This window comes from Streptomyces sp. bgisy159 (assembly GCF_057707805.1).
On sequence record NZ_JBYIQX010000008.1, the window covers coordinates 1 to 228,215 of the forward strand.

At 72.6% G+C, this 228,215-nt stretch carries 200 protein-coding genes, 1 tRNA gene, 2 pseudogenes and 1 riboswitch (1 of these 204 running past the window's edge); of the genes and pseudogenes, 77 read left to right on the top strand and 126 right to left on the bottom strand.

The features are described from left to right. Positions 1–196: 196 nt before the first annotated feature. The 11 genes from AC3ET3_RS10495 to uvrC all read right to left on the bottom strand — a co-directional run bounded on the left by AC3ET3_RS10495 (position 197) and on the right by uvrC (position 14,283). Positions 197–1,462 (bottom strand): MFS transporter, encoded by a 1,266-nt coding sequence (locus tag AC3ET3_RS10495; protein ID WP_435612009.1) that lies wholly within the window; start codon positions 1,460–1,462, stop codon positions 197–199. Positions 1,463–1,607: 145 nt separating this feature from the next. After that, positions 1,608–1,943: an RNA polymerase-binding protein RbpA gene (locus tag AC3ET3_RS10500; RefSeq protein WP_003957010.1), complete on the bottom strand. Its 336-nt coding sequence runs from the start codon at positions 1,941–1,943 to the stop codon at positions 1,608–1,610. A 197-nt stretch (positions 1,944–2,140) separates the two neighbouring features. Then, positions 2,141–2,377, bottom strand: coding sequence for a preprotein translocase subunit SecG (gene secG / locus AC3ET3_RS10505; protein WP_432136079.1), 237 nt, complete (start codon positions 2,375–2,377; stop codon positions 2,141–2,143). Between the two features lie 135 nt (positions 2,378–2,512). Beyond that, positions 2,513–3,289 (bottom strand): triose-phosphate isomerase, encoded by a 777-nt coding sequence (gene tpiA, locus AC3ET3_RS10510; protein WP_432156573.1) that lies wholly within the window; start codon positions 3,287–3,289, stop codon positions 2,513–2,515. A 5-nt stretch (positions 3,290–3,294) separates the two neighbouring features. Further along, positions 3,295–4,506, bottom strand: coding sequence for a phosphoglycerate kinase (locus tag AC3ET3_RS10515; RefSeq protein WP_432136077.1), 1,212 nt, complete (start codon positions 4,504–4,506; stop codon positions 3,295–3,297). 136 nt (positions 4,507–4,642) lie between these two features. Beyond that, a complete protein-coding gene (gene gap / locus AC3ET3_RS10520) occupies positions 4,643–5,650 on the bottom strand; it encodes a type I glyceraldehyde-3-phosphate dehydrogenase (RefSeq protein ID WP_432136076.1) in 1,008 nt (335 codons plus the stop codon). A gap of 226 nt (positions 5,651–5,876) precedes the next feature. After that, the gene (locus AC3ET3_RS10525; protein WP_435612010.1) at positions 5,877–8,834 is read right to left on the bottom strand and encodes a M14 family metallopeptidase; all 2,958 of its coding nucleotides are present in this window, start codon (positions 8,832–8,834) and stop codon (positions 5,877–5,879) included. 163 nt (positions 8,835–8,997) lie between these two features. Next, the gene (whiA, locus tag AC3ET3_RS10530) at positions 8,998–9,987 is read right to left on the bottom strand and encodes a DNA-binding protein WhiA (RefSeq protein ID WP_432136074.1); all 990 of its coding nucleotides are present in this window, start codon (positions 9,985–9,987) and stop codon (positions 8,998–9,000) included. After that, positions 9,978–11,045, bottom strand: coding sequence for a gluconeogenesis factor YvcK family protein (locus tag AC3ET3_RS10535; RefSeq protein WP_432136073.1), 1,068 nt, complete (start codon positions 11,043–11,045; stop codon positions 9,978–9,980). The genes whiA and AC3ET3_RS10535 overlap by 10 nt, the downstream gene beginning before the upstream one ends. Then, positions 11,042–12,049 (bottom strand): RNase adapter RapZ, encoded by a 1,008-nt coding sequence (gene rapZ / locus AC3ET3_RS10540; RefSeq protein WP_432136072.1) that lies wholly within the window; start codon positions 12,047–12,049, stop codon positions 11,042–11,044. Before rapZ ends, AC3ET3_RS10535 begins: the two co-directional genes overlap by 4 nt. Then, positions 12,046–14,283, bottom strand: a complete 2,238-nt coding sequence (gene uvrC, locus AC3ET3_RS10545; RefSeq protein ID WP_435612011.1) for an excinuclease ABC subunit UvrC — start codon at positions 14,281–14,283, stop codon at positions 12,046–12,048. Before uvrC ends, rapZ begins: the two co-directional genes overlap by 4 nt. A 582-nt stretch (positions 14,284–14,865) precedes the next feature. Between uvrC and AC3ET3_RS10550 the strand changes: the two genes are divergently transcribed. Then, entirely contained in the window at positions 14,866–15,774 is a 909-nt protein-coding gene (locus AC3ET3_RS10550) for a hypothetical protein (protein WP_432136086.1), read from the top strand. 202 nt (positions 15,775–15,976) lie between these two features. On the opposite strand, the gene AC3ET3_RS10555 is transcribed toward AC3ET3_RS10550, so the two are convergent. Beyond that, on the bottom strand, positions 15,977–16,402 hold the full coding sequence (locus AC3ET3_RS10555; RefSeq protein WP_432156575.1) for a Rieske (2Fe-2S) protein: 426 nt from the start codon (positions 16,400–16,402) through the stop codon (positions 15,977–15,979). A 411-nt stretch (positions 16,403–16,813) separates the two neighbouring features. On the opposite strand from AC3ET3_RS10555, the gene AC3ET3_RS10560 reads away from it, so the two are divergent. Next, complete coding sequence (locus tag AC3ET3_RS10560; protein WP_435612012.1) at positions 16,814–17,902, top strand: LacI family DNA-binding transcriptional regulator; 1,089 nt, start codon at positions 16,814–16,816, stop codon at positions 17,900–17,902. Next, positions 17,899–18,810, top strand: coding sequence for a carbohydrate kinase family protein (locus AC3ET3_RS10565; RefSeq protein ID WP_432136068.1), 912 nt, complete (start codon positions 17,899–17,901; stop codon positions 18,808–18,810). Before AC3ET3_RS10560 ends, AC3ET3_RS10565 begins: the two co-directional genes overlap by 4 nt. A gap of 207 nt (positions 18,811–19,017) precedes the next feature. Here the strand turns inward: AC3ET3_RS10565 and uvrA are convergent, their stop codons facing one another. Next, positions 19,018–22,020, bottom strand: coding sequence for an excinuclease ABC subunit UvrA (uvrA, locus tag AC3ET3_RS10570; protein WP_435612013.1), 3,003 nt, complete (start codon positions 22,018–22,020; stop codon positions 19,018–19,020). A 221-nt stretch (positions 22,021–22,241) separates the two neighbouring features. Here uvrA and AC3ET3_RS10575 point away from each other — a divergent pair, with 221 nt between their 5' ends. After that, positions 22,242–22,928, top strand: coding sequence for a maleylpyruvate isomerase family mycothiol-dependent enzyme (locus AC3ET3_RS10575; RefSeq protein WP_435612014.1), 687 nt, complete (start codon positions 22,242–22,244; stop codon positions 22,926–22,928). 9 nt (positions 22,929–22,937) lie between these two features. Then, a complete protein-coding gene (locus tag AC3ET3_RS10580) occupies positions 22,938–23,594 on the top strand; it encodes an MBL fold metallo-hydrolase (protein WP_432136065.1) in 657 nt (218 codons plus the stop codon). Positions 23,595–23,867: 273 nt separating this feature from the next. Here AC3ET3_RS10580 and aroQ read toward each other — a convergent pair whose 3' ends face one another. Further along, complete coding sequence (gene aroQ / locus AC3ET3_RS10585) at positions 23,868–24,341, bottom strand: type II 3-dehydroquinate dehydratase (protein WP_432156578.1); 474 nt, start codon at positions 24,339–24,341, stop codon at positions 23,868–23,870. Between the two features lie 102 nt (positions 24,342–24,443). Between aroQ and AC3ET3_RS10590 the strand changes: the two genes are divergently transcribed. Next, complete coding sequence (locus AC3ET3_RS10590) at positions 24,444–25,490, top strand: S66 family peptidase (RefSeq protein ID WP_432156579.1); 1,047 nt, start codon at positions 24,444–24,446, stop codon at positions 25,488–25,490. A 93-nt stretch (positions 25,491–25,583) separates the two neighbouring features. Continuing rightward, complete coding sequence (locus AC3ET3_RS10595) at positions 25,584–26,849, top strand: MFS transporter (protein ID WP_432136085.1); 1,266 nt, start codon at positions 25,584–25,586, stop codon at positions 26,847–26,849. A gap of 134 nt (positions 26,850–26,983) precedes the next feature. Here the strand turns inward: AC3ET3_RS10595 and AC3ET3_RS10600 are convergent, their stop codons facing one another. The 6 genes from AC3ET3_RS10600 to AC3ET3_RS10625 all read right to left on the bottom strand — a co-directional run bounded on the left by AC3ET3_RS10600 (position 26,984) and on the right by AC3ET3_RS10625 (position 34,551). After that, positions 26,984–27,286 carry a hypothetical protein gene (locus AC3ET3_RS10600; RefSeq protein ID WP_432156580.1) on the bottom strand — a complete coding sequence of 101 codons (303 nt, stop codon included), beginning with the start codon at positions 27,284–27,286 and terminating at the stop codon, positions 26,984–26,986. A 129-nt stretch (positions 27,287–27,415) separates the two neighbouring features. Beyond that, positions 27,416–28,417 (bottom strand): TerC family protein, encoded by a 1,002-nt coding sequence (locus AC3ET3_RS10605; protein WP_432136061.1) that lies wholly within the window; start codon positions 28,415–28,417, stop codon positions 27,416–27,418. 244 nt (positions 28,418–28,661) lie between these two features. Further along, positions 28,662–30,698 carry a TerD family protein gene (locus AC3ET3_RS10610; protein WP_435612015.1) on the bottom strand — a complete coding sequence of 679 codons (2,037 nt, stop codon included), beginning with the start codon at positions 30,696–30,698 and terminating at the stop codon, positions 28,662–28,664. A gap of 48 nt (positions 30,699–30,746) precedes the next feature. Further along, complete coding sequence (locus tag AC3ET3_RS10615) at positions 30,747–31,325, bottom strand: TerD family protein (RefSeq protein ID WP_432136059.1); 579 nt, start codon at positions 31,323–31,325, stop codon at positions 30,747–30,749. 162 nt (positions 31,326–31,487) lie between these two features. Next, a complete protein-coding gene (gene uvrB / locus AC3ET3_RS10620) occupies positions 31,488–33,647 on the bottom strand; it encodes an excinuclease ABC subunit UvrB (RefSeq protein ID WP_432136058.1) in 2,160 nt (719 codons plus the stop codon). Between the two features lie 40 nt (positions 33,648–33,687). Continuing rightward, positions 33,688–34,551 carry an MHYT domain-containing protein gene (locus AC3ET3_RS10625; RefSeq protein ID WP_432136057.1) on the bottom strand — a complete coding sequence of 288 codons (864 nt, stop codon included), beginning with the start codon at positions 34,549–34,551 and terminating at the stop codon, positions 33,688–33,690. Between the two features lie 270 nt (positions 34,552–34,821). Between AC3ET3_RS10625 and AC3ET3_RS10630 the strand changes: the two genes are divergently transcribed. The 4 genes from AC3ET3_RS10630 (at position 34,822) to AC3ET3_RS10645 (ending at position 38,361) form a co-directional block, all read left to right on the top strand. Then, positions 34,822–35,694 carry a glycerophosphodiester phosphodiesterase gene (locus AC3ET3_RS10630; protein WP_432136056.1) on the top strand — a complete coding sequence of 291 codons (873 nt, stop codon included), beginning with the start codon at positions 34,822–34,824 and terminating at the stop codon, positions 35,692–35,694. 46 nt (positions 35,695–35,740) lie between these two features. After that, entirely contained in the window at positions 35,741–36,295 is a 555-nt protein-coding gene (locus tag AC3ET3_RS10635) for a methylated-DNA--[protein]-cysteine S-methyltransferase (protein WP_432136055.1), read from the top strand. A gap of 84 nt (positions 36,296–36,379) precedes the next feature. Continuing rightward, a complete protein-coding gene (locus tag AC3ET3_RS10640) occupies positions 36,380–37,288 on the top strand; it encodes a pseudouridine-5'-phosphate glycosidase (protein ID WP_432156583.1) in 909 nt (302 codons plus the stop codon). Positions 37,289–37,371: 83 nt separating this feature from the next. Next, complete coding sequence (locus AC3ET3_RS10645) at positions 37,372–38,361, top strand: carbohydrate kinase family protein (RefSeq protein WP_432136084.1); 990 nt, start codon at positions 37,372–37,374, stop codon at positions 38,359–38,361. A 96-nt stretch (positions 38,362–38,457) separates the two neighbouring features. On the opposite strand, the gene AC3ET3_RS10650 is transcribed toward AC3ET3_RS10645, so the two are convergent. Then, positions 38,458–39,249: a methyltransferase domain-containing protein gene (locus AC3ET3_RS10650; RefSeq protein ID WP_432136053.1), complete on the bottom strand. Its 792-nt coding sequence runs from the start codon at positions 39,247–39,249 to the stop codon at positions 38,458–38,460. A 208-nt stretch (positions 39,250–39,457) separates the two neighbouring features. Between AC3ET3_RS10650 and AC3ET3_RS10655 the strand changes: the two genes are divergently transcribed. Next, the gene (locus AC3ET3_RS10655; protein WP_435612016.1) at positions 39,458–40,585 is read left to right on the top strand and encodes a magnesium and cobalt transport protein CorA; all 1,128 of its coding nucleotides are present in this window, start codon (positions 39,458–39,460) and stop codon (positions 40,583–40,585) included. Between the two features lie 36 nt (positions 40,586–40,621). Here the strand turns inward: AC3ET3_RS10655 and AC3ET3_RS10660 are convergent, their stop codons facing one another. Both AC3ET3_RS10660 and AC3ET3_RS10665 read right to left on the bottom strand, forming a co-directional pair. Next, entirely contained in the window at positions 40,622–41,056 is a 435-nt protein-coding gene (locus AC3ET3_RS10660; RefSeq protein WP_432156584.1) for a CBS domain-containing protein, read from the bottom strand. A 101-nt stretch (positions 41,057–41,157) separates the two neighbouring features. Further along, complete coding sequence (locus AC3ET3_RS10665; RefSeq protein ID WP_432156585.1) at positions 41,158–41,799, bottom strand: nucleoside/nucleotide kinase family protein; 642 nt, start codon at positions 41,797–41,799, stop codon at positions 41,158–41,160. Between the two features lie 323 nt (positions 41,800–42,122). Between AC3ET3_RS10665 and AC3ET3_RS10670 the strand changes: the two genes are divergently transcribed. From AC3ET3_RS10670 to pdxR, 3 genes are all read left to right on the top strand, one after another. Then, positions 42,123–42,890, top strand: a complete 768-nt coding sequence (locus tag AC3ET3_RS10670) for a DUF2293 domain-containing protein (protein WP_435612017.1) — start codon at positions 42,123–42,125, stop codon at positions 42,888–42,890. A gap of 169 nt (positions 42,891–43,059) precedes the next feature. After that, positions 43,060–44,547 (top strand): glutamate synthase subunit beta, encoded by a 1,488-nt coding sequence (locus tag AC3ET3_RS10675; RefSeq protein WP_432156587.1) that lies wholly within the window; start codon positions 43,060–43,062, stop codon positions 44,545–44,547. A 151-nt stretch (positions 44,548–44,698) separates the two neighbouring features. Beyond that, positions 44,699–46,336 carry a MocR-like pyridoxine biosynthesis transcription factor PdxR gene (pdxR, locus tag AC3ET3_RS10680; protein ID WP_435612018.1) on the top strand — a complete coding sequence of 546 codons (1,638 nt, stop codon included), beginning with the start codon at positions 44,699–44,701 and terminating at the stop codon, positions 46,334–46,336. A gap of 201 nt (positions 46,337–46,537) precedes the next feature. Here pdxR and AC3ET3_RS10685 read toward each other — a convergent pair whose 3' ends face one another. Next, positions 46,538–46,792: a DUF397 domain-containing protein gene (locus AC3ET3_RS10685; protein WP_057580268.1), complete on the bottom strand. Its 255-nt coding sequence runs from the start codon at positions 46,790–46,792 to the stop codon at positions 46,538–46,540. Then, positions 46,793–47,653 carry a helix-turn-helix domain-containing protein gene (locus tag AC3ET3_RS10690; RefSeq protein ID WP_432136047.1) on the bottom strand — a complete coding sequence of 287 codons (861 nt, stop codon included), beginning with the start codon at positions 47,651–47,653 and terminating at the stop codon, positions 46,793–46,795. Between the two features lie 261 nt (positions 47,654–47,914). Between AC3ET3_RS10690 and AC3ET3_RS10695 the strand changes: the two genes are divergently transcribed. Together AC3ET3_RS10695 and AC3ET3_RS10700 are read left to right on the top strand one after the other, a co-directional pair. After that, positions 47,915–48,889: an ATP-binding protein gene (locus tag AC3ET3_RS10695; RefSeq protein WP_435612019.1), complete on the top strand. Its 975-nt coding sequence runs from the start codon at positions 47,915–47,917 to the stop codon at positions 48,887–48,889. Beyond that, positions 48,886–49,329, top strand: a complete 444-nt coding sequence (locus AC3ET3_RS10700; protein WP_432136046.1) for a hypothetical protein — start codon at positions 48,886–48,888, stop codon at positions 49,327–49,329. Before AC3ET3_RS10695 ends, AC3ET3_RS10700 begins: the two co-directional genes overlap by 4 nt. Before the next feature lie 44 nt (positions 49,330–49,373). On the opposite strand, the gene AC3ET3_RS10705 is transcribed toward AC3ET3_RS10700, so the two are convergent. The 3 genes and pseudogenes from AC3ET3_RS10705 to AC3ET3_RS10715 all read right to left on the bottom strand — a co-directional run bounded on the left by AC3ET3_RS10705 (position 49,374) and on the right by AC3ET3_RS10715 (position 52,614). Further along, on the bottom strand, positions 49,374–49,550 hold the full coding sequence (locus AC3ET3_RS10705) for a hypothetical protein (protein WP_432136045.1): 177 nt from the start codon (positions 49,548–49,550) through the stop codon (positions 49,374–49,376). A 311-nt stretch (positions 49,551–49,861) separates the two neighbouring features. Next, positions 49,862–50,636, bottom strand: a pseudogene (locus AC3ET3_RS10710) (amidohydrolase family protein). A gap of 4 nt (positions 50,637–50,640) precedes the next feature. Further along, positions 50,641–52,614: an FUSC family protein gene (locus AC3ET3_RS10715; protein WP_435612020.1), complete on the bottom strand. Its 1,974-nt coding sequence runs from the start codon at positions 52,612–52,614 to the stop codon at positions 50,641–50,643. A 273-nt stretch (positions 52,615–52,887) separates the two neighbouring features. Here AC3ET3_RS10715 and AC3ET3_RS10720 point away from each other — a divergent pair, with 273 nt between their 5' ends. Continuing rightward, entirely contained in the window at positions 52,888–53,547 is a 660-nt protein-coding gene (locus AC3ET3_RS10720) for a hypothetical protein (protein WP_435612021.1), read from the top strand. Positions 53,548–53,612: 65 nt separating this feature from the next. Beyond that, on the top strand, positions 53,613–54,767 hold the full coding sequence (locus tag AC3ET3_RS10725) for a GNAT family N-acetyltransferase (protein WP_435612022.1): 1,155 nt from the start codon (positions 53,613–53,615) through the stop codon (positions 54,765–54,767). 291 nt (positions 54,768–55,058) lie between these two features. Here the strand turns inward: AC3ET3_RS10725 and AC3ET3_RS10730 are convergent, their stop codons facing one another. After that, complete coding sequence (locus tag AC3ET3_RS10730; protein WP_435612023.1) at positions 55,059–55,781, bottom strand: uracil-DNA glycosylase; 723 nt, start codon at positions 55,779–55,781, stop codon at positions 55,059–55,061. 108 nt (positions 55,782–55,889) lie between these two features. Between AC3ET3_RS10730 and AC3ET3_RS10735 the strand changes: the two genes are divergently transcribed. Then, a complete protein-coding gene (locus tag AC3ET3_RS10735) occupies positions 55,890–56,687 on the top strand; it encodes an RNA-binding S4 domain-containing protein (protein WP_435612024.1) in 798 nt (265 codons plus the stop codon). An 89-nt stretch (positions 56,688–56,776) separates the two neighbouring features. Here the strand turns inward: AC3ET3_RS10735 and AC3ET3_RS10740 are convergent, their stop codons facing one another. The 5 genes from AC3ET3_RS10740 to rpsA form a co-directional block, all read right to left on the bottom strand. After that, entirely contained in the window at positions 56,777–57,253 is a 477-nt protein-coding gene (locus AC3ET3_RS10740) for a DoxX family protein (RefSeq protein WP_432156593.1), read from the bottom strand. A 265-nt stretch (positions 57,254–57,518) separates the two neighbouring features. Beyond that, positions 57,519–57,899, bottom strand: coding sequence for a tetratricopeptide repeat protein (locus AC3ET3_RS10745; RefSeq protein ID WP_432136038.1), 381 nt, complete (start codon positions 57,897–57,899; stop codon positions 57,519–57,521). A 66-nt stretch (positions 57,900–57,965) separates the two neighbouring features. Further along, the gene (gene coaE / locus AC3ET3_RS10750; RefSeq protein ID WP_432136037.1) at positions 57,966–58,592 is read right to left on the bottom strand and encodes a dephospho-CoA kinase; all 627 of its coding nucleotides are present in this window, start codon (positions 58,590–58,592) and stop codon (positions 57,966–57,968) included. 44 nt (positions 58,593–58,636) lie between these two features. Next, complete coding sequence (locus AC3ET3_RS10755) at positions 58,637–59,575, bottom strand: PAC2 family protein (protein ID WP_432136036.1); 939 nt, start codon at positions 59,573–59,575, stop codon at positions 58,637–58,639. A 163-nt stretch (positions 59,576–59,738) separates the two neighbouring features. Further along, positions 59,739–61,232, bottom strand: coding sequence for a 30S ribosomal protein S1 (gene rpsA / locus AC3ET3_RS10760; protein ID WP_432136035.1), 1,494 nt, complete (start codon positions 61,230–61,232; stop codon positions 59,739–59,741). 365 nt (positions 61,233–61,597) lie between these two features. On the opposite strand from rpsA, the gene AC3ET3_RS10765 reads away from it, so the two are divergent. Continuing rightward, positions 61,598–62,434, top strand: a complete 837-nt coding sequence (locus AC3ET3_RS10765) for a class I SAM-dependent methyltransferase (RefSeq protein WP_432136083.1) — start codon at positions 61,598–61,600, stop codon at positions 62,432–62,434. 4 nt (positions 62,435–62,438) lie between these two features. After that, a pseudogene (hrpB, locus tag AC3ET3_RS10770) lies at positions 62,439–64,933 on the top strand (ATP-dependent helicase HrpB). Here the strand turns inward: hrpB and pgfA are convergent. The 3 genes from pgfA to AC3ET3_RS10785 all read right to left on the bottom strand — a co-directional run bounded on the left by pgfA (position 64,923) and on the right by AC3ET3_RS10785 (position 68,044). Further along, on the bottom strand, positions 64,923–65,915 hold the full coding sequence (gene pgfA, locus AC3ET3_RS10775) for a cell envelope lipid trafficking protein PgfA (RefSeq protein WP_432136033.1): 993 nt from the start codon (positions 65,913–65,915) through the stop codon (positions 64,923–64,925). The pseudogene hrpB and the gene pgfA overlap by 11 nt on opposite strands. Positions 65,916–65,936: 21 nt before the next feature. Beyond that, positions 65,937–66,071, bottom strand: a complete 135-nt coding sequence (locus AC3ET3_RS10780) for an SPW_0924 family protein (RefSeq protein WP_432136032.1) — start codon at positions 66,069–66,071, stop codon at positions 65,937–65,939. A 149-nt stretch (positions 66,072–66,220) separates the two neighbouring features. Beyond that, positions 66,221–68,044, bottom strand: a complete 1,824-nt coding sequence (locus AC3ET3_RS10785) for a lytic transglycosylase domain-containing protein (protein WP_435612025.1) — start codon at positions 68,042–68,044, stop codon at positions 66,221–66,223. 213 nt (positions 68,045–68,257) lie between these two features. On the opposite strand from AC3ET3_RS10785, the gene AC3ET3_RS10790 reads away from it, so the two are divergent. Further along, complete coding sequence (locus AC3ET3_RS10790; RefSeq protein WP_435612026.1) at positions 68,258–69,157, top strand: DUF4184 family protein; 900 nt, start codon at positions 68,258–68,260, stop codon at positions 69,155–69,157. Here the strand turns inward: AC3ET3_RS10790 and AC3ET3_RS10795 are convergent. Further along, complete coding sequence (locus AC3ET3_RS10795; RefSeq protein WP_432136029.1) at positions 69,123–69,479, bottom strand: hypothetical protein; 357 nt, start codon at positions 69,477–69,479, stop codon at positions 69,123–69,125. The two genes, AC3ET3_RS10790 and AC3ET3_RS10795, sit on opposite strands and share 35 nt — an antisense overlap. 239 nt (positions 69,480–69,718) lie before the next feature. Further along, positions 69,719–72,445, bottom strand: coding sequence for a DNA polymerase I (gene polA, locus AC3ET3_RS10800; protein WP_432156597.1), 2,727 nt, complete (start codon positions 72,443–72,445; stop codon positions 69,719–69,721). A 402-nt stretch (positions 72,446–72,847) separates the two neighbouring features. Between polA and AC3ET3_RS10805 the strand changes: the two genes are divergently transcribed. The 7 genes from AC3ET3_RS10805 (at position 72,848) to AC3ET3_RS10835 (ending at position 82,093) form a co-directional block, all read left to right on the top strand. Further along, entirely contained in the window at positions 72,848–75,127 is a 2,280-nt protein-coding gene (locus AC3ET3_RS10805) for an FdhF/YdeP family oxidoreductase (RefSeq protein WP_435612027.1), read from the top strand. A 50-nt stretch (positions 75,128–75,177) separates the two neighbouring features. Further along, positions 75,178–75,666, top strand: coding sequence for a hotdog fold thioesterase (locus tag AC3ET3_RS10810; RefSeq protein WP_432136026.1), 489 nt, complete (start codon positions 75,178–75,180; stop codon positions 75,664–75,666). A gap of 592 nt (positions 75,667–76,258) precedes the next feature. Next, the gene (locus AC3ET3_RS10815) at positions 76,259–77,491 is read left to right on the top strand and encodes a branched-chain amino acid ABC transporter substrate-binding protein (RefSeq protein ID WP_432136025.1); all 1,233 of its coding nucleotides are present in this window, start codon (positions 76,259–76,261) and stop codon (positions 77,489–77,491) included. Between the two features lie 111 nt (positions 77,492–77,602). After that, complete coding sequence (locus AC3ET3_RS10820; protein ID WP_432136024.1) at positions 77,603–78,532, top strand: branched-chain amino acid ABC transporter permease; 930 nt, start codon at positions 77,603–77,605, stop codon at positions 78,530–78,532. 5 nt (positions 78,533–78,537) lie between these two features. Beyond that, the gene (locus AC3ET3_RS10825) at positions 78,538–80,364 is read left to right on the top strand and encodes a branched-chain amino acid ABC transporter permease (RefSeq protein ID WP_432136023.1); all 1,827 of its coding nucleotides are present in this window, start codon (positions 78,538–78,540) and stop codon (positions 80,362–80,364) included. 5 nt (positions 80,365–80,369) lie between these two features. After that, complete coding sequence (locus tag AC3ET3_RS10830) at positions 80,370–81,380, top strand: ABC transporter ATP-binding protein (protein ID WP_435612028.1); 1,011 nt, start codon at positions 80,370–80,372, stop codon at positions 81,378–81,380. Next, the gene (locus tag AC3ET3_RS10835; RefSeq protein WP_432136021.1) at positions 81,377–82,093 is read left to right on the top strand and encodes an ABC transporter ATP-binding protein; all 717 of its coding nucleotides are present in this window, start codon (positions 81,377–81,379) and stop codon (positions 82,091–82,093) included. The genes AC3ET3_RS10830 and AC3ET3_RS10835 overlap by 4 nt, the downstream gene beginning before the upstream one ends. 72 nt (positions 82,094–82,165) lie before the next feature. On the opposite strand, the gene AC3ET3_RS10840 is transcribed toward AC3ET3_RS10835, so the two are convergent. Then, the gene (locus AC3ET3_RS10840) at positions 82,166–82,819 is read right to left on the bottom strand and encodes an ANTAR domain-containing response regulator (protein ID WP_432136020.1); all 654 of its coding nucleotides are present in this window, start codon (positions 82,817–82,819) and stop codon (positions 82,166–82,168) included. A gap of 100 nt (positions 82,820–82,919) precedes the next feature. On the opposite strand from AC3ET3_RS10840, the gene AC3ET3_RS10845 reads away from it, so the two are divergent. After that, positions 82,920–83,001 (top strand) — tRNA-Leu (locus AC3ET3_RS10845). Positions 83,002–83,069: 68 nt separating this feature from the next. On the opposite strand, the gene pyk is transcribed toward AC3ET3_RS10845, so the two are convergent. Together pyk and AC3ET3_RS10855 are read right to left on the bottom strand one after the other, a co-directional pair. Continuing rightward, on the bottom strand, positions 83,070–84,506 hold the full coding sequence (pyk, locus tag AC3ET3_RS10850) for a pyruvate kinase (protein WP_432136019.1): 1,437 nt from the start codon (positions 84,504–84,506) through the stop codon (positions 83,070–83,072). Between the two features lie 156 nt (positions 84,507–84,662). Next, positions 84,663–85,340 carry an SIMPL domain-containing protein gene (locus tag AC3ET3_RS10855; protein WP_432136018.1) on the bottom strand — a complete coding sequence of 226 codons (678 nt, stop codon included), beginning with the start codon at positions 85,338–85,340 and terminating at the stop codon, positions 84,663–84,665. A 162-nt stretch (positions 85,341–85,502) separates the two neighbouring features. Here AC3ET3_RS10855 and AC3ET3_RS10860 point away from each other — a divergent pair, with 162 nt between their 5' ends. Next, positions 85,503–87,314 carry a bifunctional metallophosphatase/5'-nucleotidase gene (locus AC3ET3_RS10860; RefSeq protein WP_435612029.1) on the top strand — a complete coding sequence of 604 codons (1,812 nt, stop codon included), beginning with the start codon at positions 85,503–85,505 and terminating at the stop codon, positions 87,312–87,314. 24 nt (positions 87,315–87,338) lie between these two features. On the opposite strand, the gene AC3ET3_RS10865 is transcribed toward AC3ET3_RS10860, so the two are convergent. From AC3ET3_RS10865 to AC3ET3_RS10880, 4 genes are all read right to left on the bottom strand, one after another. Beyond that, a complete protein-coding gene (locus AC3ET3_RS10865) occupies positions 87,339–88,757 on the bottom strand; it encodes a lysine N(6)-hydroxylase/L-ornithine N(5)-oxygenase family protein (protein ID WP_435612030.1) in 1,419 nt (472 codons plus the stop codon). Next, the gene (locus AC3ET3_RS10870; protein ID WP_435612031.1) at positions 88,754–90,193 is read right to left on the bottom strand and encodes a pyridoxal phosphate-dependent decarboxylase family protein; all 1,440 of its coding nucleotides are present in this window, start codon (positions 90,191–90,193) and stop codon (positions 88,754–88,756) included. The genes AC3ET3_RS10865 and AC3ET3_RS10870 overlap by 4 nt, the downstream gene beginning before the upstream one ends. Positions 90,194–90,405: 212 nt before the next feature. Next, on the bottom strand, positions 90,406–92,904 hold the full coding sequence (gene pepN, locus AC3ET3_RS10875; RefSeq protein WP_432136014.1) for an aminopeptidase N: 2,499 nt from the start codon (positions 92,902–92,904) through the stop codon (positions 90,406–90,408). Between the two features lie 103 nt (positions 92,905–93,007). Beyond that, the gene (locus tag AC3ET3_RS10880; protein ID WP_432136013.1) at positions 93,008–93,346 is read right to left on the bottom strand and encodes a chorismate mutase; all 339 of its coding nucleotides are present in this window, start codon (positions 93,344–93,346) and stop codon (positions 93,008–93,010) included. A gap of 70 nt (positions 93,347–93,416) precedes the next feature. Here AC3ET3_RS10880 and AC3ET3_RS10885 point away from each other — a divergent pair, with 70 nt between their 5' ends. Continuing rightward, positions 93,417–94,313 (top strand): hypothetical protein, encoded by an 897-nt coding sequence (locus tag AC3ET3_RS10885; protein WP_435612032.1) that lies wholly within the window; start codon positions 93,417–93,419, stop codon positions 94,311–94,313. Between the two features lie 82 nt (positions 94,314–94,395). Here the strand turns inward: AC3ET3_RS10885 and AC3ET3_RS10890 are convergent, their stop codons facing one another. Both AC3ET3_RS10890 and AC3ET3_RS10895 read right to left on the bottom strand, forming a co-directional pair. Continuing rightward, positions 94,396–95,304, bottom strand: a complete 909-nt coding sequence (locus tag AC3ET3_RS10890; RefSeq protein ID WP_432136011.1) for an SDR family oxidoreductase — start codon at positions 95,302–95,304, stop codon at positions 94,396–94,398. Between the two features lies 1 nt (position 95,305). Continuing rightward, positions 95,306–96,046 (bottom strand): SDR family oxidoreductase, encoded by a 741-nt coding sequence (locus AC3ET3_RS10895; protein ID WP_435612033.1) that lies wholly within the window; start codon positions 96,044–96,046, stop codon positions 95,306–95,308. A 54-nt stretch (positions 96,047–96,100) separates the two neighbouring features. Here AC3ET3_RS10895 and AC3ET3_RS10900 point away from each other — a divergent pair, with 54 nt between their 5' ends. From AC3ET3_RS10900 to AC3ET3_RS10915, 4 genes are read left to right on the top strand one after another with little or no spacing between them, the layout of a single operon-like run. Next, the gene (locus AC3ET3_RS10900; protein ID WP_432136009.1) at positions 96,101–96,847 is read left to right on the top strand and encodes an enoyl-CoA hydratase family protein; all 747 of its coding nucleotides are present in this window, start codon (positions 96,101–96,103) and stop codon (positions 96,845–96,847) included. Then, positions 96,840–97,661, top strand: a complete 822-nt coding sequence (locus AC3ET3_RS10905) for a CoA transferase subunit A (protein WP_432136008.1) — start codon at positions 96,840–96,842, stop codon at positions 97,659–97,661. Before AC3ET3_RS10900 ends, AC3ET3_RS10905 begins: the two co-directional genes overlap by 8 nt. Then, the gene (locus AC3ET3_RS10910) at positions 97,658–98,374 is read left to right on the top strand and encodes a CoA-transferase subunit beta (protein WP_432136007.1); all 717 of its coding nucleotides are present in this window, start codon (positions 97,658–97,660) and stop codon (positions 98,372–98,374) included. The genes AC3ET3_RS10905 and AC3ET3_RS10910 overlap by 4 nt, the downstream gene beginning before the upstream one ends. Continuing rightward, entirely contained in the window at positions 98,374–99,423 is a 1,050-nt protein-coding gene (locus tag AC3ET3_RS10915; RefSeq protein ID WP_432136006.1) for an NAD(P)H-dependent flavin oxidoreductase, read from the top strand. Before AC3ET3_RS10910 ends, AC3ET3_RS10915 begins: the two co-directional genes overlap by 1 nt. On the opposite strand, the gene AC3ET3_RS10920 is transcribed toward AC3ET3_RS10915, so the two are convergent. From AC3ET3_RS10920 to AC3ET3_RS10930, 3 genes are read right to left on the bottom strand one after another with little or no spacing between them, the layout of a single operon-like run. Next, the gene (locus AC3ET3_RS10920) at positions 99,407–100,564 is read right to left on the bottom strand and encodes an acetyl-CoA C-acetyltransferase (RefSeq protein WP_432136005.1); all 1,158 of its coding nucleotides are present in this window, start codon (positions 100,562–100,564) and stop codon (positions 99,407–99,409) included. The two genes, AC3ET3_RS10915 and AC3ET3_RS10920, sit on opposite strands and share 17 nt — an antisense overlap. 38 nt (positions 100,565–100,602) lie before the next feature. Further along, a complete protein-coding gene (locus tag AC3ET3_RS10925) occupies positions 100,603–101,238 on the bottom strand; it encodes a TetR/AcrR family transcriptional regulator (RefSeq protein ID WP_432136004.1) in 636 nt (211 codons plus the stop codon). A 22-nt stretch (positions 101,239–101,260) separates the two neighbouring features. Further along, positions 101,261–102,046 (bottom strand): SDR family oxidoreductase, encoded by a 786-nt coding sequence (locus tag AC3ET3_RS10930; RefSeq protein WP_432136003.1) that lies wholly within the window; start codon positions 102,044–102,046, stop codon positions 101,261–101,263. 48 nt (positions 102,047–102,094) lie between these two features. On the opposite strand from AC3ET3_RS10930, the gene AC3ET3_RS10935 reads away from it, so the two are divergent. Both AC3ET3_RS10935 and AC3ET3_RS10940 read left to right on the top strand, forming a co-directional pair. Continuing rightward, positions 102,095–103,234, top strand: a complete 1,140-nt coding sequence (locus tag AC3ET3_RS10935; protein ID WP_432136002.1) for an acyl-CoA dehydrogenase family protein — start codon at positions 102,095–102,097, stop codon at positions 103,232–103,234. Continuing rightward, positions 103,234–104,208, top strand: a complete 975-nt coding sequence (locus tag AC3ET3_RS10940; protein WP_432136001.1) for an acyl-CoA dehydrogenase family protein — start codon at positions 103,234–103,236, stop codon at positions 104,206–104,208. Before AC3ET3_RS10935 ends, AC3ET3_RS10940 begins: the two co-directional genes overlap by 1 nt. A gap of 12 nt (positions 104,209–104,220) precedes the next feature. On the opposite strand, the gene AC3ET3_RS10945 is transcribed toward AC3ET3_RS10940, so the two are convergent. The 4 genes from AC3ET3_RS10945 to AC3ET3_RS10960 all read right to left on the bottom strand — a co-directional run bounded on the left by AC3ET3_RS10945 (position 104,221) and on the right by AC3ET3_RS10960 (position 112,277). Next, positions 104,221–104,973: a vWA domain-containing protein gene (locus tag AC3ET3_RS10945; RefSeq protein ID WP_432136000.1), complete on the bottom strand. Its 753-nt coding sequence runs from the start codon at positions 104,971–104,973 to the stop codon at positions 104,221–104,223. Between the two features lie 107 nt (positions 104,974–105,080). Continuing rightward, positions 105,081–106,541 (bottom strand): glutamate synthase subunit beta, encoded by a 1,461-nt coding sequence (locus tag AC3ET3_RS10950; protein ID WP_432135999.1) that lies wholly within the window; start codon positions 106,539–106,541, stop codon positions 105,081–105,083. Further along, positions 106,534–111,165 (bottom strand): glutamate synthase large subunit, encoded by a 4,632-nt coding sequence (gene gltB / locus AC3ET3_RS10955; protein ID WP_432136082.1) that lies wholly within the window; start codon positions 111,163–111,165, stop codon positions 106,534–106,536. The genes AC3ET3_RS10950 and gltB overlap by 8 nt, the downstream gene beginning before the upstream one ends. Positions 111,166–111,545: 380 nt before the next feature. After that, positions 111,546–112,277 (bottom strand): VIT1/CCC1 transporter family protein, encoded by a 732-nt coding sequence (locus AC3ET3_RS10960; protein ID WP_432135998.1) that lies wholly within the window; start codon positions 112,275–112,277, stop codon positions 111,546–111,548. 256 nt (positions 112,278–112,533) lie between these two features. On the opposite strand from AC3ET3_RS10960, the gene AC3ET3_RS10965 reads away from it, so the two are divergent. The 6 genes from AC3ET3_RS10965 to AC3ET3_RS10990 all read left to right on the top strand — a co-directional run bounded on the left by AC3ET3_RS10965 (position 112,534) and on the right by AC3ET3_RS10990 (position 119,908). Further along, positions 112,534–113,562 (top strand): ADP-ribosylglycohydrolase family protein, encoded by a 1,029-nt coding sequence (locus AC3ET3_RS10965; RefSeq protein WP_435612034.1) that lies wholly within the window; start codon positions 112,534–112,536, stop codon positions 113,560–113,562. 356 nt (positions 113,563–113,918) lie between these two features. Beyond that, positions 113,919–115,265, top strand: coding sequence for an ADP-ribosylglycohydrolase family protein (locus tag AC3ET3_RS10970; RefSeq protein WP_488191824.1), 1,347 nt, complete (start codon positions 113,919–113,921; stop codon positions 115,263–115,265). A gap of 8 nt (positions 115,266–115,273) precedes the next feature. Next, complete coding sequence (locus tag AC3ET3_RS10975; protein ID WP_432135995.1) at positions 115,274–116,485, top strand: ADP-ribosylglycohydrolase family protein; 1,212 nt, start codon at positions 115,274–115,276, stop codon at positions 116,483–116,485. Continuing rightward, positions 116,473–117,840: an ADP-ribosylglycohydrolase family protein gene (locus tag AC3ET3_RS10980; RefSeq protein ID WP_435612036.1), complete on the top strand. Its 1,368-nt coding sequence runs from the start codon at positions 116,473–116,475 to the stop codon at positions 117,838–117,840. Before AC3ET3_RS10975 ends, AC3ET3_RS10980 begins: the two co-directional genes overlap by 13 nt. Continuing rightward, positions 117,837–119,084, top strand: a complete 1,248-nt coding sequence (locus tag AC3ET3_RS10985) for a CaiB/BaiF CoA transferase family protein (RefSeq protein WP_432156608.1) — start codon at positions 117,837–117,839, stop codon at positions 119,082–119,084. The genes AC3ET3_RS10980 and AC3ET3_RS10985 overlap by 4 nt, the downstream gene beginning before the upstream one ends. Then, positions 119,081–119,908 (top strand): HpcH/HpaI aldolase/citrate lyase family protein, encoded by an 828-nt coding sequence (locus tag AC3ET3_RS10990; RefSeq protein WP_432135992.1) that lies wholly within the window; start codon positions 119,081–119,083, stop codon positions 119,906–119,908. The genes AC3ET3_RS10985 and AC3ET3_RS10990 overlap by 4 nt, the downstream gene beginning before the upstream one ends. A gap of 110 nt (positions 119,909–120,018) precedes the next feature. On the opposite strand, the gene lgt is transcribed toward AC3ET3_RS10990, so the two are convergent. From lgt to hisI, 11 genes are all read right to left on the bottom strand, one after another. Next, complete coding sequence (gene lgt / locus AC3ET3_RS10995) at positions 120,019–121,146, bottom strand: prolipoprotein diacylglyceryl transferase (protein ID WP_435612037.1); 1,128 nt, start codon at positions 121,144–121,146, stop codon at positions 120,019–120,021. Positions 121,147–121,228: 82 nt separating this feature from the next. Then, the gene (locus AC3ET3_RS11000) at positions 121,229–122,008 is read right to left on the bottom strand and encodes a DsbA family protein (protein ID WP_435612038.1); all 780 of its coding nucleotides are present in this window, start codon (positions 122,006–122,008) and stop codon (positions 121,229–121,231) included. A 71-nt stretch (positions 122,009–122,079) separates the two neighbouring features. Beyond that, positions 122,080–122,898 carry a tryptophan synthase subunit alpha gene (trpA, locus tag AC3ET3_RS11005; protein ID WP_432135989.1) on the bottom strand — a complete coding sequence of 273 codons (819 nt, stop codon included), beginning with the start codon at positions 122,896–122,898 and terminating at the stop codon, positions 122,080–122,082. Further along, on the bottom strand, positions 122,895–124,178 hold the full coding sequence (gene trpB, locus AC3ET3_RS11010) for a tryptophan synthase subunit beta (protein WP_432135988.1): 1,284 nt from the start codon (positions 124,176–124,178) through the stop codon (positions 122,895–122,897). The genes trpA and trpB overlap by 4 nt, the downstream gene beginning before the upstream one ends. Positions 124,179–124,235: 57 nt before the next feature. Next, positions 124,236–124,484: a tryptophan biosynthesis modulator TrpM gene (gene trpM / locus AC3ET3_RS11015; RefSeq protein ID WP_432135987.1), complete on the bottom strand. Its 249-nt coding sequence runs from the start codon at positions 124,482–124,484 to the stop codon at positions 124,236–124,238. Between the two features lie 21 nt (positions 124,485–124,505). Then, positions 124,506–125,315, bottom strand: a complete 810-nt coding sequence (trpC, locus tag AC3ET3_RS11020; protein WP_432135986.1) for an indole-3-glycerol phosphate synthase TrpC — start codon at positions 125,313–125,315, stop codon at positions 124,506–124,508. A 138-nt stretch (positions 125,316–125,453) separates the two neighbouring features. Then, complete coding sequence (locus tag AC3ET3_RS11025) at positions 125,454–125,870, bottom strand: DUF2752 domain-containing protein (protein WP_432135985.1); 417 nt, start codon at positions 125,868–125,870, stop codon at positions 125,454–125,456. 87 nt (positions 125,871–125,957) lie between these two features. Next, positions 125,958–126,215, bottom strand: a complete 258-nt coding sequence (locus AC3ET3_RS11030) for an HGxxPAAW family protein (protein WP_432135984.1) — start codon at positions 126,213–126,215, stop codon at positions 125,958–125,960. 161 nt (positions 126,216–126,376) lie between these two features. Then, positions 126,377–127,036 carry a TIGR02234 family membrane protein gene (locus tag AC3ET3_RS11035; RefSeq protein WP_435612039.1) on the bottom strand — a complete coding sequence of 220 codons (660 nt, stop codon included), beginning with the start codon at positions 127,034–127,036 and terminating at the stop codon, positions 126,377–126,379. A gap of 52 nt (positions 127,037–127,088) precedes the next feature. Next, positions 127,089–128,582 carry an anthranilate synthase component I gene (locus AC3ET3_RS11040; protein ID WP_432135982.1) on the bottom strand — a complete coding sequence of 498 codons (1,494 nt, stop codon included), beginning with the start codon at positions 128,580–128,582 and terminating at the stop codon, positions 127,089–127,091. 11 nt (positions 128,583–128,593) lie between these two features. After that, positions 128,594–128,995: a phosphoribosyl-AMP cyclohydrolase gene (hisI, locus tag AC3ET3_RS11045; protein ID WP_432135981.1), complete on the bottom strand. Its 402-nt coding sequence runs from the start codon at positions 128,993–128,995 to the stop codon at positions 128,594–128,596. Positions 128,996–129,078: 83 nt separating this feature from the next. Between hisI and AC3ET3_RS11050 the strand changes: the two genes are divergently transcribed. Further along, a complete protein-coding gene (locus tag AC3ET3_RS11050; RefSeq protein WP_432135980.1) occupies positions 129,079–129,714 on the top strand; it encodes a TIGR03085 family metal-binding protein in 636 nt (211 codons plus the stop codon). Positions 129,715–129,723: 9 nt separating this feature from the next. On the opposite strand, the gene AC3ET3_RS11055 is transcribed toward AC3ET3_RS11050, so the two are convergent. The 10 genes from AC3ET3_RS11055 to hisD all read right to left on the bottom strand — a co-directional run bounded on the left by AC3ET3_RS11055 (position 129,724) and on the right by hisD (position 137,465). Continuing rightward, on the bottom strand, positions 129,724–130,971 hold the full coding sequence (locus tag AC3ET3_RS11055; protein ID WP_432135979.1) for an MFS transporter: 1,248 nt from the start codon (positions 130,969–130,971) through the stop codon (positions 129,724–129,726). 20 nt (positions 130,972–130,991) lie between these two features. Further along, the gene (locus AC3ET3_RS11060) at positions 130,992–131,582 is read right to left on the bottom strand and encodes an ArsR/SmtB family transcription factor (RefSeq protein ID WP_432135978.1); all 591 of its coding nucleotides are present in this window, start codon (positions 131,580–131,582) and stop codon (positions 130,992–130,994) included. 127 nt (positions 131,583–131,709) lie between these two features. Then, positions 131,710–132,465: an imidazole glycerol phosphate synthase subunit HisF gene (gene hisF / locus AC3ET3_RS11065; RefSeq protein WP_432135977.1), complete on the bottom strand. Its 756-nt coding sequence runs from the start codon at positions 132,463–132,465 to the stop codon at positions 131,710–131,712. A gap of 13 nt (positions 132,466–132,478) precedes the next feature. After that, positions 132,479–132,874: a RidA family protein gene (locus AC3ET3_RS11070; protein WP_432156612.1), complete on the bottom strand. Its 396-nt coding sequence runs from the start codon at positions 132,872–132,874 to the stop codon at positions 132,479–132,481. A 16-nt stretch (positions 132,875–132,890) separates the two neighbouring features. Then, positions 132,891–133,613, bottom strand: a complete 723-nt coding sequence (gene priA, locus AC3ET3_RS11075; protein WP_432135975.1) for a bifunctional 1-(5-phosphoribosyl)-5-((5-phosphoribosylamino)methylideneamino)imidazole-4-carboxamide isomerase/phosphoribosylanthranilate isomerase PriA — start codon at positions 133,611–133,613, stop codon at positions 132,891–132,893. Next, positions 133,610–134,263: an imidazole glycerol phosphate synthase subunit HisH gene (gene hisH / locus AC3ET3_RS11080; RefSeq protein WP_432135974.1), complete on the bottom strand. Its 654-nt coding sequence runs from the start codon at positions 134,261–134,263 to the stop codon at positions 133,610–133,612. The genes priA and hisH overlap by 4 nt, the downstream gene beginning before the upstream one ends. Further along, complete coding sequence (locus tag AC3ET3_RS11085; protein ID WP_432135973.1) at positions 134,263–134,427, bottom strand: hypothetical protein; 165 nt, start codon at positions 134,425–134,427, stop codon at positions 134,263–134,265. The genes hisH and AC3ET3_RS11085 overlap by 1 nt, the downstream gene beginning before the upstream one ends. A 4-nt stretch (positions 134,428–134,431) precedes the next feature. Beyond that, a complete protein-coding gene (hisB, locus tag AC3ET3_RS11090; protein ID WP_432135972.1) occupies positions 134,432–135,025 on the bottom strand; it encodes an imidazoleglycerol-phosphate dehydratase HisB in 594 nt (197 codons plus the stop codon). Next, positions 135,022–136,143 carry a histidinol-phosphate transaminase gene (locus AC3ET3_RS11095; protein ID WP_432135971.1) on the bottom strand — a complete coding sequence of 374 codons (1,122 nt, stop codon included), beginning with the start codon at positions 136,141–136,143 and terminating at the stop codon, positions 135,022–135,024. The genes hisB and AC3ET3_RS11095 overlap by 4 nt, the downstream gene beginning before the upstream one ends. Beyond that, entirely contained in the window at positions 136,140–137,465 is a 1,326-nt protein-coding gene (hisD, locus tag AC3ET3_RS11100) for a histidinol dehydrogenase (protein ID WP_435612040.1), read from the bottom strand. The genes AC3ET3_RS11095 and hisD overlap by 4 nt, the downstream gene beginning before the upstream one ends. Positions 137,466–137,664: 199 nt before the next feature. Between hisD and AC3ET3_RS11105 the strand changes: the two genes are divergently transcribed. From AC3ET3_RS11105 to ybaK, 4 genes are all read left to right on the top strand, one after another. After that, on the top strand, positions 137,665–139,242 hold the full coding sequence (locus tag AC3ET3_RS11105) for an oxidoreductase (protein ID WP_432135969.1): 1,578 nt from the start codon (positions 137,665–137,667) through the stop codon (positions 139,240–139,242). 109 nt (positions 139,243–139,351) lie between these two features. Further along, positions 139,352–140,440 (top strand): hypothetical protein, encoded by a 1,089-nt coding sequence (locus tag AC3ET3_RS11110; RefSeq protein WP_432135968.1) that lies wholly within the window; start codon positions 139,352–139,354, stop codon positions 140,438–140,440. 11 nt (positions 140,441–140,451) lie between these two features. Then, positions 140,452–141,192: an LON peptidase substrate-binding domain-containing protein gene (locus AC3ET3_RS11115; RefSeq protein WP_432135967.1), complete on the top strand. Its 741-nt coding sequence runs from the start codon at positions 140,452–140,454 to the stop codon at positions 141,190–141,192. 13 nt (positions 141,193–141,205) lie between these two features. Beyond that, positions 141,206–141,709 (top strand): Cys-tRNA(Pro) deacylase, encoded by a 504-nt coding sequence (gene ybaK / locus AC3ET3_RS11120; protein WP_432135966.1) that lies wholly within the window; start codon positions 141,206–141,208, stop codon positions 141,707–141,709. A 240-nt stretch (positions 141,710–141,949) separates the two neighbouring features. Here the strand turns inward: ybaK and AC3ET3_RS11125 are convergent, their stop codons facing one another. The 4 genes from AC3ET3_RS11125 to AC3ET3_RS11140 form a co-directional block, all read right to left on the bottom strand. Next, positions 141,950–142,648 carry an AAA family ATPase gene (locus AC3ET3_RS11125; protein WP_432135965.1) on the bottom strand — a complete coding sequence of 233 codons (699 nt, stop codon included), beginning with the start codon at positions 142,646–142,648 and terminating at the stop codon, positions 141,950–141,952. Between the two features lie 34 nt (positions 142,649–142,682). Further along, a complete protein-coding gene (locus AC3ET3_RS11130; RefSeq protein WP_432156616.1) occupies positions 142,683–143,510 on the bottom strand; it encodes an ABC transporter permease in 828 nt (275 codons plus the stop codon). Positions 143,511–143,574: 64 nt separating this feature from the next. Continuing rightward, positions 143,575–144,549: an ABC transporter ATP-binding protein gene (locus tag AC3ET3_RS11135; RefSeq protein WP_432136081.1), complete on the bottom strand. Its 975-nt coding sequence runs from the start codon at positions 144,547–144,549 to the stop codon at positions 143,575–143,577. 333 nt (positions 144,550–144,882) lie between these two features. Then, positions 144,883–146,100 (bottom strand): NYN domain-containing protein, encoded by a 1,218-nt coding sequence (locus tag AC3ET3_RS11140; protein WP_432156617.1) that lies wholly within the window; start codon positions 146,098–146,100, stop codon positions 144,883–144,885. Between the two features lie 222 nt (positions 146,101–146,322). On the opposite strand from AC3ET3_RS11140, the gene AC3ET3_RS11145 reads away from it, so the two are divergent. Beyond that, positions 146,323–146,487 carry a hypothetical protein gene (locus AC3ET3_RS11145; RefSeq protein WP_432135962.1) on the top strand — a complete coding sequence of 55 codons (165 nt, stop codon included), beginning with the start codon at positions 146,323–146,325 and terminating at the stop codon, positions 146,485–146,487. An 81-nt stretch (positions 146,488–146,568) separates the two neighbouring features. Here AC3ET3_RS11145 and dnaE read toward each other — a convergent pair whose 3' ends face one another. Further along, complete coding sequence (gene dnaE, locus AC3ET3_RS11150) at positions 146,569–150,108, bottom strand: DNA polymerase III subunit alpha (protein WP_432135961.1); 3,540 nt, start codon at positions 150,106–150,108, stop codon at positions 146,569–146,571. A 171-nt stretch (positions 150,109–150,279) separates the two neighbouring features. On the opposite strand from dnaE, the gene AC3ET3_RS11155 reads away from it, so the two are divergent. The 5 genes from AC3ET3_RS11155 to AC3ET3_RS11175 all read left to right on the top strand — a co-directional run bounded on the left by AC3ET3_RS11155 (position 150,280) and on the right by AC3ET3_RS11175 (position 156,395). After that, positions 150,280–151,605 carry a DUF2252 domain-containing protein gene (locus AC3ET3_RS11155; protein WP_432135960.1) on the top strand — a complete coding sequence of 442 codons (1,326 nt, stop codon included), beginning with the start codon at positions 150,280–150,282 and terminating at the stop codon, positions 151,603–151,605. Positions 151,606–151,688: 83 nt separating this feature from the next. Next, positions 151,689–152,384: a hypothetical protein gene (locus AC3ET3_RS11160; protein WP_432135959.1), complete on the top strand. Its 696-nt coding sequence runs from the start codon at positions 151,689–151,691 to the stop codon at positions 152,382–152,384. A 106-nt stretch (positions 152,385–152,490) separates the two neighbouring features. Further along, on the top strand, positions 152,491–153,315 hold the full coding sequence (locus tag AC3ET3_RS11165; RefSeq protein ID WP_432135958.1) for a thioredoxin domain-containing protein: 825 nt from the start codon (positions 152,491–152,493) through the stop codon (positions 153,313–153,315). A gap of 119 nt (positions 153,316–153,434) precedes the next feature. Then, complete coding sequence (locus AC3ET3_RS11170) at positions 153,435–155,093, top strand: alkaline phosphatase D family protein (protein ID WP_432135957.1); 1,659 nt, start codon at positions 153,435–153,437, stop codon at positions 155,091–155,093. A gap of 318 nt (positions 155,094–155,411) precedes the next feature. Then, positions 155,412–156,395 carry a zinc metalloprotease gene (locus tag AC3ET3_RS11175; RefSeq protein ID WP_432135956.1) on the top strand — a complete coding sequence of 328 codons (984 nt, stop codon included), beginning with the start codon at positions 155,412–155,414 and terminating at the stop codon, positions 156,393–156,395. 7 nt (positions 156,396–156,402) lie between these two features. On the opposite strand, the gene AC3ET3_RS11180 is transcribed toward AC3ET3_RS11175, so the two are convergent. Further along, positions 156,403–156,972 carry a dienelactone hydrolase family protein gene (locus tag AC3ET3_RS11180; protein WP_432135955.1) on the bottom strand — a complete coding sequence of 190 codons (570 nt, stop codon included), beginning with the start codon at positions 156,970–156,972 and terminating at the stop codon, positions 156,403–156,405. A gap of 44 nt (positions 156,973–157,016) precedes the next feature. Here AC3ET3_RS11180 and AC3ET3_RS11185 point away from each other — a divergent pair, with 44 nt between their 5' ends. Continuing rightward, the gene (locus AC3ET3_RS11185) at positions 157,017–158,132 is read left to right on the top strand and encodes a mechanosensitive ion channel family protein (RefSeq protein ID WP_432135954.1); all 1,116 of its coding nucleotides are present in this window, start codon (positions 157,017–157,019) and stop codon (positions 158,130–158,132) included. Between the two features lie 12 nt (positions 158,133–158,144). Here AC3ET3_RS11185 and AC3ET3_RS11190 read toward each other — a convergent pair whose 3' ends face one another. The 5 genes from AC3ET3_RS11190 to AC3ET3_RS11210 all read right to left on the bottom strand — a co-directional run bounded on the left by AC3ET3_RS11190 (position 158,145) and on the right by AC3ET3_RS11210 (position 162,132). Beyond that, positions 158,145–158,885 (bottom strand): SDR family NAD(P)-dependent oxidoreductase, encoded by a 741-nt coding sequence (locus AC3ET3_RS11190; RefSeq protein WP_432135953.1) that lies wholly within the window; start codon positions 158,883–158,885, stop codon positions 158,145–158,147. Positions 158,886–158,965: 80 nt separating this feature from the next. Then, positions 158,966–159,439, bottom strand: a complete 474-nt coding sequence (locus AC3ET3_RS11195; RefSeq protein WP_432135952.1) for a GNAT family N-acetyltransferase — start codon at positions 159,437–159,439, stop codon at positions 158,966–158,968. Then, the gene (locus AC3ET3_RS11200; RefSeq protein WP_432135951.1) at positions 159,436–160,380 is read right to left on the bottom strand and encodes an RluA family pseudouridine synthase; all 945 of its coding nucleotides are present in this window, start codon (positions 160,378–160,380) and stop codon (positions 159,436–159,438) included. Before AC3ET3_RS11200 ends, AC3ET3_RS11195 begins: the two co-directional genes overlap by 4 nt. A 56-nt stretch (positions 160,381–160,436) precedes the next feature. Continuing rightward, positions 160,437–161,114, bottom strand: coding sequence for a signal peptidase II (lspA, locus tag AC3ET3_RS11205; protein WP_432135950.1), 678 nt, complete (start codon positions 161,112–161,114; stop codon positions 160,437–160,439). A gap of 61 nt (positions 161,115–161,175) precedes the next feature. Next, a complete protein-coding gene (locus tag AC3ET3_RS11210) occupies positions 161,176–162,132 on the bottom strand; it encodes a TraR/DksA family transcriptional regulator (RefSeq protein ID WP_488191825.1) in 957 nt (318 codons plus the stop codon). Positions 162,133–162,741: 609 nt separating this feature from the next. Here AC3ET3_RS11210 and ileS point away from each other — a divergent pair. Continuing rightward, a complete protein-coding gene (gene ileS / locus AC3ET3_RS11215; protein WP_432135948.1) occupies positions 162,742–165,885 on the top strand; it encodes an isoleucine--tRNA ligase in 3,144 nt (1,047 codons plus the stop codon). Positions 165,886–166,045: 160 nt separating this feature from the next. On the opposite strand, the gene AC3ET3_RS11220 is transcribed toward ileS, so the two are convergent. From AC3ET3_RS11220 to rsmH, 16 genes are all read right to left on the bottom strand, one after another. Continuing rightward, positions 166,046–167,260, bottom strand: coding sequence for a DivIVA domain-containing protein (locus AC3ET3_RS11220; RefSeq protein WP_435612042.1), 1,215 nt, complete (start codon positions 167,258–167,260; stop codon positions 166,046–166,048). Positions 167,261–167,312: 52 nt separating this feature from the next. Continuing rightward, a complete protein-coding gene (locus tag AC3ET3_RS11225; RefSeq protein ID WP_004932337.1) occupies positions 167,313–167,603 on the bottom strand; it encodes a YggT family protein in 291 nt (96 codons plus the stop codon). A gap of 63 nt (positions 167,604–167,666) precedes the next feature. Next, on the bottom strand, positions 167,667–168,308 hold the full coding sequence (locus AC3ET3_RS11230; protein WP_432135946.1) for a cell division protein SepF: 642 nt from the start codon (positions 168,306–168,308) through the stop codon (positions 167,667–167,669). 128 nt (positions 168,309–168,436) lie between these two features. After that, positions 168,437–169,156 carry a YggS family pyridoxal phosphate-dependent enzyme gene (locus tag AC3ET3_RS11235; RefSeq protein WP_435612043.1) on the bottom strand — a complete coding sequence of 240 codons (720 nt, stop codon included), beginning with the start codon at positions 169,154–169,156 and terminating at the stop codon, positions 168,437–168,439. Positions 169,157–169,162: 6 nt separating this feature from the next. Further along, the gene (gene pgeF / locus AC3ET3_RS11240) at positions 169,163–169,894 is read right to left on the bottom strand and encodes a peptidoglycan editing factor PgeF (protein ID WP_432135944.1); all 732 of its coding nucleotides are present in this window, start codon (positions 169,892–169,894) and stop codon (positions 169,163–169,165) included. Then, on the bottom strand, positions 169,891–171,090 hold the full coding sequence (gene ftsZ / locus AC3ET3_RS11245) for a cell division protein FtsZ (protein ID WP_432135943.1): 1,200 nt from the start codon (positions 171,088–171,090) through the stop codon (positions 169,891–169,893). Before ftsZ ends, pgeF begins: the two co-directional genes overlap by 4 nt. Before the next feature lie 286 nt (positions 171,091–171,376). Next, complete coding sequence (locus AC3ET3_RS11250) at positions 171,377–172,171, bottom strand: cell division protein FtsQ/DivIB (protein WP_435612044.1); 795 nt, start codon at positions 172,169–172,171, stop codon at positions 171,377–171,379. 27 nt (positions 172,172–172,198) lie between these two features. Then, positions 172,199–173,287 carry an undecaprenyldiphospho-muramoylpentapeptide beta-N-acetylglucosaminyltransferase gene (gene murG / locus AC3ET3_RS11255; protein ID WP_432135941.1) on the bottom strand — a complete coding sequence of 363 codons (1,089 nt, stop codon included), beginning with the start codon at positions 173,285–173,287 and terminating at the stop codon, positions 172,199–172,201. Between the two features lie 6 nt (positions 173,288–173,293). Next, positions 173,294–174,661, bottom strand: a complete 1,368-nt coding sequence (ftsW, locus tag AC3ET3_RS11260) for a putative lipid II flippase FtsW (protein ID WP_432135940.1) — start codon at positions 174,659–174,661, stop codon at positions 173,294–173,296. A 20-nt stretch (positions 174,662–174,681) separates the two neighbouring features. Beyond that, positions 174,682–176,124 carry a UDP-N-acetylmuramoyl-L-alanine--D-glutamate ligase gene (murD, locus tag AC3ET3_RS11265; RefSeq protein WP_432135939.1) on the bottom strand — a complete coding sequence of 481 codons (1,443 nt, stop codon included), beginning with the start codon at positions 176,122–176,124 and terminating at the stop codon, positions 174,682–174,684. Continuing rightward, positions 176,106–177,179, bottom strand: a complete 1,074-nt coding sequence (gene mraY / locus AC3ET3_RS11270; RefSeq protein WP_432135938.1) for a phospho-N-acetylmuramoyl-pentapeptide-transferase — start codon at positions 177,177–177,179, stop codon at positions 176,106–176,108. Before mraY ends, murD begins: the two co-directional genes overlap by 19 nt. Beyond that, positions 177,176–178,591, bottom strand: a complete 1,416-nt coding sequence (locus AC3ET3_RS11275) for a UDP-N-acetylmuramoyl-tripeptide--D-alanyl-D-alanine ligase (RefSeq protein WP_432135937.1) — start codon at positions 178,589–178,591, stop codon at positions 177,176–177,178. Before AC3ET3_RS11275 ends, mraY begins: the two co-directional genes overlap by 4 nt. A 4-nt stretch (positions 178,592–178,595) precedes the next feature. Next, positions 178,596–180,125, bottom strand: a complete 1,530-nt coding sequence (locus AC3ET3_RS11280) for a UDP-N-acetylmuramoyl-L-alanyl-D-glutamate--2,6-diaminopimelate ligase (RefSeq protein WP_432135936.1) — start codon at positions 180,123–180,125, stop codon at positions 178,596–178,598. A gap of 291 nt (positions 180,126–180,416) precedes the next feature. Next, positions 180,417–182,399, bottom strand: a complete 1,983-nt coding sequence (locus AC3ET3_RS11285; protein ID WP_432135935.1) for a peptidoglycan D,D-transpeptidase FtsI family protein — start codon at positions 182,397–182,399, stop codon at positions 180,417–180,419. A 5-nt stretch (positions 182,400–182,404) separates the two neighbouring features. Next, positions 182,405–182,953 carry a cell division protein FtsL gene (ftsL, locus tag AC3ET3_RS11290; protein ID WP_432156626.1) on the bottom strand — a complete coding sequence of 183 codons (549 nt, stop codon included), beginning with the start codon at positions 182,951–182,953 and terminating at the stop codon, positions 182,405–182,407. Between the two features lie 52 nt (positions 182,954–183,005). After that, positions 183,006–183,962, bottom strand: coding sequence for a 16S rRNA (cytosine(1402)-N(4))-methyltransferase RsmH (rsmH, locus tag AC3ET3_RS11295; RefSeq protein WP_432135933.1), 957 nt, complete (start codon positions 183,960–183,962; stop codon positions 183,006–183,008). A 353-nt stretch (positions 183,963–184,315) separates the two neighbouring features. Here rsmH and AC3ET3_RS11300 point away from each other — a divergent pair, with 353 nt between their 5' ends. From AC3ET3_RS11300 to AC3ET3_RS11315, 4 genes are all read left to right on the top strand, one after another. Beyond that, positions 184,316–184,864 (top strand): beta-class carbonic anhydrase, encoded by a 549-nt coding sequence (locus tag AC3ET3_RS11300; RefSeq protein WP_432135932.1) that lies wholly within the window; start codon positions 184,316–184,318, stop codon positions 184,862–184,864. Positions 184,865–185,115: 251 nt separating this feature from the next. Then, complete coding sequence (locus tag AC3ET3_RS11305; protein WP_432135931.1) at positions 185,116–186,150, top strand: AAA family ATPase; 1,035 nt, start codon at positions 185,116–185,118, stop codon at positions 186,148–186,150. Beyond that, complete coding sequence (locus tag AC3ET3_RS11310) at positions 186,147–187,517, top strand: DUF58 domain-containing protein (protein ID WP_432156627.1); 1,371 nt, start codon at positions 186,147–186,149, stop codon at positions 187,515–187,517. Before AC3ET3_RS11305 ends, AC3ET3_RS11310 begins: the two co-directional genes overlap by 4 nt. Continuing rightward, on the top strand, positions 187,517–190,012 hold the full coding sequence (locus tag AC3ET3_RS11315) for a transglutaminase TgpA family protein (RefSeq protein ID WP_435612045.1): 2,496 nt from the start codon (positions 187,517–187,519) through the stop codon (positions 190,010–190,012). The genes AC3ET3_RS11310 and AC3ET3_RS11315 overlap by 1 nt, the downstream gene beginning before the upstream one ends. 159 nt (positions 190,013–190,171) lie before the next feature. Here AC3ET3_RS11315 and AC3ET3_RS11320 read toward each other — a convergent pair whose 3' ends face one another. The 3 genes from AC3ET3_RS11320 to AC3ET3_RS11330 form a co-directional block, all read right to left on the bottom strand. Further along, entirely contained in the window at positions 190,172–190,564 is a 393-nt protein-coding gene (locus AC3ET3_RS11320) for a DUF3040 domain-containing protein (protein ID WP_432140032.1), read from the bottom strand. A gap of 288 nt (positions 190,565–190,852) precedes the next feature. Continuing rightward, positions 190,853–191,623: a methyltransferase gene (locus AC3ET3_RS11325; RefSeq protein ID WP_435612046.1), complete on the bottom strand. Its 771-nt coding sequence runs from the start codon at positions 191,621–191,623 to the stop codon at positions 190,853–190,855. Between the two features lie 258 nt (positions 191,624–191,881). Further along, positions 191,882–192,445, bottom strand: coding sequence for an SAV_6107 family HEPN domain-containing protein (locus tag AC3ET3_RS11330; RefSeq protein ID WP_432140030.1), 564 nt, complete (start codon positions 192,443–192,445; stop codon positions 191,882–191,884). A 273-nt stretch (positions 192,446–192,718) separates the two neighbouring features. On the opposite strand from AC3ET3_RS11330, the gene AC3ET3_RS11335 reads away from it, so the two are divergent. The 3 genes from AC3ET3_RS11335 (at position 192,719) to AC3ET3_RS11345 (ending at position 195,945) form a co-directional block, all read left to right on the top strand. Continuing rightward, positions 192,719–193,372, top strand: a complete 654-nt coding sequence (locus AC3ET3_RS11335; RefSeq protein WP_432140029.1) for a TetR/AcrR family transcriptional regulator — start codon at positions 192,719–192,721, stop codon at positions 193,370–193,372. 410 nt (positions 193,373–193,782) lie between these two features. Further along, entirely contained in the window at positions 193,783–194,397 is a 615-nt protein-coding gene (locus tag AC3ET3_RS11340) for a DUF4126 domain-containing protein (RefSeq protein WP_432140028.1), read from the top strand. 63 nt (positions 194,398–194,460) lie between these two features. Further along, on the top strand, positions 194,461–195,945 hold the full coding sequence (locus AC3ET3_RS11345; RefSeq protein ID WP_432140027.1) for a phytoene desaturase family protein: 1,485 nt from the start codon (positions 194,461–194,463) through the stop codon (positions 195,943–195,945). Positions 195,946–196,030: 85 nt separating this feature from the next. Here AC3ET3_RS11345 and AC3ET3_RS11350 read toward each other — a convergent pair whose 3' ends face one another. The 6 genes from AC3ET3_RS11350 to AC3ET3_RS11375 all read right to left on the bottom strand — a co-directional run bounded on the left by AC3ET3_RS11350 (position 196,031) and on the right by AC3ET3_RS11375 (position 201,006). Then, on the bottom strand, positions 196,031–197,014 hold the full coding sequence (locus AC3ET3_RS11350; protein WP_432140026.1) for an SCO2102 family sporulation regulator: 984 nt from the start codon (positions 197,012–197,014) through the stop codon (positions 196,031–196,033). A gap of 55 nt (positions 197,015–197,069) precedes the next feature. Continuing rightward, on the bottom strand, positions 197,070–197,993 hold the full coding sequence (metF, locus tag AC3ET3_RS11355; protein WP_432140025.1) for a methylenetetrahydrofolate reductase [NAD(P)H]: 924 nt from the start codon (positions 197,991–197,993) through the stop codon (positions 197,070–197,072). Between the two features lie 118 nt (positions 197,994–198,111). Further along, complete coding sequence (gene thiE / locus AC3ET3_RS11360) at positions 198,112–198,759, bottom strand: thiamine phosphate synthase (RefSeq protein WP_432140024.1); 648 nt, start codon at positions 198,757–198,759, stop codon at positions 198,112–198,114. Between the two features lie 133 nt (positions 198,760–198,892). Next, positions 198,893–199,258, bottom strand: coding sequence for an Rv2175c family DNA-binding protein (locus AC3ET3_RS11365; RefSeq protein WP_432140023.1), 366 nt, complete (start codon positions 199,256–199,258; stop codon positions 198,893–198,895). An 86-nt stretch (positions 199,259–199,344) separates the two neighbouring features. Next, positions 199,345–200,547 carry an NAD(P)/FAD-dependent oxidoreductase gene (locus AC3ET3_RS11370; RefSeq protein WP_432140033.1) on the bottom strand — a complete coding sequence of 401 codons (1,203 nt, stop codon included), beginning with the start codon at positions 200,545–200,547 and terminating at the stop codon, positions 199,345–199,347. Positions 200,548–200,655: 108 nt separating this feature from the next. Next, positions 200,656–201,006: an avidin-fold protein gene (locus tag AC3ET3_RS11375; RefSeq protein WP_432140022.1), complete on the bottom strand. Its 351-nt coding sequence runs from the start codon at positions 201,004–201,006 to the stop codon at positions 200,656–200,658. Positions 201,007–201,057: 51 nt separating this feature from the next. After that, positions 201,058–201,169: riboswitch (TPP riboswitch) on the top strand. On the opposite strand from AC3ET3_RS11375, the gene thiO reads away from it, so the two are divergent. The 5 genes from thiO to AC3ET3_RS11400 all read left to right on the top strand — a co-directional run bounded on the left by thiO (position 201,167) and on the right by AC3ET3_RS11400 (position 206,332). Continuing rightward, the gene (gene thiO, locus AC3ET3_RS11380; RefSeq protein WP_435612047.1) at positions 201,167–202,321 is read left to right on the top strand and encodes a glycine oxidase ThiO; all 1,155 of its coding nucleotides are present in this window, start codon (positions 201,167–201,169) and stop codon (positions 202,319–202,321) included. (Overlaps the previous riboswitch by 3 nt.) Continuing rightward, a complete protein-coding gene (gene thiS, locus AC3ET3_RS11385) occupies positions 202,318–202,530 on the top strand; it encodes a sulfur carrier protein ThiS (protein WP_432140020.1) in 213 nt (70 codons plus the stop codon). Before thiO ends, thiS begins: the two co-directional genes overlap by 4 nt. Before the next feature lie 2 nt (positions 202,531–202,532). Then, the gene (locus AC3ET3_RS11390) at positions 202,533–203,327 is read left to right on the top strand and encodes a thiazole synthase (RefSeq protein WP_432140019.1); all 795 of its coding nucleotides are present in this window, start codon (positions 202,533–202,535) and stop codon (positions 203,325–203,327) included. A gap of 124 nt (positions 203,328–203,451) precedes the next feature. After that, entirely contained in the window at positions 203,452–205,398 is a 1,947-nt protein-coding gene (gene pknB / locus AC3ET3_RS11395; protein WP_435612048.1) for a Stk1 family PASTA domain-containing Ser/Thr kinase, read from the top strand. A gap of 34 nt (positions 205,399–205,432) precedes the next feature. Continuing rightward, positions 205,433–206,332: a deoxyribonuclease IV gene (locus AC3ET3_RS11400; protein ID WP_432155736.1), complete on the top strand. Its 900-nt coding sequence runs from the start codon at positions 205,433–205,435 to the stop codon at positions 206,330–206,332. A 4-nt stretch (positions 206,333–206,336) separates the two neighbouring features. Here AC3ET3_RS11400 and AC3ET3_RS11405 read toward each other — a convergent pair whose 3' ends face one another. Continuing rightward, a complete protein-coding gene (locus tag AC3ET3_RS11405; protein WP_432135570.1) occupies positions 206,337–206,969 on the bottom strand; it encodes a sulfite oxidase-like oxidoreductase in 633 nt (210 codons plus the stop codon). A 184-nt stretch (positions 206,970–207,153) separates the two neighbouring features. On the opposite strand from AC3ET3_RS11405, the gene bfr reads away from it, so the two are divergent. Beyond that, positions 207,154–207,633: a bacterioferritin gene (gene bfr / locus AC3ET3_RS11410; RefSeq protein WP_432135571.1), complete on the top strand. Its 480-nt coding sequence runs from the start codon at positions 207,154–207,156 to the stop codon at positions 207,631–207,633. Between the two features lie 29 nt (positions 207,634–207,662). Here the strand turns inward: bfr and AC3ET3_RS11415 are convergent, their stop codons facing one another. Both AC3ET3_RS11415 and AC3ET3_RS11420 read right to left on the bottom strand, forming a co-directional pair. Next, positions 207,663–207,896, bottom strand: coding sequence for a (2Fe-2S)-binding protein (locus tag AC3ET3_RS11415; protein ID WP_432135572.1), 234 nt, complete (start codon positions 207,894–207,896; stop codon positions 207,663–207,665). Between the two features lie 138 nt (positions 207,897–208,034). Continuing rightward, positions 208,035–209,387, bottom strand: coding sequence for a class II 3-deoxy-7-phosphoheptulonate synthase (locus AC3ET3_RS11420; protein ID WP_432135573.1), 1,353 nt, complete (start codon positions 209,385–209,387; stop codon positions 208,035–208,037). A 189-nt stretch (positions 209,388–209,576) separates the two neighbouring features. Here AC3ET3_RS11420 and AC3ET3_RS11425 point away from each other — a divergent pair, with 189 nt between their 5' ends. From AC3ET3_RS11425 to AC3ET3_RS11435, 3 genes are all read left to right on the top strand, one after another. After that, a complete protein-coding gene (locus AC3ET3_RS11425; RefSeq protein WP_435612049.1) occupies positions 209,577–212,411 on the top strand; it encodes an N-acetylmuramoyl-L-alanine amidase in 2,835 nt (944 codons plus the stop codon). Positions 212,412–212,510: 99 nt separating this feature from the next. Then, positions 212,511–212,567, top strand: a complete 57-nt coding sequence (locus tag AC3ET3_RS11430) for a trp operon leader peptide (protein WP_432135733.1) — start codon at positions 212,511–212,513, stop codon at positions 212,565–212,567. A gap of 107 nt (positions 212,568–212,674) precedes the next feature. Then, entirely contained in the window at positions 212,675–214,564 is a 1,890-nt protein-coding gene (locus tag AC3ET3_RS11435) for an anthranilate synthase family protein (RefSeq protein ID WP_435612050.1), read from the top strand. Here AC3ET3_RS11435 and AC3ET3_RS11440 read toward each other — a convergent pair. The 5 genes from AC3ET3_RS11440 to AC3ET3_RS11460 all read right to left on the bottom strand — a co-directional run bounded on the left by AC3ET3_RS11440 (position 214,516) and on the right by AC3ET3_RS11460 (position 219,508). After that, positions 214,516–215,511, bottom strand: coding sequence for a 2-hydroxyacid dehydrogenase (locus AC3ET3_RS11440; RefSeq protein ID WP_432135576.1), 996 nt, complete (start codon positions 215,509–215,511; stop codon positions 214,516–214,518). The two genes, AC3ET3_RS11435 and AC3ET3_RS11440, sit on opposite strands and share 49 nt — an antisense overlap. Before the next feature lie 98 nt (positions 215,512–215,609). Beyond that, positions 215,610–216,629, bottom strand: a complete 1,020-nt coding sequence (locus AC3ET3_RS11445) for a 6-phosphofructokinase (RefSeq protein WP_432135577.1) — start codon at positions 216,627–216,629, stop codon at positions 215,610–215,612. Positions 216,630–216,730: 101 nt separating this feature from the next. Next, positions 216,731–217,414 carry a response regulator gene (locus AC3ET3_RS11450; RefSeq protein ID WP_432135578.1) on the bottom strand — a complete coding sequence of 228 codons (684 nt, stop codon included), beginning with the start codon at positions 217,412–217,414 and terminating at the stop codon, positions 216,731–216,733. Next, positions 217,411–218,643 (bottom strand): MacS family sensor histidine kinase, encoded by a 1,233-nt coding sequence (gene macS / locus AC3ET3_RS11455; protein WP_432135579.1) that lies wholly within the window; start codon positions 218,641–218,643, stop codon positions 217,411–217,413. The genes AC3ET3_RS11450 and macS overlap by 4 nt, the downstream gene beginning before the upstream one ends. A gap of 58 nt (positions 218,644–218,701) precedes the next feature. Continuing rightward, positions 218,702–219,508 (bottom strand): lysophospholipid acyltransferase family protein, encoded by an 807-nt coding sequence (locus AC3ET3_RS11460; protein ID WP_432155740.1) that lies wholly within the window; start codon positions 219,506–219,508, stop codon positions 218,702–218,704. Between the two features lie 199 nt (positions 219,509–219,707). Between AC3ET3_RS11460 and AC3ET3_RS11465 the strand changes: the two genes are divergently transcribed. Both AC3ET3_RS11465 and AC3ET3_RS11470 read left to right on the top strand, forming a co-directional pair. Further along, positions 219,708–220,487, top strand: coding sequence for an alpha/beta hydrolase (locus tag AC3ET3_RS11465; RefSeq protein WP_432135581.1), 780 nt, complete (start codon positions 219,708–219,710; stop codon positions 220,485–220,487). Beyond that, positions 220,480–221,100, top strand: coding sequence for a hypothetical protein (locus AC3ET3_RS11470; RefSeq protein WP_435612051.1), 621 nt, complete (start codon positions 220,480–220,482; stop codon positions 221,098–221,100). Before AC3ET3_RS11465 ends, AC3ET3_RS11470 begins: the two co-directional genes overlap by 8 nt. On the opposite strand, the gene AC3ET3_RS11475 is transcribed toward AC3ET3_RS11470, so the two are convergent. The 6 genes from AC3ET3_RS11475 to AC3ET3_RS11500 form a co-directional block, all read right to left on the bottom strand. Continuing rightward, positions 221,097–221,840, bottom strand: coding sequence for an endonuclease/exonuclease/phosphatase family protein (locus tag AC3ET3_RS11475; RefSeq protein ID WP_432135583.1), 744 nt, complete (start codon positions 221,838–221,840; stop codon positions 221,097–221,099). The genes AC3ET3_RS11470 and AC3ET3_RS11475 overlap by 4 nt on opposite strands. Positions 221,841–221,944: 104 nt before the next feature. Further along, entirely contained in the window at positions 221,945–222,898 is a 954-nt protein-coding gene (locus tag AC3ET3_RS11480) for an ROK family glucokinase (RefSeq protein ID WP_432135584.1), read from the bottom strand. A gap of 55 nt (positions 222,899–222,953) precedes the next feature. Then, the gene (locus AC3ET3_RS11485; protein ID WP_432135585.1) at positions 222,954–223,460 is read right to left on the bottom strand and encodes a DUF5304 domain-containing protein; all 507 of its coding nucleotides are present in this window, start codon (positions 223,458–223,460) and stop codon (positions 222,954–222,956) included. A gap of 57 nt (positions 223,461–223,517) precedes the next feature. After that, on the bottom strand, positions 223,518–224,705 hold the full coding sequence (locus tag AC3ET3_RS11490; protein ID WP_432135586.1) for an ArsA family ATPase: 1,188 nt from the start codon (positions 224,703–224,705) through the stop codon (positions 223,518–223,520). 62 nt (positions 224,706–224,767) lie between these two features. Next, positions 224,768–225,208, bottom strand: a complete 441-nt coding sequence (locus AC3ET3_RS11495; RefSeq protein WP_432135587.1) for an SRPBCC family protein — start codon at positions 225,206–225,208, stop codon at positions 224,768–224,770. Positions 225,209–225,331: 123 nt separating this feature from the next. Further along, a complete protein-coding gene (locus tag AC3ET3_RS11500; protein ID WP_435612052.1) occupies positions 225,332–226,129 on the bottom strand; it encodes a metallophosphoesterase family protein in 798 nt (265 codons plus the stop codon). Positions 226,130–226,454: 325 nt separating this feature from the next. Between AC3ET3_RS11500 and AC3ET3_RS11505 the strand changes: the two genes are divergently transcribed. Beyond that, positions 226,455–228,215 carry the 5' portion of an AMP-dependent synthetase/ligase gene (locus tag AC3ET3_RS11505; protein ID WP_432135589.1) on the top strand. Its footprint extends 36 nt past the window's final position, so the window shows 1,761 of its 1,797 coding nt (coding positions 1–1,761); its start codon is at positions 226,455–226,457; its stop codon lies beyond the right edge, outside the window.

The following is a 228,215-nucleotide window of genomic DNA, read 5'->3' on the forward strand; positions in this document are numbered from 1 at the left end:
CTGTGTAGCCGGTGCCGCGTCCCGGGTCGGCGGCGAACAACTCCCGCAGCCGCACCTCGCCGAGTTCCTCGCGGTGCTTGGCGAGGGCGGTCCACTCGGGGGTCTGGTCGAGCCTGCTACGGCCGTCTGCGTTCATGTCGGACTTCAGCCTCTTTCCTCATCTGTCCGTGCCCCGCTGCCGACCCAACCTAGTTGATCAGCGGGGGTCATGAGCCGTCGTGGGGTCATCGTGCGTGACAACGGATACGTCCGGGCGGCCCAGGGGTATCAGCGCGACGACGGACAGGGCGAGAAAGAGGGCGGCGAGGAAGGCCGGGGTGTTGCCGCCCCAGGCGGTGGCCGCGGCCCCGCCGAGCAGGGCGCCCAGTGGGGCCCCGGCGACACCGAGGGTCCGGAAGGCCGAACTGATCCGGCCGAGCATGATTTCGGGGCTGCGCTGCTGCATCAGCGTGGTGGTGTTGACGTTCCACACCATGCCCATCACCCCGAAGACCGCCATCGCGGCCACCAGGGCGGTCAGGCTGCGCACCGAGCCCATCACCACCAGGGCGCCGATCTGGACGGCCCCGGCGAGCAGTACCGAGCGCACGGCGCCGAGCCGACGGACGAGCCAGCCGTTCACCGCTCCCCCGGCCAGGTTGCCGACCGTGTAGGCGGTGGCGGCGATCACGTATCCGGTGCTGCCGGCGTCCAGCCAGCCGGTGACCAGGACCACCAGGGTGGCGATGAGGGCGCCCATGCCGACGTTGCACAGGGCGGTGGCGGCGCACAGGCCGCGCAGGGCCCGGTCGCGGCCCAGGGCACGCAGCCCCTCGGCGATCTCCCGGCGCAGGGTGCTGCCCGCCGCTCTCGGTTCGCGCTCGGGCGGCGTGGTCCGTACCGAGGCGACCAGGGCGGCGGCGAGCAGGAAGGTCGCCGCGTCCACCGCGAAGGGCGCACCCGCGCCGACGCCCAGCAGGAGGGGCACGGCGGGAGCTCCCAGCAGACCCCCCGCGATGCGCTGACCGGTCATCAGGCGGGCGTTGGCGCTGCCGAGGGCGGCGCGGTCGACCAGGGTGGGCAGCAGGGCCGTGGCGGCGTTGTCGAACAGTGTCTGCAGGGTGGTCAGGGCGAGGGCGAGCGCGATGAGCAGGCCGATCGACGCGTGCCCCAGCGCCACGGACCCCGCGAAGGCGGCGACCAGGCCCGCACGTACCGCGTCCACGGTCCACATGGCGCGACGCTGGTCGACGCGGTCGGCGACGGCACCGCCGAGCAGCCCGAACACGATCCACGGCAGGTAGCCGCAGGCCGTCACCGAGGCGATCAGCAGCGGCCGGTCGGTGAGCGTCACGGCGAGCAGCGGCAGGGCCGCCGTGCGCAGCGCGTCGCCGAAGCTGGAGAGCACGGCGGCGCTCCACAGCCGCCCGAACCCCCCGCGCCAGTCGGGCGCACTGCCTTCGGCCGCGCCGTCCGCATCCATGACTCCCCCTCGTGGTCCGCGCATGCGTCACCGATGCACGAACCGTAAAGGGCAGCACTGACAATCGGTCGGCGGCGAACCAGGGAGCGAGGTGCGGATACGCGTCCGGCCAGGAACCCGTGGGCACCCGGCCGGTCGTGAAGTCCTAGATCTCGCCGCGCAGTTTGGCGAGCGCCTCGGCGAGGATCGCCTCGCCGTCCGCGTCGCTGCGCCGCTCCCGCACGTACGCCAGGTGCGTCTTGTAGGGCTCGGTGCGCGGCGGGTCCGGCGGGTTGTCCCGGTCCTGTCCTGCCGGGAAGCCGCAGCGGGGACAGTCCCAGGTGTCGGGAACCTGCGCGTCGCTGGCGAAGCTGGGCTGCGTCTCGTGCCCGTTGGAGCACCAGAAGGAGATGCGCAGACGGGGCGCGGACTCGCCCCGCTCGGCCTCGCCCATCGGCCCCGCCCCGACCCGGCTTCCTCGGATCGCGTTGCCACTTGCCACGGTCGTAACTCCCTGCGTGATGGTGCCGCGAAGCGAGTCGGCGTTCCGCTTCGCTGCGAGCGCCTCAGTCTACGTAAGGCCCAACGCGCGTCCAGTGATTGGAGTTACAAGCCCCCCACCCCCAGACGCAAGCCCCATGATAGGCCGCGCTCCTCGGCGCGTACCCGACATGGGGCGTCACGTGCGGAAAGGAGGGATCAGTTGTTCGCCTTCATCACCAGTCCGAGGACCATGATGCACGCGAACCAGAGCAGACCGACCACGACGGTGATGCGGTCGAGGTTGCGCTCGGCGACCGAGGAGCCGCCGACGGAGGACTGCATGCCGCCACCGAACATGTCGGAGAGGCCGCCGCCCTTCCCCTTGTGCATCAGCACCAGCAGCATCAGCAGCAGGCTGAAGACGATCAGGGCGATCGAGAACCCCAAAACCACGGCTGGACCAACTTCCTCGGATACGGATGGACGACGGGGGCACAGCGTGGCTGTGCCCCCGCAAGGGTACGACGGATCGCCGCTACCGCATACTCACAGCTTGCCGGGGCGCCCGCGGGGCGCCCCGGTCTCGTGTCACTGGTCGCGGAACCGCACGATCTTGACGAACTCGTCGGCGTCCAGGGAGGCGCCGCCGACCAGCGCGCCGTCGATGTCGGCCTGCGCCATGATCTCGGCCACGTTGCCGGCCTTGACCGAGCCGCCGTACTGGATGCGGACCTGGTCGGCGACCTCCTGCGAGTACAGCTCGGCCAGCTTGCCCCGGATGGCGGCGCAGACCTCCTGGGCGTCCGCGGCGCCGCAGACCTTGCCCGTGCCGATGGCCCAGACGGGCTCGTAGGCGATCACGACGGTCGCGGCCTGGTCGGCCGGGAGGTCCTTCAGACCGCCCTCGACCTGGGCCAGGGTGTGCGGGACGGCGTTGCCGGCCTCGCGGACGTCCAGCTCCTCGCCGACGCACATGATCGGGGTGAGGCCGTGCTTGTAGGCGGCCTTGACCTTGGCGTTGACGACCTCGTCGGTCTCGGCGTGGTACTGACGGCGCTCGGAGTGCCCGATCGTCACGTAGGTGCACTTCAGCTTGGCCAGCATCGGGCCGGAGATCTCGCCGGTGTAGGCGCCGCCGTCGTGCGCCGAGATGTCCTGGGCACCGTACTTGATCTTCAGCTTGTCGTGCTCGACCAGGGTCTGCACGGAGCGCAGGTCCGTGAAGGGCGGCAGGACGGCGACCTCGACGGCCTCGTAGTCCTTGTCGGCCAGGGCGAAGGCGAGCTTCTGGGTGTGGGCGATGGCCTCGAGGTGGTTGAGGTTCATCTTCCAGTTGCCCGCCATCAGCGGCGTGCGGGTGGTCATCGGGGTCAGTCCTCCAGTGCGGCGAGGCCGGGGAGCGTCTTGCCCTCGAGGTATTCGAGAGAGGCGCCACCGCCGGTCGAGATGTGGCCGAAAGCGGCCTCGTCGAAGCCCAGGGTGCGCACGGCCGCGGCGGAGTCGCCGCCGCCGACCACGCTGAAGCCCTTGGACTCGACGAGGGCCTGGGCGACCGCCTTGGTGCCCTCGGCGTAGTCGGGGTGCTCGAAGACGCCCATGGGGCCGTTCCAGAAGACGGTCGCCGCGTCGGCGAGCTTCGAGGCGTACAGCTTGCAGGTCTCCGGGCCGATGTCCAGGCCCTGCTGGTCGGCCGGGATGGCGTCCGCGGCGACGGTGGTGGGGTGGGTCGGCGCCTTGGCCTGGAGGTCCGGGAACTCAGTGGAGACCAGGACGTCGACGGGGAGGACCAGCTCGACGCCGTTCTGCTCCGCGCGCTTCATGTACTCGGTGACGACCGGGACCTGGTCCTCCTGCAGCAGGGAGACGCCGATCTCGTAGCCCTTGGCCTTGAGGAAGGTGTACGCCATGCCGCCGCCGATGAGCAGCCGGTCGGCCTTGCCGAGGAGCTGGTCGATGACGGCCAGCTTGTCGGAGACCTTGGCGCCGCCGAGGGCGACGACGTAGGGGCGCCGGACGTCCTCGGTGAGCTTCTTCAGCACGCCGACCTCGGTGGCGATGAGGTAGCCGGCGTAGTGCGGCAGCCGGGCCGGCAGGTCGAAGACCGAGGCGTGCTTGCGGTGGACCGCGCCGAAGCCGTCGCCCACGTAGACGTCGGCGAGGGCGGCCAGGCGGTCGGCGAAAGCACCGCGCTCGGCATCGTCCTTGGAGGTCTCACCGGCGTTGAAGCGGAGGTTCTCCAGCAGGGCGACCTGGCCCTCGAAGAGGCCGGCGACGGCGTCGCGGGCCGAGTCGCCGACGGTGTCGGCCGCGAACGTGACCGCGCTGCCGAGCAGTTCACCGAGGCGGGAGGCGACGGGCGCGAGGGAGTACGCGGGGTCCGGGGCGCCCTTGGGGCGGCCGAGGTGGGAGGCGACGACGACCTTGGCGCGCGCGTCCACGAGGGCCTTGACGGTGGGCAGGACGGCGCGGATCCGGCCGTCGTCGGTGATGGTGCCGCCGTCCAGCGGCACGTTGAGGTCGGCGCGGACGAAGACCCGCTTGCCTTCCACTCCTTCGGCGAGGAGTTCGTCGATCGTCTTCATGGAAGAGGACTCCTGGTGAGGGCTTTTGCTGCTCCAGATCGTAGAGACAGCCGGTCTGCACGTGAGTCAGGGCTCGGGCGGCGCGACGGTGCGCTGCCCGAGCCCTGCTCTCACATCAGGTCGCCTGCGGGGGCGATCAGAGCTGGTTGCCGACGAAGACCGTCAGGTCGACGAGGCGGTTGGAGTAGCCCCACTCGTTGTCGTACCAGCCGATGACCTTCACGTTCTTGCCCTCCTGGACCATGGTCAGGGAGGAGTCGAAGGTGCAGGACGCCGGCGCGTTGACGATGTCGGAGGAGACGATCGGGTCCTCGGTGTACTCCAGAATGCCCTTCAGCTCGCCCTCGGCCGCCTTCTGGAAGGCGGCGTTGACCTCTTCCTTGGTGACCTCGCGGCCGAGCTCCAGGACCAGGTCGGTGACCGAGCCGGTGGGGACCGGGACGCGCATGGCCATGCCGTCCAGCTTGCCCTTGAGCTGCGGCAGGACCAGGGCGGTGGCCTTCGCGGCACCCGTGGTGGTCGGGATGATGTTCTCCGCGGCGGCGCGGGCGCGGCGCAGGTCCTTGTGCGGGAAATCCAGGATGCGCTGGTCGTTGGTGTACGCGTGGACGGTGGTCATCAGGCCCTTGACGATGCCGAAGTTCTCGTCCAGGACCTTCGCCATCGGCGCCACGCAGTTGGTGGTGCAGGAGGCGTTGGAGATGACGTGGTGGTTCGCCGGGTCGTACTTGTCCTGGTTGACGCCCATCACGATGGTGACGTCCTCGTCCTTGGCGGGTGCCGAGATGAGGACCTTCTTGGCGCCGCCGGCGATGTGCTTCTCGGCGTCGGCCTTCTTGGTGAAGATGCCGGTCGACTCGATGACGATGTCGACGCCCAGCTCGCCCCACGGGATGTCGGCGGGGTTGCGCTCGGCGAGGACCTTGATGGTCTTTCCGTCAACGGTGATGGTGTCCTCGGTGTGGGTGACCTCCTGCTTGAGGCGCCCGAGGATCGTGTCGTACTTCAGCAGGTGAGCGGTGGTCGCGGTGTCACCCAGGTCGTTGACAGCCACGATCTCGATGTCTGCACCCTGCTCCAGCAGCGCGCGGAAGTAGTTACGACCGATGCGGCCGAAGCCGTTGATGCCTACGCGGATCGTCACGAACCGATCTCCTCGTTGGTACGCCGGCCATGCGGAGCCGGCGAGCTCTGTTTGGGATGTCCCCGACCACCCACGACCCTACCTCCCTGAGGCCGTCGGGGTGACATCGAGTTGGCCCATACACGGCAGGACGGTCCGTACCCGCCAGTAGGGTACGGACCGCCCAGGCCGTTGGGCCCATTCACTCCTTTTGCCTACGTCCGGTCAGCCCTGTTGACACGTCCGGTCATCGTCCGAGCGCGTCCAGTGCTCGCTTGAGCAGGGCGTTGCGGTCGGCCGCCGAGGTGACGTGCTCCAGGCCGAAGCCCAGCAGCACGGTGTCCCGCGTGGTGACCGCGCCGTACGTCTGGAACAGGGTGCCGGTGCGGGCCCAGTCCTTCAGGACGGCCGGACTGCCCGCGGGCGGACCTGCCGCACGCCAGGCGCCGAGCGAGGACTCGAAGCCCTCGGTCTCGGTGGCCGTGCCCCCGACCACGAGCGCGGCGTCGTCGACGAGGACGCCGTGCCCGCCGCTGCCGGGGTCGGTGACGTAGCTGATCGAGACCTCGACCGTCCGGCCCGCGTAGGCGCTGAGGTCGAAGGCCACCGGCTGCCAGCCGCTGGAGGCGCCGGTCAGGGCGTGCCAGGACCCGGTGCTGCCGGTCGCGGTGCACTCGGTGCCGGCCAGCGTCAGATAGTGCCGCAGCCAGGGGTGGCCGGCGATGTAGAAACCGGCCCCGCACTCCTCCGGCACGGCGGTGGACGTGGCTCCGCCGACCTCGGGAAGGGTGGTCCAGTCATCCGCGCCGACGGTGTGCGCCTCGACCACCGCGTTGTCGTAGCCGGGCTCGGTGTCCCAGAGCATCTGGGCCCGCAGGGCCGGCTGCTGCGCGGCGGCGACACCGGTGAGGTCGATGGTGCGGGTGAGACGCTTGTAGGCGTTGTCGGTGTGCACGGCGGCGGCCATCGCGGAGCCCGCGTACGGCCCGTACGGGTTGACGGTCCCGGCGAACCGTCCGGCGCCGGCGCTCGCGAACTGCGGGTAGGTGGCGGCGGGCAGTTCGTCCGAGGTGACGCTGTAGGCGCCGGCCTTGTCCAGCGGGTTGCCGGGGGCCGCGCCGAGCGGTCCGTCCGCTCCGAGCAGCTCGCCGGAGCCGGTGAAACCGGTGGCGCCGGGCGTGGCCGTACGGGAGTAGGCGCCCAGGTAGTACTGGCTGAAGTCGTTCGACGGGGTGCCGTCGCCCAGGTCGACGCTGCCGCCGGCCAGCTCACCGGCCTCGATCAGCCTGCCGCCCTCGTTGAGGAAGGCGCGCAACTGCAGTTGGGTCGGGTTGCCGGGGGCGCTCGCGCCCGTGTAGTGGACGACGGTGTCGAAGTGGCCCAGAACGCCGAGGGCGTCGGGCGCGCCCCGGGTCGCGACGTCCCAGACGACCGCCCTGTGCCCGGCCGCCTTCAGCGCGTCGACGTAGACCGCGGCCTGCGCGGCGGGCGCGCCCTCCTCGGCGACGACGAGGACGTCCGCGCGCGGCCGTTCGGCGACGGCGTAGGTGAAGTGCCGGCTGGAGACCTTCTTGCCGTGCCTGGTCTCGCCGGTGAACCACACCTCGACCTCGTCGCCCGGCTCGCCGTCCTCGACCTTGGCCCGGTACTCGTCGAAGTAGAGGTTGTCGTCGCCGCCGTAGGTCTCGCCGCCCCGCCAGGGCCGCAGCGCCATGTCCAGGACACGGCCGCCGTTGACGCGGTACTTCAGCTCCTTGTCACGCACCGACCTGCGTGCGACGACGGAGACCTCCTGGTCGGCGCCGCGCGAGTAGGAGGTGGTGAACGGCGCCGGGGTGAAGTCGGCGGCCCTCAGGCCGACCGCGGACGAGGGGGTGTCCGGGTGCCGGGCGGTCTCGGCGACGGACAGCGCGAACGGGATGTTCTTCTGGAACTCCTGCTGGATCAGCTTCTCGTCGTCCGGGAAGTTGAAGACCGACTGGCAGTCGGCCGCGTTCCACCGGTCGTTCGGGTCGAGGTCCGAGGCGGTCTGGCAGGTCGACATCTCGGGGGTGAACATCGCGATGCCGTTGACGTTGGCCGCGTGGCCGTCCGCCTCGCCGTTGGTGGTGTAGAGCTCCGAGGAGACCTGCGGGTGGTAGCCGGGGACCGCCGGGTTGTCGGGCGTGCCGGCGAGTGCCTTGTACAGGACGTCGTCGGGGGTGTCCGTGGCGACCTGCCAGCCGACGCCGTAGAGGAGGAGTTCGGCGGCGGAGTGGTAGTTGATGGCGTACCGGAAGCCGATGCGCCGCTCGAACGCGTCCAGTGCCCGGGTCTCCGGCTCGGACGCCGGGCCCGGACCGCGGTAGGTCTGGCTCGCCGGGTCGGGGGACGAACCCTCGTCGTCGTAGGCCCACTTGTAGGCGAAGTTGCGGTTGAGGTCGACGCCGTCGCCGGTGGACAGCACGCCGTCGCCGTTGTTGTCCCGCAGGTTCTTGCGCCACAGGCGGGTGGTGGAGTCCTGGAAGGTGTAGTCGTAACCGTCGGGGTTGGCCGAGATCACGAACCACAGCTCGGTGGTGTCGACGAGCCTCTTGATGCGTTTGTCGGTCTTGTAGTTGTCGATGTAGTGGTGCATCAGCCGCCGGGTCATCTCCGGGGTGATCCACTCGCGCGCGTGCTGGTTGGACAGGTACAGCACGGCCGGTTTGGAGCCGTCCTCCGCCCTGCGCGCGTTCTTGGTGAGCTTCAGGGCGAGGATGTCCTGGCCCTTGACCGTCTTGCCGATGGAGACGACCTTGGTGAGGCCGGGGTTCTCCCGGCCGGTGCGCAGGATCTCCTCCTTGAGGCCGCCGCTGCCGCCGTACGGGCGGAACACCCCGTCGGCGGCGGCCTCCAGGCGGTTCTCGGCCTTCGCGGTGAGGGTGTGCTCCGTGAGGTCGACGCCCTGTTTCTCCAACTGCTTCGCCTGGCCGTCGGTGAGATAGACCTCCACGGTGGCCTCGCCCCGGTCGGGCACCACCTCGCCGAGTTCGTGGGCGTCCTGACCGGCCGCCAGGAGCAGGGGCACCTGCTTCTTGGTGACGTCGGCCCGGAAGACCTTGACCTCGCCCCCGTCCCGCTCGGGAGCCGGGCCGCCGGTCTGCGCCTGGGCGACGGGCGCCAGGCTCGCGCCGCCGATCAGGAGCGCGCCGACAGCCAGGGCCGATCTCGCTGTATGTCTCATGAACCCCCCTGTAGTGGGTCCGCCACAGCAGCGAACAGATGCCAGGCTCATGACACTTCATGATCGAGTCAAGGGCGCCTCCCGGACGCCGAAGCGCCGGAGTGGTCACTCGAAAGAGTGGCCACTCCGGCGCTTTGACGGGCGGTCAGCCCACGGCGGGGCGTCAGCCGGCGAGGTTGTCGGCGAACTCCTCGGAGAGGTTGGCCTCCGTGCCCGGGATGCCGAGATCGGCGGCGCGCTTGTCGGCCATGGCCAGCAGCCGGCGAATACGCCCGGCCACCGCGTCCTTGGTGAGCGGCGGATCGGCGAGCGCGCCCAGCTCCTCCAGGGACGCCTGCTTGTGGTCCATGCGCAGCCGGCCGGCCGCGGCGAGGTGCTCGGGGACGTCGTCGCCGAGGATCTCCAGGGCCCGCTGCACCCGGGCACCGGCGGCGACCGCGGCCCGCGCCGAGCGGCGCAGGTTGGCGTCGTCGAAGTTGGCGAGACGGTTCGCCGTGGCGCGCACCTCGCGGCGCATCCGGCGCTCCTCCCACGCCAGCACCGACTCATGGGCGCCCAGCCGGGTGAGCAGCGCGCCGATGGCGTCGCCGTCGCGGACCACCACCCGGTCGACGCCGCGCACCTCGCGGGCCTTTGCGGCGATGGAGAGCCGGCGTGCGGCGCCGACCAGGGCGAGCGCGGCCTCGGGTCCGGGGCAGGTCACCTCCAGCGAGGAGGAGCGGCCCGGCTCGGTGAGCGAGCCGTGCGCCAGGAAGGCCCCGCGCCAAGCGGCCTCCGCGTCACAGGTGGCCCCGGAGACGACCTGCGGCGGCAGCCCGCGGATCGGACGGCCGCGGCCGTCCACCAGACCGGTCTGGCGGGCCAGCTGGTCGCCGCCGGCGACGACCCGCACGACGAAGCGCGAGCCGCGCCGCAGGCCGCCGGGTGCCATCACGATCAGCTCCGAGCTGTGGCCGAAGATCTCCAGGATGTCCCGCTTGAGCCGGCGGGCCGCCATCGCCGTGTCCAGCTCCGCCTCGATCACGATGCGCCCGCTCACCAGGTGAAGGCCGCCGGCGAACCGCAGGACGGCGGATACCTCCGCCTTTCTGCAGCAGGTCCGGGTGACGGGGAGCCGGGAGATCTCGTCCTTCACCGCTGCCGTCATCGCCATGGGCCGATCCTTCCATGCATCCGAAAAATACGGTCGTACGCGGCGGCCAGCAGCTCCGGATCATGCCGCGGAGTTCCGTCGGGCCGGGCCACGGGCGCCAGCTCCACCGCGCCCCCGAACCGTTTGGCGGCGTCGGTCAGCAGGTCGCGGTCGGGCACGGCGGCCTCGTCGGCCAGCACCACGTCCAGGGCGAGTTTAGGGGCGTGTCGCCCCAAAACCTCCAAATGACGCTGCGGGGAGAAGCCGTCGGTTTCCCCCGGCTGCGGCGCGAGGTTCAGCGAGAGCACCCTACGTGCCTTGGTCTCCACCAGGGCGTCGAGCAGCTCCGGCACGAGCAGGTGCGGGATGACCGAGGAGAACCAGGAGCCGGGCCCGAGCACCACCCAGTCGGCGTCCAGCACCGCGGCGACCGCCTCCGGGACGGCGGGCGGGTCGTGCGGCACCAGGTGCACGGACTGCACCTCGCCGGGGGTGAGGGCGACCGTCGCCTGTCCCCGGACGATGTCGACGTCCTCCGGCCGCGCCGGGTCGTGGCCCTTGACCAGGGCCTGCAGCTCCAGCGGTACGGCGGACATGGGCAGCACGCGCCCGTGCGCGCCCAGCAGCTTGCCGACCAGGTCGAGGGCCTGGACGTGGTCGCCGAGCTGTTCCCACAGGGCGACGATCAGAAGGTTGCCCACCGCGTGGCCGTTGATGTCGCCCTGGGACTGGAAACGGTGCTGGATGACGCGGGACCAGGTCTGGCCCCAGTCGTCGTCACCGCACAGCGCGGCCAGCGCCTTGCGCAGGTCGCCGGGCGGCAGCACCCCCAGTTCGTCCCGGAGCCGGCCGCTGGATCCGCCGTCGTCGGCCACGGTGACGACGGCGGTGAGGTCGCCGGTGATCCGGCGCAGCGCGGCGAGCGAGGCGGACAGCCCCATGCCGCCGCCGAGGGCGACGACCTTGGGCTGGGTTCCGCGGCGGCGCGGTCTGCCGCCGCGGGCCTCGGCAGGCCTGCCTGCGCGCCCTTCGGGCACCACCCTGCGCAGGCGGCCCAGCCGCGGAGTGCGTCCTGTCATTCCCGTCCCATGTCCCGGTGGACGACCACCGTCTCCACACCCTCGGCCGCGAGGCGCGCGGCGAGCTTCTCCGACATCGCGACGGACCGGTGTTTGCCGCCCGTACACCCGACGGCGATGGTCACGTAACGCTTGCCCTCCCGACGGTAGCCCGCGGCGATCAGCTGCAGAAGCTCCGCGTACCGGTCGAGGAACTCCTTCGCGCCGGGCTGGTTGAAGACGTACGCCGCGACCTCGTCGTTCAGGCCGGTGTAGGGGCGCAGCTCCGGGACCCAGTGCGGATTGGGCAGGAAGCGCATGTCGACGACCAGGTCGGCGTCGACCGGCAGGCCGTACTTGAAGCCGAAGGACATCACGGTGGCCCGCAGCTCGGGCTCCTCCTCGCCGGCGAACTGGGCGTCCATCTTGGCGCGCAGTTCGTGCACGTTGAGGCTGGAGGTGTCGATCACCAGGTCCGCGTCGCCACGCAACTCGCGCAGCAGCTCCCGCTCGGCGGCGATGCCGTCCACGATGCGGCCGTCGCCCTGGAGGGGGTGCGGTCGGCGCACCGACTCGAAGCGGCGCACCAGGGCGTCGTCGGACGACTCCAGGAAGACGATGCGCCGGGTGACGTGCTTGGCCTCCAGGTCGGCCAGGGACTCGCGGAGGTTGTCGAAGAAGCGCCTGCCGCGGACGTCCACGACGACCGCGATCCGCGCCACGTTGCCCTGGGAGCGTGCGCCGAGTTCCACCATGGTGGGGATCAGGGCGGGCGGCAGGTTGTCGACGACGAACCAGCCGAGGTCCTCCAGGCACTTGGCGGCCGTGGACCGGCCCGCTCCGGACATGCCGGAGATGATCACCAGCTCTGGAATGGCGGCCTCCGGAATTCCGGGGGGAGGCGTGCTCTCCGTACTCACCTGTGCTCCGTCGTCGTGGTGTGCGGGGGGCTCTGGGCCCTCGGGGCCCGGCTGCGCGTGTGCGGGATCTCGCTGTGCTGTGGGCTGCTGCTCGTGCTCTGTCATGTCTCCTGCCCCCGTCGTTCCTCCGGGGCTCCGGCCGTCACCGGTTCCCCGCGGGAACCCGCCGTCGTCTCGGGTTCCTCGTCTTCAATGATCTCTCCGGTCGCCGTGTTCACGGCGGGGCCGCCCGGGGTGGCCCCGGCCAGGGCCGCCGCGATGGTCTCGGCCGTCTTGCGGCCTATGCCGGGGACCTCGCAGATCTGCTCGACCGTCGCCGCCCGCAGCCGCTTCACCGAGCCGAAGTGCTTGATCAGCGCCTGCTTGCGGGCTTCGCCCAGGCCCGGTACGTCGTCCAGGGGGCCGGTGCGCAGCCGCTTGGCGCGTTTGGCGCGCTGGTAGGTGATCGCGAACCGGTGCGCCTCGTCACGCACCCGCTGCAGCAGGTACAGGCCCTCGCTGGTGCGGGGCAGCACGACCGGGTCGTCGTCGTCCGGGAGCCACACCTCCTCCAGACGCTTGGCGAGGCCGCAGACGGCGACGTCGTCGATGCCCAGTTCGTCGAGCGCCCGCCGCGCGGCCGCCACCTGGGGCCGGCCGCCGTCCACGACGACGAGTTGGGGCGGGTAGGCGAACTTCCGGGGGCGGCCGTCGTCGTCCTTGAGCGAGTCGAGCGGGCCCGGTGAGTCGGGTGAGGTGGGAGGGCCTACGGATACGTCGCCGTCCACGGCGTGGCGGGGGGAGGCCGCGTCGACGGGGGCGCCGGTTGCTTGGGGGTCGTCCGTCCCGACGGCGTCGGGGGCGGCGCCGGTTGCGTGGGCGGCGTCCGTCCCGACGGCGTCGGCAGGGGGGCCCGCGTCGGTGGGGGCGCTGCGGCCGTCGGCCCACTCCCCCGTGCGCTCCTTGTCGGCGAGGTACCGCTTGAAGCGGCGGGTGATCACCTCGTGCAGGGAACGGACGTCGTCCTGGCCCTCGAAGCCCTTGATCTGGAAGCGGCGGTACTCGCTCTTGCGGGCCAGGCCGTCCTCGAAGACGACCATGGACGCGACCACGTCGTCGCCCTGGAGGTGTGAGACGTCGTAGCACTCGATGCGCAACGGGGCGCTGTCCAGGTCGAGGGCGTCGGCGATCTCCTCCAGCGCACGCGAGCGCGTGGTCAGGTCGGAGGCGCGCTTGGTCTTGTGCAGGACGAGGGCCTGCTGGGCGTTGCGCTCCACCGTCTCCATGAGCGCGCGCTTGTCGCCGCGCTGCGGGACGCGCAGGGAGACACCCGAGCCGCGGCGGCCGGTGAGCCATTCCTGGACGGGCTCGACCGGGTCGGGCAGGGCGGGGACGAGGACCTCCTTGGGCACCGCGTCGCCGGTCTCCTCGCCGTAGAGCTGCTGCAGCGCGTGCTCGACGAGGTCGCCGGTGGTGACGGCCTCCACCTTGTCGGTGACCCAGCCGCGCTGCCCGCGCACCCGTCCGCCGCGGACGTGGAAGATCTGGACGGCCGCCTCCAGCTCGTCCTCGGCGACGGCGATCAGGTCGGCGTCGGTCGCGTCGGCGAGCACCACCGCGTTCTTCTCCATGGCCTTCTTCAACGCGTCGATGTCGTCGCGCAGGCGGGCGGCCCGCTCGTACTCCATCTCCTCGGCCGCCTCCCTCATCCGCCCTTCCAGACGGCGGAGGTAGGTGCCGGTGCGGCCGGTCATGAAGTCGCAGAATTCGTCGGCCAGTTCGCGGTGCTCCTCGGCCGACACCCGGTCCACGCAGGGGGCGGAGCACTTGCCGATGTAGCCGAGCAGGCAGGGCCGGCCCGTACGGGCGGCGTTCTTGAAGACACCGGCGGAGCAGGTCCGCACCGGGAAGACGCGCAACAGCAGGTCGACGGTGTCGCGGATGGCCCACGCGTGCGCGTACGGCCCGAAGTACCGGACGCCCTTCTTCTTGTGGCCGCGCATCACCTGGACACGGGGAAACTCCTCGTTCATCGTCACCGCGAGGTACGGGTAGCTCTTGTCGTCGCGGTACTTGACGTTGAACCGGGGGTCGTACTCCTTGATCCAGGAGTACTCCAGCTGCAGCGCTTCGACCTCCGTGGACACCACCGTCCACTCCACGGACGCGGCGGTGGTCACCATGGTGCGCGTCCGTGGGTGCAGGCCGGCCAGGTCCTGGAAGTAGTTCGCCAGGCGCTGGCGCAGGCTCTTCGCCTTCCCGACGTAGATCACCCGGCGGTGCTCGTCACGGAACCGGTACACCCCGGGAGAGTCCGGGATGTCTCCCGGCCTGGGGCGGTAGCTGGAGGGATCGGCCATGTCTCACACCCTACTGGCGCACTGTGACACTCCGGGGGCCGAGGACGACGGGTCCGGCAGTGTCCGGGCGTACCGGAGGCGGTCCGACTCGGCCAAGCACGGGCGGGCGCCGTGCGCCAGGTGTTGTCGCGGTCTGGTCAACGCGCTTCAATGCGGGGGAACTCGGGGCCGTGAACGACGCCGCACGGAGAGTGAACGGCCGGGCGTCCACGGGGGCGGGCCCCGGCACATCCACGGGAAACGGCCTGACCAGCCGTTGTGAGCTTTCACAGAGAGGCCCCCTGCATGCTGCATGCCACACAGCACGCGGACACCGCCGCGCGCACCGGCGCGATCGTCGGCGCGGACACCTGCCCGGACACCGGCGCGAACGGTTCTTCGTACGCCGGCTCGGACGGCCTCGGCGACCGCATCGCGGCCGCCGGCGTGCACGACGGCGTCGGCGGCTTGGGCGCCTGCGACGACGGCGTGGGCGACAGCAGGGACGTGGGCGACGGCGGGAACGCAGGTGGGGGCGCGGGCGACGGCGGGGAGGTCAGTGGGGGCGGTGCCGGGGAGGACGCGGGTGCCGGAGATGCGGGACTGGCGGCGGCTCTGCGGGGCGGGCCCTTCCACGTCGCGCTGCGCGCGGCCATAGCCGCCCGGGGGTTGCCCCTCCAACGCGTCCAGCACCATCTCTCACGCCAGGGCATCACGGTGGGAGTGACGAGCCTCAGCTACTGGCAGCAGGGCGCCCGACGCCCACAGCGCCCCGAGTCGCTGCGGGCCGTACGCGCGCTGGAGGAGATCCTGCGTCTGCCGGAGGAGTCACTGATCCGCCTGCTCTCGGAGGCGTCCGACGACATGGCGGGTACCGGTCGGCGGGCCGTCCGCTCCTACCGCTCCCACCTGGCGGCGTCCGACATCCTGCGGAAACTGGTCGCCGACCTCGGCATGCCCCTCGACGGCGGTCTGCACATGCTCGCCCACCACGAGCGCGTGCGCGTCGGCGCGCACCGCGAACTGCTGGGCCGCGAGGCGCACCACATCGTGCGCGCCGCCCGCGACGGCGTCGACCGCTTCGTGGCCGTGCACCAGGGCGACCCCGGGTGCGCGCCCGAGCGCATGGCGGTGCACGCGCTGGAGAACTGCCGCGTCGGACGTGTCCGGCGCCACCACGAGACCGGCATCCTCGTCACCGAACTGCTCTTCGACACCCGGCTGCGCTGCGGCGACACCTATCTGTTCCGCCACGGCGTCGAGGACGGCACGGCGGGTGTCTCGCACGAATACGTGAGAGGCTTCGGGCCGCTGGGCGGCCAGTACGCACTCCAGATCGCGTTCGACGCGCGTGCCCTGCCCGTGCGCTGCCACCGCTTCACCCAGCACTCGGCGGCGGCCCCGCGCGGCGGCCGCCAGGAACTGCCGCTGAGCCACCGCCACCACTGCGTCCACCTCGTCGAGCCCCGCGTGCGCACGCGCATGGTGGGAATCAGCTGGGACTGGGACTGAACGGACCCGCCCCACCGGCACGAACGCCGGCGCGGACGTCGGCACGAACGCCGGCGCCCTGTCCGCCCGGAGACCGCCCGACAGCCGCGCCGCCTGCCCGGCCGGACCCTGGCTCCAACGCCGGTGCCCCCGCCGTCCCGCCCGCGTCCGCCGCCCCTTGCACCGGTCGGGCGGGCGCCGGTCGAGCGCCGGTCAGATCCGGTCAGGCGCCCGGGCCCGCGATCAGCTTGCCGTTCTCCGCCTTGACGGAGAGCTTGGGCAGGCCCACGGAGGCCGGTCCCCGCAGCACCTCGCCGGTCGCCGCGTCGAACTCACTGCCGTGGCACGGGCAGATCAGCTTCTCCCCGTCGAGCTTGTTGATGGCGCACCCGGCGTGCGTACACACCGAGCTGTACGCGCTCAGGGCGCCGTCGCCGGCCCGGCTGACCACCACGTTGTGGTCGCGGTAGAGCCGGGCGTCGCCGGGCGAGAGCTCGCTCGCCGACCCCAGTTCCACCGGCGCCGTGGGCGTGGCCGCCTCGGTCGTACCGCCCAGGGGTGAGCAGGCGGCCGCTGCCGTCCCGGCGACGGGCGTGAGAGCCGCCCCTCGCAGAACGGTGCGGCGGGTCGCGGAGGGTCGGCCGGGCATGAGGGACTCCACTGTCGGGGCGCGGTGCGGGCGGTCACGCACACGCGGTGCGGGCGGTCACGCACACGCGGTGCGGGCGGTCACGCGCACGATACCGCCGGGGTCCGGGTGGGGTTGCGGCGGGTTGCAGCGGGTTGCGGCGGGTTGGGTGGACGTAAGTGTCTATGGGGGTGCAGCGCTCACGCAGACTTCAGACGTCAGCGGCTGCCGCAAACGCGGGCGTAAACGCGTGCGTAAACGCGTGCGTAAACGTTTGCGCATGCGCTTGCGTAAGCGTTTACGAGCAACCTCTGGATGCGATAGCTTGCCGACCGTACGCGGGTCACCGCTCGGCGCCCACCACCGACCGTCCGTCGCTCACGCCATGACGGCGGACCGCCGTCAGACGCACTGCTTCGGAACGGAGACCACATGGCGACCATGGCCGACGTCGCACGCCTTGCCGGAGTGTCCGCCGCGACCGTCTCGCACGTGATGAACGGGACCCGGCCCGTCCTGCCCCACACGCGCCAGGCCGTCCTCGACGCCATCGACGAACTCGGCTACACCCCCAACGGCCTGGCCCGCTCGCTGGTGACGGCCCGCACCCGTTCCATCGGGCTGGCGGTGTCCGCGATCAGCAACCCGTACTTCACGGAGATCCTCCAGGGCGTCGAGGCGAGCGCCCTGGAGCACGGCTACAGCCTGCTGATCGCCGACCCGCACGACGACCCGGAGCACGAGCGCAAGGCCGTCCAGCTGCTGCACGAGCGCAGGGTCGACGGGCTGGTCGTGGCCCCCTCCGCCGACTCGGACGGCCTTCTCGCCTACCTCGGCCGCCATGCCGTACCCACGGTCCTGCTCGACCGGACGGTGGACGCTGTCGCCGACGGCATGCCCCGCTTCGACCAGGTGTGCGCCGAGAACGCAGAGCCGATGGCCGAGCTGGTCGGGCACCTCACCGGGCTCGGCCACCGCCGGATCGGCCTGGTCGCGGGCCTGCCCGGCCTCAGCACCACGGAGGAGCGCGTCTCGGGCTACCGGCACGGCCTGGCCGGCGCCGGGCTCCCCTACGACGAACGACTCCTGGTCCACGGCGACTCCGCGACCGCCGGCGGCGAGCGAGCCACCGCCACCCTGCTGTCCCTCGCCACCCCGCCGACCGCGCTCGTCACCGCCAACAACGCGATGACCATCGGCGCGCTGCGGGCGCTGCGCGAACAGGGCCTGTCGGTGCCGGACGACATCGCGTTGTGCTCCTTCGACGACTTCGCCTGGGCGGACCTGTTCTCGCCCCGGCTCACCGCGATCGCCCAGCCCAGCCGGGAGATGGGCGCGCGCGCCGTCCAGGTGCTGCTCGACCGGCTCGCCGACCCGGACCGGCCGGCCCGGACCGTGCGGCTGGGCTGCTCCTTCGTCCACCGCACCTCCTGCGGATGCGCCGAGGACTCCCCGGCGCGTCCCACCCCTCCTGCCCCCGCACCCGCTGCCCGCGCACTCCTCGAAGGGAACCGCCCGTGATCGTCGTCGCCGGTGAGGCACTGATCGACCTGGTACCACAAGGCGCGGGAGCGCTGGCCGATCTACGGCCGGCACTCGGAGGCGGCCCGTACAACACCGCGGTCGCCCTCGGGCGGCTCGGCTCCCCCACCGCCTTCGCCTCCCGTACGTCGCGGGACGCCTTCGGGGAGGCCCTGCTGGACGGGCTGCGCCGGGCCGGTGTGGACGTCCGCGCGGTGCAGCGGGGACCGGAACCGACCACGCTGGCGGTCGCCACACTCGACGCCGACGGTTCGGCCGCCTACTCCTTCTACGTCGACGGCACCGCCGACCGTCTGTTCGCGGCCCCGGACGAGCTGCCCGCCGGGACTCGCGCGGTGTCCTTCGGGACGTGTTCGCTGGTTCTGGAGCCGGGTGCGAGCGCCTACGAGAGGCTGATGCGGTTCGCGGCCGGGCGCGGTCTGTTCACCGCGCTCGACCCGAACATCAGGCCCGGGCTGATCGCCGACCCGGACGCCTACCGGGCCCGCTTCAAAGACTGGCTGCCCTCGGTGACCCTGCTGAAGCTCTCGGAGGAGGACGCCCGCTGGCTGGGCGGCACGCCGCGTGAGTGGCTCGCGCAGGGGCCGTCCGCCGTAGTGATCACCCAGGGCGGCGACGGGCTGACCGCGTTCACCCGGGACGGAGCCGTGCACTCGGTGCAGGGTGAGCCCGTCGAGGTGGTGGACACCATCGGGGCCGGCGACACCGTGAACGCGGCGCTTCTGCACGGCCTCGCCCAGCAGGACGCCCTGTCGCCCCAGGCCCTGGCCGCGCTGGGCCCGGCGGGCTGGGAACGCCTGTTGCGGTTCGCCGCCCGAGCGGCGGCGCTCACCTGCTCCCGCGCGGGGGCGGAACCTCCGTACGCAGCGGAACTGGGCGACTTCTGACGGCGAAGTCGCGCATGCCCGCCGGCGAGGGCCGCGCGGCGGACGGCGAGGCTGCTGCCGGCGAGGCGGCAGCGGGGCGTCCGGCGCAAGGGCCGGGCAGCCTCCGGCAGGGACCCGGACGCCGGAGAACGGCGGCGGCGCCCCGTGGGGTCTCCACGGGGCGCCGGGTCGTGGCCGGTCCGGACCGGGCCATGCCGTCGACGGCCCTCACGCCTTGCGGGCGCGGGCCGTCTTCTTCGCCGGAGCCGTCTTCTTGGCCGCCGCGGCGGCCTTCCTGGTCACCGTGCTGCTGACGGCCGACCCCGCGGCGACGGTCTTCTTCGCGGCGGTCCGGCGCGGCGCCTTCACCGGCGCGGCGTCGCTGATCCGGTCGGCGCCGAGGATCTCCCGCAGGAACTTGCCGGTGTGGCTGGCCGGCACCCCGGCCACCTCCTCCGGCGTGCCCTCGGCGACGACGATGCCGCCGCCCGCGCCGCCCTCGGGACCCATGTCGACGATCCAGTCGGCGGTCTTGATCACATCGAGGTTGTGCTCGATGACGATGACCGTGTTGCCCTTGTCGACCAGGCCGGACAGGACCTTCAGCAGCTTGCTGATGTCCTCGAAGTGCAGCCCGGTGGTCGGCTCGTCCAGCACGTAGACCGTGCGGCCGGTGGAGCGCTTCTGCAGCTCGCTGGCGAGCTTCACGCGCTGTGCCTCACCGCCGGAGAGGGTGGTGGCGGACTGGCCGAGGCGGACGTAGCCGAGACCGACGTCGTTGAGCGTCCTGAGGTGGCGGTTGATCGACGGGACGGCCTCGAAGAAGTTCATGGCCTCTTCGATGGGCATGTTGAGGACCTCGGCGATGGACTTGCCCTTGTAGTGGACCTCCAGGGTCTCCCGGTTGTAGCGGGCGCCGTGGCAGACCTCGCAGGGGACGTAGACATCCGGGAGGAAGTTCATCTCGATCTTGATGGTGCCGTCGCCCGCGCAGTTCTCGCAGCGGCCGCCCTTGACGTTGAAGGAGAAGCGGCCCGGCAGGTAGCCGCGGACCTTCGCCTCGGTGGTCTCGGCGAACAGCTTGCGGATGTGGTCGAAGACACCGGTGTACGTCGCCGGGTTCGAGCGCGGGGTGCGGCCGATGGGCGACTGGTCGACATGGACGACCTTGTCGACGAGGTCGTCGCCGTCCACGCGCGTGTGCCGCCCGGGCACGTTGCGCGCGCCGTTGAGTTCGCGGGCCAGGTGTGTGTACAGGATGTCGTTGACCAGTGTCGACTTGCCCGATCCGGAGACACCTGTGACGGCGGTGAACACGCCGAGCGGGAACGAGACGTCGATGTCCCGCAGGTTGTTCTCCCGGGCGCCGTGCACCGTCAGGCGCCGGGAGGGGTCGATCGGGCGGCGCACGTCGGGCACCGGGATGGACTTCTTGCCCGCCAGGTACTGGCCGGTCTGCGACTCGGCGTTGGCGAGCAGCTCCTTCAGCGATCCGCTGTGCACGACCTTGCCGCCGTGCTCGCCGGCGCCGGGGCCGATGTCGACGATCCAGTCGGCGACCTTGATGGTGTCCTCGTCGTGCTCGACGACGATGAGCGTGTTGCCCATGTCGCGCAGCCGGACGAGGGTCTCGATCAGCCGGTGGTTGTCGCGTTGGTGCAGGCCGATGGACGGTTCGTCCAGGACGTAGAGAACGCCGACGAGGCCGGAGCCGATCTGGGTGGCCAGGCGGATGCGCTGTGCCTCGCCGCCGGAGAGGGTGCCGGCCGCGCGGTTGAGCGAGAGGTAGTCCAGGCCGACGTCGACCAGGAAGCGCAGCCGCTCGTTGACCTCCTTGAGCACGCGCTCGGCGATCTTCTTGTCGCGCGCGTTGAGCTTCAGCTCGCCCAGGAAGTCCGCGCAGTCGCTGATGGACATCGCGGAGACCTCGGCGATCGACCTGCCCATGATCGTGACCGCCAGGACAATCGGCTTCAGGCGGGTGCCCTCGCAGGTGGGGCAGGGCACCTCACGCATGTAGCCCTCGAAGCGCTCACGGCTGGCGTCGCTCTCGGCCTCGCTGTGCCGGCGCTTGACGAAGTTGACGGCGCCCTCGAAGGAGGCCATGTAGACGCGCTCGCGTCCGTACCGGTTCCGGTAGCGGATCTCGATCTGGGTCTTGTGGCCGTACAGCAGGGCCTTCCTGGCACGCTGCGGCAGGCCGGCGAAGGGGATGTCGGTGCGGAAGCCGAGCGCGTCCGCGAGGGCGTTGACCTGACGGTCGAAGTAGTCCTTGGTGTGGCCGTGCGACCAGGGGTGGATGGCGCCCTCTTCGAGGGTCTTGTCCCCGTCGGGCACGATCAGCTCGGGGTCGACCTCCATGCGCGTGCCGATGCCGGTGCACTCGGGGCAGGCGCCGAAGGGCGAGTTGAAGGAGAAGGAGCGCGGCTCCAGCTCCTCGAAGGACAGGTCGTCGTACGGGCAGTACAGGTGCTCCGAGTACATGCGCTCGCGCTCGGGGTCGTCCTCGGGGAGGTCGACGAAGTCGAGCACGACCATGCCGCCGGACAGGCCCAGGGCGGTCTCGACGGAGTCGGTGAGGCGGCGCTTGGCGGAGTCCTTGACCGTGAGGCGGTCGATCACCACCTCGATGGTGTGCTTCTCCTGCTTCTTCAGCGTCGGCGGGTTGGAGAGCTGGACGGTCTCGCCGTCCACGCGCGCGCGGGAGTAGCCCTTGGTCTGCAGGTCGGCGAAGAGGTCGACGAACTCGCCCTTGCGCTCGCGCACCAGCGGCGACAGGACCTGGAAGCGGCTGCCCTCCGGCAGCTCCAGGACCTTGTCGACGATGGCCTGCGGCGACTGGCGGGAGATCGGGCGGCCGCACTCGGGACAGTGCGGCTTGCCGATGCGGGCGAAGAGCAGGCGCAGGTAGTCGTAGACCTCGGTGATGGTGCCGACCGTGGAGCGCGGGTTGCGCGAGGTCGACTTCTGGTCGATCGAGACGGCCGGGGAGAGGCCCTCGATGAAGTCGACGTCCGGCTTGTCCATCTGGCCGAGGAACTGGCGGGCGTACGAGGAGAGGGACTCCACGTAGCGCCGCTGGCCCTCGGCGAAGATGGTGTCGAAGGCCAGGGAGGACTTGCCCGACCCGGACAGGCCCGTGAAGACGATGAGCGAGTCCCGGGGCAGGTCGAGCGAGACGTTCTTCAGATTGTGCTCGCGCGCGCCACGGACGATGAGACGGTCGGCCACGCCGGTCCGCACCTTTCTTGAGAGAAGTGACAGGGGCGAGGCCCCCGTCCTTCTCAGACTAGGGGGAGCCACTGACAACGCCGGTCGGATTCACGGGTTGCAACAATCCCCGGCCATCCAGCATGCCCGACGCCAGCTCCGACCTTATAGCACGTGCATTCGATTTACGGCACTCCTTCACCACCTTCACCCGAAGGGGTGGCGGCACTAGGGTCAGCAGCATGATTGATCACGCTCATGACCTGGCGTCTGTACGGGACGCGACCGAGCGACTGCTCACCGCGGTCGCCAAGCTGGACAACGCGGCCGTCTCCGCGCCGTCACGCCTGCCCGGCTGGAGCCGGGGGCACGTCCTGGCGCATCTGTCCCGCAATGCCGACGCCCTCGTCAACGTCCTGGAGGGCCGGCCCATGTACGCCTCCGCGGAGGTCCGTGACGGCGACATCGAGCGGGACGCCCCGCGCCCCCTCGACGAGCAGCTCGCGGACCTGCGCGGGACCGCGGCCCGCTTCGACGCGGTCGGCGCCGCCCCCGCGGACTGGTCCCGCACGGTGGAGCTGCGCAACGGGGTGACCGACTCCGCCGCACGCGTGCCGTTCCGGCGGTGGGTCGAGGTGGAGCTGCACCACGTGGACCTCGGGATCGGATACCAGCTGGAGGACCTGCCGGCCGAGTTCGTCCAGCGGGAGATCGACTTCCTGACCGAACGGTTCGCCGGGCACCCCGGCGTACCACGGACCCGGGTGACGGACGGCACGCGCGCGTGGCACACGGGACGGGCCGCGGACGCCGCCGAGGCCACCGTCACGGGCCCCGCCGCCGATCTGCTGGGCTGGCTCGCCGGGCGCCGGGACGGATCGGCGCTGTCGGTCTCCGGTGGACCGCTGCCGGGCCTCCCCCCGCTATAGGCTGCGGTCATGACGTACAGCGGAGAGGTGACGGTCGGCGGCCCGGCGGACGTGCACGAGCTCAAGGACCTCATGATCACCAAGATCGCGGTCGGCCCCATGAACAACAACGCCTATCTGCTGCGCTGCCGGGCCACGGACGAGCAGTTGCTGATCGACGCGGCCAACGACGGTCACACGCTGCTCGGCATGATCGGTGACGACGGAATCGCCTCCGTCGTTACCACCCACCGGCACGGCGACCACTGGCAGGCCCTCGCCGAGGTGGTGGCGGCCACGGGCGCGCGGACGTACGCCGGCCGCGACGACGTGGAAGGCATCCCGGTGGCGACCGACGTGCCGATCGACGACGGGGACGTGATCCGGGTGGGTCAGGTGGAACTCACCGCCCGCCATCTGGTCGGGCACACGCCCGGCTCGATCGCCCTCGTCTACGACGACCCGCACGGGCATCCTCACGTGTTCACCGGGGACTGCCTCTTCCCGGGTGGGGTGGGCAACACCCAGAGGGACCCGAAAGCCTTCGCCCGGCTGATCCACGACGTCGAGACCAAGCTCTTCGATGTCCTGCCGGACGAGACGTGGGTCTACCCGGGCCACGGCAACGACACGACCCTGGGCGCGGAGCGACCGCAGCTGCCGGAGTGGCACGCGCGCGGTTGGTGAGCGCGAGGATCGCGCCCGGGACACGTGCGCAAGTTCCTTCGCGCGGTTCACGTGGCACGGAACGGGCGCGCGCCGTCGTCGCGCGCGCCCCGCGCATATTCGGCTCGCGCGCCCCGTGTGAACGGCGCACACCTGTCGGCATGTCGCGCGCGCTCCCCACGCGCGCGGTGGGCGCGGTGAACTGGACTCAGCCCCGCGCGGGATGACGGCTCCCGCTCGGCAGTGGCCGCCGGCCTCCCGATCCCCGCCCTCGGCCGGCGGCCCAGGCGGGGTTCACGCCTCGGCCTGCGTGGCCCCGGCCAGCGCCACCACCCGCTCCACGCCGAACACGTAACCCTGCACACCACAGCCGGCGATGACCCCGTCGGCGCGCAGCGAGACGTACGAGTGGTGCCGGAAGGACTCGCGCCGGTGGATGTTGGAGATGTGCACCTCCAGGACCGGCATGCCGTCGCAGGTGTTGAGCGCGTCGAGGATCGCCACCGAGGTGTGCGAGTAGGCGCCGGGGTTGATCACGATCCCGCAGTGCTGCAGCCGCGCCTCGTGGATCCAGTCGACGAGCTGCCCTTCGTGGTTGGACTGGCGGAAGTCCACCCGGCCGCCGTGTGCGGCCGCCGCCTTCGCGCACATCGCCTCGACGTCGGCGAGCGTGTCGGACCCGTAGATCTCCGGCTGCCGCTGACCGAGGAGGTTCAGGTTGGGGCCGTTGAGGATCATGATGGGGGCGTTGGCCAGGGTGCGGGGCACGGTTCCTCCGGTCCGTCAGAAGGGGCGGTCCGCACGGGACCGCTGCTCGGACCCCGGTTTATCACGGTGCGGCCGAAGGGCCCGGAGCACTAGCCTCCTGCCATGAGGACGCCCGCGTACCCGCCCAAGCCCTCCCCCGGTGACCGGGTGGCCGTCCTGTCGCCCTCCAGCGGCCTGCCGGGGCTCTTCCCGCTCCCCTACGAACTGGGCCTGGAGCGGCTGCGCGGGGAGTACGGGCTGGTGCCGGTCGAGTATCCGGCGAGCCGCACCATGGGCTCGACGCCGCGGCAGCGGGCCGACGACCTGCACGCCGCGTTCGCCGACCCGGACATCAAGGCGGTCTTCGCCTCGATCGGCGGTGACGATCAGATCACCGTACTGCCGCTGCTGGACCGGGAGTTGATCCGGGCGCATCCGAAGCCGTTCTTCGGGTGGAGCGACAACACCAACCTGCTCATGTTCCTGCGCAACACCGGGATAGTCGGCTACCACGGTGGGAGCGTGATGGTCGAGCTGGGCCGTCCCGGCGCCATGCACCCACAGACCGCCGAGTCCCTGCGGGCCGCTCTGTTCACCCCGGGCCCGTACGAGCTGCGCCCTGCGGAGCGCTGGAACGACGTCGACCGGGACTGGGCCGAGCCGGCCACCTTCGAGACTGAGCCACCCGCACGACCCGGCACCGGCTGGACCTGGGTGAACGCCGACCGGGTGGTGGAGGGCCGCAGCTGGGGCGGGTGTCTGGAGATCGTCGCCTGGCTGCTGACGGCCGACCGGGAGATCCCGCGCGACCCGGCGGAGTTCGACGGCGGAGTGCTGTTCCTGGAGACCTCGGAGGAGTTGCCGAGCGCCACGGAGGTCTTCCGCACACTGCGCAACATGGGCGAGCGCGGGCTGCTGGGGCGCTTCTCGGCCCTGCTGATGGGCCGGCCGAAAACCTGGTCCTTCGAGCGGCCTCACAGCGAGCGGGAGGCCGCCCGCTACGCCGCCGCACAGCGCGACGCCGTCCTGCGCGCCCTGCGGGACTACGCCCCCGACACCATGGCGGTCTTCGACGTGGACCTCGGGCACACCGATCCGAACCTGGTGATGCCGTACGGCGGCCTGGTGCGGGTCGACGGGCCCGCCCGGCGCATCACGGTCACGTACTGACGAGACGGTCACCCCGCCCCGTAACCCTCCGTCACAGTGGGTAGTTGACGCGGCATGCACGACGTACGCACCGTGAGCGGCCCCGCCGCGTCCATGCCCCGGCTGGCGGCGGCCTCGCTCGCCGGCACGGCCATCGAGTTCTACGACTTCTTCGTCTACGGGACCGCGGCCGCGCTGGTTCTCGGCCCCCTGTTCTTCCCGACGTTCTCCCCCTTGGCGGGGACCCTGGCGGCCTTCGGGACCTTCGCTGTGGGCTTCGTGGCACGGCCGCTGGGGTCGGTGCTGTTCGGACACGTCGGAGACCGGCACGGACGCCGACCGGTGCTCGTGGCGTCCCTGCTGCTGACCGGCGCCTCGACGGTCGCGGTCGGTTGCGTCCCGACGTACGACAGCATCGGGGTGAGCGCTCCCCTGCTGTTGCTCCTGCTGCGGTTCCTGCAGGGACTGGGGCTCGGCGGAGAGTGGGGTGGCGCGGTGCTGCTGACGGCGGAACACGCGCCCGCCGGGCGGCGCGCGCTGTGGTCGAGCTTCCCGCAGATCGGGCCGCCGGTCGGGTTCCTGCTCGCCAACGGAGTGATGTTGGTTCTCTCGGCCACGCTGTCCGACGCGCGGTTCGCCGCGTGGGGGTGGCGGATCCCGTTCTGGGCGGGCGGGGCGCTGGCGGTGGCCGGACTCTGGCTGCGGTCGTCGCTCGCGGAGAGTCCGCGGTTCCTGGAGATCGACGACCACGCGCGCGTGCCGCTGGCCGATGTGGTGCGTCACCACTGGCGGCTCGTGCTGCTGACGGCCGGTGCGCTCGCCGCCGGCTACGCGATCTTCTACGCGGTGACGACCTGGTCCCTGGCCTACGGGACCGAACGGCTCGGCGTGGACCGCACCGTCATGCTGGGCTGCGTCATGGCGGCGGTGGTGGTGAAAGGTGCGCTGACCCCGGTGATGGCGGTCCTGGGTGACCGGTTCGGACGGCGACCGATGTGCCTGGCGGGATGCGCCGCCTGCGCACTGTGGATGTTCCCGATGGTGGCGCTGCTGGCGACCGGCGAGCCGCTGCCGATGTTCCTGGGCTTCCTGGGCGCGCTGGTCTCCTTCGTGACGATGTTCGCGGTGATCGCGGCCTATCTGCCGGAGCTGTACGAACCCCGGGTGCGCTGCACGGGCGCGGCGGTGGGCTACAACCTGGGCGGGGTCCTCGGGGGCGCGCTGACCCCGATCGCGGCGACGGCGCTCGCGGAGTCCGGGGGGCGGGTCCCCTGGGGTGTCGGTGCGTACCTGACCGGGATCGCGCTGCTCAGCCTCGGCTGTTTCGCCCTGCTACCGGAGACCCGCCCGGTGCCGGTGGCGGCGCCGGTCATGGACTGACCTGCGGCTTCGGCCGCGGCCGGCACCGGGCGGGCGGGCGGCGGCGGTCATGCGGTGACCGGCCTCGGTCCGGCCGGCGCAGCTCATCTCTCGGAGCTCCCGACGGGCCGTGCGCTTCCAGGGCGTGCGCCGGGCTACCGGGCGGCGTCCGGGTCCAGCACGTCGCAGTTGGTGTAGACGCGGTCGCCGATACACAGCGCGCCGAGCTGCTCGGCCAGTTCGGACGTCTCCGGGTCGTCGCTGTTGCGCATGGCCTCCTCGTGGGAGTCGAACTCGATCACCGCCAGGTAGCGGTGGGAGTTGTCGCGGTCCTTCAGGAGCATGTGGTGCGCGGGGGCGTTCGGCCGTCCGGCGTGGCGCAGGGCGAACTCCTGCAGCAGCTCATTGATCTCCTCCAGACGCTCGGTCCGGAAGTCGACGATCTGCACGAACTTCATGGGCACCTCACCGGGCCGGGGCGTCCCCGGGTGGGGAAACACGCTCAGCACCAAGCAAGCACCGGGAGCGGCACCCGGCAATTCGCCGCGTACCGCTCCCGTGCCTGATTCTCGCTACGCTGTCCGCCGTCAGGTGTCGGCGCTCTCCTTCGGAGCGCTCTCGCTCATGGCGTGCGCCGCATCGGCCGCCGCCTGCTTCTTCGACGCGCGCAGGCTGGTGACCGTGGTGACGATCAGGACCGAGCAGATCACGCCGAGCGAGACCGGGATGCTGATCTCGGGGACGTGGACTCCGGACTCGTGGAGCGCGTGGAGCACCAGCTTCACACCGATGAAGCCCAGGATGATGGACAGCCCGTAGCTGAGGTGGACCAGCTTGCGCAGCAGACCGCCGATCAGGAAGTACAGCTGCCGCAGCCCCATCAGGGCGAACGCGTTGGCCGTGAAGACGATGTACGGGTCCTGTGTCAGGCCGAAGATCGCGGGAATGGAGTCGAGAGCGAAGAGCACGTCGGTGGTGCCGATCGCGAGCATCACGACGAGCATCGGGGTCATGACCCGCTTGCCGTTCTGCTGGATCCACAGCTTGGTGCCGTGGTAGCGGTCGGCGACCCCGAAGCGGCGCTCGGCGGCCTTGAGCAGCTTGTTCTCCTCGTATTCCTCGTCGTCCTCGTCGGCGCGCGCCTCCTGGACGAGCTTCCAGGCGGTCCAGATCAGGAAGGCACCGAAGAGGTAGAACACCCACGAGAAGCTGGCGATGATCGCGGCGCCGGCGGCGATGAACACGGCGCGCAGGACCAGGGCTATGAGCACTCCGACGAGGAGGACGCGCTGCTGGTACTGCGACGGGACCGCGAACTTCGCCATGATCAGGACGAAGACGAAAAGGTTGTCGACGCTGAGGGACTTCTCGGTGATGAACCCGGCGAAGAACTCTCCGGCGGGCTGGCCGCCGCCGAAGACCAGCAGGCCGGCTCCGAAGAGGCCGGCGAGGGCGATCCAGACGACGGTCCAGATGCCGGCTTCCTTGATGGACACGTCGTGCGGCTTGCGGCCGATGAAGAAGTCGACCGCGATCAGGGCGGCGAGGCCCACGATCGTCAGGACCCACAGGGTCACGGAAACATCCACTGCGCCTCCGGCAATACGTAACGGCAAGTAATCAGCGTCGTCGCTGCCGGAGGTCTCTTCCGCCCGAGGAGGGCCGGCGTCCCGGGATGCCGGCCTGGTCGGTCAGGTGGCCGGATCCGTACTGACGGGAACGCCGCAGCAAGTCAGGGAGTACTCCCCTCCGTGCGAAGAACCATACTCCGATCACCAAGAGAAGGTAAAGCGTCAGGCAAAAGAATCTTCAAACGAGCAGTTCAACGGCGCTTTACCAATGCTTGGCGCGAGCCGTGGCGACCTGACTCAGTACCTGATGCAGCACCTGGCTGCCGGGCGGGACGAGCGTCGGCTCGTACGTCCAGGCGTGGCCCACCCACGGGTCGGCGAGGTGATCGTCGGGCACCGGGGTGAGCCGCAGCAGCGACCGCCACAGCGGATCCAGCAACGGACCGTAACCGGAGGCGTCCTCCCGGTCGGCGACCATCATCAGGTGGACACCGACCGCCGGGCCCTCGTCCGCGAGATACCGCAACTGGGTCACGGCACGGTCGTCGAAGCCGTGCGGGAAGTCGTTGACGACCAGCAGTTGCTCGGAGGTGTCGAAGCCGGGCGGCAGCGAGTCGGCCGCGCCGCCGCGGACCGCCATCTGCACCAGGTCCACCCGCTGGGTGAGCCGCTCCAGGACGTCCTTGACCCCGGCCGCGCCGACGGCGGGCGGGCCGGCCAGGACGCCGTGCCGCACCAGCGGCCCGAGCGCCTGCGCTCCCGAGCCCGCCGGGTCGATCACGTGCACGGTGAACTCGCCGGCCGGGTACGCGGCCAGCAGCCGGGCGGTGTGCGCCACCGCGCACTCCATGGCCAGGCGGCGCAGGTCGTGGGCGTCGGCGAAGGAGTCGTCGGCCGCGGCGGTGCGCCCGCAGTCGATCCACAACCCGCGCTCCAGCGGCAGCCGGAGCAGCATCGGGATCCGCAGCGGGTCGCTCTCGGGCAGTCGCAGATCACCCATCCGCAGCGCCATGGGGATCTCCATGGGGACGCGGTAGGCGTGCCACACAGGGTTGTCCCAGCGGGCGAACGCCGGTGGCAGCGCGGGTTCCACCACGTCGGCCTCAGCGGTGAGCTGGGCGAGGTCGCGGTCGAGGGCCTGCCGGGCATGGTCGACGAGCTGGGCGTACTTCAGGTGCGCCGCGTCGCGGGCGGCCTCGGCCTGGTCGCCGCCACGGCTGCGCGGGTCCGACAGGACCTGGTCGAGCTCCTTCTCCCGGCGCGAGTCGGCGAAATCGACTGCGCTGCGGTACGCGGCGGTGGTGCGGGCCAGGTCCTCGAACATGCCCCACACCTGGTTGTAGAGCCGCTCCTCCATGGACCAGCCGGTGGCGTCACCGGCGACGGGCTGCGCGGGCTGCCCGGGGGCCGCCGGGGGCGCGGTCGGCGGGGGTGGCGGCGGAGCGGCGCTCTGCCGGCCCGGGTGCGTGTAGTCGACGGGTCCACCGCCCGTGGGCGGCGTGGCGGGCTCTTCCGGGACGGGACTCACGGGGGTGGGACCGGCCGGCTGACTCGTGTCCGGGCCCGGGGTCGTCCGCGCCGAGTGCGGGCCGGCGTCGTCCTGGGCACCGTAGGGTCCGGAGGCGCCCGCGCCGGACGCGCCGTGTGGAGAGCCGGTCTGGTCCGGCCCCGGTGCGGAGGCGGCGGCATGGGGGCGGTCGGCGTCCGGCGTCCGCGGCCGCGGGGCCGGCAGCGCGCGGGCCAGGCCCCGCGTCACAGCCTCATGGATGCCGGAGGCCAACTGGTGGGCCTGGGGCAGGCCCTGGTCGGTGAACAGCTCGGCCAGGCCGCCCGCGTATCCCTGGCCGACCGCGCGGACCTTCCAGGCCCCCTGGCGGCGGTAGAGCTCCAGGGCGACGACGGCGGTCTCCGAGTCCAGACCGGTGAGGGTGTACGAGACGAGTTCGGTGCCGTCGAGGCCGGTGACGGCGACGAAGGGGGCAGCGACGGCACCGAAGCGCTGCGGTCCTCCCCCGCTTCTGCCGCCCGGCAGGGCGAGCAGGACGCTCACCCGATGGACGGCGGTCGGCACGGCGTCGAGATCCACCGCGAGCCGGTGGTCGGCGGCGGCCTGGCGGGAGACCTCCAGGCCGGGCAGCGCGGGCGCGCCCGGGTGGGCCACCCACTCGGCGTCCGGCACGCGGCCCTGCTCGTCACCGGTCGTGGCCGCGGCCACGACCGGCGTGCCGGCCGAGATCCTGATCTCGAGGCGGACCTGGGAGAGCGGGTGGTTCTGCCCCCGCACCAGCTCAGCCGTCATCGCCTGTCGTCCCCCTGAGTCGCGTGTGAGTGATCCGGTACCGGCCGCCTAGAGCAGCGGCAGGACGGCGGGCATCAGGTCCTGGAAGGTGCGGCCGTTGGCCGGGGTGCCCAGGGCCGTCATCGTCCAGCCGGCCCCCGACCGGTGTACCTTCGCCATGATCTGGGCGGTGTAGGCGCCGCCGCCGGCGAGGGTGTAGCGGGCGAGCTCCTGGCCGTTGGTCTCGTCGACCAGACGGCAGAAAGCGTTCTGGACCTCCTGGAAGGTCTGCCCGGTGAAGGAGTTCACGGTGAAGACGATCTGGTCGATGTGGACCGGCACCCGCGCCAGGTCCACGAGGATCGCCTCGTCGTCGCCGCCCTGCCCGACGCCGCCGACGAGGTTGTCGCCGGTGTGGCGCACCGAGCCGTCGTCGCTCACCAGGTGACGGAAGAAGACGACGTCGACGGGCTGCTTGTCGGCGAAGAGGACGGCCGAGGCGTCGAGGTCGATCTCTCGGGTGCGGGACCCGAACAGGCCGCGGCGCGGAGCGGCCTGCCAGCCGAGACCCATGCGCACCGCGGTCAGGCTGCCCCCGTCGTTCTTCTGCAGACTGATGGCCTGACCCTTGGTCATGTTGACGGTCACGCGCTGATTCCCCTCTCGGACGTCCCCTGTTGCCGCGCACCGCGCGGTTGGCAAGAACCCTACGCAGACGCACTGACAGTGCCGAACCCGGCCACCTACTTTGTGTCGGTCTTGCAACACAGCGCATCCGCCCGGACCACCCGTCCACCGCCGGGTGCGGCGTCAGGCCAGGCCCGCCTCCTTCATCTGGCGCAGCTCCTTCTTCATCTCCGAGACCTCGTCGCGCAGCCGGGCCGCGATCTCGAACTGGAGATCGGCGGCGGCCGCCCGCATGCGCTCGGTCATCTCCTCGATCTGCTCGGCGAGGTCGGCCGCGGGACGGTCGGTCGGGACGGTCTCGCGGGCCTTGCCCTTGGCCGGCTTGGTGGTCTTCGCGCCCTGGGCCGCCTTCGCCGCCTTGCCGCCGAGAGACGGCACCGGGGCCTTGGTGCCGCCGCCGTCCTTCCCGGCCTTGCGGTAGCCCGAGCCGAGCAGCTTCTCGGTGTCGACCTCCTCGCGGGCGATCTGCGCCACGATGTCGTTGATCTTCTTGCGCAGCGGTTGCGGGTCGATGCCGTTCGCCGTGTTGTAGGCGACCTGCTTCTCCCGGCGGCGGTTGGTCTCGTCGATGGCCCGCTCCATCGCCGGGGTGATCTTGTCGGCGTACATGTGGACCTGGCCGGAGACATTGCGCGCCGCGCGGCCGATCGTCTGGATGAGCGAGGTACCCGACCGCAGGAAGCCCTCCTTGTCGGCGTCGAGGATGGCCACCAGGGACACCTCGGGCAGGTCCAGCCCCTCCCGCAGCAGGTTGATGCCGACCAGGACGTCGAACTCGCCGCTGCGCAGTTCGCGCAGCAGCTCCACGCGGCGCAGGGTGTCGACGTCGCTGTGCAGGTAGCGCACCTGGATACCGAGCTCCAGGAAGTAGTCGGTGAGGTCCTCGGCCATCTTCTTGGTGAGCGTGGTGACCAGGACGCGCTCGTCCTTCTCGACCCGCTGCCGGATCTCGTGCACCAGGTCGTCGATCTGGCCCTCGGTGGGCTTGACGACGACCTCGGGGTCGACGAGTCCGGTGGGACGGATGATCTGCTCGACGACGCCGTCCGCCCGGGACAGCTCGTAGTTCCCGGGCGTCGCCGAAAGGTAGACGGTCTGGCCGATGCGCTCCTGGAACTCCTCCCACTTCAGAGGGCGGTTGTCGAGCGCCGACGGCAGCCGGAAGCCGTGGTCGACGAGGGTGCGCTTGCGGGAGGCGTCGCCCTCGTACATGGCGCCGATCTGTGGGACCGTGACGTGCGACTCGTCGATGACGAGCAGGAAGTCGTCCGGAAAGTAGTCCAGCAGGGTGTTCGGCGGGGAGCCGGGGAGGCGCCCGTCGAAGTGCATCGAGTAGTTCTCCACGCCGGAGCACGTGCCGATCTGGCGGAGCATCTCGATGTCGTAGGTGGTGCGCATGCGCAGGCGCTGGGCCTCCAGAAGCTTCCCCTGCTTCTCCAGCTCGGTGAGGCGCTCGGTCAGTTCCTTCTCGATGTCGTTGACGGCCCGCTCCATGCGCTCCGGGCCGGCGACGTAGTGGGAGGCCGGGAAGACGTAGAGCTGCCGGTCGTCGCTGATGATCTCGCCGGTGAGCGGGTGGAGCGTGGAGAGGGCCTCGATCTCGTCGCCGAACATCTCGATGCGGACGGCGAGTTCCTCGTAGACCGGGAAGATCTCGATGGTGTCGCCGCGCACCCGGAAGGTGCCGCGGGTGAACGCCATGTCGTTGCGCGTGTACTGGATGTCGACGAAACGGCGCAGCAACTCGTCGCGGTCGATCTCCTCGCCGACACGCAAGGGGACCATGCGGTCCACGTACTCCTGCGGTGTGCCGAGGCCGTAGATGCAGGAGACGGAGGCGACCACGACGACGTCACGCCGGGTGAGCAGGGAGTTGGTCGCGGAGTGGCGCAGCCGCTCGACCTCCTCGTTGATCGAGGAGTCCTTCTCGATGTAGGTGTCCGACTGCGGGACGTACGCCTCGGGCTGGTAGTAGTCGTAGTACGAGACGAAGTACTCGACCGCGTTGTCGGGCAGGAGCTCGCGGAACTCGTTCGCCAGCTGGGCGGCCAGCGTCTTGTTCGGGGCCATCACCAGGGTGGGGCGCTGGAGCTTCTCGATCATCCACGCGGTGGTGGCGGACTTGCCGGTGCCGGTCGCGCCGAGCAGGACGACGTCCTTCTCACCGGCCTCGATGCGCCGCGCCAGCTCGGCGATGGCCGCCGGCTGGTCGCCGCTGGGCTGGTACGGGCTGACGACCTCGAAGGGCGCCACCGTGCGTTCGATGTGGGAAACGGGCCGCATGCCATCCACCGTACGACCCGCCACTGACAACGGGGTCCGGTCAGCGATTCTGCGGGGCCCGGTGGCCGTGCGCGAGGTCGCGGCGCGGGATGCGCGGGGACGGGCGGCGGCGGGTGCGGGCGGACGGCTCGTGGGCAGGGACACCGGGTTCGTGCTCGACGCGGGCGGCGGGCCGGCCCGTGGCCATCAGCGGGTCGAACAGGACGACGGCTCCGGCGAGGCAGAGGAAGGCGAGCGGGCCGATCAGCATGGGCGCGAGGACGGCGGCGGAGGAGTCGCCCACGGCCGGCGCGCCGCTGCCGTGGAGGTGGACACTCATGGCGGCCATGCCGGTGTAGTGCATACCGCTGACGGCGACTCCCATCACCAGGCTCGCGCAGACGCTCCACCTCAGGCCCCTGACCTGTACGGCGGCCCACAAGGCGACGGTCGCGGCGCCCATCGCGATGACGACGGACAGGGCGACGGTGACGGTGTTGTACTCCAGGGTGCCGTTCAGCCGCAGTCCCGCCATGCCCAGGTAGTGCATGGAGGCGATACCCAGGCCGGTCACGGTGCCGCCGGTGAACAGCGCCGCTCCGGCGGCCCCCCGGTAGCCGACGATGAAGACGCCGACGCCGACCATGAGGACCGCGACGCCCAGACTGGCGAAGGTCATGGGCTTGTCGTACTGGATCGGTGCGCCGCGCACGGTGAAGCCCATCATGGCGACGAAGTGCATGGTCCATATGCCGGAGCCGATCGCCGCCGCACCGAGGGCCAGCCAGCCGGGGCGCCAGGAGCGGGCCACCACCAGGGCTCTGGTCGTGCAGCGCAGGCCCAGGGCCCCGCCCAGGCAGGCCATGAGATAGGCCACCAGCGGGGTGACGAGTCCGTAGTTGAAGCCGTCGACCGTGCCTTGCATGCCCGGCTGCCCCTCCGCCCTGTCGACGTGTCCGAAAAGCGCCCCCTCCCCGGGACCGCGGGGAGCGGTCAGGGGTGACGCAGAGAGTAACCCCCACCGGATTGGTCGAACGATTCTCCGGCGAAGAAACACGGTCTTGCCCCACATGTGCCGCCTCAGTGAGCGGGAGTGGGCGACTCTCTCCACCGTGCGGCAGTCCGACACACCCCGTCCGTGACTCTCTGCTGTCAGAGTTGAGCTGTCCGTGATCGCTCGACGCGAGGAGTACGCATGCACACGCGTGCACTTGCCGCCCTGTCCACCGCTCTCCTGGGCGTCGTCGCCCTCCTGCTCCCCGCGCCGCACGCCCGGGCCGGGACGGTGTCCCTGCCGACGGTGGTCGCCCACCGGGGTGCCGCCGCCTACGCCCCCGAGAACACCCTGGCCGCCGTGGACGAGGCCGCGGAACTGGGCATCCGTTGGGTGGAGAACGACGTCCAGCGCACCCTGGACGGCGAACTCGTGGTCATCCACGACGACAGTCTCCGCCGTACGACCGACGCGGAGGAGGTCTTCCCCAGCCGTGCTCCGTGGAAGGTGGGGGACTTCACGGCCGCCGAGATCGCGCGGCTGGACGCGGGCAGCTGGTTCTCCCCCGCGTACGCGGGCACACGCGTGCCGACGCTGGAGCAGTACCTGCGGCAGGTCGAGTCCCATCGGCAGCGGCTGGTCCTGGAGGTCAAGAATCCCTCGCTGTACCCGGGGATCGAGCAGGACATCCTCAAGGCGCTCGGCGACGCGGGGTGGCTCGACGAACGGCACCTCGACGGCCGGCTGATCGTGCAGAGCTTCGATCTGGACAGCCTGCACGCCGTGCGGGCCCTGGAGCCGGCTGTCAGGACCGGATTCCTCGGGGCGCCTGCCGAGACGGAGCTGTCCCGGTACGCGGCGGTGGCCGATCTGGTGAATCCGCCCTACACCGCCGTGTCGCAGGCGTACGTGTCGGCGCTGCGCGAGCACGTCGGCCCGCACGGGGACCCCCTGCGGGTCTTCGCGTGGACGGTGGACGACCCCGGCACCGTCCGCGACCTCGTCCGGGACGGCGTCGACGGCATCATCAGCAACAAGCCCGACGTGGTGCGGCGGGCCCTGTACCTGCGCTGACCCCGTGCGCGGCGGCGTTGTCGGTGGCAGGCCGTACGGTGGGCGCATGGACAGCCACGGACAGGACGAGCAGCGCGTCGTGTGGACCGTCGTCGGTACCGACATCGGGCCGCTGCTGCTCGCGGCGACCGGCGCGGGTCTGGTCAACGTCGTCTTCCACGCGGACGGGGCGAGGCGCGAGAAGGCTCTGGCCCAGCTCGCCGAACGCCTGGCCGCGGTGCCCGTCGAGGCACCCGGTGCCCCGCTGCTCGCGGAGGCGATACGCCAGGTCGAGGCCTACTTCGCCGGTGCCCGGCAGGCCTTCGAGCTACCGCTGGACTGGTCTTTGACAGGGGGCTTCAACCGGCAGGTGCTGCGCGAGCTGGCCGCCGGTGTGCCGTACGGGACGGTGGTCGGCTACGGCGACCTCGCCCGGCGGGTGGGGCAGCCGGGGGCGGCCCAGGCGGTGGGCACGGCGATGGGCGCCAATCCGCTGCCGGTGGTGGTGCCCTGTCACCGGGTCGTGGAGAGCGACGGCGGGATCGGGGGCTTCGGGGGCGGTCTGGAGGCCAAGCGCAGGCTGCTCGCCCTGGAGGGCGTGCTGCCCGAGCCGCTGTTCTGAGAGTGTCCTCCCACAGGCCGGGGGTTTGACGGGGGCTGCCGCCCGCCAGAGATGAGGGAGAACCGTCGGACAGGAGGCAGGCGCGTGACCCTGGTGGTGTCGGAAGAGGTTCGGGAAGCGGTCGACGCCCGTCGACCGGTGGTGGCCTTGGAGTCCACGATCATCGCGCAGGGGCTTCCCCGCCCGCGCAACCTGCAGGTCGCCCTGGAGCTGGAGGCGGTGGTGCGCGCGGAGGGCGCCGTGCCGGCGACCGTCGCGGTCCTGGACGGGCGGCCGCACGTCGGTCTGGACAAGGAGCAGGTGGAGCGGATCGCCAACGAGGACGGCATCCGCAAACTGGGTCACCGTGACCTGGCGCTCGCGCTCGCCCGCGCGGCGAGCGGCGCGACGACCGTGTCGGCGACCGCGCTGCTGGCGGCCCTGGCCGGGGTGCGGGTGTTCGCGACCGGCGGGCTCGGCGGGGTGCACCGTGAGTGGACGGCCACGCAGGACGAGTCGGCCGACCTGGGACTGCTGGCGCGCACCCGGATCACGGTGGTGTGCGCGGGCGTGAAGTCGATCCTGGACGTGCCGGCGACGCTGCAACGACTGGAGACACTGGGCGTCGCCGTCGCCGGGTACGGCACGGACCGCTTCCCCGGCTTCTACCTGTCGGACTCCGGGCAGCCGGTGGACTGGACGCTGGACACGCCGGAACAGGTCGCCCGGGTGATGCACGCGCAGGACGCGCTGGGCGCGCCGCAGTCGGCACTGATCGTCGCCAACCCCGTCCCGCAGGACGAGCAGTTGGATCCCGACCTGCACGCCCGGGTGCTCGCTGACGCGCTGCGGGCATGCGAGGAGAAGGGCGTCACCGGTCAATCGGTGACCCCGTTCCTCCTCGACTATCTGATGCGGCACACCGGCGGGGCGTCGCTGGAGGCCAATCTGGCCGCGGTGCGTGGCAACGTGCGTGTGGCGGCACGGATCGCGGCGGCCTGGGCCGCCTCGTGAGCAGGCGGCGGGACGACCGCGGCCCGCTGGAATCGGCGGGGAACGACAAGGGGGCGGAGAGCGGGGCCGGTGGCGCGGTCGGCATGCGCCGACGGGCCGTCGGGGGCCGCTCGGCGGACGGCGCCGGTCGGGCAGGCAGCGGGGCCCTGCTGGTCGTCGGCGATGTGGTGACCGATGTCGTCGCCCGGTACCGGGGACCGCTCGCGACGGGAACCGACACGGCGGCCGCGATCCGGACGCTGCCCGGTGGGGCGGGTGCCAACGTGGCGTGCTGGGCCGCGCATTGGGGATGCGCGGACGTGCGGCTGCTGGGCCGTGTCGGCTCGGACGCGGCGGCGTGGCACGAGCGGGAGCTGGCCGCCTGCGGGGTGCGGCCCCGGCTCGTCGTGGACGCCGACGCGCCGACCGGGACGGTGGTCTGCCTCGTCGACACGGGTGCGGCGGCGGAGCGGACGTTCCTCACCGACAGCGGGGCCTCGCTGCGGCTGGAGCCCGCCGACTGGTCCGACGCGCTGCTCGACGGTGTGACCGGACTGCACCTTTCCGGATACCTGCTGTTCTCCGCGTCCGGCCGGGCAGTGATGCGGGTCGCGCTGGAGGCGGCCCGCACGCGCGACGTGCCGGTGAGCCTCGATCCGGCGTCGGCGGGTTTCCTTGCCGAGCTGGGCGTCGACCGCTTCCTCACGCTCGCCGACGGGGTGGACGTCCTGCTGCCGAGCCGGGACGAGGCGTGTCTCCTCGCCGGAGTACCGGAGACGGCGGCCGCGGCGGCCGAGCTGAGCCGACGCTTCCCGATGGTGGTGGCCAAGCGGGGCGCTGAGGGCGCGCTGCTCGCCCGAGACGGCGGCGTCGTCACGGAGGTGCCCGCCGCCCCGGCCGAACCTCACGACACCACGGGAGCCGGCGACGCGTTCACCGGGGCGTTCCTGGCGGCACTGCTCGCCGGAGCGGCCCCCGAGGTGGCGGTGGCGCAGGGGTGTCTGGCCGGAGCGCGGGCGGTGGAGCGGTCCGGCGGCAGACCGGCCCCCACGACCCGGCGCGCGCGCTTCCCGTCCGCAGCGCCTGTGGGATGAGCCCGCTGCGGACGACGGGGCGAGAGCGACCTCATCGCGTCAGGCCGGGTACCGCCGTACGTCGACGCCGTGTTCAGCCGTCGCGGCCGGAGACGGCTACCTCTTCCTGCCCCACGCCGAGATCATCGGTGCGGTGGCCAGGTCCATGCTCCCGGACGCCAGGTTGGCGAGATGGTCGTCGATGTCCTGTCGGCCGGCGAGTCCGGCGGCGACTAGGTCGGGGCCGATCTGCCGGATCGTCGCGGATTCGAGGGCCGCGCAGGCCGGCGAGGTCAGGGGGAAGCACGCGTCGGCCTCGACACCCCGGAGCCCGGCCTCGCGCAGGAGGCGGGGCAGCCGCCTGCCGTAGGAGAGGTCGGCACCGCGGTCGGCGAGGAGGGTACGGAAGCCGTGGCGCAGCCGGTTGGCGAGCCGCTGCTCGGGCCCGTGCTCGTCGGGGCAGGCCAGCGGTTGGAGGGCGGGGTCGGCGTCCTCGACCAGAAGCCGTCCGCCGGGCCGCAGCGCCTTGATCATCGACCGCAGCGCACGTTCCCGGTCGGGCACATGCACCAGCACGAGCCGGGCGTGCACCAGGTCGAAGCCTTCCGCCGGCGGTTCCTGGGCGCCCACGTCGTGGACGCGGACCTCGACCGGTGGCCGGGCGGCGGCCAGGCGCGAGGTGTCGACATCGGTCGCGATCACCTTGCCGGTCGGCCCCACCTTCTTCGCCAGCCAGGACACCACCGAGGGGCCGCCGGCGCCGACCTCCCAGCAGCGCCAGCCGGGTCCGACGCCCAGTCGTTCGAGGTGCCGGAAGGTCGTGGGGTCGAAGAGGACGGCGAAGGCGTCGAAGCGCTCGCCCGCCTCGGGGCGCTCGTTGTCGAGGAGATATCCGTCGGTTCGCGTCATGCAGCGATCATCCCAGTCGTCCCGGTTTCGCAGGGTGGTCGACGCGTCGGGGAGCCGTCCGACGTCGCCGAAGTCCCGTTGTCCACAGGGGGGAACAAAGCGGAATCGACCCTTTCCACAGGCTTGCCCGTGGATTCCGCCCGGCTGGCAGACTGACAGGCCAAGGCGCGGGAACGCGGTGCGAGGAGATCCACACGAGGAGATCCAGATGACCATGGCAGGGAATCTGCGGAGGGTCACCGGCCTCAGCAGGGTCGGTGGACTGCGCAGGGTGGCGCGACTGGCCCGGCGCAGGGCGCGGGTCGACCTCAGTCACCCCGCGCGCTCCCCGCTGGGTTCGTCGGTGGTGAACTGCGTGACGTACCGGGACGGGGTGCGGACACCGGGCGACGGGACGCTGACGGAGAGAGTGGCCCGGGTCCGCGACAGCGGCCACGGCTTCGTCTGGCTGGGGCTGCACGAGCCGACGAACGAGGAGTTCGCGGACATCGCCGAGCTGTTCGATCTGCATCCGCTGGCGGTCGAGGACGCGATCGAGGCGCACCAGCGGCCGAAGGTGGAGCGGTACGGCGAGACGCTGTTCGCGGTGTTCAAGACGGTCTGCTACGTCGAACACGAGGAGCTGACGGCGACGAGCGAGGTCGTCGACACCGGCGAGATCATGGTGTTCATGGGGCACGACTTCGCGATCTCGGTGCGGCACGGCCGGCATGGCTCGCTGGGGCCGCTGCGCGAGGAGCTGGAGTCCGAGCCCGAGCAACTCGCCAAGGGCCCCTCTGCCGTGCTGCACGCGATCGCGGACCATGTGGTCGACGAGTACCTCACTGTCACCGACTCGGTGCACGAGGACATCGAGCAGATGGAGACGGAGGTCTTCTCCGAGGACGGGGCACGGACCGACCCGGGCCGCATCTACCAGCTCAAACGGGAACTGCTGGAGCTGAAGCGGGCCGTGGTGCCGCTGGGCCGCCCGCTGCTGGAGCTGGCGGACCGTCCGATGCGTGTGGTGGATCCGGAGATACAGGCGTACTTCCGGGATGTCTCCGACCATCTGCTGCGGGCGGCCGAGCAGATCGCCGCGTTCGACGAGCTGGTCAACTCGATCCTGCAGGCGCATCTCGCCCAGGTGACGGTCGCCCAGAACGAGGACATGCGGAAGATCACGGCATGGGCCGCGGTGGTGGCCGTGCCGACGATGGTCTGCGGGATGTACGGGATGAACTTCGAGCACATGCCGGAGCTGCACTGGAAGTACGGCTATCCGCTCGTCATGGGCGTGATATCCGTCGCCTGCCTGGTGCTGTACCGGGGGTTTCGGCGCAACGGCTGGCTCTGACGCCGGTCGGCGCCTGAGCCGGGCCGTCGCGGGACGTCAGTGCGGGGAGGGCGTGGTCCTGGCGTAGACGCTCTCGGCCCAGCCGGCCAACTGTTCCTCGCTGAGATGCCGGGTGAGGTCCGCCTCGCTGATCATGCCGACCAGCCGCTTGTCGTCGATCACCGGGAGCCGACGGATCTGGTGCTCCTTCATCTCCTGGAGAACCTCGCTGATGTCGGCGTTCGCGTCGATCCAGCGGGGCGTGCCGCGGGCCATCTCGCCGGCGGTGACCTCGGCCGGGTCGTGGCCCATGGCGACGCAGCCGACGACGATGTCTCGGTCCGTGAGGATGCCGCAGAGCCGTTCGTCGGCATCGCTGATGGGAAGGGCGCCGACGTTGAGTTCACGCATCAGCTGGGCGGCGCGGTCGAGGGTTTCGTGGGCGGGGATCCACTGGGCGCCCCGGTGCATGATGTCACCGGCGGTGGTCATGGGGTACCTCCTGGTGCCGGACGGCCGGCGCGGCGCAGAGCGCGCCGCTGTCCCGGCGCCCTACATTCTCGCCGGGCCGGACGGCGCCCGCATGTCGGCGGTCAGGCGGGCCCGCCGTTCCACGCGGGGTGCCGGGGGTCGTCGGCGCGGACCAGGACGTCGGCCGTGGCGGCGGGGTCGGCCTCGTTGTCGTAGCGCTCGAAGGCCGGAAGTGTCCACTGCTCGGGCTCCGGGGTGCGGCGGCGCAGCGCGGGCGGGGAGAGCAGGAGGTGGACGGTCAGGTCGAAGGGGAACCAGTGGCGCAGCAGGAGGGGGCCGTGGAGCAACAGGACGCCGCCGGGCGGGAGTCGGACGTAGGCGCTGCGGGTGGCGCGGTCGGTGACCGGGTCCCACAGGTCGGGCAGGATCCGCCCGTCGCCGCCGGGTTCGAGCGGCCCGAACACCTCCCGCCACAGGGCGCCGGTGTCGAACCAGCCGCCGTAGTAGGCCTCCAGGTCGTGGTGGCCGTACTCCAGGCGGACCGAGGCGGGGCGCAGGAAGCCGTGGGTGTCGACCACACGGGAGGGACGCCCCCGGACGCGCAGTGCCTCGGCGACGCGGTCGGCGAGGTCGCCGGGGCGGGCAGCGGGCGCCCCGTCCAGGGCGACGCGGGGCCAGGCGCCGCCGTCGGCGGGTTCCAGGTCGAGCAGTCGTTCGGCGAGGCGGTCGCCGAGCCGGTCCCAGGTGATCGCTTCGAGTCGCACACGGCCATGATGCGTCAGTTCCCGTCCCGCTCACCGTTCGGCCCGGTGTCCCGGCCTCGGGCATCGGCCCGGCTCAAGGGCCGCTGTGCCCGAGAGCCGCCCCGCGTCGGCGCGATGCTCGCCGAGGCCCTGGTGCTGCTGGTCGCGGACCACGAGACGACCACGGACATGATCTCCCTCGGCGTCTTCGCCCGGCTCCGGCACCCGGGTGGGACACCGACCCGTGCGCGACGGGATCACGGCACCTTCGCCGCGCCGTGCCCGGTGCCGGTCGCCCCCCCGGTGGACGCGTGGGGCGCGGGCCGACAGGGGAATGAAGGCGTATGGAACCGACCGCCCCCGTCCCGACGCAGTCGGTGACCGCCGCTGCGGCTCCTTCCGGGCGGGGCGGCGGGCCTCTCGTCCTCCAGCCGGTCCGGCGCCGGCACTGTGCCGCCTGCCGACGCGGTCCGCTGTCGCTGCTCGTCCTGGAAGGAGGCGCACCCCGGTGCCTGGACTGCGCGGATCTGGGGCACCTGGTGTTCCTGCCGCGTGGGGACACGGCACTGACCCGCCGGTCGCGCGAAGAGAGCACGCTGTCGGCGGTCGTCGTGCGGTTCAACCGGCGCAAGGCCCGCTACGAACGGCAGGGCGTCCTCGTCGAGGAGGCGGCGCGCGCCCGCGCCGAGGCACGCTGTCTGGCGGACGCGGAGGCCCGGCGGCGGCGCCGGGCGCGGGACGCACGGCGGCGATCGGCGCTGGACGAACGGTTCATCGCGGCCTTCGCGGCGGAGATCCGGCGGCTTTTCCCGGGCTGCCCGTCGGATCGCGCGAGCGAGATAGCCGCGCACGCCTCCGTGCGCGGCAGCGGACGGGTGGGGCGCAGCGCCGCCGGCCGCGCGCTGTCCGAGGGGGCGGTGGTGTCGGCTGTCGTGGCGTCCGTGCGGCATGTGGACACGCCGTACGACCGTCTGCTGATGAACGGGATGGTGCGACACGAGGCGCGGCGGCGGATCGCGCCGGCGGTGGAGGAGGTGCTGCACCTGTGGCGGGGCGGGGAGCCTCTGGAGGGAAGAAGGGGCACGGAAGGAAGCGGGCGTCGGGGGCAGTGACCCGGGGACCGAGGCTGCACGCAGGGGTGGTGGTATCCGGGAGGAGGGCTGACCGGCGCGGGCGGGTGGGGCATGGCTTCTGCGGGTCGGCGGGGTCGGACGTATCGTGGCCGGAAGAGTGCCACCCGATGACGCTCGGCCTGCCGCACGCGTGAGCGAGGAAGACGCCATGGCCGATCCCAAGGGATTCATGACCACTCCCCGCCGGGACTGGCCGTACCGACCGGTTCACGAACGGGTACGGGACTGGGACGAGGTGCACGCCCCCGGGGCACTGTTGCCCATCATCGGCAAGCAGGCCGACCGCTGCATGGACTGCGGCATTCCCTTCTGTCACGACGCCTGCCCGCTGGGCAATCTGATCCCGGAGTGGAACGACCTGGTCGCGCGGTCGGACTGGCGGGCGGCGAGTGATCGGCTGCACGCCACGAACAACTTCCCGGAGTTCACCGGACGGTTGTGTCCGGCGCCGTGTGAGGCGGGGTGCGTGCTGGCGATCAACCAGCCCGCCGTCACGATCAAGAACGTGGAGTGCGCGATCGCCGATCGGGCCTGGGAGGAGGACTTCGTTCCGCCGCGGCCGCCGGAGCGACTGTCGGGGCGGACGGTGGCGGTCGTCGGCTCGGGGCCGACCGGGCTGGCCGCCGCGCAGCAGCTGACCCGGGCGGGCCACACCGTGGCGGTGCACGAGAAGGACGACCGGATCGGCGGCCTGCTGCGCTACGGCATCCCCGAGTTCAAGATGGAGAAACGCCATCTGGAGCGGCGTATCGACCAGATGCGCGCCGAGGGGACCAGATTCCGTACGTCGACGGCCGTGGGGCGGGACATCGGTGCCGCGGAGCTGCGGACGCGCTACGACGCGGTGGTGATCGCCACCGGGGCGACGGCGTGGCGGGAACTGCCGGTTCCGGGGAGGGAGTTGGCCGGTATCCACCAGGCGATGGAGTATCTGCCGCTGGCCAATCGGGTGTGCGCGGGCGATCTGGCGGTGTCACCGCTGTCGGCAGTCGGCAAGCACGTGGTGATCGTGGGCGGCGGTGACACGGGAGCGGACTGTCTGGGCACCGCGGTCCGCGAGGGTGCCGCGTCGGTGACACAGCTGGACATCCACATCCAGCCGGGCGCCGAGCGGGACGAGGCCGCCGAGCCCTGGCCGACCTATCCCAGGATCTACCGGCTGTCGGCGGCGCACGAGGAGGCACGCGAGCTGGGGACCGCACCGGCCGCGGACGCCGACGCCCGGCTGTTCGCGGCCTCGACGCTCCGCTTCACGGGGGACGCGGCCGGGCACGTACGGGCGCTGCACCTGGTGGAGGTGGACGCCGGGCGGCGTCCGGTGACCGGCACCGGGCGGACGCTCCCCGCAGACCTGGTACTGCTCGCCCTGGGCTTCTCGGGGCCCGATCGGGAGGACGGAATCGTGGAGCAGCTGGGGCTTGCGCTGGAGCCGCGCGGGACGATCACCCGCGACCGCGGCTTCGCGACGAACGTCCCCGGGGTGTTCGCCGCCGGGGACGCCGCGCGCGGGCAGTCGCTGGTCGTGTGGGCGATCGCGGAGGGGCGGGCGGTGGCCGCCGCCGTGGACCGCCATCTGACGGGCAGTTCGCGGCTGCCCGCGCCTATCTCGCCGTACGACCGGCCGATGACCGTCTGAGGGGTCACCGGCGCTCGTCGGCGTCCCGCCTTCGTCGCCGCCGTCCCCTTCACGGCCGCCCGTAACCATCCTCACGGCCGCCCGCAACCGAAGATGTCGTCATGTCCTTCCGCCCAGGCCACCGAAAAGACCGCCGGTAGGGTGCTGGGCCATGGAGGAACCGTGGGTCAACCCCGTGGAGCGGATCGGCGCCGACCTGCATCTGGAGCTTGCCGGGCCGGGCGGGCGACGGGCTGCACTCATCCGGGCGCTGCGGGAGGCCGTGCGCGACGGGCGGCTCGCCCCGGGCACCCGGCTGCCGCCGTACCGTTCTCTCGCCGCCGACCTCGGGGTCGCCCGCAACACGGTCGCCGACGCCTACGCGGAACTGGTGGCGGAGGGGTGGCTCAGCGCCCGGCAGGGCTCGGGCACCCGGGTCGCGATGGGGCCGCCCGCCCCACCTCTCGGACGGTCGGGGCGGCTGCGGCCCCCGGCAGCGAACGCGCGCGGACGCGGGCCGTCGCCGACACGCGCGCGTGGGCCGCACCACGACCTCAGGCAGGGCATACCTGACGCGTCGGCGTTCCCCCGCTCGGCCTGGCTGGCCTCGTACCGGCGGGCGCTGCAGCAGGCCCCCAACGAGGTGTTCGGGCCGGGCGACCCGGCCGGTCGGCGCGAGCTGCGTGAGGCGCTCACGGAGTACCTGGCACGCGCGCGGGGCGTCCGCACGACACCGGAGCGCATCGTGATCTGTTCGGGTTTCGCGCACGCGGTTCGGCTGCTGTTCGGCCAGGGCGCGGGCGGTGTACTGCGTGGCCCGCTGGCCGTGGAGGCGTACGGCCTGCCCTTCCACCGGGCGCTGCTGGCGACGGCCGGGGTACGCACCGTGCCGCTGCCGTTGGACGAACACGGCGCCCGCGTGGAGCGGCTGGCGCGGGAGCGGGCCGTACTGCTCACCCCCGCCCACCAGTTCCCGACCGGCGGCCCGCTGCACCCGGCCCGCAGGGCGGCGGTGATCGACTGGGCCCGCGCGCGGGGTGCGGTGATCGTGGAGGACGACTACGACGGGGAGTTCCGCTACGACCGCAGACCGGTCGGTGCCGTGCAGGGACTCGATCCCGACCACGTGGTCTACGTCGGCTCGGTCAGCAAGAGTCTCTCGCCCGCGCTGCGGCTGGGCTGGCTGGTGCTACCGGAGCGGTACGTCGACGGAGTACTGGCGGCCAAGGGCGAGCGTGAGGGCTGGGCGAGCGTCCCGGACCAGCTGTGCCTGGCGGACTTCATCGGGCGCGGAGCCTACGACCGGCATGTACGCGGGATGCGGCAGCGGTACCGCAGCCGCCGGGACCGGCTGGTCACGGCGCTCGCCACGCATGCGCCGCACGTCCGGGTCACGGGGGTGGCGGCGGGGCTGCACGCCGTGCTGCGGCTGCCGGCCGGCACCGAGCGGGCCACCGTGGCGGCGGCGGCCCGGCACGGAGTCGCACTGGACGGCCTCGCCGACTTCCGCCACCCCTCGGCCCCCGCGATCGGGGCCCCCGCAGCGGCCGAAGCAACAGCGCGCAAGGGACGGGGCAATAGGGCGGCGGTGACCGGAGTACCCACGGCCACCGGGGAAGCCGCTGGCGCCACCGCAGACACCGCACACACCGCAGACACCGAGTTTGCCGACACATCGGGGACCGACGGAGCCGGCGCGGGCCGCGAGGCAGGGGACGGCATCGTGGTCGGGTACGCCGCGCCCGCCGAGCACGCGTACGAGGCCGCTCTGGAGGCCCTGTGCGCCGTGCTGCCCGACGCCAGGCGGTGACCTTGTCGTCCCGGCCCAGCGCCTGCCGCTCGGCGCGGGCGGCTTGGCGCCGGCCACTCGGCGCGGGCGGCGAGCACAGGCCGCGGTCGGGCGGGCAGGCAGGGAGCGTGTGTTGGGCGCCGAGTCGGAGGGGCCACGGGGTTCGCGGTTCGTGGTGCGGCGCCGGACAAGGGGTGTGGCTCAGCAAGAACGGCAATCAGTTCACGACAGCAGGAAGTCCGCCTCTCCCGCCTTGGCACCCTCGATGAATGCGGTCATCTCGTCGGTGGTGTAGATCAGCGCCGGGCCGTCCGGATCGGTGGACTGCCGCACGGCGATCCGGCCGTCGGCGAGCTTCATCGCTTCCAGGCAGTTCCCGCCGTTGCCGCCGCTCCACGGCTTGTGCCAGCCCTCGCTGCCCAAGTCCCGCGCGGGCATGCCGTTGTAGACCCGTTTGCGCGGCTTGATGCGATCCATTCACAGCTCCTTGCGGAGATCCCGGAGGATCTCCTTCGTGCGATGTGCCGTAGCGGCCTGCGCCGCCATGCGGTCCATGACCTCCAGGTGAGTGGCCACCTCGGAGCGCGCGTCGAGGTAGACGGCGCCGGTCAGGTACTCGCTGTAGACCATGTCCGGAAGCTCCGGAACGGCGAATCGGAACAGCACGAAGGGCCCGTACGTGCCGGGGTGCGGTCCGCTCGCGAAGGGGGCGACCTGCAGTGTCACGTTGGGCAGCTTCGTGGCGTCGAGCAGTTTGCCGATCTGCGCGCGCATCACCTCCGGGCCGCCGACCGGGCGGCGCAGCACCGTCTCGTCCATGACCACCCACAGCCGGGGCGCGTCCTCGCGGGTGAGCAGGTCCTGGCGCCGCATGCGCAGGTCGACGAGGCGTTCGATGTCCTCCGGCCGGGTCTGGCCGATGGCGCCGGACCGCAGCACCCCGCGCGCGTAGTCCTCGGTCTGCAGCAGGCCGGGCACGAAGTGCGGCTCGTACTGGCGGATCAGGCTCGCCGCGCCCTCCAGGCTGACGTGCATGGAGAACCAGCCGGGCAGGACGTCATGGAAGCGCTGCCACCAGCCGGGCCTGTTGGCCTCCTCGGCGAGCTGGACGAACCCTTCGGCCTCCTCGTCGCCGACTCCGTAGGCCTTCAGCAGCAGTTGCAGGTACGGGATCTTGAGACCGACCTCGGCCATCTCCATCCGGCGGACGGTGGCGGGCGCGACGCGGAGGATGCGGGCGGCTTCCTCACGCCTGAGGCCGGCGCGTTCCCGCAGATCCAGCAGGCGCCGCCCCAGGACCACCTGGCCCACGGTCGGCGCGGACCGCGGTTCGCTCACGCTCCACCTCCCGAACTCCACGTACTCGCACGGTCACGCGCTCGTCCGCGCGCGAAAAGAATCCCGACAGCCCTGCGGCGCCATGCGAAGACCTGTTCGAAATTCCGTACGGATCCGTACCGAACTCCGGCGATCCCAACTGGCGCCGCGGGACGTGCTGTTGCGAGCAGTGTGCCACGCCCCTCCACCGCGTCACACAGCACTCTGCATTTTTCAGAGTGACACTTGCCAAGTGTTCACGGCGGGGCGATAGTGGCAAGCGTGATTCCGTCCGCCCCCTTAGGAACAGACGCCGCCGCAGGCCGCCCCGCCGGTCTCGGTGCCGCCGCGGGAGCAGGCCCCGACCAGGCCGCGACCGAGCGCCGGTTCCGGTTCGAGCTGGCCGCGCACCCGGGCTCCCCCGCGCAGGCGAGACGCCTGACCAGGGCTCGGCTGGACGGCTGGGCGGTGTGCGAGGACACCTGCGACTCGGCCGCTCTGGTCGTATCCGAACTGGTCACCAACGCGATCGTGCACACGGCGAGCACCGTCGTGGTGTGCGAGTTGTCCAACGGTGACGGTCTGCTGCGCATAGCCGTGCGGGACGAGGGCTGCGCACCCGGCGAACCCCACCCGTCCCCGCAGCGCCCCGACGAGGAGCACGGACGGGGACTGCTGCTCGTCGATGCCCTCTGCCACGCCTGGGGGGCCCAGGAGCACGGCCCCGGACTGCTCGTCTGGGCAGAGCTCCCTCACCAGGCCGGCGCTCCCGCGCAGGAGTCCACCGCAGGCCGCACCGGGGGTCTGCACCGCTCCGGAGAACACGGAGCCTCCGGACCGTCCGGACCATTCGAACCGGCCGTCCCGTCCTCCTGCCGCACCGGCCACCAAGACACCTCCCGCGCACCGCGCGGGGACCTCGGGTGGGGCGCCCGCCCGCAGCGGAACCCCGCGGACGGGGGCGGCGAGGAGGAGTCGACCCAGCGGGAGCAGCCTCCCCAGGGCATACGCGACACGCAGGCCGGTCAGGACCACGGCCACGCGTCACCCCACACCCACCCTCAGCACCAGCACCAGCACCAGCACCAGCACCAGCACCAGCACCAAGAGCATTCCCAGCCCCACCACACCACAGGGCCGCACCGGCCCGCGCCGCACGCCTCGGACGCGGACCACGCCCCGCACCGGCCGCACCCCGGGACACTCGCCCTGGGCTCACCGCCGCCCGGGCACGGGCGAGAGCGGGGCCGGGGATGACCGGCACCCCCGGCCGCGGTCCGGGGCTGAGCCTGAACCGGCTCGTCCAGGTCCGGCGGGAACTGCCCGAACCCCGCGGTCCGCGACGCCTGACCGTGCCGGAGGGAATGACGGCGCCGCTCGGTTGCGACGCCGTGGGGGTTCCGGCAGAGCTGGGGCCGCCCGTACTGCCCCGGCTGCCCCGTGTGGGCTGCGTGTACGCCGACGAGACGCACTGGTGGTGGCTGGTGCCCTCCGACTCCGACTACGCCCTGGACTGGCCGGCCCCCGCCCGCTACGTCACCGACGGCATCCTGGCGGAATCGCCCTCCACGGCCCTCCCCGGCCTCATCCACCGACCTGACGGCACCGTTCCGTACACGCCGCCGATCCCGCTCTATCTGACCCTGTGCCGTCTGACCGGCACGGCCCCCGCCTGGTCCCGGCCGGTCACCGCCTGACGGGGCAGGCCCGCCCACCCCTCGTCACTCCGGTCACCTGCCGGTCACTCCGCGCTTCCGCCGCTCCGGACGATCACCAGGAACGTGTCCGTCGCGAGGTCCATGACCACCTCGGCCGGCAGTCCCTCCATGCGTCGCGCGTGCGCGAACTCCTCCGCGGGCCAGGATCCCCGCGGACCACCGGCGGGAAAGCGTTCGAGCACGGTTCGCCCGTTCACCATCTCGCACCTCCAGAAGCGTCGTACCTGTAGGAGTTAACGCCCTCCGAGGGCCGGACACCCTGCTCGGTGACATGACTGAGACATAGGTGACACCAGTCCATCGCGGACTGTGAGAATCCGATCACCTTACGAACGGGACCGATACGTTCCGCATCAGAAGCCGCACGTGTCGTGATGTCGGCTCCCTCCCCAACGGCACCGACGAGGACAGTCCATTCGCACCGACATGAACGAGAATGCCCCACTTGGCCCACCCGTGCGGGGCGGCAGCGGCACGATGTCCGGCTCCGGGCCGGAGGCGGGTCACGCCCTCAGGTGTCGTAGTCCTGGATCCGTCCGCCGTGACTCCGGTCGGTCAGGGCGGGCAGGCGCGCGGTCAACTCACGCGTGACGGACGGCACGTCGATCGTGAGCAACTCGCGGTCCCGCATCAGCACCCGCCCGTCCACGACGGTGGTGCGCACGTCGGCGGAGCGGGCGCTGTGCACGAGGGTCGCGGCGAGGTCGTGCACGGGCTGCGTGTGCGGGCCGGTGAGGTCGACGAGGATCAGGTCGGCGCGACGGCCGGGGGCGATGGAGCCGACGATGTCGCCGAGCCCGACCGCCCGGGCGCTCTGCAGGGTGGCGTGGTGCAGGGCCTGACGGGCGGTCAGCCATCGGGGGTCACGGGTCTCCGCCTTCTGGACGAGAGCGGTGAGGGCCATCGCCTCCCACACGTCGAGGGTGTTGTTGGAGGCGGCGCCGTCGGTGGCCAGTCCGACGGGGACGCGCGCCTCCCGCAGGGCGCGGACCGGGGTGGTGGTGGGCCAGGCGAACTTGAGGTAGCCGCGCGGCGAGGCCGCGCAGGGCGACCATCGGCGCGTGGGTGTGGCAGTCGACCAGCCCGGGGAGCGCGACCTGCCCGCGGGCGTCGATGCGTTCGGCGGCGGGGAGACCGGCGGTGCCGGCGGCGTCGACGACGGAGTCGACGAGTCCGTCGCGGATGACGACGGCGGCGTCCTCGCGGAAGCCGATCCGCTCCTGTTCGTCGTGCTGGAGCACGGTGCAGCCGGTGATGAGGAGATCGGCGGGGGAGGCGGACGTCATGGGTTCAACGTAGGGCGGCGCGTTCGCACGCCGGAAGAGGCGCGGGGGCGTGCTGCCCGGAACGGGGAGAGGGCCCCGGCGGGAGGGCGCCTCCCCCGGGCCGGACCGTCGGCAGTACGCGGCCCCGGCGGGCGAGTTCGGTCAGCAGTGTGCCGATCCGCTCGGCGTACGGCGGCGCCGGCCACCCGGTGTCGTCCAGGTGGACGGCGTAGGCGGTGGTGGTGTCGACGAGCCGTTCGAGGAGTGCGGCGACCTGGTCGGTTCCGTCGGTGTGCCGGGCGAGGGAGGGCAGTTCGGCGGCGGCCACAGCGATGGCGGTACGGGCCTCGGCGAGCGTCCGGTAGGCCTCGCGCCGCAGGGCCCAGCGGGCGGCACGGTCGTCGGGTGGCCCGGTGAGCGCCCGGTAGGCCCCGCCCGCGCAGTGCTCCGCGGCGCCGGCGAGGACATGGGCGAGGTAGGCGTCCGCTGCGGCGACGGCGGTGGTCAGGCGGGCCCGCACTCGCCCGCCCCGTCCACCGGGCAGCGGCAGATGACCGGCGACCAGCACGATCACGCAGGCGAGCAGGGTCTCCCCGATCCGGCCGAGGGCCGCCTGGGGCTCTCCGCCGACCATCACCAGGGCCAGCACCAGGACCGTCACGACGGCGGTCTGCGCGGCGAAGTGCCGGGTCGCCAACGGGATCAGGGCGCCGCTGACGACGACGAGCGCCACCAGCCCCTCAGGCCGGGGCAGTACGGCGGCGAGTCCGGCGAACAGCAGCGCCCCGAGCACGGTCCCGGCGGCCCGGCACAGCACCCGCGAGACCAACGGCCCGAGGTCCGGCTTGACGAGGAAGACGGCCGTGACGGGCAGCCAGTACCAGTGGGTGTGCTGTCCGTACCAGTGGGTGTGGTGCAGTGCCTGGGCCGCACCGGCGGCGCACCCGAAGCAGAGGGCGACGCGCACGCCGTACTCCCGCCCACCGGCCCCGGAGGCGGCCCTCAGCAGTTCGCGCGCCGTCCGCCGCCGGTGGCGCAGTCGGCCGCCGTTTCCCCGGTCGAAGGCGTCGGCGGCGTGCAGCAACGCGTCGTCGAGCGCGCGCAGACCGGGCGTGTCGCGCAGGGGCGCGGGCAGCGGCCCGGCGGGGGCGTCCGCGCGTACCGCGGCGGCCAGCCGCCGTGACCCCTCGGCGATCCGCCCGGCCAGGGCAGCACCGGCCCAGGCGAGCGCGGTCGCGGCCTCGGCGAGGGGCAGCGCGGCGGCGTAGCGGGCGTGCAGCCGCCGCTCGGCCGCGGAGCCGCCGCGGCGGCGCAGGCGAGGTCCGCCGAGGGCGTCCTGCGCGTGGTCGAGCGCGGCGGTGAGCGCGGCGCGCCGGGCGGTGGCCTGCGGGCTGCCGACGGCGTCGAGGAGCGCGGCGACGGCGTCGTACACCTGGGCGACGGCCGTCCGCTCCTCGGCGAACCGGAAGTCTCCGGGGCCGGAGCGGGGCGTGGGCAGCATCAGCCGCAGCGTGAGCAGCCAGACGGCACCGGCGAGATAGGCCAGGGGACGTGCCTCCCCGCCCTCGGGCAGCGGCATCCCGGCGCCGACGGCGGCCATGACGAGCAGTTGGGTACCGGACGCGGAGGCGATCGGACCCACGGCGCTGACGGCGCCCGCGAGCAGCCCGAGGACCGCCAGGTGCAGGGTCAGCGGGACGGCCCCGAGCCGGTCCCCGGCGTACGTCCCGGCGAGCAGCCCGGCCGCTCCGGCGAGGGCGGGCACGCCGATGCGGCGGACGGCGGCGCGTCGGCCTCCGGGGCGGTCGTTGATCCCGGCGAGCATGGCGGCGACGGCGGCGATCACGCCGAGCGACGTGTGCCCGACGGCCATGGCCAGCATCAGCGACGGCCCGCCCGCCGACGCGCCGCGCACCACCGCGCTCCAGGGCACGGGCCCGCGCTGGGTGTGCAGGGCATGGGCGAGCCAGGGCGGCAGAGCGGGGGTGGCGCGGGACACGAGGCTCCTGTCGGGCGAGGGCGGGGTGTGCCTTCGGGCGACGGTGACCGGGCTCGGGACGGTGCGGTCCAGGGTAGGGCGGGCGTGCGAACGGTCGGGGACGTGCCTGTTACCCCTGGGTGACGAGGCGTGGGGACGAGGCCCGCCTCAGGGACGACGCCTGCCGTCCGGGGACGACGCCCGCCTGAGGCGCGGGGCGTTGTCAGTGGGGCGCGTTATCAATGAAATCGTCACGCAGAGTAATGACGACGGGGGATTTGAGAGATGCCAGACATGCCTGCAGAGGAGCAGAAGGGTCGGTTCCTGTCCACGGCCGGCCTGAGGACCCGGGGCTGGAGCCCCGGCATGGTGCGGCGGTTGCTCGGGCCCGCGGATTCGAGGCGGCCCAACCCGCACTTCCCCACCGCCCCGCAGATCCGGCTGTACCGGTGGGAACGGGTGGTGACGGCCGAGCGCAGCGCGGAGTTCCGAACGGCGGCGGGGGACGCCGCGCGCCGGTCGGCCGCCGCGCGAGCGGCAGCGCTGCGTCGGCGCAAGGAGGTGCTGGCGAGGATCGCGGCGGAGCCCATCGAGGTGCCGCGTATGGCCCCGGCCCGGCTCGCGGCCCTGGCAGCCGAGCACCACGCGGGGTGGGGTGGGCACGGCGGCCCCGGCGGCGCCGCCACAACGCCCCCGGATTCCCCGGCTCCCCCGGAGGGGTGGCCGTCGGACACCCCCACCGCAACGGCCCGCCACCAGGTCGACTACCTGCTCCATCACCTCACCCGTTACGACGAGTTGCTGCGTGGCCTGCGCGGCAGCACGGGCCGGAGCGCCGCGGCGGCGCTGCTGGCGCGGCGGGTGTACGCGGCCATCTCCGAGGCCTACCCGCATCTCGCACGCGAGTGCGAGCGTCGTATGCCCGCCCCGGGAGTTGGTCCGTCGTGCGGATGACCTGCCCGAACGGAGTTCCACGACGGCCGCGCGGCGGACGGCGGACGTCCCTACGCTCCGGGCGCATGAAAGACGATCACGCCCGAGCCCTGCGGGTGCACGAACTGCTGGCAGCCCGACCCGAGTTCCGCCCTGTCCGGCTGGACGAGGGACGGCGGTTCGCACTCTGGGACCTGGCCTCGCTCGCCGAAGGGGCGCTCGGCACGTGCCTCGATCCCGACTCGCTGACCGCGCGGGACGAGAAGCGGCTTCGGCTACGGCTCGGCACCGACGGGCGGTCCCGCCCGGGCGAGGACGAGTTCCGCAGGCGGTACTGGATCCTCCCGCCGGACGGCCGACCCGGCGAGGTCGGCACCCTCGCCCTCGGCACCTGGCCCATGGCGGCGGGAGCGCTGGGCTTGTCATCGCTCTACGTCCATCCCGTGACCCGGCGGCAGGGGCGGGCCACCACCGCCCTGGACACGGTGTACGAGGCCTGCCGCGCCGAAGGGCTGCACGGGTTCCGGCTGGCCACGCACTGGACCTGGCAGGCGACCGTGCGCTACTACCTCCGCCGTGGGCTCTGGCTCACCTCCTGGAAGCACGACCTCGGCCTGGCCCGGCTGTCCTGTCTGCCCCGCTACGAAGTACGGCCGACGGGAGACGAGATGACGCTCCTCGTCGAGCGGGGCGCGGGGACCGCCGACAGCTCCTGGATGCCCTACCTCGTGGCCGGTCGGCACGGGCCGTGGCTGCGGCTGCGGGAGACCGAGGAGTACCGGTACTTCTCGGACCCGAGGGACCTCGTGGGGCTGTACGCGCGTTCGACGCTGGCGCTGCATCTCGCCGTACGGGGGTGGCCGCTGGTGCGCGGGGAGGAACAGCGGGCCCGCGCCGCGGCCTGGTCCTGCGGCATCGGGGAGCCCGAGGGGCTTGCCCACAGGATCGAGCACTTCGAACGGGAGGCGCGGGCGAGCGGCTGGCGGGTCGACAGCCCGTGCACGCCGGACGTCCCGCCTCGAACGCTCGGCGGTCGTCCGGCACCGCCGGGCGGCGTCCCGGCGTCGCCCGACAGTTCCTCGGCACCGCATGACGACCTTTCGGCGTCGTGGGACGTTCCCTCGGCTCCGTCCGAAGGTGCTTCGGCGCCGCCCGGCGGCCGTCCGGGAACGCGGATGCGTGTGGTGCCGCCGCCGGTGATCGGTGGGATGCCGGTCCTTCCCTCCCAGGAGTCGCCTTGATCCCGCCAGTCACCACCCGATCACTGCGGGGCCCTCACCCCCGGCGTCCCGCGGCGCGCCCGTCGGCACATGCTGAAAGCGGGCGCAGGCCGACCACCGCTCGCCCCCTGCCGACCCGTGGACGCTCCCGTCGAGCAGCAGCCCGCATGGGAGTACTTCCGCAGCCCAGTCTGTCGGCGTCCCCGTTGCCGCAGGCGTCCGGCGGTGTGTGGTGCGGTCGGCGAGGTTCGGTCTCCGCATGCGGCGGGGCGGCCGAAGCACGGGCTGGATCCCGAGCGGGAGGCGCGGCGTTCACGGCAATCCCGCCGCCGCGGCCGCCGTGCGCAGCACCTCGCGCAGCATCTCGGGGGTCAGCCGCCCGGTGAAGGTGTTGCGCTGGCTGACGTGGAAGCACCCGAAGACCTCAAGGCGGTGTGCACCCCCATCCGGTGGATCGAGCGTCACGCGCGTGCCGTGCGCGAAGGCGGGCCGGGGTCTGGGCACCCGCCACCCCGCGTCGGCGAACGCCGGCAGCGCCGCCTGCCAACCGAACCCGCCGAGAACGATCACCGCCCGCAGGGTGGGCCTCAGCAGCCGCAGCTCCTGCACGAGCCACGGCCGACAGGTGTCGCGCTCGCCGGGCGTCGGACGGTTCGCGGGCGGCGCGCAGTGCACCGGGGAGGTGACCCGGACCCCGAGCAGCCGCAGCCCGTCGTCACGTGACACGGCCTCCGGCTGCGAGGCCAGCCCCACCTCGTGCAGCGCCCGGTACAGCACGTCCCCGGACCGGTCGCCGGTGAACATCCGCCCGGTGCGGTTGCCCCCGTGCGCGGCCGGCGCGAGCCCCACGATCAACAGCCGGGCGTCGTCCGGTCCGAAGCCGGGAACCGGGCGCCCCCAGTACGTCCACTCGGTGAAAGCGGCCCGCTTCGTGCGGGCGACCTCCTCCCGCCAGTCGACCAGCCGGGGGCAGGCCCGGCAGTCGGCGATCCGCTCGTCGAGGCCGGACAGACCGGCGGGACCGCTGGTGTCCATCCCTCCACGGTAGGGCCGACATGGTCCGGCCCACGCAGGAGGGCCCGGGCGGCCGGGGCGCCCGGAAACCGTTCGGGCGCCTGCCACCCGGCGGCTAAGGTCGGGTACATGGTTTCTGATGGTGCGGACCACGAGACGACGGGCGACCCGCGGCAGGCCGCCGACCAGGCGCCCACGACCGCCCCGGACCCGAAGACCGCCGCCGCGGTGGCGGCCGCCGAGGCCGCCGCTCCCCCGCCCGGGACCTCCGTGCGCGTCGACACCTGGATCTGGTCCGTACGGCTGGTCAAGACCCGCTCGCAGGGCGCCACCGCCTGCCGGGGCGGCCACGTACGGATCAACGGCGAGCGGGTGAAGCCCGCCCACTCCGTACGCGTCGGTGACGAGGTGCGGGTCCGGCAGGACGGCCGCGAGCGGATCGTCGTCGTCACCCGTCTGATCCGCAAGCGGGTGGGTGCCCCCGTGGCCGCTCAGTGCTACGTCGACAACAGCCCCCCGCCACCGCCCCGTGCGGCCGTCGCCCCCGTCGCCATCCGTGACCGCGGTGCCGGTCGTCCCACCAAGCGCGACCGCCGGGAACTCGACCGCCTCCGCGGCCTGAGCGACTTCGACCCCCTGACCCCTCCCCCGCCCTTCGACGACCCCGCGATCTTCGACCCGCCCACCGCGTCGGACAGCACGCCCGAGCGGAACGAGCCGACCGACTCGACGGCTCGCGGAACCGCCTCCGACCGGGACCGCACATCCGGAGGTACCGGAGGTAAGGGGGCGACCCGCCGGGAGGGCTCGGCCGGCCGAGGCCGCGCCGACCGCCGGGGCGGTGACGATCCCGGCAGCGGGGCGGCGCGTCGAGGTGGTTCCCGGCGCCGAGGCGGCGAAGGACGTCGGGACCGCTCCGGCGAGTAACGGGGCTCCCGCTGCCGGCGAAGGGGTGACTCCGTCGGCCCCCTCCCCCCTACCCCTTCCCGCCCCCGCCCCCAGCCCCTTCCGAGCCGTCACGCAGTTCCCCGCACCCACCGCATGAGCTCGATGTTCCGCTCCCTCCTGGCCCAGGCGACGAGCAGGAGCGGCACGATGATGATCAGCGGGGTCGCGGCGTTCTTCCCGTCGAGGACGGTGAGCTGGACGATGAACGCGCCCACCATGAGCCCGCTCAGCGCCATCGCCGCCACCGACTGCAGCAGCGGCACCAGCAGGGCCACCGCACCGGCCAGTTCCAGCACGCCGATGGTGTACATGCCGACGCTGCCCCAGCCCATGTCGTCGAAGACCTCGGCCGCCGACGAGTGGGCGATCAGCTTCGGCAGAGCGCTGGCGATCCCGAAGAAGAGCGCGAGCAGTATCTGCACGCTCCGCAGCGCGATCCGGCCGACCCTGCCACGGCTGCCGGATCGGGGACCGTCCTCGGCCGAAGGCCCGGCGGCCGGGACGGTGACGGGCACCGAGGTGGTGGGCGCGGTGGTCTCGGACATCTGGTTCTCCTGTGAAGAGCGGTTGATTGCTGCTGTCACGGATACAGACCGTCCTTCGGCTCCGAACTCATCGCGGTCGGAGGCGCTTTCTCAGTGCTTCGTCAGCTTGTCGGCGCGGTTTGTCGGCGCGGATTGTCGGCGCCGCTCATGTCTGTTGCTTCATGACCGTTCAACGGCCGGTCGGCCGGGGGCCGTTCCCGGTGGCGACCGGTTCACTCGTTCGAGCGACGTGTTGGTGTGCGGGGTCCGGCGGCGGGAGGGCGGGTCAGCTGTCGAAGCGCGCGGCCTTGAGGTACTCCGGGTTCGGATCCAGCGCCGCGGCCAGCCGGAAGTGACGCGTGGCCTGATCGTCGCGGCCCTGGCGCTGGTAGGTCCGGGCGAGGGCGAAGTGCGCGAAGGCGTTGTCCGGTTCCCGCTCCAGGACGATGGTGAACTCGAGTTCCGCCGGGCGCAGCTGTGCGGCGGCGAAGAACGCGCGGGCCCTCAGCAGTCGGGCGGCGGTGTTCTCGGGGTGGGCGGCGATGACGCCGTCGAGGAGTTTCACGGCGCCTCGGGGATCCCGGGCGGCGAGCAGTTGCTCGGCGGCGCGGAAGTCAATGACATGGGTCTCCGGAGTGCGTCCGGTCGAACCGCTGGTTTCGGCCACGGAGAATCCCTTCCCTGAGTGCACTGGTCCAACGCCCGCAGCGGACAACCCTATTCCGCGCGGACGTCATCCCCGCCCGGTCGGCCCCGCCGACGCCGTTCGCGCCCGCTCCGTCAGTTGTGCCCACACCTGTCGCACACGCAGTTGCAGTTCCGGCAGCGGTACGTCGTTGTCGATCACGATGTCGGCGATCTTCCGGCGTTCGTCGCGGGTCGCCTGGGCGGCCATGCGCGCGCGGGCGTCCGCCTCGGTCATGCCGCGCAACCGCACCAGCCGGTCGAGCTGGGTGGCGGGGTCGGTGTCGACGACGATGACGACGTCGTACAGGGAGGCGAGGCCGTTCTCGGTGAGGAGCGGGACGTCGTGGACGACCACCGCGTCCTCGGGGGCTGCCTCTTCCAGGGCGCGGGAGCGGGCGCCGACCAGGGGGTGCACGATCGAGTTGAGCAGGGCGAGTTTGTCGGGGTCGGCGAAGACGAGGGAGCCCAGCTTGGGCCGGTCGAGGCTGCCGTCGGGGGTCAGTACGCCGGTGCCGAACGCGTCGACGACGGCCGCGAGGCCGGGGGTGCCGGGGGCGACGACGTCACGCGCGATGCGGTCCGCGTCGATCAGCACGGCCCCGCACTCGACGAGCAGCCGTGACACCTCGCTCTTGCCGGCGCCGATCCCGCCGGTCAGGCCCACTGTCAGCATGGGCGCAAGCTTAGGCTCTGCGGGCGGGGCGGCACCGCCCGGTGTCAGCCGTCGCCTTCCCGCTCGGCGAGGAATCGCTCGAACTCGCGGCCGATCTCGTCGGCCGACGGGATGTCCACCGGCTCGGCGAGCATGTTGCCGCGGGTCTCGGCCCCTGCGACGGCGTCGTACTGGTGCTCCAGGCCTTCGACCAGGGCGGTCAGTTCCTCGTCGCCTTCGCGGATCTGGCGGTCGATCTCGGTCTGGGTTCGGTGGGCGTCGGTGCGCAGTGTGTGGGCGACGCCCGGCAGGACCAGGCCGGTGGCGGCCGTGATGGCCTCCAGGACGGTCAGGGCCGCGTCGGGGTAGGGGGACCGGGCGATGTAGTGGGGGACGTGCGCGGCGACGCCCAGGACGTCGTGGCCGGCTTCCATGAGGCGGTACTCGACAAGGGACTCGGCGCTGCCGGGCACCTGGGCCTCGTCGAAGGGGCTGCGGTGGCCGGGCACCAGGTCGGTGCGGTTGCCGTGGGGGGTGAGGCCCACGGGGCGGGTGTGCGGGACGCCCATGGGGATGCCGTGGAAGTTGACCGAGAGGCGGACCCCGAGCCGTTCCACGATCTCCCGTACGGCGGCGGCGAAGCGTTCCCATTCCACGTCCGGTTCGGGGCCGGACAGCAGCAGGAAGGGTGCTCCGGTGGCGTCCTGGACGATGCGGACCTCGATCGCGGGCTCCTCGTACGCCGTCCAGCGGTCGCGCCGGAAGGTGAGCAGCGGGCGGCGGGCCCGGTAGTCGACCAGTCGGTCGTGGTCGAAGCGGGCGACGACCTGGTGGGGCAGCGCGTCGAGGAGCCGGTCGACGATCTGGTCGCCCGTCTCTCCCGCGTCGATGTATCCGTCGAAGTGGTAGAGCATGACAAGTCCGGCCGACTCCTGGGCGAGCGCCATGTCGACGACGGCCAGGCCCTTCGGCTCCCATGCGTACAAACCCTGCGGATCAAGCACTTGGACCGCTCCTCCTCGTGTTCACGGTGAACAACGAGATACAGCGCGTGTGCATTCCCGTGATCGTGAATTCGCCGGTCTCGGGTGCCGTGGGTACGGCCGAGGGGCCGTACCCGGACGGGTACGGCCCCTCGGCTGGTGGCTGAGCCTCAGCGGTGGGCGGTCAGCTCTGGCCGCCGGCCAGCTTCTCGCGCAGGGCGGCAAGCGCCTCGTCCGAGGCCAGCGCGCCGCTGTTGTCGGCACCCTCGGAGGAGTACGAGCCACCACCGGTCGCGGCCGGAGCGGCGGCCTCGCCACCCTCGGCAGCCGCCTTCTCGTCCGCCTCGCGGGACTTGATGACCTGCGCCTGGTGCTGCTCGAAGCGGGACTGCGCCTCGGCGTACTGGCGCTCCCACTCCTCGCGCTGCTTCTCGTAGCCCTCGAGCCAGTCGTTGGTCTCGGGGTCGAAGCCCTCGGGGTAGATGTAGTTGCCCTGGTCGTCGTAGGACGCGGCCATGCCGTACAGGGTCGGGTCGAACTCGACCACGGACGGGTCGGCACCGAAGGCCTCGTTGGCCTGCTTCAGCGAGAGGCTGATGCGGCGGCGCTCGAGGTCGATGTCGATGACCTTGACGAAGATCTCGTCGTTGACCTGGACGACCTGCTCCGGGATCTCCACGTGGCGCTCGGCCAGCTCGGAGATGTGGACCAGACCCTCGATGCCCTCGTCGACGCGGACGAACGCACCGAACGGAACCAGCTTCGTGACCTTGCCGGGCACGACCTGGCCGATCTGGTGGGTGCGGGCGAACTGCTGCCACGGGTCTTCCTGGGTCGCCTTCAGCGACAGGGAGACACGCTCGCGGTCCATGTCCACGTCGAGGACCTCGACGGTGACTTCCTGGCCGACCTCGACGACCTCGGACGGGTGGTCGATGTGCTTCCAGGACAGCTCGGAGACGTGGACCAGGCCGTCGACGCCACCGAGGTCCACGAAGGCACCGAAGTTGACGATCGAGGAGACCACGCCGGAGCGGACCTGACCCTTCTGGAGGGTCGTGAGGAACGTCTGGCGGACCTCGGACTGGGTCTGCTCCAGCCAGGCGCGACGGGACAGGACCACGTTGTTGCGGTTCTTGTCCAGCTCGATGATCTTGGCCTCGAGCTCCTTGCCGACGTACGGCTGGAGGTCGCGGACACGGCGCATCTCGACGAGGGAGGCCGGCAGGAAGCCACGGAGGCCGATGTCGAGGATGAGACCACCCTTGACGACCTCGATGACGGTACCGGTGACGATGCCGTCCTCTTCCTTGATCTTCTCGATGGTGCCCCAGGCCCGCTCGTACTGGGCGCGCTTCTTCGAGAGGATCAGGCGGCCTTCCTTGTCCTCCTTCTGGAGGACCAGGGCCTCGATCTCGTCTCCGACGGCGACGACCTCGTTGGGGTCGACGTCGTGCTTGATCGAGAGCTCGCGGCTCGGGATGACACCTTCGGTCTTGTAACCGATGTCGAGCAGGACCTCGTCCCGGTCGACCTTCACGATGACGCCGTCGACGATGTCGCCGTCGTTGAAGTACTTGATCGTCTCGTCGATCGCGGCGAGGAAGGCTTCCTCGTTACCGATGTCGTTGACCGCAACCTGCGGGGTGGTGGCGGTGGTCTCGGTGCTGCTCGTCATGTGGGAAAGGGCTCCGGTACGGACATTGAAGTCGTAGGTACTGCTTACGCCGGGAGCCCGTTTCGCTCTGCAGAAGCCGGACAGCCAAGGAAGCGCCTCACCGAAACGGTGATGGCGCCTCGACAACCGAGGGGACATACAACAGATGCGAGCGCAGCCTGCTACGTCTGAGGTGCGCAGGCCCGCAGCGCAACTTGTAGCATACGGGGGCAGCCGGACATGGTCAATGCGCGAAGGCGCCCACCAGGGGTGGATCGCCGCATACCCGGCACACAACCTGTCCCCCGGGTCCGCGCAGGGCGCGAGGAGCCCCGCGGGTCTCACCCCCCGGACGGGTTGGACGGAAGAGTACGACGAGGGAGCCGATCATCCAAGAGCCCGTATCGTCCGAGCACGCGCCCGCCGCCCAGACCGAGCCGGAGGCCACGCGGCGTGACGCCGGCGTCGCCGAGAGCTCCCGGGCCAACCGGGGCTGGTGGGACCGCAACGCGGACGAGTACCAGACCGAGCACGGCACGTTCCTCGGGGACGACCGGTTCGTGTGGGGCCCGGAGGGCCTGGACGAGGTCGAGGCGGAGCTCCTCGGACCGCCGGAGGAGCTGACGGGCCGGGACGTCCTGGAGATCGGCGCGGGCGCGGCGCAGTGCGCGCGCTGGCTGGCCGCACAGGGCGCCCGCCCGGTCGCCCTGGACCTCTCCCACCGCCAGCTCCAGCACGCGCTGCGCATCGGCTCCGCGTTCCCGCTGGTGTGCGCGGACGCGGGGGCACTGCCCTTCGCGGACGGCTCCTTCGACCTGGCCTGCTCGGCGTACGGGGCGCTGCCCTTCGTCGCGGATCCGCGGCAGGTGCTGGGCGAGGTGCGCCGGGTGCTGCGCCCGGGCGGCCGGTTCGTGTTCTCGGTGACGCATCCGATCCGCTGGGCGTTCCCGGACGAGCCGGGCCCGGAGGGGCTGAGCGTGGCGGGCTCGTACTTCGACCGCACGCCGTACGTCGAGCAGGACGGGCGGGGTGCCGCGGTCTACGTGGAGCACCACCGCACGCTGGGCGACCGGGTGCGCGACATCGTGGCGTCCGGTTTCCGGCTGGTGGACCTGGTGGAGCCGGAGTGGCCGGCCTGGAACACCTCGGAGTGGGGCGGCTGGTCGCCGCTGCGCGGGAGTCTGATCCCGGGCACGGCGATCTTCGCGTGTGTACGGGACTGACGGCGTGATCCGTCACGACGCGCTGGAGGCGCTGCCCGTACGCGGTGCCCTGCCCGCGCTGGAGGACGCTCTGGCGGGCCACGGCGCCGCCGTGCTGGTGGCGCCGCCCGGGACCGGGAAGACGACCCTGGTGCCGCTCGCGCTGGCCGGTCTGCCGGGCGGGGGGCCCGCCCGGCGGGTGGTGGTCGCCGAGCCGCGGCGGATCGCGGCCCGGGCCGCCGCCCGGCGCATGGCGTGGCTGCTGGGCGAGCGGGTCGGGGAGACGTCGGCTACACGGTGCGCGGGGAGCGCGTCGTCGGGCGCCGCGCGCGCGTGGAGGTCGTCACGACCGGTGTGCTGCTGCAGCGGTTGCAGCGCGACCAGGAGCTGGCGGGTGTCGACGTCGTGGTGCTCGACGAGTGCCACGAGCGGCATCTGGACGCGGACACGGCGGCGGCCTTCCTGTGGGACGTGCGGCAGGCGCTGCGGCCCGAGCTGCGGCTGCTGGCCGCCTCCGCGACGACCGACGCACAGGGGTGGGCGCGGCTGCTGGGCGACGCCCCGGTGGTGGCGGCGGAGGGCGTGGCGCACCCGGTGGAGGTCGTGTGGGCGCCGCCGGCCCGGCCGGTTCGGCCACCGCACGGTGTGCGGGTGGATCCGGCGCTGCTGGCGCACGTGGCGTCGGTGGTGCGGCGGGCGCTGGCCGAGCGGTCCGGGGACGTGCTGTGCTTCCTGCCCGGTGTGGGGGAGATCGCGCGGGTCGCGGCGCAGTTGGGGGATCTGGGCGGGGTGACGGTGCTCCAGGTGCACGGGCGGGCGCCGGCGGCCGTGCAGGACGCGGTGCTCACGCGGGGCACGGAGCGGCGGGTGGTGCTGGCGACGTCGGTGGCGGAGTCGTCGCTGACGGTGCCGGGTGTCCGGGTGGTGGTGGATTCGGGGCTGGCGCGCGAGCCGCGGGTGGACCACGCGCGCGGGCTGAGCGCGCTGGCGACGGTGCGGGCCTCGCGGGCGTCCGGGCGGCAGCGGGCGGGCCGGGCCGGGCGGGAGGCGCCGGGCACGGTGTACCGCTGCTGGACGGAGGCGGAGGACGCCCGGCTGCCGGGTTTTCCGGCCCCGGAGATCAAGGTGGCGGATCTGACGGCGTTCGCCCTGCAGGCGGCGTGCTGGGGCGATCCGCAGGCGTCGGGGCTGGCGCTGCTGGATCCGCCGCCGGCCGGGGCGATGGCGGCGGCCCGCTCGGTGCTGTCGGCGGTCGGTGCGGTGGACGGCGCCGGGCGGGTCACGGAGCGTGGGGCGCGGCTGGCCCGGCTGGGCCTGCACCCCCGGCTCGGGCGGGCCCTGCTGGACACGGGCGGTGAGGGTGCCGACGTCGTGGCGCTGCTGTCCGAGGAGGCGCCGCGGGAGTACGGGGACGATCTCGGTGGGGTGCTGCGGGCCGCCCGGCGCGGGGGTGACGCGTACGGCGCGCGGTGGCGGGCGGAGGCGCGGCGGCTGCGGGCTGTCGCCGGGGAGGGCTCCGGGTCGGCGGGGCTGCCGGTGGCGGCCGACGGTGACCGCTTCCCGGGGCTCGTGGCCGCGCTGGCCTTTCCCGAGCGGGTGGCCAGGGCCGACGGCGGGTCGTACCTGATGGCGTCGGGGACGCGCGCGGAGCTCGCCGAGGGTTCCCCGCTGCACGGCGCGCCGTGGATCGTCGTGGCGGTCGCCGACCGCCCTGCGGGGAGGGGTCACGCGCGCGTGCGGCTGGGGGCGGTCGTCGACGAGGACGTCGCGCGGTTCGCCGCCGGTGCGCTGCTCGACGAGCGGAAGGAGGTGCGCTGGGCCGACGGCGATGTCGTGGCCCGGCGGGTGACACGGCTGGGGACGATCGAGCTGGCGGCGCGGCCGTTGCGTGATGCCGACCCGGCCCTGGTGCGCGGCGCCTTGCTGGAGGGGTTGCGGCGGGAGGGGCTGGGGCTGCTGCGCTGGTCGGCGGAGGCGGTCGGGCTGCGGCAGCGGCTGGCGTTCCTGCGGCTGCGGCTGGGCGAGCCCTGGCCCGACGTGGGTGACGAGGCGCTGCACGCGCGCGTGGACGAGTGGCTGGAGCCGGAGCTGGGCAGGGCGCGGCGGCGGGCCGACCTCGGGCGGATCGACGCGGGGGCGGCGCTGGGGCGGCTGCTGCCGTGGGCCTCGGGGGAGGCCGGGCGGCTGGACGAGTTGGCGCCGGAGCGGATCACCGTGCCGAGCGGGTCGCGGATCCGGGTCGACTACACGGATCCGGAGCGTCCGGTGCTCGCCGTCAAGCTGCAGGAGATGTTCGGGCTGCAGGAGTCGCCGCGGGTCGCGGGGGTGCCGTTGCTGGTGCACCTGTTGTCGCCGGCAGGACGGCCCGCCGCCGTGACCGCCGATCTGGCGTCGTTCTGGCGGGACGGGTATCAGGGGGTGCGGGCGGAGTTGCGCGGCCGGTATCCCAAGCATCCGTGGCCGCAGGATCCGGCGGGTGCCGAGCCGACCCGGCACACCCGGGCGCGGCTCAGGCGCTGACGGTTTCCGGAGCGGTGGGTTCTGCGGGGGACGGTGCGGTGGAGCGGCGGCCGCGGGCCTCGACGTGGAGGGAGAGGGCCAGCAGGAGCGTGCCGAGGGCGAGGAACCCGGCGGGCAGGTAGGTCCTGAGCGCGAGCACCGCGGTGCGGTTGGATCTGACCAGGTCGACGGTGTGCCGGACGTAGTCCTCGCGCATCTTGACGTGCCCGGCGAACGCGGTGACCTTGTCCCGGTCGCCGAGGAGGGTGCCGCCGCGCAGTTCCTCGCGGTGGATCTCCTCGCCGTAGACGGGCGCCCCGGTGACCGGTTCGACCCAGAACTTGCGGACGGTGGTGTACCAGCGGGTGGTGCCGGTCCTGGCGACCGTCTCGGGGGTGATGCCCTGGACGGGCATGGTCCTGGGCATGGGGACCCGGGTCCAGGGGATCGTCTGTTCGAAGTAGTAGACCTTCAGGCCGCGGAAGGTGCGGGTGCCCTGGTAATGGATGGGCGCGCTGGTGCGGGTCTGGGCGTCGAAGTACTCGTAGTCGCGTTTTTCGGTCAGGAACGGCCATTTGAACTCGATGCCGGTGCGTTGCACCGGGTCGCCGTCGACGGACTCGCCGGTGGCGTGGACGGGTTCCTGGGTGTGGGCGTCGAAGATGTAGCGCTCGGGGACGCGGGAGACCATCTTGCCGTCGGGCCCCTGGACGTAGGAGAGGCCGTCCCAGACGACGACGTCGCGGCCTGCGGTCCGCTCGATCCGCTCGGACTCCTCGACGTCGCCCTTGAGGGTCTGGACGATGGTGACCTCGGGGACGGTGCGGGCGGTCATGGTGGCGTAGTCGAGGAGGGTGGCGTCGCGCGCCTGGAGGACCATGGTCTGGTAGGTGTTCGGGGGGACCTTCGCCAGGCGCGGGAAGGCGTACCAGCGCAGCAGGGGGGCCAGCGCCGTGAAGAACACGGCGAGGGCGAGGAGGATCAGGCCGGCTCTGCGGCGCATCTCGGGCTCCCTCCCGGGCGGTCACGGGTGTGCCGGCACCGTCGTCAGCAGGGGTTGCGGGGAGGTGCCGCCCGTGGGGGTGCCCAGGGCGGTGAGGGCGAGGACGGCGGCGACCGCGACGGCGAGACCGGTGGCGGCGGCGATCAGGGCGCGCATGCGGTCCCTCCCGGACCCTGAGGTGTCTGATGCGGCGTCAGGTCGGGCACCGTAGCAAGGGACGGTTGAGAAGAGAACAGGTCGTGCACGAGGGACGGCGGCGCCCCCTTCGAGGGGGGGCGCCGCCGTCGGTCGTGCGGGTGGGCGTGCTACGCGCCGCCGGTGGACTCCGAGGGTGACGGGCTCGTGGACGGGGACGGGCTCGCGGACGGGGACGGGCTCGCGGACGGGGACGGCGACGGGCTCGCCGACGGGGATTCGGTGGCCTCCGCGACGGTCAGTTCGACGGTCAGGGTGGCGCCGCCGGGTGTCGTGATGCGCAGCAGGTAGGTGCCGGCGGTGTCGTCCGCGTACAGCTTCGGCAGCTTCAGCAGGCCGTCGGCGTCGGTCTTCAGGCTGACGGTGCGTACGGGCTTGTCGTCGGCGTCCTTGAAGTAGGGGCCCTTGTCGTTCTCGGTGGGGTCGTCGGCCGCCTTGACGAGGGTGGCGGTGGCGGCGACTTCGTCGGCGACGGCTCCCCGGTAGGTGGCCTTCACCTCGACCTGCTCGGTGAACGAGCCGCCCGGCACGCACGTCAGCGCGGTGCCGGTGGTGCGGGTGAGGGTGTCGGCGGCGCGCTGGGTGACGGTGGCGGTGTAGGTGACGGGCGTGACCGAGCGGCCCACGAGGGTGGCGCTGACCTTGAAGGTGCCGGTCTTCTCGCCTGCCCGCAGGGCGGGCGCCAGGGCGACGCCGGTGCCGTCCGTGATGATCGTGGCGACGGTCTCGCCGCCCTCGAAGGTGGCGTCGGTGTCGCCGCTGATGGTGAAACGGATCCGGACCTTCGCGACGGGCCGGCCGGTGGCGGTCTCGGCACGGGTGCCGATCCGCTCGGCATAGGTGTCGCCGGCCATCGCGCTCAGCGCGGTGCCGCCCTCGGCCTCCAGGTGGTGGACCGACTCGGTGGGGGTGACCGGCGGGGTCATGGTGCCCGGCGGTGTGGGGGGCGGGGTGGTGGTGCCGGTGCCGGGCGGGGTCGGGTCGGGAGCCGGGGTGGCGGGCTTCGGGGTCGACGGCGGCTTCGGCGTCGCGGGCGGGCTCGGCTCCGGCTCGGGCGTGACCGGTCGGGCCGGCGTGGTGCCCGTGCCGGTCCCGCCACCGCTGGGGTGGGAGGGCAGGGTGCCCGTGCCGTCCGGGATCTCGTGGGTGCCCTTGCGGTAGTACTCCAGCCAGGACAGGACCGTGTGCAGGTACTCGGTGGAGTTGTTGTAGCTGAGGATCGCCTTGCGCAGGTCCGCGGTCGTGGACAGGTCCCAGCCGAAGCGGCACAGGTAGTTGCCGGCGGCGAGGGCGGCGTCGTAGACGTTGTTCGGGTCGGACCGGCCGTCGCCGTTGCCGTCCCGGCCCGCCCACTCCCACGTGGAGGGGATGAACTGCATGGGGCCGACCGCGCGGTCGTACCTGCTGTCGCCGTCGTAGGCACCGTTGTCGGTGTCGGAGATGTTGGCGAAGCCGTTGCCGTCGAGGACCGGGCCGAGGATCGGCGAGTAGGTGGTGCCGTCGGCGCTCACGCGGCCGCCGCGGGCCTGGCCCGACTCCACCTTGCCGATGGCGGCGAGCAGTTGCCAGGGCAGGTTGCAGCCCGGCTTGGACGTGGCGAGGGAGGCCTCGGCCTTCTTGTAGGCGTCCAGGACGGTCGCGGGTATGCCGGCCTCGGTCGAGCCGGCGGCCGGCGTGGGGCCGGCGGTACCGGTACCCGGCGCGGGGCTGGGGCTGTTGAGCGGCGGCAGGTCCGTGTAGTAGAACGAGTCGCCGCTGGCGTTGTCGTCGGCCGACTCGTCGGGTGTGGGCAGTGTGTCGGCGGCGCTCTGTCTGCCCTGGTCGTCCGTGGTGACGCCGGGAGCCTGGGACGCGGAGAGTGCCGCGACCGCCGCCGCCGCGACGGCGGTGGTGACCGCCCCCTTGCGCAGCCGCCTGCCGATGAGCGCCGCCATGTAACCGAACCCCTCCCCTGGACGCCCGAGCGCCCGTCTCCGTCTCCTGTTGTACTCAGGCGACCCTACGACAACTTCTTTTGAGCCGGGAGCCAGTTCGCGCCGAGGTTTGCCCGGCGGGCCGGGCGCATGGGGGCTCGGCCGGCTCACGCATACTGGGCGGGCCGGTCGGCGGGTCCGCCGGCCCGTCAACGTCCTTTCCCGGGAGCCGTGTTGCCGTTCACCCTGAGTCATGCGGCGGCGGTGCTGCCCGCCGTGCGCGCCGACGGCAGCGGACGGGCGCGGCTGGTGCCGGCCGTCCTCGTCTCGGGTTCCTTCGCTCCCGACATGACCTATTACGCGGCAAGTGCCGTACCCGGCGCGATGGGGTTCGGGGACGTCACCCACTCCGTCGCCGGGGTGTTCACCGTCGACGTGCTCGTCGCCTGGCTGCTGACGGCGCTGTGGCTGCTGGTGCGCGAGCCGCTGGTGGCGCTGGCGCCGCGGGAGCGGCAGGGGCCGGTGGCCGCCCTGACGCGCTGCGGTGCGCCCCGCGCACGGGTACGGCCGCCTCTCCTGCTGTGGTGGTACGTCTCCGCCGCGCTCGGTGCGCTGACCCACGTGGTGTGGGACGCGTTCACCCATCACGGCCGGTGGGGCGTGCGGCTGTTCCCGGTGCTGGGCGGGACGGTGGCCGGTTCACCGCTGTACCGGTGTCTGCAGTACGGCGGTTCGGTGGTCGCGGCCGGGGTGATCGCGGTGTTCGTCGGCCGCGCGCTGCGGCGTGCGCCGTCGTGCGGGCCGACCGGTGTGCCCATGCTGTCGGTCCGGGTCCGTTGGTGGGCCGGGGTGCTGGTCGGGGGCTGTGCGCTGGCGGCGGCGGCACGGCGGGCGACCGTGTGGTGGGACGGCCGGGGGCCCCGGGACGAGCTGTGGGAGGTCGTCCCCACGGTGTGCTTCGGAGCGGGCGCCGGGCTGGCCGCCGGGCTCCTCGGGTACGCCGTCGCGGTGCGGGTGCGTCGTCCGGCCGCCCCGGGCCCGGGAGGCACCGGAGCGCCGAACGCGGAGGCGGAGGCGGAGGCGGAGGCGGCGGCGGCGGTCAGCGTGGTGCCGGGCGGTCCGCCGACGCGATGAACACCGTCAGGGAGCGCCGGGTACGGCGCAGGGTGCGCGGCCTGGGGAGCCGGTTCAGGGCGCCGAGCGCGAGGTCGGCGCAGCCGCGGGCCAGTTGCCACGCCGTGCCGTCCCGGAGGCGGTCGAGCCGTCGGCGCACGGGGGCGGTGGTGTCGCGGAGCAGCGTGCGCGGGGTTGCGGGGAGGCGGGGGGCGGCGGCGCCGAGGGCGACCGCGCGGAGTGGCCCGGAGGGGGCCGCGTCGGGGTTGACCTGCGTGTCTGCGGTCGCCGTGGCGTCAACGCGTGCGGTAGCCGTCCGGCGGTGAAGCATGCGTATACCCATGGCGGCATCCTGGCGGGCGGTGGGGGCGGGGGCCTTTCGGCGGGGGCCACGCGGGTGAGGGAGCCCGCGGTGCGGCGGCGGGTGCGGGCCGGGGGCACCGGTGGCCGGCCCGCGGTGCGCGAAGGCGGTCGGGAGGCGGGGACGCGCGGGGGCGCAGGGACGGGCGGGGCGGCCGGGTGCCCGTCCCTACGGTGGGGTTCGCCCCTCGGAAGGGTGTCGGACCGCCCCTCGGAAGGGTGTCAGTGGGCGGCGGACTCCCAGTCGGAGCCCGCGCCCACCGAGACGTCGAGGGGAGCCCGCAGCCGGACCGCCTCGGTCATCCGGTGGCGGACCAGCTCCTCCACGGCCGCGCGCTCGCCGGGGGCGATCTCCAGGACGATCTCGTCGTGGACCTGCAGCAGCATCCGGGACTTCAGGTTCGCCTCGCGCAGGGCACCGTCCACCTTCAGCATGGCGATCTTCACGATGTCCGCCGCCGTGCCCTGGATGGGCGCGTTGAGGGCCATCCGCTCGGCGGCCTCACGGCGCTGCCGGTTGTCGCTGTTGAGGTCGGGCAGGTAGCGGCGGCGTCCGAAGAGGGTCGCCGTGTACCCGGTCGCCCGCGCCTCGTCGACGACCCGGTGCAGATAGTCCCGCACGCCACCGAAGCGGTCGAAGTACGCGTCCATCAGGGCGCGCGCCTCGGCGGCCTCGATGTTCAGCTGCTGGGACAGGCCGAACGCCGACAGGCCGTAGGCCAGGCCGTACGACATCGCCTTGATCTTGCGGCGCATCTCGGCGTCCACGGCCGAGTGCTCGACGCCGAACACCTGGGACGCGGCGGTGGTGTGCAGGTCCTCGCCGGAGGTGAACGCCTCGATGAGGCCCGCGTCCTCGGAGAGGTGGGCCATGACGCGCAGCTCGATCTGGCTGTAGTCCGCGGTCATGAGGGACTCGTAGCCCCCGCCGACGACGAAGCCGCGACGGATGGCGCGGCCCTCGTCGGTGCGGACCGGGATGTTCTGCAGGTTGGGGTCGGTGGAGGACAGCCGTCCGGTGGCCGCCACCGTCTGGTTGAAGGTGGTGTGGATGCGGCCGTCCGCCGCGATGGTCTTGATCAGGCCCTCGACGGTCACCCGCAGCTTCGCCTGCTCGCGGTGGCGGAGCATGATGACGGGCAGTTCGTTGTCCGTCTGGGTGGCGAGCCAGGCCAGGGCGTCGGCGTCGGTGGTGTAACCGGTCTTGGTCTTCTTGGTCCTGGGCAGGCCCAGTTCGCCGAAGAGGACTTCCTGGAGCTGCTTGGGCGAGCCCAGGTTGAACTCGCGCCCGGCGGCCGCGTGGGCCTCCTTCACGGCCTGCTGGACGGCGCCGGCGAACAGCTGCTCCATGGCCTCCAGGTGGGCCCGGTCGGCCGCGATGCCGTGCCGCTCCATGCGGGCGAGCAGCGCCGAGGTGGGCAGCTCCATGTCGCGCAGCAGGTCGGCCGCGCCGACGTCCTCCAGGCGGCCTCGGAACGCCTCGCCGAGGTCGAGGATCGCGCGGGCCTGCACCATGAGCGCCTCGGCCTCGGCACCCTCGTCCGCGCCGAAGGCCAGCTGGCCGTCGGCGGCCGCCGCCGGGGCGAGTTCGCGTCCCAGGTACTCCAGGGAGAGCGCGTCCAGGTCGAAGGAGCGGCGTCCGGGCTTGACCAGGTAGGCGGCGAGGGCGGTGTCCATGGCGACACCGGCGATGCTCCAGCCGTGCTCGGCGAAGACCCGCATCGCGCCCTTGACGTTGTGGAAGATCTTGCCCTGGTCGGCGTCGGCGAGCCAGGCCGCCCACGCCCTGTCGTCGGCCTCGTCCAGCTGGGCCGGGTCGAACCAGGCGGCCGCGCCGCCGGCCGCGGCGAGCGCGATCTCGGCGACCGAGCCGGCGCCCAGCGCCCAGGTGTCGACCGTGGCCACGCCGAGGGTGCCGGTGGCGTGCTCGGTGAGCCAGCCGGCCAGCTCCCCGGTGCCGAGCACCGTGCCGTCCAGCTCCACGCCGGCCGCGACGACCGGCGTCGTCTCGGCCTCCTCGGCACCGGGGTCGACGGCGAGGAGGCGCTCGCGCAGTGACGGGTTGCGGATCTCCAGGGTGTCCAGGACCATCGCGACGGCCTTGCGGTCGTAGGGCGCGCGCTCCAGGTCGGCGACCGTGCGGTCCAGCTCCACGGTGCGGACCATCTCGGTCAGGCGGCGGTTGAGCTTGACCGCCTCCAGGTGGTCGCGGAGGTTCTGGCCGGCCTTGCCCTTGACCTCGTCGACACGCTCGACCAGCTGCGCGAACGAACCGAACTGGTTGATCCACTTGGCGGCGGTCTTCTCTCCGACGCCGGGGATTCCGGGGAGGTTGTCGGAGGGGTCGCCGCGCAGGGCCGCGAAGTCGGGGTACTGGGCGGGCGTCAGGCCGTACTTCTCGATCACCTTCTCCGGGGTGAACCGGGTCAGCTCGGAGACGCCCTTGGTGGGGTACAGCACCGTGACGTTGTCGGTGATCAGCTGGAAGTTGTCGCGGTCGCCGGTGACGATCAGCACCTCGTAGCCCTCGGCCTCGGCCCTGGTCGCGAGCGTGGCGATGATGTCGTCGGCCTCGAAGCCGTCGACGGCGAAGCGCTGGGCGTGCATCGCGTCGAGCAGCTCGCCGATCAGCTCCACCTGGCCCCGGAACTCGTCCGGTGTCTTGGAACGGTTCGCCTTGTACTCCGTGAACTCCTCGGAGCGCCAGGTCTTGCGGGAGACGTCGAAGGCGACCGCGAAGTGGGTGGGTGCCTCGTCACGCAGGGTGTTGGCCAGCATCGACGCGAAGCCGTAGATCGCGTTCGTCGGCTGGCCCGTCGCGGTGGTGAAGTTCTCCGCGGGCAGCGCGAAGAACGCGCGGTAGGCCAGCGAGTGCCCGTCCATGAGCATCAGGCGCGGGCGGCTGCCGCCGGAAGGGGTGTCGGTCTTCTTCGATGCTGTCTCTGCCACGCCCCCGATCCTGCCACGCCCCACTGACACTCGGCCGCCACCGGCCGGCTTCGCACGCCGGAGCCGGCGCCCGGATGCGGCTCCCGCCGCCGGGCGCGGTCCGCCCTTCCGGGCCGTGAGCGGGCGCCCCCGCCGGCATGCCGGTCACCGGACCGGTGCGCGCCCCGCCCCGCCACTCCCCTCCACGCCGCCCGCGCTCCCCTCGCCCCCGCACTCCCCTCCACGCGGCCCTGCCCCGCCACGCCACACCGCTCGACGCCCCACCGCCGGGAAACGACCACCGCCGGCCCACCGCCGAGCCCTCCCCCGTACCCGACCGGGGACCGGCCCCTGTCGGTGCCCCGTGCGAGGATCGATGGCGTACCGCGGGAGCGCACCCGCGCAGTCGAAGGAGAGCGTGCGATGGCATCGAAGCCGCCCAAGGCCGACCCGGTTCAGGACGCACCGCGGGTCGACGAGCCGCAGCACGCGGCGGCGGGGCTGCCGGCCATCGGGCACACCCTGCGGATGGCCCGAGAGCAGATGGGTGTGAAGCGCACGGCGCTGACCCTGCTGCGGGTCAACCAGAAGGACGGCTTCGACTGTCCGGGCTGCGCCTGGCCCGAGCCGGACCACCGGCACCGGGCGGAGTTCTGCGAGAACGGCGCGAAGGCGGTCGCCGAGGAGGCGACCCTGCGCCGGGTCACCCCGGAGTTCTTCGCCGCGCACCCGGTGGCCGACCTCGCGACCCGCAGCGGCTACTGGCTCGGCCAGCAGGGCCGGCTCACCCACCCCGTGTACCTGCCCGAGGGCGGCACGCACTACGAGCCGGTCACCTGGGAGCGCGCCTTCGGCATCGTCGCCGAGGAGATCGCCGCCCTCGGCTCCCCCGACGAGGCCGTCTTCTACACCTCCGGCCGCACCAGCAACGAGGCCGCGTTCCTGTACCAGCTCTTCGCGCGCGAACTGGGCACGAACAACCTGCCGGACTGCTCCAACATGTGCCACGAGTCGTCCGGCTCGGCGCTGTCGGAGACGATCGGCGTCGGCAAGGGCAGTGTCCTGCTGGAGGACCTGTACCAGGCCGATCTGATCATCGTCGCCGGGCAGAACCCTGGCACCAACCACCCGCGGATGCTCTCCGCGCTGGAGAGGGCCAAGGCGAACGGGGCGCGGATCATCACGGTCAACCCGCTGCCCGAGGCCGGCCTGCAGCGGTTCAAGAACCCGCAGACGGCGAAGGGGCTCACCGCGGGCGCGGCGCTCACCGACCTGTTCCTGCAGATCCGCATCGGCGGCGACCAGGCCCTCTTCCGCCTCCTCAACAAGCTGATCCTGGAGACGGAGGGCGCCGTCGACGAAGGGTTCGTGCGCGACCACACGCACGGCTACGAGGAGTTCGCGGCGGCCGCCCGCGGCGCCGACTGGGAGGCGACGCTGGCCGCGACCGGCCTGACCCGTGACCGGGTCGAGCAGGCCCTGGACATGGTCCTCGCCTCGAAGCGGACCATCGTGTGCTGGGCGATGGGCCTGACCCAGCACAAACACTCGGTGCCGACCATCCGCGAGGTCGTCAACTTCCTCCTGCTGCGCGGGAACATCGGCCGCCCGGGGGCGGGGGTGTGTCCGGTGCGCGGCCACTCCAACGTGCAGGGCGACCGCACCATGGGCATCTTCGAGCGTCCGGCGCCCGCCTTCCTGGACGCCCTGGAGAAGGAGTTCGGGTTCGTTCCCCCGCGCGAGCACGGCTATGACGTCGTGCGGGCGATCCGGGCGCTGCGCGACGGCGAGGCCAAGGTGTTCTTCGCGATGGGCGGCAACTTCGTCGCCGCCTCTCCCGACACGGAGGTCACCGAGGCCGCGATGCGCCGGGCCCGGCTCACCGTGCACGTGTCGACCAAGCTCAACCGCTCGCACGTGGTCACGGGCGCGCGGGCGCTGATCCTGCCGACGCTCGGGCGCACCGAGCGCGACGTGCGCGGCGGCGGCGAGCAGTTCGTCACCGTGGAGGACTCCATGGGCATGGTGCACGCCTCCCGGGGCCGGCTGGAGCCGGCGAGCCCCCACCTGCTGTCCGAGCCGGCCATCGTGTGCCGGCTGGCCCGGCGGGTGCTCGGCGAGCGCAGCTCGGTGCCGTGGGAGGAGTTCGAGGAGGACTACGGGGCGATCCGTGACCGCATCGCGCGGGTGGTCCCCGGGTTCGAGGACTTCAACGCGCGGGTGGCCCGCCCGGGCGGCTTCGCGCTGCCGCACGCCCCGCGCGACGAGCGCCGCTTCCCGACGGCCACCGGCAAGGCCAACTTCACCGCCGCGCCGGTGGAGTTCCCGCAGCTGCCCGAGGGCCGGCTGCTGCTGCAGACCCTGCGCTCGCACGACCAGTACAACACCACGATCTACGGCCTGGACGACCGCTACCGGGGCATCCGGGGCGGCCGGCGGGTGGTCCTGGTGAACGCCGGGGACGCGCGGGAGCTGGGCGTCGCGGACGGCTCGTACGTCGATCTGGTGAGCGAGTGGAGGGACGGGGTGGAGCGGCGGGCGCCGGGTTTCCGGGTGGTCGTCTATCCGACCGCGCGGGGCTGCGCCGCCGCGTACTACCCCGAGACCAACGTCCTGGTGCCGCTGGACGCGACCGCGGACACCAGCAACACCCCGGCCAGCAAGTCCGTCGTGGTCCGTCTGGAACAATCGGCGGCCGACTGAGCGTTTGCTCAGGAGTTGCCTGACGTACGACGACGAACGGAGCCGGGCCCATGGGCGAGCAGCAGCATGTGAAGTTCCCGCAGGAGGTCCTCGACGAGTACGCCGCGCTCGGCGTCGACCTGCCCGCCCTGTTCTCGGCCGGCCACCTGGGCACGCGGATGGGCGTGCAGATCGTCGAAGCGTCGGCCGAGCGGGTCGTCGGGACGATGCCCGTCGAGGGCAACACCCAGCCCTACGGCCTGCTGCACGGCGGCGCCTCGGCCGTGCTCGCCGAGACCCTGGGCTCGGTCGGTTCGATGCTGCACGGCGGCAGCGCCAAGATCGCCGTGGGGGTCGACCTCAACTGCACGCATCACCGCGGGGTCCGCTCCGGTCTGGTCACCGGCGTGGCCACGCCGGTGCACCGCGGCCGCTCCACGGCTACGTACGAGATCGTGATCAGCGACGAGGGCGGGCGGCGGGTGTGCACGGCGCGGCTGACCTGCATGCTGCGGGACGTGCGTCCGGGCGACGAGGCGCCCGCGCGGCCGGCGCGCTGACCCGGGCCGACCGACGCACCGACCGTGCCGGGGGCGCAACCGCCGCCCCCGGCACACCTGTTGCTCCCCGACCCGGCGCTTCCGCGCCCGGATTCCGCCCGGTTTCCTCCGCCCTGACGGTTCATCACCAAGCATGGGGCGGAATGCGGGAAAATCAGCGGGGAACACCGACCCCCTTTCCCCCGCGTAACTGTGCGTAATACGCGCGCAATGCAGAAGGCCCTTTCATCCTTGGGGAACGCTTTACCCAGGAGTCCTCGAAGGCCCCGGAAGTAGCCCGCAGCAACGATTCCAGGTAATCACCAAAACGCCCGAGACACCTGAACACACCCGCGCCGGTCCTGGGAGTTCTCACCATGTGGACAGGGCGAATCGGCTGGAATTCCGTTGTTCCACCCACTCAGTACCGCTCTGCATTACCTCGTGTCATAACAAGAGAGTCACAGCCTCCGTCAGATACTCCTCCACCTTCCCCACACACGCTTAGAGTCACGGCCAGTCACCGCGCCACCGGATTCGAAGCCCCTTCGGTCCAGCGCTCGACTCGGCGCGACCCTGTGGAGGGCCGCCGTGCCAGGGAAAGGACTGATTCGTGCGTCAACGTTCGCTCATAGCCCTCACCGCGGCGCTCGCGGCGGGCTCGCTCACGCTCACCGCATGTGGGTCGCGCGACGACAGCGGAGACAGCGGCGGTGGTGGCGGCAAGACCACTGTCGTCATCGGCCTCGACGCCCCGCTGTCCGGCGACCTCTCTGCCCTGGGCCTCGGCATCCGCAACTCCGCCGACCTCGCGGTCAAGACCGCCAACAAGCAGGAGTACGTCAAGGGCGTCGAGTTCAAACTCGAATCCCTCGACGACCAGGCGCAGCCCTCCGTGGGCCAGCAGAACGCCCAGAAGTTCATCAGCGACAAGGCCGTCCTCGGCGTCGTCGGCCCGCTGAACTCCAGCGTCTCCCAGCAGATGCAGAAGCCGTTCAGCGACGCCGGCCTGGTCCAGGTCTCGCCCGCCAACACCGGCACCGAGCTGACCCAGGGCGACGGCTGGAAGACGGGCAACTCCGTCCGCCCGTTCAAGACGTTCTTCCGTACCGCCACCACCGACGAGGTCCAGGGCGCGTTCGCCGCCGACTACCTCTTCACCAAGGCGGGCAAGAAGAAGGTCTACCTGATCGACGACCAGAAGACCTACGGCGCGGGCCTGGCCGCCTCCTTCAAGGCGAACTTCACCAAGCTCGGCGGCACCATCGTCGGTTCGGACCACATCAACCCCGACGACCGTGACTTCAACGCCGTCGTCACCAAGATCAAGAAGACCGGTGCCGAGGCCCTGTACTACGGCGGCGAGTACCCGGCCGCCGCGCCCCTGAGCCAGCAGCTCAAGGACAGCGGCCAGAACATCCCGCTGATGGGCGGCGACGGGATCTACTCCGGCGAGTACCCCAAGCTGAACAAGAAGGCCGAGGGTGACCTCGCCACCTCCGTCGGCAAGCCCGTCGAGCAGCTCGACTCCGCGCAGACCTTCATCAAGAACTACAAGGCGGAGAACTACGAGGACGCCTACGAGGCCTACGGCGGCCTGACCTACGACGCCACCTGGTCCATCATCGAGGCCGTCAAGCTGGCCGTCGACGGCAACGGCGGCAAGGTCCCGGCGGACGGCCGCAAGGCGGTCCTGGACGCCATGAGCAAGGTCAAGTTCGACGGCGTCACCGGCACCATCTCGTTCGACGAGTTCGGTGACACCACCAACACCCTGATGACCGCCTACAAGATCAAGAGCAACGCCTGGGCCCCCGAGTACAGCGCCTCGCCCAAGCTGGACTGAGCAGGGACGGCAGACACACACCCCCGCACACATTGATCCAGGCCGCGCGGGCAGCGCCCACCAGCGCTCCCGCGCGGCGCCGTATCCGAACCACTCCACGGAGGCCCTGCGGTGCAAGAACTGCCGCAACAGCTGGCCAATGGACTCATCCTCGGCGCGATGTACGGACTCATCGCGATCGGCTACACGATGGTCTACGGCATCGTCCAGCTCATCAACTTCGCCCACGGCGAGATCTTCATGGTCGGGGGCTTCGGGGCCCTCACCGTCTGGCTCGTCCTCCCCAGCGGCTTCGCGCTCGGCGCCGCCATCCCCCTCATGATCCTCGGCGGCGTCATCGTGTCCGTCGCCGTCGCCACCGCGGCGGAACGGTTCGCCTACCGCCCTCTGCGTACCGCCCCCCGCCTCGCGCCCCTCATCACCGCCATCGGCCTGTCCATCGTGCTCCAGCAGGCCGTGTGGAAGTGGTACCCCGACGCGAAGAAGGACCGGCCCTTCCCGCAGTTCTCGGGAGCGCCCTTCGACTTCCTCGGCGCCAACATCCAGCGCGGTGACCTCTTCGTCCTGATAGCCGCCCCGCTGTGCATGGCCGCCCTGGCCCTCTTCGTCAGCAAGACCCGCGCCGGCCGCGGCATGCAGGCCACGGCGCAGGACCCCGACACGGCCAAGCTCATGGGCATCAACACCGACCGCATCATCGTCATGGCCTTCGCCATCGGTGCCGCCTTCGCCGCCATCGCCGCCGTCGCCTACGGCCTCAAGAACGGCCAAGTCGGCTTCCGCATGGGCTTCCTGATGGGTCTGAAGGCCTTCACCGCGGCCGTCCTCGGTGGCATCGGCAACATCTACGGCGCCATGCTCGGCGGCGTCGTCCTCGGTCTCGCCGAATCCCTCGCCACCGGCTACATCGGCGACATCCCCGGCATGGACCTCTTCGGCGGCGGCGCCTGGAAGGACGTGTGGGCGTTCGCCCTGCTCATCCTCGTCCTGCTCTTCAGACCGCAGGGCCTGCTCGGCGAACGCGTCGCGGATCGGGCGTGATACCCATGACCACCAGCACCTCTCCCGACATGACCTCGGGGACCACCCCCGACTCCGGGCCCCGGACCGAAGCGCTCGTCCCCCTGCCGCCCGCGGCGGCACGCGCCGGTGTGGTCGCCGGCTCGGCCGTCGCCCTCGTCGGCACCTTCCTCGCCTGGACCTGGACCGCGGAGTTCCCCGGCAACCTCACCGTCACCGGCTACCCCGGCGGCCTGCAGGTCCTCACCCTGGTCGGCGCCGCCCTCACCCTGCTGTTCACCCTCTCCGGCTACGGAGTCCGGGGGCTCGGCTGGCTCACCCCCGGCGGCACCAACAGCCCGGTCATCCTGAGCGCCCTCGGCGTCCTCGGCACCACCGGCTACGCCATGGGCGCCATCAGCTACAACCTCGGTGGCCTCGTCAACCTGGAACCCGGCGCCTGGGTCTCGGGCATCGGCGCCCTCGTGGCCGCCGTCAGCGCCCTCGGCCTGCCCGCCGACCACCCCCACAGCGCCGACGAACCGGCCCCCAGCACCTGGAGCCGTCTGCGCCACGCGCTGACCGCCCCGGAACCGCGCCGGCTGGAGAACCTGCCCTCCTGGGCCGAGATCCTCCTCATCACCGCCGGATTCGGCATCGGCCTCTACATCTTCGCGTACGGCATCGGCACCTACTCCGAGCTCTTCATCGGGTTCCTCGTCAGCGCCGCCTTCGGCGTCCTCGCCGTCGCCCGGGCCGGACTGATCAAGCAGCTGTCCGCGCTCACCGCCAAGCACCGCAGCGTCACCCTCACCGCCGCCTTCGCCGCCGCGATCTGCTTCCCCTTCACCCAGACCAACGACCAGTTCGCGCTGATCGGCGCCAACATCCTGATCTTCGCCACGGTCGCCCTGGGCCTCAACGTCGTCGTCGGCCTCGCCGGCCTCCTCGACCTCGGCTACGTCGCGTTCCTCGGTGTCGGCGCCTACGCCGCCGCCCTGGTCTCCGGCTCACCGCAGTCGTCCATCGGCGTACAGTTCCCGTTCTGGGCGGCCGCCCTCACCGGCGCCCTCGCCTCGCTCGTCTTCGGCGTGGTGATCGGCGCTCCCACCCTGCGTCTGCGCGGCGACTACCTCGCCATCGTGACGCTCGGCTTCGGTGAGATCTTCCGCATCACCATGAACAACCTGAACGGCAACAGCGGACCGGACATCACCAACGGCTCCAACGGCATCCCGAACATCCCCGACCTGAAGATCCTGGGATTCAACCTCGGGCTGCCGCACGACGTCCTCGGCCACGAACTGACCCGCTCCGGCAACTACTACCTGCTGATGCTGCTGTTCACGGCCATCGTCGTGACCGTCTTCCGCCGCAGCGCGGAGTCGCGCATCGGCCGCGCCTGGGTCGCCATCCGCGAGGACGAGACCGCCGCCACCGCCATGGGCATCAACGGCTTCCGCCTCAAGCTCCTGGCCTTCGCCCTCGGCGCCTGCCTCGCCGGCCTCGCCGGCACCGTCCAGGCCCACGTCTCCTACAGCGTCACCCCCGAGCAGTACCAGTTCGCCGGCCCCGTGCCGCCCAACTCGGCCTTCCTGCTCGCCGCCGTCATCCTCGGCGGCATGGGCACCATCAGCGGCCCCCTCATCGGCGCCGCCCTGCTCTACCTCATCCCGGCCAAGCTCCAGTTCATGGCCGACTACCAGCTGCTGCTCTTCGGCGTCGCCCTGATGCTGCTGATGCGCTTCCGGCCCGAGGGTCTGGTCGCCGACCGGCGCAAGCAGCTGGAATTCCACGACACCGGACAGCTCGACGTACCGGAGGACAAACCGCTGCCCGAAGGCGCCACCGGCGCGGCCAAGGCAGGGGCGTGACCGCCATGACCACCACCGCACCCACCACCACCACGGTCCTCGACGCCAGCGGCGTGACCATGCGCTTCGGCGGCCTCACCGCCGTACGCTCCGTCGACCTCACCGTCAACAGCGGCGAGATCGTCGGCCTCATCGGGCCCAACGGCGCCGGGAAGACCACCTTCTTCAACTGCCTCACCGGCCTGTACGTCCCCACCGAGGGCACGGTCAAGTACCAGGACACCGTCCTGCCGCCCAAGCCGCACCTGGTCACCCAGGCCGGCATCGCCCGCACCTTCCAGAACATCCGGCTCTTCGCCAACATGACCGTTCTGGAGAACGTCCTCGTGGGACGCCACACCCGCACCCGCGAGGGCCTGTGGTCCGCCCTCCTGCGTCTGCCGTCCTTCCACAAGGCGGAGGAGAAGTCCCGTGAGCGGGCGATGGAACTCCTGGAGTTCACCGGTCTCGCCGCCAAGGCGGACCACCTCGCCCGCAACCTCCCCTACGGCGAGCAGCGCAAGCTGGAGATCGCCCGCGCCCTGGCCAGCGAGCCCGGGCTCCTGCTGCTGGACGAGCCCACGGCCGGCATGAACCCGCAGGAGACCCGTGCCGCCGAGGAGCTCATCTTCGCGATCCGCGACAAGGGCATCGCCATCCTCGTCATCGAACACGACATCCGGTTCATCATGAACCTGTGCGACCGGGTCGCCGTGCTCGTCCAGGGCGAGAAGATCGTCGAAGGCCCCGCCGAAGTGGTCCAGGCCGACGAACGCGTCATCGCCGCCTACCTCGGCACCCCCTTCGAGGGCGCGCCCGGCAAGGAGGAGGCCGACGAGGTGGCGGCCGCCGAGTCCGAGGCGGCGGCCTCCCACGCGGCGGCGTCCGGGACGACGGCCGACGACACGGGATCGTCCGACACGGAGGCCGACGAAACGGATACGTCCGACACGGAGGCGTCCGACACGGAGGCGTCCGAAGCGGAGGCGTCCGAGGCGTCCCCGGCGGACAGCACCACGGAAGGGGACGACAAGTGACCGCACTGCTGGAGGTCGAGGACCTCAAGGTCGCCTACGGCAAGATCGAGGCCGTCAAGGGCATCTCCTTCACCGTCGAGCAGGGCGAGGTCGTCACCCTCATCGGCACCAACGGGGCCGGCAAGACCACCACCCTGAGGACCCTGTCCGGGCTCCTCCAGCCGGTCTCCGGTCACATCCGCTTCGACGGCCAGTCCCTGAAGAAGATCCCCGCCCACAAGATCGTCTCCCTCGGGCTCGCCCACTCCCCCGAGGGGCGGCACATCTTCCCCCGGATGACCATCGAGGACAACCTCCGCCTCGGCGCCTTCCTCCGGGACGACAAGGACGGCATCGAGAGGGACATCCAGCGCGCCTACGACCTCTTCCCCATCCTCGGGGAACGCCGGAAGCAGGCCGCCGGAACCCTCTCCGGCGGAGAGCAGCAGATGCTCGCCATGGGCCGCGCCCTGATGTCCCGGCCCAAGCTGCTCATGCTCGACGAGCCCTCCATGGGCCTCTCGCCGATCATGATGCAGAAGATCATGGCGACCATTCAGGAGCTGAAGCAGCAGGGCACCACCATTCTGCTCATCGAGCAGAACGCCCAGGCCGCCCTCTCCCTGGCCGACCACGGCCACGTCATGGAAGTCGGCAAGATCGTCCTGTCCGGCAGCGGTCAGGACCTCCTCCACGACGAGTCCGTGCGCAAGGCCTACCTCGGCGAGGACTGACCCGCACACGACGAGGCCCGCGCCCCCGGTGCTTTCCGGGGAGCGCGGGCCTCGTCGTACGCGTCGGGCCGCTCAGCCCTTGGACGTCTTCTTCTCCTCCGCGTCCTGGATGACGGCCTCCGCGACCTGCTGCATCGACATGCGTCGATCCATCGAGGTCTTCTGGATCCACCGGAACGCGGCCGGCTCCGTCAGACCGTACTGCGTCTGCAGGACCGACTTCGCGCGGTCCACCAGCTTGCGCGTCTCCAGGCGCTGGGTGAGGTCCGCGACCTCCTTCTCCAGCTCCTTCAGCTCGGTGAACCGGGAGACGGCCATCTCGATCGCCGGCACCACGTCGCTCTTGCTGAACGGCTTGACCAGGTACGCCATGGCGCCCGCGTCCCGAGCCCGCTCCACCAGGTCGCGCTGGGAGAACGCCGTCAGCATCAGCACCGGGGCGATACTCTCCTCGGCGATCTTCTCCGCCGCCGAGATGCCGTCCATCTTCGGCATCTTCACGTCCAGGATCACCAGGTCCGGCCGGTGCTCACGGGCCAGCTCGATCGCCTGCTCACCGTCCCCGGCCTCGCCGACGACGCTGTAGCCCTCCTCCTCCAGCATCTCTTTGAGATCCAGCCGGATGAGCGCCTCGTCCTCGGCGATGACGACCCGGGTCGTCAGCGGAGGCACGTGCGACCTGTCGTCGTCGGGCACGTCTACGGGCTGGGGCGACTCGGCGGTCACGGGGGCTCCTTGGTACGGGCCGGGCTGTGCTGCTGAGTATGAAGCCTACCCAGAGGCAGAGGGGTGTGGTGACCCGGTATGCTTCCGCGCAGCGGCTCCCGCCGGGTTGGTGGAATCGGCATACACACGGTCCTCAAAAGACCGCGCCTCACGGCTTGCGGGTTCGAATCCCGCACCCGGCACGCTTCTGGCGGAGGCTCACTCAGGTGAGCCTCCGCTTTTCGTTGCGCGCGGCAACCGGCTGGTCCGGTCACCTGCCCGCGTCGGACTCGCCGATGTGGTGGACGCGGACCATGTTCGTGGAGCCGGAGACGCCCGGCGGGGAGCCGGCGGTGATGACGACGGTGTCGCCCGGACGGCAGCGGCCGTAGCGGGTCAGCAGCTCGTCGACCTGGTCGACCATGGCGTCCGTGGAGTCGACGTGGGGGCCGAGGAAGGTCTCCACACCCCAGCTGGCGCTCAGCTGGGAGCGGGTCGCCGGATCGGGGGTGAAGGCGAGCAGGGGGATCGGGGAGCGATAGCGGGAGAGGCGGCGGGCGGTGTCGCCGGACTGCGTGAAGGCGACGAGGAACTTCGCGCCGAGGAAGTCACCCGTCTCGGCCGCCGCACGGGCGACCGCACCGCCCTGGGTGCGCGGTTTGCTGCTCTCGGTGAGCGGGGGCAGACCCTTGGCGAGGATGTCCTCCTCCGCCGCCGCGACGATCTTGGCCATGGTGCGGACGGATTCCACGGCGTGTTTGCCGACACTGGTCTCGCCGGACAGCATCACCGCGTCGGTGCCGTCGATGACGGCGTTGGCGACGTCGGACGCCTCCGCGCGGGTGGGCCGGCTGTTCTCGATCATGGAGTCGAGCATCTGGGTGGCCACGATGACCGGCTTCGCGTTGCGCCTGGCCAGTTTGACGGCGCGCTTCTGGACGATGGGGACCTGTTCGAGGGGCATCTCCACACCGAGGTCGCCGCGGGCCACCATGAGCCCGTCGAAGGCGGCGACGATGTCCTCGATGGCGTCGACGGCCTGGGGTTTCTCCACCTTGGCGATGACGGGGAGGCGGCGGCCCTCCTCGTCCATGATCCGGTGGACCTCCCGGATGTCCCGGCCGCTGCGGACGAAGGAGAGGGCGACGATGTCGAAGCCGGTGCGCAGCGCCCAGCGGAGGTCCTCCTCGTCCTTCTTGGCCAGCGCGGGGACGGATACGGCGACTCCGGGCAGGTTGAGGCCCTTGTGGTCGGAGACCATCCCGCCCTCGACGACCGTGGTGCGGACGCGGGGCCCGTCGACGTCGGTGACTTCGAGGCCGACCTTGCCGTCGTCGACGAGGATGCGTTCGCCGGGGGTGACGTCGTCGGCGAGTCCGGCGTAGGTGGTGCCGCACTGGTGGCGGTCGCCCTCGACGCCCTCCTCGACGGTGATGGTGAAGGTGTCGCCGCGCTCCAGGAGGACGGGCCCTTCGGCGAAGCGGCCGAGTCTGATCTTCGGCCCCTGGAGGTCGGCGAGGAGGCCGACGCTGCGGCCGGTCTCGTCGGCGGCCTTGCGGACCCGCTGGTAGCGCTCCTCGTGTTCGGCGTGGGAACCGTGACTGAGGTTGAAGCGGGCGATGTCCATTCCGGCGTCGACCAGGGATTTGATCTGGTCGTAGGAGTCGGTGGCAGGACCCAGGGTGCAGACGATTTTCGCTCGGCGCATGGAGCGACCCTACGACTTACCACCGAGTAGTTTCTTGGCCGGACATGTCGGGCCAACGACCTTTGCCCTAAGGGTGGTTGACGGACGCCGAATTGTGCGACGGGGTGCTCTGATGAGCAGTCGGACACCTTTTCGCGATGCAGAGCGACTTTCTGCTCATAGGCTTGGCGGATTCATCGTGAATTGTGCGGTGACCTCCGCCCTGACCCGCATTCTCTGCGGTTCCAGGTCGAGGGCTTCGGGCGTGTCGGCGGCGCCCCCGGCGGAGGCGCGCACGACCCGGCGTTCGAAGGCGGCCCGGGGGCGCCCCTCATGGCTGCCGGAGTCGGCGAGTTCGACGAGGGCGGCGAGGGTGGTGCCGAGGGCCTGCGCGTACTCGCGGGCGCGCCGGACCGCTCCCTGCACGGCCTGCTCCCGTGCCCGGCGGTGGACGGGCGAGTCGGGGCGCAGGTCCCACGACGGGCCGTCGACCCGGGTGACGTCCAGGTCGGCGAGGCGGGCGACCAGTTCACCGAGGACGGTGAAGTCGGTGAGTTCGGCGGTGACCCAGACGCGGCCGTGGTACGCGCGGACGCCTCCGCGCGAACGACCGGAGACCTCGGGGCCGACCGAGACGGTGCCGGTGGACAGGTGGGCCACCGCGTCGCCGTAGGACCTGACGAGGTCCAGGGCGGCGGTGTTGCGGCGGGTGAGGTCGTCGAGGGCGGTGCGGCGGTCGCGGCCGCGGGCGATGACCGTGGCGGTGATGCGGGCGAGGTCGGGGTCGGCGTCCAGTTCGGCTTCGCCGCGGACGGTGAGGAGGGGGGCGTCGGGAGTGCCGTGCGGTGCGGTCATACGCCCCACACTGTCAGTCCTTGGCCGCTTATGACACCGGAGTTGTTTCTTCCGGTCACCAGAAAGAAACCCTCCGGCCCTTTTGCGTCTGGTCATGACCGGGTCAGAATCTACGCGCGTTATCTACGCGCGTCAGTGATCGTCCCGCGAGGAGAGCAAGACATGCCGTTGAACCGCCGGAAGTTCCTCAAAAAGTCCGCCGCGACCGGGGCGGGAGTGGCGATCGCGGGGGCCGCTGCGGCCCCGGCCGACGCGGCGACCACACCGGCCCCGGCCGACCGGAAGCACCCCCGGCGCTACTCGCTCACCGTCATGGGGACGACCGACCTGCACGGCCACGTCTTCAACTGGGACTACTTCAAGGACGCGGAGTACACCGACAAGGCGGGCAACGCCCAGGGCCTGGCGCGCATCTCCACGCTGGTGAACGGGATCCGGGCGGAGAAGGGCCGCCGCAACACGCTGCTGATCGACGCGGGCGACACCATCCAGGGCACGCCGCTGACGTACTACTACGCGAAGGTGGACCCGATCACCGCCGAGGGCGGCCCGGTGCACCCCATGGCGCAGGCGATGAACGCGATCGGGTTCGACGCCGCCGCGCTCGGCAACCACGAGTTCAACTACGGCATCGAGACGCTGCGCAGGTTCGAGGAGCAGCTGGACTTCCCGCTGCTGGGCGCGAACGCGGTGGACGCGAAGACGCTGCGGCCGGCCTTCCCGCCGTACTTCATGAAGACGTTCCACGCGCCGGGGTGCGGGCGGCCGGTGAAGGTGGCGGTGCTGGGTCTGACGAACCCCGGCATCGCGATCTGGGACAAGGCGTACGTGCAGGGCAAGCTGGCGTTCCCGGGGCTGGAGGAGCAGGCCGCGAAGTGGGTGCCGAAGCTGAAGTCGATGGGCGCGGACGTGGTGATCGTCTCGGCTCACTCGGGTTCGTCGGGCACGTCGTCGTACGGTGACCAGGTGCCGTACGTGGAGAACGCGGCGGCCAACGTGGCGCGGCTGGTGCCGGACATCGACGCGATCCTGGTCGGGCACGCGCACGTGGAGATCCCGGAGCTGAAGGTCGTCAACGAGAAGACGGGGCGGACGGTGGTGCTGTCGGAGCCGCTGGCGTACGCGGAGCGGCTGTCGGTCTTCGACATCGGGCTGGTCTTCGCCAAGGGCCGCTGGAGTGTGGAGTCGGTGGCGTCGAAGGTGCTGAACTCGAACGCGGTCGCCGACGACCCGGAGATCGTCAAGCTGCTGAGCGACGAGCACGCGAAGGTCGTCGAGTACGTCAACCAGGTGGTGGGCACGGCGACGCAGACACTGACGACGGTCGAGGCCCGCTACAAGGACGCGCCCATCATCGACCTGATCACCAGGGTCCAGGAGGACGTGGTCAAGGCGGCGCTGGCCGGCACCGAGTACGCGTCGCTGCCGGTGATCTCGCAGGCGTCGCCGTTCTCCCGCACGTCGGAGATCCCGGCGGGCGAGGTGACGATCCGGGACCTGTCGAGCCTGTACGTCTACGACAACACGCTCGTCGCCAAGGTGATGACCGGAGCACAGCTCAGGGCGTACCTGGAGTACTCGGCGGAGTACTTCGTGCAGACGGCCGTCGGTGCGGTGGTCGACGTGGAGAAGCTCACCAACGCGAACGGCCGCCCGGACTACAACTACGACTACGTGTCGGGTCTGTCGTACGACATCGACATCGCCCGGGCGCCGGGCTCGCGGATCAGGAACCTGACGTACCAGGGTGCGGCGCTGGACGACGGGCAGCGGTTCGTGTTCGCGGTGAACAACTACCGGGCCAACGGCGGCGGCGCGTTCCCGCACGTGGCGTCGGCGCAGGAGGTGTGGTCGGAGTCGACGGAGATCCGGACCCGGATCGCGGAGTGGGTGACCGCGAAGGGGGTGCTGGACCCGGCGGACTTCGCCTCGGTGGACTGGAGGCTGACGCGGGAGGGCACACCGGTGTTCTAGGGCCGCCGGATGTCGGCGGCGGCCTCAGACTCCGTCCACCAGGGGTGTCAGTGCCCTGGGCCGGCGGGCGGGCGGAATCTGGGGCTGTCGCTGTTCCAGGCCGAAGGTGGTGAAGGCGGTGCGGTCCGGCAGGGGGTAGGGCTCCTTGCCGGTGAGGGTGTTGAGGATGGTGGCGGAGCGCCATGCGGTGAGGCCGAGGTCGGGGGCGCCGACGCCGTGGGTGTGGCGTTCGGCGTTCTGGACGAAGACGGACCCGGTGACGGAGGGGTCGGTGACGAGGCGGTAGCGGTCGTCGATACGGAGGCGTTCCGAACTGTCGCGGCGCAGATAGGGGTCGAGGCCGGCGAGGAGGCGGTCGAGGGGGCGTTCGCGGTAGCCGGTGGCGAGGACGACGGCGTCGGTGGTGAGGCGGGAGCGGGTGTTCTGTTCCAGGTGTTCCAGGTGGAGTTCGACCCTCGTGGTGGCGATGCGGCCGGCGGTGCGGACGCGGACTCCGGGGGTGAGGACGGCGTCGGGCCAGCCTCCGTCGAGGGTGCGGCGGTAGAGCTCGTCGTGGACAGCGGCGAGGGTGCCCGCGTCGATGCCCTTGTGGAGCTGCCACTGGGTGCGGACCAGCTCGTCGCGGACGGCTTCGGGCAGGCCGTGGAAGTAGCGGGCGTAGTCGGGGGTGAAGTGCTCCAGGCCGAGCTTGGAGTACTCCATGGGGGCGAAGGCGGGGGTGCGGCCGATCCAGTGGAGCCGTTCACGGCCGGCGGGGCGGTGGCGGAGCAGGTCGAGGAAGATCTCGGCGCCGGTCTGTCCGGAGCCCACGACGGTGACGTGGCCGGCGGCGAGCAGGGTGTCGCGGTGGTCGAGGTAGTCGGCGGCGTGCAGGACGGGAACGCCGGGGGCGTCGACGAGGGGGCGCAGGGCGTCGGGGACGTGGGGCCGGGTGCCGATGCCGAGAACGATGTTCCTGGCGTACGTGCGGCCGAGGGCCTCGGCCTCGCCGTCGGTGTCGAGCTGGGTGAAGTCGACCTCGAAGAGGTCGCGTTCGGGGTTCCAGCGGACGGCGTCGACCTGGTGGCCGAAGCGCAGGGCGGGCAGGTGGTCGGCGACCCAGCGGCAGTAGGCGTCGTACTCGGCACGGTGGATGTGGAAACGCTCGGCGAAGTAGAAGGGGAAGAGCCGGTCGCGGGCCCTGAGGTAGTTCAGGAAGGTCCAGGGGCTGGCGGGGTCGGCGAGGGTGACGAGGTCGGCCAGGAAGGGCACTTGGACGCGGGCGCCGTCGAGGAGCAGGCCGGGGTGCCAGGTGAAGGCGGGGCACTGCTCGTAGAAGAAGGTGTCGAGTTCGGTGCGCTGGTGGGCGAGGGCGGCCAGGGAGAGGTTGCTGGGGCCGATGCCGATGCCGACGAGGTCGAGGGGGCTGTCGGGTTCGGGGCGCGGGTCGGGGAGGGTGCTCATCGGGGGGTGTGTCCTTCCACCAGGTTCAGCAGGGTGGCCAGGTCGTGGGGCCGGGCGCAGGGGTTGAGGAGGGTGGCCTTGAGCCAGAGACGGCCACCGAGACGGGCGCGGCCGAGGACGGCGTGGCCGTCGGTGAGGAGGGTGCGGCGCACGGCGGCCACGGCGGTGTCGGGGGCGCCGGCGGGGCGGAACAGGACCGTGCTGAGGGTGGGCCGGTCGTGGAGTTCGAGGCCGGGGCGGTCGGCGACGAGGTCGGCGAGTTCCTGGGCCAGGGCGCAGACGCGGTCGACCAGGGCGCCCAGGCCGGTGCGGCCGAGGGTGCGCAGGGTGACGGCGGTCTTGAGGACGTCGGGGCGGCGGCTGGTGCGCGGGGAGCGGCCGAGGAGGTCGGGCAGGCCGGCTTCGGTGTCGTCGTCGGCGTTGAGGTAGTCGGCGCGCTGGTGCAGGGCGGTGAGGTCGGTGGGGTCGCGGACGGCGAGGAGGCCCGCGGCGATCGGCTGCCAGCCGAGTTTGTGCAGGTCGAGGGTGACGGTGTCGGCGGTGTGGAGTCCGGCGAGCTTGGGGCGGTGCCGGTCGCTGAACAGCAGGCCGCCCGCGTAGGCGGCGTCGATGTGCAGCCGGGCGCCATGGGCGGCGCAGCGGGCGGCGATGTCGGGCAGGGGGTCGATGAGGCCGGCGTCGGTGGTGCCGGCGGTGGCGGCGACGAGTACCGGGCCGCGGGGCTCGGGCAGGGTGGCGAGGGCGGTGTGGAGGGCGGCGGGGTCGAGGGTGCCGGCCGGGGTGGGGATCACCACCGGTTCGGGCAGGCCGAGGAGCCAGGCGGCGCGGCGCAGGGAGTGGTGGGCGTTGGCGCCGTGGACGAGGCGGAGGGGTCCGGCGTGCGGGTGGCGGGGCGCTGGCGTGCCGGCCGTCTCGCGGCTGTCTCGGGCCGCGCGGGTCGCGTGGGTCTCGCGGGTCTCGCGGGCGAGGAGGACGGCGAGTTGGTTGGCCTCGGTGCCGCCGGTGGTGACGACGGCGTCGGCCAGGCCCGCGTGGTGGGCGAGGGCCCGGGTGACGAGGGCTTCCAGCGCGGAGGCTGCCGGGGCCTGGTCCCAGGAGTCCAGGGACGGGTTGAGGACGGAGGCTGCGAGGTCGGCGGCAGCGGCGACGGCGAGCGGCGGGCAGTGCAGGTGGGCGGCGCACAGCGGGTCGGCGGGGTCGGCGGCGCCCTCGGCGAGGGTCCGCACGAGGTCGGCGAGGGCGGCCGGGTCGCCGCTCTCGGGCAGCGGCTCGCCGAGGGCGTCCCGTACCCGGGCGGCGACGGCGCGCGGCCCGCCGGCCGGCAGGGGCCCGCCGCGGGCCCGGGTCCCGGCCTCCAGCGCGTCCAGGACGACGCCGGTCAACTCCCTCAGGGCAGCGGCGCCTTGGCGGCCGGAGGCGAGAGGCGGCATGCTCATGCGCACCAGCTTGTACGGCCTCGGGGTACTGCGCCCGAAAAGTGGCGGGAACGAACCCGAAAGGGGGTACGTGCGGGTGGACGCACGGCCCGGCGCGAGCGGTGAAACGCGGATCGGCGTACTCACCCCGGGGACGCAGGGAGCCGCCCGACCGGCCCCCGCGTCCCCGCATCCCATCGCCCCCGCGTCCCCGCGTCCCCGCGGTCGGCCGGCTACCCCGCCGACACGGTCCGTACCCGCAACGCCCGTTCCAGGTCGTCCAGCTGGTCGACGAGCTTGCGCCGCAGGGCCGGGATCGGCTCGCCGTCGGTGAGGCACGCCTTGCCCAGGCGGAGCGCCTCCTCGTCCACCGCGTGGACGGGGAACGCCCACCGTCCCGCCGCGTCGGCGATGGCCGGCCCGCGCCGCTCGGCGACGGCGACCGCGTCGGCGTAGAAGCGGGCCACGTACGGCCGTACCAGCTCGGCCTGTTCGGGCTGCCAGAAGCCCTGCGCGGTGGCGGTGAAGAGGTAGTTGGAGAGGTCGTCGCCGGCGAACATGGCGTCCCAGGCCGCCGCCTTGGCCGCCGGGTCGGGCAGCGCGGCCCGGCAGCGGGCGGCGCCTTCCCGCCCGGTGGCGGAGGGGTCGCGGTCGAGCTCCGCGGCGATGGCGGCCTCGTCGGTCGCGCCCAGCACGGCGAGCCGCGCGAGGACCCGCCAGCGCAGGTCGGCGTCGAGTTCCGGGCCGCCGGGCACGGTCCCGTCGGCGAGCCAGGCGGCGATGGTCTCGGGGTGGGCGGCGACGTCGACGAAGTGGCGTACGGCGATCAGGCGCAGGCCGGGGTGGTCGCCGTCCTCGGTGCGGCGGATGAGGTCGCGGCACAGGGAGGACAGGGTGGCGAGGGCGGCGGGGCGCTGCTCGGGTGTGACGTACCGGTCGGCGATCTGGCCGCAGGCGAAGCCGAGGACGCCCTGCACGAGGGCGAGGTCGGTCTCGTGCGGCAGGTGGGCGCGGGCGGCCTCCAGGTAGGCGGCGGGCGGGAGTTCGCCGTCGCGGACGGCGTCGCGCAGGGCGTTCCAGACGACCGCGCGGGTGAGCGGGTCGGGCAGCCCGGACAGCGCGGTGCGCACGGTCGCGGAGGAGTCCGCGTCGAAGCGGATCTTGGCGTAGGTGAGGTCGCCGTCGTTCAGCAGGAGCAGGGCCGGCTTCTTGCCGAGCGGCTGGGGCGCGGTCTGCGGGACGTCGACCTCGATCCGCTCGCGCAGGGTGAGGCGGCCCTCGTCGGTGAGGTCCTGGTCGTAGAGGCCGACGCTGATGCGGTGGGGGCGGCTGCCGGCGCGTTCGACGGTGAGGGTGCGCGAGCCGTTGGTGCCGCCGACGGTGGGGGTGAGGGTGTCGACGCCGGTGGTGCGCAGCCAGGCCTCGGCCCAGGCGTGGACGTCGCGGTCGGTGGCGGCGGCGAGGGAGTCGATGAAGTCGGCGAGGGTGGCGTTGGCGAACCTGTGCCGTTCGAAATGGATGTTGATGCCGGCGAGGAAGTCCTTCTCGCCGAGCCAGGCCACCAGCTGGCGCAGCGCGGAGGCGCCCTTGGCGTAGGAGATGCCGTCGAAGTTGAGGAGCGCGGAGGCCGTGTCCGGGACGGCGTCGGGTGCGACGGGGTGGGTGGAGGGGCGCTGGTCGGCGTCGTAGCCCCACGCCTTGCGGACGACGCCGAAGTCGGTCCAGGTGTCGGTGAAGCGGGTGGCCTCGGCGGTGGTCTGGTAACCCATGTACTCGGCGAAGGACTCGTTCAGCCAGATGTCGTCCCACCAGCGCAGGGTGACGAGGTCGCCGAACCACATGTGGGCCATCTCGTGGGCGATGACCATGGCGCGGGTCTGGCGTTCGGTGTCGGTCACGGCGGAGCGGAAGACGAACTCGTCGCGGAAGGTGACCAGGCCGGGGTTCTCCATGGCGCCGGCGTTGAACTCGGGGACGAAGGCCTGGTCGTAGGAGTCGAACGGGTAGGGCTCGGTGAACTTCTCGTGGTAACGGTCGAAGCACTGCCGGGTGACGTCGAGGAGTTCGTCGGCGTCGGCGTCGAGGTGGGGGGCGAGGGAGCGGCGGCAGTGGATGCCGAAGGGCAGGCCGTGGTGTTCGGTGCGCACGGAGTGCCAGGGGCCGGCGGCGACGGCGACGAGGTAGGTGGAGATCAGGGGGGTGGTGGCGGCCTTCCAGACGCCGTCGCCGGTGTGCTCGGTGATGCCGTTGGCGAGGACGGTCCACCCTTCGGGGGCCTTGACGGTGAGGTCGAAGACGGCCTTGAGGTCGGGCTGGTCGAACGCGGCGAAGACGCGCTGGACGTCGTCCATGAACAGCTGGGTGTAGACGTAGGTCTCCCCGTCGGCGGGGTCGGTGAAGCGGTGCATGCCCTCACCGGTGCGGGAGTAGCGCATGCGCGCGTCGACGCGCAGTTCGTGGTCGCCGGGGGCGAGGTTCTTCAGCGGGAGCCGGTTGCCGTCCAGGGACCCGGGGTCCAGGGGGTGTCCGTCGAGCGTGGCGGAGCGCAGTTCGGCGGGTTTGAGCTCGACGAAGGTGTCCGTCACCTCGTGGTCCGTGCGCGCGGAGAACCGGATGACGGTGTGGGACGTGAAGGTCTCGTCGCCGGTGGTGAGGTCGAGCTCGATGGTGTAGCGGTGGACGTCGAGCAGCTGGGCACGGGTCTGCGCTTCGTCGCGCGTCAGTACGGACATGGACGACATGCTGCCTGATGGCGTCGCGTGGGCACAGGGGCGGATCGGTACGTGCGCGATGTCGGGGCGTGCACCGGCCGCCGTCCGTGCCCGGACGGGCGCGTCAGCCGGCGGTGCCGACCGTGTCCTCGGCGATGCGCTCGTGGTGGCGGATGACCTCGGCGATGATGAAGTTGAGGAACTTCTCGGCGAAGGCGGGGTCCAGTTTGGCGCTCTCGGCGAGGGCGCGCAGCCGGGCGATCTGGCGGGCCTCGCGCCCCGGGTCGGCGGCCGGCAGCTGGTGGCGGGCCTTGAGGTGGCCGACCTGCTGGGTGCACTTGAAGCGCTCGGCGAGCATGTGGACGACGGCCGCGTCGATGTTGTCGATGCTGTCGCGCAGCCGCGCCAGCTCCTCGCGCACGGCGGGGTCGACGTCACCGGTTCCGGTGTTGCTGGTGGTCATGGGCGTTCACCCTAGTGGGCGCCCTCCTCGTACAGTGGTATCGGGTTCACGGCTGTCCTGGGGGTGCGGCGTGGCGAACGGCGGACCGGTCGAGCACGGCTTTCCGCATCTGGAGACGGTGCGGGACGCGATCACGGCGCTGTACCGGCGGTTGTCGTACGACACCGTTCACGCCTTCGACACCAGTGTGCCGCCGGTCGATGTGGCGTTCTGCGACACCGACGACCTGTATCTGGGGGCGCAGCGGGTGGCGCGTGCGCTGGTGCGGCACTTCCGGCTGCCGGACGCGCGGCTGATCGTGAGCTTCCGGGAGATGGAGCAGGCGGCGAGCGTGGAGCTGACGGCCGGCCCGGAGTACTTCGTGGAGCTGAACGCCCGGTTCCGTACGCATCGGCGGGACATCGGCGCGGCGCTGGCGCACGAGATCGCGCACGTGTACCTGCACCGGCTGGACCTGTCGTTCCCGGGCACCCGCGCCAACGAGATCCTCACGGACACGGTGACGACGTATATGGGCGCCGGTTGGCTGCTGCTGGACGCGTTCCGGCAGGACGGGGTGTCCTCGCAGAAGCTGGGGTATCTCACGCCGGAGGAGTTCGGGTACGTGCTGGCGAAACGAGCGCTGGTGTTCGGGGAGGATCCGTCGCCGTGGTTCACCAGCGCTCCGGCGTACGAGGCGTACGTGCGGGGGCGGGAGCGGGCCGGCCGCGACGGGCGGCAGCCGCCGCTCACGGCGGCCGGGTGGGCGGGGCGCCGGCGGTACGCGCAGGACCGGCGCCGGGCGCAGGCGCTCAGGCCGGGCGGGGGCGCGGAGGGAGCGGGGTACTCGTTCGCGCCGGGCGGGGACGGTCCGTGGCGGGTGACGTTCCCCTGTCCCACCTGCCATCAGCGGATCCGGGTGCCGGTCCGGGGGAGGGTGCGGGCGCGGTGCGGGCTGTGCCGGACGGTTCTGGAGTGCGACACGTAGGAACGCTTCGCCTCCCCGGCCGGTCCCGCCCGGGGTGGGTGCGGTGCCGATGTGCCGGTCCGCCGGGTGCCGCACCGCGTCGCTAGAGGCCGTACACCTGCCCCGGTGTCTCCGCGCGCGCCAGCAGTCTCGTCACCGTCTCCCCCACCTCCCCCGCGCTCCATCGCGCTCCCTTGTCCGCCGTGGGGCCCGGCCGCCAGCCCTCCATCACGGTGATCCGGCCGCCCTCGGCCTCGAAGACCCGGCCGGTGACCCCGGCGCTGGCGGCGGAGCCGAGCCAGACCACCAGGGGGGAGACGTTCTCGGGGGCCATCGCGTCGAAGCCGTCGGCGGGCGCGGCCATGGCCTGCGCGAAGGTGCGCTCGGTCATGCGGGTGCGGGCGGCGGGGGCGACGGCGTTGACCTGGACGCCGTAGCGGGCGAGTTCGGCGGCGGCGACCAGGGTGAGGGCGGTGATGCCGGCCTTGGCGGCGCTGTAGTTGGCCTGGCCGACCGAGCCGAGCAGTCCGGCCCCGCTGCCGGTGTTGACGACGCGGGCGGCGGGCGGGCGGCCCGCCTTTGCCTCGGCGCGCCAGTGGGCGGCGGCGTGCCGCAGGGGGAGGAAGTGGCCCTTGAGGTGGACGCGGAGGACGGCGTCCCAGTCGTCCTCGTCGAGGTTGACGAGCATGCGGTCGCGCAGGAAGCCCGCGTTGTTGACGAGGGTGTCGAGGCGGCCGTACGTCTCCAGGGCGGTCGTCACGAGGGAGGCGGCGCCCTCGGCGGTGGCGATGTCGCCGGCGTGGGCCACGGCCCGGCCGCCGGCCGCGCGGATCTCGTCGGCGACGCGGGTGGCCGGGCTGTCGGGACCGGGGCGGCCGTCCAGGGTCACCCCGAGGTCGTTGACGACGACGCGGGCGCCCTCGGCCGCGAGGGCGAGGGCGTGCGCGCGGCCGAGACCGCGCCCGGCGCCGGTGACGACGGCCACCCGGCCGTCGCAGAGGTTCGCGTGCATCTCAGTCCTCCTCGGTGACTGTCGCGGCGTCCAGGAAAGCGGGCCGTTCGCCGCCGCCGTGCACGGGCAGCGCGGCGCCGCTGATGTAGGCGGCGGCGTCCGACGCCAGGAAGACGGCGGCGGCGCCGACGTCGGCGGGGCGGGCGAGCCGGCCGAGCGGGACGGTGCGCTCGACGGCGGCGATCCCCTGCTCACCGCCGTAGTGCAGGTGGGACAGCTCGGTGCGGACCATGCCGACGACGAGCGTGTTGACGCGGACCTCGGGCGCCCATTCGACGGCCATGGAGCGGGCGAGGCTCTCCAGTCCGGCCTTGGCCGCGCCGTAGGCGGCGGAGCCGGGTGAGGGGCGGCTGCCGCTGACGCTGCCGATCATGACGATGGATCCCCGGGCCCGTCTGAGGTGGGGGTGGGCGGCGAGGGAGGCGGTCAGGGGGGTGACGAGGTTGAGTTCGATCACGCGCGCGTGCCGCTCGGCGTCCGCGTCGGTCAGCCGGCGGTGGGGGGTGCCGCCCGCGTTGTTGACGAGCACGTCGAGGCGGGGCAGGGCGGCGAAGAAGGCGCGGACGGCCGGCGGGTCGCGCAGGTCCAGGGGGGCGAACTCCACTCCGGCCACCGGCATTTCGGGGGGTCTGCGGGCGCAGACCAGAACCCGGGCGCCGGCGTCGGCGAACGCCCGCGCGATGCCGGCGCCGACGCCGCGCGTGCCGCCGGTGACGACCGCGACCTTTCCGTGCAGGCCCATGCGACGCTACCCTTCACCTAACAAACGTTTGGTGGAAAGGTAGCTGATGCGGCCATGGGTGTCTCCACCTCGTCCCCCGAAAGGGGGATATCCGTCGTCACCGTCGACTTCCCGCCGGTGAACGCGCTTCCGGTGGCCGGCTGGTTCGCCCTGGCCGACGCGGTGCGGGCGGCCGGCCGCGACCCCGGTGTGCGGTGTGTCGTCGTGGCGGCCGAGGGGCGGGGGTTCAACGCCGGGGTGGACATCAAGGAGATCCAGGCGGACGGCCGGGCCCTGGTCGGCGCCAACTCCGGCTGCGCGGAGGCGTTCGCGGCGGTCTACGAGTGCGAGGTGCCGGTCGTGGCCGCCGTCCAGGGCTTCTGCCTGGGCGGCGGCGTGGGCCTGGCCGGCACCGCGGACGCGATCGTGGCCAGCGAGGACGCCGTCTTCGGGCTGCCCGAGCTGGACCGGGGGGCGCTGGGCGCGGCCACCCACCTGGCCCGCCTGGTGCCGCGGCACCTGATGCGGGCGCTGTACTACACCTCGCGCACGGTCACGGCGGCCGAGCTGCGGGCGCACGGCTCGGTGTGGCGGGTGGTGCCGCGCGCGCAGCTGCCGGGCGCCGCGCTGGAGCTGGCCGGTGAGATCGCCGCGAAGGACGGCCGGCTGCTGCGCCTGGCCAAGGCCGCCCTCAACGGCATCGACCCGGTCGACGTGCGCCGCAGCTACCGCTTCGAGCAGGGCTTCACCTTCGAGGCGCAGCTCACCGGGGTGGCCGACCAGGTGCGCGACCGATTCGGGAGGGGGCGGGCGGATGCCTGACGAGCCGACGACCGACAAGACGATGACCGCCGAGGAGGCCGTCGCCCGGCTGGAGAGCGGCATGACCGTGGGCATCGGCGGCTGGGGGTCCCGGCGCAAGCCGATGGCCCTGGTGCGGGCCCTGCTGCGGTCACCGGTCACCGACCTCACGGTCGTGTCGTGCGGCGGACCGGACGTCGGCATGCTGGCCGCCGCCGGCCGGATCCGGCGGCTGGTCGCCGCGTTCGTCACCCTGGACTCGATCCCGCTGGAGCCGCACTACCGCGCCGCCCGCGAGCGGGGCGACCTGGAGCTGACGGAGGTGGACGAGGCGATGTTCCTGTGGGGGCTGCGCGCCGCCGCGCACCGGATGCCGTTCCTGCCGGTACGGGCGGGGCTGGGCTCCGACGTCATGCGGGTCAACCCGGGCCTGCGGACGGTGACGTCGCCGTACGACGACGGGGAGACGTTCGTGGCGATGCCCGCCCTGCGGCTGGACGCGGCCCTGGTGCACGTCAACCGCGCCGACCGGCTGGGCAACGGGCAGTACCTGGGGCCGGACCCGTACTTCGACGACCTGTTCTGCGCGGCGGCGGACGCGGCCTACGTCTCGTGCGAGCGGATCGTCGGCACGGCCGAGCTGACCGAGGGCGCCGCGCCGCAGACCCTGCTGATCGGGCGGCACACCGTGACGGGGGTGGTGGAGGCCCCGGGCGGGGCGCACTTCACGTCGTGCGCGCCCGACTACGGCCGGGACGAGGCCGCGCAGCGCGCGTACGCGACCACGCCCTGGCCGGAGTTCGCCGAGCGCTATCTCACGGGGAGGCCGTCGTGACCGTGACGCGCGCCGAGTACTGCGTCATCGCCTGCGCCGAGGCCTGGCGGGGCGACGGGGAGGTGCTGGCCGCCCCGATGGGCCTGATCCCGTCCGTCGGCGCGCGGCTGGCCCGGCTCACCTTCGCGCCGGACCTGATGCTGACCGACGGGGAGGCGCTGCTGGTGCGCCCGGACGGGACGCCGGAGGGCTGGCTGCCCTACATCCGGCACCTGGACCTGGTCACCGGCGGGCGCCGGCACGTGATGATGGGCGCGAGCCAGCTCGACCGGTACGGCAACCAGAACATCTCCTGCGTCGGCGACTGGCGGCGGCCCCGGCGCCAGCTGCTCGGCGTGCGCGGCGCCCCGGTGAACACCCTGAACCACCCGACCAGTTACTGGGTACCCAGGCACGCCCCGCGAGTCTTCGTGGAGCGGGTCGACATGGTGTGCGGGGTGGGCTACGACCACGCGGCGGGCGCCCGCCATCACCGGCTGCGCCGGGTGGTCACCGACCTCGGGGTGTTCGACTTCGCCACGCCGGACCACTCGATGCGGCTGGCGTCCCTGCACCCCGGGGCGACGGTCGGGGAGGTCACCGCGGCCACGGGCTTCGACCTGGCCGTCCCGGACGAGGTGCCGTACACCCGGGAGCCCAGCGCCGAGGAGCTGCGGCTGATCCGGGAGGTGCTCGACCCGGGGACGACGCGCGCGCGGGAGGTCGGCCACTGATGGAGACGGCGCTGACCCGGCTGGTCGGGGTCCGCCACCCGATCGTGCAGACCGGCATGGGCTGGGTGGCGGGCCCCCGGCTGGTCTCGGCGGCGGCGAACGCGGGAGCCCTGGGCATCCTGGCGTCCGCGACGATGACCCCGGACCGGTTGCGCGAGGCGGTCCGTGAGGTGCGTGCGCGGACGGACGCGCCCTTCGGGGTCAACCTGCGCGCCGACGCCGGGGACGCCGCCGAGCGGGTCCGGATCATCGTGGAGGGCGGTGTCCGGGTGGCGTCGTTCGCGCTGGCGCCCTCCCGCGAGCTGATCGCGGAGCTGAAGGAGGCGGGCGTGGTCGTGATCCCGTCGGTGGGTGCGCGCCGGCACGCCGAGAAAGTGGCCGCCTGGGGTGCCGACGCGGTGATCGTGCAGGGCGGCGAGGGCGGCGGGCACACCGGCGAGGTGGCGACGTCGGTGCTGCTGCCGCAGGTGGTGGACGCGGTGGACGTCCCGGTCGTCGCGGCGGGCGGCTTCTTCGACGGGCGGGGCCTGGTCGCGGCGCTGGCCTACGGGGCGGCGGGCGTGGCCATGGGCACCCGCTTCCTGCTCACCTCGGACTCGACGGTGCCGGACGCGGTGAAGGCGCGGTACCTGGCGGCGACGGTGCGGGACGTGACGGTGACCCGGGCGGTGGACGGTCTGCCCCACCGCATGCTGCGCACGGATCTCGTCGACGCGCTGGAGCGCGCGGGGCGCGCCAGGGCCCTGCTGCGGGCCGTCCGCGCGGCCGCCGCCTTCCGGGAGCTGTCCGGGCTGTCCTGGCGCGCGCTGCTGCGCGACGGTCGCGCCCTCAGGCGCGGCAAGGACCTGACCTGGAGCCAGGTCCTGCTCGCCGCGAACACCCCGACGTTGCTGAGGTCGGCGATGGTGGACGGCCGCACCGACCTCGGGGTGATGGCGTCCGGGCAGGTCGCCGGGGTGATCGGCGACCTGCCCTCGTGCGCGGAGCTGGTGGAGCGCGTGATGGCCGAGGCGGAGGAGGTGCGGCGGCGGCTCACAGCCGTTCGATGACCGTCACGTTGGCCTGGCCGCCGCCCTCGCACATCGTCTGCAGGCCGAACCGGCCGCCGGTGCGCTCCAGTTCGTGCAGGAGGCTGGTCATCAGCCGGGCGCCGGTGGCGCCCAGGGGGTGGCCGAGGGCGATGGCGCCGCCGTTGACGTTGACCTTGCCGGGGTCGGCCCCGGTCTCCTTCAGCCAGGCGAGGACGACGGGCGCGAAGGCCTCGTTGATCTCGACGAGGTCGATGGCGTCGAGGGTCAGCCCGGTCTTCTTCAGGGCGTGGGCGGTGGCCGGGATGGGCGCGGTGAGCATCCGGATGGGGTCCTCGCCGCGTACGGAGAGGTGGTGCACGCGCGCGCGTGGGGTGAGCCCTTGTTCGCGTACGGCTCGCTCGGAGGCCAGCAGCAGGGCGGCGGCGCCGTCGGAGACCTGGGAGGAGCAGGCGGCGGTGACGGTCCCGCCGTCGATGACGGGCGCCAGGGCGGCCATCTTCTCCGGGGAGGTGTCCCGGCGGGGGCCCTCGTCGACGGCGACCGGCCCGTAGGGGACTGTCTCGCGGGTGAAGCGGCCCTCGTCGATCGCGCGCAGGGCCCGCCGGTGCGAGCGCAGCGCGAACTCCTCCTGGTCGCGGCGGCTGATCCGCCACTTCGCGGCGATCATCTCGGCGCCCGCGAACTGGTTGACGGGCCGGTCCCCGTACCGCGCCCGCCAGCCCTCGCTGCCCGCGAAGGGCCCCTGGGTGAGGCCGAGCGGCTCGGCGGCCTGCCGGGTGGCGAAGGCGATCGGGATCTGGGACATGTTCTGCACGCCGCCCGCGACCACCAGGTCCTGGGTCCCGGACAGCACGGCCTGCGCCGCGAAGTGCACCGCCTGCTGGGAGGACCCGCACTGGCGGTCCACGGTCACCCCGGGCACCTCCTCGGGCAGGCCGGCGGCCAGCCAGCAGGTGCGGGCGATGTCGCCGGCCTGGGGTCCCACCGCGTCCAGGCAGCCGAACACGACGTCCTCGACGGCGGCCGGGTCGACGCCGGAGCGGGCCATCAGCTCCCGCAGCACATGCGCGCCCAGATCGGCCGGGTGGACCTCGCTGAGCCCTCCCCCGCGCCGCCCCACGGGCGTACGGACCGCTTCGACGATGTAGGCCTCGGCCATGGCGGCAACTCCCTCACGCAGAACGGAACCTCGAACGGCTACTCACGTACGGCGATCCCGTCCAGCACCATCGACAGGTACTGGCGGGCGATCTCCTCGGGGCTGTGCTGTCCGCCGGGCCGGTACCAGGACGCGGCGACCCACACCGTGTCCCGGACGAACCGGTAGGTGAGCCGGACGTCGAGGTCGGCCCGGAAGACCCGGTCCGCGACACCGCGCTCCAGCGTGGACAGCCAGGCCCTCTCGAACCTGCGCTGCGACTCGGCGAGGAAGGCGAACCGCTCCTGCGCCACGAGCTGCCTGCTCTCCTTCTGGTAGATCGCGACGGCGGCGCGGTGCCTGTCGATCTCCCGGAACGACTCGGTGACCAGGGCCTCAAGGGTTTCGCGCGGGCCGAGGCCGGCGGCCAGGACGGTGTCGTAGCCGTCCCACAGCTCGTCGAGGAAGGTCCGCAGGATCTCCTCCAGCATCGACTCCTTGGAGTCGAAGTGGTAGTAGAGGCTGCCGGCGAGCATGCCGGCCTGGTCGGCGATCTTGCGGACGGTGGTGGCGTTGTAGCCCTGTTCGGCGAAGACCTCGGCGGCGGTGCCGAGGAGTTCGCGTCGCCGGGCCTGCGCGGCGGCCGCCGCGGGCTTGCTCTCGGCGGTCACCTGGGGCTTCTTCTTCGTAGGCACGCGCACATTCTCGCCCCCGGCCTCACGCGCGCTGGCTGCTGACGGCGACGACCTCGCCGGTCATGTACGAGGAGTAGCCCGACGCCAGGAAGACGATCACGTTGGCCACCTCCCAGGGTGCGGCGGCGCGGCCGAAGGCCTCCCGGGCGGTCAGGTCGCGCAGCAGCTCGGCCGAGGTCACCTTCGCCAGGTGCGGGTGCAGGGCGAGGCTCGGCGCGACCGCGTTGACCCGGATCCCGTCCCGGGCCGCCTCCACCGCGGCGCAGCGGGTCAGTGCCATCACGCCGGCCTTGGCGGCGGCGTAGTGCGCCTGTCCGGCCTGGGCGCGCCAGCCCAGGACGGAGGCGTTGTTGACGATCACCCCGCCGCCGGAGCGGCGCATCAGGCGCAGCGCGGCCCGGGTGCAGCGGAAGGTGCCGTTCAGCGTGACGTCCAGGACGCGGGTCCACTGGTCGTCCGTCATGTCGACGAGGTCCGAGGTGCCGCCGAGGCCCGCGTTGTTGACGACGACGTCCAGCCGTCCGTGCGCGGCGACGGCCGCGTCGAACAGGGCGCACACCTGCGTCTCGTCGGTCACGTCGCACGGCACGGCGGTCACCGCGTCGCCGAACTCGCCCGCCAGAGCGGCCCGGTGCTCCTCCAGCCGGCGGGCGTGGGCGTCGCTGATCAGTACGCGGGCGCCCTCCTGGAGGAACCGGCGGGCGGTGGCCGCGCCGATGCCCGCCCCGGCGGCCGCGGTGACGACGGCGGTGCGGCCGCCGAGCAGACCGTGTCCGGGAACGTACGCCGGAGCCTCGACGTTGGTCATGACAGCACGCTAACCTACCAAACACTTGTTAGGGAAGGAGGGTGAGTCGTGGACCTCGCGTTCTCCCCGGCCGACGAGGCCTTCCGCACCGAGGCCCGCGCCTGGCTGGCCGACCACGTCCCGCGCGCTCCCCTGCCCTCCCTGGAGACCGCCGAGGGCTTCGCCGCCCACCGCGCGTGGGAGGCCGAGCTGGCCGCGGCCCGCTGGTCGGCGGTGAACTGGCCGACGCGGTACGGCGGTCGGGACTGCGATCTGGTGCGCTGGCTGCTCTTCGAGGAGGAGTACCACGCCCTGGCCGCCCCGGCCCGGGTCAGCCAGAACGGGATCTCGCTGCTCGCCCCGACCCTCCTCGACCACGGCACCGAGGAGCAGCGCGCCCGGGTCCTGCCGCCCATGGCGCGCGGCGAGGCGGTCTGGGCGCAGGCCTGGTCGGAGCCCGAGGCCGGCTCCGACCTGGCGTCGCTGCGCGCGAGGGCGGAGCGGGTGGCGGGCGGCTGGCGGCTGAGCGGGCAGAAGACGTGGTCCTCGCGCGCGGCCTTCGCCGACCGCGCCTTCGGCCTGTTCCGCTGCGACCCGGGCGCCGCCGGGCCCCACCAGGGCCTGATCTACCTGATGTTCGACCTGCACGCCCCGGGGGTCACGGTCCGCCCGATCCAGCGCCTGGACGGCCGGCCGGCCTTCGCGGAGCTGTTCCTGGACGACGCGTTCGTGCCCGACGAGGACGTGATCGGGGCGCCCGGCGAGGGCTGGCGCATCGCGATGTCGGCGGCGGGCAACGAACGCGGCCTGATGCTCCGCTCCCCGGGCCGCTTCCTCGCCGCCGCCGACCGGCTGCACCGCCTGTGGCGCTCCCGCGGCGGCCCGCCGGAGTTCGCCGACCGGGTGGCCGACGCCCTGATCGGCGCCCGCGCCTACCAGTTGTTCGCCTACGCCGCCGCCTCGCGCCTGCTGGACGGCGGGTCCCTCGGCCCGGAGTCCAGCGTGAACAAGGTGTTCTGGTCGGAGTACGACCTCGCACTGCACGAGACCGCCCTGGAACTCCTCGGCGAGGAGGGCGTGTTCGCGGACACCTCGTGGTCCGAGGGCTGGCTGTTCGCGCTGGCCGGCCCGATCTACGCCGGAACCAACGAGATCCAGCGGGACATCGTCGCCGAGCGGCTGCTGGGCCTGCCGAAGGGACGCCGCTGATGCGCCTCCTCCTCGATCCCGAGCAGCGGGCCTTCGCCGCCTCCCTGGACGCCCTGCTGACGGCCGCGGACACCCCGGCGGTGATCCGGTCCTGGGGCCGGGGCGATCCCGCGGGCGGACGCGCGCTGTGGCGCCGGGTCGCCGAGGCGGGGGTGTTCGCGCTGGCGGTCCCCGAGGCGTACGCGGGGCTGGGCCCCCGGCCGGCCGAGGTCGCGGTGGCCTTCGTGGAGCTGGGGCGGCACGCGGTGCCGGGCCCGCTGGCGGAGACGGTGGCGGCGGCGGCCCTGCTCAGCGCGCTGGAGGATCCGGGCCCGGCCGAGCGCCTGCTGCCCGCTCTGGCCGGCGGTGCGGCGATGGCGACGCTGGCCTGGGGGCCGTACGCCGTGGACGCGGAGGTGGCGGACGTCCGGCTGGGCGTGACGGCCGACGGCTGCCTGGAACTGTCGCCGCCGCCCGGCACTCCACCGCGCCCGACCCCGGACCCCGCGCGCCGGCTGAGCCCGTTGCCACCCGGCGGGGAGCCGCTCGCCCGCGGCCCGCGGGTCGCCGAGGCCCTGGAGCAGGCGGTGCGGTGGGCGCGGCTGGCCACCGCCGCGCAGGCGCTCGGCATCGGGCTGGCCCTGCTGGACCGGACGGTGGCGTACGTCGGCCGGCGCACCCAGTTCGGCGTCCCGGTCGGCTCGTTCCAGGCGGTCAAGCACCGGCTGGCCGACGCGCGGATCGCGCTGGAGTTCGCCCGCCCGCTGGTGCTGGGCGCCGCGCTCACGCTGGAGCCGGGCGAGGTGGCCGCGGCCAAGGCCGCCGCCTGCGACGCCGCGTACACGGCGGCCCGCGCCGCCCTGCAGTCGCACGGCGCCATCGGCTACACGGCGGAGTACGACCTGTCCCTGTGGCTCACCCGGGCGCACGCGCTGCGCACGGCGTGGGGCAGTCCGCACGCATGCCGACGGGCGGTGCTCGATGCGCGGGCGTGAGACCCGGCGGGCTCAGTGCGCCCCCCGGGCCAGGTTGCCGGCGTCGCCCGGCGTCCGCAGGATGCCCCGCGCCCGCGCCGCCGCCAGCCATGACGGGAACTCGCCCACCAGGCGGTCGTACAGCTCGCCGTCCGGCATCGCGCGCGGGTCGGCACCGGCGTGGAAGAAACCGGCGTTGTCGACCATCCGCTTCTCGGGGACGGGCAGGTCGTCGAGCCGGCGCAGGAAGTCGAACTGCTTGCTGTCCGGGTCGCCGAAGCCGATGAACTGCCAGAACAGCGGCAGCCCGGACGCCTTGCACAGATACCGTTCGGCGGCGAGCTTGTTGATCGGGCCGCCGTCCGTCTGGAACACCACCAAGGCGGGCGCGTCGGCCCCGCTGTCCAGGTAGTGGTCGATGACGGCGTCCATCGCCAGGTGGTAGCTGGTCCTTCCCATGTGCCCGAGCCCGGCCACGATCCGGTCCACCCGCCCCGCGTGGTCGGCGAGCACGATGTCGGTCTCGGCGTCGATGTCGGTGGAGAAGAACACGACGGGCACCCGGCCGTCGTCGTCGAGGTGGGCGGACAGACCCAGCACCCGGTCGGCCAGCGCCTGCACGCTGCCGTCCTTGTAGTACGGCTTCATCGAGCCGGAGTAGTCGACGACGAGATAGACGGCGGCCCGCTCCCCCGCCAGCCCGTGCCGGCTGAGCGACACACCGGCGGACTTGTAGAGGCTGACCAGCGCGGGGGCGGCCTCCTGGACCTTGCTGAGACTGATCACAAAGCCACCTTAGGCGACAGCGCCTGCCCCGTCGTCCGGTCGGGGACAGTGGGGCAGACGCTGCCTGTGTTCCGTACGCCGTTGTACGGGACGTTCTTGAGGGGCCGTCAGACCGTGAGCGCGCGGTCCGTCGGGCGGATCGGCGCGGGCAGGTCGCTGGCGCCGGTCAGGAACCGGTCGGCACCGCGGGCGGCAGAGCGGCCCTCGGCGATGGCCCAGACGATGAGCGACTGGCCGCGGCCGGCGTCACCGGCGACGAACACGCCCGGCACGTTGGTCTGGAAGTCGGCGTCGCGGGCGATGTTGCCGCGCGCGTCCAGCTCCAGGCCGAACTGCTCGACCAGGCCGTTCTCCTGGTCGGTGCCGGTGAAGCCCATGGCGAGGGTGACCAGCTGGGCGGGGATCTTCCGCTCGGTGCCCGGCTTCTGGGTCAGCTTGCCGTCGACGAACTCGACCTCGACCAGGTGCAGCCACTGGACGTTGCCGTCCTCGTCGCCCTCGAAGTGGGTGGTGGAGACGGAGTAGACCCGCTCACCGCCCTCCTCGTGGGCGCTGGTCACCTTGTAGAGCATCGGGAAGGTCGGCCAGGGCTGGCCCGCGTTCCGCTCCTCGCCCGGCTTCGGCATGATCTCCAGCTGGGTCACGGAGGCCGCGCCCTGCCGGTGGGCGGTGCCGACGCAGTCCGCGCCGGTGTCGCCGCCGCCGATGACCACCACGTGCTTGCCCTCGGCCGAGACCGGGGCGGTGACGTAGTCGCCCTCCTGGACCTTGTTGGCCAGCGGCAGGTACTCCATGGCCTGGTAGACGCCCTTGAGCTCGCGGCCCGGCACCGGCAGGTCACGGGCGGTGGTGGCGCCGACGGCCAGGACCACCGCGTCGTACCGCTTCTTCAGGTCGCCGGCCTTGAGGTCGCGGCCGATCTCCACACCGGTGCGGAAGCGGGTGCCCTCCGCGCGCATCTGCTCGATGCGGCGGTTGATGTGCCGCTTCTCCATCTTGAACTCGGGGATGCCGTAGCGCAGCAGACCACCGACGCGGTCCGCGCGCTCGTAGACGGCGACGGTGTGGCCGGCCCGGGTCAGCTGCTGGGCGGCGGCCAGACCCGCGGGGCCGGAGCCGACGACGGCGACGGTCTTGCCGGACAGGCGCTCCGGGATCTGCGGGGCGACGTCCCCGGTCTCCCACGCCTTGTCGATGATCGAGACCTCGACGTTCTTGATGGTGACCGGCGGCTGGTTGATGCCGAGCACACACGCCGACTCGCACGGCGCCGGGCAGAGCCGGCCGGTGAACTCCGGGAAGTTGTTGGTGGCGTGCAGGCGTTCCTGCGCGGCCGACCAGTCCTCCCGGTAGGCGTAGTCGTTCCACTCGGGGATCAGGTTCCCCAGCGGGCAGCCGTTGTGGCAGAACGGGATGCCGCAGTCCATGCAGCGGCTGGCCTGCTTGCTGATGATCGGCAGCAGGGAGCCGGGGACGTAGACCTCGTTCCAGTCCTTGACGCGCTCCTCGACGGGGCGGGACCTGGCGACCTCGCGGCCGTGGTTCAGAAAGCCCTTCGGGTCAGCCATTGATCGCCGCCTCCATCATCTTCTCGGTGATCTCGGACTCGGTCAGTCCGGCTCGCTCGGCGGCGTCCTTGGCGGCGAGCACTGCCTTGTACGTGCTGGGGATGATCTTGCTGAAGCGGGTCACGGCGGTGTCCCACTCCGCGAGCAGCTTCTCGGCGACCGTGGACCCGGTCTCCTCGGCGTGACGGCGCACCACGCCGTGCAGCCACTGCTGGTCGTCCTCGCTCAGCGCCTCGATCGAGTCGAGGTTGCCGACGTTGACGTTGTCGCGGTCCAGATCGATGACGTAGGCGACGCCGCCGGACATGCCGGCCGCGAAGTTGCGGCCGGTCTCGCCGAGGACCACCGCGTGACCGCCGGTCATGTACTCGCAGCCGTGGTCGCCCACGCCCTCGGACACGACCAGCGCGCCGGAGTTGCGGACGCAGAACCGCTCACCGGTGCGGCCGCGCAGGAACAGCTCGCCGCCGGTCGCGCCGTACGCGATGGTGTTGCCCGCGATCGTCGAGTACTCGGCGAGGTGGTCGGCGCCCCGGTCCGGGCGGACGATCACGCGGCCGCCGGAGAGGCCCTTGCCGACGTAGTCGTTGGCGTCGCCCTCCAGGCGCAGCGTGACACCGCGCGGCAGGAAGGCGCCGAAGGACTGGCCGGCGGAGCCCGTGAAGGTGATGTCGATGGTGTCGTCGGGCAGGCCCGCGCCGCCGAACTTCTTCGTCACCTCGTGGCCGAGCATGGTGCCGACCGTGCGGTTGATGTTGCGGATGGCGACCTGGGCACGCACCGGCTGGGCGTCGTCGGCCGAGTCGGCGGACAGGGCGTCGGCGGCGAGCTTGATCAGCTCGTTGTCGAGCGCCTTCTCCAGGCCGTGGTCCTGCGCGATCAGCTGGTGGCGGACCGCCTCCTCGGGCAGCGCCGGCACGTGGAACAGCGGCTCCAGGTCCAGGCCCTGCGCCTTCCAGTGGTCCACCGCTCGCTCGACGTCGAGGATCTCGGCGTGGCCGACGGCCTCCTCGATGGAGCGGAAGCCCAGCTCGGCGAGGAGTTCGCGGACCTCCTGGGCGATGAACTGGAAGAAGTTGACCACGAACTCCGGCTTGCCGGTGAAGCGGTCGCGCAGCGTCGGGTTCTGGGTCGCGATGCCGACCGGGCAGGTGTCCAGGTGGCAGACGCGCATCATCACGCAGCCGGAGACGACCAGCGGGGCGGTCGCGAAGCCGAACTCCTCGGCGCCCAGCAGCGCGGCGATGATCACGTCGCGACCGGTCTTCAGCTGGCCGTCGGTCTGCACGACGATGCGGTCGCGCAGGCCGTTGAGCAGCAGGGTCTGCTGGGTCTCGGCGAGGCCGAGCTCCCAGGGGCCGCCCGCGTGCTTCAGCGAGGTCAGCGGGGAGGCACCGGTGCCGCCGTCGTGACCCGAGATCAGCACGACGTCCGCGTGGGCCTTGGAGACGCCCGCGGCGACCGTGCCGACGCCGACCTCGGAGACCAGCTTGACGTGGATCCGCGCCCGAGGGTTGGCGTTCTTCAGGTCGTGGATCAGCTGGGCCAGGTCCTCGATGGAGTAGATGTCGTGGTGCGGCGGCGGGGAGATCAGACCGACACCCGGGGTCGAGTGACGGGTCCTGGCGACCCAGGGGTACACCTTGTGGCCGGGCAGCTGGCCGCCCTCGCCGGGCTTGGCGCCCTGTGCCATCTTGATCTGGATGTCGTCCGCGTTGACCAGGTACTCGCTGGTGACGCCGAAGCGGCCGGAGGCGACCTGCTTGATGGCGCTGCGCCGGGCCGGGTCGTACAGGCGCTCCGGGTCCTCGCCGCCCTCACCGGTGTTGGACTTGCCGCCCAGCTGGTTCATGGCGATGGCGAGGGTCTCGTGCGCCTCCTTGGAGATGGAGCCGTACGACATGGCGCCGGTGGAGAAGCGCTTGACGATCTCGCTGACCGGCTCGACCTCGTCGACGGAGATCGGCTGCCGGTCCGACTTGAAGCCGAACAGGCCGCGCAGCGTCATCAGCCGCTCGGACTGCTCGTTGACCCGCTCGGTGTACTTCTTGAAGATGTCGTACTTGCCCGAGCGCGTGGAGTGCTGGAGGCGGAAGACCGTCTCCGGGTCGAACAGGTGCGGCTCGCCCTCGCGGCGCCACTGGTACTCGCCGCCGATGTCCAGCGCGCGGTGCGCCGGGGCGATGCCGGAAGCCGGGTACGCCTTGGCGTGGCGAGCGGCGACCTCCTGGGCGACGACGTCGATGCCGACGCCGCCGATCTTGGTGGCGGTGCCGTTGAAGTACTTCTCGACGAAGTTCTCGTCCAGGCCGACGGCCTCGAAGACCTGCGCGCCGCGGTAGGAGGCGACGGTGGAGATGCCCATCTTGGACATGACCTTCAGCACGCCCTTGCCGAGGGCGTAGATCAGGTTCTTGATGGCCTTCTCGGGCTCCATGCCGTCGAGGAAGGTGCCCGCGCGCAGCAGGTCCTCCACCGACTCCATCGCCAGGTACGGGTTGACGGCGGCGGCGCCGTAGCCGATGAGCAGGGCGACGTGGTGGACCTCGCGGACGTCGCCGGCCTCGACCAGCAGGCCCACCTGGGTGCGCTGCTTGGTGCGGATGAGGTGGTGGTGGACGGCAGCGGTGAGCAGCAGGGAGGGGATCGGCGCGTGCTCGGCGTCGGAGTGGCGGTCCGACAGGACGATCAGGCGGGCGCCGTTCTCGATGGCGGCGTCGGCCTCGGCGCAGATCTCCTCGATCCGCGCGGCCAGCGCGTCGCCGCCGCCGTGCACCCGGTACAGGCCGGACAGGGTCGCGGCCTTGAAGCCGGGCATGTCGCCGTCGGCGTTGATGTGGATGAGCTTGGCCAGCTCGTCGTTGTCGATGACCGGGAAGGGCAGGACGACGGAGCGGCAGGAGGCGGCGTTCGGCTCCAGCAGGTTGCCCTGCGGGCCGAGCGCGCTGCGCAGGGAGGTGACCAGTTCCTCGCGGATGGCGTCCAGCGGCGGGTTGGTGACCTGCGCGAACAGCTGGGTGAAGTAGTCGAAGAGCAGCCGCGGGCGGTCGGAGAGCGCGGCGATCGGCGAGTCGGTGCCCATGGAGCCGATCGGCTCGGCGGCGCTGCGGGCCATCGGCGCGAGGATGACGCGCAGCTCCTCCTCGGTGTAGCCGAAGGTCTGCTGGCGGCGGGTGACCGAGGCGTGGGTGTGGACGATGTGCTCGCGCTCGGGCAGGTCGCCCAGCTCGATCTCGCCGGCCTCCAGCCACTCCGCGTAGGGGGCCTCGGCGGCGAGCTGCGCCTTGATCTCGTCGTCCTCGATGATGCGGTGCTCGGCGGTGTCGACGAGGAACATCCGGCCGGGCTGCAGCCGGCCCTTGCGGACCACCTTGGCGGGGTCGATGTCGAGGACGCCGACCTCGGAGCCGAGGACGACCAGGCCGTCGTCGGTGACCCAGTAGCGGCCGGGGCGCAGGCCGTTGCGGTCGAGCACGGCGCCGACCTGGGTGCCGTCGGTGAAGGTGACGCAGGCGGGGCCGTCCCAGGGCTCCATCATCGTGGAGTGGAACTGGTAGAAGGCGCGCCGGGCCGGGTCCATGGAGTCGTGGTTCTCCCACGCCTCCGGGATCATCATCAGCACGGAGTGCGGCAGGGAGCGGCCGCCGAGGTGCAGCAGCTCCAGCACCTCGTCGAAGGAGGCGGAGTCGGAGGCGTCCGGGGTGCACACCGGGAAGATGCGCTCGATGGCCTTCTCGTCCGCACCGCTGTGCCCAGGGTCGGCAGAGCCGAACAAGTCGGAGACCAGCTGCGACTCGCGGGCGCGCATCCAGTTGCGGTTGCCCTTGACGGTGTTGATCTCACCGTTGTGCGCGACGAAGCGGTACGGGTGGGCGAGCGGCCACGACGGGAAGGTGTTCGTGGAGAACCGGGAGTGCACGAGCGCGATCGCCGAGCCGAAGCGGCGGTCGGACAGGTCCGGGAAGAAGGGCTCCAGCTGGCCGGTGGTCAGCATGCCCTTGTAGACGATCGTGCGCGCGGACAGCGACGGGAAGTAGACGCCCGCCTCGCGCTCGGCGCGCTTGCGCAGTACGAACGCCTTGCGGTCGAGAGCGATGCCCGTGGCGGGCGCCGCGGCACCGTCGGTGACGAAGATCTGCCGGAAGACCGGCATGGTCGACCGGGCGGTGGCGCCGAGCAGCTCCGGGGCGACGGGGACCTCGCGCCAGCCGAGGACGGTGAGGTCCTCCTCGGCGGCGATCGTCTCGATCTGTGAGACGGCGTCCTGGGTGCCGTCCTCGGGGAGGAAGGCGATGCCGACGGCGTAGGAGCCGGCCTCGGGCAGCTCGAATCCGGCCACCTCGCGGAAGAAGGTGTCGGGCACCTGGGAGAGGATGCCGGCGCCGTCTCCGGAGTCGGGCTCGGAGCCGGTGGCGCCACGGTGTTCGAGGTTGCGCAGTACGGTCAGCGCCTGCTCGACCAGCGTGTGGCTCGCCTCACCGGTGAGGGTGGCCACGAAACCGACGCCGCACGCGTCGTGCTCGTTGCGGGGGTCGTACATACCCTGCGCAGCAGGGCGAGCATCCATGAACGACCAGTTCTGGCCATTCGCGGAGTGCTGGGACGGCTGGCGCGGCGTACGCATCGGCTCTCCCGTCGTCGTCATCTGGCATATGCGAAGTGCCGAGGGACGACGTTGGCCCTCTGCTGAGTTGCACGTGGGTGCGAAATTTCGTGCAGGTTACATGATGGAGCGGTTCTCGGGAACCGGATACTCCGTTCCAGCATGCGGACGCCACAGGGTCGCGGCACAGGCCGCGCGCGGCGGCCGAAAATATAGGGGGGCCGAACGGGACAGATCGATGTCCGTCGACCCGGAGAACGGAACGGGCACCGTCGCCCACCCCGCGAGTGTGCCGCAGGCGTCATTGCCCACAGCGCTTACGGCTCATGCCCGGTGTTCAAGCATCCGAAACCAGTCAGTAACGGCTACTTATGCAGTCCCTTGCATAAGTGCCGGACGCCCTATCCTACGGCCGTACCGAACAGGCCGCCCAGGGCGTACGTCACACCGGCCGCCGCACCGCCGAGCGCCAGCTGCCGCAGCCCGCTGTACCACCAGGAGCGGGCGGTCACCCGGGCCACGACCGCGCCGCAGGCGAAGAGTCCGATCAGCGCGACCAGCACCGCCGGCCACAGCGCGGTGGCCCCGAGCAGATAGGGCAGGACGGGCAGCAGCGCGCCGAGCGCGAAGGCGCCGAAGGAGGACACCGCGGCGACGGCCGGCGAGGGCAGGTCGGAGGGGTCGATGCCCAGTTCCTCGCGGGCGTGTATCTCCAGGGCCTGCTCGGGGTCCCGGGACAGCTGCCGGGCCACCTGCCGGGCCAGCTCCGGCTCGACGCCGCGGGCCTCGTAGAGGGCGGCGAGTTCGGCCTCCTCGTCCTTCGGGTGCTTCCTGAGCTCCCGCCGCTCCACGTCGAGTTCGGCCTCGACGAGCTCCCGCTGGGAGGCGACCGAGGTGTACTCGCCGGCGGCCATGGAGAAGGCCCCGGCGGCGAGCCCGGCCAGGCCGGTGAGCACGATGGTCTCGCGCCCGACGGACCCTCCCGCGACACCGGTCATCAGGGCGAGGTTGGAGACCAGGCCGTCCATCGCGCCGAAGACCGCGGGCCGAAGCCAGCCACCGTTCACATCGCGGTGCGTGTGATTGTCGCGGTGGGCTTCGTGCAGCGCCGCCTCGGTCTCGATGAGGGCCATGAGGGTCTCCCGGAAAGCTTAGCCAAAGCTAACTTTGGATCGATTCTACTTTTCGACAACACGGACCTTACGCCGTGGATTCCCCCGCCGCCAGCAAGGAAAGGCTGGGCTTAGCTGCGGTTTTACCTTCGCTTGCGCCTCCGGGCGGCCCTGCCCTCGCACACCGACCGGGTGACTCTGAGGCCGACGAGGCGGCAGTCAACCGCCAACGGTGGGACAGATCGCTGGGACAGATCCGCAAAGGAGAGGCGGAGACATGGCATCGATCGCCCCCGTCCCCGCGGTGGCGGCACCCGGCACCGGCACCGCGCCGCGCGACCGGGCCCGGGGCGCACTGCTCGGCCTGGCCGTCGGGGACGCCCTGGGCGCCCCCGCGGAGAACATGAAACCGTCGGAGATCCGCGCCCGCTGGGGCCGCGTCACGGGCTTCGTCGCCGAGCAGCCGGCGGGCACCGACGACACCGAGTACGCGATCTTCTCGGGCCTGCTGCTGGCCCGGCACGGCTCGGCGCTCACCCCGGCGCACGTGGAGGCGGCCTGGCACGCCTGGATCGCCGACCGCGACGAGGGTCCGTTCCGGGGGGCGGGCTTCAGCGAGCGGGGCACGCTGGAGAACCTGCGCCGGGGGCTCGCGGCCCCCATCTCCGCCCAGCACCGGCACGCCTGGAGCGACGGCCTGGCCATGCGCGCGGCCCCCTTCGGGGTGTTCGCCGCGGGCCGCCCGGCGGAGGCGGCCCGCCTGGTGGCGATCGACGGCTCGGTGAGCCACGACGGCGAGGGCATCTACGGCGGCCAGGCCGTCGCGGCCGGGGTCGCGGCGGCCATGGCCGGGGCACCGCTCCTCGCCGTGATCGCCTCCGCGCTGGCGGTGATCCCCGACGACTCCTGGACGGCCCGGTCACTGCGCAGGGCGGTGGCCGTGGCGCACCGCGGCGAACGGGCCGTCCGCTCGGCCGTCGTCATCGGTGGCTATCCCTGGACGGACCTGGCCCCCGAGGCCGTCGCCCTCGCGTTCGGCGCGTACGCGGCGGCGGACGGCGACTTCCGGGAGGCGGTGCTCACGGCCGTCAACATGGGCCGGGACGCGGACACCACGGCGGCGGTGGCGGGCGCCCTGGCCGGCGCCGGTCAGGGCGCCCGCGCCATCCCCGCCGACTGGGCCGCGGCCATCGGCCCCGCCCGAGGCAGTTGCCTGCCCGCCATGGCCGGCCACCACATCCTGGACGTCGCCGAGCTCCTGGTCCCCGAGGAGGCCGCCAAGTGGCCCCCGGAGGCCGCCCGATGACTCCACCGACCCCGTGGGACACCACCGCTCCCCCGGCCGGCCCGGAACCCTCCGGGGATCCCGGACCGGAGACCGAGTCGCCCAGCGCCCCGGGCACGACCCCGCCCCCGGCCACCGCCGCCCTGGCACCGTCCGGCCCACGGACGGCGGCCCTCACCCGGCCGGGCACCGTCCCGGAACCCGCCCCGGAGACCGGCACGCGCCTCACCCCCTGCGCACCTCCCGTCCCGCAGACACCCGCCAACGGCGAGTGGCCCCCACCGGTGGAGGCGTTCCTCCCTCCCTCCGGTGACGGATGGCGGGAGGGCCGGAGACACCCCACCGGAGGTGAGACCTGGCCCGGGGCCGATACCGGCGTGGCCGGGACTGAGACGGAGACCGGGGCCGACACCTGGGCCGGGATTCAGACGGAGACGGAGACCCGGGCCGATACCTGGGTCGAGACCGAAACCCGAACCGACACCTGGGCCGAGACCGGAACCGATACCTCGGCCAAGACCGGGACAGAGACCGGAACCGACACCTGGGCCAAGACCGAAACCGGTACCGAGACCTGGGCCGAGACGGAAACCGGCCCACAGGCCGAGACCGGGCAACGCGTCGCCGGCCTCCTCCTCGGCCTCGCCGCGGGCGACGCCGCCGGCTGGCCCGCCGCCCGTCACCGAGCCGGCCGCCTCCCCGAGTGGACCCGGCGCCTCACCCGGGAACTCGACACCTTCGCCGAACACAACGCCACCACCACCCTCCCGGTCCCCATCGCCCTCAATCAGCCCCCCGAACCGCTCCGTCTCGGCCCCTCCGACGACGCCGAGTGGGCGGCCTTCACCGCGGAGGCGGTCCTGCGTGCCGGAGACGGCACCACCCTCGACGACCTCACCCGCGCCCGCCGCACCCGAGCCGCGATCGACCTCGCCTGGAACGCCCTCGCCGACGAGATCGCCGCCGCGGCCGACCGCGCTCCCGAGGTGGAGTCCGCGGTCCTCCCCCTGCGCGCCCGCATCTCCGTCCGCGCCGGCCTCGGCAACCTCGCCGCCGGCCTGCGTCCGCCCGCCACCGGCCACGACAACCCCCACTACTTCGACGACGCCGCCTGTGTCCGCGCCTGCGTGCTGGCCGTGGCCCATCCCGGCGACCCGGACGCCGCCGCCGACCTCGCCGAGTTCGACGCCCGCTACACCCAGGACGGCGACGGGGTGCACGGCGCCCGCGCGATGGCCGCGGCCGTCTCACTCGCCCTGTCCGGAGCCGGCGTGGAGGCGTGCGCGACGGCCGCGCTCACCCAGCTCCCGGAGGCCACCGAGATCGGCCGCAACGCCCGCCACGCCCTGCACCTGGCCCGCACCGCCGACAGCGCCTTCGCTCTGGTCCCCCTCCTGGAACACCAGATCGTCGACCACGTCTACAGCTACGGCATCGCCGCCGCGGAGACCGTCCCGGTGGCGCTGGCCCTCGCCCTCGCCGCGCACGGCCGGATCGCCGAGGCGGTCCCGGCGGCCGCCTGCCTGTCCCGGGTCGCGGACTCCGCCCCCGCGCTGGCCGGCGCGCTCACCGGGGCCCTGGGCGGAGGCTCGGCGATCCCCGACTCCTGGCGCACCACCTGCCGCACACTCTCCGGCTGCGCCCTGCCCCGCCTGACCGGTACCGACCTGGTCGAACTCGCCGGACTCCTGGTAGCCGCGCACCACCCGCCGACAAGGGGATGATTCCCCCCATGGCGACGGAAACAGACAAAAGCCCGGAAACTGGAAACGTCCCGGCGGAGACAGCGGCTTCCGCACCCCCGCTGACCGAACGCATCACCCACGCCCTGGTCGGCGCCGCCGTCGGCGACGCCCTCGGCGGCCCCGTCGAGGGCTACTCCCCCGACCAGATCCTCGAACGCCACGGCGGCCGGATCCACGGCGTCGTCGGCCCCTGGAACGGCGACGCGTGGCGCACCGCCCGCCCCCTGGCGCCTTACCACAAGGGAGACGGACACGTCACCGACGACACCCTGATGACCCACGCGCTGGTCAGGGTCTACGCCGAGGTCCGCGACCACCTCGACGCCTACTCCGTCGCCGACCACCTGGTCCCCGACCTGATGACCACCCCGCGCTGGATCCCCGAACTGGAGGCCGAGGCGCTGCCCCTGCACCGCGTCTTCCTGGCGGAGAAGTGGCTGGTGGCCCGCCTCCACTACGGCCATGCCGATCCCCGCGAGGCCGGCGTCGGCAACATCGTCAACTGCGGCGCGGCGATGTACATGGCCCCGGTGGGCCTGGTCAACGCCGCCGACCCGAGGGCCGCGTACGCCGAGGCACTGGACATCGCCGGCGCCCACCAGTCGTCGTACGGCCGTGAGGCGGCCGGTGTGTTCGCGGCGGCGGTCGCGGCGGCCTGCGCCCCCGGGGCGACACCGGAGTCGGTCGTCTCGGCCTGTCTGGCCCTGGCCAAGGACGGCACCCGCGAGGCCGTCGACCGGGTCTGCGAAGCGGCCCGCGGGCATCAGGACTTCGAGTCCGCCCTGCGGCCCCTGCGCGAGGCCGTGGCCCCCTACGACACGGTCGGGCCGGACTACCGCAGTCCCTCCCTGGGCGCCCGCCGCCCCTCCCGGCTGCACTCGATCGAGGAACTCCCCGTCGCCCTCGGCATGCTGCTGGTGGCGGGCGGCGACCACCGCCGGGCGGTGCTGGGCTCGGTCAACTACGGCCGGGACTGCGACTCGATCGCCACCATGGCCGGCGCCCTGGCCGGCGCGCTCGGCTCGCCGCCCCCGCGCGAGTGGGCCGAGCAGGTCGCACGGGCCAGCCGCCTGGATCTCTGGGAACCCGCGCGCACCCTGGCCGGGGTGGCCCGGGAGATCCACGCCAAGGACGTCCGCCGCCGGCGCGCCCACGAGGCGGCCGTCACCGCCCTCGGAGGCCCGGAATGCTCCGCCTGACCTGGGTGCAGCCGGAGGACCTGCTCGGCCACGAACTGCGTCAGGCCGCCCTGGACGGCCGTGAGCCGTCGGCCGTCGCGGCCCGCTGGGCGGCGGCGGGCGGGCCCCCGGCACCCGAGCGTGCGGGCGCCTCGCCGCACCCGCCGTCCCGGTACCTGCGCCGGCTCGCCGAGGACCTGCTGGACGAACTCGCCGAGCTGCCCAGCGCGCTGGCGGACGACGAGCCGACCGGCCTGGAGCGGATCAAGGCGCTCTGCCCGGACTGGCCGACCCGGCCGGCGGGCCCTCCCACCGCCCTGGACCCCGCCCGCGCCGAAGCCGCCTGGCTGGGCCGGGCCGCGGGCTGCCTGCTCGGCAAACCCGTCGAGAAGCTTCCCCTCACCGCCATCCGCGCGCTGGCGCGGGCCGCCGGCAACTGGCCGCTCGCCGCGTACTTCACCGCGACCGGTGTCCCCCGCGCCCTCCTGGACGCCCACCCCTGGAACCGCCGCTCGGCCGCCACCTCCCTCGCCGAGAACATCGACGGCATGCCCGAGGACGACGACCTCAACTACCCGCTGCTGAACCTCCTCCTGCTCCAGCGCCACGGCCGCGCCTTCACCACCGAGGACGTGGCCGGCCTCTGGCTGGCGGAACTCCCCGCCGCGCGCACCTTCACCGCCGAACGGATCGCCTACCGCAACCTCCTGTGCGGCATCGAGCCCCCGCACACGGCCCGCCATCGCAACCCCTTCCGCGAGTGGATCGGCGCGCTGATCCGCGCCGACGTGCACGGCTGGACCAACCCGGGCGACCCGGCCTCCGCCGCCGAACAGGCGTACCGCGACGCGGTCCTCAGCCACACCGCGAACGGCGTCTACGCGGCGATGTTCACGGCCGCCGCGATCGCCGCGGCGGCCACCGGCGACCGGGACGTGCACGCGGTGCTGCGCACCGGCCTGAGCGTGGTCCCGCCCCGCTCCCGGCTGGCGCTGGCCGTCACCCACGCCGTCGGACTGGCCCGTGCGCACGAGGACTTCGAGGCGGTCGTCGACGCGCTCCACGCCACCCACGCCCCCCGTCACCACTGGGTCCACGCCGTCCCCAACACCGCGCTGATCGCCGCCGCGCTCACCCACTCCCACGGCGACTTCCCCGGCGCGGTCTGCCGTGCCGTGTCGGGCGGCTGGGACACCGACTCCAACGGTGCCACGGCGGGCTCGCTCGCCGCCCTGCTGGCCGGTTCCCCGACCGCGCTCCCCGAGCGCTGGACGGCACCGCTCAAGAACCGTCTGGCCACCTCCGTCGCCGGCTTCGACGGCATCGGCTTCGACACCCTGGCCCACCTCACCCACCGGGAGGCAGCCCGCCCATGACCGACACGCCCCTGGCCCCGTCCCCGGCCGACCCTCCCCCGTACCGTGCGTCGGCGGCCCGCCCTCCGCTGGCCGGCCTGCGCGTCCTCGACCTCGCCACCCTCTTCGCCGGTCCGCTGGCCGCCACCCTGCTCGGTGACTTCGGGGCGGAGGTCATCAAGGTCGAGCACCCCGCGAAGCCGGACCCGTCCCGGGGCCACGGCCCCGCCAAGGACGGGGCGGGCCTGTGGTGGAAGGTCCTCGGCCGCAACAAGCGCACCATGACCCTGGACCTGTCCACCCGCGGCGGCCGCGCCACCCTGCTCCGCCTCGCCGAGACCGCCGACGTCGTCATCGAGAACTTCCGCCCCGGCACCCTGGAGAAGTGGGACCTGGGCTGGGCGGAACTCTCCGCCGCCAACCCCCGGCTGGTCCTGGCCCGGGTCACCGCCTTCGGCCAGTTCGGCCCCTACTCCCACCGGCCCGGCTTCGGCACGCTCGCGGAGGCCATGAGCGGCTTCGCCGCGATCACCGGGGAACCGGACGCGCCCCCGACGCTGCCCCCGTTCGGCCTCGCCGACTCCATCGCCGGCCTGACCACGGCCTACGCGGTCATGACCGCTCTGGCCGCCCGCGAGAGCACCGGCCGGGGCCAGGTCGTCGACATGGCGATCATCGAGCCGATCCTGGCCGTCCTCGGCCCCCAGCCCACCTGGTACGACCAGCTCGGCCACGTCCAGCCGCGCACCGGCAACCGCTCCGCCAACAACGCCCCGCGCAACACCTACCGCACCGCCGACGGCACCTGGGTCGCCGTCTCCACCTCCGCCCAGTCCGTCGCGGAGCGCGTAATGCGCCTGGTCGGCCGCCCGGACCTGGTCGACGAGCCGTGGTTCGCCACGGGTGCCGGGCGCGCCGGGCACTCCGACGTCCTGGACGAGGCGGTGGGCGGCTGGATCGCAGCCCGCCCCCGCGACGAGGTCCTGGCCGCCTTCGAGAAGGCGGAGGCGGCCGTCGCACCGGTGCAGGACGTGCGGGACGTGATGACCGACCCCCAGTACGCCGCCCTCGCCACGATCACCACCGTCGACGACCCGGAGCTGGGCCCCCTGCGCCTGCAGAACGTCCTGTTCCGGCTGTCCGAGACGCCCGGCGCGATCCGCTGGGCGGGACGCCCGCACGGCGCCGACACGGACGCCGTCCTCACCGAACTCGGCCTGACCCCGGCCGAGCTGGCCGCCCTGCGCTCGGAGGGTGCCCTGTGAGACCCCCGCTGACCTGGCTGTACGTCCCGGGCGACCGCCCGGCGGTGGTCACCAAGGCGCTCGCCGCGGGCGCCGACGTCGTCATCGTCGACCTGGAGGACGCGGTCGCGCCCGACCGGAAGGACTACGCCCGGGCGGCCACCGCGGACCGGCTCGTGGTCCCCCAGCCCGTCCCGGTCCACGTCCGTGTCAACGCTCTGGACACCCCGTACTGCGCCGCCGATCTGGAGGCGCTGGCACCACTGCCCGGCCTGTCCGGCCTGCGCCTGCCGAAGGTGAGCAGCCCGCAGCAGATCACCCGCACCGCGCAGGCCGTCACGCCCGGCGACGGCGACCCGCCGCCGCTGTACGCCCTGCTGGAGACCGCCCTGGGGGTCGAGCACGCCTACGCGATCGCCGCGGCGCACCCCCGGGTCAGCGGCGTCTGTCTGGGCGAGGCCGACCTCCGGGCCGACCTGGGGCTGGTGGACGACCGGGGCCTGGACCACCCGCGCTCCCGGATCGTGGTCGCGGCCCGGGCGGCCGGCCTGCCACCGCCGCCCCAGTCCGTGCACCCCGACATCCGGGATCTGGAGGCCCTTGCCGCGGGGTGCGCCCACGGTCGCGCCCTGGGGTTCCTGGGCCGTGCGGCCATCCATCCCCGCCAGCTGCCGGTGATCGAACGCGCCTATCTGCCCACCCCGGAGGAGATCGAACGGGCGGAGCAGATCGTCAAGGCGGCGGAGGCGGAACCGGGCGCCCAGGCCCTCCCGGACGGCACGTTCGTCGACGCGGCGACCGTGGCGGCGGCCCGCCGCGCGCTCCTGCTCGCCCACGACCGCTGACACCGGCCCCGGACGAACGCGGGGGCGGACACGGCGAAGGGCGCCCGGGGCCCTCCGCGCGGCTGCCGCCGCCCTGGGCCCGGACGCCCTCTCAGCCGTGGAACCGGCGGTCAGCTCTTCCCGCTGGCCGACTCGGCCTCGTCCTTCTTCTCCCCGGCGGAGGCACCGTCGGCGTCCCGCGCGGCTTCCGTCTCCTTCTCGACGTCCGCGTCCGTCCTGCCGAGGTCCGTCTTCTTGCCGAGATCCGGCTTCTCCTCGGCGCCGGTCTTCTTCGCGGCGCCGGTCTTCTTCCCGCCGTCGGCCTTCTTCCCGCCGTCGGTCTTCTTCGTGGCGTCCGGCTCGACCTCGACGTCCGTCGTCGCTTCGGTGTCCGCCGTCTTCTTCGTCGTCCCGGCCGCTTCCCCGGCCGGAGCGTCGTCGGCGGCGCCCGGTTCGACGATCTCCTCACGGCCCGGCCGCTTCCTCGCCGAGATCACGATGTACGCCACCGCCAGCAGGAACACGAACAGCGCGGTCCAGTTGTTCAGCCGCAGCCCGAGGATGTGGTGGGCGTCGTCGACCCGCATGTACTCGATCCAGAACCGGCCCGCGCAGTACGCGGCGACGTACAGCGCGAAGGCCCGCCCGTGACCCAGCTGGAAACGCCGGTCGGCCCAGATGACCAGCAGCGCGACACCGATGCACCACAGCGACTCGTAGAGGAACGTCGGGTGGTAGTAGCCCGGCACCCGGCCGTCCGCGGCGGAGGTGATGTGCAGGGCCCAGGGCAGGTCGGTCTCCCGGCCGTACAGCTCCTGGTTGAACCAGTTGCCCCAGCGCCCGAACGCCTGGGCGAGCGCGATGCCGGGGGCCACGGCGTCGGCGTAGGCGGGCAGCGGGATGCCCCGGCGCCGGCAGCCGATCCACGCGCCGACCGCGCCGAGGGCGATCGCGCCCCAGATACCGAGTCCGCCCTCCCAGATCTTGAAGGCGTCCACCCAGTTCCGGCCCTCGCTGAAGTACAGCTCGTAGTCGGTGATCACGTGGTAGAGCCGGCCGCCGAGCAGGCCGAAGGGCACCGCCCAGACGGCGATGTCGGCCACCGTGCCGGCCCGTCCGCCGCGGGCGACCCAGCGTTTGTTGCCGAGCCAGACCGCGACGAAGACACCGATGATGATGCAGAAGGCGTAGCCGCGCAGCGGAAGCGGTCCGAGGTGCACGACCCCGCGCGACGGGCTGGGAATGTAGGCAAGTTCCATGGCAAGGTCGACGCTACCGTGCCCCGCCGAACCCGGGGCAGGCGGCCCGGCTACGGCTCCATAACGGGGACGGCCGGTGCGCTCACCCCTGGGCGGCCTCCTGCACCATCTTCTTCAGCTTGGCCGGGGTCATCGTCTGGTCCTGGTAGATGTTCTTGCCGTTGAAGAGCACGGTCGGGGTGCCGGTGAAGCCGCCGCTGCGGAACGCCTCGTTGGACTTGGCGACCCAGCTGTTGTGGGTGCCCTGCTCGACGCAGGCGCGGAAGGCCGGGGTGTCCAGGCCGTCGACCTTGCCGGCCAGTTCCAGCAGGCGGGCGTTGTCGCTGAACGCGTCGTCGGTCTCCGCGGGCTGGTTCTCGTACAGCACGTCGTGGTACGCGGTGAACTTGCCGGCGTCCTGGGCGCAGGCGGCGGCGTTGGCCGCGTTGCGCGAGCCGGAGCCGCCCATGTTGCCGTCGATGATCGTCGCCAGGTGGTACTCCACCTTGAGCTTGCCGGCCTCGGTCAGCTCGTGGACCGTCGAGCGGTAGGTGTCCTCGAAGTTCTTGCAGGCCGGGCAGCGGAAGTCCTCCCACACCGTGAGCGTGGAGCTGGCTCCGGCCTCGCCGACCGGGATGGCCAGGGCGTCCTCGCCCTGCGCGCCCGAGGGCGCGACGACCGGACCGGCCGCGTTCTCGCCGCCGTCGTCCTTGCCGGCGTTCGCGGCGACGACGCCGATCACCGCCGCCAGGCCCAGCACGCCGACGACGCTCGCCCCCACGATCAGTGTGCGCCGGCGCTTCTCGGCGGCCTTCTGCTTCTCGCGCTCGGCCGCCAGCCGTTCCCGGGCGGTGCGCTTTCCCTCACGGTTCTTCTCGCTCACACCCCGGAAACGAACCGGGGAGGCGCACCGTGCCTCCCCGGTCCAAGGTCCACCCCTTCGGGTGATGTCGCTCAGGCGTCGCCGCGTACGCCCTTGGCCAGCGCGTCCGCGAGTTCCCGGACGGCCCGCAGGCCGGCCGCCTCGTCGGGCGCGTCGAGCATCCGCTTGACGAACGCCGAGCCGACGATCACACCGTCGGCGAAGCCGGCCACCTCGGCGGCCTGGCCGGCGTCGGAGACGCCGAGGCCGACGCAGACGGGCAGCGCGGTGCCGGTGGCCCGGGTGCGCGCGACCAGGTCCTCGGCCTGCGCGCCCACCGACGCGCGGGTACCGGTGACCCCCATCAGGGAGGCGGCGTAGACGAAGCCGCTGCCGGCCGCGGTGATCTCGCGCAGCCGCTCGTCCCTGCTGCTGGGCGCCACGACGAAGACCGTCGCGAGGCCGTGCTTCTCGGCGTGCTCCCGCCACAGCGCCGACTCCTGCACGGGCAGGTCGGGCAGGATGCACCCGGCGCCGCCCGCCTCGGCCAGCTCGGCGGTGAACCGCTCGACGCCGTAGCGGTCGATGGGGTTCCAGTACGTCATGACCAGGACCGGCTTGCCGGTCGCCGCGAACGCCTCGCGGACCGTGCGCATCACGTCGGCGATCTTCACGCCGCCGCGCAGGGCGATGTCGTCGGCGGTCTGGATGACGGGTCCGTCCAGGACGGGGTCGCTGTGCGGCAGCCCCACCTCGACGACGTCGGCGCCGGCGTCCAGGACGGCCTTGACCGCCTCGATGCCGCCGTCGACGGTCGGGAAGCCGGCCGGCAGATAGGCGATGAGCGCGGCGCGTCCCTCCGCCCTGGCGGCGGCGAGGGTGTCCGACAGCAGCTGCGTGTTCCCGCTCACTTGGCGTCCCCCTCGATCTCGGCGGTGTCGGCGGCGTCGGCCGCCACCTCGGCGTCGGTGTCGTACAGGCCGAAGTACCGGGCGGCCGTGTCCATGTCCTTGTCGCCGCGGCCGGACAGGTTGACCACGATCAGCCCCTCGGGGCCGAGTTCCCGGCCGATCTCCAGCGCGCCGGCCAGCGCGTGCGCGGACTCGATGGCCGGGATGACGCCCTCGGTGCGGGACAGCAGGCGCAGCGCCTGCATGGCGGCGTCGTCGGTGACGGCCCGGTACTCGGCGCGGCCGCTGTCCTTGAGGTAGGCGTGCTCGGGGCCGATGCCCGGGTAGTCCAGGCCCGCCGAGATCGAGTACGGCTCGGTGATCTGGCCCTCCTCGTCCTGGAGAACGTAGGAGCGGGAGCCGTGCAGGATGCCGGGCTCGCCGACGGTCAGGGTGGCCGCGTGCTCGCCGGTCTCCACACCGTGTCCTGCCGGCTCGCAGCCGATGAGGCGGACGTCCGCGTCGGGGAGGAAGGCGTGGAAGAGGCCGATCGCGTTGGAGCCGCCGCCGACACAGGCGACGGCGGCGTCGGGCAGCCGGCCGGCCCGCTCCAGGAGCTGGCGGCGGGCCTCGACGCCGATGACCCGGTGGAAGTCGCGGACCATGGCCGGGAAGGGGTGGGGGCCGGCGACGGTGCCGAACAGGTAGTGCGTGCGGTCGACGTTGGCGACCCAGTCACGGAACGCCTCGTTGATGGCGTCCTTCAGGGTGCGGCTGCCGGACTTCACGGCGATGACCTCGGCGCCGAGCATCCGCATCCGGGCCACGTTCAGGGCCTGCCGCTGCGTGTCGATCTCGCCCATGTAGATGGTGCAGTCGAGGCCGAACAGGGCGCAGGCGGTGGCGGTGGCGACGCCGTGCTGGCCGGCGCCGGTCTCGGCGATGACGCGGGTCTTGCCCATGCGCTTGGTGAGCAGGGCCTGGCCGAGCACGTTGTTGATCTTGTGGGAGCCGGTGTGGTTGAGGTCCTCGCGCTTGAGGAACACCCGGGCGCCGCCGGCGTGTTCGGCGAACCTCGGGACCTCGGTCAGCGCGCTGGGCCGGCCGGTGTAGTTCACCAGCAGGTCGTCGAGCTCCCGGGCGAACTCGGGGTCGTTCTTGGCCTTGTCGTACTCGACGGCGACCTCGTCCACGGCGGCGACGAGGGCCTCCGGGATGAACTTGCCGCCGAAGGCGCCGAAGTAGCCCTGGGGGCTGGGGACCTGGCCGTCCGGGTCAGGGATGAAGAAGGTGCTGGGCATGCGGAAACCTCACGGTGAGAGTGTGCGGGACACAGTTCGCCGTGGGGGCAGGGATGATCAGCCGGTGGCGCCGCACTGGTGGCGGGTCGCACCCGTGCGGCATCGGCCGCGCGTCGAACAGAACCCCGCGCCCCTGGCGGGGCGCTGCCATCGACGGCCGTTGACCTGGCCGGGTTCGTCTCCGATGACGTACCGGACCCTGCGGCCGTGCACGCGCCGCGCGGGCGCGCGGCAGCCCCGGGGCCGGCAGCCGCGCGCGAGGCGGGCGTACGGGTCCCGGGCCGTCAGAGCCGTCAGGGTGGTCATCGCAGCACAGCTTAGCGAGGATCAGTCCCGGCCGTGGCGCAGAGCCGGATGTTCGCCCGCCGCCACCAGGTCGGCGACCGCGGTCTTCGGGTCGCGGCCGGTGACCAGGGACTCGCCGACCAGGACCGCGTCGGCGCCCGCGTTGGCGTAGGCGATGAGGTCGTGCGGGCCGCGGACGCCGGACTCGGCGACCCTGACGATGCCCGCCGGGATCTCCGGGGCGACGCGCTCGAAGGTGGAGCGGTCGACCTCCAGGGTCTTCAGGTTGCGCGCGTTCACGCCGATGATCTTGGCGCCCGCGTCGACCGCGCGGTCCACCTCGTCCTCGTCGTGCACCTCGACCAGCGGGGTCAGGCCGATGGAGACGGCACGCTCGATCAGCGACTCCAGGGCCGGCTGCTCCAGCGCGGCCACGATCAGCAGCGCGAGGTCGGCGCCGTACGCGCGGGCCTCCCACAGCTGGTACGAGGTGACGATGAAGTCCTTGCGCAGCACGGGAATGTCGACCCGGGCGCGCACGGCCTCCAGGTCGGCCAGCGAACCGCCGAAACGGCGCTGTTCGGTGAGGACGGAGATGACGGCGGCGCCGCCCGCTTCGTAGTCGGCGGCCAGTCCGGCCGGGTCGGCGATGGCGGCCAGCGCGCCCTTGGACGGGCTGGAGCGCTTGACCTCGCAGATGACCTTGACGCCGTCGCCGCGCAGCGCCGCGACGCCGTCCTTGGCCGCGGGTGCCTTGGCCGCGCGCTCCTTGAGCTCGTCGAGGCTGACGCGCGCCTGCCGCTCCGCGAGGTCGGCCCGGACTCCGTCGATGATCTCGTCGAGCACACTCACGCGAGCGGCCCCCTTCCTGACGGTGGACAGTTCAGCGACCGCGGGTCGGCCCATGGTCACTGCGATGGTATCCGCCGCGGGGCGCGCGCCCCGCATCCGCCCGGCACGGGTCCCACCACCTGGACATTCACGCCGTCCTCACGGATGCAGCCAACCGCCGAAGGGCAGGTTGCGGACCACGGTGAAGACCAGCAGGAACGCTCCGGCGCCCCACAGCGGCACCGGGCCGGGGTCGATCCGCAGCGGCCGTCCGCGTGCGGCGTGGACCACCCAGACGGTCCACAGCACCGCGAAGCCGAGGAGGCCGAGCACGCCGACGATGTTGTCCTGGAGCGCGGCGGTGAGGTCGCCGTGCGCGAGGGCGTGCGCGCCGCGCAGTCCGCCGCAGCCGGGACAGTAGACACCGGTGGTGGTCAGCAGCGGGCAGGCCGGGTAGTGGCCGGGCTGGTTCGGGTCGACCGTCGCCACGTAGGCGAAGGCCCCGGCGACGGCCGCGAGGGCGCCGAGGGGGAGGGCGAGCCGGACGGACGGACGGGAGGGGATCACGTCTCGCATTCTGCCCGGTGCGGTTCCGGACGGCGCCGAGGGGCGGCCGGTCGGGGGACCGGCCGCCCCTCGGGGAGCCGTGACGAGCCGGGGCGGTCAGCCCTCGACGGCGGCGGGCTCGCGCGTGGCGGCCTGCTTCGGCCGGGGCGCCGCGCCCACGTCCTTCGGCTGGCCCAGGCCCATGGAGCGCATGATCATGCCGACGACACCGCCCAGCAGCACCACCGCCATGCCCGCCCAGAAGCCCACGGGGTTGGCCATCACCATGAACGCGCCCGCGACGCAGAAACCTATGAAGGCGATGATGACACCGGTCCAGGCGGCCGGGGTGTGACCGTGGCTGCTGCCCGCCATTGCTTGCTCCTCGTTGCTTCGTGTGGGTCTGAGCGGGACGCTCGTTGCGTCCATTGTCCCGTACGGGTGCGCGTGCCGGACGCGGGGGTCGCCTCCGGTTGACGTCTGATGCGCCACACCGGCACGGCCGGACCGGGCCGGCCGCCGCTGCCGGTGCGGGCTCAGGCGGGATCGGGGTCGGGACCGGTGGGGTCCTCGCCGCGGTCGAGCGCCTTCCACATCTCCTCGGGGCGCTCCGGGTCGGCCGGGCGGGCCGTGCGGCGCGGCCGGGGGGCGCCGCCGCGCTCGTAGCGGCCGGACATGGCGGGCCACAGCCGGCCGTAGCGCAGGGCGAGCAGTCCGGCCAGGAGGATCAGGGCGCCGCCGGCGGCCGCGGCGTACGGCCAGGCGGTGTGGGTGAAGGCGGCCACCGTGGCGGAGGTGTCGCCGGAGGCCTTGGCGGCCTGCTGGTCGAGCGCGGAGCTGTCGGAGGCCCCGAGCAGCGCGGCGGTGACGATGCCGGCGCCGGAGAGGGCGAGCAGCGCGGAGACCATGAGACGGCCGGTGCGGCGCACGGCGAAGACGGCGACGAGGGCGGCCAGGCCCACTATGGCGAGCGCCGCGGGGACGCCGGTGACGTCACTGCCCCTGGCGGTCAGCGGGAAGGCGCCGCCGGCCACCGTCGCGGTGCCCTCCGCCCAGCGCTGCCGGGTGGCGAGCAGCGCGAGGGCCGCGCCGAGCGCCCCGGCCGACAGGGCGACGGCGAGGGTGCGGCGGCCGGTCCGCGCGGACGCGGCGGCGGGTTCGGAACGGGGGTGAGGTACGGCAGTCACGTACTCCACTATCGCCTGAACCCCGGGCGAACCGGCACCCGGGGCCGACGTGATACGCGCCCTATCTCCCGAGCCGGCCCGCGCTGTGCACGGCGCGCAGCACCGCGGCCGCCTTGTTGCGGCACTCCTGGTCCTCGGCGACCGGGTCGGAGTCGGCGACGATGCCGGCGCCGGCCTGCACGTAGGCGGTGCCGTCGCGCAGCAGCGCGGTGCGGATGGCGATGGCGGTGTCGGAGTCGCCGGCGAAGTCCAGGTAGCCGACGCAGCCGCCGTACAGACCGCGCCGGGACGGCTCCAGTTCGTCGATGATCTGCATCGCGCGCGGCTTGGGCGCCCCGGAGAGGGTGCCGGCCGGGAAGCAGGCGGTGAGGACGTCGAAGGCGGTGCGGCCGGCGGCGACCCTGCCGGTGACGGTGGAGACGATGTGCATCACGTGCGAGTAGCGCTCGACGGACATGAAGTCGACGACCTCGACGGAGCCGGGCTCGCAGACCCGGCCCAGGTCGTTGCGGCCGAGGTCGACGAGCATGAGGTGCTCGGCGCGTTCCTTGGGGTCGGCGAGCAGTTCGTCGGCGAGGGCCTGGTCCTCGGCCGGGGTGGCGCCGCGGTGCCGGGTGCCGGCGATGGGGTGGACCATCGCGGTGCCGCCCTCGACCTTCACCAGCGCCTCGGGCGAGGATCCGACGACGTCGAAGGCCGTTCCGTCCTCGTGGGGGAAGCGGAACAGGTACATGTACGGCGACGGGTTGGTGGCCCGCAGGACCCGGTAGACGTCGAGGGCGCTCGCGGTGCAGGGGGTCTCGAAGCGCTGGGAGGGGACCACCTGGAAGGCCTCGCCGGCCCGGATGCGCTCCTTGATGTCCTCGACGGCCGCCTGGAAGTCCGTCCCGCCCCAGCGGGCGGTGTACTCGGGCAGTTCGGAGGGCGGCAGGACGGCGGGCGGCTGGGCGACCGGGCGGGAGAGGTCGGCCTCCATGGCGTCCAGGCGGGCCACGGCGTCGGCGTAGGCCTCGTCGACGCCGGTGTCCAGGTCGTTGTGGTTGATCGCGTTGGCGATCAGCAGGACCGAGCCCTCCCAGTGGTCCATGACGGCGAGGTCGCTGGTGAGGAGCATGGTCAGCTCGGGCAGCCGCAGGTCGTCGCGTTCGCCGGGGCCGATCTTCTCCAGGCGGCGCACGATGTCGTAGCCGAGGTAGCCGACCATGCCGCCGGTGAAGGGCGGCAGGCCCTCCTGGCGGGGGGTGTGCAGGGTCTCGACGGTGGCGCGCAGGGCGGCCAGCGGGTCGCCGTCGACGGGGACGCCGACGGGCGGGGCGCCGAGCCAGTGGGCCAGGCCGTCACGGGAGGTGAGGGTGGCGGCGCTGCGCACGCCGACGAAGGAGTACCGGGACCACGAACGGCCGTTCTCCGCGGACTCCAGCAGGAAGGTGCCGGGGCGCTCGGCCGCGAGCTTGCGGTAGAGCGCGACGGGGGTGTCGCCGTCGGCGAGGAGCTTGCGGGTGACCGGGATGACGCGCCGGTCGGTGGCCAGCTTGCGGAAGGTGTCGAGGTCCATGGCGGCTGACCTTACTGATCGTCGGCGGCCGGGCCGCCGTGGTCGTCCTCGCGCAGCACGTCGGCGTCGAAGCAGGTGCGCGCTCCGGTGTGGCAGGCGGCGCCGACCTGGTCGACCTTGACCAGGACGGTGTCGGCGTCGCAGTCCAGGGCGACGGACTTCACCCACTGGAAGTGGCCGGAGGTGTCGCCCTTGACCCAGTACTCCTGGCGGCTGCGGGACCAGTAGGTGCACCGGCCGGTGGTCAGGGTGCGGTGCAGCGCCTCGTCGTCCATCCAGCCGAGCATCAGCACCTCGCCGGTGTCGTACTGCTGGGCGATGGCGGGCAGGAGGCCGTCGGGGCTGCGCCGGAGGCGGGCGGCGATCTCCGGGTCGAGGCTGCTGGGCCGTGGGGTGCCGGTCGTGCTGGTCATGACGGCCATTGTGCCGTGCGCCACTGGCGGTGACGGCGCGGCGTCCACTGGGCGGACCGCGGCCGCGGTCGTAGGCTGACGGTATGTCGACCTTCGCCAAGCGTGAACGGCTCCTGCTCGCCGACCTCTTGGAGACCGCCGGTCCCGAGGCCCCGACCCTCTGCGAGGGCTGGCAGACCCGTGATCTGGCCGCCCACGTGGTGGTCCGCGAGCGCCGTCTGGACGCGGCCGGGGGCCTCCTCCTCAAGCAGCTCGCTCCCCGGCTGGACCGGGCGATGGAGGAGTTCGCCGGAAAGCCGTACGAGGAGCTGATCCAGCTGATCCGTACCGGTCCACCCCGTTTCTCGCCCTTCCAGCTCAAGCAGATCGACGAGATGTCGAACACGACGGAGTTCTACGTGCACGCCGAGGACGTGCGCCGCGCGCAGCCTGACTGGACGCCGCGCGAGCTGGACCCGGTGTTCCAGGACGCGCTGTGGTCCCGGCTGGAGCGCACCGCGCGGCTGATGGGCCGGGGCGCGCCGACCGGGCTGGTGCTGCGTCGCCCGGACGGCCGTACGGTGGTCGCCGACCGGGGCACCCCGGTGGTCACGGTGACCGGCGAGCCCTCCGAACTGCTGCTGTTCCTGTACGGCCGGCAGGACGCCGCCAAGGTGGATCTGGACGGCGAGCAGGAGGCCGTGGAGCGGCTGCACGGCAGCAAGCAGCTCGGCATCTGAGCCGGTGACTCAGCGGGGCAGTTCCGCGCGCCGCAGGTCCCGGACGCCCAGGACGACGGCCCCGCCGAGCCCGCTCACCGCCGCGCAGGCCGCGAAGACCGGGCCGGTGCCCCACTGCGCGACGCTCCAGCCGACCACGGGGAAGGTGAGCGGGGCGACGCCGAAGCCGACCAGGGTGGAGACGGCGGTGACCCGGCCGAGGTAGGCCGCGCCGGCCCGGGTCTGCACCAGCGCGCCGCACAGGGCCCCGGACAGCCCTGCGGTCAGACCGACGACCAGGGCGACGCCGACGGCGGCGGGGACGCCCGGTACCCGGGCGAGGGCCGCGACGGCACCCGCCGAGAGCAGGGTCACCGTCCCGGTCACGACGCCGGCGCGGGGCACCCGGCCGCGCCAGGTGAGCAGCAGCGAGGCGGCCCCGGCGCCGGTGCCGAACCCGGCGAGCACCAGGCCGAGGCCGGCCGAGCCCCAGTGGCGCTGCTGGGCGAGGAGGGTGAGCCCCAGGTTCATCGGGCCGACGAAGCCGAGGTCGTTCAGGGCGGCGGCGAGCACGAGCGGGCGCAGTACCGGATCCCGCCGGACGTGCCGCAGCCCGTCCCGCAGCTCGGCCAGGGCCCGGTCGCGGGGCCGGACGTCCTGCGGGGCGAGCCGGCGCACGCGCACCCCGAGCAGCAGAGGCAGGGACACGCCCATCAGGAGGGCGGCGAGGCCGAAGGCGCCCGCGGTGCCGCCCAGGGCGACCCCGAGGCCGCCCAGCGGGCCGCCGAGGACGTTCGCGAGGCGGACGGCGAGGCCCCGCATGCCCTGGACCCGGGCGAGCTGCCCCGGACCCGCGATCCGGGCGGGCAGGGCGCCGGCGGCGGGCAGGAACACCGCGTCGACGACGCCGAACAGCACGGCCACCGCGCCCAGCACCCACAGCCCGGGGCTGGTGGCGAAGAGCAGCCCGGCCGCCGCGAGGACCAGCGCGCAGCGCACCGCCGTGCTGCCGAGGACCACCCGGCGCGGACCGTACCGGTCGGCGACGACTCCCCCGCCGAGCATCAGCAGGGCGCGCGGCAGCGCACTGGCGGCCGTGACCAGCCCCGCCTGCGCGGCCGTACCGGACTGCACGGCGGCCCAGGACAGGGCGATGTAGTAGACGTTGTCGCCGACGGCCGAGGAGGCGAACCCGCCGAGCCAGCGCAGGACGTCGGGGTCGCGGTGGGCGGCGCGCTCGCTCTCCGGGGCGGCCGCGGCCGTGAGGGTCGAAGGCATGGCCGGTTCTCCTCGGGTCCTCAGGGGCGGAACGGGAACGCGTACGTGTGCACCGCGACGTTCTCGCGGCCCTCGGTGTCACCGGCGGCCTCGGCGGCCCGGCCCCGCTCCTCGTACCTGCGGACGAGGGCGAGCATGTCCTTGTCGAGCTCGGCGAGTTCGTCCGGGGTGAGCCGCAGGAGGGACTCGGAGGACTCGGCGGCCGTGTTCCACGCGGCGCTCCAGTGGGCGCGCTCGTCGAGGAAGCGGCGGTACATGTCGGCGCGCTGCTCGAAGAAGAGCCGGCTGGCGGCGGTGCGCGCGGCCGCCTTCTCGGGGGCGTCGCGGAAGTCCTCGTCGCGGATGCTGACGCCGTCCGAGGCGGGCTGCCACCAGCGTTCCCGGGCGTCCGCGCTGCGCGGCTCGGCCTCCTCGATCAGACCGTGCTCGGCGAGCTTGCGCAGGTGGTAGCTGACCAGGGAGACGGCCTCGTCCACCTGTTCGGCGAGCTGGGAGGCGGTGGCGGCGCGCGCGATGGTCAGGCCCCGGTAGAGCTGCATGCGCAGTGGGTGGGCGAGTGCCTTGAGCGTGCCCAGGTCGGTGATGCGGCGGTCTCTCTCCTTGTCCGTCATGCCGCCACCGTAGATTACGAAAGAAAAATTGCGCAACCGATTTTGCGCAACTTCTCTTTCTCATCAGGGCGGCGAAAAGCCCCGGCCGTCCACCGGCCGGGGCTCACGGCTCACGCCGGGCGAGCGGTCACCGCACCGGGTGGCCCGCCTCGCGCAGTACCTGCTTGACCTCGCCGATCCGCAGGTCGCCGAAGTGGAAGACCGACGCCGCCAGCACCGCGTCCGCGCCCGCCTCGACGGCGGGCGGGAAGTCGGCGAGCCGGCCGGCGCCGCCGGAGGCGATCACCGGGACCGTGACGTGCTTGCGGACGGCCCGGATCATCTCCAGGTCGTAGCCGTCCTTGGTGCCGTCCGCGTCCATCGAGTTCAGCAGGATCTCGCCCGCGCCCAGTTCGGCGGCCCGGTGCGCCCACTCGACGGCGTCGATGCCGGTGCCGCGGCGGCCGCCGTGGGTGGTGACCTCGAAGGCACCCGACTCGGTGCGCCGGGCGTCCACGGACAGCACCAGCACCTGGCTGCCGAACCGCTCGGCGATCTCCCGGATCAGCTCCGGGCGGGCGATGGCGGCGGTGTTGACGCCCACCTTGTCGGCGCCGGCCCGCAGCAGCTTGTCGACGTCCTCGGGGGAACGCACCCCGCCACCGACCGTGAGCGGGATGAACACCTGCTCGGCGGTGCGGCGCACCACGTCGTACGTCGTCTCGCGATCGCCCGAGGACGCGGTGATGTCCAGGAACGTCAGCTCGTCGGCGCCCTCGGCGTCGTACACCTTGGCCATCTCGACGGGGTCGCCCGCGTCGCGCAGGTTCTGGAAGTTGACGCCCTTGACGACCCGGCCGTTGTCCACGTCCAGGCAGGGGATGACTCGGACCGCCAGGGTCATGAAACCGGCTCCTCTAACGTCCTCTGAATGCTTCTACTTCTACTTCGACCAGGATGCGCGGGTCGACGAAACCGTCGACGACCAGCAGGGTCGCCACCGGGCGCACGGAGTCGAACAGCTCCTTGTGCGCGCGGCCCACGGCGTCCACGTCCCGGGCGTGGCTCAGGTACATGCGGGTACGGATCACGGACTCGACGCCGAGCCCGAACTCCGCGATCGCCTCGACGGCACCGGTGAACGCCACCTTCGCCTGCTCGTACGGGTCGCCCTCCCCGTACAGCACCGACCCCCGGAAAGACGTGGTGCCGCCCACCAGTACCCGGTCGCCCACCGCGACGGCACGGGCGAAACCGAAGGACTCCTCCCAGGGACTTCCACTCTGCACGCGCCGCACGGCTTCGGACGTCATGACACCGTGTCCCTTTTCAAGATGTAGCCTCCAGGGCCTCTTCCAGAGTGAACGCCTTCGCGTACAGGGCCTTCCCGACGATGGCGCCCTCGACACCGAGGGGCACCAGACCGGCCAGGGCGCGCAGGTCATCCAGGGAGGACACCCCGCCGGACGCCACGACCGGCCGGTCGGTGGCCGCGCAGACGTTCCTCAGCAGTTCCAGGTTGGGGCCCTGGAGCGTGCCGTCCTTGGCGATGTCGGTCACCACGTAGCGGGCGCAGCCCTCGCGGTCCAGGCGCGCCAGCGTCTCGTAGAGGTCGCCGCCGTCCCGGGTCCAGCCGCGGCCGCGCAGGGTGGTGCCCCGCACGTCGAGACCGACGGCGATCTTGTCGCCGTGCTCGGCGATGACCTTGGCGACCCACTCGGGGCTCTCCAGGGCCGCGGTGCCCAGGTTGACCCGGGTGCAGCCGGTGGCCAGGGCCGCGGCCAGCGTGGCGTCGTCACGGATGCCCCCGGACAGCTCCACCCGGATGTCCATCGCCCGGGTCACCTCGGCGACCAGCTCCCGGTTGTCGCCGGTGCCGAAGGCGGCGTCCAGGTCCACCAGGTGCAGCCACCGCGCACCGGACCGCTGCCAGGCGAGGGCGGCCTCCAGGGGGGAGCCGTACGAGGTCTCGGTGCCGGACTCGCCGTGCACGAGGCGGACGGCCCGGCCGTCACGGACGTCGACGGCGGGGAGGAGTTCGAGCGTGCTCACAGGGTTCCGATCCAGTTGGTGAGGAGCTGGGCGCCGGCGTCGCCGGACTTCTCGGGGTGGAACTGCGTGGCCCACAGCGCGCCGTTCTCCACGGCGGCGACGAAGGGCTTGCCGTGCGTCGACCAGGTCACCTTCGGGGCGTGCAGCAGCGGGTTGTGGATCTCCAGGGTCCAGTCGTGGACCGCGTAGGAGTGCACGAAGTAGAACCGGGCGTCCGCGTCGAGGCCGGCGAAGAGTTCGGAGCCGGCCGGGGCGTCCACGGTGTTCCAGCCCATGTGGGGCACGACGTCGGCCTGCAGCGGCCCGACCGTGCCGGGCCACTCGTCGAGGCCCTCGGTCTCCACGCCGTGCTCGATGCCGCGCGCGAACAGGATCTGCATGCCGACGCAGATCCCCATCACCGGGCGGCCGCCCGCCAGACGCCGCTCGACGATCCAGTCGCCGCGGGCCTCCTTCAGGCCCTTCATACAGGCGGCGAACGCGCCGACGCCGGGCACCAGCAGCCCGTCGGCGTTCATCGCCCGGTCGTAGTCGCGGGTGATCTCGACGTCGGCGCCGGCGCGCGCGAGGGCGCGCTCGGCGGAGCGGACGTTGCCGAAGCCGTAGTCGAAGACGACGACGTTGCGCCTCTTTCCGGCGGGGCCGCTCATCAGTTCCACACCTCCAGCCGCATGGCGCCCGCGACGAGACACATCGCGGCGCCGATCGAGAGCAGCACGATCAGGCTGCGGGGCATCTGCTGCTTGACGAAGGAGATGATGCCGCCGACCAGGAAGAGACCGACGACGATCAGGGCGGTGGACGTGCCGTTCATGGCTTTACAGCGCGCCCTTCGTCGAGGGGAGGATGCCGGCCGCGCGCGGGTCGCGCTCGGAGGCGTAGCGCAGGGCCCGCGCCAGCGCCTTGAACTGGCACTCCACGATGTGGTGCGCGTTGCGCCCGTAGGGCACGTGCACGTGCAGCGCGACCTGCGCCTGGGCGACGAACGACTCCAGGATGTGCCGGGTCATGGTGGTGTCGTACTCGCCGATCATCGGCGCCATGTTCTCCGGCTCGGTGTGCACCAGGTAGGGGCGGCCGGACAGGTCGACGGTGACCTGGGCGAGGGACTCGTCCAGCGGGACCGTGCAGTTGCCGAACCGGTAGATGCCCACCTTGTCGCCGAGGGCCTGCCGGAACGCCGCGCCGAGGGCGAGGGCGGTGTCCTCGATGGTGTGGTGCGAGTCGATGTGCAGGTCGCCCTCGGTCTTCACGGTCAGGTCGAACAGACCGTGCCGGCCGAGCTGGTCGAGCATGTGGTCGTAGAAGCCGACGCCGGTCGAGACGTCGACCCGGCCGGTGCCGTCGAGGTTGATCTCGACGAGGACCGAGGTCTCCTTCGTGACCCGCTCCACGCGTCCCACGCGGTTCATGCGCTCTGCTCCTTCTTCAGTTCACGGACCGCGTCGAGGAACGCGTCGTTCTCCTGCGGGGTGCCGGCGGTGACGCGCAGCCACCCCGGTACGCCGTTGTCCCGGACCAGGACCCCCCGGTCGAGGATCTTCCGCCAGACGGCGTGCGCGCCGCCCTCGCCGTCGAACCGCCCGAACTGCACGAAGTTGGCGTCGGACGCCGTGACCTCGTACCCGATCGCGAGCAGTTCGCTCACCAGGCGGTCCCGCTCGGCCTTGAGCTGCTCCACGTACTTCAGCAGCGTCCCGGTGTGCTCCAGGGCGGCCAGGGCGGTCGCCTGGGTGACGGCCGACAGGTGGTACGGCAGCCGTACGAGCTGGACGGCGTCCACGACCGCCGGGTCGGCGGCGAGGTAGCCGAGGCGCAGCCCGGCCGCGCCGAACGCCTTCGACATGGTGCGCGAGACGACGAGATTCGGCCGTCCTTCGAGCAGCGGCAGCAACGAGCCGCCGTGGCTGAACTCGATGTACGCCTCGTCCACGATCACCATCGACGGCTTCGCGGCCTGCGCCGCCTCGTACAGCGCGACGACGGTCTCCGGCGGGACGGCGGTGCCGGTGGGGTTGTTGGGGGTGGTGACGAAGACGACGTCCGGGCGGTGCTCGGCGATGGCGGCGCGGGCCGCGTCGAGGTCGATGGTGAAGTCGTCGTGGCGCGGCCCGGAGATCCAGCCGGTGCCGGTGCCGCGCGCGATGAGCGCGTGCATCGAGTACGACGGTTCGAAGCCGATCGCGGTGCGGCCGGGCCCGCCGAAGGTCTGCAGCAGCTGCTGGATGACCTCGTTGGAGCCGTTGGCCGCCCACACCTCCGCCGGGCCGACCCGGTGGCCGGTGGTGTCGGTCAGGTACTCGGCGAGCCGGGTGCGCAGCTCGACCGCGTCCCGGTCGGGGTAGCGGTTGAGGTGGCGGGCGGCCTCGCGGACCCGCTCGGTGATCCGCTCGACCAGCGGCTCGGGCAGCGGGTAGGGGTTCTCGTTGGTGTTCAGCCGTACGGGGACGTCCAGCTGGGGGGCGCCGTAGGGGGACTTGCCGCGCAGCTCGTCCCGTACGGGCAGATCGTCGATCCTCACGTCGCTCACTTGCTCTCGGGCACCTTCCAGCCGAACCTCGCCTTGATCGCCGCGCCGTGCGCGGGCAGGTCCTCCGCCTCGGCCAGCGTCACCACGTGGTGCGCGACGTCGGCCAGCGCGTCCTCGGTGTAGTCGACGATGTGGATGCCGCGCAGGAAGGACTGCACGGACAGCCCGGAGGAGTGGCAGGCGCAGCCGCCGGTGGGCAGCACGTGGTTGGACCCGGCCGCGTAGTCGCCGAGGGAGACGGGCGCCCACGGGCCGACGAAGATCGCGCCCGCGTTGCGCACCCGGTCGGCCAGGGCGGCGGCGTCGGCGGTCTGGATCTCCAGGTGCTCGGCGCCGTACGCGTCGACGACCCGCAGTCCCTCCGCCATGCCGTCGACCAGGACGATCGCGGACTGCCTGCCGCTCAGCGCGGGCACGATCCGGTCGTCGACGTGCTTGCTGGCCGCGACCTGCGGCGCCAGCTCCTTCCCCACCGCCTCCGCGAGCGCGGCGGAGTCGGTGACCAGGACGGCGGCGGCGAGCGGGTCGTGCTCGGCCTGGCTGATCAGGTCGGCGGCGACGTGCGCCGGGTCGGCGGTGTCGTCCGCGAGGATCGCGATCTCGGTCGGGCCGGCCTCGGCGTCGATGCCGATCTTGCCGGTGAAGTAGCGCTTGGCGGCGGCGACCCAGATGTTGCCGGGGCCGGTGACCATGTCGGCGGGCGGGCAGGACTCGGTGCCGTGGGCGAACATCGCGACGGCGGTGGCTCCGCCGGCCGCGTACACCTCGTCGACGCCGAGCAGGGCGCACGCGGCGAGGATCGTCGGGTGCGGCAGGCCGCCGAACTCCGCCTGCGCCGGCGAGGCCAGCGCGATGGACTCGACTCCGGCCTCCTGCGCCGGGACGACGTTCATGACGACGGACGACGGGTAGACGGACCGGCCGCCCGGCGCGTACAGCCCGACCCGCCCGACGGGAACCCACTTCTCGGTCACTGTGCCGCCGGGCACGACCTGCGTCGTGTGGGGCGTACGGCGCTGCGCGCGGTGGACGAGACGGGCGCGGCGGACGGACTCCTCCAGGGCGGCGCGCACCGCGGGGTCGAGTTCCGCCAGGGCGCGGGTGAGGGCCTCGGGCTCCACGCGGACCCGGTCGAGCCGGACTCCGTCGAACTTCTCCGCGAAGTCGATCAGCGCCGCGTCGCCCCGATGATGCACGGCCTCGCAGATCGGACGCACCTTCTCCAGGGCGGCCGAGACGTCGAAGTCGGCTCGGGGCAGCAGGTCGCGCAGGGCGGGGCCCTCGGGAAGGGCGTCGCCGCGCAGATCGATTCGGGAGATCACGGTGCCAATTCTCGCAGACCCCGGTCGGGAGCCGGGGGCGCAGTCCAATGGCTGATACAGAAGGTGGCCGGAATCCGGAAGGCGTCCCTCACTCCTTGTGTTCGGCAGGTCACTCAGCGGGCATGAACGCCAGTGCGAAACAAAGGGCCGCGGGAGGCGGACCGAAGAGTGAGGGACCCCCGGGGAGGAGGTGGCGGACGTGACCGAAGGAGTGGGCCTGCGGGCCGGGGACCTGCCGGACGACCTGACCGCGGCGGAGGCCGGGATGTGGCAGTCCTTCCGCAACGGCACCGTGTACGACCTGAGCACGGGCGACCCGCTCGCCGACGATCCGCAGGACGGACCGCCCTGGGGCCCGGAGCGGACGGTACGGGCCCGGATCGTCGCCTGGCTGCTGCTGGACGGACCACCCGCGCTGGCCGGCCGGGTGTCGGCGCTGAAGCTGGTCGGGGTGCGGATCAGCGGTTCGCTGGACCTCGCGGGCGGCACGGTGGTGCCGTACGTCGAGATGAAGCGCTGCCGGTTCGAGCGGGAGGTACTGCTGCCCGAGGCCCGGCTGACCACGCTGCGGCTGGTGGACTGCTCGGTGCCGCGGCTGGAGGCGGCCCGGCTGCACACCGAGGGCGATCTGCATCTGCCGCGCTGCCGGTTCCAGCGCGGGATCCGGCTGACCGACGCGCAGATCGGCACGGACCTGCTGCTCAACCAGGCGGTCGTGCACCGCGACCGGGCCGGCCGGTCCATCGCCGCCGACGGGCTGGCCGTCGGGCAGGACCTGCAGGCCGAGCTGCTGGAGACGCACGGCGAGCTGAGCCTGCGCAGCGCCAAGGTGGGGGTGTCGCTGAGCCTGCGCGGGGCGCGCCTGGTCAACCCGCGCGGAAGGTTCGCGCTGAACGCCCCGCAGCTGACCGTGGAACGCACGTTGTACCTGACCCCGGCGGGCGTCGGCGCCCAGGCGCCGAGCGGGACGACACCGGCGCAGGGGACGCGGATCCAGGGGTTCGAGTGCCGGGGCGGGGCGCGGCTGGACGACGGGCGGTTCGGCGACGCGGTGGACCTGCAGGGCGCCCGGTTCGTCCTCACCGACGTGCAGGAGCTGTCGCTGCGCCGGGTGCAGACGCCCGAGCTGCGCTTCCTGGGAGACCGGCCGAAGCGCGGGCGGGTGGTGCTGTCGGGGGCGCGGGTGGTCACCCTGATCGACCGGGCGAGCGCCTGGCCGGGCCCCGGCCGCCTGCACATGGGTGGCTTCACCTACGAGAGCCTGGTGCCGCAGGGGCCGTTCCCGCTGGAGAAGCGGCTGCGCTGGGTCGCGGCGGCGACCGCCGAGTACAACCCGGAGCCGTACGAGCGGCTGGCGGCGGTGCTGCGCGGCAGCGGGGAGGACGAGGACGCGCGCGAGGTGCTCCTCGCCAAGCAGCGCCACCGGCGCACGACGCTGCCGCCGGCCGGCAAGCTGTGGGGGTACGCGCAGGACTGGACGGTCGCCTACGGCTACCGGCCCGGCCGGGCCGCCGTGTGGATGGCCGTGCTGTGGGCGGCCGGGTCGCTGGCCTTCGCCCACGCCCCGCGCCCCCCGGCCGGCCCCGACCGCACTCCGCAGTGGAACCCCGCCCTGTTCGCCCTGGACCTGCTGCTGCCCGTCGTGGACCTCGGCCAGGCCACCCGCTGGGACCTCCACGGACGCTGGCAGTGGCTCTCCGCCGCGCTGATCCTCGCCGGCTGGGTGCTGGCGACGACCGTCGCGGCGGGAGCGACGCGACTGCTGAGACGGGGGTGAGAACAGGCGGAAGGAGCGACTCAGCTTTTACCGGGGCTTGACCGTCGGGCGTACAACTTTCCGCGGCTTGGGCTGAGCCTCTGGTGCTCCTCCGAGCTGGCGCTTTTCAATGGTCGGCACCATGGCTCTGCTGCCCCCGTTCATCCGCGCGGCTCGCCCTGCCAAGGCCGTGCCGCAGGCCGCCGCGGCCGGGCTGCCGGCCGACGACGAGGTGCTGCTCGATGCCGCGGACGGCCGTCTCGGCCCGGCGCTGGTCGCCGCCGGGCAGGACGGCTACCGGCCCGCCGCCGAGCTGCTCGCCGCCACGCGCGCGCGTGGCGAGTGGGAGCGCCGCGACCGGTACGTGACCCGGCTGGCGTGGTTCGCGCACGCGCGTCCCGACTGGTTCGAGCGGTGGCGGGCGGCCGCCCCGCGCGACCCGGACGCACTGGCGGTCGCCGCCCAGCTCGCGGTGGACCGCGCCTGGCGCTCACCGGCCCGGGCCGAGGTGCTGCGCGAGGTGAGTCCGCTGATCACGGCGGCCGCCCAGGCCTGCGACCGCGATCCGGTGCCGTGGCGGATCGCGCTGGACCACGCGCGCGGGACGCGCGCCGGCCACAAGTACTTCGGCGAGCTGTGGGAGGCGGCGGTCCGCAGGGCCCCCCACCACTACGGCTGCCATGTGGCCGCCCTGCGCTACCTGGCCGCCTCCTGCTGCGTCCTGTCGGGCGACACCCCGCACACCCCCGAGGCCCCGCACCGCGAGTGCTTCGACTTCGCCGACCGCGCGGCACAGGACGTGCCGCCGCACTCCCTGGTGCGGGCGCTGCCGCTGCAGGCGGCCTTCGCCTGCCTGACGGACGACTGCGGCCCCATGGTGGCCCGGGAGCGCCTGGACGCCGCCGCCGACCGGGCGATCGTGCTGTCCGCCGGGCTGCCGCCGGCGGACCCCTGGCCGGCCCCGGTCCGCAACCTCCTGGTGTACGTGCTGGCCCGGCTGGGCCGCCGCGACGACGCCCTGGTGCAGTTGCGCCTGCTCGGCCCGTACGCCACGTCCTTCCCCTGGGACCAGGTGGCGGACGACCCGCTCGGCCACTTCCTGACCGTCCGCGGGGAGATCGTGCGGGGCCTGCCGGTGGGGCCGCCCCGGCGGTCCGGCGGTCACCACGCGCACCGGCCCGCCCACTCCGCGCACCACTGTTCCGTTCCGGACCACTAGGCTCTGACCTCGTGACCACCGTCCGTCTGCCGCTCTTCCCGCTGAACTCGGTGCTGTACCCGGGTCTGGTGCTTCCGCTGAACGTCTTCGAGGAGCGCTATCGCGCCATGATGCGCGACCTGCTGAAGACGCCCGAGGAGGATGCCCGCCGGTTCGCCGTCGTGGCCATCCGCGACGGCCATGAGGTCGCGCCGAGCGAACCCGGCATGCCCGATCCGACGGCGCTGCCGCAGCGCGGCCCGGCCGCCGGCTTCGGCCCGGACCCCGGGGCGTCGTTCCACTCCGTGGGCTGTGTCGCCGACGCCGCGACCGTCCGCGAGCGGGCCGACGGCACGTTCGAGGTCCTGGCGACCGGGACGCGGCGGGTGCGGCTGCTGTCCGTGGACGCCTCGGGGTCCTATCTGACGGCGGAGCTGGAGGAGCTGGAGGAGGAGCCGGGAGACGAGGCGGGCGCGCTCGCCAAGGGCGTACTGCGCTCGTTCCGCCAGTACCAGAAGCGGCTGGCCGGCGCCCGGGAGCGGTCGCTGGCCACCGGCGCCGACCTGCCCGACGAACCGTCGGTGGTCTCGTACCTGGTGGCGGCGGCGATGATGCTGGACACGCCCACCAAGCAGCGGCTGCTGCAGGCCCCCGACACCGCCTCGCGCCTGCGGGACGAGCTGAAACTCCTTCGCTCGGAGACGGCGATCATCCGTAGTCTGCCGTCGTTGCCCGCGGCCGAGCTGACGCGCGGGCCGACCAGTCTGAACTGAGACGGCGAGAGACGTGGCGAAGAAGTCGAAGAAGCAGCAGCAGGCCGGCGGCACGCCCGCGACGGTGGCCCTCACCGCGGCCGGGGTGGACTTCACGGTCCACTCCTACGACCACGACCCCGGCCATCCGTCGTACGGCGAGGAGGCGGCCGAGGCGATGGGTGTCTCCCCGGACAGGGTCTTCAAGACCCTGGTCGCCGACGTGGACGGCGCGCTGACCGTGGCGGTGGTGCCGGTGGCCGGCTCGCTGGACCTGAAGGCCCTGGCGTCGGCGCTGGGCGGCAAGCGGGCGGCGATGGCCGACCCGGCCCTCGCCGAGCGCACCACCGGCTATGTGCGGGGCGGCATCTCCCCCCTGGGCCAGCGCAAGCGGCTCCGCACCGTCCTGGACGCCTCGGCGGAGGCCCACCCGACCATCTGCGTGTCGGCCGGCCGCCGCGGCCTGGAGGTCGAACTGAGCCCGAAGGACCTGGCCACCCTCACCGCCGCGACGCTGGCCCCCATCAGCCGCGCGTGACGTCCGCGTGAGCGGCCCGACCGGTGACCGTACGGCGCAGCCGTGCCGACAACCACGCCAGAGGGCGCGTGGCGGAGTACTCCGCCGCACGCGCGCGTACAGCGGGCCGGTGACGCCGCGCCGGTGCCGCGCGGGTGGCGGTGCGCCGACCGCCCACCGCACGGGCTCTCGCCCGGTCCGGTGAGCCTCTGCGGCGGCACCTCCGCCAGGTGGCCCGAGCGGGCGCGGAGGGGCGGTGCCCTAAGCGGACTTGCCGCCGTACGGCTGATCGTAGGGCCCGTACGGCCCGGGGGCCCCGTACGGCTCCGGGTCGCGCGGGCCGAAAAGGGCGGTCAGGCCGAGGTGCACGACCAGCGCGGCCAGGGGCCAGGCGAGCAGCGCGCCCTTGGCGCCCAGTTCCAGTGGCGCGGAGAAGGTGACGCCCTTTCCGACGCTCTTGGCGTGGGCCAGCACGTCGTCGGCCGGCCCGAGCCACAGCCCGAGCCGCCAGGCCAGCACCGCCCCGAGCAGCCCGCCTACGCCGAGGGCGACCACCAGCGGGACGCCGCCGCGCCGCCGCCACAGGAAGGCGAGCACGGCGCTGACCGCGCCGAAGCCGAGCGCCAGCAGGGCGAAGGTGCCGTCCACGCCGACCGCCTGCTCGCCCTCGGTGTCCTTGATGTAGACGACCCAGTTGCCGTCCACGACGTCGCCGACCAGCGGCACCTGCGGCGCCAGCCACACCCACAGCAGGCCGAGCAGCGCCCCGGCGACGGTCACGGCACCGGTGATCAGGGCGGCCTCGCGCAGTTCGGTCTTCATCCCGGGCCCCTCCTCCGACAGGGAGTCCCGCGGCGCGGCGGCCGCCACGGACGGATGGCCCCCGGACGGGGGCGGCGGCCACGCCCCTTGCGAGGACGGTTCGTGCGGCGGCGGAGGCGGAGTCAGCGGTGCGGTCACCCTGCCATCGTGCCAGGCCCGCCCGCGCGGCGCGTCACCGGACGGCGGCCCGCCGGTACGCCCAGGTCGCCACGGCCAGCGACGCCACGCCGACGCCCGCGCACACCGCCAGATCGCCGATCACGAACGCCCAGTCGGGCCGCGGCCCGAAGGTGCGGGCCAGGGCCTCCACGCCGTACGTCGACGGCAGCAGGTCCCGCAGCAGCCGTACCGCCTCCGGCATGCGCTCCGGCGGCAGCACGCCCAGCAGCAGGGCCGCGGACATGCCCAGCTGGCCCAGTACGGTCGCCAGCTCCGGCCGGGGCGCCAGCAGCCCGCAGGCCGCGCCCAGCCCGGACAGCGCGGCGCCCGCCAGCGGGATCACCGCGACCAGCACCCACAGGTGCGCCAGCGGCAGCCCGAACAGGACACACCCGAAGACGGCCGTCAGCACGGTCCCCGGCACGGTGAACGACGCATAGGCTCCCGCCGCGCCGAGCACCACGGCGGCCGGCGGCACCGGCAGCGTGGCGTAGTGGTCGAGCCCTCCGCTGGCCCGCAGCTGCCCGAAGTACTGGGCGAGCAGGTTCAGCGCGACGAAGGCGACGACCAGGACGGCCGACCCGGCCACCACGGACTCGGCCTCGCTGCCGCCGTCCACGACTCCCCGCATCATGACCAGGATGCCGACCGACTGGAAGGTGGCGACGAACAGCAGCGGGATCCGCGCCACCCGCGCCCGCGACAGCTGCGCCCGGTAGACGGCCGCCAGCGACGGCCACAGCCGGGCGCGCGGCCCCAGCTCGGCCGGCTCCCGGCCCGTTCCGGTACCGGTACCGGAACGGGAGCCGCCCGGACGGGCCTCGGCGGGTACCACACTCACCTTGCGCCGCTCCTCTCCCCTGCGGTCCGCGCACCGGCCCTCGTGGACACTCCCGTGCGCCCGCTCACGCCCGCACCAGCCCCTGCCGTGCGGCCCCGCCCAGCGCCAGGTAGACATCCTCCAGGCTCGGCGTGGCCAGGGTGAAGTCGTCCAGGGCGGCGAACGCGGCGCCGCCGGTGACGGTGGCGACGACGGCCCGGGCCTCCTCGGGGGCGAGCCGCAGCGTCCAGCGGCGCCCGGACTCCGCGGCCCGTTCGCGCAGCGCGGCGACCTCGGGCACGTCCAGCGGCGCCCGTTCCCGCCACACCAGTTCGACCCGCACCTCGCCGGCCACCCGCTCCTTGAGGCCGGTCGGCGTGTCGCAGGCGATGATCCGGCCCCGGTCCAGGACGGCGACCCGGTCGAGGACGGTCTCCGCCTCGATGACGTTGTGGGTGACCAGCAGCACGGTGGTCCCGCGCTCGGCGCGCCGGCGGTCCACCGCGGACCAGACGGCCCGCCGGGCCACCGGGTCCATGCCGGTGGTGGGCTCGTCGAGCACCAGCAGCGAGCGCTCGCCCACCAGCGCGGTGGCGAAGCAGGCGAGCCGGCGCTGGCCGCCGGACAGCTTGCGCAGCGGCCGGCCGGCGAGCGGGGTCAGGCCCAGCTCGTCGAGGACGGCGTCCCGCTCGGCGCGCGCCCGGCGTACGTCGAGGCCGCGCAGCCGAGCGGTGGTCTCGGCGGCCAGCGACACGGTGAGCTCGTCCAGTGCGGTGGACTCCTGCCCGAGGTAGGCGAGGATCCGCGCGGCCCGGTCGGGGTGGCGCACGATGTCGTGGCCGAGGATCTCGACGCCGCCGGCGTCGGGCCGCATCAGGCCGGTGAGCTGGCGGACGAGGGTGGACTTGCCGGCGCCGTTCGGGCCGAGCAGTCCGAAGATCTCACCGCGTCGGATGTCCAGCGTCACGTCGTCGGTGGCGCGTACCTCCGGGGTGGCCGGGGTGCCCCGGCGGGCCTGTACCGCGGGATAGGTCTTGGTCAGTCCGCGCACGGCGCACACGACCTCGTCCCTGTGCCGGACCACCGGCGCCGCGCGCTTGTTCACAAGGGACGAGCCTACGGGGTCGGGAGGCTTTGCTCGCCCTTGGGGCGGCCTCCGACGCTCCCCCGCGACCCGTGTCCCACCCCTGCCGCGGCCCTCGCGGCTCCCCACCGTCTCCGCCGCCCGCGGCCGGGCCCGGTCGTCCCGCGCCGGGACGCTCCGGCGCGGGCTTCCCGCCGCGCGCTCCGCGCGGTGTGCCGGCTCCCGGATCTCCCACCGCGCCGCAAAACCCGACGCCGGGGCTGACCTGAAGGGGGCTGTCCGACGGCGGGCAGTCCGTCGGCGGCAGGGTTACTCGGCGGCGGGCGCGGGCTCCGCCGCCGTCCGTACGTCGATCTCGCGCCAGAAGCCTGCCCGGATCGCGTACCGGTCGTGCTCGTCGATCTGGTCGTCCTTGTGGGCGAGCAGTCCGAAGCGGGCCGCGTAGCGCAGCAGTTCGCCGTCGACCCGGTGCGGGATCCGCGGGTACATGCCGGACAGGCGCTGCAGATGGCTCTGGTCGCCGAGGCGTTCCATCCACCTCCGCGCGAAGACCTGCCCGACCTCGTAGGGGTCACCGCCCACGGTGGTGATGTCCTCCTCGCGGTCCGCCCAGCGCTGCTCGGCGGTGGTCAGCTGCGCGAGCGTCGGCAGCGCGGCGACGTCGGGGGGCTCGGCGGCGGTGCCGGGCCGGTCCACCCAGCCCTTGTCGGACGACCAGCGCAGGGTCGCGGTCGGCGGGTGCGGGGCGGCGGTCGTGCCGGGGGCGCGCAGGGCGGCGAGGTCCTTGGGCGTGGGGACGCCCTTGGGCGCGGGGACGCGCTCCGGGGCGTCGCCGTCGACGGGCGCGGCCGGGGGGCGCCGGTCGTCCTCGGCCGGCCGGTCGGCGGCGGGGGCGAGGGAGGCGTCGGGCAGCGGTGCGGAGAGGATCGCGGCGATCTCGGGCCGGGGCGCGGGCGGCGGGGCGCACACCCCGCCGAGTTCCTTGGCGCGGACCGCCTTGGTGATCCACGTACGGTCCAGGACGCGTCGTTCGTCGGCCTCCGCGACTAGGTCCTCGGACTGGTTGTAGTCGCCGTCGGCGGCCTGGACGGCCCAGAGGTGCACGGCGACGCCGTGCTCCTTGGCGGCCATCATGCCGGGCAGGAGGTCGCCGTCGCCGGTGACGAGGACGACGTCGGAGCAGGCGCGGTTGCGGGCCAGCTCGGTCAGCTCGGCGTGCATGGCGGCGTCCACGCCCTTCTGTGCCCAGCGGCCGTCGCTGCGGGTCAGTGCGCCGAGCCGGACGGTGACCCGGGGCATCACGCGCAGTCGGCGGTGCTCGGGCTGCGGGACGCGGTCGGGGGCGCCGTCGAACCAGTAGATGCGCAGCAGGGGCCGTTCGGTGTCGGACTCCGCCTGTTCCCGCAGGCCCTGGACGAGGGCGGCGTGGTCGACGGTGATCCGGGAGCGCGAGGGCTCCCCGGCGAGGAGGCTGGCGGCGGCCCCCAGCAGATACCCGGCGTCCACCAGGACGACGCAGCGGTCCACACGACTCACCCTCTTCCCGGGAGGTTTGCTTCGGGCTTCCTTCGAGTCTGCCCGACCGTGCGGAGGTTAACGGTCCGAACTCGATCTTCGGCGTGGCGTTTCCGGGCCGGGCGACGGGGCGGAGCCCATAACCCAGGGTAATTGTCCGAAATGCGCTGCGAGTCCGGCTATGTGAATCTGGTCGCGGCCCTGGCCCCTAGACCCCTCACAGGAGGCTTCACCATGGCCAAGAACAAGAACCGTGATCGCAAGCAGCCGCACTCCGAACGCGGTCAGCAGACGGCCCAGCCGACCGGGCTGGACACGCAGACCGAGGAGCGCACCACCCAGATCACCCCGGGTGACATGGCGCGCAAGGGCCGGCAGAAGCGCTTCGGTCACAACTGACATCCTGCGTAACGGGCTTTGCGGCCCAGCTCGGCGAGGGGCGCGTCCGCCACGGACGCGCCCCTCGTCCGTCGGCGGACGTCAGCCCGCCAGGCAGGACGGGCCGAGCAGCACCTTCAGATCGCCGAACAGCGCCGGATCGGGCTTGACCCGGTGCCGGTCCAGCCGGAGGACGGTGGTCCTGGTGGGGCCCTGGAGCTTGATCCGGACCTCGCTGTCGCCCTTGTGGTGGCTGAGGATCTCGCCGAGCCGGCTGACCATCGGCGGGGTGACCTTCACGGCCGGGATGGTGAGCACGACCGGCGCGTTGGTGCCGGCCGTGGACAGGTCGGGGACCATCAGCTCCATGGCCACCAGCCGCGGCACGTCCTCGCGCTTGTCGAGCCTGCCCTTGACGAAGACCACGGCGTCCTCGACGAGTTGCGTCGAGACCAGCTGGTAGGTGGCCGGGAAGAACATGCACTCGATGGAGCCCGCGAGGTCCTCCACCGTGGCGATCGCCCAGGCGTTGCCCTGTTTGGTCATCTTGCGCTGCAGGCCGGAGATGATGCCGCCGATGGTGACCACCGCGCCGTCCGCGTGCTCACCGCCGGTGAGCTGGGCGATTCCCGCGTCGGCCTTGTCGGACAGCACGTGCTCCAGGCCGAACAGGGGGTGGTCGGAGACGTACAGGCCGAGCATCTCGCGCTCCTGCGCGAGCAGGTAGGTCTTGTCCCACTCGTCGGTGGTGAACTCCACGTCGAGACCGAAGCCGGGTTCGTCGCCGCTCTCCTCGCCCATGCCGCCGAAGAGGTCGAACTGCCCCTCGGCCTCCTTGCGCTTGACCGCGACGACGTTGTCGATCATCGGTTCGTACTGCGCCGTCAGGCCCTTGCGGGTGTGGCCCATCGAGTCGAACGCGCCGGCCTTGATCAGGGACTCCGTGGTCCGCTTGTTGCAGACCACCGCGTCGACCTTGTCGAGGTAGTCCGGGAAGGAGGCGTACTTCCCCTTGGCCTTGCGGCACTTGATGATCGACTCGACGACGTTGGTGCCGACGTTGCGGACGGCGGAGAGGCCGAAGAGGATCACGTCGTCGCCCTGGGCCGCGAAGTTGGCCTCGGACTCGTTGACGTTCGGAGGCAGGACCCTGATGCCCATGCGGCGGCACTCGTTGAGGTAGACCGCCGACTTGTCCTTGTCGTCCTTGACGGAGGTCAGCAGCGCGGCCATGTACTCGGCCGGGTGGTTGGCCTTGAGGTAGGCGGTCCAGTACGACACCAGGCCGTACGCGGCGGAGTGGGCCTTGTTGAACGCGTAGCCGGCGAACGGGACCAGCACGTCCCACAGCGCCTGGATGGCCTCGTCGCTGTAGCCGTTCTTGCGGGCGCCGGCCTGGAAGATGACGAAGTTCTTCTCCAGTTCCTCCGGCTTCTTCTTGCCCATCACGCGGCGGAGGATGTCGGCCTCGCCGAGCGAGTACCCGGCGATGATCTGGGCGGCCTTCTGCACCTGCTCCTGGTAGACGATCAGGCCGTGGGTGACGTCCAGGACCTCCTTGAGGGGCTCTTCGAGCTCCTTGTGGATGGGGGTGATCTCCTGCTGGCCGTTCTTGCGCAGCGCGTAGTTGGTGTGGGAGTTCATGCCCATCGGGCCCGGGCGGTACAGGGCCGACACGGCGGAGATGTCTTCGAAGTTGTCGGGCTTCATCAGCCGCAGCAGCGAGCGCATGGGGCCGCCGTCGAACTGGAAGACGCCGAGCGTGTCGCCGCGCTGGAGCAGTTCGAAGGTCGTGGGGTCGTCGAGCGGCAGGCTCAGGAGATCGATGTCGATCCCCTTGTTGGCCTTCACCATCTTGACGGCGTCGTCCATGATCGTGAGGTTGCGCAGGCCCAGGAAGTCCATCTTCAGCAGGCCGAGCGACTCACAGCTCGGGTAGTCCCACTGGGTGATGGTCACGCCGTCGGTGTGCCTCACCCAGACCGGGACGTGCTCGGTGATGGTCTCGCTGGACATGATCACGCCGGCCGCGTGCACACCCATCTGCCGGACCAGGCCCTCCACGCCGCGCGCGGTGTCGATGACCTTCTTCACGTCCGGTTCGTTCTCGTACATCGCCCGGACCTCGCCGGCCTCGCTGTACCGCGGGTGGGCGGGGTCGGTGATGCCGGAGAGCGGGATGCCCTTGCCGAGGACGTCGGCGGGCATGGCCTTGGTGATGCGGTCGCCCATCGCGTACGGGTAACCCAGCACGCGCGCGGAGTCCTTGATCGCGTTCTTGGCCTTGATGGTGCCGTAGGTGCCGATCATGGCGACCTTGTCGGCGCCGTACTTCTCGGTCACGTACCGGATCACCTCGACGCGCCGGCGCTCGTCGAAGTCGATGTCGACGTCGGGCATGGAGATGCGCTCGGGGTTGAGGAACCGCTCGAAGATCAGGCCGTGCGGGATCGGGTCGAGGTCGGTGATGCCCATGGCGTAGGCGACGATCGAGCCCGCCGCGGAGCCCCGGCCGGGGCCGACGGCGATGCCCTGCTTCTTGGCCCACATGATGAAGTCCGCGACGACGAGGAAGTAGCCGGGGAAGCCCATCGAGATGATGGTGTCCATCTCGTACTCGGCCTGCTTCTGGCGGTCCTCGGGGACGCCGCCGGGGAAGCGGCGCTCCATGCCCCGGCGGACCTCCTCCTTGAACCAGGTGACCTCCGTGTAGCCCTCGGGGATGTCGAACCTGGGCATGAGGTCGCGCTTCTCGAACATGCCGGTGGTGTCGACCATCTCGGCCACCAGGAGCGTGTTGGCGCAGCCCTCCTGCCAGGCGTCCGAGGAGTCGATGGCGTACATCTCGTCGGTGGACTTCAGGTAGTAGCCGGTGCCGTCGAACTTGAAGCGGTCCGGGTCGGAGAGGTTCTTGCCGGTCTGGATGCACAGCAGGGCGTCGTGGGCGGTCGCCTCGTGCGCGTAGGTGTAGTGCGAGTCGTTGGTGACCAGGGGCGGGATGCCGAGCTTCCTGCCGATCTCCAGCAGGCCGTCGCGGACCCGGTGCTCGATGTCGATGCCGTGGTCCATCAGCTCCAGGAAGTAGCGGTCCTTGCCGAAGATGTCCTGGTAGTCGGCGGCCGCCTTCAGGGCCTCGTCGAACTGGCCGAGGCGCAGCCGGGTCTGGACCTCGCCGGAGGGGCAGCCGGTGGAGGCGACGATCCCCTCGGACCACTGGGAGATGGTCTCCTTGTCCATCCGCGGCCACTTCTGGAGCCAGCCCTCGGCGTAGGCGTCGGAGGACAGGCGGAAGAGGTTGTGCAGGCCCGTCCTGTTCACGGCCCACATGGTCTTGTGCGTGTAGCCGCCGGAACCGGAGACGTCGTCGCGCTTCTGGTGCGGCTGGCCCCACTGGATCTTGCGCTTGTTGCGCCGGGACTCGGGGGCGACATACGCCTCGATCCCGATGATCGGGGTGATCCCGGCCTTCTGCGCGGAGTGGAAGAAGTCGTACGCCCCGTGGAGGTTGCCGTGGTCGGACATGGCGATGTGCGTCATGCCCATCTCGTTGCAGGCGTCGAACATGTCCTTCAGCCGCGCGGCACCGTCCAGCAGCGAGTACTGGGTGTGGACGTGCAGGTGCGTGAACGGCGGCTTCGACACGGTGCGGCCTCCAGGGGAAACACTGGGTGACGGGTGGACGGACAGTTCCGGGGTCAGCGTCGAAGTCTATGCCCGGGGACTGACACGAAGCGGGCACTCACACGTACCTTCGGACGTTGGATGCGGCGGACACGCCTGTCATCTTTGTCACGCACCAGGAGGCCCCGACCGATGCCGGTTCCGCAGCTCAGCGCCGAGCGCCGCGGCGAGGAGATACTCGCCGTCTTCGACACCGCCTTCGGCGAGCTCCTGGCCGCCGACCCCGCCGCGTTCCGGGTGAAGTTCCGGAAGATGGCCGCCTCGGCGTTCGCGTTCTACCGGGGCACGGCGTGCCTCTTCTACCACGACCTGGCCCCGGAGAAGGAGACCGCGCCCTACCTGGACGACCGCACCTCGCGCGTGTGGATCCACGGCGACCTGCACGCGGAGAACTTCGGCACGTACCTGGACGCCAACGGCCGCCTGATCTTCAACGTCAACGACTTCGACGAGGCGTACGTCGGCCCCTTCACCTGGGACCTCCAGCGCTTCGCCGCGTCCGTCGCGCTGATCGGGTACGCGAAGGCGCTCAGCGACGCCCAGATCACCGAGCTGGTGGAGATCTACGCGGGCGCCTACCGGCAGCGGATCCACGCGCTGGCCACCGGCGCCAAGAGCGACGAGGTGCCGCCGTTCACCCTGGACACGGCGACCGGGCCGCTGCTGGACGCGCTGCGCGACGCCCGTGCGCTGACCCGTTTCGGGCTGCTGGAGTCCATGACGGAGATCCGTGACTTCGAGCGCCGCTTCGCGCCCGGCGGCGGCTCCGTCGAGCTGGACGCCGCCACCCGCTACAAGGTGCTGGCGGCCTTCGACGGCTACCTGGAGACGCTGCCGGAGGCCTCGCTGGCCCACCCGGACTCCTACCGGGTCAAGGACGTCGTGGGCCGCCGGGGCATCGGCATCGGCTCGGCCGGGCTGCCGTCGTACAACATCCTTCTGGAGGGCCGCACCGACGCCCTGGAGAACGATGTCGTGATCTACATCAAGCAGGCCCAGACCCCGGCCGTCTCCCGGCACATCACCGATCCGGCGATCCGCGGCTACTTCCAGCACGAGGGCCACCGCACGGTGATCTCCCAGCGGGCCCTGCAGGCGCACGCCGACCCGTGGCTGGGCTGGACCGAGCTGGACGGCGCGGGGCAGCTGGTGGCGGAGGTCTCGCCGTACGCCGTCGACCTGGAGTGGGGCGACATCGACGATCTGGAGGAGATCGCGAGCGTCGTCGCCGACCTGGGCCGGGCCACGGCCGCCATGCACGCGGCGGCGGACGACACCTCCGGCGAGTCGCTGGTGCCCTTCTCCACCGAGCGGGCCATCGACGCGGCGATCGCCGCCGACGAGGACGGCTTCGCACCGCTGCTGGTGGACTTCGCGCACGCCTACGGCGCACGCGCGCGTGCTGACCACCAGATCTTCGTCGACCTCTTCCGCAACGGCCGGATCCCGGGTCTGTGACCCGCCGGCCCCCCTCCGCCGGGCCGTTCACAGGCACCCTTTAGGGGTGTCTTACGGGGGCCCATGACACACTCTCCGGTGCTATGGACATATCCGGGACGCGACTCAGAGCCGTGCGCGCGGCGCTGTTCACGGCTTTCGTCGTGCTGCTCAGCACCGCGTCGCACGTGCTGCTGTCCCGGGCCCCGCTGCCGCTGAGCACGGTGGCCGCGGTCGCCGCCGCCGTGTTCGTCCTGGCGTACGCCCTGGCGGGCCGGGAGCGGGGCTTCTGGCGGATCGCCGCCCTGCTGGTCCCGCTGGAGCTGGCGGCCGACACCGTGTTCACCACCGGCCAGAACGTCTGCTACGGCGCCGCCGGCGGCCCGGTCACCGGCCCGCTGCGCTCGGTCGGCTGGCACGTGCTGTGCGGGGACACGACCCCGGTGGGCACCCCGCTCGCCCGGATGACCGCCCCGGGCACCGGCCCCGACCGGCTGGCCGGCCTGCTGACCCACGCCTCCCCGGCGACCTCGTGGCTGCTGCTGGCCGCCCATGTCACCGTCGGCCTGCTCGCCGCCGCCTGGCTGCGCCGCGGCGAGCGGGCACTGGGCCGGCTGCTGAGCGCGGCGACGGCCACGACGTTCCGCCCCCTGCTGCTCGCCGTGTCGGCGGTCACGGTACGGCCGGTCCCGGCCGTCCGCCCGCCACGGCCCTCACCCCGGGCGGTGTGCGCCCCCGGCCGCGTCCTGGTCCACTCCGTGGCCCGCCGCGGCCCTCCCGTGGCGCCCGCGGCCGCCTGAGCGCCGCCGCGCCTCCCCCCGGCGTCGGACGAACGACACCGGGGCGTCCCCGCACACCTCACCGCGCACCCGGACCCGTGCGCGATCCCCCAGGGAGATCACCCACATGAGCAAGCGCAACAGCCAGACGGCGAAGACGGCGGCCCGCGAGCGGCTGCGCCTCGAACGCGAGCGTCAGGCGAAGCGGGCGAAGGCCAAGCGGCAGGTCGTCGTCGCCCTGTCCGTCGTCGGCGTGCTGGCGGCGGCGGGCGGCATAGGGTACGCCCTCGTCCAGGCCAACAAGCCCGACAGCTGGGACGCCGCGAAGGACGCCAAGCTCGTCACCCCGGCCAACACGTCGGGCAAGGACGGCACGACCGTCGTCATCGGCAAGGACAGCGCCAAGAAGACCCTCGTCATGTACGAGGACCCGCGCTGCCCGGCCTGCGCGCAGTTCGAGCAGAACGTCGGCTCGACCGTCCACAAGGATGTCGAGGACGGCAAGTACAAGATCCAGTACGTCGGGGCGACGTTCATCGACGACAACATTCCGGGAGTGGGCTCGAAGAACGCCCTCAGCGCACTGGGCGCCGCCCTGAACGTCAGCCCCGAAGCCTTCCTGGACTACAAGTACGCGCTCTACTCGACGAAGTACCACCCCAAGGAGAGCGAGGACAAGTTCAAGGACGACGACTACCTGATCGAGGTGGCGAACACGGTCGACGCCCTGAAGGACAACGAGAAGTTCCAGACGGCTGTGAAGAACGGCACCTACGACAAGTGGGCGTTGACCATGAGCAAGAAGTTCGACGAAGACGGCAAGAAGTACGAATTCGGCGGAACGCCCACCCTACTCATGGACGGCAAGAAGGTCACCGGCAGCGACGGCAAGAACACTCCGATGACGGTGGACGAGTTCAACAAGGCGATGGAGACCGCGCTGAAGGGCTGAGCCACGGGGGCTGCATGACACCCGTTCGACCGGCCGCAGTCTGACGGTGCACTGAAGAGCGGGCGAACTTTCCCGGGTTCGCCCGCTCTTGTTCATACCGGTCAGTAATCTGATCGGTCGTGACCAGTCGATACAGAGCCTCCCAAGGCCTCAACTCGCATACCCCTCGCCGCCGCACGGTCGTCAAGGCCGCGGCGGCCTCCGCTGTCCTGGCCGCCCCGCTCGTCGGCGCCCAGTCCGCGCGCGCCGACGAGGCGCCGGCCTTCCTGCACGGTGTCGCCTCCGGCGACCCGCTCCCCGACGGGATCCTGCTGTGGACCCGGGTGACCCCGACGGCCGCGGCCACCCCCGGCTCCGGCGTCGGTCCCGACACCGAGGTCGAGTGGGTCGTCGCCCGCGACAGGGCGCTGACGAACATCGTCGCCAAGGGTTCCGTCACCGCCACCGCCGCCTCCGACCACACCGTCAAGGCGGACGTGCGCGGTCTCGCCCCGGCAACCGACTACTGGTTCCGCTTCTCGGCGGGCGGCACCGACTCCCCGGTGGCGCGCACCCGCACCGCGCCGGCGGCGGACGCCGCCGTGCCGGGCCTGCGCTTCGGCGTGGTCTCCTGCGCCAACTGGGAGGCCGGCCACTTCGCCGCCTACCGCCATCTGGCCGCCCGCTCCGACCTGGACGCCTGGCTGCACCTGGGCGACTACATCTACGAGTACGGCACCGGCGAGTACGGCACCCGCGACCGGGTGGTCCGGCAGCACGCGCCCACCCACGAGATCGTCACCCTCGCCGACTACCGCATACGGCACGGCAAGTACAAGACCGACCCCGACCTGCAGGCCCTGCACGCCAAGGCGCCGGTCGTGGCGATCTGGGACGACCACGAGATGGCCAACGACGCCTGGTCGGGCGGCGCCGAGAACCACACGCCGGCCACCGAGGGCGCCTGGGCGGACCGCCAGTCGGCCGCCAAGCGGGCCTACTTCGAGTGGATGCCGGTCCGCCCGGCGATCGCCGGCACCACCTACCGCCGGCTGCGCTTCGGCAAACTGGCCGACCTGTCCCTGCTGGACCTGCGCTCGTTCCGCTCCGAGCAGGTCAAGGTCGGCAACGGCGGGGTCGACGATCCCGACCGCACCCTCACCGGGCGGGCTCAACTGGACTGGCTGAAGGCCGGGCTGCAGTCCTCCGACACCACCTGGCGGCTGGTCGGCAACCCGGTGATGATCTCGCCGTTCGCCGTCGGCTCGCTCACCGCCGACCTGCTCAAGCCGCTGGCCGAGCTGCTCGGGCTGCCGAAGGAGGGCCTGGCCCTCAACACCGACCAGTGGGACGGCTACACCGACGACCGCCGCGAACTCCTCGCCCACCTGCGCTCCCACGCCATCGGCAACACCGTCTTCCTGACCGGGGACATCCACATGGCCTGGGCCAACGACGTGCCGGTGGACGCCGGGACGTACCCGCTGTCGGCCTCGGCCGCAACGGAGTTCGTGGTCACCTCGGTGACCTCGGACAACCTCGACGACCTCGTCAAGGCGCCCGAGGGCTGGGTCTCCGCGGTCGCCGCGCCGCTCATCAAGGCCGCCAACCGGCACGTCCACTGGGTGGACACCGACCGTCACGGGTACGGCGTGCTGGACATCACCGCGGAGCACGCGCAGATGGACTACTACGTGCTCTCCGACCGCACCAAGGCGGACGCGACCTCCTCGTGGGCGCGCTCCTACCGCACCCGCAGCGGCACCCAGAAGGTGGAGCGGACCTACCGCCCCGTGTAACCCCACCGCCCGGGGACGATTTTCGGCCAATGGCGGTCCCCTCGCGGTCCGTTAACCGAAGATCACACGGCTACGGCGGGTGGTGTGCGCCGCGTTCCGAATACGGACACACCACCCGCCCTGGGCGTGCGGCGCGTTACGGCCCGGTCTCACGCTCCGGACGCAGCGCCGCGTCACCGCCCCGATCGTCCCCGTTCGCCCTCCGTTCGATTGGGCCTGATCGACCCTCTTCGGCCATGGGCATGTCCACGTAATGTCCGGGCGGCGGCCAGGAAGACCCCTGCGCCGCTCTCCCCACCGTCTCCACCAGGAGTCAGCATGCGTGCGCTTGCCCGGATATCTCCCCTGACGCACAGACGCCTTCTCGGCACCGCCGTCGTGGCCGGAACCCTGATGGTCACTCCCCTGTCGACGCCGACCGGTGTCGCCGCGGCCGGCCCCCTGACCACCACGTGCGCCTCGGACGCCCCCTCCACGGCCCGCGAGGCCCGGCCCGGCGCCGGCCAGCACGTCGCCGAGCCCAACGAGATCAGCGACGCCCGGGCCAATGCCATGGACGCCGAGCTGCGCAAGAAGGTCGACCAGTTGCGCACCTCCGGAAGGAACGTTTCCGCGCTGGCCGCATCGACCAGCGTCCCGGTCTACTTCCACGTCATCCACGACGGTGCCACCGGCCGGCTGAGCTCGGCCGACATCAGCGCCCAGATGAACGTCCTGAACGCGGCCTACGCCGGCCAGGGCTCCGGCAACGCCGACTCCGGTTTCCAGTTCACGCTGGCCGGCACCGACTACACGGACAACGCCGCCTGGTACAACGTCGGCTACGGCTCGACGGAGGAGAAGGCGATGAAGTCCGCCCTGCGCAGGGGCGGCGCGGGCACGCTGAACATCTACACCGCCAACCTCGGCGACGGCCTGCTCGGCTGGGCCACGTTCCCCAGCTCCTACAAGTCCAGCCCCGGCATGGACGGCGTCGTCATCCTCGACGCGTCGCTGCCGGGCGGCTCGGCCGCCCACTACAACGAGGGCGACACCGCCACCCACGAGGTGGGCCACTGGATGGGCCTCTACCACACCTTCCAGGGCGGCTGTAACGGCAACGGCGACTACGTCGACGACACCCCCGCCGAGAAGAGCGCCGCCTACCAGTGCCCCGAGGGCCGCGACACCTGCACCCGCAAGGCGGGAGCCGACCCGATCCACAACTTCATGGACTACACGTACGACTCCTGCATGTACCAGTTCTCCCAGGGTCAGGTGACCCGCATGCAGCAGAGCTGGGCGGCCTACCGGGCCGGCTGAGCCCGGCCTACAGGGCGTCGAGGAAGCCGAGCGCCACCCGCCAGGTGGCCTCGGCGGCCTCCGCGTCGTAGTCGGGCAGCTCGGGGTCGGTGTACAGGTGGCCGGCCCCGGCGTACCGGTAGACCTCGACGTCGGCGCCCGCCCGCCGCATCCTCAGGTACCAGGCGCTCAGCCAGTCGTCCGTCTCGAACGGGTCCGGCTCGGCCACGTGCAGCTGCACCGGCAGGTCGTCCACCGTGACGCCGGGCGCGAGATCCGACGTGCCGTGCAGGAGCAGCAGTCCGCGCGCCTTGTCGTCGCCCAGGGCGAGGGTCTGCGCGACGGACGCCCCCAGAGCGAACCCCGCGTACACCAGCCCCCGCTCCGAGTAGGGGGCGGCGGCCAGCACCGCCCTGCGCAGCAGCTCCTCCTTGCCGACCTCCTGCTGGTACGTCATGCCCTCCTCGGCCGTGCCGAACGTACGGCCCTCGAAGAGGTCCGGCGTCCACACCTCGTGCCCGGCGGCACGCAGCCGGTCCGCGGCCGCGCGCACCGCGGGCCGGGGACCGTAGGACGAGTGAAAGAGCACGATGTTCATGGGTCCATGGTGTCATCCGCCGCCGACCGGTTACGTTCGAAGGCATGGAGAACCTGCTCCGCCCCGTGATCGTGGTCGGCGGTTCGGTCGTACTGACACTGCTCATCGGCTGGGCCACCGACCGTCTGCTGTCCAAAGCCGACCGGCTGCACCACGAGACCCCGCTGTGGGGTCTGCTGCGCCGTGGCCGCGTCCCCTACCAGTTCGTCCTGTTCGCCGCGCTCCTGAGAGGGTCGTACGACCAGGTGCGGGTGCTGAACGACCACCGGGACGGCATCGGCCGGACGCTGACGCTGATCCTCATCGGGTCCACGGCCTGGCTCGTCATCCGCATCGCCGCGGCCGTCGTCGAGTCGTCGTACGCCCGCTACGCCCGTGCGCAGAGCGACCCGGCGCGGGTCCGGCGGGTGCGCACCCAGGTGACGCTCATCATGCGTGTCGTGTCGGCGATCGTCGGGGTGATGGCGGTGGCCGCCATGCTGCTGACGTTCCCGGCGATGCGCGCCGCCGGCGCCTCCCTGCTGGCCTCGGCCGGCATCCTCGGCATCGTCGCCGGTGTGGCCGCCCAGTCCACGCTGGGCAACATGTTCGCCGGGCTGCAGATCGCCTTCGGCGACATGGTGCGCATCGGGGACACCGTGGTGGTGGACGGCGAGTGGGGCACCGTGGAGGAGATCACCCTCACCTTCCTCACCGTGCGCACCTGGGACGAGCGCCGGATCACGATGCCCGTGTCGTACTTCACGTCCAAGCCGTTCGAGAACTGGTCGCGCGGCGGCAGCCAGATCACCGGTGTCGTCTTCTTCCAGCTCGACCACTCGGCACCGCTGGACGCGATGCGCGACAAGCTCCGCGACATCCTGCGCGAGTGCCCGGCCTGGGACGGCCGGGAGCACGGCCTCGCGGTCACCGACTCCACCCCGAGCACCATGGAGGTGCGCGCCCTGGTGACCGCGAAGGACGCGAGCGACGTGTGGACCGTCCGGGTCACGGTCCGCGAGCAGATGCTGCGCTGGCTGGCCAAGGAGCACCCGTACGCGCTGCCCCGCGTCAACGCGGCGGACGCCGTGCTGCCGCCGCAGCGCCAGCCCGCCGAGACCGTCCGGTCGCTGCGCGCCCACCAGCACCCCCGGTCGGCCACGGGCTCGCCCCGGGGCTGACCGGCCGGGGGCTCAGTGCCCGCGCTCGGCGCCGCCGTTGACCTGGATGATCTGCGAGGTGATGTGCCCGGCGGCGTGGGAGGCGAGCCAGTGCAGGGTGGCCGCGACGTCGCCGGGCGTCGCGGCCCGCCCGGTGGAGGTCTCGGCGATCAGCCGCTCACGCCGCTCGTCGGTCATCGTGCCGCCGAAGAACCCGGTGTCCTCGACGTAGCCGGGCGCCACCACGTTCACCGTGACCCCCCGGTGCCCCAGCCGCCGGGCCAGGTCGTGGGCGTACGGGTGCAAGGCGGCCTTGGCCGCCGCGTACGACGCGCTGCCGGAGCCCCGGAAGGCGGCGATGGAGCTGAGGAACAGCACCCGACCGCCGGGGTCGGCGAGCCGGTCCTTGAGGGCCTCGGTGAGGAGGACGGCGGTCAGGGTGTTCAGCCGGAAGTTCAGCGTCCACTCCTGCTCGACTCGGTGGAGCCGGTCCTCGGTGCCGGGCGGCGGTTCGAGGTGCCCGGCGCCCCCGGCGCTGTGGATCAGCACATCGACGGTGCCGAGTTCCCGGGCGACGAACCGCTCGACCTCCCGCACCCCGGCCGGATCGGCGAGATCGGCGGCGAAGGTCAGCGCGTTCGGCACCCCGGCCTTCTCCAGCACCGGCCCCCGCCGCCCGACCAGCAGCACCTGGTCCCCGTCGGCGGCGAACGCATAGGCGGCGGCGAGCCCGATCCCGGTACCCCCGCCGCTGATGACGACGTTACGAGCCATGATCCGATCGTAGGGCGGTACGGCGGCGACCACGAGCGGTCGCGAAGGGCAAGGCGCGTCTCAGCCGACCGGTGGCCCGCTCACCCCAGGGCCCGGCGCATCGCCCGGTGCGCGATCCCGGCCTCCGGGTACTCCGGCCCGTAGGCCACGTACCCCAGCCGCTCGTAGAAGCCCAGCGCGTGCGTCTGCGCGTGCAGGTCGACCGCCGTCAGCCCGCGCTCCCGCGCCGCCGCCTCGATGGCCCGCACCAGCGCGGCCCCGACCCCGAGCCCCCGCGCCTCGCGCGTGACGGCCAGCCGCCCCAGGGACCCCACCGACGGGTCGCCGCCGACCCGGTCGAGCGCCGCCGCCCCGTACAGCAGCCGCCCGGTGCCCAGCGGCACCCCGTCCTCGCGGACGGCCAGCACGTGCAGCGCACCGGCGTCGCAGGCGTCGTACTCGATGTCCTTGGGAACACCCTGCTCGCCGACGAAGACCTCCTTGCGCACCGCGAAGCAGGCCTCGCGGTCGGCGGGATCCTCGGCGACCCGCACGGAGTAGGCCGGCCGGGTCATCCGTAGGTCTCCTCGCGGACCTGGTCCAGGGCCTGCTGCAGGTCGTCCGGGTAGTCGCAGGAGAACTCCGCCCACTGCCCGTCGCCGGGGTGCTCGAAGCCCAGCCGGACGGCGTGCAGCCACTGGCGGGTCAGCTTCAGCCGCTTGGCGAGCGTGGGGTCGGCGCCGTACGTCAGGTCGCCCACGCACGGGTGGCGGTGGGCGGCCATGTGGACCCGGATCTGGTGGGTGCGCCCGGTCTCCAGCTTCACGTCGAGCAGGGAGGCGGCGCGGAACGCCTCGATGAGGTCGTAATGGGTGACGGACGGCTTGCCGTCGGCGGTGACCGCCCACTTGTAGTCGTGGTTCGGGTGGCGGCCGATGGGCGCGTCGATGGTGCCGCTCGTCGGGTCCGGGTGGCCCTGGACCAGCGTGTGGTAGCGCTTGTCGACCGTGCGCTCCTTGAACTGGCGCTTCAGCGACGTGTACGCGTACTCCGACTTGGCGACCACCATCAGGCCGGACGTGCCGACGTCGAGGCGGTGCACGATGCCCTGCCGCTCGGCCGCACCGGAGGTGGAGATGCGGTAGCCGGCGGCGGCCAGCCCGCCGATCACGGTCGGCCCGGTCCAGCCGGGCGAGGGGTGCGCGGCCACCCCGACCGGCTTGACGATCACGACCACGTCATCGTCGTCGTGCACGATCTCCATGCCCTCGACCGGCTCGGCGACCACCTGCACCGGCGCGGGCGCCTGCGGCATCTCGACCTCCAGCCAGGCCCCGCCGCGCACCCGCTCGGACTTGCCGACCGTCGACCCGTCCACCGTGACCTTCCCCGCCGCGGCCAGCTCGGCCGCCTTGGTCCGGGAGAAGCCGAACATGCGGGAGATGGCGGCGTCGACGCGCTCGCCCTCCAGGCCGTCCGGCACGGGCAGGGTACGGATCTCGGGAATCGTGCTCACCCGTCGAGTATGCCGGACGGGTGAGACGGTCCCGAACACCCGCTCAGCCCGGGCGCTCAGTCCTTGTGGACGGTCCCGTCGGGATCGAGCCCCTTGAAGGACAGCAGCACGATCAGGATGCCGCCGCAGACGATCGCCGAGTCGGCGAGGTTGAAGACGGCGAAGTGCTTGGGCGCGATGAAGTCCACCACCGCGCCCTCGAAGACGCCGGGCGCCCGGAAGATCCGGTCGGTCAGGTTGCCCAGCGCGCCGCCGAGCAGCAGTCCGAGGGCGATCGCCCAGGACAGGCTGTACAGCTTGCGGGCGAGCCGGACGATCACCACGATCACCGCCGCCGCGATCGCGGTGAAGATCACGGTGAAGGCCTCGCCGAAGCCGAAGGCGGCGCCCGCGTTGCGGATCGCCTCCAGCTTCAGCCAGTCGCCGACGATCTCGATCGGCTCGTGGTGCTCCAGCTTGGCCACCACGAGCAGCTTGCTCACCAGGTCGAGGAGGTAGGCGAACGCGGCGACCGCCAGCAGTACGGCCACCCGGCGCCGGCCGCGCGGCCGCTGACCGGACGCGTCGGACCGGTCGGCCGCCGTCCCGGCCCCGGCCTCGGACGGGGCCGCGCCGGGCTCGGCCTCCGGCGCCGGGCCGGCGCCGGGCTCGCCGGACTCGCCGGGCTGCTCCTGCTCGGTCCGCGCCGCGTCCGGGATGCCCGGCGTACCGATGATGCGCTCCGCCTCTGCCACGTGAGTCCCTCAACCTAGGTTCCTGACTGAGGACGAGGGTACGACACGCCGCGGCGGCGGATCAGTACCGGCGTTCCTGCTTCTGCTTGCACTCCACGCACAGGGTGGCACGGGGGAACGCCTGCATGCGGGCCTTGCCGATGGGGTTGCCGCAGTTCTCGCACAGACCGTAGGTACCCGCGTCGAGGCGTTCCATCGCGCGCTCGGTCTGGAACAGCATCTCGCGCGCGTTGGCGGCGAGGGCCAGCTGCTGCTCGCGGGTGATGTTCTTGGTGCCGGTGTCGGCCTGGTCGTCGCCCGCACCGTCCCCGGAGTCGCGCATCAGGCCCGCCAGGGACTCCTCCGAGTCGTGGATCTCCGCGCGCAGCCGCTCCTCCTCGGCCATCAGCTCCGTACGGGCCTCCTCGACCTCCTCGGGCGTCCAGGGGTCCTCACCCGGGCGCACCGCGAGGTCGCCGGGTTCCACCGCGGCGAGCCGCGCCTTGGGGACGGCCGTCTTCGCCGCCGTGGCCGTGCCTGGAGTCTTCTTCGCAACCACTGTCGTGGCTCCCGTCTGCTCCGCGGCCGAGGCCGCACCCGCCTTCTTGGCCGTGCTCTTCCCGGCGGCCGTCGCCCCGGTCGCCGCCTCGTCAGCCGCCTTGTTCCTCGCCGACGTCTTCGGGGCCGAGGTCCCGCCGGCCGGGGCCCGGCCGGCGGAGGTCTTCTTCACCGGCTCTTTCCGACCCTTGGCGGCCGCCTTCCCACCGGCCGCAGCTCCCCCCGTCACCGCCTTGGCATCCGCCTTCCCGGCACCCGGCCTCCCGGCGGTCGCCGCCCTGGCGGGCGCCTTCCCGGCAGCGGTCCCGGTCGCCTTCGCCGCGGTTCCCTTCGCCGCGGTCCTCTTCGCCGCGGTCCTCTTCACGGTGGTCTTCTTCGCTGCCGTCTCCTCCACCGCCGCCTCCTCCACCGCCGCCTTCTCCACCGCCGCCTTCTTCCCGGCCGATGCCGCAGCGCTCGCACCCGCCCGTTCCCTCTTCACGGGGGTCTTCTTCGCCACCATGGCCGCGGCCCTTCCACATATTGTGATCTTGCGCGCAAATCGTGCTGGGACGATAAATCGACTTGAGTCCCGCGGCAACGGGGCGCACCGCCCGATTCGCCCGACTCGCCCCGGCCCCGCAGCGAGCCTGCATCCGTTGTGCCCAGCTCCCCGCCGGGTAATCCGACCCGTCGGGCACCTCCCGTCCCTCCCGGAACCCGGAGAACGGCGCCGCCCCGTTCGAGTCACCCGCCGCAGCGGAAAACCGGTCGGCCCGGCTCCCGCACGCGCCGTACACTGGGCGCAGCGAGAAGCATGGATGGGGACGAGTAGCGGCGTACGCAGCCCACAGCGACCCGGGGACGGTGGAAGCCCGGGGGCGAGCGCGTCGTGAAGATCACCCCGGAGCCGCCGGAAGAACACCGTGGTCGGTCGGCCACGGCCAGTAGAACCGGCATCGCGACCCCAATGAGGGGGCTCACCGGCGCACACCCCGTGCCGGCGGGCCAAGGAGGGTGGTACCGCGGGAGCGCGCCGAGACCGGCGTCCAGAGATCAGCTCTCGTCCCTCCGGACGGAAGGCAGCAAGTCCGCCGGAGGAAGCTCGACGATGACAACGCCGCAGTACCGCCAGGTGCCCGCCCAGGTCGACCTGCCCGCCCTCGAGCACGCCGTGCTCGACTTCTGGCGCGAGCAGAAGATCTTCGCCAAGAGCCTGGAGCAGTCCGAGGGCCGCCCCGAGTGGGTGTTCTACGAGGGTCCGCCCACCGCGAACGGCATGCCGGGCGCCCACCACATCGAGGCGCGCGTCTTCAAGGACGTCTTCCCCCGCTTCCGCACCATGCGCGGCTACCACGTCGCCCGCAAGGCCGGCTGGGACTGCCACGGGCTCCCGGTGGAGCTGGCGGTGGAGAAGGAGCTGGGCTTCTCCGGCAAGCAGGACATCGAGGCGTACGGCATCGCCGCGTTCAACGACAAGTGCCGCGAGTCGGTGACCCGGCACACCGACGCGTTCGCCGAGCTGACGACGCGCATGGGCTACTGGGTCGACCTCGACGACGCCTACCGGACCATGGACCCCGAGTACGTGGAGTCCGTGTGGTGGTCGCTCAAGGAGATCTTCAACAAGGGGCTGCTGGTCCAGGACCACCGCGTCGCCCCCTGGTGCCCGCGGTGCGGCACCGGCCTGTCCGACCACGAGCTGGCCCAGGGCTACGAGACGGTCGTCGACCCGTCCGTCTACGTCCGTTTCCCGCTCACCTCCGGTCCGCTCGCCGGCCAGGCCGCCCTCCTCGTCTGGACGACGACCCCCTGGACCCTGGTGTCCAACACGGCGGTCGCCGCGCACCCCGACGTGACCTACGTGGTCGCCACCGACGGCGAGGAGAGGCTCGTCGTCGCCGAGCCGCTGCTCGCCAAGGCGCTCGGCGAGGGCTGGGAGCCCACCGGCCAGACCTTCACCGGCGCCGAGATGGAGCGCTGGACGTACCAACGTCCGTTCGAGCTGGTCGAGTTCCCGGAGGCCGCGCACTTCGTCGTCAACGCCGAGTACGTCACCACCGAGGACGGCACCGGTCTGGTCCATCAGTCCCCGGCCTTCGGTGAGGACGACCTCAAGGTCTGCCGCGCGTACGGCCTCCCGGTGGTCAACCCGGTGCGCCCGGACGGCACGTTCGCCGAGGACGTCCCGCTCGTCGGCGGTGTCTTCTTCAAGAAGGCGGACGAGAAGCTCACCGAGGACCTTCAGCAGCGCGGCCTCCTCTTCAAGCACCTGCCGTACGAGCACAGCTACCCGCACTGCTGGCGCTGTCACACCGCGCTCCTCTACTACGCGCAGCCGTCCTGGTACATCCGCACCACGGCCGTCAAGGACCGCCTGCTGCAGGAGAACGAGAAGACCAACTGGTTCCCGGACTCGGTGAAGCACGGCCGGTTCGGCGACTGGCTGAACAACAACATCGACTGGGCGCTCTCCCGCAGCCGCTACTGGGGCACGCCGCTGCCGGTCTGGCGCTGCGAGGACGACCACCTCACCTGTGTCGGCTCCCGCGCGGAGCTGACCGAGCTGTCCGGCACCGACCAGTCGCAGCTGGACCCGCACCGGCCGTACATCGACGCGGTCACCTTCGCCTGCCCGCACGAGGGCTGCGGCAAGGCCGCCACCCGCGTGCCGGAGGTCATCGACGCCTGGTACGACTCCGGTTCGATGCCGTTCGCGCAGTGGGGCTACCCGTACAAGAACAAGGAGCTGTTCGAGAGCCGCTACCCGGCACAGTTCATCTCCGAGGCCATCGACCAGACCCGCGGCTGGTTCTACACGCTGATGGCCGTCGGCACGCTCGTCTTCGACAAGTCCTCCTACGAGAACGTCGTGTGCCTCGGCCACATCCTCGCCGAGGACGGCCGCAAGATGTCCAAGCACCTCGGCAACATCCTGCAGCCCATCCCGCTGATGGACCAGCACGGCGCCGACGCGGTCCGCTGGTTCATGGCGGCCGGCGGCTCCCCGTGGGCGGCCCGCCGCGTCGGCCACGGCACCATCCAGGAGGTCGTCCGCAAGACCCTCCTGACGTACTGGAACACGGTCGCCTTCCAGGCGCTGTACGCCCGTACGTCGAACTGGGCGCCCGGCGCGGCCGACCCGGCCCCGGCCGACCGGCCGCTGCTGGACCGCTGGCTGCTGAGCGAACTGCACGCGCTGACCGACCAGGTCACCCAGGCGCTGGAGGCGTACGACACCCAGCGCGCCGGAAAGCTGCTGTCGGCGTTCGTCGACGACCTGTCGAACTGGTACGTGCGCCGCTCGCGCCGCCGGTTCTGGCAGGGCGACAAGGCGGCGCTGCGCACGCTGCACGAGGTCGTGGAGACGGTCACCCAGCTGATGGCGCCGCTGACCCCGTTCATCACCGAGCGGGTCTGGCAGGACCTGGTGGTCCCGGTCACCCCGGGCGCCCCGGAGTCGGTCCACCTCTCGTCCTGGCCGGAGGCGGACCTGTCCGCCATCGACCCGGAGCTGTCCCGGCAGATGGTCCTGGTGCGCCGCCTGGTGGAGCTGGGCCGCGCCACGCGCGCGGAGTCGGGGGTGAAGACGCGGCAGCCGCTGAAGCGGGCGCTGGTGGCGGCGAGCGGCTTCGAGTCGCTCTCGCCCGAGTTGCACGCGCAGATCACGGAGGAGCTGAACGTCGAGTCGCTGGCGTCGCTCAGCGAGGTCGGCGGCTCGCTGGTCGACACCACCGCGAAGGCCAACTTCCGGGCGCTGGGCAAGCGGTTCGGCAAGCGGGTCCAGGACGTGGCCAGGGCCATCGCCGGCGCGGACGCGGCGGCGCTGTCGCTGGGGCTGCGCGAGGGCACCGCCTCGGTGGAGGTCGACGGTGAGGTGATCACGCTGGCACCGGACGAGGTGATCATCACGGAGACTCCGCGTGAGGGCTGGTCGGTGGCGTCCGACGCGGGTGCGACCGTCGCGCTCGACCTGGAGATCACGGAGGAGCTGCGGAGGGCGGGGCTCGCCCGGGACGCGATCCGGTTGATCCAGGAGGCGCGCAAGAACAGCGGGCTGGACGTGGCCGACCGGATCGCGCTGCGGTGGACGGCCACCGACCCGGCCACCGTCGCCGCGCTGAGCGAGCACCGCGGGCTGATCGCCGACGAGGTGCTGTCGACGGACTTCGCCCAGGGCGAGGCGGACGGCACCTACGGCACCGCGTTCACCGACGAGGGGCTGACGCTGACGTTCCGCCTGCGCCGGGTGTGACGTCCCCGCCCGGGCCGTCGGCACGCGCGAAGGGCGCCGCGTCGAACGTCAACACGCGTGAAAGTCGAACGTCAACACGCGTAAAAGGGGCGGGCCCCGGATCGAATCCGGGGCCCGCCCCTTTTGAACGCTGCCGACGCCTAAGGCGTACTACTGGCCGTCAGTTGTCGTCCTCGTCGATGAGGAACCCGCGCATCGGCGAGGGCGCCTGGCCCATCGGGGACGGCCCCTGCGGGCGGACCGGAGCCATGGGCTGGGTCATCGCCGGGGACATCTGCTGCTGGCCGCCGAAGGACGGAGCAGCGGGGCTCGGCGGACCGCCCATGCCCTGGTTGCCGCCGTAGGACGGCGAACCGGCACCGGCCGGCGCCATGGAGGGCGTCGGGGACGGCGGCAGGGAGGCGGCGGCCGGGGTGCGCGGCGGGGCGAGTGAGTCGTCCGCCTGCGTCTCCAGCTGGCGCAGCTGGGACTCCAGGTAGGACTTCAGCCGCGTACGGTACTCGCGCTCGAAACCGCGCAGGTCCTCGACCTTGCGCTCCAGCGTGGCGCGGGCGGACTCCAGGGAGCCCATCGCGACGCGGTGCTTCTCCTGCGCGTCCCGCTCCAGCGCGTCCGCCTTGGCGCGGGCGTCCCGCTCCAGGCCCTCGGCACGCGAACGGGCCTCGCCGACGATCTTGTTGGCCTCGGAGCGGGCCTCGGCGATCGCCTGGTCGGCGGTCTGCTGGGCCAGCGACAGGACACGGGCGGCGCTGTCGCCGCCGGGACCCTGACCGGGACCACCCATGTGGCCGTGGCCACCCATCGGACCGCCCATCTGCTGCTGCATGGGCGGCTGACCGCCCATCGGGCCCTGACCCATCGGACCCTGGCCCATAGGACCCTGGCCCATCGGGCCGGGACCCTGCGGACCGCCCTGACCGCCGGGACCGGCGGGCAACTGCGGGGCACCGCTCGGCAGCTGGGGCGGGCCACCCATGGGACCGGGGCCGCCCATCTGCTGCTGCGGCGGGCCCGATATGCCGGCGGGGACCGGCGCGCCGGGACCAGGACCACGCATGCCCTGCTGCTGCATACCCTGCTGCTGCATGCCCTGCTGCTGGTCCTGCGGGCCGGGACCACCAGGACCACCAGGACCACCGTGACCACCGGGGCCGCCGGGGCCCTCCGGGGGCTTGCGCATGTTCTGCTGGTTCTGCGCGGCCGCACGCGTGGCCGCGGCCAGCTTGGCGCGCAGGTCCTCGTTCTCGCGGAGCAGGCGGGTCAGTTCGGCTTCGACCTCGTCGAGGAAGGCATCGACCTCGTCCTCGTCATAGCCTTCTCGGAGGCGGACGGTCGTGAACTGCTTGTTCCGCACGTCCTCGGGGGTCAACGGCATCTCTTCACCTCAACGTAGTCATCGGCAGTCGGCAGGCCCGTATCGTCCACATTCACCTCGCCAGGTTGCCCACGATCGAGATGAGGATGTAAACGATGATCATCAGTACGAAGAAGGACAGGTCGAGCGCCACGCCCCCGAGACGCAGCGGCGGGATGAACCGCCGCAGAAGCTTCAACGGTGGATCGGTGACAGTGTAGGTGGCCTCCAGAACGACCACCATCGCCTTGCCGGGTTGCCACGAGCGGGCGAACTGGAAGACATAGTCCATGACCAACCGGAAGATCAGCACGATGAGGAACACCATCAGCGCGATGTAGATCACCTGCGCGAACACGCTCATGGTTTGTGCTTCCCTCTCCCCTGTTTCGTACTGGTCGGTACTGCTGTGTTCCGGTCTTGCGTCTCAGCTCTGGTTGAAGAACCCGCCCTCTGCGATGCGGGCCTTGTCCTCCGCCGTGACATCGACGTTAGCAGGAGACAACAGGAACACCTTCTGCGTCACCCGCTCGATGCTGCCGTGAAGACCAAACACCAAACCCGCCGCAAAGTCGACAAGTCGCTTCGCATCTGTGTCGTCCATCTCAGTCAGATTCATGATCACCGGGGTGCCCTCGCGGAAGTGTTCCCCGATGGTACGGGCCTCGTTGTAGGTCCGCGGGTGAAGCGTGGTGATCCGGTAAGGCTCTCGTTCCGACACGACCTTGGGCATGATCACCGGTGCGTTCTTCTCCAGGGACTGACGTTCTTGTGTGATGGACGCCACGGGCGCGATGCGCGCCGGACGGCCGGAATCCGCACCGAGCGGGGCCGATCTGGCGGCCGGCTCACGCGGCACGGACGGCTGTACGATGCGCACCTCTTCGTCCCTTTGGGACTGATGCGCACCATGTGACGAATGCGACGGCTCGTGTCGGCGGTGGTCCCGCTCGGGCTCCGGGTCGAGCTCGGGCTCGAAGTCGTCATCGGGGTCGAACCCCCGGCCGTCGTACCCATCGTCCTCCACGAGGCCGAGGTAGACCGCCATCTTGCGCATCGCGCCGGCCATGCTCTGAGTCCTCCGCTCTGTGGTGGATCAGCTGACGACTGCCAAGTCCCGCGATCCACGTGGTCCTTCTGCCCGCCTTTCGACGGAAATGACCATATTTTCTGCTGTGGTCCGACTTCCTGGCGACGTTACCCGAGCCCGGGGCGGACTCCGAGTACCGCGGTGCCGACGCGCACATGTGTCGCTCCTGCCGCCACGGCCTGCTCAAGGTCCGCACTCATCCCTGCCGAGACCATGTTCGCAGCCGGATGAGCTCGGCGCAGGTGAGTCGACAAATCCATCAACCGCTCGAACGCCGCCTGTTGCCGCCCCGCGTACTCCCCGGTCAGCGGGGCGACGGTCATCAGCCCGTCGAGCCGCAGCCCCGGCGAGCCGGCGACGAGACCGGCCAACGCCTCGATCCCGCCGGGCGCCACGCCACCGCGCTCACCCCGCTCGGCCTCCCCCGCGTCGAGCGCGACCTGGATCAGACAGCCCAGCTCGCGCTCCCGCCGTACCGCCTCCCTGGACAGCGCGGCCACCAGCCGGGAACGGTCGACGGACTGCACGAGATCCGCATAACCGGCCACCGAGCGCACCTTGTTGGTCTGCAACTGACCCACGAAGTGCCAGGTGAGGGGCAGATCCGAACAGGCGGCGGCCTTGGGGGCGGCGTCCTGGTCGCGGTTCTCGGCGACATCACGCACGCCCAGTTCCGACAGGATGCGCACATCGCTCGCCGGGTAGGTCTTGGTGACCACGATCAGGGTCACCTCGTCCCGCCGGCGGCTGGCGGCCTCGCACGCGGCCGCGATGCGCCGTTCCACCTTCGCCAGGTTCGCGGCGATTTCCTGCTTACGGTCCGTCATGCTCCATCAGTCCAGCCACACGTAGCCCGCGAGCCGCCCGGTGACGCGGTCACGGCGGTACGAGAAGTGATCTTCCGACTGCAGCGTGCACACCGGCGACTGCTCCCGGTCGCGCACCCCCAGCCGCTCCAGCTGCGCGTGCACCCCGGCGGCGACGTCGACCGCCGGCGTGCCCCGGCTCGTCTCGGCGTACGCCGCCGGTTCGACGGCGGCCACCTCGGCGCGCATCCCCGCCGGCACCTCGTAGCAGCGGCCGCACACGGCCGGTCCGGTGCGGGCGACGATCCGGGCGGGGTCGGCCCCCAGCTCCGTCATCGCCCGCAGTGCGGCCGGCACCACCCCGGCGACCAGGCCCGGCCGACCCGCGTGAGCCGCGGCGGCGACCCCGGCGACCGGGTCGGCGAGCAGGACCGGTACGCAGTCGGCGGTCAGGACGGCGAGGCCGAGCCCGCGCCGGGCGGTGACGACCGCGTCGACGGCGGGAACGTCCGCCTCGGTCCCCCAGGGCCCGTCGACGACCGCGACCTCGGCGCCGTGCACCTGGTTCATCCAGACCACCCGGGCCGGGTCCAGGCCCAGCGACTTCGCGCCCAGTTCGCGGTTGGTCAGCACGGCGGCGGGGTCGTCGCCGACCGCGCCGCCGAGGTTGAGCTCCTCATACGGAGCGGCGCTCACCCCGCCCCACCGGTCGGTGAAGGCGAAGTGCGCGCCGCTCACGCTCTCGCGCTGTCCTATCACTTGAGGAAGTCCGGCACGTCCAGCTCCTCGGCGGCGCTGTCCGCGTAGTTCCGCGACGGCGGGACCGGCGGGGCGACCGGGATGTCGGCCACCGGCTCGGGCGCCGGCTCCGGCTCCTCCTTGGGGGTCACGCTACCGAGCGAGCCGAAGGTCGGCCGGGACTCGGGCTGCCGCGCCGGGGCCGGCTCCTCGCGGCGGGGCGTCGAGGAGGAGGCCGATCCGAGGACGGTGTCCCGGCGGGCCGGGGGCTGACCGCCGTCGAAACCGGCCGCGATCACGGTGACCCGGACCTCGTCGCCGAGGGCGTCGTCGATCACCGCACCGAAGATGATGTTGGCCTCGGGGTGGGCGGCCTCGCTGACCAGCTGGGCGGCCTCGTTGATCTCGAACAGGCCGAGGTCGGAGCCGCCCGAGATGGAGAGCAGCACGCCCCGGGCGCCGTCGATGGAGGCCTCCAGCAGCGGGGAGGAGATCGCCATCTCGGCGGCGGCCACCGCGCGGTCGTCGCCGCGGGCCGAGCCGATGCCCATGAGGGCCGAACCGGCCTCGGACATGACCGACTTCACGTCGGCGAAGTCGAGGTTGATCAGGCCGGGGGTGGTGATGAGGTCGGTGATGCCCTGGACGCCGGAGAGCAGGACCTGGTCGGCCGACTTGAAGGCGTCGAGGACCGAGACCTGGCGGTCCGAGATGGACAGCAGCCGGTCGTTGGGGATGACGATGAGGGTGTCGACCTCTTCGCGGAGTTCGGCGATGCCGTCCTCGGCCTGGTTGGCGCGGCGCCGTCCCTCGAAGGTGAACGGGCGGGTGACCACGCCGATGGTGAGGGCGCCCAGGGAGCGGGCGATGTTGGCCACGACGGGCGCGCCGCCGGTGCCGGTGCCGCCGCCTTCACCGGCCGTCACGAAGACCATGTCGGCCCCCTTGAGGACCTCCTCGATCTCCTCGCGGTGGTCCTCGGCGGCCTTGCGGCCGACGGCCGGGTTGGCTCCTGCGCCGAGTCCGCGGGTGAGTTCGCGGCCGACGTCGAGCTTGACGTCGGCGTCGCTCATCAACAGCGCCTGCGCGTCGGTGTTGATGGCGATGAACTCGACGCCCTTGAGACCGACCTCGATCATCCGGTTGATGGCATTGACACCACCGCCGCCGACACCGATGACCTTGATGACTGCGAGGTAGTTCTGCGGTGCTGCCACGTCGAAGGCCTCTCGCCTCGAATTACGTGCCGTCGGACCGGCGAGGCCCTGTGCCTCGCGCTCCGGCGGCTGATGCCGAATGGGACGGTCCGTAGCGCCGACCCGAACCCTAACGCTGAAGTTTAGGGTTACCAGTGTGTCTGTTCCTTGAAGTCTTCTGAACAGGACACTAAGTCGACAAGTGGCGCCCGTTCAACGAACACGCCGAACCTCCCGTTTTTCTTTTCACCCTATGTGATCAGCCGTGTCGCTAGCCAACCAGGGTGCTGGCCTGCGCTGATGTGCGTCAACTCCCTGATGACGCGGGCGCGGTGGGAACGCTGACGTCGAAGTGGTCGGCATCCGGGGCGGCTTTCATGAGAGCGGTGAGCGCACGGGCCTTCGCGACGCCCTGTTCGGAGCTCCCCCACCCCACGGTCCGGCCGTCGCCCAGCTTCAGCGAGATGTCGTCGAAGGAGCGGACCGTGACGGTCCGGGTGGCACGGGAGACGGCCGGCGGGAGGTCACCGGCCACCCGGACCGCCTCGCGCACCAGCCAGGTCTCGCCGAAGCGGCGCAGGCTCGCCGTGGCCGACTCGGCGGAGCCGGTGGCGATTTCGAGCAGCGGCACGCCCTTCGGCGCCCGGGCGACGGTGGCGAAGCGGACGCCCTCGTCGTCCACCTCCACGAACTCCCCGCCCCGGCGCACCAGCAGGACCGGTGTCCGCTCGGTCACCTTCAGCACGATCCCGTCCGGCCAGGAGCGCTCCACGTCGACCTGGTCGATCCGGGGCAGCGAACGCATCAGGCGCGACTCGATCGCGCCGGTGTCGACGGAGACCAGCGGCGACCCGACCGGCACGGCGGCCGCCTCGCGCACCTGCCCCGGGGTCAGAACGGCCGTACCGGAGACGGAGACCCGCTCCACGCGCAGCCACTGGGACCCGTACAGCGTCCACACACAGCCGCTGCCGAGGAGGAGCACCACGACGGCGAGGATGATGATCCTACGAAGCCGGCGCGGTCCGAGCCTCCGGACGAGGGGCGGGCCGGACGACTCCTGTGCTGCGGCACCGCGCTCGGCGGTGGTGGGTCCGGCCACGCTCCCCTGCCCTTTCGTCATAGGTGCCTAACGACGCCCGGCGATCGCCTCGTACACCATGCCGACCAGCAGCTCGTCGGCGTCCCGGCGGCCGAACTCACCGGCGGCGCGGGACATCTCGTACAACCGGTGCGGGTCGGCGAGGACGGGCAGCACGCTCTGCTGCACCCACTGCGGCGTCAGTTCCGCGTCGTCGACCAGCAGTCCGCCGCCCGCCTTGACCACCGGCTGGGCGTTGAGCCGCTGCTCGCCGTTGCCGATGGGCAGCGGTACGTAGGCGGCGGGGAGCCCGACGGCGGAGAGTTCGGCGACGGTCATCGCGCCCGCGCGGCACAGCATCATGTCGGCCGCGGCGTACGCGAGGTCCATCCGGTCCAGGTAACTTACCGGGATGTAGGGGGGCATCCCCGGCATCTGCTGGACGTGCGGCAGTTCGTTCTTCGGGCCGACCGCGTGCAGGATCTGGATCCCGGCCTGCTGGAGGTAGGGCGCGACCTGCTGGACGACCTCGTTGAGCCGGCGGGCGCCCTGCGAGCCGCCGGAGACCAGCAGCGTCGGCAGGTTCGGGTCGAGGCCGAACATCGCGCGGGCCTCGGGACGCACCGCCGCCCGGTCCAGGGTGGCGATGGAGCGGCGCAGCGGGATGCCGATGTAGCGGGCGTCCCGCAGCTTGCTGTCCGGGGTGGAGACGGCGACCCGGGCCGCGTACCGCGAGCCGATCTTGTTGGCCAGGCCGGGGCGGGCGTTGGCCTCGTGGATGACGATCGGCACGCCGAGCCGCTTGGCCGCGAGGTAGCCGGGCAGCGCCACGTAGCCGCCGAAGCCGACCACGGCGTCCGCCTTGGTGCGCTCCAGGATCTGCTCGGCGGCCTTGATCGTGCCGCGCAGCCGGCCCGGCACGGTGATCAGCTCGGGGGTGGGCTTGCGGGGCAGCGGCACCGCCGGGATCAGCGCGAGCTCATAGCCCCGCTCGGGCACCAGCCTGGTCTCCAGGCCGCGCTCCGTGCCCAGGGCCGTGATGCCCACGGTCGGGTCCTGCCTGCGCAGGGCGTCCGCGAGGGCGAGCGCGGGCTCGATGTGGCCGGCGGTCCCCCCACCGGCGAGTACGACATGCACCGAAATTCACCGCTCTCCGGACGAGCGCGCCGCCGAGGCACGCCGTCGCATCGTGTTCCATCTCCTGGGCTCTCTGGCGGAAGCAGAGCCCCCGGCCCCCCGCTTTCTACCAAAGCGTGGTTGCCGCATCGCAAGCGCGGCCCGCGCAGCGGGCTCGTCGCGCGCGAAGGCGATCAGCAACCCGATGGCGAACATGGTCGGCAGCAGGGCGGACCCCCCGTAGGAGAACAGCGGGAGCGGGACGCCGGCGATCGGCAGCAGGCCGAGCACCGCACCGATGTTGATCACCGCCTGAGCGGTGATCCAGGTGGTCACGCCTCCCGCGGCATACCTCACGAAGGGGTCCTCCGTGCGACCGGCCACGCGGATACCCGCATAGCCTAGAGCCGCGAAGAGGGCGACCACCGACACCGTCCCCGCCAGACCCAGTTCCTCCCCGGTGACGGCGAAGATGAAGTCGGTGTGGGCTTCGGGGAGTTGGCCCCATTTTTCCACACTCGCGCCGAGTCCCGAGCCGAAGATCCCGCCGGATGCCAGGGCGTAGATGCCGTGCACGGCCTGCCAGCAGTCGACGGCGCCGGACCTGGGCTCGGTGGCGCCGATGCAGGACAGCCGGGCCATCCGGTTGGGACTGGTCTTGATGAGGATCAGCCCGATGGTGCCGGCGATGGCCAGTACCCCGGCGAACAGCCGGGTCGGCGCGCCCGCCAGCCACAGCAGGCCGAACAGGATCGCCGTCAGGATGATCGCCGTCCCCATGTCACCGCCGAGCATGATCAGCCCGAGCAGCGTGAAGGCGACCGGCACCAGCGGCACCAGCATGTGCTTCCACTGGGTCAGCAGCCGCTTGTCCTGCTTGCGCGCGAGCAGGTCCGCGCCCCACAGCACCAGGGCGACCTTGCCGAACTCGCTCGGCTGGATCTGGAAGGAGCCGCCGACCGCGATCCAGTTCTGGTTGCCGTTGACGGCCATCCCTATCCCGGGCACCTGCACCAGTGCCATCAGGAAGACCGCCCCGGCCAGGATCGGGTAGGCCAGCGCCCGGTGCAGCTTCACCGGCATCCGGGAGGCGAGCACCAGCAGCACGGTACCGATCAGGGCGGCCAGGAACTGCTTGCGGAAGAAGAACGTCCCCGGCAGCGACAGCTCCAGCGCCTTGATCTGGGAGGCCGAGTAGACCATCACCAGGCCCAGTACGGTGATCAGCAGACTGCCGCCGAGGATCAGGTAGTAGGCGGTCAGCGGCCGGTCCCAGGCCTTGTGGGCGCGCGTGTACAGGCGCAGCACGGGGTTGTCGCGCGGGGGGCGTGCGGCGGGAGGCCGCCGGACGGCCCGCTGGACGGGCGGCCGGCGGCCGGTACGGCTACTGGGCATCAGCGCCTCCGCTACGTCGGTCAGGAGCCGAGTTCGCGAACCGCCTCCGCGAACGCGTCACCGCGCTTGGTGTAGTTGGCGTACATGTCCATGGACGCACAGGCCGGGGCGAGGAGCACCGTGTCGCCTGCCACCGCGAGCCGCCGCGCCTCCCGGACGGCCTGGAGCATCGCCCCAGTGTCCGTCCGGTCGAGGTCGACGACGGGTACTTCCGGGGCGTGTCGCGCCAGCGCCTCGCGGATCAGCGCGCGATCGGCGCCGATGAGCACGACCCCGCGCAGCCGCTTGGCGGACCGGGCGACCAGTTCGTCGAAGGTGGCGCCCTTGGCGAGCCCGCCGGCGATCCACACGATCGAGTCGTAGGCCGCCAACGAGGCCTCGGCCGCGTGGGTGTTGGTGGCCTTGGAGTCGTCGACGTACGCGACGCCGTCCACGTCGGCCACGTGCGCGATGCGGTGGGCGTCCGGCGTGAAGGCGCGCAGTCCGTCCCGTACCGCCCCGGGGGGCACGCCGAAGGCGCGGGCGAGGGCGGCGGCGGCGAGGGCGTTGGCGATGTTGTGCGGGGCCGGCGGGTTCACGTCGGAGACCTCGGCGAGCTCCTGGGCGTTCTTCTGCCGGTTCTCGACGAACGCGCGGTCGACCAGGATGCCGTCCACGACCCCGAGTTGGGAGGGGGAAGGGGTGCCGAGGGTGAAGCCGATCGCCCGGCAGCCCTCCTCGACGTCCGCCTCGCGCACCAGGTCCTCCGTCGCCTTGTCGGCCACGTTGTAGACACAGGCGACGCGATTGCCCTCGTAGATCCGGCCCTTGTCGCGCGCGTAGGCCTCCATGGAGCCGTGCCAGTCGAGGTGGTCGGGGGCGAGGTTGAGCACCGCCGCCGAGTGGGCGCGCAGGGAGGGCGCCCAGTGCAGCTGGTAGCTGGACAGCTCCACCGCGAGGACGTCGTACTCCTCGTCGCCGAGGACCGCGTCGAGCAGGGAGACGCCGATGTTGCCGACGGCCGCGGTGCGCAGGCCTGCCGCCTTGAGGATCGACGCGAGCATCTGGGTGGTCGACGTCTTGCCGTTGGTGCCCGTGACGCACAGCCACGGCGCGGCTTCGGGGCCGCGCAGCCGCCAGGCCAGCTCGACGTCTCCCCAGACGGGCACGTCCGCCTCGGCGGCGGCCGCGAACAGCGGCTTGTCCGGCTTCCATCCGGGCGCGGTGACGATCAGCTCGGTGCCCTCGGGCAGGGTGTCGCCGTCGCCGAGGCGCACGGTGACGCCCAGCGCCGTGAGCTCGGCGGCCTGCTCACGCGCGCGTGCGTCGTCGCCGTCGTTGACGACGGTGACCCGCGCGCCCAGCCCGTGCAGCACCTTGGCCGCCGGGACGCCGGAGACGCCGAGCCCGGCGACGGTGACGTGCTTGCCCTGGAGGTCGACGTGTCCCGAAGACACCGAGGAGGTCACTTGTCCGCTGCCCATCCCGCGTAGAAGAGGCCCAGTCCGACGATCACGCAGATGCCCTGGATGATCCAGAAGCGGACCACGACCAGGACCTCGGACCAGCCCTTGAGTTCGAAGTGGTGCTGCAACGGGGCCATCCTGAAGACGCGCTTCCCGGTCAGCCGGAAGGAGCCGACCTGGATGACCACCGACATGGTGATGAGGACGAACAGGCCGCCGAGCAGCGCCAGCAGCAGCTCGGTGCGCGAGCAGATCGCGAGGCCGGCGAGCACACCGCCGAGCGCGAGCGAGCCGGTGTCGCCCATGAAGATCTTGGCAGGGGAGGTGTTCCACCACAGGAAGCCGAGGCAGGCGCCCATCAGCGCCGCGGAGACCACCGCGAGGTCGAGCGGATCGCGCACCTCGTAGCAGGCGTTGGGGTTGGTCAGGGTCTCGCCGTTGGCGCAGGACTCCTGGAACTGCCAGACGCCGATGAAGGTGTAGGCGCCGAAGACCAGGACGGAGGCGCCGGTGGCCAGACCGTCCAGACCGTCGGTGAGGTTCACGCCGTTGGACATGGCCAGGATCATGAAAAGCGCCCAGACCACGAACAGCACCGGGCCGATGGTCCAGCCGAAGTCGGTGATGAACGACAGCTTGGTGGACGCCGGGGTGTTGCCGCGCGCGTCCTCGAACTGCAGCGACAGCACCGCGAAGGCGATGCCGCCGAGCAGCTGGCCGGCCATCTTGGCCTTGGCCCGCAGACCCAGCGAGCGCCGCTTGACGATCTTGATGTAGTCGTCGAGGAAGCCGACCAGGCCCATGCCGAACATCAGGCCCAGCACCAGCAGGCCCGAGTAGGTGGGCGGGTAGCCGGTGATCAGCTTCGACAGGAAGTAGGCGGCGATCGTCGCCAGGATGAAGGCGATGCCGCCCATGGTCGGCGTACCGCGCTTGCTCGCGTGCTCGCGCGGGCCGTCGTCCCGGATGTACTGGCCGTAGCCCTTGCGGGCGAGCAGCTTGATCAGCAGCGGGGTGCCGATCAGCGTCAGGAAGAGGCCGATGACGCCGGCGAACAGGATCTGCTTCATCATCGGGTGGCGACCTCACCCTCGGCACCGGTCTCGAGCAGCGCCTGAGCGACACCCTCCAGGCCGACCGAACGGGACGCCTTCACGAGTACGACGTCTCCCGGGCGCAACTCGCTGCGCAACAGGTCGACCGCCGCCTGTGCGTCGGACACGTGCACCGACTCCTCACCCCACGAACCCTCGTTATATGCGCCCAGTTGCAGCCAGGCGGCTTCCCTGCCCCCGACCGCGACGAGCTTGCTGACGTTGAGCCGGACGGCGAGCCGTCCGACCGCGTCGTGCTCGGCGAGCGCCTCGTCCCCGAGCTCGGCCATCTTGCCGAGCACCGCCCAGGTCCGCCGCCCCTTGCCGATCGCCGCCAGCGCACGCAGGGCGGCCTTCATCGACTCGGGGTTCGCGTTGTAGGCGTCGTTGACGATCGTCACGCCGTCCGGGCGCTCGGTGACCTCCATCCGCCAGCGGGAGAGGGAGCCCGCCTCGGAGAGCGCGGTGGCGATCTCTTCCGCGGACATGCCCAGCTCATGGGCGACGGCGGCCGCGGCGAGCGCGTTCGACACGTGGTGCTCACCGTACAGGCGCATGGTCACATCGCTTGCACCGGAGGGTGTGTGAAGCCTGAAGCAGGGCTGTCCGCTGTCCGTGAGTCGCACGTTCTCGGCCCGAACGTCCGCTTCGTCGGACTCTCCGAAAAACACCACCTTCGCCGTCGTACGGGAGGCCATGGACCGGACCAACGGGTCGTCGGCGTTGAGGACCGCGACGCCGCCCCGGTCGGCCGCCGGCAGGGCCTCGACCAACTCGCCCTTCGCCTGGGCGATCTGCTCGCGGCCGCCGAACTCGCCGATGTGGGCGCTGCCGACGTTGAGGACGAGGCCGATCCGCGGCGGGGTGAGCTGGGTGAGGTAGCGGATGTGGCCGATGCCGCGCGCGCCCATCTCCAGCACCAGGAACCGGGTCTCCTCGGTGGCGGACAGGGCGGTCAGGGGCAGCCCGATCTCGTTGTTGAGCGAGCCGGGGGTGAAGACGGTCGGCGCCTTGCGGCGCAGCACCTGGGCGATGAGGTCCTTGGTGCTGGTCTTGCCGGCCGAGCCGGTGAGGGCCACGAGGTTCGTACCGAGCCGTCGTACGACCTCGCGGGCGAGGGCGCCCAGTGCCGCCTGGACGTCGTCCACGACGATCGCGGGCACGCCGACCGGCCGCGAGGCCAGGACGGCGACGGCGCCGGCCTCGACGACCTGCGCCGCGAAGTCGTGGCCGTCGACGCGCTCGCCGGCGAAGGCGACGAAGAGGCTGCCGGGCACCGCCTCGCGGGAGTCCCGGACGACCGGGCCGGTGACCCGCACCGACGGATCCGGTATGTCGTGGGTCTGCCCGCCGACGACTGCTGCGATCTCGGCGAGGGAGAGGGCGATCACAAGTTCATCCCTGGGTCTTCTGGATAGCTTCGCGAAGCACCTGGCGGTCGTCGAACGGACGGACCACCCCGGCGATGTCCTGGCCCTGCTCGTGCCCCTTGCCCGCGACCAGCACGGTGTCACCGGCGTGCGCGCGGGCCACGGCCGCAGCGATGGCGGCCGCCCGGTCCTCGAACAGCAGGATCTCGCCGCGCTCGTGGGAGGGCACGGAGGCCGCGCCCTGGAGCATCGTGGCGAGGATCGCGAGGGGGTCCTCGCCACGGGGGTTGTCGGAGGTGAGGACGGCGGTGTCGGCGAACCGGGCGATCGCGGCCCCCATCGGGCCGCGTTTGGACCGGTCGCGGTCGCCGCCGCAGCCCAGCACGGCGTGCAGCCGGCCCTTGGTGACCTTGCGCAGCGCCCGGAGGACCGACTCGACGGCGTCCGTCTTGTGCGCGTAGTCGACGACCGCGAGGTAGGGCTGCCCGGCGTCCACGCGCTCCAGGCGGCCCGGCACCCCGGGGACGGCGGCGATGCCGTCGGCGGCGGTCTGCGGGTCGATTCCGGCGGCGGCCAGGGCGACGATCGCGGCGAGGGTGTTGGCCACGTTGAACGGTCCGGCGAGCGGGGACTTGGCGGCGATCCGCTGCCCCTCCGGGCCGACGGCGGTGAAGGTCGAGTCCAGCGGGCCGACCTCGACGTCCACGGCCCGCCAGTCGGCGTCGGGGTGGCCCTCGGCGGAGAAGGTGACGACGGGCACCTCGGCCTCGTCGATGAGGCGGCGGCCGTACTCGTCGTCGAAGTTGACCACGCCGAGCCGGCTGCGGCGGCGGGTGAACAGCTGCGCCTTGGCCCGGAAGTAGTCCTCCATGTCGGAGTGGAACTCCATGTGCTCCGGGCTGAGGTTGGTGAAGACCCCGATGTCGAAGACGCAGCCGTCGACCCGGCCGAGCACCAGCGCGTGGCTGGAGACCTCCATGGCGACCGCCTCGACGCCGCGTTCGCGCATCACGGCGAACAGGGCCTGCAGGTCGGTGGCCTCCGGGGTGGTGCGCTCGGACTTGATGCGCTCGTCGCCGATGCGCATCTCCACGGTGCCGATGAGCCCGGTGGCCCTGGCCGTGCGCAGCCCGCCCTCGACGAGGTAGGCGGTGGTGGTCTTGCCGGAGGTGCCGGTGATGCCGATCTGCAGCAGGTCGCGGCCCGGGTGACCGTAGATGGTGGTCGCCAGCTCGCCCATCCGGCCGCGCGGGTCGTCCACCACCAGGACCGGAAGTCCGGTCGCGGTGGCGCGTTCGGCGCCGGCGGGGTCGGTGAGCACGGCGACGGCGCCCAGGCCGGCGGCCTGGGTGACGAAGTCGGCGCCGTGCAGGCGGGCACCGGGAAGGGCGGCGTACAGGTCGCCGGGGCGGACGGCGCGCGAGTCATGGGTGATCCCGGTGACCTCGGCGCCGCCGTCCGGGCGCTGTGACGGGGCGATACCCAGCTGATCGGCGAGGTCCGCGAGGGGTGTGGCGGAGACCCGATCCGGTCGTGGCGGTCCCGGGTAGGTCACGGAAGCGCCCTTCTGGGTGGTTGGGGACTGATCAGCGTGTGGCACGGCGGTGAGCGTACCGGGCTGACCCGCCTGGGAGCGAAGCGAGGCGGGGTGCGGGGCGGGGTTCCCGGAGTCGGGAGTGATCATGGTCACGGGCTGGTTCCTGGCTGTTCGACGCTGAACACGGGTGGCTGAGAACGGACTGCTGGACGCGGACGGGGCCGACGCGGCGGGCCGGACGGGACGGGTACGGAGGGCGGGACGGGCACGGTCGGGTGGGACGACGGGACGGGCGGGGGTGGCGGGGGCTCAGGGCTTGAAGGTGACCGGCAGGTCGGCGGGCCGGGCGCCGGTCGGCGGGACCTGGAGCGTCTTCAGGGCGAACTCCATCACCTGCTTGAAGATGGGGCCGCAGATCTGGCCGCCGAAGTAGCTGCCCTCGGTGGCGTTCTGGATGGCGCAGTAGACCGTCACGCGGGGCTTGTCGGCGGGGGCGAACCCGGCGAAGGACGAGGTGTAGCCCTTGTAGGTGCCGGTTGCCGGATCGACGCGGTTGGCCGTACCCGTCTTGCCCGCGACGCGGTAGCCGGGGATGCGCGCCTTGTTGCCGGTGCCCTCCTGGTCGTCCACCACGGACTCCAGCATCTGCGCGAGCGTCTTCGCCGTGCGGTCGCTGACGACCCTGGTCCGCTCGGGGGCCGGGGCCGGCGTGAAGCGGCCGTCGGGTCCCTTGGTGCCGCGAACCAGGGTGGGTTCGACGCGGACGCCGCCGTTGGCGATGGTCGAGTAGACCGAGGCCGCCTGGAGCGCGTTGACGGAGACGCCCTGGCCGAACGGGATGGTGTACTGCTGCGAGGTGGACCACTTGTCGGCGGGGGCCAGGATGCCCCGGGTCTCGCCGGGGAAGCCGAGCCCGGTGGGCCGGCCGATGCCGAACTTGCGCAGGTAGGAGTACAGCACCCGGTTGGCCTCCGACTGGGTCCTGCCGAGCTGGCCGGTGGCCAGGATGGTGCCGATGTTGGACGACTTGGCGAGCACGCCGTTGAGGGTGAGGTACCAGGTCGGGTGGTCGATGTCGTCCTGGAAGAGCCGGTCGCCGCGGTGCAGCCGGTTGGGCACGGTGACGTGCGTGAGCGGTGTCGCGGCGTTCTCCTCCAGCACGGCCGCCATCGACATGATCTTGGCGGTGGAGCCGGGCTCGTAGGCGTCCCGGAGGGCGGCGTTGCCCATGTTCTCCGAGGACGCCGTGGTCAGGTCGTTGGGGTCGAAGCCGGGCGAGTTGGCCAGCGCGAGGATCTCGCCGGTGCGGGTGTCCTGGACGACGACGTAGCCGCGGTCCGCCTTGGACTTGCGCACCTGTTCGGTGATGGCGCTCTGCGCGGCCCACTGGATGTCGCGGTCGATGGTCAGCTCGATGTCGGAGCCGGGCACGGCGGGCGTCTCGGTGGAGCCCGCCGTGGGCACCTGACGGCCGCCGGACTGGGCGTAACGGATCTTGCCGTCCTTGCCGGCGAGGGTCTTGTCCAGCTGCTGCTCGATGCCGCCGCCGCCCTTGCCCTCGGCGTTGACCCAGCCCAGTATCCCGGCGGCGAGGGTGCCGTTGGGGTACACGCGCTTGCTGCTGGGGACGGCGAAGACGCCCGCGAGGACGTTGACCGTCGACCGGTCCGTGCCGGCCTTGGTGACGAGCGCGCTCTTGAGGTCCTTGATCTGCTTCCAGACCTGCGGGGTCTGCCGGCCGGCGAGCTTGGTGTAGCGGGTGTTCTCGTTCTCGGGGCGCAGCTTCTCGACGAGCGCGGACTGCTCCTGGCCGAGGATCGGCGCGAGGAGGGCGGCCGCCTGCTCGGGGCCGTCGCCGACCTTGAGCTGTTCGGCCGTGAACATGGTGGGGTCGGCGGTGATGTCGTAGGCGTCCTCGCTGGTGGCGAGGGCGACGCCGGAGCGGTCGGTGATCCGGCCGCGCTCGGCGGCCAGCACCTGGCCGACGTACCGGTTGCGCTCCGCCTTGGCGGCGTAGGTGCCGGCGTCCACGGCCTGTACCTGGAGCAGCCGTACGACGAAGGCGAGCAGGACGAGGGTCAGCGCGACGCCGACCAGGCGCAGCCGGGGGCGCGGGCTGCCGAGCCGCAGCGGGCGCGGTGCCGCCGGGCGGGGCACGACCGGGCGGCGGGCGGGCCGGGCGCCGGGGCCGGGGCGGCGCCGGCGGGCGCCCTGCGCGGCGGACGGGCGGGCGGGCCGGGCGGGGCCGGGCACCCGTCGGCGCGGTGGCTGCCGGCCAGAGGGATCGGACACTTCCGTCACCTGCCGGGGGTCGGGGTCGGGGTGGTCGGGGCGGGGGACGGGCCGGCGTCGGGCTGTCCGCCGACGGGTCCGGGGGCCGCCGGAGGGGCCGGGTCCGGGCTGAGCGCGGGCGAGGCCTGCTCGACGGCCTCGGTGAGCGTGATCACCTCCGGCGGCCGTGCGGCGTCCGGGGCGCCCGCGCCGCGGGCGGGCGAGGGGACGCCCTTGACGGTGCCGTCCGGGTGCAGGAAGGCCGGGTCGCCGCCGGGGACCATGCCGAGTTCCCGGGCCCGGCGCTGCAGCGCGTCCGGCGCCGAGTAGGAGTCGATGTCCCGCTGCAGCGCCTGTTCCTCGTCGGTGAGGCTCTTGGTGTCGCGCTGGAGGTCGTCCTTCTTGAACGCGCCCTCGCTGAGCGCGGAGTTGAGCACCAGCAGTCCGATGAGGCCGCCGCCCAGCAGCACCACCACCAGCAGCACGAAGGGCGTGCGGGCGGCCTGCGCGGGCCGCCCGGGAAGCAGCCGGGCGAGCCGGGCGGCCCGTCCCCCGGGTTCGGGCTTCCCGCTCACCGGTGCTCCCCCGGTCGGCTCCCCCGCGCTCCCCGCACGCCCCGCACCTCGCTCATTCGATGGACTCCCTGATCCGCTCGGCGCCCCGTAGACGCGCCGGGGCGGCCCGCCGGTTCTCCGCGATCTCTTCCTCGGTGGGAAGTTCGGCACCGCGCGTCAGCAGCTTGAGCCGGGGCTGGTACCGCTCGGGGACGACGGGCAGCCCGGGCGGCGCGGTGGAGGTGGCACCGGCCGCGAGGACCTGCTTGACCAGACGGTCCTCCAGCGAGTGGTACGACAGCACGGCGATCCGCCCGCCCACGGCGAGCGCTTCGACGGCGGCCGGGATCGCCCGCTCCAGGACGGCGAGCTCCCCGTTGACCTCGATGCGCAGCGCCTGGAAGGTGCGCTTGGCCGGGTTGCCGCCGGTGCGCTTGGCGGCCTGCGGCAGCGCGTCCCGGATCAGGTCCACGAGCCGGGCGCTGCTGCCGAACGGCTCCTTGGCGCGCTCGCGCACGACGGCGGCGACGATGCGCTTGGCCTGCTTCTCCTCGCCGTACGCGCGCAGGATGCGCACCAGCTCGCCCGGCGGGTAGGTGTTGAGGACCTCGGCGGCGCTGATGCCGGTGGTCTGGTCCATGCGCATGTCGAGCGGGGCGTCCTGGGCGTAGGCGAAGCCGCGGTCGGCCTCGTCGAGCTGCATGGAGGAGACGCCGAGGTCGAACAGGACGCCCTGCACGCGCGCGAGGCCGAGCCGGTCCAGCACGGCGGGCAGTTCGTCGTAGACCGCGTGCACCAGGGTGGCGCGCTCGCCGTAGGGTGCGAGGCGCTCGCCGGACAGGCGCAGGGCCTCCTTGTCGCGGTCCAGGGCGACCAGCCGGGCCTCGGGGAAGCGCTGGAGCAGGGCCTCGCTGTGGCCGCCGAGGCCGAGCGTGCAGTCGACGACCACCGCTCCGGGCCGTTCCAGGGCGGGGGCCAACAGGTCCAGGCAGCGCTGGAGCATCACCGGGACGTGTCGACTGTTGCTCAAGGGGCCCTCTCAGATCCGGCGGACGGTCCGCACCGCCGGGAGGAGACCGAGCCGTACGTACGCGCCGCGCACGCGGGGGAGACGTCCGGCCGTACCGGGGCCTCGCAGGGGGTTTTCGGAGCAGGGAGCGTCTCGCCTCCCGCTTCGCGTCACTTTAGTCCACCCTGTGTCGCGGTCAATCAACCGGCCTGCGCGTCGCCGAGCGGGCCGGAAATGAAGCGGTGCATCCGGGAATTTCACCCTACGGACGCCCTGCCACCACTCGTGTGGGTTACCTCACAGGCGGTGCGATGCCGCTCTTTTCCCCCTCTCACAGCGCGACCGGACCGACTGTGACCAGTAACGTCATGGGTATGACGACTTCCGCATCGGTACCCACCGGCTCCGGCGACGCGATAACCCGCACCGGCACCGTCACCGACCGCCTCGTCGAGGCGAACGAGCGGTACGCCGCCGATTTCACCGACCCGGGCATGGACGCCCGGCCCGTCCTCAAGGTCGCCGTGGTGGCCTGTATGGACGCCCGTCTCGACCTGCACGCCGCGCTCGGTCTGGAGCTCGGCGACTGCCACACCATCCGCAACGCCGGCGGCGTCGTCACCGACGACGTGATCCGCTCCCTCACCATCAGCCAGCGCGCCCTGGGCACCAGCAGCGTGGTGCTGATCCACCACACCGGCTGCGGCCTGGAGACCCTCACCGAGGAGTTCCGGCACGACCTGGAGATGGAGGTCGGCCAGCGCCCGGCCTGGGCCGTGGAGGCCTTCCGCGACGTCGACCAGGACGTACGGCAGTCCATGCAGCGGGTGCGCACCTCGCCGTTCCTGCTGCACACCGGCGATGTGCGCGGCTTCGTCTTCGACGTGACCACCGGTCTGCTGCGGGAGATCGACCCCGAGTGAGACCGCCCCGCGCGACGCGGGCCGACCCACCGGCCGCTCCATGTCGGGAAGCCGTCACCACTACGGCCGAAGACCGTAGGAGCGGACAAAACGTAGGCAGTTGTCCACAGGCGAGTGACACGAATCGGTAACGGCAGCAAGAATGCCGGTGGGGCGTCCCGCGGAACTTTTCCCGCGTGACGTTCGTGATTCGGGGTGGGCCGTCCCCAGCGGAGTGTCGGCCCGAAGAAAGAACGGGCCGAGGAGGGCCGGTGACGACCTATGACGAACGAGCGAGCCTTACAGATCTGACTGCCACCGTGGAACGGATCCGCAGTTCGGTGGAAGGAGTGATCGAAGGCAAGCCGGAGGTCGTGCGGCTTTCGCTGACCGTGCTGCTCGCCGAGGGACATCTTCTGATCGAGGACGTCCCCGGCGTGGGCAAGACCATGCTGGCCAAGACGCTGGCGCGCTCCATCGACTCCTCGGTGCGGCGCATCCAGTTCACGCCCGACCTGCTGCCGTCGGACATCACCGGGGTGTCCATCTGGGACCAGCAGCGCCGGGACTTCGAGTTCAAGCCGGGCGCGATCTTCGCCCAGATCGTGATCGGCGACGAGATCAACCGCGCCTCGCCGAAGACCCAGTCGGCGCTGCTGGAGTCCATGGAGGAGCGCCAGGTCACCATCGACGGCCAGTCGTACGAACTGCCGGCGCCGTTCATGGTGGTCGCCACGCAGAACCCGGTGGAGATGGAGGGCACCTACCCGCTGCCCGAGGCGCAGCGCGACCGGTTCATGGCCCGGGTGTCGATCGGCTACCCCAGCGCCGACGCCGAGCTGCAGATGCTGGACGTGCACGGCGGGGTGAACCCCCTGGAGGACCTCCAGCCGGTGGCGCACGCCCACGAGATCGTGAAGCTGATCGACGCGGTCCGCGGGGTGCACGTCGCCGAATCGGTCCGCCGGTACGCGGTCGACCTGGTCGCCGCCACCCGCACCCACCCCGAGCTCAGACTCGGCGCCTCGCCGCGCGCGACGCTGCACCTGCTGCGCGCGGCGAAGGCGTCCGCGGCCCTGTCCGGGCGGGACTACGCGCTGCCGGACGACGTCCAGCACCTCGCCGTCCCGGTCCTCGCCCACCGCCTGCTGCCCACGGCGCAGGCCCAGCTCAACCGCCGCACCTCCGAGCAGGTCGTCCAGGAGATCCTGCAGCGCACCCCCGTGCCCGCCGCGCCCCAGCAGCACGGCTACGGCATGCCGGGCGGCCCCCAGGGCTACGGCCGGCCGCCGCGGAGGCTCGGATGAGCAACGGCGCGGCCGGGCCCACGGACCATACCGGCCGGGGCGAGCCGGGCGGGCTCCGCACGGCCCTGGCCGGTCTGACCACCCGCGGCCGTTCGTTCCTGGCCGCGGGGGTCGCCGCCGCCGTCTGCGCCTACGTCCTGGGCCAGCCCGACCTGCTGCGGGTCGGGCTGCTGCTGGCGGCGCTGCCGCTGATCTGCGCGGGCGTCCTGTACCGCACCCGCTACCGGGTGGCCGGCAGCCGGCTGCTCTCCCCCGCGCGGGTGCAGGCGGGCAGCGAGGCCCGGGTCCATCTGCGGATGGACAACGTCTCCCGGCTGCCCACCGGGCTGCTCATGCTGCAGGACCAGGTGCCCTACGTCCTCGGCCCGCGCCCCCGCTTCGTGCTGGACCGGGTGGAGCCGGGCGGCCGCCGGGAGGTCTCCTACCGGGTCCGCTCCGACCTGCGCGGCCGCTATCCGCTGGGGCCGCTGCAGCTGCGGCTGAGCGACCCGTTCGGCATGTGCGAGCTGACCCGCTCCTTCTCCACGCACGACACGCTGACCGTGGTCCCGCGCGTGGAACCGCTGCCGCCGGTGCGTCTGGGCGGGGAGGCCCAGGGGTACGGCGACGGGCGGCAGCGCTCCCTGGCGCTGGCCGGCGAGGACGACGTGATCCCGCGCGGCTACCGCCACGGCGACGACCTGCGCCGCGTGCACTGGCGCTCCACCGCCCGGCTCGGCGAGCTGATGGTCCGACGCGAGGAGCAGCCGCAGCGATCGCACTGCACGGTCCTGCTGGACACCCGGGGCGTCGCCTTCCGGGGCGCCGGACCGGACTCGGCCTTCGAGTGGGCGGTCACGGGCTGCGCCTCGGTGCTGGTGCACATGCTGGAGCGCGGCTTCTCGGTGCGGCTGCTGACCGACACCGGCAGCTCGATGCCCGGCGAGGGCGCCGAGGCGTACGCGGGGTCCGGGCAGGAGTCGGCCGACGCGGCCGGGCTGATGATGGACACCCTCGCGGTGATCGACCACTCCGACGGCGCGAGCCTGTCCCGCGCCCACGACGTGCTGCGCGGCCGCGGCGAGGGACTGCTGGTGGCCTTCCTCGGCGACCTCGACGAGGGCCAGGCGGCGATCGCGGCGAAGATGCGCCGGCGCAGCGGCGGAGCCATCGCCTTCGTCCTGGACAGCGAGACCTGGATACGTGAACCGAACGGCGGTGTGCCCGAGCCGGCGGACGGGCGGGAGGAGCGGCTGCGGATGCTGCGCGAGGCGGGCTGGACCGTCCTGAGCGTGCCACGCGGCGCCTCGCTGCAGGAACTGTGGCGCCAGGCGGACCGGCAGCGCGCCGGTGCCGTGACGGCGGGGACCTACCGGGGGGAGGCGTGATGGTCAGCGGACGGGTGCGGGTCACCCTGTGCGCCGCGCTGGCGACGCTGCTGGCGGCCGGCGCCCTGTTCCCGCTGGTGGACTCCGGTTCGTGGTTCCCGCAGGCAGCCTTCCTGCTGGCGATCCAGACCGCGGTCGGCGCGGGCGCCCGGCGGGTACCGCTGCCCCGTCCGCTGACCGTGCTCGCCCAGACGGTCGCGCTGGTGGTGCTGCTGACGGTGGCCTTCGCCCGGGAGTACGCGCTCGCCGGGCTGCTCCCCGGCCCGCAGGCGCTGCGGCACTTCGGTGATCTGCTGCGGGCCGGCTCGGAGGACGTGACGCGGTTCGCGCCGCCGGCCCCGCTGTCCCCCGGCATCCAGCTGATGCTGGTCGGCGGTGTGCTGGTGATCGGCCTGATCGTGGACGCCGTGGCGGTGACCTATCGCAACGCCGCGCCGGCCGGTCTGCCGCTGCTCGCGCTGTACTCGGTGGCCGCGGGGCTGTCCACGGGCGACCGTGACTGGCTGTGGTTCCTGGCCGCGGCGGCCGGCTACCTGATGCTGCTGCTGGCCGAGGGGCGCGAGCGGCTCACCCAGTGGGGCCGGGTGTTCGGCGGCTCCTCGCGCCCGTCCGGCGAGCCGTCCGGGCCGACGGCCCCGGTGCGCACCGGCCGCCGCATCGGGGTGGCCGCCCTGGGCGTCGCCCTGGCGGTGCCGCTGCTGCCGCTGCCCGCGATCCAGGGCGGTCTGCTGGACGGCGCGGGCTCGGGCGTCGGCGTGGGCAGCGGCGGAGGGGGCACGATCTCCGCGGTCAACCCCCTGGTGTCCCTGCGCGACAGCCTCAACCTGGAGGAGGACCGCACCGCCCTCACGCTGCGCACCACCAGCGACAACCTCTCCGACCTGTATCTGCGGATCGTCTCCCTCGACGACTTCGACGGCACCACCTGGAAGCCGTCCAAGCGGCGCATCATCGCCGTCCCCGACCGGCTGCCCTCCCCCACCGGCCTCGGCCCGGACATCAAGCGCGCCGAGATCACCACCCGCATCCGCGCGGCGGACTGGTACGCCCAGGACTGGCTGCCGATGCCCTACCCCCCGAGCGGCGTCACCATCGGCGGCGACTGGCGGTACGAGCCGGTCGGCATGACCCTGGTCGGCGACCACCGGGAGACCACCCGGGGCAAGACCTACGAGGTGCGCAGCCTGGACGTGCGGCCGACGGCGGACCAGCTGAAGTCGGCGCCGGAGGCGTCCGGCCCGCTGCGCCGCGAGTACACCCGCGTCCCGGACTCGCTGCCGCCGGTGGTGTACCGCACGGCCCTCGACGTCACCAAGGGCGCCACCACCGACTACGACAGGGCGGTGGCCCTGCAGGACTACTTCGCGGTGACGGGCGGCTACCAGTACGACACCGAGGTCGAGGTCGGCGAGGGCCCGAACGCCATAGCCCGCTTCCTGCGGGACAAGCGGGGCTTCTGCGTCCACTTCTCCTTCTCGATGGCGGCGATGGCCCGCACGCTGGGCATCCCGGCGCGGGTGGCGGTCGGCTTCGCGCCCGGCTCCCCGCAGGCCGACGGCACGGTCGAGGTGAGCCTGAAGGACGCGCACGCCTGGCCCGAGCTGTATTTCGAGGGTGTGGGCTGGACCCGCTTCGAGCCGACGCCGACCCGGGGCACCACGCCCACGTACACGGTGCCGGAGGCCTCCGGGGCCCCGGTGCCGGACCTGCCTCAGGCCTCCCGCTCGGCGGAAGCCGCCCCCTCGGCGGCGCCGTCGGCGAGTTCGGGCTGCTCGGTGGCCGACCGCAAGCAGGGCGGCTGCGACCTGGCCCTGCCGCTGGACCCGGGGCAGCAGGACGGCGGCGGCCCGCCGTGGTACCAGCTGGCGGGCTGGATCCTCCTCGGGCTGGCGGCGGTGGTACTGCCGCTGCTGCCGATGGTGTGGCGGCTGAGACGGCGGTCGGTGCGGCTGGCGTCCGCGCAGCACTCCGCGACCGCGGCGACGGCGCCGCCTCCGGGGCGGGCAGACGGGCCGCGGCAGGCGGGCAGCGGTACGGCGCCAGCGGCGCGGATCTCCCCGCCGGTGGTCAGCGAGGCCGCCGTGGCGCACGTCCTGGCGGTGTGGCGCGAGCTGCTCGACACGGCCTGGGACTACGGCATCGTGCCGGACGACGCGCTCACCCCGCGCCGGGCCGCCGAGCGGATCGTGCGGATCGGTGAGCTGGACGAGGCGGCGGCCCGGTCGGTGCGGCGGGTGGCGGGCGCCGTCGAGCAGGTGCTGTTCGCGCCCGAGCCGCGCGCCGAGGCCGGACTGGCGGGCGACGTGCGCGACGTGCGGGCGGCTCTGCGGGCGCGTGCCGAGCGGCGGACGAAGCTGCGCGCGGTCCTCGCGCCGCGTTCGGCCGTCCGGGCGGTCTGGGACCTTTCGGACCGGTGGGCGGCGCTGAAGGCGGGCTGGGCCCTGCGGTGGACGCAGCTGACGCGCCGCGCGCCGGGCCGGCAGCAGACGGGCTGATCTGCGGGCCCCGGCGTACCGGGGCCGACCGCTCGGACAGTGCTGAGGGGGGTGACCGCCCGTCGGGTGGTCACCCCCCTCAGCACTGTCCGAGGCGCGCCAGATCGGTCAGGAGCCGTGCGGAACGGTCAGTGATCGCGGGAGTGGTCCCGCGGATGATCAGTGACCCTGGTCGTCACGGCGGCGCTGCCAGCGCTGCTCGATACGGTCCATCATGGAGCGCTTGGGCCGCCGGCCCTGGCCGCGAGCGGATGGGGCACCGGCGGGCTGTTCGCCCGGCTTGGGGGCCTTGCGCCAGCCGGTCACGGCGAGCACCGCGCAGCCCAGCATGACGAGGAAGCCCACCACGCTGAGCCAGACCTGCTTGGCGACCATTCCGGCCATGAGGAGCGCGATACCCACGAGGAAGCCCGCGACCGCCTGGTAGACCCGCCGTCGGGTGTACGTACGCAGCCCGCTTCCCTCAAGCGCCGACGCGAACTTGGGATCTTCGGCGTACAGCGCTCGCTCCATCTGCTCGAGCATGCGCTGCTCGTGCTCCGAGAGCGGCACGGAGTCCTCCTCATCGTGCAGTCGCCGGGGGGCGACCCGGGGGTCCCTTCAGGATAGGCAGGGAATCGCCCCCGTGAAACCCGCCCCTCTGCGCCAATTGGCCAACCGGGACCCGCCATGGCCGTCCCGGCTCGCTGAGGCTTACTTCCCCGGCGGCCGGCCCGTCATGCCGGGGCGGTCTCCCTCGATCATACGGCGCGAACCGCCCGAACGGGGGGCCTGTGGTGCACTCCATCCGCCGTGGACACGCCGATCAGCGGTGTCACCACAGGGACCGCACGGACTCACTCAGCCCTCGTGGGCCCCTTGTGTCTCGCCGAGGACGTGGAGCTGGGTGGCCACCGAGCGGAAGGCGGGCAGCTCGGCCGCCGCCTCCTCGAGCTTGAGCAGGGCGTCCAGCGCTCCGGGCTCGGTGTCGACGAGCACGCCGGGCACCAGGTCGGCGAAGACCCGCACCCCGTGCACGGCGCCGACCCGCAGCCCCGCTCCCTCGACCAGCGCGGTGAGCTGCTCGGCGGTGAACCGCCGCGGCACGGGGTCGCCGGCGCCCCAGCGGCCGTCCGGGTCGGTCAGCGCCTGGTGGGCCTCCTTGAAGTGACCGGCGAGGGCCCGGGCGAGGACGGCGCCGCCGAGGCCGGCGGCGAGCAGACTGAGGACGCCCTCGGCGCGCAGCGCGGCGACGACGTTGCGGACGCCCTCCGCGGGGTCGTCGACGTACTCCAGGACGCCGTGGCAGAGGACGGCGTCGTAGCCGCCGCGCTCGACGACGTCGAACAGGCCGTGGGCGTCGCCCTGCACCCCGCGCACCCGGTCGGCGAGGCCGGCCTCGGCGGCCCGGCGCTCCAGCGCGAACAGCGCGTTGGGGCTGGGGTCGACGACGGTGACCCGGTGGCCCAACCGTGCGACGGGCACCGCGAAGTTGCCGCTGCCGCCCCCGGTGTCCAGGACGTCCAGGGACTCCCGGCCCGTGGCCTTGACCCGGCGGTCGAGGGCGTCCTGGAGGACCTCCCAGACCACGGCGGTACGGAGTGAGGCGCGGGGGCGCTGCGGGTCCGACACGGCAGTTGACTCCTCGGCGCGGCACCGCCTCTTGCGCGGCGGAGCGAACGGGCTGCCTCCCCGCCCCGGGCCGCGGGACGGGAAAGCCTTTCAGGCGCCCTCCACCCTATTGCCTCGGCCGCCCCACCTGGTCATCGCCGGGCGACGGACAGGGTCCGACGCCCGCGCGGTACGGCGCGGCGGACCACCAAGGGCCGCCCGGGCCGGGCCACGCCCGGTCCGCACCGCGCGCCCGCCCCGTCCGCCCGGCCGCAGGGGTCAGCCCGCGTCCGGCATCTCGTGGCGGGGAGCGGGACCGGGCGGCTCCTCACCGGCGCGGCGCGGCGGGGGCAGGACCGGCTGGAGGACCAGCAGCCGCTCGACGAGGCGGATGAACATCGCCACGTCCCGTATCAGGTCGTCGGCGTCGCGGCGGCCGGCCGCACCGGGGATGCCGGCCTCGGCGCGGGCCCGGCGCCCGGCGCCGGAGGCGAACAGCGCGCTCCACTCGGTCAGTTCGGGCGCGATCTCGGGGAGCACTTCCCAGGCGCTCCTGATGCGGGCCCGGCGCCTGGGGCCGGTCTCGGGGCGACCGCGGGCGGCGAGCACGGCGGCGGCGGTGCGCAGGGCGGCGAGGTGGGCCGTGGCATAGCGCTCGTTAGGGGTCTCCAGGGCGGCGGCCTCGTCGAGTCCGGCGCGGGCCTGGGTGAGCAGGTCGAGGGCGGCGGGCGGGGCCGTGGCCCGGCGCAGCACGGGATGGACGTCGCTCGCGGGGCCGGTCAGTGAGGGTGCAGGGCCGGTGGCGCGGCGCCGGCGGGCGGCGGCCGCGTGATCGCGGGCCATGACGAACCTCCTGTCGTCTGGGTGACGGCACGCACTGTCCGGTGGTGCCGTATGTGCCCATCGTGAGGTATGCCACTGACAATCCATTCTGACCTGGGCTTTCGCTTCGAAGAAGGGTTCGGGTCGAATGTCGCGCCGTGGTTTCGCGGGCCGGTTCCGGCGCCTTTGCGCGGGCGGTCGCGCGCCGGGGCCGCCCGGGGCGGGGCCCGTGCCGGGCGCGACCGGGGCGGGGCCCGTGCCGGGCGCGGCCGGGGCGGGGGGACAATCAGGGGCATGGAAAGCAGCACCACGCCGGGCGGCCGCCCCCGCCGCGAGGCCACCCGGCAGAGGCTCTACGAGGCGGCCGTCACCCTCATCGCCGAGCAGGGCTTCTCCGCGACCACGGTGGACGAGATCGCCGAGCGGGCCGGGGTCGCCAAGGGCACGGTCTACTACAACTTCGCCAGCAAGTCGGTCCTCTTCGAGGAGTTGCTCCGGCACGGCGTGGGCCTGCTCACCGCCTCCCTGAGGGAGGCCGCGGAGCGGACCGCGCGCGAGGGCGGCTCACAGGTGGCCGCCCTGGACGCGATGATCCGCGCGGGACTGGTCTTCATCGACCGCTACCCGGCCTTCACCCAGCTGTACGTGGCCGAGCTGTGGCGCACCAACCGGACCTGGCAGTCGACGCTGACGGTGGTCCGGCGGGAGGCGGTGGCCGTCGTGGAGGAGGTGCTGCGCGCGGGCGTCGCGGCCGGTGAGTTCAGCGCGGAGATCGACGTGCCGCTGACCGCGGCGGCGCTGGTCGGCATGGTGCTGGTGGCCGCGCTGGACTGGCAGGCGTTCCAGCCGGAGCGGTCGCTGGACGACGTCCACGCGGCGCTGTCCCTGCTGCTGCAGGGCCGGGTGAGCGGGGACCGGGGAGTGCGGGGCCGCCCCGCCTCGGCCTGAGGCGGGGCGATCCGGCGAAAGCGCCGGTCCGTGGCAGCCGCGTTCCCCCAGGGCCGTCACGAACCGGCGCTTCCCGGTGCACCCCCGCACCCCCGCACCCCCGTCTCCCTCGGTTTCCCGGGCCCCCGTGTCCCTTGGTTCCCCGAGCCCCCGTGCGGTCGTCCTCGCTGCTCCCCCGCGCCTCGCTCCCGCCGACCGGGCCGGCGGAAGGAGCGGTCCAGGACCGGCGCCGTTCCGCCGCCCCGTGTCGGCGGTGCCGGCGCCGGGTCCCTTCCCGTGCCTCCACTGTCCCGTCCGGGCGGCCCGGACCCCATCCGCGCGGGTACTCATCCCGGCGCCTGAGTACCGGTGCTCAGGGCTGTGTGCGCAACCTCAGGACGCGCCGCCCGGCGCTGGATACGATCGCCCCCGTGTCCGTACTCCCCCTGCTCTTCACCAGCGGCTGGGCCAGCGGCGTCAACGCCTACGCGGTGGTGCTGCTGCTCGGCGTCTTCGGCGCGACCGGCGTGAGCGACGACGTCCCGCAGACCCTGCAGCGCCCGGAGGTGCTCGCGATCGCCGGGCTGCTCTTCCTCTGCGAGGCGGTCGCCGACAAGATCCCGTACGTCGACTCCGGCTGGGACATGGCGCACACGGTGATCCGCCCGGCGGCCGGCGCCTGGGTCGCGGCGCTGCTGGCCGGGCAGAGCGGCTCGCTGTCCGAGGCGGCGGCCGGCGCGCTCGGCGGTTCCACGGCGCTGGCCAGCCACCTGGTGAAGGCCGGGACGAGGATGGCGGTCAACTCCTCGCCCGAGCCGTTCAGCAACGTGCTCGTGAGCCTCGCCGAGGACCTCGGGGTCGGCGCCCTGGTCACCTTCGCGATATTCCACCCGACGGCGGCGGCGGTCATCGCCGGCTCGCTGCTGCTGCTCGGCCTGGTGACCCTGTTCTTCCTCGTCTCCCGCATCCGCCGCTTCCTGCGCCGCAGGGCCCAGCGCCGCGAGGAGCGGCGCGTGGCGGCCCGCGCGGGGACGGCGCCCTGGTGAGCCGCCCCCGACCGGCACCGGCCCCCGGCGGGACTGCCGGCGGCGGCGGATAAAGTCCCTGGCATGGCACGAATCGTGGTGGTCGGCGCCGGGATGGGCGCGATGGCGGCCGCTGCCCGGCTGGCCGTCGCCGGCCACCGGGTGGTGGTCCATGAGCGGACGGGGACCTACGGCGGAGCGCTGGGCCGCGTGGAGCGGGACGGCTTCGCCTTCGACACCGGACCGGCGCTGCTGCCCCTGCCCGCTGTCCACCGCGACCTGTTCGTCAAGACCGGCAAGGAACCGCTGGAGCGGTGCGTGGAGCTGGTCCAGGTCGATCCCTGCGCGCACCACGTGTTCGCGGACGGCACCGAGGTCTCCCTGCCGAACGCCTCCCGGTCGGGAGTGGTCTCGGCGCTGGACGAGGCGCTCGGGGCGGGCGTCGGGCGGCGCTGGGGCGACTTCCTGGTGCGGGCCCGCGAGGCGTGGGACCGCACCCGCCGGCCCCTGCTGGAGGAGCCGCTGTGGCCCGACTGGTCCGTGCTGGCCGAGCGCGAGCCCTACCCGGCCGTGCCGCACAGGAGACTGCTGCGCACCCGCCGTGCGGCCACGGTGGCCGAGACCGGTGCCTGGGAGCTGCGTGACCCCCGGCTCGCCGCCCTGCTGGAGAGCCATGCGCTGGCGTACGGCCTCGATCCGCGGGTCGCCCCGGCGAGCGCGGCGGTGCTGCCGTACATGGAGCACGCCTTCGGCATGTGGTACGTGCGCGGTGGGCTGAGGGAGTTGGCGCGTGCGGTGTACGAGCGGTGCCTGGCCCGCCGGGTGGAGTTCGTCTTCGAGTCCGAGGTCGTCCGGGTCCTGGAGAAGGACGGGCGGGCGGCGGGCGTCGAACTCGCCGACGGCGGTGCGGCGGAGGCGGACTTCGTGGTCGCCGGCGTCGCCCCGGGCGCACTGCGGGCGGGGCTGCCCGAGCGGGCCGGGGGCGAGGTGGCGCCCCAGCGGGGGATGCCCGGCCGGCTCACCGTGCTGCTGGCCCTGCGGGGCGGGCGCCCGGCGGGCGTGGCGCACCGGACCGTGGTGCATCCGGCGGACCGTGCGGGCGAGTTGGAGGCCGTGTTCGACGCGGCGCCCGGGGCGTCGTTCGCTCCGACGGTGACCGTGCTGCGCCCCGACGACCCGGCGCTGGTCCCGGACTCCGGGCACGAGGCGGTCACGCTGTCCGCGGTGGTGCCCGCCGGCGACGACCGTGCCGAGGAGCGGGTGGCGGCGATGCTCACCGCCGCCGAGCGGGCCGTACCGGGGCTGCGGGAACGGGTCCTGTGGCAGGAGGTGCGTACCCCGGCGGATGTCGAGGCGGCGACCGGTGCGGCGGGCGGGGCGGTGCCGGCGCCCGCGCTGGCGGCGGCCGGGGGCCGGCTGCTGCATCCCGCCAACTCCACCGCGCTGCCGGGGCTGTTCACCGTCGGCGGCTGGTCGCATCCCGGGGGCGGGCTGCCGCACGCCGGGATGTCGGGCGCACTGGTGGCGGGGCTGATCGTGGAGGGTCCGGAGTTCCGGGGCTCACAGTGACCCCAGGTCCTCGGCACCCCGGTCCTCGGAACGCCGGCCCTCCGGGTCCCAGTACTCGGAACGCCGCCCCCCGGGACTCCGGCCTTCAGAATCGATACTGCTCGTCGTAGCCGTTGCCCTGCTGCCCGCCCGCGCCCTGGCCGTCGCCCGGGTAGGGGTACTGCTGCTGGTCGGGCGGGAGTTCGCCGCCGAGCGGGTCGTCGCCACGCTGCTGCGGCACCCAGACGCCGCCGGCCGGGGTCTCGCCGTAGCCGGTGCCGTACTGGTCGCCGTACCCCTGCTGGGTGTAGCCGGTGTCGTAGCCGCCGCCGTAGGTCTGGGTGCCGATGTACGGGTCGGAGTAGGCGGCGTACTGCTGCTGGCCGCCGGAGGTGTCGTAGTCGTAGCTCTGCTGCCCGTATCCCTGGTAGGCGTCGTAGCCGTAACTCTGGTCGGCGCTCTGGCCGGTGGCGGCGTACTGGTCCTGGGCCGCGCCGTTGGACTGGGCGTAGGCGGAGTCGCCGTAGACGCCGTAGGAGCCGGTGTCCTCCGGGAGGGGCTGGGGCTCGTAGACGGCGGTGGTCTCGGCGTCGCCGGGGCGGTCGGTACGGGCGGCCGGGGTGAAGACGTCGTCGCGGTCGTAGTCGTGCTCGTAGTCGTGCCCGTAGTCGTCGTCGTAGGACCGGGTGCGGTCCGGGTCGTCGTGACCGTAGGCGTCCGTGTCCTCGCCGGCGGTCTCGGGGGCGTCCGGGCCGGGGCCGTCGAGGACGGGGTCCTGACGGTCCGCGCGCCCCCGGCGGCGCTTGGCGACCTTGGCGACCGGGCCGTCGCCCTCGGGCCGCTTGACCGCCCAGCCCGCGGCGAAGCCGCGCCGGAACGACAGCGTGACGTAGGTCTGGCCGATCGCGAAAGTGGCCGCGCCGAGGGCGATGACGGGGATGGACGGGATCAGCACGCCCAGGACCACGCCGAGGAAGCCGGCGAACGCCAGCAGCCGCCAGCGCAGCCGCGCCTTGTACTGCAGCAGCACTTCGCCGAGCAGCCACAGCGCGACGACGCCGAAAGCGATGTAGAGGACCGTCCAGCCCATGTACGCCCCTCTCCCAGCGGCCGTCCGCAGTGTGTCGTATCGCGGTACGGCCGGTCTAGGCCTGCGGAGGGTGGTGCAGGCCCAGGTTCTCGTAGATTTCCAGGGTCGCCGTGGAGTTGTTGAGCGTGATGAAGTGCAGTCCGGGCACTCCCTCGGCCAGCAGCCGCGCGCAGAACTCCGTGGCGAAGTCGATGCCAATGGAGCGTACAGCGGCCGGATCGTCTTTGGCTGTGAGGATCCGCTCTTTCAGCTCCTCCGGGAAGGACGCGGTGCTCAGCCTGGGCAGCCGCTCCAGCATCCTGACGCTGGTCACCGGCAGGACCTCGGGGATGACCGGGGTGTCGCAGCCGGCCGCCGCGACGCGGTCGCGCAGCCGGAGGTAGGACTCGGGCTGGAAGAACATCTGCGTGATGGCGTAGTCGGCGCCGGCCCGGCACTTGTCGACGAAGTGGCTGACGTCGGTGTCCCAGTCGGTGGAGCGCGGGTGCATCTCGGGGAAGGCGGCGACGCCCACGCAGAAGTCGCCGGACTCCTTGATCAGCCGGACGAGTTCGGCGGCGTAGGTCAGGCCGCGGGGGTGCGCGACCCAGTCGCCCATGGGGTCGCCGGGCGGGTCGCCCCGCACCGCGAGCATGTTGCGGATCCCGGCGTCGGCGTACTGGCCGATGATGTTGCGCAGCTCGGCGACGGAGTGGTCCACCGCGGTCAGGTGGGCGACCGGGGTGAGCGTGGTGTCGACGACGATCTGCTGGGTCTCCTTGACGGTGGTGGCCCGGGTGGAGCCGCCGGCGCCGTAGGTCACCGAGACGAAGTCGGGGGCCACGGCCTCGACCCGGCGCAGCGCGTTCCACAGGTTCCGCTCACCCTTGGGCGTCTTCGGCGCGTAGAACTCGAACGAGTACGTCGTCTTGCCTGCAGCCAGCATGTCGCGCACGGTGCGTGCGCGGTCCGTCCTGGTGGAGGCGGTTCCTAGGGCCATACCCGCAGGTTAGCCAGGGTGTGCCGGTCCCCCAACCGCGGGAGGGAAATTTGCCCGGATTGCCGGTTTGTTGTCCACCCCTCGGACAGCTGCCGGCGGAGCGGCCGCCGAAGGAGCCTCAGACGCTCCGCAGCTGCTTCGCGAAACGGGCCGCCGCCGCTCCCGGGTCGTCCGCCTCGGTGATCGCCCGGACCACGACCACCCGCCGGGCGCCCGCGGCCAGCACCTCGTCGAGGGTGCCGAGGTCGATGCCGCCGATGGCGAACCAGGGCCGGCCGGTGTCCAGCGAGGCGGTGTACCGGACGAGGTCCAGGCCGGGCGCGGGGCGGCCGGGCTTGGTGGGGGTGGGCCAGCACGGGCCGGTGCAGAAGTAGTCCACGCCCTCCTGGACGGCGGCCGCGGCGGCCTCCGCCTCGCTGTGCGTGGAGCGTCCGATCAGCACCTCGTCACCGAGGATCGCGCGGGCGGCGGGGACGGGCAGGTCGCCCTGGCCGAGGTGGAGCACGTCGGCGGCGGCGGCGTGGGCGACATCTGCCCGGTCGTTGACCGCGAGCAGCTTGCCGTGGCGGGCGCAGGCGTCGGCGAACACGGCGAGGTGCTCCAGTTCCTCACCGGCCTCCATGCCCTTGTCGCGCAGCTGCACGACGTCGACGCCGCCCGCGAGGACCGCGTCCAGGAACTCCGGGAGGTCGCCCTGGCGCCTGCGGGCGTCCGTGCACAGGTACAGCCGGGCGTCGGCGAGCCGGGCGCGGGCGGTGTCGGGCATGCGGGTGTCCCCCCTGGGGCGGTGGCGGCGGGCGGCGTGCGGTCCGGGCGGGCCGGGCCGCACGCCGGGCGGTTCTCGGTGGGGCGGTACGCCGAGGCGTTCCCGGTACGGCGGCACGCCGTGTCGCGTCGGCTCAGACGGCCAGCGCCTGGGCGCGCCGCTTCACCTCCGTGCCGCGATTCTCGCTCAGGGCCTGCGCGGGGGTGCCGGGCAGGGTGGGGTCGGGGGTGAAGAGCCACTCGATCATCTCTTCGACCGTGAAGCCGTCGTCCCGCAGGAGCGTCAGGGTGCCGGACAGGCCCTTGACGACCTTGTCCCCGTCGATGAAGGCGGCGGGGACGTGCAGCGCGCGGTTCTCGCCCCTGCGTACGGCGATGAGCTGGCCCTCCTTGACCAGCTGCCGCACGCGCGTCACCTCGGCGCCGAGCATCTCGGCGATGTCGGGGAGGGTGAGCCAGGCGGGGACGAGAGCATCGATCTTTGCGTCAATCTCGGTCACGGGATCCAGGGTAGGCGGTCCGCCGGTCCCCTCGCGACGGACCGCCCCGGGCACGGCGCCCCGCAGGGGGTCCGGCCGCGACGGCCCTACGGAGTGGCGGTCGCGTTCTTCAGCGGACGTCCCGGGTCCGTCAGCAGGGCGGGGTCCATGCGCGCCCCCGCCTCGATCAGGCGCCGCCCCTGCGCCAGGTCCCGGGGCCGGCCCACCGCCAGCAGGGCGACCAGCCGGCCCTCGCGCAGCCAGCACACGCTCCAGGCCGGGCCGGCCGGGTCGCCGCGCCACAGGGTGGTGTCGGCGTCGGCATGGTGGCCGGCGTACTGCACGAAACGGCCGAACTGCTCCGACCAGAAGTACGGGACGGGGTCGTAGAGCGCCGGGACCTCGCCGGTGGTGGCGCCGAGGATGTTGGTGGCGACGGTGCGCGGGCCCTGCAGGGCGTTGTCCCAGTGGTGGACGAGGAGGCGGCGGCCGTACCGCCCCGAGGGGAAGGAGGCGCAGTCGCCGACCGCGTACACATCGGGCAGGGAGGTGCACAGCCGGTCGTCGGCGACGACCTCGCCCCAGGTGCCGGTCGCGATGCCGGAGCCGGCCAGCCAGGCGGTCGCGGGGCGGGCACCGATGCCGACCACGACCGCGTCGGCGGGCAGCCGGGTGCCGTCGTCGAGGACCACCGAGCCGGGCTCGACGCCCGCCACGCGCGCGTGGGTGCGCAGCACGGTGCCGCTGTCGGCGTACCAGGCGGTCATCGGGGCGGCCACCTCGGCGGGCAGCGCGCCGGCCAGCGGCCGGTCGGCGGCCTCCACGACGGTGACCGCGCAGCCGGCCTCGCGCGCGGCGGTGGCGAACTCCGCGCCGATCCAGCCGGCGCCGACCACCACGATGTCGTGCTGCCGGGCGAGCACGGGCCGCAGCCGCTCGGCGTCGTCGAGGGTGCGCAGCAGATGCACGCCGGGCATGCCCTCGGTGCCGGGCAGTCGCAGCGGTTCGGCGCCGGTCGCGACCACGAGCACGTCGTACGGGACGGGTCCGGCCTCGGTGTCCACCTCGTGGTCGGCGGAGCGCAGCCCGGTCACCTCGCGGCCGAGGAGCAGGTCGATGCCGAGGCCCTCGAAGTCCACCTCGAAGGCCGAGCCCTCGGCCCTGCCGAGCAGGACGGCCTTGGACAGCGGTGGCCGGTCGTAGGGCTGGTGGGGTTCGGCGCCGATCAGGGTCACCGTGCCGGTGAAGCCCCGCTCGCGCAGCGCGACCGCGGTCTGCACGCCGGCCATGCCCGCGCCGACGACGACCACGCGCTCCGGCGACCCGCCGTCCCCGCGTCCCAGCCCGCTGTTCACGCTCACCCGATCACCATAGACAACTGACACTTCATCAGGCCCCGGCTTCCCGTGCCTCGGGCGTCAGCCGTCATACCCCGTGACCTGCTCCACCACACTCGTCCCGCTGCCGTCCTGCGACTCCCACGCCCAGCTCTCCTCCAGGCGCACCCGCCCGTCGGGCAGTTCCACGACCGTGGAGCGGCAGTGCCCGCCGGACGTGGTGCCGTCGGTCCTGAGCTGCACGTACCGGAAGTCGAGCCGGTCGCCCTGCCGGGTGCCCACCAGGTGGCCGCGCACGACGTCACCGCCCGCGTACTCGGCCCAGATCTCGCCGTCCTTCTCGTGGTAGGTGAACCGCGTGGAGGTGCCCACCTGACCTGGGGCTTGGTCGGCCACGGGGGCGAGGACGAGTCCGTCGAGCGAGCGGGGCACGGTTCGGGGCTCCCTTACTGAGGCGATCGGCACGGGCTAGGGTGGCCACCGTAAAGCACTCGCGGGAGCCCGGACGCACCGGGCTGAGAGGGAGGCTGGCGGCCTCCGACCGTACGAACCTGATCCGGGTCATGCCGGCGAAGGGAGGGGCTGGACGCCCATGTCGTCACGTACGTCCGACGTCCTTGTCATCGGGGGCGGGATCATCGGCCTGGTCACCGCGTGGCGGGCCGCTCAGCGGGGCCTCGCCACGGCCGTGGTGGACCCCGAACCGGGGGGCGGGGCCGCCCGGGTGGCCGCCGGGATGCTGGCCGCCGTCACCGAACTGCACTACGGGGAGCAGGCCCTGCTGGGTCTCAACCTCGCCTCGGCCCGCCGCTACCCGGAGTTCGCGGCCGAGCTGACCGAGCTGACCGGCCAGGACCTCGGCTACCGGCCCAGCGGCACACTGGCCGTCGCGCTCGACGCCGACGACCGGGCCCACCTGCGGGAACTGCACGCGCTGCAGCGGCAGTCGGGGCTGGAGTCCGAGTGGCTGTCGGGGCGGGAGTGCCGACGGCTGGAGCCGATGCTGGCGCCCGGTGTGCGCGGCGGGCTGCGCGTGGACGGCGACCACCAGGTGGACCCCCGGCGGCTGGCGGCGGCGCTGGTGACCGCCTGCGAGCGGGCGGGTGTGGTCTTCCACCGGGAGTGGGCCGAGCGCCTGACGGTCGCCGGGGAGCGGGCCGCCGGAGCCGTGACCCGCGCGGGCTCGGCCCTCTCCGCCGACCAGGTGGTGCTCGCCGCCGGCAGCCTCAGCGGGCGGTTGGCGGGCGTCCCGGACCACGTGCTGCCTCCGGTGCGGCCGGTGAAGGGCCAGGTGCTGCGGCTGACCGTGCCGCGCCGCCACGCGCCGTTCCTGAGCCGGACGGTGCGCGCCGTGGTGCGCGGCAGCCACGTCTACCTGGTGGCGCGCGAGGACGGCGAGCTGGTCGTGGGCGCCACCAGCGAGGAACTGGGCTGGGACACCACGGTGACCGCGGGCGGCGTCTACGAGCTGCTGCGGGACGCGCACGAGCTGGTGCCCGGCATCACCGAGCTGCCGCTCACGGAGACCCGCGCGGGACTGCGCCCCGGCTCCCCCGACAACGCGCCGCTGCTCGGCCCCACCGGACTGGACGGGCTGCTGCTGGCCACCGGCCACTACCGCAACGGGGTGCTGCTCACGCCGGTCACCGGTGACGCCCTCGGCCAGGTGCTGGCCACCGGGGAGCTGCCGGAGGTCGCTCGCCCCTTCACGCCGAAGCGGTTCACCCGGGCGGAGCAGCCGGCATGAACGTCCCGGTCACCATCTCCGTCAACGGGCAGCGGCGCGAGATCGCCCCCGGCACGGCGCTCGACGCCGTCGTACGGCACCTGACCGCGGCCCCCTCGGGGGTGGCCGCCGCCCTCAACGAAACCGTCGTCCCGCGCGCGCAGTGGCCCGCCACGGTCCTCTCCGAGGGTGACCGGGTGGAGGTCCTGACCGCCGTCCAAGGAGGCTGACCATGGCCGACGATCCCCTCGTCCTCGGCGGTACGTCCTTCACGTCCCGCCTGATCATGGGCACCGGCGGCGCCCCGAGCCTTGAGGTGCTTCAGCGGGCGCTGGTCGCGTCCGGCACGGAGCTGACGACGGTGGCGATGCGGCGTGTCGACCCGTCGGTGCACGGGTCCGTGCTGTCGGTGCTGGACCGGCTCGGGATCCGGGTGCTGCCGAACACCGCCGGATGTTTCACCGCGGGCGAGGCCGTGCTCACCGCCCGGCTGGCCCGGGAGGCGCTCGGCACCGACCTGGTCAAGCTGGAGGTCATCGCCGACGAGCGGACCCTGCTGCCGGACCCGATCGAGCTGCTGGACGCGGCGGAGACGCTGGTGGACGACGGTTTCACCGTGCTGCCGTACACGAACGACGACCCGGTGCTGGCGCGCCGGCTCCAGGACGTGGGCTGTGCGGCGATCATGCCGCTGGGGTCGCCGATCGGGTCGGGCCTCGGGATCCGCAACCCGCACAACTTCCAGCTGATCGTGGAGCACGCGCGCGTACCGGTGATCCTCGACGCGGGCGCCGGTACGGCGTCGGACGCGGCGCTGGCGATGGAGCTGGGGTGTGCCGGCGTGATGCTGGCGTCGGCGGTGACGCGGGCGCAGGAGCCGGTGCTCATGGCCGACGCGATGCGGCACGCGGTGGAGGCGGGGCGGCTGGCGTACCGGGCGGGGCGGATTCCCCGCCGGCATTTCGCGGAGGCGTCCTCTCCCTCGCAGGGCCTGGCCCGGCTGGATCCGGAGCGGCCGGCCTTCTGAGTCCCCGCGCCCGGCGGCGGCGCCGGGCGGCAGTCCTTCGCGTACACGTCACAGGTCGGCTGCAGTCGTGCGGTGATCGGGTGGATCGGGTGGGGGTGTCGGTGGCGGCTCGTAGACTCGCTGCGTGGACACGACCCTTCAGGACCCCCTCGTCGGGCAGGTGCTCGACGGTCGGTATCGCGTCGAGGCGCGGATCGCGGTCGGCGGGATGGCCACGGTCTACCGGGCCGTGGACACCCGCCTGGACCGCGTGCTCGCGCTGAAGGTGATGCATCCCTCACTCGCGGTGGACGGCGCGTTCGTGGAGCGCTTCATCCGCGAGGCCAAGTCGGTCGCCCGGCTGGCCCACCCGAACGTGGTGCAGGTCTTCGACCAGGGGACCGACGGGTCGTACGTCTATCTGGCCATGGAGTACGTCGCCGGGTGCACCCTGCGCGACGTGCTGCGCGAGCGGGGCGCCCTGCAGCCGCGGGCGGCGCTGGACATCCTGGAACCGGTACTGGCCGCGCTCGGCGCCGCGCACCGCGCCGGTTTCGTGCACCGCGACATGAAGCCCGAGAACGTGCTGATCGGGGACGACGGCAGGGTCAAGGTCGCCGACTTCGGCCTGGTGCGGTCGGTGGACACGGTGACCAGCACCACGGGGGCCGTCCTCGGCACCGTCTCGTACCTGGCGCCGGAGCAGATCGAGCAGGGCACCACGGACGCCCGGGCCGACGTGTACGCCTGCGGCGTGATGCTGTACGAGATGCTCACCGGTGACAAGCCGCACTCCGGGGAGACCCCCGCGATCGTTCTGTACAAACACCTCCACGAGGACGTGCCGCCGCCCTCCGCCGCCGTGCCGGGCCTGGCGTACGAGCTGGACGCGCTGGTCGCCTCGGCGACCGCCCGCAACGCCGACGTCCGCCCGCACGACGCGGTGGCACTGCTGGCCCAGGCGCGCGAGGCGCGCGCCGGGCTCGGCGAGGAGCAGCTGGACGCCACGCCGCCGCAGGCCCGCTCCGCCGGGCACGACAACGCCGAGGACCGCACCAGCGTGATCCCGCGTGCGCTGACGGTGCTCAGGCCGCTGCCGGTGAACGAGGACGAGCCCGACGAGGGCGGTGCCGGCGGTGCCGACGGGGTGCACCGGACCTCGCGTCTCGCCGCCCCGCCCCCTCCCCCGCTCCCGCCGCGCCGGCGGGGGGTGCGGCCCCGGCTGCTCGCCGTGGTGACCGCCGTCCTGCTGGTGCTGGGCGTCGGCGCGGGTGTCTGGTACATCAACGCCGGCCAGTTCACCACCGTCCCCGCGGTGCTGACGCAGACCGAGCAGCAGGCCACGGACCGGCTGGCGGACGCCGGACTGGGCGTGAAGGTGGAGCGCGACTTCAGTGACACCGTCGAGCGCGGCCGGGTGATCAGCACCGATCCCGGGCCGGGCTCCCGGGTGCGCGGCGACGCCTCGGTGACGCTGGTGGTCTCCCAGGGCCCGCAGACGGTGCGGGTCCCGGACGTGACGGACACCCGGCTGGACAAGGCCCGGGAGCGGCTGAAGGCGGAGGGGCTGGCACCGGGCCTGGTCACGGAGGAGTTCAGTGACGACGTGCTCAAGGGCTTCGTGATCAGCAGCGACCCGGGGCCGGGCACCGACCGGCGGGCGGGTTCGGCCGTCGCCCTGGTCGTCAGCAAGGGCCGCCCCGTGGAGGTTCCCGACGTCACCGGCACGGACCTGGAGGACGCCCGGGCGGAGCTGGAGGCGGCCGGCCTGCGGGTGACGGTCGCCGCCGAGGAGGTCAACTCCGAGTTCGACAAGGGTGAGGTCGCCGTCCAGTCCCCGGAGGCGGACAGCCGGGCCGCCGAGGGCGACACCGTCACGCTGACCGTGTCCAAGGGACCGGTGATGGTCGAGGTCCCGGACGTGGTGGGCGACAGCGTGGACGACGCGAAGGAGGCGCTGGAGGGCGCCGGCTTCAAGGTGAAGGAGGACCGCGGCATCCTCGGGTTCTTCGGGGACACCGTGAAGAGCCAGTCCGTGGACGGCGGGGACACCGCGCCCAAGGGGTCCACGATCACGATCACCATCCGGTGACGGGACGGTCCGCGCGGCGTGTCACCCTGGACGGGTGACACGCCAGTACCGCCCCTCCGGCCAGCAGTTCTCCTTCCCCTCCCGCAACCCCGTCGGCAGCCATGTCCCGGTGGCCGGCGGCCTGCACTCCACCGGCCTGGCCTACGCCCGTGACCTCGCGGCGGAGACGGTGCAGGTCTTCGTCGCCAACCCGCGCGGCTGGGCCACGCCCGCCGGGAACGCGGCGCAGGACGAGGCGTTCCGCGAGGCGTGCGCGGCCGAGTCGGTCCCGGCGTACGTCCATGCCCCGTACCTGATCAACTTCGGCTCGCACACCGAGGCGACCGTGGAGCGGTCCGTGCTGTCGCTGCGGCACTCGCTGCGGCGGGGGCGGGCGATCGGCGCGCTGGGTGTGGTGGTGCACACCGGCAGCGCGACCGGCGGCCGGGACCGCTCGGTGGCGCTCGGGCAGGTGCGCGAGCGCCTGCTGCCGCTGCTGGACGAGCTGACCCACGACGACGACCCGTACCTGCTGATCGAGTCGACCGCGGGGCAGGGGTCCTCGCTGTGCTCGCTCGCCGAGGACTTCGGGCCGTACTTCGAGGCGCTGGACGCGCATCCCAGGCTGGGCGTGTGCCTGGACACCTGCCACATCTTCGCCGCCGGGCACGACCTGACCGGCCCGGACGGCATGCACCGGACGCTCGACGAGCTGGTCGGCACCGTCGGCGAGGGCCGGCTGAGGCTGATCCACGCCAACGACTCCAAGGACGTCGCGGGCGCGCACAAGGACCGGCACGAGAACATCGGCGCCGGACACATCGGCGAGGACCCGTTCCGGGCCCTGATGAGCCACCCGGCCACCGAGGGCGTACCCCTGGTCATCGAGACGCCCGGCGGCAAGGAGGGGCACGCGGCGGACGTGGAGCGGCTGAAGAAGCTGCGCGACGGCTGACCCGTCAGAGCTCCGGCCCCTCCCCCGGCTCCTCCTGGTAGGAGTAGCGCTGTTCCTTCCAGGGGTCGCCGATGTTGTGGTAGCCGCGCTCCTCCCAGAAGCCGCGCCGGTCGGCGGTCATGTACTCCACGCCCCGGACCCACTTCGGGCCCTTCCAGGCGTAGAGGTGGGGGACGATCAGGCGCAGCGGGAAGCCGTGCTCGGCGGTGAGGAGTTCGCCGTCCTTGTGGGTGGCGAAGATCGTGTCCTCGGCGGTGAAGTCCGACAGGCGCAGATTGGAGCTGAAGCCGTACTCCGCCCAGACCATCACATGGGTGACCTCGGGGGCGGGCGGGGCGATGTCCAGGACGGTCCGCGCGGGGATGCCGCCCCACTCGGCGCCGAGCATGCTGAACTTCGTCACGCAGTGCAGATCGGCCTCGACGGTGGTGTACGGCAGGGCCGTGAACTCCTCGTGGGTCCAGCAGTGCTTGGCGCCGTCAGCCGTGGCGCCGAAGACGCGGAACTCCCAGCGCTCGGGCCGGAACTTGGGGACGGGACCGTAGTGGGTGACCGGCCAGCCGCGCTGTACCCGCTGTCCCGGCGGTAGCTCGGACGCCGCTGCTTCTCCTGTCGCTCGCTCCACCGGATGACCCATGTCTCCCATCCTGACAGACCCGGCACGGTGCACATGACCAGCCCATCCATAAATCCGGCAAACCAGGTGAAACCTCACTAAGCTTGCGCTTACTTACTAAGTACGCACTTACTGGACGATCTTCCGTGCCGGTGCGAGGATGCCGCCGCAACCTCATCTCCCCCATGTGGAAGGAGCCGCTGCGATGCAGGGCGACCCCGAGGTCATCGAATTCCTCAACGAGCAGCTCACCGGCGAGCTCACCGCGATCAACCAGTACTTCCTGCACGCGAAGATGCAGGAGAACCTCGGCTGGACCAAGCTCGCGAAGTACACGCGCCACGAGTCGTTCGACGAGATGAAGCACGCCGAGGTGCTCACCGACCGCATCCTGTTCCTGGAGGGGCTGCCCAACTACCAGCGGCTGTTCCACGTGCGGGTGGGGCAGACGGTGAAGGAGATGTTCGAGGCCGACCGGGAGATCGAGGTCGAGGCGATCGACCGGCTCAAGCGGGGCATCAAGGTGATGCGCGAGAAGGGCGACATCACGTCGGCGAACATCTTCGAGGACATCCTGGCCGACGAGGAGCACCACATCGACTACCTGGACACCCAGCTGGACCTCGTGGAGAAGCTCGGCGAGGCGCTGTACATCGCCCAGCTGATCGAGCAGCCGGAGAGCTAGGCGCGGGCCGGGCGTGGGCCGGCTACCAGCTAGGCGGCCTCGTCCAGACCGGTGAGCGCGGGCCTGCCCTGCTCGACGAGGTCCCGGCGGGGGTACGCGCCACGGCCGAGGAGCGCCTGGATCCGTCGTACGCACGAGCCGCAGTCCGTGCCCGCCTTGCAGGCGGAGGCAATCTGGCGCGGAGTGCAGGCACCGTTCTCGGCATGGTGCCTGACCTGCTGCTCGGTGACGCCGAAGCAACTGCAGACGAACACCCGGCCCACCTCCCGATCAGGATCGCTGTACCTACTGCCATCCCGTTTTCCGGTGAGGCAAACCTAACCTTAGCCCGGGTGGGAAGCTCACGAAAGAGCGAAGGGGCGCGGATCCCGTGTGATCCGCGCCCCTTTTGTGCCCTGTGCCTACTGGTCCCGGTACATCTCCGCGACGAGGAACGCCAGGTCCAGCGACTGGCTGCGGTTCAGCCGCGGGTCGCAGGCCGTCTCGTAGCGCTGGTGCAGGTCGTCGACGAAGATCTCGTCGCCGCCGCCCACGCACTCGGTGACGTCGTCGCCGGTCAGCTCGACGTGGATGCCGCCCGGGTGGGTGCCGAGGCCCTTGTGGACCTCGAAGAAGCCCTTCACCTCGTCGAGCACGTCGTCGAAGCGGCGGGTCTTGTGCCCGGAGGCCGCCTCGAAGGTGTTGCCGTGCATCGGGTCGGTCACCCAGGCCACCACCGCGCCGGACGCCGTGACCTTCTCCACCAGCTCGGGGAGCTTGTCGCGGATCTTGTCGGCGCCCATCCGGACGATGAAGGTCAGCCGGCCCGGCTCGCGCTCCGGGTCCAGGCGCTCGATGTACTGCAGCGCCTCCTCGGCCGTGGTGCTCGGGCCGAGCTTGATGCCGATCGGGTTGCGGATCCGCGAGGCGAACTCGACGTGCCCGTGGTCCAGCTGGCGGGTGCGCTCACCGATCCACACCATGTGCGCCGAGACGTCGTAGAGGTGTCCGGTGCGCGAGTCGACGCGGGTGAGCGCGGACTCGTAGTCCAGCAGCAGCGCCTCGTGCGAGGAGAAGAACTCGACGGTCTTGAACTCCTCCGGGTCGGCCCCGCAGGCGTGCATGAAGTTCAGCGCGTTGTCGATCTCGCGCGCCAGCTGCTCGTAGCGCTGGCCCGACGGGGACGACTTCACGAAGTCCTGGTTCCAGGCGTGCACCTGGCGCAGGTCGGCGTAGCCGCCGGTGGTGAAGGCGCGCACCAGGTTCAGCGTGGACGCCGAGGCGTGGTACATCCGCTTGAGCCGCTCGGGGTCCGGGATCCGGGCCGCCTCGCTGAACTCGAAGCCGTTGACGGAGTCGCCGCGGTAGGTCGGCAGGGTCACGCCGTCCCGGGTCTCGGTCGGCTTGGAGCGCGGCTTGGAGTACTGGCCGGCGATACGGCCGACCTTCACCACGGGCACGGACGCGGCGTACGTCAGCACGGCGCCCATCTGGAGCAGCGTCTTCAGCTTGTTGCGGATGTGGTCGGCGGACACCGCGTCGAAGGCCTCGGCGCAGTCGCCGCCCTGGAGGAGGAACGCCTCTCCCTTGGCGACGGACGCCATCCGGGCGCGCAGCTGGTCGCACTCGCCCGCGAAGACGAGCGGAGGATACGACTCGAGGTCCGCAACGACTGCGCGCAGAGCCTCGGGGTCGGGGTACTCGGGCTGCTGCGCCGCGGGCAGATCTCGCCAGGTGTTGCCAGCGCTCGCGCTGGTCTTAGCGTTCACGGTCACGCACTCCACATTACGGGGTCGGGTCCACCGGTTTTCGGCTGGCTCGACAGATGAGACGGAGCCCTCGGCCGCCGCGGTATTTCCCATGAGTAACAGCAGCCCCTCGTTGAACGCTGGACCTCATAGGTGCGATCTACACGCAAGCAGGGATCGGCCTTCAGGGGATTCCGGACCGACAGGGGTAGGGACTTGAGCGCGGGCCATCGCAGAAACCGCAAGAAGAAGAGACTGCTCGTCTACGGCGTGGCCTCGGTGGTGGTGGCGGCGGCCACGGCCGGCACGCTGGCCCTGGCCTCGCCCGGCCTGCTGGGGTCCGACGACTCACCGGCCGAGGCGCCGTCGCTGCAGAGCGCGTTCGCCCGGGCCGCCGCGGAGTTCGACGTACCGCAGAACGTGCTCATGGCGGTCTCCTACCGGCAGACCCGCTGGGAGGACCACGACGGGCGGCCGTCCACCACCGGCGCCTACAACGTCATGGCCCTCACGGACGTCGACGCGGAGGACCTCGGCGACGGCAAGGACGGCGACACCGACGAGCGCGAGCACCTGCTCGACCACATGAACCTCAGTGGCGAGCCGGCCGTCGAGAAGCACTTCGACGCCGCGAAGGCGCTCAGGAGCCTGAAGAAGAAGGCAGTCGACACCGCCGACCCGCGCCTGCACACGCTGGACGAGGCCGCCGGGCTGATCGACGTCTCGCCGCAGGAGGTGCAGGACGACCCCCTGCAGAGCATCCGGGCGGGTGCGGCGCTCCTCGCCGAGTACCAGAAGGCGGCCACCGGCTCACTGCCCGAGGACCCCGGCGCCTGGTACCCGGCCGTGGCCCGCGCCAGCCAGGCCACCGACCGCAAGGGCGCCGACCTCTTCGCCGCGCGGGTGTACGAGTCGATCAGGAAGGGTGAGCGCCGGGTCACCACGGGGGGCGAGACCCTGACCCTGCCGGCCGACCCGGCCGTCCGGCCGCGGAAGTCCGACGACTTCGACCTCGCGGCGGCCGCAACGACCACCACCGCCTCCCCCGACTGCCCGGCCGGCCTGAACTGCGACTTCCGCCCCGCCGCCTACCAGCAGAACGGCACCATCGACGACTGGGGCAACTACAGCGTCGCGAGCCGCCCCGCCACCGGCCACGAGATCCGCTACATCCTGCTGCACGACACCGAAGGCAGCTACGACAGCTCGCTGGGGGTCTTCCAGAACTCCCGCACCTACGCCAGCGCCCACTACCTGATCCGCGCCTCGGACGGTCTGGTCACCCAGATGGTCGAGAACAAGAACGAGGCGTGGCATGCCGGCAACAAGAGCATGAACATGCACTCGATCGGCATCGAGCACGAGGGCTACGCGATCAAGGACGGCAGCTGGTACACCGAGCCGGAGTACGAGTCCTCCGCCGCACTGGTGAAGTACCTGGCCGCCAAGTACGACATCCCGCTGGACCGCGAGCACATCATCGGCCACGACGAGGTCCCGGGCCCCCTGGACACCAACGTCGCCAAGCAGCACTGGGACCCGGGCCCCTTCTGGGACTGGAACCACTACATGCAGCTGGTCGGCGCCCCGACCGGGGCCGGCGGCGCCGGCGGGGTCTACAAGGCCGGCCAGCTGATCCGCGTCGTCCCGCCCTTCACCACGGCGAACCAGCCGAAGCTGACGAACAACGGCGCCGCGGTCGCCACCCAGCCGGCCAACTTCACCTACCTGTACTCGTCGCCCTCCACGAGCTCCGCCCCGATCACCGACCCGTACCTCGGCTCGATCTCCTCCACCGAGGGCTGGAACTGGGGCAACAAGGTCGTGGCCGGCGGCGAGTACGTCGTCGCCGAGGCACGCGGCGACTGGACCGCCATCTGGTACGGCGGCCAGAAGGCCTGGTTCTACAACCGCGGCGGCCGGTTCGCCACGGCCGTCGGCACCCAGAGCGTGGTCAGGCCCAGGGCCGGCCTCGGCAGCGTCCCGGTCTACGGCCGCACCTACCCGGAGGACGCCGCGTACGACGGCACCGACGTGCCGGTCCAGGACGCGAACACCGACCCGCTGACCAAGTACACCGTCCCCGCCGGCCAGACGTACACGCTGGCGGGCTCGGAGGTGACCGGCTCCTACTACAACAGCGGCACCTACGACGGCTCCGGCGCCGGCTCGCGCACGGTGGTCGTGGGCGGCACCGACACGTTCTACCCGATCCGCTTCAACCACCGGCTGGCCTGGGTGCGCGCCTCGGACGTCGACGTGGTGAACAGCACCGCCCCGGACCCGGCCACCGACCGCTACGACATCCTCGGCCGTGACTCCTCGGGCGTGCTGTGGCAGTACCAGGGCACCGGCAGCGGCTCCACGCCGTTCCTCAGCCGCTACCGGGCCGGCTGGGGCTGGAACATCTACACCATGGTGACGTCCCTGACGGCGCTGCGCGCGGACGGCACCGGCGACATGACGGCGCGCGACAAGGACGGCGTGCTCTGGTACTACAAGGGCAGCGGCGACCCGTCGGCGCCCTACCTGCCGCGCACCAGGGTCGGCGCGGGCTGGAACATCTACGACGTCGTCACCGGCGCCCGCGACCTCACCGCCGACGGCCGGCCCGACATGGTCGCCCGCGACCGGGACGGCGTGCTCTGGCTCTACCAGGGCACCGGCGACACCGCGCGGCCGTTCCTGCCCCGCACCCGCATCGGCGCGGGCTGGCAGATCTACGACGCCCTGACCGACACCGGCGACTTCACCGCAGACGGCAAGGCCGACCTGATCGCCCGGGACACCGACGGCGGACTCTGGCTCTACCGGGGCACCGGCAACGCCACCGCCCCCTACGCCCCCCGGACGAAGATCGGCTGGGGCTGGAACATCTACGACCTGCTGCTCGGGCCGAGCGACCTCGACCGCGACGGCAGGCCCGACCTGATCGCCCGGGACCCGGACGGCGGACTGTGGCTCTACCGGGGCACCGGCAACGCCACCGCCCCCTACACCTCCCGGACGAAGATCGGCTGGGGCTGGAACATCTACGACATGATCGTCTGACCCGCGCGCGTCCGGCGACCGACCGCCCGCGGCGCCACAGCCGTCCCACATCACGGGACGTGCTGGGGCGCCGCGGGCGGATGCGCTACAGTCCCTCGCATGCACGCGCCGACGCACCAGAACTGGTGGTGGACCGCTCATCCGGCGGCCCACTGACTGCGCGTACGCAAGACTTCGCGAAGGCCGCCCGAGGGGCGGCCTTCGGCGTGTCCGGGGTCGTTCCTCACCGACATCGACGTCATGACATCGACGGAAGAGGACCCATGGATCTCGCACAGCTGGCGCACGACACCCGCCCCTTCGCCCTGCTGCGGCGCCGCACCCCGGGCCGGACCCCCGACGTGGTCGAGGTCCTGATCGGCCCGGTCGCCACGCGCGAGCGGCTCGCCGACCTCCCCGACGAGGGGCTGGCCCTGGTCCCGTTCCGGCAGATCCGCGAGCGCGGCTTCGACGTGCGCGACGACGGCACCCCGCTGACGGTGCTCACCCCCGAGGAGACCCACACCGTGTCCCTGCGGGAGGCCCTGGACCGGCTGCCCGCGCACGACGTGCGGGTCGAGGGCGGCGGCTTCGACGTCGGCGACGAGGAGTACGCCGAGATCGTCGGCCGGGTGCTGCGGGACGAGATCGGGCGCGGCGAGGGCGCCAACTTCGTCATCCGGCGGACCTACGAGGGGGAGATCCCGGGGTTCTCCCGCGCCGACGCGCTGGCCCTGTTCCGGCGGTTGCTGGAGGGCGAGCGGGGCGCCTACTGGACGTTCCTCGTGCACACCGGGGAGCGGACGCTGGTCGGCGCCAGCCCGGAGGTGCACGTCCGGATGGCCGGCGGCACGGTCGTCATGAACCCGATCAGCGGCACGTACCGCTATCCGGCCGAGGGGCCGACGCCCGAGCACCTGCTGGACTTCCTCGCCGACGGCAAGGAGATCGAGGAGCTGTCGATGGTCGTCGACGAGGAGCTGAAGATGATGTGCACCGTCGGCGACATGGGCGGCGTCGTCGTCGGGCCGCGCCTGAAGGAGATGGCGCACCTCGCGCACACCGAGTACGAACTGCGCGGACGTTCCTCGCTGGACGCGCGGGAGGTGCTCCGGGAGACCATGTTCGCGGCGACGGTCACCGGCTCCCCGGTACAGAACGCCTGCCGGGTGATCGAGCGTCACGAGGTGGGCGGGCGGGCCTACTACGCCGGTGCGCTGGCACTGCTGGGCCGGGACTCCGGGGGCACGCAGACCCTCGACTCCCCGATCCTCATCCGCACCGCGGACATCTCCGCCGACGGCCGGCTGCGGGTGCCCGTCGGCGCGACCCTGGTACGCGGCTCCGACGCGCGCGGCGAGGTCGCGGAGACCCACGCGAAGGCGGCGGGCGTCCTGGCCGCGCTCGGCGTGCGGCCGGCCCGGCCCCGCGAGGAGCGGGCGCTGCCGCGGCTGGCCGACGACCCCCGGGTGCGCGCCGCCCTCGACGGGCGCCGCTCCTCGCTGGCCCCGTTCTGGCTGCGGATGCAGGGGCCGGCCGCGCCGGAGTCGGCACTCGCCGGGCACGCCCTGGTCGTCGACGGCGAGGACACCTTCACGGCGATGCTCGCGCACGTGCTGCGTTCCAGCGGCCTGGACGTGACGGTGCGGCGCTACGACGAACCGGGGCTGCGGGACGCCGTACGGGCGCACCGGGGCCCCCTCGTGCTCGGCCCCGGGCCGGGCGACCCGTCCGACCTCGGCGACCCGAAGATGCGGTTCCTGCGCGAGCTGACCGCCGAGGTGCTGCGCGACCACGGGCAGGGGGTCCTCGGCGTGTGTCTCGGCCACGAGCTGATCGCGGCCGAGCTGGGGCTGGAGATCGTCCGCAAGGAAGTCCCGTACCAGGGCGCGCAGACGACAGTCGACCTGTTCGGACGGCCGGAGACGGTCGGCTTCTACAACAGCTTCGCGGCGCGCTGCGACGACGACGCCCACACGGCGCTGGCCGCGCGCGGCGTCGAGGTGAGCCGGGCCTCCAATGGCGAGGTGCACGCGGTACGGGCGGCCGGGTTCGCCGGGGTGCAGTTCCACCCCGAGTCGGTGCTGACGCTGAACGGTGCCGCGATCGTGCGGGAGCTGATGGCTCAGCTGCGCGGCACCAGCACGTTCTCCGAGCGGCGGCCGGCCGTGTAGTCGAGGACGTTGCCGAGGGTGGTGTCGATGATCTGGCTGACGGCGTCCACCGTGTAGTACGCCTGGTGGGAGGTGACCAGGACGTTGGGGAAGGTGACCAGGCGGGCCAGGGTGTCGTCCTCGATGGCCTCCAGGGACTTGTCGAGGAAGAACACGCCCGCCTCCGCCTCGTAGACGTCGAGGCCGACGCCGGTGAAGCGGCCCTCGCGCAGTTCGGCGACGAGGGCCGCGGTGTCGATGAGGCCGCCGCGGCTGGTGTTCACCAGGACCGCGTCGTCCTTCATCGCCTTCAGCGCCTGCGCGTCGATGAGCTGCTGGGTCTGCGGCGTGAGCGGCACGTGCAGGCTGATCAGGTCGGCCTCGGCGAGCAGTTGCTCCTTGGGGACGTACCGCATGCCGAGCTCCAGGCAGGCCGGGTTCTCGGCGACGTCCCAGCCGAGCAGCCGCATGCCGAAGCCGTGGGCGATCCGGGCGAACGCCTCGCCGATCTTGCCGGTGCCGAGGACGCCGACGGTGCGGCCGTGCATGTCACGGCCCATCAGCCCGTGGAGCCGGAAGTCGAAGTCCCGGGTGCGGCCGGCGGCGCGCACGATACGGCGGTTGACCGCCATGGCGAGGGTCCAGGCGAACTCGGCCACCGAGTAGGGCGAGTAGTACGACACCCTCGCGACGGTCATCGCCAGCCGCTCGGCCACGGGCAGGTCGACGTTGTTGAAGCCCGTCGACCGCTGGGCCACCATCTGGGTGCCGCCGGCCGCGAGGGTCTGCAGGACACGGTTGTTCAGGTCGCAGTTGACGCTGGTGGAGATCACCTCGTAGCCGAGCGCGATGGGCACGGTGTCCTCGTTGAGGAACACGTCGAGGCAGCGGACGTCGTGGTGCCCGGCGAACGCCCGCTCGATGAGGGGCTTCTCGTCGGCCTGCACTCCGAAGGCGAGGATCTCCATACCGGCGAATATACGGCCGGGCACGGCGCGGCGCGCCCCTCGGGGGCGGCGCCGCCGTGCCCGGCACGCGGCGGCGTCGCCCGGCGTGCGGGCCGCCGTCAGCCGAAGAACACCCCCACCTCGGTGTACAGCTGCGGGTCGACGGTCTTCGGGGCGCCCGTCGCCGTGGCGATCGGCACCCGGACGACGTCCGGGCCGCGCAGGGCGACCATCGTGCCGAAGTCGCCCTCGTGGGCGGCGTCGATGGCGTGCAGTCCGAAGCGGGTGGCCAGCCAGCGGTCGTAGGGGCTCGGGGAGCCGCCGCGCTGGAGGTGGCCGAGGACGGTGGTGCGGGCCTCCTTGCCGGTGCGGCCCTCGATCTCCCGGGCCAGCCACTCCCCCACCCCGGACAGCCGCGCCTGCCCGGACCCGCTGGGCGTGAGCACCACATGGCCGTCCCTGGGGCGGGCCCCGTCACCGACGACCACGATGGGCGCGTAGGAGGCGCGGAAGCGGGAGGTGACCCAGGCGCACACCTGGTCCACGTCGAAGGGCTGCTCGGGGATGAGGATGACGTTGGCGCCTCCGGCGAGCCCGGAGTGCAGGGCGATCCAGCCGGCGTCGCCGCCCATCACCTCGACGACCAGGACCCGCTTGTGCGACTCGGCGGTGGTGTGCAGCCGGTCGATGGCGCCGGTGGCGACGCCCACGGCGGTGTCGAAGCCGAGGGTGTAGTCGGTGCCCGGCAGGTCGTTGTCGATGGTCTTGGGTACGGCGACGCAGGGCAGCCCGTGCTCGTCGGCGAGCCGGGCCGCCGTGCCGAGGGTGTCCCGGCCGCCGATCGTGATCAGTGCCTCGACGTCGTGCTTGGCGAGGTTGTCACGGATGCGGCGGACACCGTTGTCGTAGTCGAGGGGGTGGGTGCGCGAGGTGCCGAGGATGGTGCCGCCGCGCGGGAGGGTGCCGCGCACCGCGGGGATGTCCAGGGGGACGGTGTCGCCGTCGAGGGCGCCGCGCCAGCCGTCCACGAACCCGACGAACTCGTGGCCGTACTCCTGTACGCCCTTGCGGACCACGGCCCGCACCACGGCGTTCAGGCCGGGGCAGTCGCGGCCTCCGGTGAGTACTCCGACGCGCATGGGGATGTCCCTTCGCCGCCTTGTGCGTGTGGGTGGTGTGCGTGCGTGTGTCGTGCGCTCACGCTCCACGCTAGCGGGGCGGACGGGGACGACGCGCCGGTTCAGGCGTCGTCGAGGCCCTTTTCTATGGCGTACCTGACCAGCTCCACCCGGTTGTGCAGTTGCAGCTTGCCGAGGGTGTTCTGCACGTGGTTCTGGACGGTGCGGTGGGAGATGACCAGACGCTCGGCGATCTGCTTGTAGCTCAGGCCCTTGGCGACCAGGCGCAGCACCTCGGTCTCGCGGTCGGTCAGCCGGGGCGCGCCGGGTTCGTCGGTGTCGGGGGCGGGGGCCGGCTCGGAGGCGAGCCGGCGGTACTCGCCGAGGACCAGCCCGGCGAGCCCCGGGGTGAACACCGGGTCCCCGTCGGCGGTGCGGCGCACCGCGTCCAGCAGTTCCTCCGTGGACGCCGACTTCAGCAGGTAGCCGGTCGCGCCGGACTTGACGGCCTCCAGCACGTCGGCGTGCTCACCGCTCGCCGACAGGACGAGGACGCGCACCCCGGGGTCGGCGGCCACGACCTCCTTGCAGACCTGGACGCCGGGCTTGGCGGGCAGGTTCAGGTCGAGGACGAGCACGTCCGGCCCGGCGGCCCGGGCGCGGCGCACGGCCTGGTCGCCGTCGCCCGCCGTGGCGACCACCTCGAAGCCCGACTCGGCCAGGTCGCGGGCGACCGCGTCCCGCCACATGGGGTGGTCGTCGACCACCATCACCCTGATCGGGCCGCGCCCCTGGTTCGCACTCATCGCAGTCCTGCCTTCCCCCGGGTGTTCGTCACGTCTTTCGGTACGGTCAGCTCGACCTCGGTGCCCTGCCCCGGGGTCGAGACCAGCTCGGCGGTCCCGCCGAGATCGCGCAGCCGTCCCCGGATGGACTGGGCCACGCCGAGCCGTCCCTCCGTCTCGGCCCGCGCCAGCCGGCCTGCCGGGATGCCGGGCCCGTCGTCCCGTACGGTGACGATCACCGAGTCCGGCTCGTCCTCGACGAGGATCCAGGCGCGGGCGCTCGGGCCGGCGTGCTGCCGCACGTTGTCCAGCGCGGCGCCGACGGCGGCGGCCAGTTCGCGGGCGGCGGCGGGGGGCAGGTCGACCGGGGCGCCGGGCTCGGCGAGCTGGACCCGCTCGCCGGCGTACGGGGAGAGCAGCGCGCGCAGGTCGACGCGGGCGTCGGCGTCCTCGCCGTCGTCCTCCTCGACGAGGCGGACGAACGCACCCTGGGCGGCGTCCTCCGACACCCGGGACACCGGGGTCAGCCCGCCGGAGACCAGGCCGCGCAGCGCCACCTCCTGCTCACCGGCCATCCGGCCCAGCTCGGCCGCCTCCCCGCCGAGTGCGGCGCCGCGCCGCTTCACCATCGCCAGGACCTGGAGCACGCCGTCGTGGATGTCCCGGGCGAGCCGCTCCCGTTCACGGGTGGCGGCCTCGATCTCCAGCGCGCGGGCCAGGGTGCGCTCGGAGGCGCGGGCCACCTCGACGACGTAGCCGATGGCGATGGAGGCGACCCAGACGAGGATCACGTTGTGGACGGTGTCGCGGGCCGGGTGGCCGCGCTCGACGAGGTTGGCGGCGGCGACGGTCGTGGAGGCGAACGCCGCCCAGCGCCAGCCGCCCTTGATGGCGTAGGCGAGGACCGAGCCGGCGGTCCATATCGACGGCAGCGTGGGGCCGCCGTCCTGGATGTGCCGGCCGGTGGCGGCCAGCGGGGTCAGGACGATGCCGGTGAGCGCGATGGCGAGGTCGGCGGCGAGGAAGCGCTTGGTGCAGACGGCGGCGTTCTGCACCCGGGGCAGGGTGGCGAGGGTCCAGAGCGCGAGGACGGCGTAGTAGGCGAGGACGAGGCCGGGGCGGTCGTAGTGGTCGCGGGCGGAGACGTACAGGCCGATCGCGTACAGCATGGTCAGGACGCGGAAGGCGGTGAGGGCACGCCACAGGGGCAGTTCCACCGACATCCGCATGACACGCTCGCGCCGGGCCATGGTCCCCCCTCGTCCGTCTGTCCTGCTCGGCCCCGCCCCGCCCCGGACGGCCCGCCCCCTACTCGGTTCTGTCGCGCTCGGCCTTCTCCTTCTCGGCCTTGTCCCGCTCGGCCTTGTCCCGCTCGGCCTTCTCCTTCTTGGCCTGTTCCTTCTCGGCCTGGGCGAGGGCCTTGTCGGCCTCCTTCTCCGCCTTGGCCGCCTCCGCGATCTGCCGCTTGGCGGCGGTCGCGTACATGTCGACGTACTCCTGACCGGAGAGCTTCATGATCTCGTACATGACCTCGTCGGTCACCGCGCGCAGCACGAAGCGGTCGCTGTCCATGCCCTGGTAGCGGCTGAAGTCCAGCGGCTTGCCGATGCGGATGCCGGGGCGCATGACCTTCGGCATCACCTGGCCGGGCGGCTGGATCTTCTCGGTGTCGATCATGGCGACCGGGACGACCGGGGCGCCGGTGGCGAGGGCCACGCGGGCCAGGCCGCCGGGCTTGCCGCGGTAGAGGCGGCCGTCGGGCGAGCGGGTGCCCTCCGGGTAGATGCCGAACAGCTCACCGCGCTCCAGCACCTCGACACCGCTGCGGATGGCGGCCTCTCCGGCCCCGCGCACGCCCGAGCGGTCCACCGGGAGCTGGCCGACCCCCTTGAAGAAGGCGGCCGTCAGCCGGCCCTTCACCCCGGGCGTGGTGAAGTACTCGGCCTTCGCGATGAACGTCACCTTGCGGTCGAGGACCGCAGGCAGGAAGAACGAGTCCGAGAACGACAGGTGGTTGCTCGCCAGGATCGCGGGGCCCTCGGCGGGCACGTTCTCCAGGCCCTCCACCCAGGGCCTGAAGATCATCTTCAGCGGTCCCCCGACGGAAACCTTCATCGCGCCGTACAACAACCGAGTGCCTCCTGTATGTGTCGAACAGACCTTAACCCGTCGGTGACCCGGCCGGTGCTGCCGAAGGGCCCGAAGGAACCCGGCGGGCCTGGTCGGTGTCGGTGCCGTCGCGTACGGTGAACCTCACGTCCCTCAGTGCACGTCCCTTCGTGAACGTCCCTCCTCAGAAGAACAGGAGACCGAGGTGCCGGTCCTTCCTGGAGCCGAGCCGTACCGCCATGAGGGCGGAGAGGTCGGGGTCCTTCTCTGTCACGGCTTCACCGGTTCCCCCCAGTCGCTGCGCCCCTGGGCCGAACACCTGGCCGGGCACGGCCTGAGCGTGTCCCTGCCGCTGCTCCCGGGCCACGGCACCCGCTGGGAGGACATGCAGCTCACCGGCTGGCCCGACTGGTACGCGGAGGTGGACCGCGAGCTGCGCGTCCTGCGCGAGCGCTGTACCGAGGTGTTCGTAGCTGGGCTGTCCATGGGCGGCGCCCTGGCGCTGCGTCTGGCGGCGCGCCACGGTGACGCGGTCAGGGGCGTGGTGGTGGTCAACCCGGCGAACAAGGTGCACGGGCTGTCGGCGTACGCCCTCCCGGTGGCGCGCCACCTGGTGCGGACCACGAAGGGCATCGCCAGCGACATCGCCCGGCCGGACGGCGCCGAGCTGGGCTACGACCGGGTGCCGCTGCACGCCGCCCACTCGCTGCGGAACTTCTTCCGGCTGGTGGACGGCGAGCTGCCGCAGGTCACCCAGCCGCTGCTGCTCCTGCGCAGCCCGCAGGACCATGTGGTGCCGCCGGCCGACTCGGCGCGGGTGCTGAACCGGGTGTCGTCGGTGGACGTGACCGAGATCCTGCTGGAACAGAGCTACCACGTGGCGACGTTGGACTACGACGCGGACCGGATCTTCGAGGAGAGCCTCTCGTTCATCGGCCGGCTCGCACCCCGGGCCGGGAAGGAAGGGACGACGGCAGGTGGCTGAGCACGACTCCGACCGTGAGGACGGTCTCGAACCGGAGGAGCAGAGCGTGCCCTTCGACGAGGCGGCCGCCTGGGCCGCGATCGTCGCCGGGTACGGGGACGAGCCCCCGGACCCGCCGGGCACCAAGCCCTTCAAGTCGGTCGAGGACCTGGCGCTGCTGGAGTCGCGGGCCAACGACGAGCCGGCCCCGGGCACGGGGACGGCCGGCGCGCAGGACGAGCGGGGCGTGACACGCGAGGAGGGCGAGCCGGAGGCCGATCCGGCCCGCCCGCTCGGCAGCTCGATCTCGTTCGCGCCCGGCGTCGGCGGCCCCCGCGACTACTCGCTCGCGGAGCCCGCCGACGGCGATCTCGGCGAGGACGACGAGGGCCACTTCGTCCCGCCGGAGCCGCCGCCGCTGCCGGCCGCCGACGCCACGGCCAAGTTCGCCTGGCTGGCGGTCATCGGCGGCCCGGTGCTCCTCCTGCTGGCGGTGCTCCTCGGCTGGGACATGACCTGGTGGCTCACCACCCTCGGCATCGGCGGCTTCCTCGGCGGCTTCGCCACCCTGGTGGTGCGGATGCGCACGGACGACGAGGACGACGGGGATCCGGGGCGGGGAGCGGTCGTCTAGCCGACTGGTCCTCGGCGTCCGGCCGGCTGGACGACCGGGACTTCGAGGTCGGCCAGGACCGGGAGGTGGTCCGAGGCCGTCCTCAGGTCCGTGGCGGTGATGCCGGGCAGGGCGGTGGGTACGCCGCAGGCGACCACCTCGACGCCCTTGGTGGCGAAGACGGCGTCGATGCGGCGGTCGGGGCCGGTCTGCGGGAAGGTGTTTTCGCCGCCCCAGGGGGCGGCGGCCACGCTCCAGCAGTCCTGGAGTTCGTCGGTGAGGCGCGCGAAGGCGGGGCCGCCGGGGCGTTCGTTGAGGTCGCCGCCCGCGACGGCGTGGTCCACGTCCATCGCGGCGAGGCGGTCGAGGAGCATGCCGGTCTGTGCGTGGCGTTCGGTGGCGTCGAGGCTGAGGTGACAGCTCACGACGCCGAGGCGGGCGCCGCCCAGGCGGACGACCGCCGTCGAGAAGCCGCGGCGGTGCAGGCCGGGGGTGAGCGGGAGGAGGACGTCCTCCGTGTGCTCGACGGTGGCGCGCAGGGAGCAGAGGAGGGCGGGGCCGGCGGCGGTCGCTCCGCCGGAGAGGACCACGAGGTCGGCGGCTCTGGCCAGGCGGGCCAGTTTCTTGCGCCAGCGGAAGAAGCGGGGGGCTTCCTGGACGAGGACCAGGTCGGGGGCGCACGCCCCGATGACCCGGGCCAGGGCGTTCTCGTCGTCGCGGAGGGAGCGGATGTTGTAGCTCAGGACGCGGATGAGCTCCATGTGGATCAATGTACGCCCACGGGGTGGGGGCGCGGGGGGACTACGCGGCCACCGGTGGTGTGTGGCGTGCCGCGCGCCCCCGCGCCCCTCGGGCAGGACGCCGGTCACATGATCGGGTCGGGCTCCCGCGCCAGGTCGGCGGCGCCGACGAGGCCCGCCTTGTTGCCGAGCCGCGCCGCCAGGACGTCGGCGACCGGGCGCCAGTTGCCCCCGACCAGCCAGCGCTTGTACGACTTGCGGATCGGGTCGAGGACCAGTTCGCCCTCGTCCGACAGGCCGCCGCCGACGATGAAGGCGGACGGGTCGAAGAGGGAGGCGAGGTCGGCGAGGCCGGCGCCCACCCAGCGGGCCAGCTCGCGGTAGGAGTCGACGGCGACCTTGTCGCCCTGGCGGGCGGCCATGGAGATGTGCTTGCCCTCGATGCCGTCGGGGGTGCCGTCGCCGAGGCCGAGCAGGACCTCCGCGTTCTCCGGGGTGGCGTTGGCGCGCTGCTTGGCGTACCGGACCAGGGCCCGGCCCGAGGCGTACTGCTCCCAGCAGCCCTGGGAGCCGCAGCCGCACAGCAGGCCGTCCGGCACCATGCGGATGTGGCCGAACTCGGCGGCGACGCCGAAGTGGCCGCGGCGCAGCTTGTTGCCGATGATGATGCCGCCGCCGAGGCCCGTGCCGAGGGTGATGCAGATGACGTTGCGGTGGCCCTTGCCCGCGCCGAACTTGTACTCGCCCCAGGCGGCGGCGTTGGCGTCGTTCTCCACGACGACGGGAAGGCCGGTGCGCTCCTGGACCTTCTCCTTCAGCGGTTCGTTGCGCCAGTCGATGTTGGGGGCGAAGTAGACGGTGGAGCGCTGCCGGTTGACGTACCCGGCGGCTCCGATGCCCACGCCGACGATCGCGTGCCCGGCCCGCGCGCCGTCCACCGCGGAGGCGATGGCGTCCACGATGGCCTCGGGCGTGGTGGGGGTCGGCACCTTGAAGGTCGACAGGATGTTGCCTTCCTCGTCGACCACGCCGGCCGCGATCTTCGTGCCGCCGATGTCGACGCCGATGGTGAGTCCCATGAATCCCTCAGTTTCGGTCGAGCCCCGCTAGGGCCAACCGTACCCGAGGCGGGAGTCAGTCCAAGTCGATGTGCTGCCCCGGGCCCCCGTCCTCCCCGCGGTCGGTGCGGTCGGGCCGGTCGCGGACGTCGTCGAGGCCGGTGTCGCGGGTGGTCCAGCGGTGCTCGTGGGACTGGACGGCCGAGCGGTAGGCGGCGAGGAGTTCGCCGCCGGCGGCGGCCAGGTGGTCGATGACGTCCGGGTTGCGTTCGATGACCGGTTCCACGGCGGCCTTGGCCTGGCGGACGACCTGCCGCACCACCTGCTCGGCCGCCGGTCCGGCGACCGAGCCGAGCAGCGGGGAGCGCAGTCCGGAGAGCCGGTCGGCGACGGCGTCGACGAACTTGCGCAGTTCCTCGGCGGCGGAGCCGGGCGGCGGGCCGTACTCCGTGCGGCGGCGGGCCTTCTCGGCCGCCAGGTCCTCGGCGCAGGCGGTCGCCCAGGCGTCGGCGTCGGCGGCGCGCTGAGCTTCTCCGACGGGCTCCTGCGCGGTGCCGTCGTTCTCGGGGCGCTCTTCGCTCATGACGGACTCCTGACTACGGTTCGTCTCTCCGACGTTACCCGAACGGCGGTACGGGGTTCACCGTGCGCGCGGCCACAGCTCGGGGTCCGGCGCGAACCGGACGGACAGCTCGCCGTCGCGCAGTCCGGCGCCGTCGACGGTGCAGCGGCGCAGCGCGGAGGGCAGCGCAAGGATGCGGCGGTGGGGGCCGGCGGTGACGACGAGTTCGTCGCCGCGCCGGACCAGGTCGAGGTCGTCGCGTATGGCGCCGGGCAGGGGGATGCGCCATACGAAGACCCGGTCGGCGCCCTCGGCGGCGGGCCGGTCGGCGACCGGCCACTCGACCGGGGGACGACCCGTGTTGACGGGACCCGGGTCGAGGGCGGCGAGGTCGTCGGCGCCGCGGGGGTCGCGGCCGAGGTGGGCGAGGGAGCGGACGTCGTCGTAGGTGTCCGTCCATTCCTGGAGCGTCTTGCGCTGCTGGGCGGCGAGTCCGGCGAGCCAGCCGTCGCTGCCGGTGCCGGGCTCGGGCAGCAGGCGGTTGGCGATCAGGGACTCGGCGCGCAGACCGCGCAGCGCGAGGCCGAGGGCGGCGTCGCGGACGGCGTCGGCGCCGGCCGGGCCCGGTTCGGCCACCAGCCGCACGGAGGTGCCGGGGTCGGTGACGACGGCGTCGACGGCGGCCAGCTCCAGGTCCCAGCGGGCCGCGGTGTCGTACAGCCACTCCGCGGGCATGGGGACGCCGGCGAGACGGCCGAGGACCGGGCGCAGGGCGCGGGCCGCCTGCCGTTCGGGGGGCAGCAGGCGGCGCAGGTAGCGGCGCAGTTCCTCGGGCAGGGACAGCAGGGCCAGGGCCTGGGGCGCCGGGGGGAGGTCCACGACCAGCAGGTCGTGCCGGTCGGCGAGGGCGGCGTCGCGCAGGGCGCGCAGCAGGGCGAGTTCCCCGGCGCCGGGCAGCGGGGTGACCTCCTCGGGGTCCAGCCGGGAGGCGCCCAGCAGGTCGAGGACGGTGGAGGCGCGCTCCTGGAAGGCGGCGAGGTCGTCGCGGAAGGCGGCGGCGGGGTCGGGCCGCCAGGCGGTGAGGTGCGGGCCGGCCGTCACGGGTGCGGCTCCGGTCCGCACGCCCAGCGCCGCGCCGAGGGTGTCCGAGCGGTCGGCGCTCAGGACGAGGGTGCGGGTGCCGTCGGCCGCGGCGGCGCGGGCGGTGGCCGCCGCGACGGTCGTCCGGCCGGAACCGCCGGGTCCCGTGATCAGGAGGGTGCGCATGCTCTGAACGGTAGTGGAGAGCCGGGGGCCGGCCGGTCGCCCGGCTCCCCGTGGCCGGCCGGCTACTCGCCCGATTCCACCCGCTTCTTCAGGCCGGCCAGCGCGCGGTCGATGATGACCTTCTCCGCCTTGCGCTTGATCATGCCGAGCATGGGGATCTTGACGTCGACGGTCAGCGAGTAGGTGACCTCGGTGGCCCCGTCACCGGCCGGCTTCAGCAGGTAGGAGCCGTCCAGCGAGCGCAGCATCTGCGACTTCACCAGCGTCCAGGAGACCTCGTTCGCGCCGGTCCAGGTGTACGCCAGCGTCTGGTCGTCCTTGATCGCCCCGGCGTCCATGACCAGCCGCACCTGCTCGGCGCGCCCCCCGGCGTCGGTGGCGAGGACCTCCGCCTCCTTCACCTCGCCGGTCCAGTCCGGGTAGCGGGCGAAATCGGCGATGACCGCCATGACGTCGGCCGGCGCCGCCTCGATGGTGATACTCGAACTGGTGTGTTCCGCCATCGCCTTGGCTCCTCCGGATGCGGGCCGATACTGGGGTACGTGCCGCACGCGCCGCGCACGCGTGTGCAGCGTGAAGGCTACCGCGCACCCGGCCGCCCGTTGACACCGCCCACCTGCGCGCTCTCACCACTCCAGCGCCCAGGGGCGCCCACTGCCCGCGAAGTGCCCGACGTTCACGCACTCCGTGGCGCCGATCCGCATCCGCCGGACCAGCGGCTGGTGGACGTGCCCGAACAGGGCGTAGCGCGGCCGGGTCCGGCGGATCGCGTCGAGCAGCGCGCGGCTGCCCCGCTCGAAGCGGCGCGCCACCGTGTCGTAGACCAGTTCGGGCACCTCCGGGGGGATGTGGGTGCACAGCACGTCCACCTCCCCGACGGCCTCGATCTTCGCGGCGTACTCCTCGTCGCTGATCTCGTACGGCGTCCGCATGGGGGTGCGCAGGCCGCCGCCGACGAAGCCGAAGACCCAGCCGCCGATCTCGGCCCGCTCCCCGTCGAGGACGGTGGTGCCGGGTCCGGCGTACTCGCGCCACAGCGGCGGCATGTCGACGTTGCCGTACGTGGCGTAGGTGGGGGTGGGGAACGCGGCGAACAGTTCGGCGTACTGCTTGCGCACCGCCTGTTCGATCACCGTCGCGCGGTCGGTGCCGATCCCCGCCCACAGTTGCGCGCCGAGCTCCCGCGCCTCCTCGTAGCGGCGGGCGGTGCGCAGTTCGACGATGCGGGTGGCGTTCTCCGCGCCGAACAGGTCGGGGAAGATGCCGCGCGAGTGGTCGGCGTAGTCGAGGAAGAGGACCAGGTCGCCGAGGCACACCAGGGCGTCCGCGCCCTCGCCCGCCCGGGCCAGGTCGCGGGCGTTGCCGTGCACATCGCTGACCACGTGGACGCGGGTGCCGCGGCCACCGGTGGAGGGGGATGCCATGTCGATCAAGGGTAGGCGGGTGCGGCGGGCGTGAACAGGGGCGGGTCCGCCCGCGCGCCCCCGGTTACTGGCTAGTCGTCAACGGCCTCGACTACCGTACGGACGAAGAAGCCCCATCCGTGTGACGCAGGGAACATCTCGCCGGGACCCCCTGTCGAAAAAGCCATACCGGCGGGTAACGTCCGGTCGGTCCAGTCGTGCTCAGGATTTCAACCAGCGGGTCCCCGACCCGTCGGCCGGCCTCCTGGGCACTTGCCCGAGCCTTGGACCGCACCGTCGCAGCACACAACGTCGTGGCGCCGGCGCCCTATGAGGAGCAGCAGTCTTGCGCGAGTTCAGCCTTCCGGCTTTGTACGAGGTCCCTGCGGACGGCAATCTCACCGACATCGTCCGCAGAAACGCCGCGCAGCACCCGGACGTGGCCGTGATCGCCCGCAAGGTCGACGGCGTCTGGCAGGACGTGACGGCCACCGCCTTCCTCGCCGAGGTGCGCGCCGCAGCCAAGGGGCTCATCGCCGCCGGGGTGCAGCCGGGCGACCGGGTGGGCCTGATGTCGCGCACCCGGTACGAGTGGACGCTGCTGGACTTCGCCATCTGGAGCGCCGGCGCGATCACCGTCCCGGTGTACGAGACCAGTTCGCCGGAGCAGGTGCGGTGGATCCTGTCGGACTCGGGGGCGACGGCGATCGTCACCGAGCTGGACAACCACACGGCGGCCGTGGAGGCGGTGCGTGAGGCGCTGCCCGCCCTCAAGCACGTCTGGCAGATCGAGGCCGGCGGCATCGAGGAGCTGGGCCGGCTCGGGCAGGACGTCGCCGACCGGACGGTCGAGGAGCGCAGCTCGCTCGCCAAGGCGGACGACCCGGCGACCATCGTGTACACCAGCGGCACCACGGGCCGGCCCAAGGGCTGTGTGCTGACGCACCGCAACTTCTTCGCGGACTGCGGCAACGTGGTGGAGCGGCTCCGCCCGCTGTTCCGCACCGGCGAGTGCTCGGTGCTGCTGTTCCTGCCGCTCGCGCACGTCTTCGGCCGGCTGGTGCAGATCGCCCCGATGATGGCGCCGATCAAGCTGGGCTGCGTCCCCGACATCAAGAACCTCACGGACGAGCTGGCCGCGTTCCGGCCGACGCTGATCCTGGGTGTGCCGCGGGTCTTCGAGAAGGTCTACAACTCGGCGCGGGCCAAGGCGCAGGCGGACGGCAAGGGCGCGATCTTCGACCGGGCGGCCGACACCGCGATCGCGTACAGCAAGGCGCTGGACGCCCCCTCGGGCCCGTCGATCGGGCTGCGGATCAAGCACAAGGTGTTCGACAAGCTGGTCTACGGCAAGCTGCGCGCGGTGCTCGGCGGCCGGGGCGAGTACGCCATCTCGGGCGGCGCCCCGCTGGGCGAGCGGCTGGGCCACTTCTTCCGCGGCATCGGCTTCACGGTGCTGGAGGGCTACGGCCTGACCGAGTCGACCGCGCCCACCGCGTTCAACCCGTGGGACCGCCAGAAGATCGGCACGGTCGGCCAGCCGCTGCCGGGTTCGGTGATCCGGATCGCGGACGACGGCGAGGTGCTGCTGCACGGCGAGCACATCTTCAAGGAGTACTGGAACAACCCGGGCGCGACGGCCGAGGCGCTGACCGACGGCTGGTTCCACACCGGTGACATCGGCACCCTCGACGAGGACGGCTACCTGCGCATCACCGGCCGCAAGAAGGAGATCATCGTCACCGCGGGCGGCAAGAACGTCGCCCCGGCCGTGATCGAGGACCGCATCCGGGCGCACGCGCTGGTCGCGGAGTGCATGGTGGTGGGCGACGGCCGGCCGTTCGTGGGCGCGCTGGTGACCGTCGACGAGGAGTTCCTGGGCCGTTGGTGCGCCGACCACGGCAAGCCGGCGGGTTCCACCGCGGCGTCGCTGCGCGAGGACCCGGACCTGCTCGCGGCGGTCCAGGCGGCGGTCGACGACGGCAACGCCGCGGTGTCGAAGGCGGAATCGGTGCGGAAGTTCCGCATTCTCCCCTCCCAGTTCACGGAGGACTCGGGCCACCTCACCCCGTCGCTGAAGCTCAAGCGGAACGTGGTGGCGAAGGAC

What these genes read in the sequence shown, in the direction of transcription:
- AC3ET3_RS10495 (WP_435612009.1), bottom strand. Translation starts at nt 1,462, where the DNA reads ATGGATGCGGACGGCGCGGCCGAAGGCAGTGCGCCCGACTGGCGCGGG.
- tpiA (WP_432156573.1), bottom strand. Translation starts at nt 3,289, where the DNA reads ATGACCACCCGCACGCCGCTGATGGCGGGCAACTGGAAGATGAACCTC.
- AC3ET3_RS10515 (WP_432136077.1), bottom strand. Translation starts at nt 4,506, where the DNA reads ATGAAGACGATCGACGAACTCCTCGCCGAAGGAGTGGAAGGCAAGCGG.
- AC3ET3_RS10525 (WP_435612010.1), bottom strand. Translation starts at nt 8,834, where the DNA reads ATGAGACATACAGCGAGATCGGCCCTGGCTGTCGGCGCGCTCCTGATC.
- whiA (WP_432136074.1), bottom strand. Translation starts at nt 9,987, where the DNA reads ATGGCGATGACGGCAGCGGTGAAGGACGAGATCTCCCGGCTCCCCGTC.
- AC3ET3_RS10535 (WP_432136073.1), bottom strand. Translation starts at nt 11,045, where the DNA reads ATGACAGGACGCACTCCGCGGCTGGGCCGCCTGCGCAGGGTGGTGCCC.
- rapZ (WP_432136072.1), bottom strand. Translation starts at nt 12,049, where the DNA reads ATGACAGAGCACGAGCAGCAGCCCACAGCACAGCGAGATCCCGCACAC.
- uvrC (WP_435612011.1), bottom strand. Translation starts at nt 14,283, where the DNA reads ATGGCCGATCCCTCCAGCTACCGCCCCAGGCCGGGAGACATCCCGGAC.
- AC3ET3_RS10555 (WP_432156575.1), bottom strand. Translation starts at nt 16,402, where the DNA reads ATGCCCGGCCGACCCTCCGCGACCCGCCGCACCGTTCTGCGAGGGGCG.
- AC3ET3_RS10560 (WP_435612012.1), top strand. Translation starts at nt 16,814, where the DNA reads ATGGCGACCATGGCCGACGTCGCACGCCTTGCCGGAGTGTCCGCCGCG.
- AC3ET3_RS10575 (WP_435612014.1), top strand. Translation starts at nt 22,242, where the DNA reads ATGATTGATCACGCTCATGACCTGGCGTCTGTACGGGACGCGACCGAG.
- AC3ET3_RS10580 (WP_432136065.1), top strand. Translation starts at nt 22,938, where the DNA reads ATGACGTACAGCGGAGAGGTGACGGTCGGCGGCCCGGCGGACGTGCAC.
- AC3ET3_RS10590 (WP_432156579.1), top strand. Translation starts at nt 24,444, where the DNA reads ATGAGGACGCCCGCGTACCCGCCCAAGCCCTCCCCCGGTGACCGGGTG.
- AC3ET3_RS10595 (WP_432136085.1), top strand. Translation starts at nt 25,584, where the DNA reads ATGCCCCGGCTGGCGGCGGCCTCGCTCGCCGGCACGGCCATCGAGTTC.
- AC3ET3_RS10600 (WP_432156580.1), bottom strand. Translation starts at nt 27,286, where the DNA reads ATGAAGTTCGTGCAGATCGTCGACTTCCGGACCGAGCGTCTGGAGGAG.
- AC3ET3_RS10610 (WP_435612015.1), bottom strand. Translation starts at nt 30,698, where the DNA reads ATGACGGCTGAGCTGGTGCGGGGGCAGAACCACCCGCTCTCCCAGGTC.
- uvrB (WP_432136058.1), bottom strand. Translation starts at nt 33,647, where the DNA reads ATGCGGCCCGTTTCCCACATCGAACGCACGGTGGCGCCCTTCGAGGTC.
- AC3ET3_RS10625 (WP_432136057.1), bottom strand. Translation starts at nt 34,551, where the DNA reads ATGCAAGGCACGGTCGACGGCTTCAACTACGGACTCGTCACCCCGCTG.
- AC3ET3_RS10630 (WP_432136056.1), top strand. Translation starts at nt 34,822, where the DNA reads ATGCACACGCGTGCACTTGCCGCCCTGTCCACCGCTCTCCTGGGCGTC.
- AC3ET3_RS10635 (WP_432136055.1), top strand. Translation starts at nt 35,741, where the DNA reads ATGGACAGCCACGGACAGGACGAGCAGCGCGTCGTGTGGACCGTCGTC.
- AC3ET3_RS10645 (WP_432136084.1), top strand. Translation starts at nt 37,372, where the DNA reads ATGCGCCGACGGGCCGTCGGGGGCCGCTCGGCGGACGGCGCCGGTCGG.
- AC3ET3_RS10650 (WP_432136053.1), bottom strand. Translation starts at nt 39,249, where the DNA reads ATGACGCGAACCGACGGATATCTCCTCGACAACGAGCGCCCCGAGGCG.
- AC3ET3_RS10655 (WP_435612016.1), top strand. Translation starts at nt 39,458, where the DNA reads ATGACCATGGCAGGGAATCTGCGGAGGGTCACCGGCCTCAGCAGGGTC.
- AC3ET3_RS10660 (WP_432156584.1), bottom strand. Translation starts at nt 41,056, where the DNA reads ATGACCACCGCCGGTGACATCATGCACCGGGGCGCCCAGTGGATCCCC.
- AC3ET3_RS10670 (WP_435612017.1), top strand. Translation starts at nt 42,123, where the DNA reads ATGGAACCGACCGCCCCCGTCCCGACGCAGTCGGTGACCGCCGCTGCG.
- AC3ET3_RS10675 (WP_432156587.1), top strand. Translation starts at nt 43,060, where the DNA reads ATGGCCGATCCCAAGGGATTCATGACCACTCCCCGCCGGGACTGGCCG.
- pdxR (WP_435612018.1), top strand. Translation starts at nt 44,699, where the DNA reads ATGGAGGAACCGTGGGTCAACCCCGTGGAGCGGATCGGCGCCGACCTG.
- AC3ET3_RS10685 (WP_057580268.1), bottom strand. Translation starts at nt 46,792, where the DNA reads ATGGATCGCATCAAGCCGCGCAAACGGGTCTACAACGGCATGCCCGCG.
- AC3ET3_RS10700 (WP_432136046.1), top strand. Translation starts at nt 48,886, where the DNA reads ATGACCGGCACCCCCGGCCGCGGTCCGGGGCTGAGCCTGAACCGGCTC.
- AC3ET3_RS10705 (WP_432136045.1), bottom strand. Translation starts at nt 49,550, where the DNA reads ATGGTGAACGGGCGAACCGTGCTCGAACGCTTTCCCGCCGGTGGTCCG.
- AC3ET3_RS10720 (WP_435612021.1), top strand. Translation starts at nt 52,888, where the DNA reads ATGCCTGCAGAGGAGCAGAAGGGTCGGTTCCTGTCCACGGCCGGCCTG.
- AC3ET3_RS10725 (WP_435612022.1), top strand. Translation starts at nt 53,613, where the DNA reads ATGAAAGACGATCACGCCCGAGCCCTGCGGGTGCACGAACTGCTGGCA.
- AC3ET3_RS10730 (WP_435612023.1), bottom strand. Translation starts at nt 55,781, where the DNA reads ATGGACACCAGCGGTCCCGCCGGTCTGTCCGGCCTCGACGAGCGGATC.
- AC3ET3_RS10735 (WP_435612024.1), top strand. Translation starts at nt 55,890, where the DNA reads ATGGTTTCTGATGGTGCGGACCACGAGACGACGGGCGACCCGCGGCAG.
- AC3ET3_RS10740 (WP_432156593.1), bottom strand. Translation starts at nt 57,253, where the DNA reads ATGTCCGAGACCACCGCGCCCACCACCTCGGTGCCCGTCACCGTCCCG.
- coaE (WP_432136037.1), bottom strand. Translation starts at nt 58,592, where the DNA reads ATGCTGACAGTGGGCCTGACCGGCGGGATCGGCGCCGGCAAGAGCGAG.
- rpsA (WP_432136035.1), bottom strand. Translation starts at nt 61,232, where the DNA reads ATGACGAGCAGCACCGAGACCACCGCCACCACCCCGCAGGTTGCGGTC.
- pgfA (WP_432136033.1), bottom strand. Translation starts at nt 65,915, where the DNA reads ATGCGCCGCAGAGCCGGCCTGATCCTCCTCGCCCTCGCCGTGTTCTTC.
- AC3ET3_RS10780 (WP_432136032.1), bottom strand. Translation starts at nt 66,071, where the DNA reads ATGCGCGCCCTGATCGCCGCCGCCACCGGTCTCGCCGTCGCGGTCGCC.
- AC3ET3_RS10785 (WP_435612025.1), bottom strand. Translation starts at nt 68,044, where the DNA reads ATGGCGGCGCTCATCGGCAGGCGGCTGCGCAAGGGGGCGGTCACCACC.
- AC3ET3_RS10795 (WP_432136029.1), bottom strand. Translation starts at nt 69,479, where the DNA reads ATGGGTATACGCATGCTTCACCGCCGGACGGCTACCGCACGCGTTGAC.
- AC3ET3_RS10805 (WP_435612027.1), top strand. Translation starts at nt 72,848, where the DNA reads ATGGCATCGAAGCCGCCCAAGGCCGACCCGGTTCAGGACGCACCGCGG.
- AC3ET3_RS10810 (WP_432136026.1), top strand. Translation starts at nt 75,178, where the DNA reads ATGGGCGAGCAGCAGCATGTGAAGTTCCCGCAGGAGGTCCTCGACGAG.
- AC3ET3_RS10825 (WP_432136023.1), top strand. Translation starts at nt 78,538, where the DNA reads ATGACCACCAGCACCTCTCCCGACATGACCTCGGGGACCACCCCCGAC.
- AC3ET3_RS10830 (WP_435612028.1), top strand. Translation starts at nt 80,370, where the DNA reads ATGACCACCACCGCACCCACCACCACCACGGTCCTCGACGCCAGCGGC.
- pyk (WP_432136019.1), bottom strand. Translation starts at nt 84,506, where the DNA reads ATGCGCCGAGCGAAAATCGTCTGCACCCTGGGTCCTGCCACCGACTCC.
- AC3ET3_RS10855 (WP_432136018.1), bottom strand. Translation starts at nt 85,340, where the DNA reads ATGACCGCACCGCACGGCACTCCCGACGCCCCCCTCCTCACCGTCCGC.
- AC3ET3_RS10860 (WP_435612029.1), top strand. Translation starts at nt 85,503, where the DNA reads ATGCCGTTGAACCGCCGGAAGTTCCTCAAAAAGTCCGCCGCGACCGGG.
- AC3ET3_RS10865 (WP_435612030.1), bottom strand. Translation starts at nt 88,757, where the DNA reads ATGAGCACCCTCCCCGACCCGCGCCCCGAACCCGACAGCCCCCTCGAC.
- AC3ET3_RS10870 (WP_435612031.1), bottom strand. Translation starts at nt 90,193, where the DNA reads ATGAGCATGCCGCCTCTCGCCTCCGGCCGCCAAGGCGCCGCTGCCCTG.
- pepN (WP_432136014.1), bottom strand. Translation starts at nt 92,904, where the DNA reads ATGTCCGTACTGACGCGCGACGAAGCGCAGACCCGTGCCCAGCTGCTC.
- AC3ET3_RS10880 (WP_432136013.1), bottom strand. Translation starts at nt 93,346, where the DNA reads ATGACCACCAGCAACACCGGAACCGGTGACGTCGACCCCGCCGTGCGC.
- AC3ET3_RS10890 (WP_432136011.1), bottom strand. Translation starts at nt 95,304, where the DNA reads ATGCACGCGAACCTCTGCGACGGCCGGGTGGCCGTCGTCACCGGCGCC.
- AC3ET3_RS10895 (WP_435612033.1), bottom strand. Translation starts at nt 96,046, where the DNA reads ATGGGCCTGCACGGAAAGGTCGCGGTCGTCACCGGCGGCACGCGCGGC.
- AC3ET3_RS10900 (WP_432136009.1), top strand. Translation starts at nt 96,101, where the DNA reads ATGGGTGTCTCCACCTCGTCCCCCGAAAGGGGGATATCCGTCGTCACC.
- AC3ET3_RS10905 (WP_432136008.1), top strand. Translation starts at nt 96,840, where the DNA reads ATGCCTGACGAGCCGACGACCGACAAGACGATGACCGCCGAGGAGGCC.
- AC3ET3_RS10915 (WP_432136006.1), top strand. Translation starts at nt 98,374, where the DNA reads ATGGAGACGGCGCTGACCCGGCTGGTCGGGGTCCGCCACCCGATCGTG.
- AC3ET3_RS10920 (WP_432136005.1), bottom strand. Translation starts at nt 100,564, where the DNA reads ATGGCCGAGGCCTACATCGTCGAAGCGGTCCGTACGCCCGTGGGGCGG.
- AC3ET3_RS10930 (WP_432136003.1), bottom strand. Translation starts at nt 102,046, where the DNA reads ATGACCAACGTCGAGGCTCCGGCGTACGTTCCCGGACACGGTCTGCTC.
- AC3ET3_RS10940 (WP_432136001.1), top strand. Translation starts at nt 103,234, where the DNA reads ATGCGCCTCCTCCTCGATCCCGAGCAGCGGGCCTTCGCCGCCTCCCTG.
- AC3ET3_RS10950 (WP_432135999.1), bottom strand. Translation starts at nt 106,541, where the DNA reads ATGGCTGACCCGAAGGGCTTTCTGAACCACGGCCGCGAGGTCGCCAGG.
- gltB (WP_432136082.1), bottom strand. Translation starts at nt 111,165, where the DNA reads ATGCGTACGCCGCGCCAGCCGTCCCAGCACTCCGCGAATGGCCAGAAC.
- AC3ET3_RS10960 (WP_432135998.1), bottom strand. Translation starts at nt 112,277, where the DNA reads ATGGCCCTCATCGAGACCGAGGCGGCGCTGCACGAAGCCCACCGCGAC.
- AC3ET3_RS10965 (WP_435612034.1), top strand. Translation starts at nt 112,534, where the DNA reads ATGGCATCGATCGCCCCCGTCCCCGCGGTGGCGGCACCCGGCACCGGC.
- AC3ET3_RS10975 (WP_432135995.1), top strand. Translation starts at nt 115,274, where the DNA reads ATGGCGACGGAAACAGACAAAAGCCCGGAAACTGGAAACGTCCCGGCG.
- AC3ET3_RS10980 (WP_435612036.1), top strand. Translation starts at nt 116,473, where the DNA reads ATGCTCCGCCTGACCTGGGTGCAGCCGGAGGACCTGCTCGGCCACGAA.
- AC3ET3_RS10985 (WP_432156608.1), top strand. Translation starts at nt 117,837, where the DNA reads ATGACCGACACGCCCCTGGCCCCGTCCCCGGCCGACCCTCCCCCGTAC.
- lgt (WP_435612037.1), bottom strand. Translation starts at nt 121,146, where the DNA reads ATGGAACTTGCCTACATTCCCAGCCCGTCGCGCGGGGTCGTGCACCTC.
- trpB (WP_432135988.1), bottom strand. Translation starts at nt 124,178, where the DNA reads ATGCCCAGCACCTTCTTCATCCCTGACCCGGACGGCCAGGTCCCCAGC.
- trpM (WP_432135987.1), bottom strand. Translation starts at nt 124,484, where the DNA reads ATGACCACCCTGACGGCTCTGACGGCCCGGGACCCGTACGCCCGCCTC.
- AC3ET3_RS11025 (WP_432135985.1), bottom strand. Translation starts at nt 125,870, where the DNA reads ATGCGAGACGTGATCCCCTCCCGTCCGTCCGTCCGGCTCGCCCTCCCC.
- AC3ET3_RS11030 (WP_432135984.1), bottom strand. Translation starts at nt 126,215, where the DNA reads ATGGCGGGCAGCAGCCACGGTCACACCCCGGCCGCCTGGACCGGTGTC.
- AC3ET3_RS11040 (WP_432135982.1), bottom strand. Translation starts at nt 128,582, where the DNA reads ATGGACCTCGACACCTTCCGCAAGCTGGCCACCGACCGGCGCGTCATC.
- hisI (WP_432135981.1), bottom strand. Translation starts at nt 128,995, where the DNA reads ATGACCAGCACGACCGGCACCCCACGGCCCAGCAGCCTCGACCCGGAG.
- AC3ET3_RS11050 (WP_432135980.1), top strand. Translation starts at nt 129,079, where the DNA reads ATGTCGACCTTCGCCAAGCGTGAACGGCTCCTGCTCGCCGACCTCTTG.
- AC3ET3_RS11055 (WP_432135979.1), bottom strand. Translation starts at nt 130,971, where the DNA reads ATGCCTTCGACCCTCACGGCCGCGGCCGCCCCGGAGAGCGAGCGCGCC.
- AC3ET3_RS11060 (WP_432135978.1), bottom strand. Translation starts at nt 131,582, where the DNA reads ATGACGGACAAGGAGAGAGACCGCCGCATCACCGACCTGGGCACGCTC.
- hisF (WP_432135977.1), bottom strand. Translation starts at nt 132,465, where the DNA reads ATGACCCTGGCGGTCCGAGTCATCCCCTGCCTGGACGTGGACAACGGC.
- AC3ET3_RS11070 (WP_432156612.1), bottom strand. Translation starts at nt 132,874, where the DNA reads ATGACGTCCGAAGCCGTGCGGCGCGTGCAGAGTGGAAGTCCCTGGGAG.
- hisH (WP_432135974.1), bottom strand. Translation starts at nt 134,263, where the DNA reads ATGAGCGGCCCCGCCGGAAAGAGGCGCAACGTCGTCGTCTTCGACTAC.
- AC3ET3_RS11085 (WP_432135973.1), bottom strand. Translation starts at nt 134,427, where the DNA reads ATGAACGGCACGTCCACCGCCCTGATCGTCGTCGGTCTCTTCCTGGTC.
- hisB (WP_432135972.1), bottom strand. Translation starts at nt 135,025, where the DNA reads ATGAACCGCGTGGGACGCGTGGAGCGGGTCACGAAGGAGACCTCGGTC.
- AC3ET3_RS11110 (WP_432135968.1), top strand. Translation starts at nt 139,352, where the DNA reads ATGGTCGGCACCATGGCTCTGCTGCCCCCGTTCATCCGCGCGGCTCGC.
- AC3ET3_RS11145 (WP_432135962.1), top strand. Translation starts at nt 146,323, where the DNA reads ATGGCCAAGAACAAGAACCGTGATCGCAAGCAGCCGCACTCCGAACGC.
- AC3ET3_RS11155 (WP_432135960.1), top strand. Translation starts at nt 150,280, where the DNA reads ATGCCGGTTCCGCAGCTCAGCGCCGAGCGCCGCGGCGAGGAGATACTC.
- AC3ET3_RS11160 (WP_432135959.1), top strand. Translation starts at nt 151,689, where the DNA reads ATGGACATATCCGGGACGCGACTCAGAGCCGTGCGCGCGGCGCTGTTC.
- AC3ET3_RS11165 (WP_432135958.1), top strand. Translation starts at nt 152,491, where the DNA reads ATGAGCAAGCGCAACAGCCAGACGGCGAAGACGGCGGCCCGCGAGCGG.
- AC3ET3_RS11175 (WP_432135956.1), top strand. Translation starts at nt 155,412, where the DNA reads ATGCGTGCGCTTGCCCGGATATCTCCCCTGACGCACAGACGCCTTCTC.
- AC3ET3_RS11180 (WP_432135955.1), bottom strand. Translation starts at nt 156,972, where the DNA reads ATGAACATCGTGCTCTTTCACTCGTCCTACGGTCCCCGGCCCGCGGTG.
- AC3ET3_RS11185 (WP_432135954.1), top strand. Translation starts at nt 157,017, where the DNA reads ATGGAGAACCTGCTCCGCCCCGTGATCGTGGTCGGCGGTTCGGTCGTA.
- AC3ET3_RS11190 (WP_432135953.1), bottom strand. Translation starts at nt 158,885, where the DNA reads ATGGCTCGTAACGTCGTCATCAGCGGCGGGGGTACCGGGATCGGGCTC.
- AC3ET3_RS11195 (WP_432135952.1), bottom strand. Translation starts at nt 159,439, where the DNA reads ATGACCCGGCCGGCCTACTCCGTGCGGGTCGCCGAGGATCCCGCCGAC.
- ileS (WP_432135948.1), top strand. Translation starts at nt 162,742, where the DNA reads ATGACAACGCCGCAGTACCGCCAGGTGCCCGCCCAGGTCGACCTGCCC.
- AC3ET3_RS11220 (WP_435612042.1), bottom strand. Translation starts at nt 167,260, where the DNA reads ATGCCGTTGACCCCCGAGGACGTGCGGAACAAGCAGTTCACGACCGTC.
- AC3ET3_RS11225 (WP_004932337.1), bottom strand. Translation starts at nt 167,603, where the DNA reads ATGAGCGTGTTCGCGCAGGTGATCTACATCGCGCTGATGGTGTTCCTC.
- AC3ET3_RS11230 (WP_432135946.1), bottom strand. Translation starts at nt 168,308, where the DNA reads ATGGCCGGCGCGATGCGCAAGATGGCGGTCTACCTCGGCCTCGTGGAG.
- AC3ET3_RS11235 (WP_435612043.1), bottom strand. Translation starts at nt 169,156, where the DNA reads ATGACGGACCGTAAGCAGGAAATCGCCGCGAACCTGGCGAAGGTGGAA.
- ftsW (WP_432135940.1), bottom strand. Translation starts at nt 174,661, where the DNA reads ATGCCCAGTAGCCGTACCGGCCGCCGGCCGCCCGTCCAGCGGGCCGTC.
- murD (WP_432135939.1), bottom strand. Translation starts at nt 176,124, where the DNA reads ATGGGCAGCGGACAAGTGACCTCCTCGGTGTCTTCGGGACACGTCGAC.
- mraY (WP_432135938.1), bottom strand. Translation starts at nt 177,179, where the DNA reads ATGATGAAGCAGATCCTGTTCGCCGGCGTCATCGGCCTCTTCCTGACG.
- AC3ET3_RS11300 (WP_432135932.1), top strand. Translation starts at nt 184,316, where the DNA reads ATGACGACTTCCGCATCGGTACCCACCGGCTCCGGCGACGCGATAACC.
- AC3ET3_RS11310 (WP_432156627.1), top strand. Translation starts at nt 186,147, where the DNA reads ATGAGCAACGGCGCGGCCGGGCCCACGGACCATACCGGCCGGGGCGAG.
- AC3ET3_RS11315 (WP_435612045.1), top strand. Translation starts at nt 187,517, where the DNA reads ATGGTCAGCGGACGGGTGCGGGTCACCCTGTGCGCCGCGCTGGCGACG.
- AC3ET3_RS11330 (WP_432140030.1), bottom strand. Translation starts at nt 192,445, where the DNA reads ATGGCCCGCGATCACGCGGCCGCCGCCCGCCGGCGCCGCGCCACCGGC.
- AC3ET3_RS11335 (WP_432140029.1), top strand. Translation starts at nt 192,719, where the DNA reads ATGGAAAGCAGCACCACGCCGGGCGGCCGCCCCCGCCGCGAGGCCACC.
- AC3ET3_RS11345 (WP_432140027.1), top strand. Translation starts at nt 194,461, where the DNA reads ATGGCACGAATCGTGGTGGTCGGCGCCGGGATGGGCGCGATGGCGGCC.
- AC3ET3_RS11350 (WP_432140026.1), bottom strand. Translation starts at nt 197,014, where the DNA reads ATGGGCTGGACGGTCCTCTACATCGCTTTCGGCGTCGTCGCGCTGTGG.
- metF (WP_432140025.1), bottom strand. Translation starts at nt 197,993, where the DNA reads ATGGCCCTAGGAACCGCCTCCACCAGGACGGACCGCGCACGCACCGTG.
- thiE (WP_432140024.1), bottom strand. Translation starts at nt 198,759, where the DNA reads ATGCCCGACACCGCCCGCGCCCGGCTCGCCGACGCCCGGCTGTACCTG.
- thiO (WP_435612047.1), top strand. Translation starts at nt 201,167, where the DNA reads ATGTCGTCACGTACGTCCGACGTCCTTGTCATCGGGGGCGGGATCATC.
- thiS (WP_432140020.1), top strand. Translation starts at nt 202,318, where the DNA reads ATGAACGTCCCGGTCACCATCTCCGTCAACGGGCAGCGGCGCGAGATC.
- AC3ET3_RS11390 (WP_432140019.1), top strand. Translation starts at nt 202,533, where the DNA reads ATGGCCGACGATCCCCTCGTCCTCGGCGGTACGTCCTTCACGTCCCGC.
- AC3ET3_RS11405 (WP_432135570.1), bottom strand. Translation starts at nt 206,969, where the DNA reads ATGGGTCATCCGGTGGAGCGAGCGACAGGAGAAGCAGCGGCGTCCGAG.
- bfr (WP_432135571.1), top strand. Translation starts at nt 207,154, where the DNA reads ATGCAGGGCGACCCCGAGGTCATCGAATTCCTCAACGAGCAGCTCACC.
- AC3ET3_RS11435 (WP_435612050.1), top strand. Translation starts at nt 212,675, where the DNA reads ATGGATCTCGCACAGCTGGCGCACGACACCCGCCCCTTCGCCCTGCTG.
- AC3ET3_RS11440 (WP_432135576.1), bottom strand. Translation starts at nt 215,511, where the DNA reads ATGGAGATCCTCGCCTTCGGAGTGCAGGCCGACGAGAAGCCCCTCATC.
- AC3ET3_RS11445 (WP_432135577.1), bottom strand. Translation starts at nt 216,629, where the DNA reads ATGCGCGTCGGAGTACTCACCGGAGGCCGCGACTGCCCCGGCCTGAAC.
- AC3ET3_RS11450 (WP_432135578.1), bottom strand. Translation starts at nt 217,414, where the DNA reads ATGAGTGCGAACCAGGGGCGCGGCCCGATCAGGGTGATGGTGGTCGAC.
- macS (WP_432135579.1), bottom strand. Translation starts at nt 218,643, where the DNA reads ATGGCCCGGCGCGAGCGTGTCATGCGGATGTCGGTGGAACTGCCCCTG.
- AC3ET3_RS11460 (WP_432155740.1), bottom strand. Translation starts at nt 219,508, where the DNA reads ATGAAGGTTTCCGTCGGGGGACCGCTGAAGATGATCTTCAGGCCCTGG.
- AC3ET3_RS11475 (WP_432135583.1), bottom strand. Translation starts at nt 221,840, where the DNA reads ATGGAGCTCATCCGCGTCCTGAGCTACAACATCCGCTCCCTCCGCGAC.
- AC3ET3_RS11480 (WP_432135584.1), bottom strand. Translation starts at nt 222,898, where the DNA reads ATGGGACTCACCATCGGCGTCGACATCGGCGGCACGAAGATCGCGGCC.
- AC3ET3_RS11485 (WP_432135585.1), bottom strand. Translation starts at nt 223,460, where the DNA reads ATGAGCGAAGAGCGCCCCGAGAACGACGGCACCGCGCAGGAGCCCGTC.
- AC3ET3_RS11490 (WP_432135586.1), bottom strand. Translation starts at nt 224,705, where the DNA reads ATGCGCACCCTCCTGATCACGGGACCCGGCGGTTCCGGCCGGACGACC.
- AC3ET3_RS11495 (WP_432135587.1), bottom strand. Translation starts at nt 225,208, where the DNA reads ATGGCGGAACACACCAGTTCGAGTATCACCATCGAGGCGGCGCCGGCC.
- AC3ET3_RS11500 (WP_435612052.1), bottom strand. Translation starts at nt 226,129, where the DNA reads ATGGCATCCCCCTCCACCGGTGGCCGCGGCACCCGCGTCCACGTGGTC.